The sequence below is a fragment of the Thermaerobacter sp. PB12/4term genome, assembly GCF_003403315.2.
Lineage (GTDB): Bacteria > Bacillota > Sulfobacillia > Thermaerobacterales > Thermaerobacteraceae > Thermaerobacter.
Window position 1 is genome coordinate 2,301,661 of record NZ_CP048407.1, and the last position, 230,686, is coordinate 2,532,346.

At 72.1% G+C, this 230,686-nt stretch carries 184 protein-coding genes, 4 tRNA genes, 1 other RNA gene, 1 pseudogene and 3 riboswitches (2 of these 193 running past the window's edge); of the genes and pseudogenes, 74 read left to right on the forward strand and 116 right to left on the reverse strand.

The genetic code is table 11. The features are described 5' to 3' along the window. From DYI95_RS09635 to DYI95_RS09670, 8 genes are all read right to left on the reverse strand, one after another. On the reverse strand, window positions 1-433 hold the 5' portion of the coding sequence (locus DYI95_RS09635) for an RNA polymerase sigma factor (protein WP_116900016.1). 230 nt of this gene lie to the left of the window's left edge; 433 of the gene's 663 nt are visible here — the first part of the coding sequence; the start codon lies at window positions 431-433; its stop codon lies off the left edge, out of view. A 402-nt stretch (window positions 434-835) separates the two neighbouring features. After that, on the reverse strand, window positions 836-1,918 hold the full coding sequence (locus DYI95_RS12845; RefSeq protein ID WP_116900015.1) for a TetR/AcrR family transcriptional regulator: 1,083 nt from the start codon (window positions 1,916-1,918) through the stop codon (window positions 836-838). Between the two features lie 23 nt (window positions 1,919-1,941). Then, on the reverse strand, window positions 1,942-2,760 hold the full coding sequence (locus DYI95_RS09645) for an ABC transporter permease subunit (protein ID WP_116900014.1): 819 nt from the start codon (window positions 2,758-2,760) through the stop codon (window positions 1,942-1,944). Next, window positions 2,747-3,706 (reverse strand): ABC transporter ATP-binding protein, encoded by a 960-nt coding sequence (locus tag DYI95_RS09650; protein WP_116900013.1) that lies wholly within the window; start codon window positions 3,704-3,706, stop codon window positions 2,747-2,749. The genes DYI95_RS09645 and DYI95_RS09650 overlap by 14 nt, the downstream gene beginning before the upstream one ends. Window positions 3,707-3,949: 243 nt before the next feature. Further along, the gene (locus tag DYI95_RS09655) at window positions 3,950-4,255 is read right to left on the reverse strand and encodes a M48 family metallopeptidase (protein WP_243149734.1); all 306 of its coding nucleotides are present in this window, start codon (window positions 4,253-4,255) and stop codon (window positions 3,950-3,952) included. Next, window positions 4,252-7,116 (reverse strand): type I restriction endonuclease subunit R, encoded by a 2,865-nt coding sequence (locus DYI95_RS09660; RefSeq protein WP_243149735.1) that lies wholly within the window; start codon window positions 7,114-7,116, stop codon window positions 4,252-4,254. The genes DYI95_RS09655 and DYI95_RS09660 overlap by 4 nt, the downstream gene beginning before the upstream one ends. 10 nt (window positions 7,117-7,126) lie before the next feature. After that, entirely contained in the window at window positions 7,127-8,482 is a 1,356-nt protein-coding gene (locus DYI95_RS09665) for a restriction endonuclease subunit S (protein ID WP_147308089.1), read from the reverse strand. Further along, entirely contained in the window at window positions 8,475-10,463 is a 1,989-nt protein-coding gene (locus DYI95_RS09670) for a class I SAM-dependent DNA methyltransferase (RefSeq protein ID WP_243149736.1), read from the reverse strand. The genes DYI95_RS09665 and DYI95_RS09670 overlap by 8 nt, the downstream gene beginning before the upstream one ends. A gap of 264 nt (window positions 10,464-10,727) precedes the next feature. On the opposite strand from DYI95_RS09670, the gene DYI95_RS09675 reads away from it, so the two are divergent. After that, a complete protein-coding gene (locus DYI95_RS09675; protein WP_158556012.1) occupies window positions 10,728-13,478 on the forward strand; it encodes a DEAD/DEAH box helicase in 2,751 nt (916 codons plus the stop codon). A gap of 560 nt (window positions 13,479-14,038) precedes the next feature. Further along, complete coding sequence (locus DYI95_RS09680; protein WP_243149737.1) at window positions 14,039-15,112, forward strand: fatty acid desaturase; 1,074 nt, start codon at window positions 14,039-14,041, stop codon at window positions 15,110-15,112. On the opposite strand, the gene DYI95_RS09685 is transcribed toward DYI95_RS09680, so the two are convergent. Then, window positions 15,074-15,322, reverse strand: a complete 249-nt coding sequence (locus tag DYI95_RS09685; RefSeq protein WP_243149983.1) for a hypothetical protein — start codon at window positions 15,320-15,322, stop codon at window positions 15,074-15,076. The two genes, DYI95_RS09680 and DYI95_RS09685, sit on opposite strands and share 39 nt — an antisense overlap. A 178-nt stretch (window positions 15,323-15,500) precedes the next feature. Then, the gene (locus DYI95_RS09690; RefSeq protein ID WP_116900006.1) at window positions 15,501-16,520 is read right to left on the reverse strand and encodes a nitronate monooxygenase family protein; all 1,020 of its coding nucleotides are present in this window, start codon (window positions 16,518-16,520) and stop codon (window positions 15,501-15,503) included. A gap of 127 nt (window positions 16,521-16,647) precedes the next feature. Here DYI95_RS09690 and DYI95_RS09695 point away from each other — a divergent pair, with 127 nt between their 5' ends. Continuing rightward, window positions 16,648-18,081: a class I SAM-dependent methyltransferase gene (locus tag DYI95_RS09695; protein WP_243149738.1), complete on the forward strand. Its 1,434-nt coding sequence runs from the start codon at window positions 16,648-16,650 to the stop codon at window positions 18,079-18,081. Between the two features lie 153 nt (window positions 18,082-18,234). On the opposite strand, the gene DYI95_RS12715 is transcribed toward DYI95_RS09695, so the two are convergent. After that, complete coding sequence (locus tag DYI95_RS12715) at window positions 18,235-20,976, reverse strand: thioredoxin domain-containing protein (protein ID WP_243149739.1); 2,742 nt, start codon at window positions 20,974-20,976, stop codon at window positions 18,235-18,237. 668 nt (window positions 20,977-21,644) lie between these two features. On the opposite strand from DYI95_RS12715, the gene DYI95_RS09710 reads away from it, so the two are divergent. Together DYI95_RS09710 and DYI95_RS09715 are read left to right on the forward strand one after the other, a co-directional pair. Continuing rightward, window positions 21,645-22,313, forward strand: coding sequence for a TlpA disulfide reductase family protein (locus DYI95_RS09710; RefSeq protein ID WP_116900005.1), 669 nt, complete (start codon window positions 21,645-21,647; stop codon window positions 22,311-22,313). Between the two features lie 208 nt (window positions 22,314-22,521). Then, complete coding sequence (locus DYI95_RS09715; RefSeq protein ID WP_116900004.1) at window positions 22,522-22,953, forward strand: DUF4870 domain-containing protein; 432 nt, start codon at window positions 22,522-22,524, stop codon at window positions 22,951-22,953. Here the strand turns inward: DYI95_RS09715 and DYI95_RS09720 are convergent. Together DYI95_RS09720 and DYI95_RS09725 are read right to left on the reverse strand one after the other, a co-directional pair. Continuing rightward, window positions 22,923-23,468, reverse strand: a complete 546-nt coding sequence (locus tag DYI95_RS09720) for a thioesterase family protein (RefSeq protein WP_116900036.1) — start codon at window positions 23,466-23,468, stop codon at window positions 22,923-22,925. The genes DYI95_RS09715 and DYI95_RS09720 overlap by 31 nt on opposite strands. Window positions 23,469-23,697: 229 nt before the next feature. Continuing rightward, a complete protein-coding gene (locus DYI95_RS09725; protein WP_116900003.1) occupies window positions 23,698-24,003 on the reverse strand; it encodes a metal-sulfur cluster assembly factor in 306 nt (101 codons plus the stop codon). 203 nt (window positions 24,004-24,206) lie between these two features. Here DYI95_RS09725 and DYI95_RS09730 point away from each other — a divergent pair, with 203 nt between their 5' ends. Both DYI95_RS09730 and DYI95_RS09735 read left to right on the forward strand, forming a co-directional pair. Then, window positions 24,207-25,067, forward strand: a complete 861-nt coding sequence (locus tag DYI95_RS09730; protein WP_203530636.1) for a transketolase — start codon at window positions 24,207-24,209, stop codon at window positions 25,065-25,067. Window positions 25,068-25,193: 126 nt separating this feature from the next. Then, window positions 25,194-26,174: a transketolase family protein gene (locus tag DYI95_RS09735; RefSeq protein WP_116900001.1), complete on the forward strand. Its 981-nt coding sequence runs from the start codon at window positions 25,194-25,196 to the stop codon at window positions 26,172-26,174. A gap of 339 nt (window positions 26,175-26,513) precedes the next feature. Here DYI95_RS09735 and DYI95_RS09740 read toward each other — a convergent pair whose 3' ends face one another. The 8 genes from DYI95_RS09740 to DYI95_RS09775 form a co-directional block, all read right to left on the reverse strand. Further along, window positions 26,514-27,191 (reverse strand): hypothetical protein, encoded by a 678-nt coding sequence (locus DYI95_RS09740; RefSeq protein WP_116900000.1) that lies wholly within the window; start codon window positions 27,189-27,191, stop codon window positions 26,514-26,516. A 209-nt stretch (window positions 27,192-27,400) separates the two neighbouring features. Continuing rightward, window positions 27,401-28,552, reverse strand: coding sequence for a metal ABC transporter solute-binding protein, Zn/Mn family (locus tag DYI95_RS09745; RefSeq protein ID WP_116899999.1), 1,152 nt, complete (start codon window positions 28,550-28,552; stop codon window positions 27,401-27,403). Next, window positions 28,549-30,279 carry a metal ABC transporter permease gene (locus DYI95_RS09750; RefSeq protein ID WP_116899998.1) on the reverse strand — a complete coding sequence of 577 codons (1,731 nt, stop codon included), beginning with the start codon at window positions 30,277-30,279 and terminating at the stop codon, window positions 28,549-28,551. The genes DYI95_RS09745 and DYI95_RS09750 overlap by 4 nt, the downstream gene beginning before the upstream one ends. Beyond that, the gene (locus DYI95_RS09755) at window positions 30,276-31,058 is read right to left on the reverse strand and encodes a metal ABC transporter ATP-binding protein (RefSeq protein ID WP_116899997.1); all 783 of its coding nucleotides are present in this window, start codon (window positions 31,056-31,058) and stop codon (window positions 30,276-30,278) included. Before DYI95_RS09755 ends, DYI95_RS09750 begins: the two co-directional genes overlap by 4 nt. A gap of 416 nt (window positions 31,059-31,474) precedes the next feature. Beyond that, window positions 31,475-32,047: a hypothetical protein gene (locus DYI95_RS09760; protein ID WP_116899996.1), complete on the reverse strand. Its 573-nt coding sequence runs from the start codon at window positions 32,045-32,047 to the stop codon at window positions 31,475-31,477. Window positions 32,048-32,187: 140 nt separating this feature from the next. Then, the gene (locus tag DYI95_RS09765; RefSeq protein ID WP_243149740.1) at window positions 32,188-34,161 is read right to left on the reverse strand and encodes a Mur ligase family protein; all 1,974 of its coding nucleotides are present in this window, start codon (window positions 34,159-34,161) and stop codon (window positions 32,188-32,190) included. A gap of 202 nt (window positions 34,162-34,363) precedes the next feature. After that, entirely contained in the window at window positions 34,364-35,635 is a 1,272-nt protein-coding gene (locus DYI95_RS09770; protein ID WP_116899995.1) for a lysine exporter LysO family protein, read from the reverse strand. Then, the gene (locus DYI95_RS09775; RefSeq protein ID WP_147308088.1) at window positions 35,632-35,973 is read right to left on the reverse strand and encodes a hypothetical protein; all 342 of its coding nucleotides are present in this window, start codon (window positions 35,971-35,973) and stop codon (window positions 35,632-35,634) included. The genes DYI95_RS09770 and DYI95_RS09775 overlap by 4 nt, the downstream gene beginning before the upstream one ends. A gap of 205 nt (window positions 35,974-36,178) precedes the next feature. Further along, window positions 36,179-36,288, forward strand: a riboswitch (TPP riboswitch). A 139-nt stretch (window positions 36,289-36,427) separates the two neighbouring features. On the opposite strand from DYI95_RS09775, the gene thiD reads away from it, so the two are divergent. The 7 genes from thiD (at window position 36,428) to DYI95_RS09810 (ending at window position 44,808) form a co-directional block, all read left to right on the forward strand. Next, window positions 36,428-37,381: a bifunctional hydroxymethylpyrimidine kinase/phosphomethylpyrimidine kinase gene (thiD, locus tag DYI95_RS09780; protein ID WP_116899993.1), complete on the forward strand. Its 954-nt coding sequence runs from the start codon at window positions 36,428-36,430 to the stop codon at window positions 37,379-37,381. Further along, window positions 37,378-37,980: an energy coupling factor transporter S component ThiW gene (gene thiW, locus DYI95_RS09785; protein ID WP_116899992.1), complete on the forward strand. Its 603-nt coding sequence runs from the start codon at window positions 37,378-37,380 to the stop codon at window positions 37,978-37,980. Before thiD ends, thiW begins: the two co-directional genes overlap by 4 nt. 83 nt (window positions 37,981-38,063) lie before the next feature. Then, on the forward strand, window positions 38,064-38,957 hold the full coding sequence (thiM, locus tag DYI95_RS09790) for a hydroxyethylthiazole kinase (RefSeq protein WP_116899991.1): 894 nt from the start codon (window positions 38,064-38,066) through the stop codon (window positions 38,955-38,957). A gap of 326 nt (window positions 38,958-39,283) precedes the next feature. Next, on the forward strand, window positions 39,284-40,006 hold the full coding sequence (gene thiE / locus DYI95_RS09795; protein WP_116899990.1) for a thiamine phosphate synthase: 723 nt from the start codon (window positions 39,284-39,286) through the stop codon (window positions 40,004-40,006). 600 nt (window positions 40,007-40,606) lie between these two features. After that, complete coding sequence (locus DYI95_RS09800) at window positions 40,607-41,965, forward strand: MFS transporter (protein ID WP_243149741.1); 1,359 nt, start codon at window positions 40,607-40,609, stop codon at window positions 41,963-41,965. Window positions 41,966-42,367: 402 nt separating this feature from the next. Then, a complete protein-coding gene (locus DYI95_RS09805) occupies window positions 42,368-43,945 on the forward strand; it encodes a CapA family protein (protein WP_116899988.1) in 1,578 nt (525 codons plus the stop codon). A 290-nt stretch (window positions 43,946-44,235) separates the two neighbouring features. Then, window positions 44,236-44,808: a hypothetical protein gene (locus tag DYI95_RS09810; RefSeq protein ID WP_116899987.1), complete on the forward strand. Its 573-nt coding sequence runs from the start codon at window positions 44,236-44,238 to the stop codon at window positions 44,806-44,808. Between the two features lie 41 nt (window positions 44,809-44,849). Here the strand turns inward: DYI95_RS09810 and DYI95_RS09815 are convergent, their stop codons facing one another. The 7 genes from DYI95_RS09815 to tenA all read right to left on the reverse strand — a co-directional run bounded on the left by DYI95_RS09815 (window position 44,850) and on the right by tenA (window position 53,243). Beyond that, a complete protein-coding gene (locus DYI95_RS09815) occupies window positions 44,850-46,118 on the reverse strand; it encodes an ABC transporter ATP-binding protein (RefSeq protein ID WP_116899986.1) in 1,269 nt (422 codons plus the stop codon). Next, window positions 46,115-46,951 (reverse strand): carbohydrate ABC transporter permease, encoded by an 837-nt coding sequence (locus tag DYI95_RS09820; protein WP_116899985.1) that lies wholly within the window; start codon window positions 46,949-46,951, stop codon window positions 46,115-46,117. The genes DYI95_RS09815 and DYI95_RS09820 overlap by 4 nt, the downstream gene beginning before the upstream one ends. Window positions 46,952-47,269: 318 nt before the next feature. Continuing rightward, window positions 47,270-48,259: a carbohydrate ABC transporter permease gene (locus DYI95_RS09825; RefSeq protein WP_243149742.1), complete on the reverse strand. Its 990-nt coding sequence runs from the start codon at window positions 48,257-48,259 to the stop codon at window positions 47,270-47,272. Further along, window positions 48,256-49,722 carry an extracellular solute-binding protein gene (locus tag DYI95_RS09830; protein ID WP_116899984.1) on the reverse strand — a complete coding sequence of 489 codons (1,467 nt, stop codon included), beginning with the start codon at window positions 49,720-49,722 and terminating at the stop codon, window positions 48,256-48,258. Before DYI95_RS09830 ends, DYI95_RS09825 begins: the two co-directional genes overlap by 4 nt. 504 nt (window positions 49,723-50,226) lie before the next feature. Continuing rightward, the gene (ribH, locus tag DYI95_RS09835; protein WP_116899983.1) at window positions 50,227-50,694 is read right to left on the reverse strand and encodes a 6,7-dimethyl-8-ribityllumazine synthase; all 468 of its coding nucleotides are present in this window, start codon (window positions 50,692-50,694) and stop codon (window positions 50,227-50,229) included. Window positions 50,695-50,744: 50 nt separating this feature from the next. After that, window positions 50,745-52,028, reverse strand: coding sequence for a bifunctional diaminohydroxyphosphoribosylaminopyrimidine deaminase/5-amino-6-(5-phosphoribosylamino)uracil reductase RibD (gene ribD / locus DYI95_RS09840; protein ID WP_116899982.1), 1,284 nt, complete (start codon window positions 52,026-52,028; stop codon window positions 50,745-50,747). Between the two features lie 522 nt (window positions 52,029-52,550). Continuing rightward, window positions 52,551-53,243, reverse strand: a complete 693-nt coding sequence (gene tenA / locus DYI95_RS09845; RefSeq protein ID WP_158556011.1) for a thiaminase II — start codon at window positions 53,241-53,243, stop codon at window positions 52,551-52,553. A 97-nt stretch (window positions 53,244-53,340) separates the two neighbouring features. Then, a riboswitch (TPP riboswitch) is annotated at window positions 53,341-53,457 on the reverse strand. A gap of 156 nt (window positions 53,458-53,613) precedes the next feature. Here tenA and DYI95_RS09850 point away from each other — a divergent pair. The 5 genes from DYI95_RS09850 to DYI95_RS09870 all read left to right on the forward strand — a co-directional run bounded on the left by DYI95_RS09850 (window position 53,614) and on the right by DYI95_RS09870 (window position 57,773). Continuing rightward, window positions 53,614-54,399 (forward strand): YIP1 family protein, encoded by a 786-nt coding sequence (locus tag DYI95_RS09850; RefSeq protein WP_116899980.1) that lies wholly within the window; start codon window positions 53,614-53,616, stop codon window positions 54,397-54,399. Window positions 54,400-54,474: 75 nt separating this feature from the next. Next, the gene (locus tag DYI95_RS09855) at window positions 54,475-54,630 is read left to right on the forward strand and encodes a hypothetical protein (RefSeq protein WP_158556009.1); all 156 of its coding nucleotides are present in this window, start codon (window positions 54,475-54,477) and stop codon (window positions 54,628-54,630) included. Beyond that, window positions 54,627-55,844, forward strand: coding sequence for an ABC transporter permease (locus DYI95_RS09860; RefSeq protein WP_158556008.1), 1,218 nt, complete (start codon window positions 54,627-54,629; stop codon window positions 55,842-55,844). Before DYI95_RS09855 ends, DYI95_RS09860 begins: the two co-directional genes overlap by 4 nt. Further along, window positions 55,837-57,039, forward strand: a complete 1,203-nt coding sequence (locus DYI95_RS09865) for an efflux RND transporter periplasmic adaptor subunit (protein WP_116899978.1) — start codon at window positions 55,837-55,839, stop codon at window positions 57,037-57,039. Before DYI95_RS09860 ends, DYI95_RS09865 begins: the two co-directional genes overlap by 8 nt. Before the next feature lie 44 nt (window positions 57,040-57,083). Next, window positions 57,084-57,773 carry an ABC transporter ATP-binding protein gene (locus tag DYI95_RS09870; RefSeq protein ID WP_116899977.1) on the forward strand — a complete coding sequence of 230 codons (690 nt, stop codon included), beginning with the start codon at window positions 57,084-57,086 and terminating at the stop codon, window positions 57,771-57,773. Between the two features lie 418 nt (window positions 57,774-58,191). Here the strand turns inward: DYI95_RS09870 and prpB are convergent, their stop codons facing one another. The 3 genes from prpB to mmgD form a co-directional block, all read right to left on the reverse strand. Beyond that, window positions 58,192-59,139 carry a methylisocitrate lyase gene (prpB, locus tag DYI95_RS09880; protein ID WP_116899976.1) on the reverse strand — a complete coding sequence of 316 codons (948 nt, stop codon included), beginning with the start codon at window positions 59,137-59,139 and terminating at the stop codon, window positions 58,192-58,194. Window positions 59,140-59,344: 205 nt separating this feature from the next. Beyond that, window positions 59,345-60,811 (reverse strand): bifunctional 2-methylcitrate dehydratase/aconitate hydratase, encoded by a 1,467-nt coding sequence (locus DYI95_RS09885; RefSeq protein WP_116899975.1) that lies wholly within the window; start codon window positions 60,809-60,811, stop codon window positions 59,345-59,347. A gap of 221 nt (window positions 60,812-61,032) precedes the next feature. Further along, entirely contained in the window at window positions 61,033-62,151 is a 1,119-nt protein-coding gene (gene mmgD / locus DYI95_RS09890; protein ID WP_116899974.1) for a citrate synthase, read from the reverse strand. A 550-nt stretch (window positions 62,152-62,701) separates the two neighbouring features. On the opposite strand from mmgD, the gene DYI95_RS09895 reads away from it, so the two are divergent. From DYI95_RS09895 to DYI95_RS12720, 3 genes are all read left to right on the forward strand, one after another. Beyond that, on the forward strand, window positions 62,702-63,451 hold the full coding sequence (locus tag DYI95_RS09895) for an alpha-lytic protease prodomain-containing protein (RefSeq protein ID WP_243149743.1): 750 nt from the start codon (window positions 62,702-62,704) through the stop codon (window positions 63,449-63,451). A gap of 200 nt (window positions 63,452-63,651) precedes the next feature. Beyond that, a protein-coding gene (locus DYI95_RS09900; RefSeq protein ID WP_164581358.1) for an IS3 family transposase occupies window positions 63,652-64,847 on the forward strand; the annotation gives its coding sequence in 2 pieces (ribosomal slippage) (window positions 63,652-64,441 and window positions 64,441-64,847; 1,197 coding nt in all). A 1,080-nt stretch (window positions 64,848-65,927) separates the two neighbouring features. Then, window positions 65,928-66,236: a hypothetical protein gene (locus DYI95_RS12720; protein ID WP_243149744.1), complete on the forward strand. Its 309-nt coding sequence runs from the start codon at window positions 65,928-65,930 to the stop codon at window positions 66,234-66,236. A 254-nt stretch (window positions 66,237-66,490) separates the two neighbouring features. Here DYI95_RS12720 and DYI95_RS12850 read toward each other — a convergent pair whose 3' ends face one another. Beyond that, window positions 66,491-66,616 carry a hypothetical protein gene (locus tag DYI95_RS12850; RefSeq protein ID WP_256366245.1) on the reverse strand — a complete coding sequence of 42 codons (126 nt, stop codon included), beginning with the start codon at window positions 66,614-66,616 and terminating at the stop codon, window positions 66,491-66,493. Between the two features lie 14 nt (window positions 66,617-66,630). Next, the gene (locus tag DYI95_RS09910; RefSeq protein WP_243149745.1) at window positions 66,631-67,320 is read right to left on the reverse strand and encodes a hypothetical protein; all 690 of its coding nucleotides are present in this window, start codon (window positions 67,318-67,320) and stop codon (window positions 66,631-66,633) included. A gap of 328 nt (window positions 67,321-67,648) precedes the next feature. Between DYI95_RS09910 and DYI95_RS09915 the strand changes: the two genes are divergently transcribed. Beyond that, on the forward strand, window positions 67,649-68,314 hold the full coding sequence (locus DYI95_RS09915) for a hypothetical protein (RefSeq protein WP_116899963.1): 666 nt from the start codon (window positions 67,649-67,651) through the stop codon (window positions 68,312-68,314). Between the two features lie 64 nt (window positions 68,315-68,378). On the opposite strand, the gene DYI95_RS09920 is transcribed toward DYI95_RS09915, so the two are convergent. The 6 genes from DYI95_RS09920 to DYI95_RS09945 form a co-directional block, all read right to left on the reverse strand. Further along, window positions 68,379-69,389, reverse strand: coding sequence for a ribonucleotide-diphosphate reductase subunit beta (locus DYI95_RS09920; protein WP_116899962.1), 1,011 nt, complete (start codon window positions 69,387-69,389; stop codon window positions 68,379-68,381). 129 nt (window positions 69,390-69,518) lie between these two features. Further along, on the reverse strand, window positions 69,519-72,311 hold the full coding sequence (locus DYI95_RS09925; protein WP_116899961.1) for a ribonucleoside-diphosphate reductase subunit alpha: 2,793 nt from the start codon (window positions 72,309-72,311) through the stop codon (window positions 69,519-69,521). A 193-nt stretch (window positions 72,312-72,504) separates the two neighbouring features. Further along, window positions 72,505-72,577: riboswitch (cobalamin riboswitch) on the reverse strand. 288 nt (window positions 72,578-72,865) lie between these two features. After that, window positions 72,866-73,612 (reverse strand): glycerophosphodiester phosphodiesterase family protein, encoded by a 747-nt coding sequence (locus DYI95_RS09930; RefSeq protein ID WP_158556007.1) that lies wholly within the window; start codon window positions 73,610-73,612, stop codon window positions 72,866-72,868. 204 nt (window positions 73,613-73,816) lie between these two features. Continuing rightward, complete coding sequence (locus DYI95_RS09935) at window positions 73,817-75,463, reverse strand: bifunctional UDP-sugar hydrolase/5'-nucleotidase (protein ID WP_116899959.1); 1,647 nt, start codon at window positions 75,461-75,463, stop codon at window positions 73,817-73,819. Between the two features lie 55 nt (window positions 75,464-75,518). Then, window positions 75,519-76,577: an HAD family hydrolase gene (locus DYI95_RS09940; protein ID WP_116899958.1), complete on the reverse strand. Its 1,059-nt coding sequence runs from the start codon at window positions 76,575-76,577 to the stop codon at window positions 75,519-75,521. A 378-nt stretch (window positions 76,578-76,955) separates the two neighbouring features. Continuing rightward, window positions 76,956-79,103 (reverse strand): acetoacetate--CoA ligase, encoded by a 2,148-nt coding sequence (locus tag DYI95_RS09945; protein ID WP_116899957.1) that lies wholly within the window; start codon window positions 79,101-79,103, stop codon window positions 76,956-76,958. Window positions 79,104-79,513: 410 nt separating this feature from the next. Here DYI95_RS09945 and DYI95_RS09950 point away from each other — a divergent pair, with 410 nt between their 5' ends. Beyond that, on the forward strand, window positions 79,514-80,068 hold the full coding sequence (locus DYI95_RS09950) for a YkvA family protein (RefSeq protein ID WP_116899956.1): 555 nt from the start codon (window positions 79,514-79,516) through the stop codon (window positions 80,066-80,068). A 258-nt stretch (window positions 80,069-80,326) separates the two neighbouring features. Here DYI95_RS09950 and DYI95_RS09955 read toward each other — a convergent pair whose 3' ends face one another. From DYI95_RS09955 to DYI95_RS09980, 6 genes are all read right to left on the reverse strand, one after another. Continuing rightward, a complete protein-coding gene (locus DYI95_RS09955; RefSeq protein ID WP_116899955.1) occupies window positions 80,327-81,337 on the reverse strand; it encodes an acryloyl-CoA reductase in 1,011 nt (336 codons plus the stop codon). A 23-nt stretch (window positions 81,338-81,360) separates the two neighbouring features. After that, entirely contained in the window at window positions 81,361-82,329 is a 969-nt protein-coding gene (locus DYI95_RS09960) for an MBL fold metallo-hydrolase (protein ID WP_116899954.1), read from the reverse strand. Between the two features lie 114 nt (window positions 82,330-82,443). Continuing rightward, window positions 82,444-84,210, reverse strand: a complete 1,767-nt coding sequence (gene treS / locus DYI95_RS09965) for a maltose alpha-D-glucosyltransferase (protein WP_116899953.1) — start codon at window positions 84,208-84,210, stop codon at window positions 82,444-82,446. Window positions 84,211-84,493: 283 nt separating this feature from the next. Further along, window positions 84,494-85,378 (reverse strand): carbohydrate ABC transporter permease, encoded by an 885-nt coding sequence (locus tag DYI95_RS09970; protein ID WP_203530638.1) that lies wholly within the window; start codon window positions 85,376-85,378, stop codon window positions 84,494-84,496. Beyond that, window positions 85,375-86,289, reverse strand: coding sequence for a carbohydrate ABC transporter permease (locus tag DYI95_RS09975; RefSeq protein ID WP_203530640.1), 915 nt, complete (start codon window positions 86,287-86,289; stop codon window positions 85,375-85,377). The genes DYI95_RS09970 and DYI95_RS09975 overlap by 4 nt, the downstream gene beginning before the upstream one ends. A gap of 231 nt (window positions 86,290-86,520) precedes the next feature. Beyond that, window positions 86,521-87,741 carry an ABC transporter substrate-binding protein gene (locus DYI95_RS09980; RefSeq protein ID WP_203530642.1) on the reverse strand — a complete coding sequence of 407 codons (1,221 nt, stop codon included), beginning with the start codon at window positions 87,739-87,741 and terminating at the stop codon, window positions 86,521-86,523. Between the two features lie 206 nt (window positions 87,742-87,947). On the opposite strand from DYI95_RS09980, the gene DYI95_RS09985 reads away from it, so the two are divergent. Together DYI95_RS09985 and DYI95_RS09990 are read left to right on the forward strand one after the other, a co-directional pair. After that, complete coding sequence (locus tag DYI95_RS09985; protein WP_116899952.1) at window positions 87,948-89,093, forward strand: ABC transporter ATP-binding protein; 1,146 nt, start codon at window positions 87,948-87,950, stop codon at window positions 89,091-89,093. Window positions 89,094-89,188: 95 nt separating this feature from the next. Next, window positions 89,189-89,683, forward strand: a complete 495-nt coding sequence (locus DYI95_RS09990) for an NUDIX hydrolase (RefSeq protein WP_116899951.1) — start codon at window positions 89,189-89,191, stop codon at window positions 89,681-89,683. 97 nt (window positions 89,684-89,780) lie between these two features. On the opposite strand, the gene DYI95_RS09995 is transcribed toward DYI95_RS09990, so the two are convergent. Further along, window positions 89,781-90,656: a TerC family protein gene (locus DYI95_RS09995; RefSeq protein WP_116899950.1), complete on the reverse strand. Its 876-nt coding sequence runs from the start codon at window positions 90,654-90,656 to the stop codon at window positions 89,781-89,783. A gap of 348 nt (window positions 90,657-91,004) precedes the next feature. Between DYI95_RS09995 and DYI95_RS10000 the strand changes: the two genes are divergently transcribed. The 5 genes from DYI95_RS10000 (at window position 91,005) to DYI95_RS10020 (ending at window position 97,502) form a co-directional block, all read left to right on the forward strand. Next, the gene (locus DYI95_RS10000; RefSeq protein WP_116899949.1) at window positions 91,005-91,730 is read left to right on the forward strand and encodes a hypothetical protein; all 726 of its coding nucleotides are present in this window, start codon (window positions 91,005-91,007) and stop codon (window positions 91,728-91,730) included. Between the two features lie 556 nt (window positions 91,731-92,286). Next, on the forward strand, window positions 92,287-93,063 hold the full coding sequence (locus DYI95_RS10005) for a DeoR/GlpR family DNA-binding transcription regulator (RefSeq protein WP_116899948.1): 777 nt from the start codon (window positions 92,287-92,289) through the stop codon (window positions 93,061-93,063). A 44-nt stretch (window positions 93,064-93,107) separates the two neighbouring features. Then, window positions 93,108-94,829: a four-carbon acid sugar kinase family protein gene (locus DYI95_RS10010; RefSeq protein WP_116899947.1), complete on the forward strand. Its 1,722-nt coding sequence runs from the start codon at window positions 93,108-93,110 to the stop codon at window positions 94,827-94,829. Between the two features lie 34 nt (window positions 94,830-94,863). Next, on the forward strand, window positions 94,864-96,045 hold the full coding sequence (gene pdxA, locus DYI95_RS10015) for a 4-hydroxythreonine-4-phosphate dehydrogenase PdxA (protein ID WP_116899946.1): 1,182 nt from the start codon (window positions 94,864-94,866) through the stop codon (window positions 96,043-96,045). A gap of 5 nt (window positions 96,046-96,050) precedes the next feature. After that, complete coding sequence (locus DYI95_RS10020; protein WP_116899945.1) at window positions 96,051-97,502, forward strand: GntP family permease; 1,452 nt, start codon at window positions 96,051-96,053, stop codon at window positions 97,500-97,502. Window positions 97,503-97,860: 358 nt separating this feature from the next. Here DYI95_RS10020 and DYI95_RS10025 read toward each other — a convergent pair whose 3' ends face one another. After that, on the reverse strand, window positions 97,861-98,739 hold the full coding sequence (locus DYI95_RS10025) for a hypothetical protein (RefSeq protein WP_116899944.1): 879 nt from the start codon (window positions 98,737-98,739) through the stop codon (window positions 97,861-97,863). 207 nt (window positions 98,740-98,946) lie between these two features. On the opposite strand from DYI95_RS10025, the gene DYI95_RS10030 reads away from it, so the two are divergent. Together DYI95_RS10030 and DYI95_RS10035 are read left to right on the forward strand one after the other, a co-directional pair. After that, on the forward strand, window positions 98,947-99,609 hold the full coding sequence (locus DYI95_RS10030) for a DUF1614 domain-containing protein (RefSeq protein ID WP_116899943.1): 663 nt from the start codon (window positions 98,947-98,949) through the stop codon (window positions 99,607-99,609). 104 nt (window positions 99,610-99,713) lie between these two features. Next, window positions 99,714-100,814, forward strand: a complete 1,101-nt coding sequence (locus tag DYI95_RS10035; protein WP_116899942.1) for an RluA family pseudouridine synthase — start codon at window positions 99,714-99,716, stop codon at window positions 100,812-100,814. Window positions 100,815-100,970: 156 nt separating this feature from the next. Here DYI95_RS10035 and DYI95_RS10040 read toward each other — a convergent pair whose 3' ends face one another. Next, window positions 100,971-101,417, reverse strand: coding sequence for an iron-sulfur cluster assembly scaffold protein (locus DYI95_RS10040; protein WP_116899941.1), 447 nt, complete (start codon window positions 101,415-101,417; stop codon window positions 100,971-100,973). A 166-nt stretch (window positions 101,418-101,583) separates the two neighbouring features. Between DYI95_RS10040 and DYI95_RS10045 the strand changes: the two genes are divergently transcribed. After that, entirely contained in the window at window positions 101,584-102,477 is an 894-nt protein-coding gene (locus DYI95_RS10045) for a sulfurtransferase (RefSeq protein WP_116899940.1), read from the forward strand. A gap of 516 nt (window positions 102,478-102,993) precedes the next feature. Beyond that, window positions 102,994-103,500, forward strand: coding sequence for a hypothetical protein (locus DYI95_RS11985; protein WP_203530644.1), 507 nt, complete (start codon window positions 102,994-102,996; stop codon window positions 103,498-103,500). A 99-nt stretch (window positions 103,501-103,599) separates the two neighbouring features. Here DYI95_RS11985 and trpS read toward each other — a convergent pair whose 3' ends face one another. Then, entirely contained in the window at window positions 103,600-104,733 is a 1,134-nt protein-coding gene (gene trpS, locus DYI95_RS10055) for a tryptophan--tRNA ligase (protein ID WP_243149746.1), read from the reverse strand. Window positions 104,734-105,056: 323 nt separating this feature from the next. Here trpS and DYI95_RS10060 point away from each other — a divergent pair, with 323 nt between their 5' ends. The 3 genes from DYI95_RS10060 to DYI95_RS10070 all read left to right on the forward strand — a co-directional run bounded on the left by DYI95_RS10060 (window position 105,057) and on the right by DYI95_RS10070 (window position 107,601). Beyond that, window positions 105,057-106,076 (forward strand): hypothetical protein, encoded by a 1,020-nt coding sequence (locus tag DYI95_RS10060; protein ID WP_116899938.1) that lies wholly within the window; start codon window positions 105,057-105,059, stop codon window positions 106,074-106,076. A 128-nt stretch (window positions 106,077-106,204) separates the two neighbouring features. Beyond that, entirely contained in the window at window positions 106,205-107,089 is an 885-nt protein-coding gene (locus DYI95_RS10065; RefSeq protein ID WP_116899937.1) for a DsbA family protein, read from the forward strand. A 92-nt stretch (window positions 107,090-107,181) separates the two neighbouring features. After that, window positions 107,182-107,601, forward strand: a complete 420-nt coding sequence (locus DYI95_RS10070; RefSeq protein WP_006903119.1) for a disulfide oxidoreductase — start codon at window positions 107,182-107,184, stop codon at window positions 107,599-107,601. Between the two features lie 38 nt (window positions 107,602-107,639). On the opposite strand, the gene DYI95_RS10075 is transcribed toward DYI95_RS10070, so the two are convergent. The 5 genes from DYI95_RS10075 to DYI95_RS10095 form a co-directional block, all read right to left on the reverse strand. Next, on the reverse strand, window positions 107,640-109,532 hold the full coding sequence (locus DYI95_RS10075) for a CopD family protein (protein ID WP_116899936.1): 1,893 nt from the start codon (window positions 109,530-109,532) through the stop codon (window positions 107,640-107,642). A 239-nt stretch (window positions 109,533-109,771) separates the two neighbouring features. Further along, on the reverse strand, window positions 109,772-110,386 hold the full coding sequence (locus DYI95_RS10080) for a copper resistance protein CopC (protein ID WP_158556006.1): 615 nt from the start codon (window positions 110,384-110,386) through the stop codon (window positions 109,772-109,774). 406 nt (window positions 110,387-110,792) lie between these two features. Continuing rightward, complete coding sequence (locus DYI95_RS10085; RefSeq protein ID WP_158556005.1) at window positions 110,793-112,313, reverse strand: SMP-30/gluconolactonase/LRE family protein; 1,521 nt, start codon at window positions 112,311-112,313, stop codon at window positions 110,793-110,795. Between the two features lie 203 nt (window positions 112,314-112,516). After that, on the reverse strand, window positions 112,517-112,717 hold the full coding sequence (locus DYI95_RS10090; RefSeq protein ID WP_006903115.1) for a cold-shock protein: 201 nt from the start codon (window positions 112,715-112,717) through the stop codon (window positions 112,517-112,519). Between the two features lie 313 nt (window positions 112,718-113,030). Continuing rightward, window positions 113,031-114,299 (reverse strand): NAD(P)/FAD-dependent oxidoreductase, encoded by a 1,269-nt coding sequence (locus tag DYI95_RS10095; RefSeq protein ID WP_116899933.1) that lies wholly within the window; start codon window positions 114,297-114,299, stop codon window positions 113,031-113,033. 64 nt (window positions 114,300-114,363) lie between these two features. On the opposite strand from DYI95_RS10095, the gene DYI95_RS10100 reads away from it, so the two are divergent. The 4 genes from DYI95_RS10100 (at window position 114,364) to DYI95_RS10115 (ending at window position 119,323) form a co-directional block, all read left to right on the forward strand. Continuing rightward, window positions 114,364-114,633, forward strand: coding sequence for an HPr family phosphocarrier protein (locus tag DYI95_RS10100; RefSeq protein ID WP_006903113.1), 270 nt, complete (start codon window positions 114,364-114,366; stop codon window positions 114,631-114,633). A gap of 112 nt (window positions 114,634-114,745) precedes the next feature. Continuing rightward, window positions 114,746-116,500 (forward strand): phosphoenolpyruvate--protein phosphotransferase, encoded by a 1,755-nt coding sequence (ptsP, locus tag DYI95_RS10105; RefSeq protein ID WP_116899932.1) that lies wholly within the window; start codon window positions 114,746-114,748, stop codon window positions 116,498-116,500. A gap of 15 nt (window positions 116,501-116,515) precedes the next feature. Beyond that, window positions 116,516-117,757, forward strand: coding sequence for an NAD(P)/FAD-dependent oxidoreductase (locus DYI95_RS10110; RefSeq protein WP_116899969.1), 1,242 nt, complete (start codon window positions 116,516-116,518; stop codon window positions 117,755-117,757). Between the two features lie 351 nt (window positions 117,758-118,108). Then, the gene (locus tag DYI95_RS10115; protein ID WP_243149747.1) at window positions 118,109-119,323 is read left to right on the forward strand and encodes an MFS transporter; all 1,215 of its coding nucleotides are present in this window, start codon (window positions 118,109-118,111) and stop codon (window positions 119,321-119,323) included. Between the two features lie 304 nt (window positions 119,324-119,627). Here DYI95_RS10115 and DYI95_RS10120 read toward each other — a convergent pair whose 3' ends face one another. The 23 genes from DYI95_RS10120 to DYI95_RS10230 all read right to left on the reverse strand — a co-directional run bounded on the left by DYI95_RS10120 (window position 119,628) and on the right by DYI95_RS10230 (window position 153,248). After that, window positions 119,628-120,707: a hypothetical protein gene (locus tag DYI95_RS10120; RefSeq protein ID WP_116899931.1), complete on the reverse strand. Its 1,080-nt coding sequence runs from the start codon at window positions 120,705-120,707 to the stop codon at window positions 119,628-119,630. 14 nt (window positions 120,708-120,721) lie between these two features. After that, a complete protein-coding gene (gene ychF, locus DYI95_RS10125; RefSeq protein ID WP_116899930.1) occupies window positions 120,722-121,792 on the reverse strand; it encodes a redox-regulated ATPase YchF in 1,071 nt (356 codons plus the stop codon). Between the two features lie 111 nt (window positions 121,793-121,903). Beyond that, window positions 121,904-123,946, reverse strand: a complete 2,043-nt coding sequence (locus DYI95_RS13125; protein ID WP_158556004.1) for a hypothetical protein — start codon at window positions 123,944-123,946, stop codon at window positions 121,904-121,906. A gap of 620 nt (window positions 123,947-124,566) precedes the next feature. Continuing rightward, window positions 124,567-125,490: a YitT family protein gene (locus tag DYI95_RS10135; RefSeq protein ID WP_116899927.1), complete on the reverse strand. Its 924-nt coding sequence runs from the start codon at window positions 125,488-125,490 to the stop codon at window positions 124,567-124,569. Window positions 125,491-125,592: 102 nt separating this feature from the next. Next, window positions 125,593-125,907, reverse strand: coding sequence for a non-heme iron oxygenase ferredoxin subunit (locus DYI95_RS10140; RefSeq protein ID WP_116899926.1), 315 nt, complete (start codon window positions 125,905-125,907; stop codon window positions 125,593-125,595). 344 nt (window positions 125,908-126,251) lie between these two features. Then, window positions 126,252-127,652, reverse strand: coding sequence for a Fe-S cluster assembly protein SufB (sufB, locus tag DYI95_RS10145; protein ID WP_116899925.1), 1,401 nt, complete (start codon window positions 127,650-127,652; stop codon window positions 126,252-126,254). 387 nt (window positions 127,653-128,039) lie between these two features. Next, on the reverse strand, window positions 128,040-128,630 hold the full coding sequence (locus DYI95_RS10150) for a hypothetical protein (RefSeq protein WP_116899924.1): 591 nt from the start codon (window positions 128,628-128,630) through the stop codon (window positions 128,040-128,042). 459 nt (window positions 128,631-129,089) lie between these two features. Further along, entirely contained in the window at window positions 129,090-129,659 is a 570-nt protein-coding gene (gene pyrE / locus DYI95_RS10155; RefSeq protein WP_116899923.1) for an orotate phosphoribosyltransferase, read from the reverse strand. Window positions 129,660-129,981: 322 nt separating this feature from the next. Continuing rightward, window positions 129,982-130,836, reverse strand: a complete 855-nt coding sequence (gene pyrF / locus DYI95_RS10160; protein ID WP_116899922.1) for an orotidine-5'-phosphate decarboxylase — start codon at window positions 130,834-130,836, stop codon at window positions 129,982-129,984. Then, complete coding sequence (locus tag DYI95_RS10165) at window positions 130,833-131,768, reverse strand: dihydroorotate dehydrogenase (RefSeq protein WP_116899921.1); 936 nt, start codon at window positions 131,766-131,768, stop codon at window positions 130,833-130,835. Before DYI95_RS10165 ends, pyrF begins: the two co-directional genes overlap by 4 nt. Continuing rightward, window positions 131,765-133,207, reverse strand: a complete 1,443-nt coding sequence (locus DYI95_RS10170; protein ID WP_116899920.1) for a hypothetical protein — start codon at window positions 133,205-133,207, stop codon at window positions 131,765-131,767. Before DYI95_RS10170 ends, DYI95_RS10165 begins: the two co-directional genes overlap by 4 nt. Beyond that, window positions 133,204-136,749 carry a carbamoyl-phosphate synthase large subunit gene (gene carB / locus DYI95_RS10175; protein ID WP_116899919.1) on the reverse strand — a complete coding sequence of 1,182 codons (3,546 nt, stop codon included), beginning with the start codon at window positions 136,747-136,749 and terminating at the stop codon, window positions 133,204-133,206. Before carB ends, DYI95_RS10170 begins: the two co-directional genes overlap by 4 nt. Then, window positions 136,742-138,307: a carbamoyl phosphate synthase small subunit gene (locus DYI95_RS10180; RefSeq protein WP_116899918.1), complete on the reverse strand. Its 1,566-nt coding sequence runs from the start codon at window positions 138,305-138,307 to the stop codon at window positions 136,742-136,744. Before DYI95_RS10180 ends, carB begins: the two co-directional genes overlap by 8 nt. 164 nt (window positions 138,308-138,471) lie before the next feature. Then, window positions 138,472-139,920, reverse strand: coding sequence for a dihydroorotase (locus DYI95_RS10185; protein ID WP_116899917.1), 1,449 nt, complete (start codon window positions 139,918-139,920; stop codon window positions 138,472-138,474). Further along, window positions 139,920-141,320 carry an aspartate carbamoyltransferase catalytic subunit gene (locus DYI95_RS10190; RefSeq protein WP_116899916.1) on the reverse strand — a complete coding sequence of 467 codons (1,401 nt, stop codon included), beginning with the start codon at window positions 141,318-141,320 and terminating at the stop codon, window positions 139,920-139,922. The genes DYI95_RS10185 and DYI95_RS10190 overlap by 1 nt, the downstream gene beginning before the upstream one ends. Before the next feature lie 281 nt (window positions 141,321-141,601). Further along, window positions 141,602-143,890 (reverse strand): heavy metal translocating P-type ATPase, encoded by a 2,289-nt coding sequence (locus DYI95_RS10195; RefSeq protein WP_116899915.1) that lies wholly within the window; start codon window positions 143,888-143,890, stop codon window positions 141,602-141,604. 2 nt (window positions 143,891-143,892) lie between these two features. Continuing rightward, the gene (locus tag DYI95_RS10200; protein ID WP_116899914.1) at window positions 143,893-144,288 is read right to left on the reverse strand and encodes a metalloregulator ArsR/SmtB family transcription factor; all 396 of its coding nucleotides are present in this window, start codon (window positions 144,286-144,288) and stop codon (window positions 143,893-143,895) included. Between the two features lie 239 nt (window positions 144,289-144,527). Beyond that, window positions 144,528-145,040 (reverse strand): hypothetical protein, encoded by a 513-nt coding sequence (locus DYI95_RS10205; RefSeq protein ID WP_116899913.1) that lies wholly within the window; start codon window positions 145,038-145,040, stop codon window positions 144,528-144,530. Between the two features lie 350 nt (window positions 145,041-145,390). Next, a complete protein-coding gene (locus DYI95_RS10210) occupies window positions 145,391-147,523 on the reverse strand; it encodes an extracellular solute-binding protein (protein ID WP_116899912.1) in 2,133 nt (710 codons plus the stop codon). Window positions 147,524-147,755: 232 nt separating this feature from the next. Continuing rightward, a complete protein-coding gene (locus DYI95_RS10215) occupies window positions 147,756-148,520 on the reverse strand; it encodes a L,D-transpeptidase family protein (protein WP_243149985.1) in 765 nt (254 codons plus the stop codon). A 581-nt stretch (window positions 148,521-149,101) separates the two neighbouring features. Beyond that, window positions 149,102-150,043, reverse strand: a complete 942-nt coding sequence (locus tag DYI95_RS10220; protein WP_116899910.1) for a patatin-like phospholipase family protein — start codon at window positions 150,041-150,043, stop codon at window positions 149,102-149,104. Window positions 150,044-150,106: 63 nt separating this feature from the next. After that, window positions 150,107-152,023, reverse strand: coding sequence for a stage II sporulation protein P (gene spoIIP / locus DYI95_RS10225; RefSeq protein WP_243149748.1), 1,917 nt, complete (start codon window positions 152,021-152,023; stop codon window positions 150,107-150,109). A gap of 385 nt (window positions 152,024-152,408) precedes the next feature. Then, window positions 152,409-153,248 carry a hypothetical protein gene (locus DYI95_RS10230; protein WP_243149749.1) on the reverse strand — a complete coding sequence of 280 codons (840 nt, stop codon included), beginning with the start codon at window positions 153,246-153,248 and terminating at the stop codon, window positions 152,409-152,411. Between the two features lie 174 nt (window positions 153,249-153,422). Here DYI95_RS10230 and DYI95_RS10235 point away from each other — a divergent pair, with 174 nt between their 5' ends. Together DYI95_RS10235 and DYI95_RS10240 are read left to right on the forward strand one after the other, a co-directional pair. Then, complete coding sequence (locus tag DYI95_RS10235; RefSeq protein ID WP_116899909.1) at window positions 153,423-153,863, forward strand: hypothetical protein; 441 nt, start codon at window positions 153,423-153,425, stop codon at window positions 153,861-153,863. 176 nt (window positions 153,864-154,039) lie between these two features. Then, the gene (locus tag DYI95_RS10240) at window positions 154,040-154,807 is read left to right on the forward strand and encodes a cytochrome c biogenesis CcdA family protein (protein ID WP_116899908.1); all 768 of its coding nucleotides are present in this window, start codon (window positions 154,040-154,042) and stop codon (window positions 154,805-154,807) included. Window positions 154,808-155,174: 367 nt separating this feature from the next. Here DYI95_RS10240 and DYI95_RS10245 read toward each other — a convergent pair whose 3' ends face one another. Both DYI95_RS10245 and DYI95_RS10250 read right to left on the reverse strand, forming a co-directional pair. After that, on the reverse strand, window positions 155,175-155,495 hold the full coding sequence (locus DYI95_RS10245; RefSeq protein ID WP_006903083.1) for an alpha/beta-type small acid-soluble spore protein: 321 nt from the start codon (window positions 155,493-155,495) through the stop codon (window positions 155,175-155,177). A 372-nt stretch (window positions 155,496-155,867) separates the two neighbouring features. Then, window positions 155,868-156,185, reverse strand: coding sequence for a hypothetical protein (locus tag DYI95_RS10250; RefSeq protein WP_116899907.1), 318 nt, complete (start codon window positions 156,183-156,185; stop codon window positions 155,868-155,870). A 496-nt stretch (window positions 156,186-156,681) separates the two neighbouring features. Here DYI95_RS10250 and rocF point away from each other — a divergent pair, with 496 nt between their 5' ends. Together rocF and DYI95_RS10260 are read left to right on the forward strand one after the other, a co-directional pair. Continuing rightward, window positions 156,682-157,593 (forward strand): arginase, encoded by a 912-nt coding sequence (gene rocF, locus DYI95_RS10255; protein ID WP_116899965.1) that lies wholly within the window; start codon window positions 156,682-156,684, stop codon window positions 157,591-157,593. A gap of 235 nt (window positions 157,594-157,828) precedes the next feature. Beyond that, window positions 157,829-158,074, forward strand: coding sequence for a SelT/SelW/SelH family (seleno)protein (locus tag DYI95_RS10260; protein WP_006903078.1), 246 nt, complete (start codon window positions 157,829-157,831; stop codon window positions 158,072-158,074). Between the two features lie 92 nt (window positions 158,075-158,166). Here the strand turns inward: DYI95_RS10260 and mutY are convergent, their stop codons facing one another. Next, window positions 158,167-159,546 carry an A/G-specific adenine glycosylase gene (gene mutY / locus DYI95_RS10265; RefSeq protein WP_243149750.1) on the reverse strand — a complete coding sequence of 460 codons (1,380 nt, stop codon included), beginning with the start codon at window positions 159,544-159,546 and terminating at the stop codon, window positions 158,167-158,169. On the opposite strand from mutY, the gene lepB reads away from it, so the two are divergent. After that, window positions 159,545-160,036: a signal peptidase I gene (gene lepB, locus DYI95_RS10270; RefSeq protein ID WP_243149751.1), complete on the forward strand. Its 492-nt coding sequence runs from the start codon at window positions 159,545-159,547 to the stop codon at window positions 160,034-160,036. The two genes, mutY and lepB, sit on opposite strands and share 2 nt — an antisense overlap. 49 nt (window positions 160,037-160,085) lie before the next feature. On the opposite strand, the gene DYI95_RS10275 is transcribed toward lepB, so the two are convergent. Further along, on the reverse strand, window positions 160,086-160,562 hold the full coding sequence (locus DYI95_RS10275) for a hypothetical protein (RefSeq protein ID WP_116899904.1): 477 nt from the start codon (window positions 160,560-160,562) through the stop codon (window positions 160,086-160,088). Between the two features lie 275 nt (window positions 160,563-160,837). Between DYI95_RS10275 and DYI95_RS10280 the strand changes: the two genes are divergently transcribed. The 3 genes from DYI95_RS10280 to DYI95_RS10290 all read left to right on the forward strand — a co-directional run bounded on the left by DYI95_RS10280 (window position 160,838) and on the right by DYI95_RS10290 (window position 169,123). Next, entirely contained in the window at window positions 160,838-164,425 is a 3,588-nt protein-coding gene (locus DYI95_RS10280; RefSeq protein ID WP_116899903.1) for a hypothetical protein, read from the forward strand. 280 nt (window positions 164,426-164,705) lie between these two features. Beyond that, window positions 164,706-166,922 (forward strand): choice-of-anchor J domain-containing protein, encoded by a 2,217-nt coding sequence (locus DYI95_RS10285; protein WP_116899964.1) that lies wholly within the window; start codon window positions 164,706-164,708, stop codon window positions 166,920-166,922. 809 nt (window positions 166,923-167,731) lie between these two features. After that, window positions 167,732-169,123, forward strand: coding sequence for an acyltransferase family protein (locus DYI95_RS10290; protein ID WP_147308087.1), 1,392 nt, complete (start codon window positions 167,732-167,734; stop codon window positions 169,121-169,123). 35 nt (window positions 169,124-169,158) lie between these two features. Here the strand turns inward: DYI95_RS10290 and DYI95_RS10295 are convergent, their stop codons facing one another. The 4 genes from DYI95_RS10295 to DYI95_RS10310 all read right to left on the reverse strand — a co-directional run bounded on the left by DYI95_RS10295 (window position 169,159) and on the right by DYI95_RS10310 (window position 174,335). Next, on the reverse strand, window positions 169,159-170,124 hold the full coding sequence (locus tag DYI95_RS10295; RefSeq protein ID WP_116899901.1) for a sugar phosphate isomerase/epimerase family protein: 966 nt from the start codon (window positions 170,122-170,124) through the stop codon (window positions 169,159-169,161). A gap of 241 nt (window positions 170,125-170,365) precedes the next feature. Then, window positions 170,366-171,547, reverse strand: coding sequence for an IS607 family element RNA-guided endonuclease TnpB (tnpB, locus tag DYI95_RS10300; RefSeq protein WP_243149752.1), 1,182 nt, complete (start codon window positions 171,545-171,547; stop codon window positions 170,366-170,368). Between the two features lie 220 nt (window positions 171,548-171,767). Next, an RNA gene (gene rnpB, locus DYI95_RS10305) (RNase P RNA component class A) lies at window positions 171,768-172,154 on the reverse strand. A gap of 480 nt (window positions 172,155-172,634) precedes the next feature. Continuing rightward, window positions 172,635-174,335: a tRNA (adenine(22)-N(1))-methyltransferase TrmK gene (locus DYI95_RS10310; RefSeq protein WP_116899868.1), complete on the reverse strand. Its 1,701-nt coding sequence runs from the start codon at window positions 174,333-174,335 to the stop codon at window positions 172,635-172,637. A gap of 84 nt (window positions 174,336-174,419) precedes the next feature. Between DYI95_RS10310 and DYI95_RS10315 the strand changes: the two genes are divergently transcribed. From DYI95_RS10315 to DYI95_RS10325, 3 genes are all read left to right on the forward strand, one after another. Next, on the forward strand, window positions 174,420-174,620 hold the full coding sequence (locus DYI95_RS10315; protein WP_116899867.1) for a MoaD/ThiS family protein: 201 nt from the start codon (window positions 174,420-174,422) through the stop codon (window positions 174,618-174,620). 45 nt (window positions 174,621-174,665) lie between these two features. Then, complete coding sequence (locus tag DYI95_RS10320; RefSeq protein WP_116899866.1) at window positions 174,666-175,580, forward strand: TIGR00269 family protein; 915 nt, start codon at window positions 174,666-174,668, stop codon at window positions 175,578-175,580. A gap of 259 nt (window positions 175,581-175,839) precedes the next feature. After that, complete coding sequence (locus tag DYI95_RS10325; RefSeq protein WP_116899865.1) at window positions 175,840-176,046, forward strand: hypothetical protein; 207 nt, start codon at window positions 175,840-175,842, stop codon at window positions 176,044-176,046. Window positions 176,047-176,122: 76 nt separating this feature from the next. On the opposite strand, the gene DYI95_RS10330 is transcribed toward DYI95_RS10325, so the two are convergent. Then, window positions 176,123-176,194 (reverse strand) — tRNA-Gly (locus DYI95_RS10330). 231 nt (window positions 176,195-176,425) lie between these two features. Between DYI95_RS10330 and DYI95_RS10335 the strand changes: the two genes are divergently transcribed. Continuing rightward, the gene (locus DYI95_RS10335) at window positions 176,426-177,220 is read left to right on the forward strand and encodes a 2-phosphosulfolactate phosphatase (RefSeq protein ID WP_116899864.1); all 795 of its coding nucleotides are present in this window, start codon (window positions 176,426-176,428) and stop codon (window positions 177,218-177,220) included. A 179-nt stretch (window positions 177,221-177,399) separates the two neighbouring features. Here the strand turns inward: DYI95_RS10335 and DYI95_RS10340 are convergent, their stop codons facing one another. From DYI95_RS10340 to DYI95_RS10350, 3 genes are all read right to left on the reverse strand, one after another. Beyond that, complete coding sequence (locus DYI95_RS10340) at window positions 177,400-178,293, reverse strand: deoxyribonuclease IV (protein ID WP_243149986.1); 894 nt, start codon at window positions 178,291-178,293, stop codon at window positions 177,400-177,402. 80 nt (window positions 178,294-178,373) lie between these two features. After that, window positions 178,374-180,716 (reverse strand): heme lyase CcmF/NrfE family subunit, encoded by a 2,343-nt coding sequence (locus DYI95_RS10345; RefSeq protein ID WP_116899862.1) that lies wholly within the window; start codon window positions 180,714-180,716, stop codon window positions 178,374-178,376. Window positions 180,717-180,732: 16 nt separating this feature from the next. Continuing rightward, on the reverse strand, window positions 180,733-181,341 hold the full coding sequence (locus tag DYI95_RS10350; RefSeq protein WP_243149753.1) for a cytochrome c-type biogenesis protein CcmH: 609 nt from the start codon (window positions 181,339-181,341) through the stop codon (window positions 180,733-180,735). A 108-nt stretch (window positions 181,342-181,449) separates the two neighbouring features. Here DYI95_RS10350 and DYI95_RS10355 point away from each other — a divergent pair, with 108 nt between their 5' ends. After that, complete coding sequence (locus tag DYI95_RS10355; RefSeq protein WP_116899861.1) at window positions 181,450-182,118, forward strand: DUF1405 domain-containing protein; 669 nt, start codon at window positions 181,450-181,452, stop codon at window positions 182,116-182,118. Window positions 182,119-182,252: 134 nt separating this feature from the next. Here the strand turns inward: DYI95_RS10355 and DYI95_RS10360 are convergent, their stop codons facing one another. The 7 genes from DYI95_RS10360 to DYI95_RS10390 all read right to left on the reverse strand — a co-directional run bounded on the left by DYI95_RS10360 (window position 182,253) and on the right by DYI95_RS10390 (window position 190,550). Further along, window positions 182,253-183,110, reverse strand: coding sequence for a cell wall hydrolase (locus tag DYI95_RS10360; RefSeq protein WP_243149754.1), 858 nt, complete (start codon window positions 183,108-183,110; stop codon window positions 182,253-182,255). A 132-nt stretch (window positions 183,111-183,242) separates the two neighbouring features. Then, window positions 183,243-184,649, reverse strand: coding sequence for an HD domain-containing protein (locus DYI95_RS10365; RefSeq protein WP_116899859.1), 1,407 nt, complete (start codon window positions 184,647-184,649; stop codon window positions 183,243-183,245). Between the two features lie 124 nt (window positions 184,650-184,773). Further along, a complete protein-coding gene (locus DYI95_RS10370) occupies window positions 184,774-185,559 on the reverse strand; it encodes a molybdenum cofactor biosynthesis protein MoaE (protein ID WP_116899858.1) in 786 nt (261 codons plus the stop codon). Window positions 185,560-186,097: 538 nt separating this feature from the next. Further along, window positions 186,098-188,005, reverse strand: a complete 1,908-nt coding sequence (phnE, locus tag DYI95_RS10375; RefSeq protein ID WP_116899857.1) for a phosphonate ABC transporter, permease protein PhnE — start codon at window positions 188,003-188,005, stop codon at window positions 186,098-186,100. Then, the gene (phnC, locus tag DYI95_RS10380; protein WP_116899856.1) at window positions 188,002-188,829 is read right to left on the reverse strand and encodes a phosphonate ABC transporter ATP-binding protein; all 828 of its coding nucleotides are present in this window, start codon (window positions 188,827-188,829) and stop codon (window positions 188,002-188,004) included. Before phnC ends, phnE begins: the two co-directional genes overlap by 4 nt. Before the next feature lie 88 nt (window positions 188,830-188,917). Next, the gene (locus tag DYI95_RS10385) at window positions 188,918-189,829 is read right to left on the reverse strand and encodes a phosphate/phosphite/phosphonate ABC transporter substrate-binding protein (RefSeq protein WP_116899855.1); all 912 of its coding nucleotides are present in this window, start codon (window positions 189,827-189,829) and stop codon (window positions 188,918-188,920) included. Between the two features lie 648 nt (window positions 189,830-190,477). After that, window positions 190,478-190,550: transfer RNA gene (locus tag DYI95_RS10390), tRNA-Val, on the reverse strand. Between the two features lie 715 nt (window positions 190,551-191,265). On the opposite strand from DYI95_RS10390, the gene DYI95_RS10395 reads away from it, so the two are divergent. Further along, window positions 191,266-192,150 carry a manganese catalase family protein gene (locus DYI95_RS10395; RefSeq protein ID WP_116899854.1) on the forward strand — a complete coding sequence of 295 codons (885 nt, stop codon included), beginning with the start codon at window positions 191,266-191,268 and terminating at the stop codon, window positions 192,148-192,150. Between the two features lie 127 nt (window positions 192,151-192,277). On the opposite strand, the pseudogene DYI95_RS13310 reads toward DYI95_RS10395, so the two are convergent. The 5 genes and pseudogenes from DYI95_RS13310 to DYI95_RS10420 form a co-directional block, all read right to left on the reverse strand. Beyond that, window positions 192,278-192,772: pseudogene (locus tag DYI95_RS13310) on the reverse strand (FAD-dependent oxidoreductase); the annotation flags it as partial. Further along, the gene (locus DYI95_RS12735) at window positions 192,711-192,995 is read right to left on the reverse strand and encodes an ABC transporter permease (protein ID WP_243149755.1); all 285 of its coding nucleotides are present in this window, start codon (window positions 192,993-192,995) and stop codon (window positions 192,711-192,713) included. The gene DYI95_RS12735 and the pseudogene DYI95_RS13310, both read right to left, overlap by 62 nt. Window positions 192,996-193,046: 51 nt before the next feature. Continuing rightward, a complete protein-coding gene (locus DYI95_RS10410; RefSeq protein ID WP_116899852.1) occupies window positions 193,047-193,484 on the reverse strand; it encodes a PIN domain-containing protein in 438 nt (145 codons plus the stop codon). A 3-nt stretch (window positions 193,485-193,487) separates the two neighbouring features. Then, on the reverse strand, window positions 193,488-193,847 hold the full coding sequence (locus DYI95_RS10415) for an AbrB/MazE/SpoVT family DNA-binding domain-containing protein (protein ID WP_116899851.1): 360 nt from the start codon (window positions 193,845-193,847) through the stop codon (window positions 193,488-193,490). A 234-nt stretch (window positions 193,848-194,081) separates the two neighbouring features. After that, the gene (locus DYI95_RS10420; protein ID WP_116899850.1) at window positions 194,082-195,692 is read right to left on the reverse strand and encodes an FAD-binding oxidoreductase; all 1,611 of its coding nucleotides are present in this window, start codon (window positions 195,690-195,692) and stop codon (window positions 194,082-194,084) included. A gap of 313 nt (window positions 195,693-196,005) precedes the next feature. Here DYI95_RS10420 and DYI95_RS10425 point away from each other — a divergent pair, with 313 nt between their 5' ends. From DYI95_RS10425 to DYI95_RS10460, 8 genes are all read left to right on the forward strand, one after another. Next, window positions 196,006-197,508 carry an HD-GYP domain-containing protein gene (locus DYI95_RS10425; RefSeq protein WP_116899849.1) on the forward strand — a complete coding sequence of 501 codons (1,503 nt, stop codon included), beginning with the start codon at window positions 196,006-196,008 and terminating at the stop codon, window positions 197,506-197,508. A 6-nt stretch (window positions 197,509-197,514) separates the two neighbouring features. After that, on the forward strand, window positions 197,515-197,997 hold the full coding sequence (locus DYI95_RS10430; RefSeq protein WP_116899848.1) for a chemotaxis protein CheX: 483 nt from the start codon (window positions 197,515-197,517) through the stop codon (window positions 197,995-197,997). Between the two features lie 16 nt (window positions 197,998-198,013). After that, the gene (locus DYI95_RS10435; protein ID WP_116899847.1) at window positions 198,014-198,373 is read left to right on the forward strand and encodes a response regulator; all 360 of its coding nucleotides are present in this window, start codon (window positions 198,014-198,016) and stop codon (window positions 198,371-198,373) included. 303 nt (window positions 198,374-198,676) lie between these two features. Continuing rightward, window positions 198,677-200,665, forward strand: a complete 1,989-nt coding sequence (locus tag DYI95_RS10440) for a methyl-accepting chemotaxis protein (protein WP_116899845.1) — start codon at window positions 198,677-198,679, stop codon at window positions 200,663-200,665. After that, window positions 200,655-201,479, forward strand: coding sequence for a chemotaxis protein CheW (locus tag DYI95_RS10445; RefSeq protein WP_116899844.1), 825 nt, complete (start codon window positions 200,655-200,657; stop codon window positions 201,477-201,479). The genes DYI95_RS10440 and DYI95_RS10445 overlap by 11 nt, the downstream gene beginning before the upstream one ends. Then, complete coding sequence (locus tag DYI95_RS10450; RefSeq protein ID WP_116899843.1) at window positions 201,476-203,647, forward strand: chemotaxis protein CheA; 2,172 nt, start codon at window positions 201,476-201,478, stop codon at window positions 203,645-203,647. The genes DYI95_RS10445 and DYI95_RS10450 overlap by 4 nt, the downstream gene beginning before the upstream one ends. Further along, window positions 203,644-205,041 (forward strand): chemotaxis response regulator protein-glutamate methylesterase, encoded by a 1,398-nt coding sequence (locus tag DYI95_RS10455; RefSeq protein ID WP_116899842.1) that lies wholly within the window; start codon window positions 203,644-203,646, stop codon window positions 205,039-205,041. The genes DYI95_RS10450 and DYI95_RS10455 overlap by 4 nt, the downstream gene beginning before the upstream one ends. A 500-nt stretch (window positions 205,042-205,541) precedes the next feature. Continuing rightward, entirely contained in the window at window positions 205,542-206,480 is a 939-nt protein-coding gene (locus DYI95_RS10460; RefSeq protein WP_243149756.1) for a protein-glutamate O-methyltransferase CheR, read from the forward strand. A gap of 74 nt (window positions 206,481-206,554) precedes the next feature. Here DYI95_RS10460 and DYI95_RS10465 read toward each other — a convergent pair whose 3' ends face one another. The 4 genes from DYI95_RS10465 to DYI95_RS10480 form a co-directional block, all read right to left on the reverse strand. After that, window positions 206,555-208,552: a TRAP transporter fused permease subunit gene (locus DYI95_RS10465; protein ID WP_116899841.1), complete on the reverse strand. Its 1,998-nt coding sequence runs from the start codon at window positions 208,550-208,552 to the stop codon at window positions 206,555-206,557. Between the two features lie 32 nt (window positions 208,553-208,584). Then, window positions 208,585-209,493 (reverse strand): hypothetical protein, encoded by a 909-nt coding sequence (locus DYI95_RS10470; protein WP_116899840.1) that lies wholly within the window; start codon window positions 209,491-209,493, stop codon window positions 208,585-208,587. Then, window positions 209,477-210,490, reverse strand: a complete 1,014-nt coding sequence (locus DYI95_RS10475) for a TAXI family TRAP transporter solute-binding subunit (RefSeq protein ID WP_116899839.1) — start codon at window positions 210,488-210,490, stop codon at window positions 209,477-209,479. Before DYI95_RS10475 ends, DYI95_RS10470 begins: the two co-directional genes overlap by 17 nt. A 120-nt stretch (window positions 210,491-210,610) precedes the next feature. Further along, complete coding sequence (locus DYI95_RS10480) at window positions 210,611-211,885, reverse strand: M42 family metallopeptidase (RefSeq protein WP_116899838.1); 1,275 nt, start codon at window positions 211,883-211,885, stop codon at window positions 210,611-210,613. A 289-nt stretch (window positions 211,886-212,174) separates the two neighbouring features. Here DYI95_RS10480 and DYI95_RS10485 point away from each other — a divergent pair, with 289 nt between their 5' ends. Both DYI95_RS10485 and DYI95_RS10490 read left to right on the forward strand, forming a co-directional pair. Next, the gene (locus DYI95_RS10485; RefSeq protein WP_116899837.1) at window positions 212,175-212,504 is read left to right on the forward strand and encodes a TM2 domain-containing protein; all 330 of its coding nucleotides are present in this window, start codon (window positions 212,175-212,177) and stop codon (window positions 212,502-212,504) included. 228 nt (window positions 212,505-212,732) lie between these two features. Beyond that, window positions 212,733-212,939, forward strand: coding sequence for a CDGSH iron-sulfur domain-containing protein (locus DYI95_RS10490; RefSeq protein WP_006903037.1), 207 nt, complete (start codon window positions 212,733-212,735; stop codon window positions 212,937-212,939). 228 nt (window positions 212,940-213,167) lie between these two features. Here DYI95_RS10490 and DYI95_RS10495 read toward each other — a convergent pair whose 3' ends face one another. Further along, on the reverse strand, window positions 213,168-213,995 hold the full coding sequence (locus DYI95_RS10495; RefSeq protein WP_116899836.1) for a class I SAM-dependent methyltransferase: 828 nt from the start codon (window positions 213,993-213,995) through the stop codon (window positions 213,168-213,170). Between the two features lie 211 nt (window positions 213,996-214,206). Here DYI95_RS10495 and DYI95_RS10500 point away from each other — a divergent pair, with 211 nt between their 5' ends. Beyond that, the gene (locus DYI95_RS10500) at window positions 214,207-214,566 is read left to right on the forward strand and encodes a hypothetical protein (protein WP_116899835.1); all 360 of its coding nucleotides are present in this window, start codon (window positions 214,207-214,209) and stop codon (window positions 214,564-214,566) included. 72 nt (window positions 214,567-214,638) lie between these two features. Continuing rightward, window positions 214,639-215,124, forward strand: coding sequence for a DUF4149 domain-containing protein (locus DYI95_RS10505; RefSeq protein ID WP_116899834.1), 486 nt, complete (start codon window positions 214,639-214,641; stop codon window positions 215,122-215,124). Between the two features lie 116 nt (window positions 215,125-215,240). Here the strand turns inward: DYI95_RS10505 and mtnA are convergent, their stop codons facing one another. The 3 genes from mtnA to DYI95_RS10520 all read right to left on the reverse strand — a co-directional run bounded on the left by mtnA (window position 215,241) and on the right by DYI95_RS10520 (window position 217,141). Then, entirely contained in the window at window positions 215,241-216,374 is a 1,134-nt protein-coding gene (mtnA, locus tag DYI95_RS10510) for an S-methyl-5-thioribose-1-phosphate isomerase (protein WP_116899833.1), read from the reverse strand. Beyond that, the gene (locus tag DYI95_RS10515; protein WP_116899832.1) at window positions 216,371-216,895 is read right to left on the reverse strand and encodes an EscU/YscU/HrcU family type III secretion system export apparatus switch protein; all 525 of its coding nucleotides are present in this window, start codon (window positions 216,893-216,895) and stop codon (window positions 216,371-216,373) included. The genes mtnA and DYI95_RS10515 overlap by 4 nt, the downstream gene beginning before the upstream one ends. Window positions 216,896-216,979: 84 nt before the next feature. Further along, a complete protein-coding gene (locus DYI95_RS10520; RefSeq protein WP_158556003.1) occupies window positions 216,980-217,141 on the reverse strand; it encodes a hypothetical protein in 162 nt (53 codons plus the stop codon). 758 nt (window positions 217,142-217,899) lie between these two features. Between DYI95_RS10520 and DYI95_RS10525 the strand changes: the two genes are divergently transcribed. Next, a complete protein-coding gene (locus DYI95_RS10525) occupies window positions 217,900-219,027 on the forward strand; it encodes a hypothetical protein (RefSeq protein ID WP_116899830.1) in 1,128 nt (375 codons plus the stop codon). Between the two features lie 21 nt (window positions 219,028-219,048). On the opposite strand, the gene DYI95_RS10530 is transcribed toward DYI95_RS10525, so the two are convergent. Then, window positions 219,049-219,861 carry a hypothetical protein gene (locus tag DYI95_RS10530; protein WP_116899829.1) on the reverse strand — a complete coding sequence of 271 codons (813 nt, stop codon included), beginning with the start codon at window positions 219,859-219,861 and terminating at the stop codon, window positions 219,049-219,051. Between the two features lie 342 nt (window positions 219,862-220,203). Then, window positions 220,204-220,962, reverse strand: a complete 759-nt coding sequence (locus DYI95_RS10535; RefSeq protein ID WP_116899828.1) for an N-acetylmuramoyl-L-alanine amidase — start codon at window positions 220,960-220,962, stop codon at window positions 220,204-220,206. Between the two features lie 381 nt (window positions 220,963-221,343). On the opposite strand from DYI95_RS10535, the gene DYI95_RS10540 reads away from it, so the two are divergent. From DYI95_RS10540 to DYI95_RS10550, 3 genes are all read left to right on the forward strand, one after another. After that, window positions 221,344-221,416, forward strand: a tRNA-Ile gene (locus tag DYI95_RS10540). A gap of 429 nt (window positions 221,417-221,845) precedes the next feature. Beyond that, window positions 221,846-221,917: transfer RNA gene (locus tag DYI95_RS10545), tRNA-Glu, on the forward strand. A 711-nt stretch (window positions 221,918-222,628) separates the two neighbouring features. Beyond that, a complete protein-coding gene (locus tag DYI95_RS10550; protein WP_116899827.1) occupies window positions 222,629-222,841 on the forward strand; it encodes a hypothetical protein in 213 nt (70 codons plus the stop codon). Between the two features lie 105 nt (window positions 222,842-222,946). Here the strand turns inward: DYI95_RS10550 and DYI95_RS10555 are convergent, their stop codons facing one another. From DYI95_RS10555 to DYI95_RS13130, 5 genes are all read right to left on the reverse strand, one after another. Next, window positions 222,947-223,717, reverse strand: coding sequence for a response regulator transcription factor (locus DYI95_RS10555; RefSeq protein ID WP_116899826.1), 771 nt, complete (start codon window positions 223,715-223,717; stop codon window positions 222,947-222,949). Then, on the reverse strand, window positions 223,714-224,958 hold the full coding sequence (locus DYI95_RS10560) for a sensor histidine kinase (RefSeq protein WP_116899899.1): 1,245 nt from the start codon (window positions 224,956-224,958) through the stop codon (window positions 223,714-223,716). Before DYI95_RS10560 ends, DYI95_RS10555 begins: the two co-directional genes overlap by 4 nt. A gap of 138 nt (window positions 224,959-225,096) precedes the next feature. Continuing rightward, entirely contained in the window at window positions 225,097-226,212 is a 1,116-nt protein-coding gene (locus DYI95_RS10565) for an ABC transporter permease (protein WP_116899825.1), read from the reverse strand. Window positions 226,213-226,215: 3 nt separating this feature from the next. Beyond that, entirely contained in the window at window positions 226,216-227,397 is a 1,182-nt protein-coding gene (locus tag DYI95_RS10570) for an ABC transporter permease (RefSeq protein WP_116899824.1), read from the reverse strand. A 12-nt stretch (window positions 227,398-227,409) separates the two neighbouring features. Beyond that, the gene (locus DYI95_RS13130) at window positions 227,410-228,462 is read right to left on the reverse strand and encodes an ABC transporter ATP-binding protein (protein WP_116899823.1); all 1,053 of its coding nucleotides are present in this window, start codon (window positions 228,460-228,462) and stop codon (window positions 227,410-227,412) included. Window positions 228,463-228,838: 376 nt separating this feature from the next. Between DYI95_RS13130 and DYI95_RS10580 the strand changes: the two genes are divergently transcribed. Continuing rightward, complete coding sequence (locus DYI95_RS10580) at window positions 228,839-229,663, forward strand: transcriptional regulator (RefSeq protein WP_243149757.1); 825 nt, start codon at window positions 228,839-228,841, stop codon at window positions 229,661-229,663. A gap of 88 nt (window positions 229,664-229,751) precedes the next feature. Further along, a protein-coding gene (locus DYI95_RS10585; RefSeq protein ID WP_116899822.1) for an aminotransferase class III-fold pyridoxal phosphate-dependent enzyme crosses the window boundary here: on the forward strand, window positions 229,752-230,686 show its beginning. It continues 1,762 nt past the right edge of the window; only the first 935 of its 2,697 coding nucleotides appear in the window; the start codon lies at window positions 229,752-229,754; its stop codon lies beyond the right edge, outside the window.

Consider the following 230,686-nt stretch of genomic DNA (forward strand, 5'->3'; position numbering starts at 1 on the left):
CATCGCGGGTTGGGGCAGCCGCCTGCAACAGGGCCTCTTCGAGAGGCACGGTCGCCCCGTCCCGCCGCTGCCGCCGCCAGCGATCGCGGATCAGGTTGAGGGCGATGGTGCGGACCAGGGCGTCGGGCGGGGGAAAGCCCGTCTGCCCCGCCTCCGCCATCGCCTCCACCATCGCGGGCCTCTTGGCCCCGGAACCGGACGCATCGTCACCGCAGGCAGCGCGACCGGACGCACCGGAGCCACCAGGGCCCGCGGCCCGTCCACCCCGCAGGACGCGCAGCACGGTCTCCTGGGTCACGTCCTCGGCCTCCTCGCGGTTCTGGACCCGGGCGTAGACGAACCGGTAGAGCCAGGGCCAGGTCGCGTCGTACCAGCGCCGGACCGCGTCCTCGCCGGCTGCAGGCGGCGACCCGGCATTCGCTCGTTCGGGCATCCCTGCACCTGCTTTCCCAACCGTGGCCTTGGGGAGGCACCTCCAAAGGGTAGAACGCGGGGACACGGGGGACGTCACGCGGCGGGACTGGAAAGATGCGGGAGGTGACGGGTGGCGAGGCGGGTGTGCGTTCCCTGCCGCCCGCCGGGAACCGCGGGATCGCGGGGCGAACATCGCACCGATGGCCGCTGCCGCGACAGCGCAAGCCCCCCTTGCCTGGCTGCGACGCGGTCCGGTGACCGCCGTCTTCGCAGGGGGCGTGGTTCGGCGACGCCCTCGGCGAACACGGCAAGGAGCGGCCGGCGGTGGCGCCCGGCGCCGGGTTCGTCCGCATCAGACCCCCGGCCTGCGGTGCACGCCGGGGAGGCGGGAAGGGGACCGCCGCCCCCCTCCCCAAGACCTTCAGGAGGGCTTGTAGAGACCGTCGCGGACCAGTACCAGATAGCGTTCCCACTTCTCGACCCACTGGTCGAGGTCGGCGTAGCCGAGGTCGGGGCGCTGGCGGATGGCAGCGAAGATGCGCGGCAGGAGGCCGTCGCCGACCAGCATCAACAGCTCGACGGCCTGCTCCACCGTCACCCCCGGCCGCAGGCGGCTGGTATCGACGTCACGGTAGAGCAGCTCCTGGCTCCGGGCCGCCGCTTCGGCCAGCCGCTGGCGGAACTCGGCGGACACGGCCGGGTCGACCATCGACCGGACGATCAACCGGTAGGCGTCCGGGCGGTCCCGGTAGACCTGGAGCTTGATCGCCCCCAGCCGGCGGAGCCGCTCGAAGAGATCCCGCGGTAGGTCCGGCTCCGCCTCCTCAAGGGCCGCTTCGATCGGCTGCAGGGCACGGTCCACCGCCGCCGAGTAGAGTTCGTCCTTGCTGCCGAAATAGTAGAGCACAAGGCTCTTGGCGACGCCGGCCCGCCGGGCGATGCGGCTCAGGGACGCCCGCAGGTAGCCGTGGTCCGCGAACTCGGCCACCGCCGCGTCGAGGATGCGCTCGCGGGGACTGGCATCGGCCGTACTCGCCGGGCCGGTCCCCTCCTCGTTCCGCCGGGCCGATGCGGCGGCCGCGCGGCGACGGCCAGTGCCCCGGTGACGAGCGCCGCCCGCCCGGCGGTCGCCGGCGGTGCCGCTATTGGGGACCCCTCCGTCGCTCCGGGCGGGAGCACCGCCGGCGGTGCCGCTGCTGGGGCTCCCGCCGCCGCTCCGGGCCCGAGTCCCGTTGGCGGTGCCGCTGTTGGGGGTCCCGGCCGTCCGGGCGGGAGCCCCAAGGCTAGTGCCGGTGCTGGGAGTCCCGCCGTCACTCCGGGCGGGAGCCCCGCCGCCGTTCTGGGCGCGAGCAGTCCCGCCACCGCTTCCCTGGCGGGTCGTCCCGTCTCCGTCCCCTCCGTCCGCGTCGCGGCGAGTCCCGCCACCGATCCGGCCACCGGCAGTCCCACCACCATGCCCGGCGCGGGACGTGCCGTCACCCTGGGAAGTGGCGTCGCCTGCCATGGACGAACCCCCGTCTAGCCCTTTCAGGAGAAGTCCTTCCGCTCGAGGATCATCGTACCGGCCAGCGAGCCCACCAGGAAGACCGCGACCAGGACGAGCAGGCCGCCCACGTCGGGATCCCCCGCCGCCGCCCGGTCGAGGGCGGCGTAGCGCTGCAGGCTGAGGTAGCCGATGGGGCGCAGCCGGTCGGCGAGCTGACTCAAGGCGTGGAGGACGAAGGAGGCCAGCCCGACGCCGACCCCGGCGGAGATGGCCGTCTGGGCCCGGGGGAAGAAGGGCGCGAGGACGAACCCGGCGCCGCCGGCAGCCAGGGTAGCGCAGAACCCCGCCAGGTGCGTCCACCGCTGGCGCCCGAGGTCGTAGGCGTCGCCGGCCACCGCCCATCCCACCAGCGTGCTGACGGCCAGGATCGCCACCCAGAGGACCACCGCCGCCACGACGAAGGCGGCGATCTTGGCGACCGTCACCTGACGCCGGGTCACGGGTCGAGTGTAGAGGAACTCCACCGCCCCCAGGTCCGGTTCGCGGGCCACGCTGCCGCCCGCATGCATCAGGCCGTAGATGGTCGCCAGGAGCACCAGGTAACCCATGATGTACACGCCGTAGTAGCTGTTGACGTCGGCGATCATCGCCGGGGTGAAGCTGAAGGCCTTGAGCAGGCTCTCGGGCATAGCCTTGAGCGCTTCCACCATCACCGGCTCCTGGATGGACTCGAACAGGCTCAGGTAGAGCGCGACGACGCCGACCAGGACGGCGGTCCAGATCAGCAGCGCGCGACGCGCCAGGCGCAGCTCCATCCGGGCCACGTGAAGGATCATCCCCAGGGAGCTACGGCCGTTCATCCCGTCGTCCTCCCATCGTGGCCGTCGGGGCACCATCTGGTTCGCCGTTCCCCGACCGGTAGAGGGTGAGGAACACGTCCTCGATGCCCGGCTCGGCGATGTTCAGATCCTCGAACGCCAGCGGGGCGAGGGCGGCCACCAGCTCCTGCACCGGCGCCCGCACCAGGACACGGTACGTGCCCGGCTTGCCGGGCACCGGCTCGGGCCGCGGGTCGCCCAAGCGGGCCAGCAGCTCACCCGGCAGCGGCACACCCCCCGCCAGCCGCAGGGTCACAATCTTCATGTGCCGCCCGGGCAGATCGTCGACGGGCGCCACTTGCAGCAGGCGGCCGTCGCGGATCATCGCCACCCGGTGGCAGAGCCGGTCGACCTCCTCCAGCACGTGGGTGGAGAAGAAGATGGTCGTCCCGCGCGCGTTCACCTCGCGCAGGATCTCGAACAGCTCCGCCCGGATCAGCGGGTCCAGGCCACTGGAGGGGTCATCCAGGATGAGCAGCCGCGGTCGGTGCAGGAGGGCCTGGACGATGCCCAGCTTCTTGCGGTTGCCCAGGGAGTAGGTGCGGACGGGGCGGGAGAGATCGAGCTGCAGGCGCTCCACCAGCCGGGCCACCCACCGCCGGTCGACCCTCGGGTAGAACCCGGCGGCGTAGGCCAGGAGCTCCTGGCCCGTCATGTCCGGGTAGTAGGCGACCTCGCTGGGCAGATAGCCCACCTCGGCCAGCCAGGCGCCGCCGCCCGGCGGCACCGGCTGCCCGAACACGTGCACGCTGCCCGACGTGGGACGAACCAGCCCCAGCAGCGTGCGGATGGTAGTCGTCTTCCCGGCGCCGTTGGGGCCGATGAAGCCGAAGATCTCGCCCTCTGCCACCTCCAGGTCGAGGTCCTCGACGCCGCGCGTCCTGCCGTAGTACTTGGTGAGCCCACGGATGGCGATGGCGGCGGGCATGGGAAGGGGCCTCCCCGCACCGGATGGTTTGACCGGATCGTGGGGCCGGATCACTTGGTGGGCCCGATCGCTGGGATCGTTGGGATGGCGGGGCACCCACCGCGGTTTGACCGGCCGGTCAATTCGGTGCAAGATGACTCTAGCGCGGGGCTGACCGGATGGTCAAGACAGGTCGTCCCATCGGACAAGCCGAGATACGAGCCGTAATAAAGAAGGCATTATCAGCAGACGACCAAGATGCAATTACGTCGGATCGTGCAAATAAGCTCGCAATAAAGCTCGAAACAGCGGTCCATGATTTGGTACCTTGAGATGGAGGAGCTCGTGCACGATGACTTCTCGCCTGAACGCCGCACTTTCCTTGAGAAGGTCTGAATTGAAGGTCAGTCTGCCTTTGGAGGAACAACTCGCCCACTTCTTCTTCATCGGGCGCACGTGGACCTCTCGCGGCTCCACCCCGATCCGCCGGGCCCAAGCAAGCACCTCGGCCTTGAATACGTCAACGGGCACCGCCTCTTCTAATCCGACCCACCGCGTGTTTGGATTCACCCGTCCTTCCTCCATAACAGCTTCAGTAGACGCTCGGCTACCTCGATGACCGTCTCGATACCGGCCTCGATCAACACCTTGTAAAGGGCGATACGCAGTTCACGCCCCTGCTCCTCGCTCAGACACCAGTGGGGATATCGCTCCAGGGCCTCACCGACGCGGCGTGCCACCTCTTCGGCCTCCGCAACCCCTTCCTTGCGGAGGAACCAGTATACGGCAAAGGCCTCGGGAGACAGTTTGATTTGACTCTGGGCGTCCCGAGCCTTGCGGTATTCCTGTACCAACATCTGAAGCTCCCGTAAGGTTTCCTGGGTTGTTGCCTGCCGATCCTGATAGGCCTGAGCGATCGCTTCCGCCCGGTCCCCGATGGAGATCAGGAACGGCGAACGCCCGCCCTCCTCCTCAACGAGATCCCGAATGGCCTTGAGAAGGTTGAAAACCTTGACGGTGTCGGGTTGATCCGAGGCGGCAAGCCTCTCCAGGGCCTCGACGGTCAGCTCGGCCATGCCCTTGGGCGGGCCGACGAAATACGTCTCCGTGTGCTCACGAACAAGCTGCTCCGTCTTACGCAAGAAGCCCCGGTCGATCAGGATGCCCTGCTCGTACGCCGAGCGCAACAGCCGGTACATGCGCGCCAATTCTTCATAGTCGGCCATGTATGGCCGCAGGAACGGATCAGGCGAGAGGATCTCGTAGAGTTCTTGCAGTTCCCGAAAGAACTCGAAGAACCTGTGGCGCTCCTCACTGTCCCGGAAATGCTCCAATACGGCCTCGGCCGCCCTGTCGTGCGGCTTCCCGGACACCAAGGAGAGCAGGTCACGTCGGGCTTCGGCCATCATGGTCGCGAAGCGTTCCTTGAGGATGTCGATCCCCTGGACCACCGACTGCACGTCCTCCGAGTCGAAGGCCAGGGCCTTCTCCAGGTTGTCGAAGATGCCCACGAAGTCCAGCACGAACCCGGCCGGCTTCTTCCGTCCCTCCTCGTCCTCGTAGGGACGGTTGACGCGGGCGATGGCCTGGAGCAGCACGTGATCGCGCATGGGCTTGTCCAGGTACATGCAGTAGAGGATGGGCGCGTCGTACCCCGTAAGCAGTTTCTCCGTCACGATGAGGACCTTGGGCAGCGCATCCGGCCGACGGAAGGCCTTGCGGATCTCCTGCTCCTTCTCCGTCGTAAGGTGCCAGCGGGCCAATTCCGGCGGGTCGTTGTGGCCCCGGCTAATGACCACTGCCGAATAATCCGGTGGCAAGTACCGGTCCAGTGCCTCCTTGTACAGGGCGCAGGCCTCGCGGTCCACCGCCACCAGGAACGCCTTGTAGCCCATCGGCTCGACGGTCTCCCGGAAGTGCTTGGCCACGAAGGCGGCCACCCGGTCCACCCGATCCGGGTTCTTGAGCATGTTCTTCAGGGTGACCGCCCGTTCCAGCACCCGGTTCAGTTCTTCGACGTCACTGACCCCTTCCAGCTCCGCGAGGTCCAAGAACTCGCGTTCCAGAATCTCCCGGTCCACCCGCAGGTCGTTGGGCGCCAGGGCGTAGTGGAGCGGCACGGTGGTCCCGTCTTCGATGGACTCGCGGATGGAGTACTTGTCCAGGTAGCCCTTCGGCTGGTCGTCGACGCCGAAGACCTTGAAGGTTCCCTTGCCGTGGGCCGTCTTGTCGATGGGGGTGCCCGTGAACCCGAGGTAGGTGGCGTTGGGCAGCGCCCCCATGAGATAGTTCCCCAAGTCGCCGCCCGTGCTGCGGTGTGCCTCGTCCACCAGCACGAAGATGTTCCGGCGCGTGTTCACGTTAGGCGGCATGTCATCGAATTTATGGATCATGGAGACGATGAGGCCGCGTTGATCCGAGCGGAGGAGTTCGTAAAGATGCCGCTTGGACTGGGCGACTGTGACGTGCCCGAAGCCGACCGCCTCCAAGTTGGTGAACAGCTGCTGCTCCAGCTCGTTCCGGTCCACCAACATGAGCACCGTGGGATTCCCGAAGGCGGGGTTCTCCAGCAACCGCTTGGCCACGGTGATCATCGTGTAGGTCTTCCCCGACCCCTGGGTGTGCCAGATCAAGCCCCGCCGCTTCTCCGGGTCCCGGCACCGCTGCAGCACCCGCTCCACGGCTCGCATCTGGTGGGGCCGCAGCACGACCTTGCTGAGCTCGCCGTCCTTGCGGGCGAAAAGAATGTAGTCCGTGAGCATCCGCAGGACGCGCCTGGGGGCGAAGAAGTGCTTCACCAGGGTCTCGAAGTCGCCGGCCTGCTCGTCCCGCCAGTTGTACAGGTCCTTACGGGACAGGCTCCACGTGGCGCCGTAGTAGAACCGGACCAGGTGCGTGAGGGCGTGCACCTGGAGGACGGCCAGCAGCTCCGGCCCCTCCCGGTGGTACCGGCGGATCTGGTCGAACGCCTCGGCGATGCCCTCGACGCGGTGCGCCGCCTTCGTCTCCACCACGATGACAGGGATGCCGTTGACAAAGAAGACCGCGTCCGGCCGGATGCTTTTCGTTCCGCTGATGAACCGCAGCTCGTCCGTCACGTGAAACGTGTTTGCCTCCAGCTTGTCGGGGTCGAGCAGCCGGACGTTGCGCTCCCGTCGCTCAGCCTCCACGAAGACTGTCTTGAGGCCCTTCAGCCACTCCCAGGCCTGCAGGTTGCCCTCGATGCTGGGCATGACACGGGTCAGTCGCCCGACGACTTCCTCGGCCTTGACCACGTCGTCTATCACGCCGGGGTTGAGCCGCTGGAGCTGCCGGACCAGGACCTCGTGCAGCACGATGCCCGTCTCGCCCCGCCGCAGGCGAAGGGCCTCGTCCGGCGGCAGGTACCTCCAGCCAACCTCCTCGGCGTAGCGGATAAGAGGATTTTGCACCGCAGCACGCTCATTCCCGAGAGGCACCGGACGCCACTCCCTCCGTCTCGGGAAGGGATAGGTCCTTGACCCGAACTCGGCCAGTCATGAGGAGGTGGAGTAGTGCCTTGAACAGAACATCAAGCGCATGTTTGAACACTTCTTCCGCTTGGATCTTGTCGTCGACGGTTCTAAGGATAGAGGCGATTCCCTTTTGTTCCGAGAGTGGGGGCAGGGGGATAAGCCCCCGCAGCACGTCCCCGTCTGTCACCGCAGGATAGCTGGACCCACGTTGGTATTCGGAGATAGAATCTACAAATCGGTCATGACTAACTGCTGAGAAGAGATAATTCGAAATAACAGACCGACCATCGGCACGAAGCACACAAAAAGCCGTGGAACATATCTGCCCATCGTATTCAGGAGTAACCAAAGCAATACGTTTAAGATATGGGCGGACAGTTGCAAAGATTACGTCTCCTGCTTTGATAAGTTTCCGGGCTCGACTAGGAGCATACTTGCCTAGCACATCTTGGTGCCCTACGACACGTAGCTGTTGGTTGTCAATACTGGACACATCTATATATCTGAAGCGCTGTTCTGGAAATTTCTTGGGATCAATTTGCTTAATGGGCCGAACAACATCCTCTAGCCGTACTATCTGCCAATGTTCAGGCACCAGCCCAATTTCCGTTTCCTTCAGCGGCACCCGCTCGGCCTCTTCCACCGGCACCGGTCCGTAAGTGAAGAGGTGCCGCATGAGACTCTTCTTCAGCTCCCGCGTGGCGGCGAGGACTTTCTCGGTGGCTTCCTTAGCTTGGCGAACAATGTGCAAAACATAGGCAATAGCGCATTGCTCAGAGGGAGTAGGAAGAGGGATAGGCAATTGCTTTAGTTTTTCCGTGTTTAATGTTTTGCCTTTGACATAAGAATCAAGAAGAGGATCAAAGTTGTAACCTTGAAATAGGTAGAACAAAAAGTCTTTATGCACCAGCCTACCAGGGTACACTGAAGCAATTGCCTCGTTGTGTACAGCAGGAATGCCTAACAGCCCAACTTTCCCGACGGTCAGCTTAAAACTTAGAAGAAGAGTTCCCACGGGCACAAACTTATTCCGAAATATCTGCTCATGAGCAATATCTGTTATTTTTTCGGCTGTCCTCATAACAATGCCGTTGTTGAGATCTGAGATTGTAACCCACGGTATTGTTCCGCCATCCCAGTATCGAGAGTCCTTCCTTGGAGGCGTTCGACCCAGCCTAAGTTCTGCTACTTCACCCAGGCGCACCACCTGCCAGTCCTGTGGTAGCGGTCCAAGTTCCGTCTTCTTGAAACCGTCGGGAAGTTCTGCCGTTGCTTCGGTGCCCAACTCCACCGTCTCAGCCACGGACAGCACCTCCCAGCCCCAGGAACTCCAGGATCCTCTGCAGTTCGCGGTCGGCAGCGACCCTCTCCTCCTCTGCCTCCTGGAGTCGCAGGACCGCCTCTTCCAGCGGAAGGACCTCCTCGCCGCCGTTCTGGGCCACGTACCGGCTCGGCGAGAGGTTGTAGTCGTTGCGGACGGCTTCTTCGAGGGAGATGATCGTGGAAAGCCCTTCCTCCGCCGTCCAGCCGTGGTAAACGGCGACGATGCGCTCCACGTGCTCCTCGCCGAGGTAATTTTTGGGCCGGCCCTTCAGGAACAGCTTCGAGGCGTTGATCAGCAGGATCTCGCGCGGGTGCCTCTTGGCCTTGTTGATCACCAGAATGATTCCTGGAGCCGTCGTGTTGTAGAAGAGGTTTTCCGGGAGCAGGATGACGGCTTCTATCAGGTCCTGCTCGACGAAGGCCTTCCGGATGTCCCGCTCCCGGTTGGAACCTTGGTTGCCGCTGCCCCGGCTCACCGCCCCGGTGTCCAAAACCACTGCCATGCGGCCGCCGTCCTTGAGGGAGGCGTACATGTGCTGGATCCAGCCCCAGTCGGCCGTGGACGCCGGCGGCATCCCGAACCGGAACCGGTCGAAGGGATCGTGTTCGTAGGTCTCCAGCGGGAACTTCTGGTTCCACATGGGGTTGGCCGCCACCAGGTCGAACTGCTGCAGGCGCCCGTCTGGCGCCCGGAACGCCGGGCGGCGCATGGTGTCCCCGACCACGATGTCCGCCTCGATGTCATGGATGAAGGCGTTCATCCGGGCCATGGCAAAGGTCGTGGGGATCCATTCCTGGCCGTAAACCTTCAAGGGAGCCACATGGGACGGCAGCTTCAGGCGCCCGTTCTCCCGCACCCCGTAGCGTTCCAGAAGCCGCAGGTGGCACTTGATGAGCAAACCGCCGGAACCGCAACAGGGGTCGTACGCCGTCATGCCCGGATCCGGCTCCAGGATCCGAGCCATGAGGATGGCCACCTCGCGCGGCGTGTAGAACTCGCCAGCGCTCTGTCCCTGCCCCTCGGCGAACTTGCGTAGCAGGTATTCGTACGCACGGCCCAGGATGTCCGGCTCGACGTCGTTCAAGCCCAGCCGGTGCCTGCTCAGCACCTCGATAAGCCGGGCCAGCGGTCCGTCGTCGATGATCCGCTGGCCGGCGGCGGTAGCGTTGAAGTCCACGGCGTCGATGACGCCCTGGAGCTTCGGGTTCTCCCGCGCCACAGCCCGCATGACGTCCGTCAGATACTCGCCCAGGCCTGTGGTGCGCCGGCGGATGGCGTCCCAGCGGGCTTCAGGCGGAAGGTAGAACCGTACCAGCTTGTGGTCCTGCTCCACCAGCCGGGCCGCCGTCTTCACGTCCCCGAACTCGTGGGCCAGGTGCGCCACCTCGTCCTCGAAAACGTCCGACAGCCGCTTAAGGAAGATCAGCGGTAGGATGTAATCCTTGAACTTCGGCGCGTCCACCGCCCCGCGGATCGAGCAGGCCGCTTCCCAAAGCCAGTTCTCCAGAGTGGAGAGTTCCATGGCGCCACCTCCACACACCTCGGGACCGTAACGGACCGCACGGGCGGCTCTCGACTTGGGTTCGTCCGCGGATCCCATGCCCCAAGTATCGGGGTGCCTACCCGAGCCGGCAAGCCCAGTTGCCTCCCTACTGCAGGTCCCCGAACGTGATATCCCGCGGGTGTTCGAGCCTGGTCCCGGATGCAGCACCTCGCGAAGACCAAGCAAGAATGTCGCGGGGCGTAAGACTTGCGTCCCCCGCTCCCCCGGCCATCCCACAGAAACCACCCACGTCACCGTCTTGCCGTTGGCCAGGGTCCGCCGCTCCGTGGTCCTCTCGTCGTCTCCCAGCACCATGTCGAGCAGAGAGCGGACGTACTGGTAGGCGATGTCGTTGCGGTCCGTCCACTGGGCGGACAGGAGCTCTTCGATGGTCCGGGTCACCATCCACCCCGACACGCCCTGGGCCTTGAGCTCGCGAACGGAGGCGGCATCGTTGGCGAGGCTCCTCAGTGCACGGTCAACATGGCGGCGGAGGACGTCGTCGTCCCCGGAACCGGCCCCGCCGCGTGGCGTCTCGCCGTTTTCACCCGTTGCCTCGTCGCCGCCTCCAGTGAGGATATGACACGATTTGTCATCTTCCTGTCCGTACGCTGTGGTCGGAGCCCGCCATCGCCTCGGTGGCTCCGAGTCGTGGCTTGGCGCCGGAACGGAGGATTGGGGATGGAACAAGGAGACAGCGCCCCGCTCCTGCACCTTTTGCAACAGCACGGCTTTCGTGTCGTCTACCGGACCCGCCGGCCTGGACGAACCCAGGAGGTCTTCCCCTTCGACCGGCTCGGCTTGACGGAAGCGACCTGCCGGTTTCTGTCCGCCCGGGCGCCCCAAGGTCTGTACCTGCACCAGGTCGAGGGCATCACCCGGAGCCGCAGGGGCGCGGACGTCGGCGTCACGACCCGCACGGCTTCGGGGAAGACGCTGGTGTTCCAGGCGGTGGCTCTCGAACACCGGGCGCGCGATCCACGGGCTCGGATCCTGGCCGTCTACCCGCTCAAGGCGCTCGCCCGAGAGCAGGAGGCACGCTGGCGACAGGCCTTTCAGGCAGCAGGATTGGACCCCGCGACCGTCGCCCGGATCGACGGCGACACCCACGCTGCGGAACGGCTGCAGCAGCTGCGCCGGGCCACGGTGCTGCTCGCGACCCCGGACATCCTGCACGCGTGGCTCGTCCCCAACGTCGGCGACAACACCGTGTGGTCGTTTCTCACCGCACTCCGTCTGGTGGTGGTCGACGAGGTTCACGTCTACACCGGTGTGTTCGGCTCCAACGCCGCCATGCTGTTCCGCCGTCTCGAGCACCTGTGCGCGCTGGGAGAGCGGCGTTACCACTACCTGGCAGCCTCGGCGACCGTGCGCGACCCCCGCCAGCACTTCAGGGCCCTCTTCGGCCGGCCCTTCGACGTCATCGACGACGCCTTCGACACGTCGGGCCAACAGGAAGTCGACCTCGTCCTCGTCGAGACCTCGCCGACGGAAGACCTGATGAGCCGCCTGTCTGCCTTTCTGGCGGGGATCGTCCGCTCCACGGACCACCGGTTCATCGCCTTCGTGGACAGCCGCAAGCAGACGGAACTCCTCGCAACCATCATCAAGCGGGAGCGTGCCGGGGCTCGGGGCGGGGATGCAGGTGGGGAGGCAAGCGGGGACGGCATCCTCGACGATGGAGGGGATGGAACGGGCAGCCTCGGAGCGGTCGAACCCTCCCCGGACCGCCGCAAGGGGCGCCGCAGCCAAGAGTGGACCGCTCTCGACGTGCTACCTTACCGGGCCGGCCTCGAGGAGGTGGACCGCGCGCTGATCGAGCAGCGCCTGGCCACGGGCAACCTACGCGGTATCATCAGCACCAGCGCGCTGGAGCTCGGCATCGACGTCCCCCATCTGGACGTGGGAGTGCTGGTCGGGGTCCCCCACTCGGCGACCAGTCTGCAACAGCGGATGGGCCGCATCGGGCGACACGGTCCGGGCACGGTCATCATCGTCAACAACCGGGATTTCAACAGCGAGATGGTCTTTCGACACCCGGAGACCATCCTGAACCTCCCCCCGGCGGAGAGTGCCCTGTACCTGGAGAACCCACGCATCCAGTACATCCACGCCATGTGCCTGGCGCGTCCGGGCGGCGAGCACGACCAGGCCGCCGTCCGTGCCGGATGCACTGAGGATGGGGCAGGCTTCTCATCACCCGTGGATTGGCCGGAAGGCTTCCTCGAACTGTGCCGCCGGGAACGCGTGGGTGAGACGCCACCCAACTTGCAGCCCATGAAGGTGGAGGCCGGAGATGCTCCGCATACCGTGTTCCCCCTGCGGGACGTGGACGCCCAGTTTCACATCGAGCTCCACGTGGGCTGGGAACGAGAGGATCTGGGTTCGATCTCCCATGGGCAGTTGATGCGCGAGGCCTATCCCGGCGCGATCTACTACTACTTGACCCAGCCCTACCGGGTCACCCAGGTCCACCGCACCCGGCGCGTGGTCAAGGTTCGTCGCGAACACCGTCACTACACGACCCGGCCTCTCGGTCCGGTCTCCATCGTCCGACCGTACCTGCAACCCGGCGAGGTCTACCGGGCGAAGCGATGGGGCGAGCTGGTGCTGCTCGAGACGCAGGTGCAGATCCAGGAGAAGGTCGAAGGATACCGGGAACGCAGGGGCAGCACCGAGGTCACGGAGCGGTATCCACTGCCGTTGGAGAAGGGCTACTTCCGGCAGCCGGCCTTCACCCGGTACTACTACACGACAGGCGTCGTCCTCTTTCACCCCGGCTTACAGGACGATGTGGAACTGACCCGGCTCGCGCAACGGATCTACGATGCCTTCCTGCTGATTCTGCCCTTCGAGCGCCAGGACATCCACTACGCCGCCGGCCAGTTGGGCGGCACGCCGCCCCGTCCCCTCTACTCGGGCGCTCGTTTCATCGCCATCTATGACCAGACCTACGGAAGTCTGCGGCTCAGCGGGAGGCTGGCCGAACCCGAGGTGGTGCACCAGGTCCTAGCCAAGGCCGCCGAATCCGTCGATGTGTCCGGAGGTCTGAGCCGGGCCAGCGCCGCCTGGCTCGAAGAGGCCCGGCGACTGGTGGAGACCCACGTGCCCGTCGATGTCCTGGAGCTGTTGGCTCCCGAAGCCGCACCGACCCAGGACCCGTCGGATGACCACGTCGTCGAGGTCATCCTGCCCGGCAGCGTCGGGCTCGACGCGATGCGCAACCATGAGGAGTTCTTCGTCGAGGCGGTCGTGTTCAATGCCGTTGCGGGAACGCTCTGTTACCGAGGCCGCCACACCTCGACACCCGCCGGCGACCCCACCCTCATCACCCTGGTACCTGTGACCAATCTGGTCCCTATTCCCGGTGAGAGCCGCCTGGGCCTGTACAACCTGATGGATGGCACCATCACGCCACGCTCTTCATCCTGAATGGGCCACGCTCTTCATCCTGAATGGCGCGGGCGTTGCCGGTCATGGATCGCGAGCATCGACCTGCCGTCCCCTGGACGCGCCCGCGTGACCGCCCGCGGGCCGCGGGTGTTGGGGACGAACCGACCCGCGGCCGTGGGACGTTGGGATCCCCTCCGCGCGTCGGGATCCCCTCGCTTGGAGCACGCGAAACCTGGCTGCCCAAGCCCACGCCCCACCGAAGGCCGGTGGCCGCGCTTGGTGGCAGCAGCCCAGTAGACAGCGGTCCGTCGATGACGTAGGATGAAGGGACTCGTCGCGCGGCCGCCGGCTCGGGGCGAGGGAGATGCGGTGCGGGAAGCACACCGGGAGTCGAGCCCGCCAGGCCTGCGCTGCAAACGAAAGGACGCCGAGACATGCCGACGACGCCGGGACCACGGCGCCGCCCCCACGGATCCCCGGAGGGCCTCCCGTCCTCCGCCGGAACCCACCCCGACGACGGAGATGCTCTCACACCCGAGGCAACGGCCGCGACTTCGCTCGAGGCAACTCTCCGGCCCCTGGGCGACTACACCCGCACCTTGAAGCGCGTCTTGCCCCGCCACATCTTCCATCCCGAGCCGTGGCGGATCCTCTGGTTGCTCCCGCTGCTGGCCGTCGCGGTGGCGGGCATCGTCGCGGTCGCCCGGTTCGACCTGCACTGGGGCATCGATCTGGTCCTGGCGGTGGTCATCGGCCAGACTTTCGCGAGCCTGGGCCTGTTCGGCCACGAGGTGCTGCACGGCAGCGTGGTGCGCACGCCCTGGCTGCGCAACCTGGCCGGCCAGGTCTGCCTCTGGCCCTTCGCCATCGGGCCGCGGCTCTGGCGGCGTTGGCACAACGTCGAGCATCACGGTCACACCCAGGAGCACGGCGAGGACCCTGACGCCATGCACACCCTGGAGGAGTTCCACGCCCGCCCGGCCCTGCAGTACGTCTACCGCATCGCGCCGCCGGTGCGGGCGATGCTGACGCTGCTCTCCCTCAGCGTGTGGTTCTCGCTGCACTCCGTCCAGATGTTGCGGCGCTTCCTGCCCGAGATGCCCCGCCGGGAGCGGCCGGTGGTGGTGGCCCAGTTCCTCCTGCCGGTGGCGACCTGGGTCGCCCTGGGCGCCTGGATCGGGTTCCGTGACTGGGTGTTCGCGTACCTGGTGCCGCTGCTGGTCGCCAACTTCACCGTCATGAGCTACATCGTGACCAATCACCTGCTGAGCCCGCTGACGCCGGTGAACGATCCCCTGGCCAACAGCCTGTCGGTCACCGTCCCGCGCTGGGTCGACGTCCTGCACTTCAACTTCTCCCACCACACGGAGCACCACGTGTTCCCCGGCCTTAGCAGCAAGTACGCCCCGCTCGTCAAGCGCTGGTGCAAGACGCTGTGGCCGGAGCGGTATCACGAGATGCCCCACTGGCGCGCCCTGTGGCTGGTGTGCACGACGCCGCGGGTCTACGAGCGGCCGACGGCCCTGATCGACCCGGTGCGGCAGCAGGTGTATCCGGTTCTCGGCCACGGGCTCGAGCGGCTTGCCCGGCGCGGTGAACGCGACGCGGACGCCGTACCAAAGCCCCCCGCGCATCTATGGTCGATCGGGCAGCCGCAGGAGCCGCCGGGCTAGCTTCCGGGAATCGGTGAGCTCGCCCGGCAGGCGCAGGTAAAGGGCGACGTCCAGCACGACGAGAGCCAGCGCGAGGGCGAGGTAGCCCCACCCGACGCGGTCGCGGATCAGGAGGGGCTTGAGCGGGACGAAGGCGATGGCCAGCTGCAGCCTCACGACGAGGCCCAAGGCCGCCCACTGGGCGAGGGCGAGCATCACTGCAAGCGGCATCAAGAGCCGTTGTCTCAAGGTCGTCCCAGGCACCTCCCGGGCCGCGCCTGCGACGGGTTGCGGCCCGCTTCCGTTGGTTGAGGCGCGAAGAGCACCAAGCTCGCCCGCCCGGCTCCAGGGCGTGAACACCCCTGAAGCAGGCGACCTTCCGCAATCTTCGCCCCTGCCGATCCTACCTTCACGCACCTGCAGAGCCCGCACCCGGTTCCTGGGAGGCGAGGCGGCTGGCGACTTCCCCGGCCGGCACCTGCAGCCGCTCCGTGGCCTCCCGCAAGGCCGCAGCGGCCTCGTCCACCATGCGCCGCAGCAGCTCGGCCACCGTGGGGATGTCGCGGATCAGGCCCACCCCCTGGCCCGCCCAGACGAAGCCCTCGTCCAGCTTGCCCTCCAGGGCTGCCCGGGTGTTGGCCTTGCCGGAGATCAGGGGCAAGAGCTCGTCGAGCCCGGCCCCGCGGGCCTCGGCTTCGAGAATTCGCTCCGGCCATGGACCCCGCAGCACCCGGCCCGGCCGGCCCAGGCTGCGCTCGATAACCACCGTGTCGGTCTCCCGCGCCTCCACCAGCGCCTGCTTGTAGGCGGGATGGGCCGGGCACTCCACCGTGGCCACGAAGCGGGTTCCCATCTCGATGCCGTCGGCCCCCAGCACCAGGGCCGCCGCCAGCCCCCGGCCGTCGACGATCCCGCCGCTGGCCAGCACGGGGATCTGGACGCTCTCCACCACCCGCCGCACCAGCACCAGGGTGCCGATGTCGTCCCGGCCGATGTGGCCGCCCCCCTCGACCCCCACGGCGATCACGGCGTCGGCGCCCAGGGCTTCGGCCTTCTGGGCCTGCCGGACACCAGCCACCAGCACCATCTTCAACACGGGGTGGCCCTCGAAGGCCTTGAACAGGGGTTCGGGGTTGCCGCCCGTGACGCTGATGACGGGAACCCTTTCCTCGATGGTGACCCGGACGAACTCCGACAGGTCCCGGTGCCCGATGGCGAAGTTGACGCCGAAGGGCCTGCCGGTCCGCTCCCGGACGCGCCGGATCTCCTGGCGCAACACCTCGGGCGATTCCATGGTGGCGGCGGTGAGCTGGCCCAGGCCCCCTGCCGCGGACACGGCGGCGCAGAGCTCGCTGCGGGCCAGGTAGGCCAGTCCTCCCTGGACGATGGGCAACTCCACTCCAAAACGCTCGGTAAAGCGCGTCCGCAACGCTTTCACCCCTCCGGGCTGCCGATCCAGGGCCGGTGCGGGACCGGAGATCGGGTATCATGGCAATGGTTTCGTGGGCTGGCCCGGGACTCCTTGCCGTGCCGGCATCGGGAAGGAGGGCTGCGAGGTGCAGGTGCAGGGCAACCCTGCATTGATCCGGCTGCTGATGGACGAGATCCGGCGCCAGGGGGCGATTCCCTTCGCCCGCTACATGGACCTGGCCCTGCACCACCCCCAGCACGGCTACTACGCCCAGGCCCGCCCGCTCATCGGCCGGGAAGGAGACTTCCTCACCGCCCCCTCCTTCCACCCGGCCTTCGGCCGTACCATCTGGCGCCAGGTCCGGGAGATGCTCCACATCCTTGGCTTTTCGCCCCGTCGGGGCCTGCCGGCCCGCCCCGCCCGCATCCTGGAGATCGGTGCCGGAGGCGGCCACCTGGCCCGGGACCTGCTGCTGGCGGCCCGGTCCGACGGCTACGGCCCCGGTCATTTGGAGTACGTGATCGTCGACGAGAGCCGCCCGCTGCAGGAGCGGCAGAGGGATCTCATCACCGCGGCCTGGCCCGAGGCTCCTGTCCGCTGGGTCCCCCGGGTCGAACAGGCCGGCCCGGTCCACGTGGTGCTGATGAACGAGCTGATGAGCGCCTTTCCCGTCCACCGCCTGGTGCGCAGGCCGGCGGGGCAGGTTGCCCCGGCCGCCTCTTCGCCTGCAGATACCGTGCTCCCAGCCGGCCGCCAAGCCGCGGCGGGCGCCACCGGCGGCCCAGCGGCCTCCAGCGGCGGCAACGGTGGTGCCAACGGCAGCTCGCCGTTCGGGCCCGGTGCCGGAAGCGACCAGGCGCCGGGCCGGTGGGGACCGGAACGCAGTGGTGATCACCGGCAGCCTTTCGAGTGGCGGGAGCTGTACGTCACGGTGCAGGGCGGCCGGTTCGTCCAGGTGGAAGGGCCGGTCAGCGAGCCGCGGGCCGTGGCCATCCTGCGGGAGGAGGGGATCGAGCCTCAGCCGGGCCAGATCGTCGACGTCAACGTGGGGGCGGGGGACATGCTGCGGGCCATTGCGGGTGTCCTGGCCCGGCGGGCTTTCGTCATCACCATCGACTACGGCGGCCCGGCGGAGGTGGTCTACAACCCCCAGCGCCCCCGGGGTACCGTCCGCGGCTACTACCGGCAGCGACTGCTGGACGACCCCTTCGCCCGGCCCGGGGAACAGGACATCACCGCCGACCTGGACTTCACCTACCTGCAGCGATTGGGCCGGCGGCTGGGGCTGCGGGACCTGGGGCTGCTGCCCCAGGGGGCCTTTCTCCTGAACCTTGGCATTGAGGAAAAGGAGGCCCTGCCCCTGGCCCGGCGGGCCTGGCAGGGGGATCTGGAGGCCGACCAGGCGCTGCAGCGGGTCTATGCCCTGTACGCCCCGGAAGGGCTGGGCGAGTCCTTCTGGGTGCTGGTCCAGGCCCGGGGCTTCCGCTGGCGGGCGCCCCGCCTGCAAGGGGTGCGGGTGCCGTGGCCGGAGCCGAAACCCCTGGCAGAACTGCTGGCTCTGGCCCGGGATCAGCAATAGGCAAGGCCGCTCGTCCCTGTATTTAAGCTTCGCCTGCTTCGTCTACCTCTTTAATTGGCAGGCGACGTGTCCAGACCAAAATACCAGCGCCAATGATGGTCAATAGGCCACCAACCGCTGCCGTATCGGTGTCACCGTAAAGCAGACCAGTCCTTACCCATGCGCCCGTTCCAGCTCGCGCCGCAGCCCCTCCCAGTCCACGAGGGGCAGGGAGCAGGTGAAGTTGCGGCAGACGTAGGCCACGGGGCGCCCGCCCACCGGGTCACGGCCTTGCCACACAGCCCGGCGCTCGGTGCCGGCACCGGGCGGCCGGATCGTCAAGAGGAGCCCCGGCAGGTAGAACCCGGCCAGCCGCCGGCGCCACTCCGCCAGCGCCCGGGTGTCAGGATCGCCCACCAGGGTCACCTCCGTATACCCCTCCAGCCGGTCGGCCTCGACCCACACCGTCCGGGCCATGGCCAGGGGCTGCTCCGCCGCCAGGGCCCTCACCCGGTCGAGAAACCGGCCGGCCACGCGGCGGTAGCGCTCGTCACCGGTGATCACCGCCAGCCGCGCCAGGACCCCGGCCGCCACAGCCGGGCCGGCCGGCACCGCCTGGTCGAACAGCTCCACCGGCCGGGCCAGGGGGGTCTGTGCCTCCAGGGGCGCGTCGTAGAAGAGGCCACTGTCCTCGTCCCAGAAGGTCTCGATCATGACCCCTGCCAGCCGGTCCGCCTCATCCAGCCAGCGGGAATCGCCGCCGGCGGCGTGCAGCGCCAGTAGCCCTTCGATGAAAAAGGCGTAATCCTGCAGGAACCCGGGCACCTCCAGGGCTCGTCCCCGGTAGGCGTGAACCAGCCGCCCGTCGGGCCGGCGCAAGGCCCCCAGGACGAACTCGGCCGCCCGGCGGGCCGCCTCCGCGTAGCCGGGTTCGTCCAGCACCGGTGCGGCCTGGGCGAAGGCGGCAATCATCAGGCCGTTCCAGCCGGCCAGGATCTTGTCGTCCCGGGCCGGCGGGGTGCGGCGGCGCCGGGCCTCCAGCAGCCGCTTGCGGATGGACTGCAGCCGGCGGTCCAGCTCGGCGGGTTCCAGGCCCAGGCTGCGGGCCAGGGCCGGGCGTTCCTCATCGGCCACCGCCCGGTAGAGCACCGTGGTGCCGTCCTCGAAGTTGCCCTCCTCGGTCACGCCGAACCAGCGGGCCGCCAGAGCCACGTCGACCGAGGCGGCAGCGGCGGGCTCCGCCCTGGCGGGTTCGACCGGTCCCGTGGGACTGTCAGCGGCGGGTGCGGTCCTTGCAGGCGCCCCATTGGCGGGGTTGCCCCCGGCAGGGCCGGAGCCGGACAGACCGGCCTTGGCTCTAGCGGGCCTGCCAGGTTCTCCTGCGGCGGGGTCACTTCCCTCCGCGAGCCCCGTGGCGGCGAGGGTGCTCCTGGCAGGCCCCCCTTCGGCGGGACCCATCCGGGCGCCGGACGCGACCGAACCCTCCAGCGCCTCCCGGAGCTGGGCGGGCGTCCAGACGTAGTAGGCCCCCTCGCGGCCGTCGCTGTCGGCATCCAGGGTGCTGATGAACCCGCCCTCGGGGGCCGTCATTTCTTCGCGGACGAAATCCAGGGTGCGCCGCGCCACCCCGGCGTAGAAGGGATCCCCCGTGATCCGGTAGGCGTCGAGGTACAGGGGCACCAGCTGCGCCTGGTCGTAGAGCATCTTCTCGAAGTGGGGGATCAGCCACGCCCGGTCGGTGGCGTAGCGGTGGAACCCGCCCGCCAAGTGGTCGAACAGGCCCCCCAGGGCCATGGCCTGCAGGGTGTGCAGGGCCATGTCGAGCCAGCGCCGGGAACCCGGGCCGGGCCCCTGGCCTCCCCCGGCCGGATGCCGGCCTGCCGAGGCGGCCGCCAGGCCCGCGCCAGAGCCACGCTCTGGGCCAGCCTCAGCGGCCGGCGCCCGGCCGTCCCCGGCTCCATCCTGAGCGTCCCGACCGGTCCCCGTCCCGGGTCCCCCAGGGTGGTGCACGCCGCTCCCGGCGCCGGCCCGCAGCAGCACCGCCACGGCCGTGGCCTGGGGGAACTTGGGGGCCCGGCCGAAGCCACCGTACTGCGGGTCATAGCTGCGGGCGATGCGGGCGGCAGCCTGCTCCAACCACCGCCGTGCCGCCTCCCGGCCTGCAGCACCATCAGGCGCGAGACCCAAGGCCACGCCTCCCCCGCCGGGCTCCTGAGTCCCGGCCCCGTCGCGCCCAGGGGCCGCGCCCGCCTCCCGGGCCGCTTCCCCTTGCCCAGAGGCCTCGCTGGGCCCCGGGGCCGGAGCCCCACCGGCTTCACCGGCAGCGCCCTCCGGTCCCGGACCCCCGGGACGGCCGGCCGGTTCGCCCGTCCCCCGGTCCAGCAGGCCGGCACCGCTCACCGAACGGCGCAGCACCTCCGCCACCTGGCCGGCCACCCGCTCCACCTCGTCCCGGCGGCGGCGGTAAGCGTCCAGCACCGCCTCCAGCACCTTAGGGAACCCCGGCAGCCCGTGGCGGTCTTCCGGCGGGAAGTAGGTGCCGGCGAAGAAGGGCTTGAGGTCCGGCGTCACGAACACCGTCAGCGGCCAGCCGCCCCCGGAACCCAGGATCTGCGCCGCCGTCTGGTAGATCTGGTCCAGGTCCGGCCGCTCCTCCCGGTCGACCTTCACGTTGACGAACCCGGCGTTCATCCGGGCCGCGATGGCCGGGTCTTCGAAGCATTCCCGCTCCATCACGTGGCACCAGTGGCAGGCCGCGTAGCCGATGCTGAGAAGGATGGGCCGGTCTTCCCGCCGCGCCCGTTCCAGCGCCTCCGGCCCCCAGGGGTACCAGTCGACGGGGTTGTAGGCGTGCTGCTGCAGGTAGGGTGAGGCTTCGTGGATCAGCCGGTTAGGCCGGCGGCCGCTGCTCGCCATAGGGGGCGCCTCCCTTCGCCGGGTACCTCCCGGACCGCCGGTGCCGGGGCGGGCCGTCACCGTCGTCCCGCTGCCGTCACGCCGGCGCCTTCGTACCAGAGCCTTCATGCGGTGCCTTCAGGCCTGTTCCTCAACCCTTCACGCCGGGGCCTGCAACCCACTGGCCTGCAACCCGCTGCTTTCATCCCGCAACCGATCCTGCCGCTACCTTCGTATTCCAATCCTAACATGCCGGCGGATGGGGGTCCCGGCGGGCAGGGGCGGCCGAGCCGGAACTCTCTCCTCCTCCTCTCCCTCGCCTTCCCTTCACCGCCCTCCCGCGGGTCACGGTCCTGGCACTGGCCTTGGCTTCCATGCCTCCTTGCCCTCGGCCCCCGCCGCCCCGGGGCCGCACCCGATCTCCACCGGATGATTCCCCGATTCACCTCCGGATACAGATGGGGCAGACCCCGGCGATATACTGGGACCGGAACCGGGTGCGGGGGACCGGGGCGGGATTACGGGGACCCGTGCCGGACCACGGGGACCGAAGCCGGGACACGGGTACCGGCACCCGCATGGCGCCCCGGCCGCGCCGGTACCGGCGGGCAGGCCGCAGGTCCGGCGGGGAAGAACCGGCCGCCCGGCCAGATCGTACCTGAGCCGCCGGGCTGCAAAGGGGGACCGCGATGGACAGCCGCCGCCGTATCGCGCTCGTAGCCGGGTTGTTGCTGGTGGTGGCGGGTCTGGCCGCCGGCATCGCCGTCCTGAACAGGGACGAACCGGCCGCGCCGGGCCCGGGCGGAAGCCCGCCCGTCGGGCAGGCACCGGCACCCGGTGCCCCGAACGCGGGCACCCCGGGTGCCGGGCAGAACCCGCCAGGTTCGTCCGGACAGGTGCAGGCTCCCGCCGAAGGGCCTGTGGTGGCCCCCGGCACCCAGGCCCCCGACTTCACCCTGCGGGACCTGGAGGGCCGGCCGGTCAGCCTGTCGAATTTTCGGGGAAAGGTGGTCTTCCTCAATTTCTGGGCCAGCTGGTGCTACCCGTGCCGGCAGGAGATGCCGGAAATCCGCAAGCTGGTCGACCGGATGCCGGGCGACGTGGTGGTGGTGGGTGTCACCACCAGTGACCCGGCCAGCCCGCAGGAGATCAAGGCCTACGTGGAAGAGAACGGGTATGACTGGGTCTTCGTCTACGACGAGGGCAGCCGGGTGGGGCGGCAGTACCGCATCGTCTACCTGCCGACCAGCTACTTCATCGACCCGGATGGGGTGGTGCGGGCGCGACACATCGGCCCCATGACGGCCGAGCAGATGGAACGTTACATCCAGCAGGCCCGGCCGGGCGGCGATTCGTAGGCCCCCGGCCAGGCCTGGGAGCCCGCCCAAGGGCCCGCCCAACGGCTGGCACGGCGGCCCTGGCGGGAGCCGTTGGGCCGGCCCGCTTGGCGGCGGTGCGCATACCTGCGCATACCTTCACAGCAGCCGGTGTGGGACCTGCGCGGCGGCCGGCGCGGTCCGGACCGGGCAGGCGCCCGTGCACAGGGGGAGAGGGGGAGAGGCGCCCATGATCAACGGAGGCGGCGAATCCCGGAGCTGGGCGGTGGCCTGCCACCTGGCGGCCCTGGCAGGCATCTGGATTCCTCTAGGCAATCTGCTGGGCCCGCTGGTGGTCTGGCTGGTCAAGCGGAACGACGACCCCTTTGTCGACCAGCAGGGCAAGGAAGCCGTCAACTTTCAGCTCAGCGTCACCCTGTACTTCATCGCCCTGATTGCCCTGGGCATTCTGGCCCTGGTGCCCATGGGCATGGCCGACATCCTGGTGGGCCCCATGGGCGGCCCGGGCCCGCGGGCCCTCACCTTCCTCCTCTTCGTGCTGCTCGCTTTGCTGGCGGCGGCCGTGTCCCTGGGGTGGCTCGTGCTGGTGATCGTCGCCGCCGTCCGGGCCAGCCGGGGCGAGGCCTACCGCTATCCGCTGACCTTGCGGCTGGTGAGGTAAGGGCCCGCCTCCGCCAGAGGCCGGGCGGGCTGGCTGGGGTCGGGCGAAGGGGGCATGTACCGCCCCAGCGCTTCCCGCCAGGGTGCAGGAAGGGGTTCGGGGCGACCCTCCCGCCCCACGTGCACGGCCACCACCCGGCCGCGCACCAGCTCCTCCCGGCCGGGCAGCCGCACCACCCGGTGGCCGAAGGTGATGCTGGTCCGGCCGAGGGCTTCGATCCAGGTCTCGACCTCCAGCCGGTCGTCGAACCGGGCGGAGGCCCGGTAGTCGCACTCGGCGTGGACCACCATCAGGGCGTGGACGCCGCCGCCGGGCTCCACCGCCGCTTCCTGCCCGCCTTCCGGCTCGCCGGCGCTCCCCGCTCCCTGGGCCGTCGCTCCCTGCGGCCCGGCCCCCCGCGCCTCCCGCAGTAGGTCGACCCGGCCGACCTCGAAGTACACGAAGTAGTTCCCGTAATAGACCACCCCCTGCGCGTCGGTCTCGGCAAACCGAACCCGCAGGGGGGAGCGCACCACGCGCCCGGTCTCCTCGGACGCAAGCCGGTCCAAAGGCCGATCGCCCAAATCGATCCCTCGCCTCCGCCTCCATCCCGCGCTGGCGCCGCACCGCCTGGCCCGGTGCCCCATGAGGCACCGGGACCATCTCCCGGCCCGATCAGGCCATGGCCTGTTCCGGTTTCCGGTTTCCGGCTCCCGGCCCCCGCGGCGCGCCCCGCCCCGCCGGGTGCTGGCCGCGGGGGCGGGATCAGAACCCCAGCAGCATCCGCGCCCGCTCCGACATCATCTCGGGCCGCCAGGGCGGGCTCCAGACCAGCCGGACCCGGGCTTCCTTCACGCCATCCAGCCGCTCGATGGCCTGCTTGGCCTGGCTGACGATCTGGTCGCCCAGGGGGCAGCCGATGGCCGTCAGGGTCATGTCGACCTCGACCACGCCCTCGTCGTCCACCTCGCACCGGTAGACCAGGCCCAGGTCCACCACGTTGAGCCCGATCTCCGGGTCGATGACGTCGGTCAGGGCCTCGCGGACCTGTTCTTCCGTCACCTTCGCCATGGGATCACCTCCCGCTGCCGGGGGCCGAACCAGCTCCACCTGAGGCAACCGGCCCAACCCCAGGCTCAACCTTAAGGATACCGCATCGCCTCACGGGCGGTCCCGTTCGTGTATCCTAGGGGAAGGTTGTAGGGGAAGTTTGCGGCATCCACCCCAGATTCCCGTACCGGCCGGCGCTCCGCGGCGCGCGGCCGCAGGAGGCGATGCACGTGCCTGCACCGACCGTTCCGGCAGAGACGCTGGCGTCGCTGGAAGAACGGGCACGCCGGCTCCGCCGCCACGTCATCCGGATGATCGCCCGGGCCGGCTCGGGTCACCCGGGCGGCTCCCTGTCCGCTGCGGAGATCGTCACCGCGCTGTACTTCCATGTGATGCGCCATGACCCGGCCCGCCCCAGCTGGGACGACCGGGACCGGTTCGTCCTGAGCAAGGGGCACGGCGTGCCCATCGTGTACGCCGCCCTGGCAGAGGCGGGCTATTTCCCCGAGGCCTGGCTGGAGCGGCTGCGCCAGCTGGACAGCCCGCTGCAGGGGCACCCTTCCCGGCGGGACTGCCCGGGCATTGAGGCCTCCACCGGCTCCCTAGGTCAGGGCCTTTCCATCGCCGCGGGCATGGCCCTGGCAGGCAAGCTGGACGGCAAGGACTACCGGGTGTTCGTGCTGCTGGGCGACGGGGAGATCCAGGAGGGTCAGGTGTGGGAGGCGGCCATGTTTGCGGCCCACCACCGCCTCGACAACCTGATCGCCATCCTGGACTACAACCGCTACCAGCTGGACGACGCGGTGGACGCCATCGTCCGCCTGGAGCCGCTGGCCGACAAGTGGCGCGCCTTCGGCTGGGACGTGGAGGAGATCGACGGCCACGACCTCGGCCAGGTGGTGCCGGCGCTGGAACGGGCCCGGGCCGGCACCGGGCGCCCGGTGATGATCATCGCCCACACCGTCAAGGGCAAGGGCGTGTCCTTCATGGAGAACAACAACGAGTTCCACGGCCGGGCGCCGACCCCCGAGGAGACCGAAAAGGCCCTGGCGGAGCTGGGGGACGAACCGGCCGCTGCCCGTTGACCAGCGGCAGCCTGCTGACCGTCTGCCGCTGACCGGCCGCGGTCCGCTGACCGGCTGCAGCCTGCTGGCCACCCGCAGCCGGCGGACCGGGCGCAGCCCGCTGACGAGCGCGAGGAGGATCCTGCCATGTTCGGCCTTCCAACAGGCAAGCCAACCCGCCAGGCCTTCGGCGAGGCGCTGGTGGAGCTGGGCCGCCGGCATCCCGAGCTGGTAGTGCTGGACGGCGACCTGTCCAAGTCGACCTACACCCGCTACTTCGCCCAGGAGTTTCCCGACCGGTTCTTCAACGCCGGCATCGCCGAGGCCAACATGGTCGGCCTGGCGGCGGGGCTGGCATCGTGCGGAAAGATTCCCGTCTGCGCCAGCTTTGCGGCCTTTCTGATGTGCAAGGCCTTCGACCAGATGCGCATCGGCGTGAACTACGCGGGGCTTAACGTGAAGTTCGTCGGCAGCCACGGCGGCATCAGCATCGGCGAAGACGGCGTCTCCCAGATGGCCGTGGAGGATGTGGCCCTGGCCCAGGCGCTGCCGGGCTTCGTGGTGCTGGTTCCCGCCGACGAACATGCCACCCGCAGGGCGGTGGAAGCGGCCGTGGCGCACCCGGGCCCGGTGTACATCCGGGTGGGCCGGCCCAAGGCCCCCCTGGTCTACGACACCCGTCCCTGCGACTTCGCCATCGGCCGGGCCATCCTGGTGCGGGACGGCGGCGACCTGACCATCGCCGCCAACGGGCTGATGGTGGCGGCGGCCCTAGCCGCGGCCGAGCAGCTGGCGGCGGAGGGCATTGAAGCCCGGGTGCTGGACTTTGCCTCCGTCAAGCCGCTGGACCGGGACGCCGTGCGGGCGGCGGCGGAAGAGACAGGCGCCCTGGTGGTGGCGGAAGAGCACCTCAAGGCCGGCGGCCTGGGCAGCGCCATCGCCATGGCCCTGGCGGAGACGGTGCCGGTGCCGGCGGAGTTCGTCGCCCTGCAGGACACCTATGCCGAATCGGGCGCCCCAGAGGACCTGATGCGCAAGTACGGGCTGACCCCGGAGGCCATCGCCATCGCCGCCCGCCGGGTGCTGGAGCGCAAGCGGGCCGGCGTCGTGGGTACCGCCCACCGCTGACGGGGCGCTCCACCGCTGACGGGGCCGGCGACCCGGCCGGGCCCCACGGCCTTGAGGGGCCCCACCCGGCCCCGACGGACGATCAACCGGCGCCGATCGGGGCGGACCCGGCTTGAACCAGGCTCGCTGAGGCTTGGTGGGAGTGCCCGGCACCATGGGGGCGAAACGAGCACTCCTCCGCAGTGACACCTGACGGGCCGGCCCTTCTTGCGAGGGGACCCAGGGGTCTGCGTGCGGGCCTTCGTCGGACCGACCCGGGGGCCGGCCCTCCTTCTGCGGCCCCACTACCCGGTGGGGGCCCCCCTACCTGGTGGGAGTCCGTCCTTTCCTCGTCCGTTCCTATTGGGAGCCGGCCCCCTCCGCGGGGGCCCCGGTTCCTTCGTCTTCCTTTCCGGCTTCCGTTCCGGCACCGGCCTCTCGGGCGGCGGCCCCCAGCACGTCGCTGGCCAGGGAATCCTCGCCTTCCAGCGTCAGCGTCGCCGCCCAGTAGTCCCGGCTTCCGCCGGGGACGGTCTTATGGTTGAACACGAAATAGTCAAGGTCGTGGATGATCCGGTGGGCCGTGCGGATCAGGCCCGCCTGCCGCTGGCGGTAGCCCTGCTCCAGCGCCCAAAAGAAGGCTTCGAGGTCGCGCCCCACCGTGGATGGTTGCAGGCGCGGCGCCACCTCCCGCAGGAACTGGGCCGTCGCGCCTGTCAGAACGGCTTCCACCTCGGCCCAAGCCGGGCTTTGGGCGTCGCGCAGGGCCGACAGGTGGCCCCAGCCGGTGATCTGGTTCATCCGCTCGTGGATCGCGTGAACGTTGTTCTTTGCCCGCTCCAGCTCCTCGGCCGTGGCCGCCGCCAGCTGGCGGCTGACTTGCGTCAGCTGGTCCGGGTCGGGCTCCCGAGCACCTCCCAGGCCCTCCAGGGCCTGCTGCCACCACGCGGTGCCCGACGGGGTGAAGGACCAAGCCACGACGCCCGCCACCGCCACGACGGTCAGCCCGGCCACCACCCAGCGCCACCCAGGCCGCACCCTTTCCCTCCTCCCGGAAAGGAACCGTCCCGGTGGGGGACCGCCCCTAAAGGAATAACCTGCCAGACCCATGTTACCCGGAAGGGGTCTGGCGGGAAAGACCGGCTGGGGTCCTTCCGCCGCGCATGGGGAGCCGGTTCGGGCGCGCATTGGAATCCGGTCATTGGAATCCGGTTGACCGGCGTGACCTTGGACCCGGCTGGCCAAGGTTAGGGCCGGCCGGCGTCTCCTACCGGCGACGGCCGGGGTGTCCGTAGGGCTTCTGTAATGACCCGCACGTTATGGCGCATCATGCCCAGGTAGGTCTCGGCACCGCTCCCCCGCGGACCCACCGAGTCGGCGTAGAGCCGGCCGCCGATGGGCACGCCCGCCTGGGCGGCCAGTTCTTCCATCAGCTTGGGGTTGATGGTTGACTCCACAAAGGCCGGCACCCCGTACTGCCGCAGGTGTCCCATGAGCCGGGCCAAGTCGGCAGCGGCCGGTTCTTCCTCGGTGCTGACCCCCCACACGGTGTCCACCACCCGCAGGCCGTAGCGGCGACCGAAGTAGCGGTAAGCGTCGTGGGTCGTCACCAGCAGCCGCCGCTCGGGTGGAACCGCTGCCACCTGGCGGGCGATCCAAGCATCCAGCCTCCTCAGCGCCGCCTGGAGGGCGGCCGCCCGCTGCCGGTAGAACGCGGCCCCCGCCGGATCGGCGGCCGTGAGGGCATCGCGGATCGCATCAACATAGCCCATGACCAGCACCGGGTCCATCCACAGGTGAGGGTCGACCTTGGTGGGATCGCCCGGCCAGGGCAGAGCCACTCCGGCGGGCAGACCTTCCGCCACCCGGACGACCAGGGGACCGGCCTGCCCCCGACGGGGCTCGCCCGCACGCCACAGCGCGGACCCGCCGGGCGCGCCCTTGGCCTGGGGCGTCGCGGCAGCGGCCCGGGGCGGGGGTTGGGGCGACCCGATCGGCGGAGACACCGTGGGGATGGCAGCGGGTGTTGGCGATCCGGACGGCGTGACCGGCTCCGGCAGCCCCTGTAATAACCGCTCTGCCCAGAGGTCGATGCCGTAGCCGTTCAGCAGCACCACCTGGGCCCGGGCGAGCGCCAGGGCATCCCGCGGCACCGGCTCATAGCTGTGGGGATCCTGGCCTGGGGCCAGCAGGCTATGCACCCGCACCCGCGGCCCACCGATCTGGGCCGCCAGGTCGGCCAAGATGGTGGTGCTGGCCGCCACCAGGGGGCGGGGGTCACCGGGACCCATCACCTGGTCCCACCAGACTCGCCCGGCGGCCAGCACCGAGCCAAAACCGAGGAGAAGCACCAGGGCCATCACCAGGACGGCCGTCGGCAGGGGGCGGGGCCGCCTCATGCCTTCTCACCCTCACCCCGGGTAGACCGCCCTTCGTCGCCCTCCGGCTCCAAGGCGTAAACGCGGAGAGCCGCCGCGGCGGCGTGGTCCAACCACTGGCGCCTCGGCTCAACCGGGGCGGCGAAGGGATCCGGTCGCTGTTCCGGTGCCTCCCCAGGTACCGTCCTGCGCACCCACAGGCCGCCACCGGCCCGGCCGAGGACCTCCAGCCGGGTACCCGGCACCAGGCCGGCCCGGCGCAGGCGAGCCAAAAGATCGGGGTCCTCATCGTCCACGCGGGCGATCAAGGCGCGGTGCCCCGGTGATAACTGGGCCAGCGTCAAGGGGGGCTGCTGGTCGGCGGGGACCTCCCCTGCAGCGGTGGGGATGGGAGCCCCGTGGGGGTCGTGGGCTGGATGGCCGAGGGCTTCGGCCATCTCTTCGGCCAGGTGGGGCGGGGTGGCGTGCTCCAGCTCATGGGCCACCTGGTGGACGTCCTCCCAGGCCATCCCTGCCACGTCGGTCAGGTACCGCTCCCACAGCCGATGGGTGCGGATCAGCCGGCGCGCCTCCCGCACGCCCGCCGCCGTCAGCCGGGCGCCCAACGGCGGCGCCCCAACCCAGGCCCCCGCCCGGCGGGCACGGGTGGCCTTGGGCGCGGGGTCCCAGGCCGCTAGTCCCCGGGCGACCAGCCGGGCCACGGCCCCTTGCACCTCCCGCCGGCTGAGGCCGGTCCAGCCCGCCAACACGTCCAGGGGAACGCCCCGCGGGCCCATGGCCGAGGTGCCCTCGAACGCGACCGATGCGGCTGGCACCGCCTCCTCGCCATCTTCCAAGCCCAGCTCGTGCAGCCCTTTGAGCACGTCTTCCGCGGCCACCACCCGAGCCATGCGCCGCCGCTCCAGCGCCCGGGCCAACAAGCCCTGCTCGGGGGCCAGGGCCAGGGCCAGCGCGAATCCGGCCATGGCCACCAGCACCATGGCCGGGCCCGACGCCACGTTGAGATAGAAGGAAAGGTACAGGCCGGTCACCGCCGACACCGCGCCTAGCACCACCGCCAGGCCGATCAGGGCCGGGAAGCGCCGGGTCAGCAGGTAGGCGGTGGCGGGCGGGGTGACCAGCATGGCCAGGGCCAGCACCACCCCCACAGCCTGCAGCGCCGCCACCAGCGTGGCCGACACCAGCACCATCATCAGGTAGTGAAGGGTGCGGACGGGCAATCCCGCCACCTCCGCGGTGACGGGATCGAAAGCCCACAGCTGCAGCTCCTTGAAGAGGAGCACCACCAGCCCGGCGGCCACCGCCGCCACCGCGGCCATCAGCACCAGGTCCGCGCGGGCTACCCCCAGGACGTTGCCGAACAGGATGTGGAACACGTCCACGCTGCTGCGGGCACGGCTGAGGATGGCCAGCCCCAGGGCAAAGGCGCCGAGGAAGAGCAGGCCCGTAGCGGCGTCGGACTTGAGGCGGGTGTTGCGCTCAAGAAAGCCGATGCCGGCTGCTGTGAGCAGGGCGCTGGCCAGGGCACCGGTGAAATAAGGCCAGCCCAGCAGGTAGGCGATGGCCACGCCCGGCAGCACGGAGTGGGAGATGGCATCGCCCAGCAGCGACCAGCGCCGCACGAGGAGGAAGCTGCCCGTCACGGCCCCGGCCACGGCCACCAGCACCCCGGCCAGCAGGGCCCGCACCATGAAGGGGTAGCGCAGCGGTTCCACCAGGATGGCCAGCCAGCCCGGTTCCCCCGTCATGGCCGCACCCCTCCCGAAAGCGGCAGGGCCACGCTGTCGAGATAGGTCAGGCGGCCGCCGTAGGTCTCCCGCAGCCGCTCGGCCGTCATGACCTCCGCCGGCGGGCCGAAGGCGATGACCCGGCCGTTGATCAGCGCCACGCGGTCGTAGTGATCGATGCCCGAAAGATCGTGGTCCACCACCAGGATCGTCTTGCCCCCATCTCGCAGCCGGGCGAGAAGCCGCCGCACCACCTCCTGGGTGGCGGCATCCACACCGGCATAGGGTTCGTCCAGCAGGATCAGGTCGGCATCCTGGGCCAGAGCCCGGGCGATGAAGACCCGCTGCTGCTGGCCGCCCGAAAGGGCCGCCAGGGGGCGCCGGGCGTAGGCCGCCATGCCCACCTCCTCTAGTGCTTCTTCGACCCGGCGGTGGTCCTCCGGCGCCGGGCGCCGCAACCAGCCCAGGCGCGGCACCCGCCCCATCATCACCACGTCGGCCACCGTGGCCGGAAAATCCCAGTCGATCAGCTCCCGCTGGGGCACGTAGGCGATCCGGCGCCGCTGGCGCTCCACCGGCTGACCGAAGATCCGCACCGTGCCCGCGGCCGGCCGCACCAGCCCGAGAATCGCCTTGAAGAGGGTCGATTTCCCGGCCCCATTGGGTCCCACGAAGGCCACCAGTAAGCCCGCTGGTACCGTCAGCCGGACGCCCCGCAGGACGGGCCGGTGGTCATACGCCACGTAGAGATTCCGTAGGTCCACGGCGGCCGCCGCCGCGTTCTCCTGCCCCGTGGCCATCCCTCCATTTTCCTGTCTCGAGGTCACCGCTACCGTCTCCTCGGGTCCCATCCCCATCCCCCTCGGTGGGCTCGCCCGCCCTTCCAACCCCCGCGTCCGGGCGGACCCGGTACGGCCGTTGACCGGGGTTCAGGACGAAGGGGGGCGGGTTTGCCGGCACCAGGCTAGCGTGTTTTCCCTCCAACAACAGTTTTGTATTAATGCAAATTCGGGGTGCAAGACCCGCTTCCAGCGTAAGCCCCTGCGTCGCCTACCCCGCCCGAGCCGCCCCATCGGGGCGCAGGCGCCGGCCTTGTGGTTTATAACACCCCAGGCGTCAGGCTCGCTGCTCGTCGGCGGACCGGGGGGCGGTTGAGCGACCGACGGTGGCAGCCGTGGCAGCCTCAGGCCTCCGCGGCCGCTGGCTCTGGCAGGCCTCAGTCCGGCTGCCGAAGGCCCCCCAGGCCCGTCGGCACCCGCCCGTTGCGGCCGGGTTCTGACAGCCCGGGACGGACGGTAACCCGGCCCGGCGGCGCAGGAGCGCCGTCCTCCGGTGGGCGGGCGTTGGGCCGCGGCACCTCGATGACGGCAATCTCCATCCAGCGGCCGTCCATCCAAGTATTGGCGTAGATGAGATCGGGTTGGCCGTCGGCGTCAAGCCGCGGATACAGGTGAAAGCGCAACCCCGCCACATCCGCCGCGTTGTAAAAGCCGGAGTAGTAGAGGATGTCCAGCACCTGCTCAGCCAGGGCTAGGGCTTCGCGCCGGTCCGGGCAGATGACGGTACCGTCTTCGCGCAGGGTGGTCTCCATGAACACCTGGGCCAGGTCGCTCAGGACCTTAGCATCGTACGGATGGTCGCGCCGCGGTCGGGAATAGCCCTGGCGGGGCAGCCGACGACCCTCCTCTGGGGACTCTCCGGGCCCCGTCGGCTGGGGCGATTCGCCCTCCTCGGCGTGGAGGTGGTCATGGGACGGCCCGGCATCATCGGGCCGGTCGTCTCGGTCCATGGGGTTCGCCTCGCTCCCCGGTGGCTCGCGGTGGCTCGCCGCCTGCTGACGGCGGACGATCCTTGGCCTCGGCGCGGCCGGCAACGCCCAGCACCGGGCTGTGCCGTCCGGCTAGCGATTTATCATAACACAGCGCCCGGTCAGAGACCGCCCCCTGGCGGGGAAAGACCACCCGGCTCGCCGGCCGCGGTGCCCGATCGCGTAGGGGACGGCAAGGACGGGGAGATGGGGACGTCGGCTCCGCACTCCGGACGGGTTTCCAGTCGGTGGGCAGCAAGGGGCTCCGGTGTCAACACGGGACGAACGGGGTCGAAGGACCTGATCCCAAGGGCGCCCGCTGAGCCCGCCACCGCCCCAGCGGCGGTCAGGGGGGCGGGGAGGCGGTCGCTTCGGGCATGATTTGCCGCGGGATGGGTGACGACCGGCGCCCCGGCCCTGGCCGCGGAGCCAAGTCCGTCCTGGCTGGAACCGGAGGGTTGGGCTGGACCCGCCCAGGAAACTCGACGGGTTTCCTTGAGAATCTGTTTCAGGTAGAAGGCGCCCGCGTCCATCCCCTGGGCTCCGAGAAGCAAAAGCAGATCCCCTTCACCCAGCCGGGACACGGCCGCCGCCACCGCATCCCCCAGCCGGGCAAAGGTGGAGACCTGGGGCCGCTCGAGACCGCCCGCCTTAAGTCCGGCCAGGCATGCTTCCCATTCGGCCGGCCGCACCATGTCCCGGGCCGACGTGTCTCCAGCGCTGGCCGTGACGACAACCGTGGCTTTAAACCGCCGGGCCTCGCAGGCCAGCTGCAACCCGTTGGCGTAGTTGATCGCCTCACCCCGACCGCCCCGGACCGCGTAGACCACGGCCATTCGGCGGTGGGGGATCTGGGCCGCAACGGCAAAACAGGCGGCCAGGCTATCCGGTCGGCCGACCGTATCGTCGATCACGGTGAAGGGTTGACGCATCAAGACTTGGGTACGGCGTCGCGGTGCAGCGAAAGAGGACAAGGCGCGCGCCACCAGGGCGAGGCCTAGGCCAAGCCACAGGGCCGCTCCCACCGCCGCCACGGCGTTCAAGGCGTGGTGGGGGCCCAGCATCTGCGTCTTCAACCACACCTCGAGATCCGACGCCACGCTATGCCCATCGGCAGCGTGGAGCCAACCAGCCGGCCAAGGAACCAGGCCAGTCAGAACCTGCCCTAGGCGCCCGGTGGGCCCCGGCGGCCAAGCCGACGGCAGCCGCAGGCGCAGCCGGTTCGTCCAGAGGGCGGACGGCCCTTGGCTAGGGAACGGGGAATCGGCCGCAGCGACTCTTTCCTCCATAAGGCGTAGGGCGCTCTCGGGCCCGCGCCCAAACAGGACCACCGGCGCCTGGGCATAAGGACCGAGGCGCAAGGCGGCCTCCCCCTCGTGCATCAGCATCCCGCCGTCGGGCGGGACCATGGCGACGAACCGCCCCTTGGCCGCGGCGTAGTGCTCGTAGGTGGGGTGGTATTCCAGGTGCTCCAGGGGGGCCAGATTGGTCACCACGCCCAGATCGAAGGCCACGTCGTCGACCCGTCGCTGGTCGACGCCCTGGGATGAGACCTCCATCACCGCCACCCGACAGCCGGCGTCGACCATGGCCCGCAGGTAGCGGTGCAGGTCGAGGGGGTCGGGAGTGGTCAGGTTGCCGGGGCCACGGTGGCCGCCGGCGCGCACCTCCAGCGACCCGATAAGGCCCGTCGGGATCCCCGCGGCGCTCAAAAGGTGGTAGAGCAGCAGGGTGGTGGTCGTCTTGCCGGTGGTCCCGGTGACGCCCACCACCACCAGCTGGCGGGACGGGTGGCCGTAGCGATTGGCCGCCAGGCGAGAGAGGGCCGAGCGGGCACAGGGCACCTCAAGCCAGCTGACACCGGGAGGCAGCGTCTGGGCCGGGGGCTGTTGGGCCATCACCACCCGCGCGCCGCGGCGCAGTGCCTCTCCGGCGAAGGCGGCGCCGTCATGGCGGCGGCCGGGGATGGCGACGAACAGGTCGCCGGGTTCCACCCGAGCGGAGTGGGAGCGGATCTCACCGACCCGTGGGGGAAGGGGATCACCCGTCAGATGAAAACGCAGCCCTGCCAGCAGTTGGCCAACGTCCAGCGCCATGGTCCTTGTTCGCCCCCCCGTTTGGGGTTCCCCGATAGGCGTATGTCGCATGCCCCGGGCAGGTGTCACGGAGGGCGCAACGGAGTAAGGGAAAAGCTGGGCAACGGGGTCCCCGACAAGCGGGGGACCCGACAAACGGGGTCCCGGACCGGGGGGTGGGTGGCGCTGGAAACTGAAAACAGGGGCCTTGACCGGCAAGGGCTTAAAAGCCCGCCAGCCAGCTGATCAGGGCGGGGGCCAGCAGGGTGAGGATGAGCCCGTGGACGAAGGCCAGGGCCGTGGTGCCCGCATCCCGCGCCGCCGCGGCGATGATGGGCAGGGTGGTGTCCATGGTGGTGGCGCCGCCCGGCAGGACGGCGAGCCAGCTCCGCCGGCCTGCCAGGCGCGCCAGAAAGGGCACCGCCACCACCGTCAAAAGCTCCCGCAGCACGTTGGCCAGGAAGGCTAAGGCGCCGGCGGCCGGTCCCCACAGCTGGGCCACCAGTACCCCTGCCATGCTGTACCAGCCAAAGGCGGCCGCCACGGCCAGGGCCAGGGCGGGCGGCTCGCCGGTCAGCCGGCCCGCCAGCCAGCCCCCGGCCAGGCTGCCCATCCCGCCCAGGAGGGGCAGCAGGAGGGCCTTCCCCCGAACGGCCCGGAGGCTCTCCCGGGTGGCCGGCCACTGGCGTCCGAACTCGCAGCCGTAGAGCACCATGAGCAGGATCAGGGCGTATCCGGAACCGGCCGTCGCCAGCCGCCCGGCGGTGGCCACCAGCTGGGGCGACGCGGCCGCCCCGGCGGCCATCGCCGCCGTTTCTCCGGCCATGGCCGCCTTCCCACCGGCCATCGCTGCCGTCCCCTCGGCCATCGCCGCCCCGGCACCGCCGTCCACCAGGCCGCCCGCCCAGTGGACGAACCCGCCCCCCGCCAGCCACCCGCCCACGACCGCCAGGACGGCTGCCGCGCTGAGGCGCAGGGCTTCGCCGGGTCGGCCAGGGTCCGCGGCGGCCGCGGCCTGCCCCGCGGCGCCGGGATCGCGACGGATCGGGTCCTGCCGAGCGGTCTTTCCCTCGGGGGCGAGACTCCCCTGGGCGGCGCGATCCGGAGGGATCAGGTGCGGGCCCGCCGCCTTCCCAGAGCGCTCGAAGGGACGGGGCCGGGTTCGACTGCGCACCTCACCGGGCTCGGCGCCGGCCCGGCCGGACCGGCGCGAGGCGGTGCGGGCGCGGAAGGCGGCCCCCAGCGCCCAACCGAGCAGTCCCGCCAGCAGGGCCCCTCCTGCCGTGGCCACGGCAAAGGTCGCAGCCCGGCCGCCCAGCCGGGCCAGCCCGGACCCCACCTGCGGGTCAAGGCCAAGCCGCAGGCCCATGAGGAAAAGCAGCATCCGCAGGGTCCAGCGCGATGCCGCATTCCACCAGGCCGCCGGAATCCGGTTGCCGAGGCCGCTCAACCCCGCCGCCATGCCGGCAGCCAGGGCCACCAGCACCGCGGTCACGGGCGACCTCGCTCCTTGCCTAGGCTCCCGCGGGCGGGCTCCTTTTCGCTTGCCCCGGGCCAGCGCGTTCCACCCGAAGAACCCCTGCTCGCGGCGCCCGCGTGGCGGCTGGCGGGACCGGCCCTTTCGCCGGTGGCACGGGTACGCCTGCCGCTCTCAAGCACGCCCATGAGCCGCGCAAACCCCAGGGCGCCCAGCAGGATGACGCCGGCGAGGGACACCGTCATCCCCAGCAGCCCGGCCACCGATCCGCCCGTGCGGCGCTGCCACAGGGCGGCGATCACCACAAACAGCCCCAGGGCCATCGCCCGGACCACCGGCTTCAATCGCTCGCGCAAGCTGGTTCCCCCGTTTCTCCCTGCTTTCGTGTCCACGCCCGGCACCGCCGCTAAGCGGGACCGCCCTTGGCCCGGGCCGGCCGCGGACCGAGGTCCCTTCCCCGACACCCTCTGGCGCCGGATCTCTGGCGCCGGATCTTCCGCGGGAGGGCTGGCGGGCACCCCGTTGACCTGCTCAGGCGCGGGCCGGATACTGGAGATGATGGTAGCACCGTGGGGGTGCTGGCGCCACGCCGGCTGAGACGAGCCAACCGGCTCGAACCCCTCGAACCTGACGTGGGTAATGCCACCGGAGGGAACGGTGCGGTCCCGCTCCAACGAAGCTTCTGGATCGCTTCCTGGCGCCTGGGCCGCGTTCGTCCCGCGGCCCCTTTTCGTTGCCGGCCGCACCCTGCCCTGCCGCGGCACCCGCCCGCGCCAGCCCGCACCACCCGTGGGAAGGGAGCGATCCACCATGCCCACCCCTGCTGAGTCCCGTCCCGGTGCGCCCCGTCCGGGTGCTCCCCGCCCGCATGCGCCCGGCCCGGGCACCCCACCGCAGGCCCCCCCGCCCCGAGCCATGACCATCGCCGGCTCCGACAGCGGCGGCGGCGCGGGGATCCAGGCGGACCTGAAGACCTTCAACGCTCTGCGGGTCTTCGGCACCTCGGCCATCACCGCCCTGACGGCCCAGAACACCGAGGGGGTGCGGGACGTCCACCTGGTCCCCCCCGAGATGGTGGCCGCCCAGATCGACGCCGTGCTGGACGACATCGGCACCGACGCCGCCAAGACGGGCATGCTGGGCACCACCGCCATCGTGGAGGCCGTGGCCGAGCGCATCGGCTACTGGCGGGACCGGCTGGGTCCCTTCCCCCTGGTGGTCGACCCGGTGATGATCGCCAAGAGCGGCGCCCCCCTCCTGGACGAACCGGCCCGGGAGGCGGTGCGGCGGCTGCTCCTGCCGCTGGCGACGGTGATCACGCCGAACCGCCACGAGGCGGAGGAACTGGCCGGCGTCCCCATCCGGACGCTGGACGACGCCCGCCGGGCGGCCCAGGTCCTCCACGGGCTGGGGCCGGCCTGGGTGGTAGTCAAGGGCGGTCACGTGGCGGAAGATTCCGCCGAGGCCGTGGACGTGGTCTACGACGGTCGGGAATGGCACCTGCTGCGGGCGCCTCGCATCGCCACCCGCTCGACCCACGGCACCGGCTGCACCTTCTCGGCCGCCATCACCGCCTACCTGGCCAGGGGGTACGGGGTGCTGGACGCCCTGCAAGCCGCCAAGGTTTACATCACCGGGGCCATCCGCCATGCCCCCGCCATCGGCCGCGGCCACGGCCCCACCTGCTCCTTTTACCCCTGGGAGGCCGCATCCGGGGCAGCTGATGCGCCGGGCCGGCCGGCCGAAGGCGGTGAGGAGGGGTGACGGCACCTCAGCCCACCGCACCCCCCGGCCGCACCCGGCGGCTGGTCCGGGCCGCCATGCTGATCGCCCTGGGCACCGTCCTGGCCGGCATGGTCCGAGTCCCGGTGGGGGTGGCCACCGCCACGCCGGTGCAGCATGCCGTCAACGTGCTGGCCGCCGCCTGGTTCGGCCCGGCGGGCGCCGTGACCGTGGCGTTCCTCATCAGCCTCCTGCGCAACCTGCTGGGGCTGGGCACCCTGCTGGCCTTCCCGGGCAGCCTCTTCGGCGCCGCCCTGGCCGGTCTCGCCTACCGGGCCGCCCGGCGCCCCGCCGCGGCCATGGCGGGCGAGGTGGTGGGCACAGGGCTGGTGGGCGGCCTGGCCGCCTTCCCCGTGGCCCGGTGGCTGCTGGGCCAGGCAGAGGCGGCCTGGTTCTTCTACGTGGTCCCTTTCACCCTCAGCAGCTTGCTGGGCGCCCTGGTGGGAGGCCTGCTGCTGCGCTGGCTCCCCGCCCCGGCCCGGGAGAGCGACGGGGAGCCGGTTCCCGCCCCGGGTCGTGAAGGCTCCCAGAGCCCGCGCTCCCGCCGCGGGGGACCGCGCTCCCCCCACGGCGAACCGTAATAACCCGGCTCCGCCGGGTCCCCGGGCCGGTGGGAGCGCCGGGGCCAGGCGGGTTGCCCGGGTATGGCAAAGGAGGGATCCCCATGACGGCGGGCGCTCCCCAGCCGCAGGCGCCGGAAGCGTTCACCCCCTTCACCCCCGGAACCTGGGAGGAGGAAGCTGCCCGGGTTCTAGCCCGGATCCGCCAACAGCGGCCGCTGGTCCACCACCTGACCAATTATGTGGTGATGAACTGGACGGCCAACATCACCCTGGCCCTGGGGGCATCCCCCTTGATGGCGCCGGAACCTGAAGAGTTCCCCGCCATAGCTACGGCGGCGGGGGCCCTAGTCCTGAATATCGGCAGCCTGCGGGCAGGGGATGAAGCCGTCTTCAAGGCGGCCCAGGCCGAGGCCCTCCGCCACGGGCGGGCCGTGGTGGTCGATCCCGTAGGAGCCGGCTTCACCCCCTTGCGTACCCGGCTGTGCCTGGACCTTCTGGCCGGGGGCGTTACCGCCGTGCGCGGCAACGGCGGCGAGATCCTGGCCCTGGCCGGGGCGGGAACCGGCCGGACCCGGGGCGTCGACAGCGGCGCGGTGGAGGAAGGGGAGGTGCTGGAGGCGGCCCAGGCACTGGCCCGGCGCTTTCGCTGCGTGGTGGTGGCCAGCGGCCCGGTCGACCTGGTCACCGACGGCCGTCAGGTCTGGCGGGTGGCCAACGGCCACCCCTGGCTGGCGGCGGTCACCGGCGGCGGCTGCGGGGCCACCACGGCGGTGGCGGTGTTCCTGGCGGGCTCGGAGGCGCCCCTCAAGGACGCCACCCTGGCCATGGCCGTCTACGGCCTGGCCGCCCAGCGGGCGGCGGAACGCACCCCGGGGCCGGGTTCGTTCCAGGCAGCGTTCCTGGACGAGCTGTACCACCTGGGGGCGGGGGGCACGGCAGATCCGGAAGGGCTTTCCATTCTACCGGGAACGCAAGATGGGTCCCAGGAAAGGTGAACCGCGCGGATGCAGCGGCGCCGGGGGTTGCGGGCCGGGGCCGGCTGCAGCCGGAGTTCCCGGCTCACCCTGGCGTGCGGCTCGGTGCTGCGCCGTGACCGCTTTTGCCCCCGTCGGGTCCGCCTGGCGCCGGCCTCCTGGGGGTGGGGTGGCCACCCGGGGCCGGCCAGGGCGGGCATCCAGAGCGAGGGGGGCACCTGGGGTCAGAGTGGGCCCCTGGGGCAGCGCCGCCACCCGCGGCCAGGGCGGGCACCTAGGGTCAGAGCAGGAACGTGGGGGCGAAGCGGACCCCTGGATCCCGGCGGGTCCTCACGGGAGGTGATCCCATGACGGGTGATTCCATGACCGGGAAGGATGGGGCAGGTCGGGGCGGGACCCACCTCCCGTCGCCGGCAGGCGTCCCTGCAGAGCGCACGATCCCCACCGGCCCCGAAACCGGCCTGCTCAAGGTCTACTTCATCTACGACCTGGGCCTTATGGGCACCGCCGACCCTGTCCCTCTGCTGGAGCAGGTGCTGGCTGCCGGGGTCCGGGCGGTACAGTTCCGGGCCAAGGCGGTGGCCGACCGGGTCGCCTACGACCTGGCCCAGGCGGCTCGCGGAGTCACGGCCCGCTACGGTGCCCTCCTGGTCGTCAATGACCGGCTGGACCTGGCTCTGGCGGTGGGTGCCGACGGCCTGCACGTGGGGCAGGATGACCTGCCGGCGGAGGTGGTGCGCCGGCTGTGGCCCGGGGGACTGCTGGGCGTTTCCGTTCGCAGCCCCGAGGAGGCCCGGGCGGCCGAGGCCGCGGGGGCGGACTATGTGGGCGCCGGGGCGCTGCGTTCCACCTCCACCAAGGACGATGCCCGGGTCATCGGCCTGGAGGGGTTGAAGGCGGTGGTGGCCGCCACCCGCCTGCCCGTGGTGGCCATCGGCGGCATCACCCTGGACGACCTCCCGGCCCTGCGCCGGGCCGGCCTGGCCGGGGTCGCCGTAGCCTCGGCCATCGCCCGGGCGGGCGACCCGAGCGGGGCGGCGGCCGCCTTCGTGAAGCGGTGGGGTGCGTGAGTGTATGACCCCGGCCATCTTCTCTTGCCGCAGGGCACCCTCCGCGGCCCGTCGTGCTACACTCCCGTTGTAGTGCTTGCCCAGCCCGTTGTAATGCTTGTTCAGGCCCGGCGGCGGCCGATGCGGACCCCGGCCCTGGAACAGCAAGCGGCTGTGGTTAGTCCCGGGTGGTTTGCAATCGCAAACCGTCATGGGCCCGCCGTCCATGGGCCCGCCAACAGTTGGCCCGCCCGCCGGGACCGGCCGGCCGCGGCCCAACCCGCCGCGGCGGCGGGCGAAAGGGGCCGGGCAAGCTAACCCGACAACAGGAGTTGACCTGCCGTGTCCGACCGCCAGCGAAGCACGAGCACCGCCTCCGGCGCCGGTTCGTCCCGGACGAACGCCTCCACGGGCGGGCTGCCAGAGCCTGGCCATGATGCCCAATCCGGCACCGGCGGCCGACAGAAGGCTCCCACCGGACCCACCGGTCCGACTGGTCCCGGCGGTCCCGGCAGTGCCGGCGGCTCCTCCACTTCCGCCCGCCCCTTCACTCCCGCCGGCCCCGCTGGCAGCGCTGGTGCCGCTGGCCGCACCGGTGGCGCGGATCCCCAGGGACAGCGCGTGCTGGGCGTCCTGCTGCTCGGCGTGTTCCTGGGGGCGCTGGACATCGCCATCGTCGGCCCGGCACTGAGTGCCATCGGCCGGGACTTCGCCATCAGCGAGCGGCAGCTCAGCTGGGTCTTCACCATCTACGTGCTGTGCAATCTCGTTGGCAACCCGCTGATGGCCCGGCTCTCCGACCTGCGGGGACGGCGGCCGATTTACATGCTGGATGTGGCGCTCTTCGGCCTGGGTTCGGTGGTGGTCGCCGCCGCACCCTCCTTCCCCGTCCTGCTGGCCGGGCGGGCGATCCAGGGCCTCGCCTCGGGCGGCATTTTCCCCGTGGCCAGTGCGACCATCGGCGAGACCTTCCCGCCAGAGCGTCGCGGCCGTGCCCTGGGGATGACGGGCGCCATGTTCGGGCTGGCCTTTTTGCTGGGGCCCGTGATCGGCGGCGTGCTGTTGCCCTTTGGCTGGCAGTGGCTCTTTTTGATCAACGTACCCCTGGCCGCTCTGGTGCTGGTCTGGAGCCGCCGGGTTCTTCCGGCGCCGCGGCCGGCGGCTCGGTCCGCCTTTGACCTGCCCGGCATGGTCCTGCTGGGGTTGGGTCTTGTGGCCCTGGCCCTGGCCATCAACCGCATTGACAGCCAGCAGGTTTTGGCGAGCCTCACTTCGCCAGGGGTGTGGCCCCTTTTGCTGGCTGGGCTCGTGCTGCTCGCCGCCTTCCAGCGGGTGGAGGCCACCGCCCCCGCGCCGCTTATCGACCCCGGCCTGTTGGCCAATCGCCAGCTGGCCGTGGCCAACGCCCTCTCCGGCCTGAGCGGCCTGCTCCAGGCGGGGCTGGTCTTCGTCCCCTCCCTGGCCGTCGCCGCCTTTGGGGTGGACCCCTCCACGGCCGCCTACCTGCTTGGCCCGGCGGTGCTGGCCAGTGCCGTGGGGGCGCCGCTGGTGGGCCGCCTGCTGGACCAGGCCGGCTCCCGGGTGGTCCTTTCAGCCGGAACGGCGGTGCTGGCCGCCGGGCTGCTCCTGATCCCCCTGGCCACCCGGAACGTGGGGCTGTTCGTGGCGGACGGCGTCGTGGTAGGCCTCGGCCTGGCCAGCCTGACGGGCGCTCCCCTGCGGTATGTGGTTCTGAACGAAGCCGGGGCCGGCCACCGGGCGGCCGCCCAGTCCCTGCTCACCGTGGCCAGCAACATGGGCCAGATCGTGGGCAGCGCCGCCATGGGCGCCATCGTGGCCTCCCACGCCGGCGACCTGGCGGGGTACGAGCAGGCGTACGTGGTGCTGGGCGTGCTGGCGGCCCTGGGCGTCCTGGCTGCCCTTTCCTTGAAGAACCGGGAGGAAGAGCGCCGCACGGCGCTGAAAAACAGCCCTGCTTGACGCAGCTTGCCAGAAAGCAGCCCTTTTTGACGCAGGATGGCAGGAAAGCACCCCTGCTAGACGCAGGTTGCTGGAGGGCAGCCCTGCTGGACCGCAGGTTGCTGGAGAACAGCCCTCTGGACGCAAGGGGCTGCAGAACAGCGGCGGCTGGCGCAGGCTGCTTCAGCACGGCCCTGGGTAACGCCCGTGGCGCCGGTTGTAAGGGTTGCAGCAGAGCCGGCCCTGCTGGACGGCTCGTCCTTAACAGCCCGGCGTGACGACGCTTTGTGTTTGCCGGCAAGCCGCCCTGCATCAACCAGGCAGGCGTAAGGCGCCGATCGGACCCGGGCCGCAGGTGCCGGGCCATCCGGTCCCCTGGGGCGGCATGTCCCCCGGACCCGGCGACCGGCAAGGAGGGTGGACGTGACTCCCCGGCGGATTCGCACCCCCATGATGCGTCTCGCCGTCCTTTTCGCGGCAACCCTGCTGGTGTTCGGCGGCGGGTGCGGTCCCCTGGCCGAATGGGCGGGCCTGGCACCGTGGGGGAACCCCTCCGCCGTGGATCAGCCCGGCGACGGGCCGCGGGGCGGGCAGCCCCCTGGCGATGGGCCGCCTGGTGGACAGGCTCCCGTCGGTGGGATTTCGGCCCTTCCTGGCGCCGCCGAACCCGCCGGTCCCCAGGGTGGCCCCGGCGGCGGCCGGGTTCTTCCCGGGGCGGGAGACGAACTCGGCCCCGGGGACGGACCGGACGGCCTTGCCTGGCAGCGGGCCAGCCTGGCCAGCGTGGGGGATGTGCTGATCCACAACACCCTGCTGGCGGCGGCCCGGCAAAAGGACGGGACCTACGATTTCGGGCCGGCCCTGGCGGCTGTGACCCCGGCCTTACGGGCCGCGGACCTGGCGGTGGCCAATCTGGAACAGCCCGTCACGGGCGCCGACCTGGGGGGCTACACGGGGTATCCCCAGTTCAACTCGCCCCCGGAACTGCTGGAGACCCTGCGCCAGGCCGGCTTCGACGTCCTGACCAATGCCAACAACCACACCCTGGATCGGGGCCGGCGGGGAGTGGAGCGCACCTTTGCCAACCTGGAGCGCTTTGGCTTTATCCATGCCGGCACCGCCCGCAACGCCGAGGAACGGGACCGTATCGCCGTGGCCGACGCGGGCGGCATCCGCATTGCCTTCCTGGCCTACACCTACGGCACCAACGGCATCCCCCTGCCGGCCCCCTATCTGGTCAACCTGATCGATCCCCAGCAGATCGCGGCGGACATCGCCCGGGCGCGGCGGGCGGGGGTCGATCTGGTGTCGGTCTCCCTGCATTTCGGCAACGAATACGAGACCGAACCCAACCGCCAGCAGGAGGACCTGGTCGACCAGGTCCTGGCAGCAGGCGCCGATATCGTGCTGGGCCACCATCCCCACGTGCTGCAGCGGGCCGAGTTGCGCCCGGCCGGGGGGGCCGAGGGAGAGGCAGCGCCGGGAGAGCCAGGGCCGGGGGAGCAAGCTGGGAGAGAGGCTCGCACCGCAACGGCCGGCGCCCCCGCTGGAGGGGCCCCCGCTGCCGGGTCTGACGGTTCCTGCACCGGGCGCGGGCCCGGGCAACCCGCCGGGCAAGCCGGGCAAGCCGGCCGGCGGCCTTGCCTTTACAAAGCGGTGCTGTTCTCCCAGGGCAACTTCCTGGCCGGGCAAATCGGGGAAGACCGCATGACCTCCGCCCTCTTCTGGCTGGACCTGGCCCGCGATCCCCTCACCGGCAGGGCAGGGGTAACGGGAATCCGTTACGTGCCCCTGTACATCCACAAGGGCAGGGTAAACGGGCGCTGGCTCTGGCGCCCCCTGCCGGCCCGGGAGGCGGCCGGCGATCCGGCCCGGTACCAGGTTCCTCAAGCCGACGTGCCCCTGCTGGAGCGGGCTTACCGGCGGGCGCTACAGCGCCTGGAGGCGCCGGGCGTAAGCTGGGTCCCCATGGAGGAGCTGGCACCCGCGCAGGGGCAGTGATCGAGGGCTCTTCCCTGACCTCCCGCAATCCAGATTCGGCGGTGTGTGCCCCGGACAAGCCGCCCCCAAGGAGCGCAAGACGCGCGTCCCCCGGCACCCCTGCCCACAGCCCGTGGTCCCCCACCGACCGCGCCCTGCGGATCGCCCTGCTTCGCCGGCGAAGGCCTGCGGTTTCCTCTCCCCTTCCAGGCGATCTATGTCATGCGATTGCAACCAACCGGAAACGGAGAATCATGGCTTTCCTGGTAGACTTGTATCGTGCGCGACGGGATGCGAGGGGGGGACAGGCGATGTCGAAGACCCGGCGACTCACCGTGCTGGCCTTAGCTAGCCTGGCCGTCGCCCTGGCGATGGCCGGCTGCGGGGCCCAGCCCCAGGATCCGAACGACGTGCAAATTATCGAAGACGAGGAGCAGGTCTACATTTTTCCGGATGGCACACGGGTCACGGGCGACAAGGCAAGATGGACGGAACAGGTGGTCCATCGCCTGATGGCATCGGCGAGCACCTGGCGGGAGGCGGATCTGAACACAGCAGAGTTCCTGCAGCATGTGTCCATTCCCGCAGGGTTCCACCTGGCAAAGACCGCCACCAATGGGGAGGTGACCCGTGCCATCTACGTCGCTCCCGACGCCCAACGGGTTTTTGTACTGAATGCCTGGCATCCGGGCGGTCCGGGCCGCGGGTGGACGATCACCCCCAACTGCGTGACGGAAACCGAGGCAGGCCAGCCGATCCAGCCCTGGCTGGATCACCTCTGCCGTGCGGAATATCGCGTCGACGGGTGGCAGATCCAGATCGACGTGGCGACCGGCGACATGGAATCCAGCCGGCACCTCATCGTCGCATCCGTTGAACGTTGACGGCCCGGACGCGGCCGCAGAAACCCGCGGCCCCCTCCGCCTTATCCGGCTGTCCCTGCGCTCTCTTCGGCCGGTTCGTCCGCCACCGTGTCGCCCGGTGCGGTCGCCAGCGATCCTGCCAGCGGCCGGCGCGCTGCGCCCGGCAGGGCCACACGGCCGCCGTCGGACAACCGGAACAGATGGAGGCGCGACACCGGCAGCCGGACGCCCACCGCCTCCCCTTCGACCACCGCCGCGTCGGCCGGCACCAGGGCCTGCAGGCGCACGGTCCCCCGCGCAGCGCCCCGGTCGCCGGACGTTCCCGAGGCCCTGGCCGCCCCGCCCGCCGCGTCGCCCCCCGATCCGGCCACCGCCACCCCGGCCGTTCCCGGCGCCGCCCGGCCCGCCTCCACGGTGACCAGCTTCTCGTGCCCGAGGAGCTCGATCATGGTCACGGCGCCGTCCAGGTGCCCGCGCCCCGGCGCCACCAGCTGCACGTGGTGCGGCCGGATACCGATCTCCACCTCGCCGTCCCGCGCCGCCGCCGGCAGCGGCAGGTACACGGGGAGGCCGTCCACCTGCAGGCGCGTGCCGCTCACCCGGCCCTGGAGCCAGTTCATGGGCGGGTGGCCGATGAAGGAAGCGGTGAAGCGGTTGGGCGGCGTCTGGTAGAGCTCGTACGGCGTGCCCTGGGCGACGCAGCGGCCGGCGTTCATCAGCACGACCCAGTCGGCGATGGTCATCGCCTCGGTCTGGTCGTGGGTGACCAGCACCGCGGTCACGCCCAGCTCCCGCTGGATGCGGCGGATCTCGGCGCGCATGGCCTGGCGCAGCTGGGCGTCCAGGTTGGACAGGGGTTCATCCAGCAAGAGCAGGGCCGGCCGCTTGACCAGGGCGCGGGCCAGCGCCACCCGCTGCTGCTGGCCGCCCGAGAGCTGTTCCGGCCGCCGGTCCAGCAGCGCCTCGACCCGCACCAGCTCCGCCATCTGGCGGACGCGCCGCCGGATCTCGGTCTCCGGCACCCGCTGCATCCGCAGGGGGAAGGCGATGTTCTCGAACACCGTCATGTGCGGGTAGAGGGCGTAGCTCTGGAAGACCATGCCCACGTTGCGCCGCTGGGGCGGCACGTCGTTGACCCGCACGTCGTCGAAGTAGATGTCGCCCGCCGTCGGCCGCAGCACGCCGGCCAGCATGTAGAGGGTGGTGGACTTCCCGCAGCCGGACGGCCCCAGCAGCGCCACCAGCCGGCCGGGCTCCAGGTCCAGGGTCAGGCCGTCGACGGCCGTCACCGCACCGAAGCGCTTGGTCACGCCGTCCAGCCGGATCCTCACCGCTTCACACCCCCCGTGTACAACACCATCAGGTACCGCTGCAGGAACAGGTAGACCAGCATCACCGGGATCATGTAGAACACGGCCACCGCGGTCACGGTGCCGTACCGGGCCACGTCGGCCTGGGAGAGCAGGGAACCCAGGTACACCGGCAGCGTCTGGACGTCGGCGCCGGGCGCCAGGACGTACGGCAGCAGGAACTCGCTCCACCCCGAGAGGAAGGCGAAGACCGCCGACGCCATGAGCCCCGGCCGGATGATGGGCAGCACCACCCGCCACCAGGCCACCAGCCGGGTGGCGCCATCCAGCAGCGCCGCCATTTCGTGATCCCAGGACACCTGGTCGTAGAAGCCCTTGAGCACCCAGACGTGGAAGGGCAGCTCCAGGGCGATCTTGGCCAGCACCACGCCCGCCAGGGTGTCGTACAGGCCCAGCTGCCGCAGGAGCAGGAAGAGCGCGACCAGCAGCGTGATCCCCGGGAAGGCGTGGAGCACGATGAGCATCGCCAGCCAGAGCCGCCGCCCCGGCACGGGCAGGCGGGAGAGGGCGTAGGCGGCCGTGCTGGCCAGCAGCACCTCACCCAGGGCCACCAGGACGGCAAAGAGGAAGGTGTTCAGCGTCAGCTGCCCGATGCCGGGCCCGAAGGGATCGGGCTGCCACAGGAACGACCAGTTCTCCAGGGTCCAGCCCAGGGGCCGGAAACCCTCCATGCCGTCGCTCCACGAAGCCAGAAGAAGCCACGCGTACAGCAGCAGCACGGGGAGCGTGACCGGTACCAGGAGCAGCCACGCCCACCGCGCCGGCCGCTGGGTCTCGCTCAGGCTGCCGAGCACACCGTCACCTCCTCTCCGACCCCCACCCCGGCAAGCCCGTGGCGTCCCACCGCCGTCCCGTCGTCGTTGCCCAACCCTGGGACCGTGCCGTCCTCGTGGTACCGGGCGGCGGCGTCCCTCGGCTTCTCGCCGCCACCGGTGCCGCGCGGCGGGCGCCGTACGGTGGGGGACCCGCGGCGTACTGCGCGCCCTGGCCCCCTCGCCGCCCGGCCGCGCGGGCCGGCCGGACCCGGCCGGGCCAGGACCGGCCCGGCCGGGCTGGTTCGTCCCGAACGGTGAAGCGGCGGGCGGCTCCCGCGCCGGGCGCTCGGCCGTCCGTCAGCTGACCTCGATCCGGGGCTGCTGCGTCAACTGCCGGAAGTTGAAGAAGCGCAGGTAGAGCACCGACGCCACCAGGCCGATGAGCACCAGCACCGTGGCCAAGGCGGCACCGAGGCCGTACTGGGCGTTGCCGAAGTAGTTCGAAAGGGCCGTGTGGAAGGCGTACAGCGCCCAGACCTCGGTGGTGTAGAAGCCCGGACCGCCGTCGGTGGCCAGCAGGATGTACTCGTACGACGCCAGCAGCGACAGCGTCTGGTAGGCGGCCACGAACAGCGCCGGCCAGCGCAGCTGGGGCAGCACCACCCGCCGCACCAGCGCCCAGGTCCCCGCACCGTCCACCTGGGCGGCGATGAGCTGTTCCCGCGGGATGGCCTGGATGGCGGCGCTGAAGATGATCATCCCCATGGACGCCCCGACGAACCCGTTGATGGCGATGACCATCGGCCACGGGTGCTCGTAGAGCCAGTTGCCGGCCGCCGGCAGCCCCAGTGCGGCCAGCACCTGGTTGATCACCCCGTAGGGCCGCTCGGCGGCGAAGTACTTCCACATCAGCACGTAGACCACCGACGGGGTGATGCGCGGAAGCAGCCACACCGCGCGGAAGAACCCGCCCCACCGCCCGGGCAGGAAGGCCGTGGCCAGCGCCAGCACCAGGGCCAGCCCGACGTTGAACAGCGTCAGGGTGGCACCCACATAAAGCAGGGTGTTGCGGAGCACCAGCCCCGCCACCGGGTCGGTGACGACGCGCTGATAATTCTCCAGGCCCACCCAGCGGAACCCGCGCAGCCCCGTGGCCACGCTGACGTCCGTCAGGCTCAGGATCACCGTCAGGACCGCCGGGACCAGGAAGAACACGGCCACCACCAGCGCAAAGGGCAGGAGGAACCCTGCCCCCAGGCACCACGGCGCGGCTGGACGGGCGGCCGCGAGGGCTGCGGCCCCCGCGCCGCCGGCGGCCGGTTCCACCATCCGGCGAACCCGGCTCACCGGATGATCACCTCGTCGCGGAGCTGCGCCTGCAGCTGCTTCACCACCGTGTCGACGGCCTGCTCCGGCGTCATCTGCCCGGCCACCACCGCCGACAGCCCGCGGTAGATGGCCTGGTCGTAGTTGCCGAACTGCGCGTGCAGCGGGACGAACCCGGCGTATTCGACCATGTACGCGAGGTCGCCCAGCAGCCGGTTCTCCTTGTACTCAGGCTGCTCGAGCTGGGACTTCAGGATCGCCAGGTGGTTGCTCTCCACCGCATGGCGCGTGTTGAACTCGGGGTTCGTCGCCTCCAGGATCAGCCGCGCCGCCAAGTCGGGGTGCTGGGAGTACTTCGTCACCATGTAGACCAGCGGGTGGGAGAGGGTGACCCCCGGCTTGCCCTTCTCGCCCGCCGGCAGCAGCGCGTAGCCCAGATCCTGGACATCGGCGTCCGTCAGGCCGTACTGGTCCTGCCACTCGGCCACCTGCCACGAGCCGCCGACGAACAGGCCCACCTGCTTGCCCGTCACCGTGCGGTGCCAGATGGACCAGTCGGTGCCGAGCAGCGACGGCTTCAGCACGCCCAGTTCCCGCGCCCGGGCGAAGAACCGGTACTCCTTCAGCAGCGCCTCCTGATCCAGCACCAGCTTCCCCGTCGCCGGGTCCTGCATCCGGCCGTCGTAGGCCAGGTAGAACATGTAGAAGTCGACGCCCGGCTGCGGCCGGGTCCAGAACCCCTGGCCGGCCGGCACGATGCCGCGGTCCTGGAGCTGCTTGGCGAGATCCAGCAGGTCGTCCAGGGTGAAGTCGCCGCTCCTGATGCGCTCGGGCAGCTGGGCGATCTGCTGGTCGGTCCAGCCCAGCTGCTTGAGGTGCGACTTCCAGAAGTAAAGGGGCCGCGCCTCGGTATCCTGCGGGATGCCCCAGATCTTGCCGTCCAGGGTCACGGACTCCCACAGGGTCGGGAACACGTCCCGGTACACCGGGCTGTCCTTGACGTACTCGTCCAGGGGAACGATGTGCCCGGCCGCCGCCCACGGCGCCACGTCCTCGTGGCCGCTGAGGATGATGTCCGGCGCCTTGCCCGCCTCGGCTGCCAGGATGAACCGCTGCTTGTACTCGTCCCACGGGCGGTCCTCGTGGGTACCTTCCAGCTGGACGCGGACGTTCGCCCCCTCCTGCTCGAGCTTCTGGTTGAGGCGCTCCACCGCGTCCTTCAGGTTGTCGAACCGGTAGCGCTCCGTGGGCTTGCCGATGGTCATGGCCCGCAGGGTGACGGTCTGGACCCCCTGCTCCCCGCCGGACGAACCGGCCCCGCCCGCAGCCTGATCGCCGGCCGCGGGCTGGCCGCCTGAACCGCCGCACCCAGCCAGCACCAGCAGGCCCGCCACCAGGGCCGCCGCCAGCGCCCGCCGCAAGGCGCGGCTGCGGGCGAGCCGGCCCATGCACCCGATGACGCCATTCGTCCACCGATCCAGCACGAACGGTCACCTCCCGTCCCTGTGGACCCGTGGCGCGGCGGGCGGATCCGATCCCGTGGCCTGCAGGCGGCCGTACCTGACCACGGCCGGTGGGACGGTGCCGGCGACGGGCCGGCAAGTGCGCGCGGCTCCCGCCCGCGGCACGCCCGGGTCTGGCCTTGACCGGTCCCGATCCCCGAACCCGGCCGGCACCGCCCGGCAGGCACCCCCTGCGGACCGGCACGAACATGCCGGAGGTGCCACCGCTGCCGGCACGGCACGGCCCGCGCGAACCCACCGCTCGCCGGGCCCGCCAGGGGGTTCGGGTTCCCATGCTGGCAAGCGGGTTCGTCCCTAAAACCCGTGGATGCGACCTCTGTTGTTCCCGTTTCGAGCCTCGTTGGAAGGCGCTTTGAAGGTGACCGGCCCGTTGGGGCCGGCCTGTTAGCAGATGAGAACGACGAGTGCTAACAAGCAATTGGAATATATCCTCAGACTTAGCGGGATGTCAAGTTAAGGTACCACCTAATCCGGCAAGCTGCGGAACAGGTTGGCCATCTCCAGGGCCGCCAGGGCGGCCTCGGCCCCGCGATCGCCGGCTCGCAGGCCCGTGCGGTCCAGCGCTTGTTCCAGCGTCTCACAGGTCAGGACGCCGAAGATCACCGGCACGCCCGTCGACAGACCCGCCTGTAACAGCCCCTGGGCCGCGGCACCGGCCACGTATTCGAAGTGGGCCGTCTCCCCCTTCAGGACAGCCCCCAGGGCCACGATGGCGTGATAGCGGCCCGACGCCGCCAGGCGCCGGGCCGTCACGGGCAGCTCGAAGGAACCGGGCACCCACACGACGTCGACCGCCTCGGCCGGTACCCCCTGGCGGCGCAGCGCGTCCTGCGCCCCGGCCAAGAGGGCGGCCGTCACCGGCCGGTTGTACCGCGCCACGACCACGGCAAGGCGAACGCCCGCAGGATTCAACGTTCCCTCGTAGACGGCCATTGGTTGTCACCTCCTGCCCGGCCGGACCGTGGCGGCCGCGCCGGGGACGTTCACGACGGGCCGTCCGCACATCCCCTCCCCCCGCTCGCCCCCCTCCCGCCGGCCGGGTCCCCGCCGGTCTCTTCCGGGCTCGTGGGATCATACAGATAGCCGCCGATGAGCCAGTCGCTGCCCAGCCGCCGGGCGAAAACCCGGCGGAGCACGGGCGCGTCGGCCATCCGCTCCACTCCGGGCCCGGCGATGGGCCCGGGCGCCTCCGCCCCGCCGGCCAGCTTGGGGGCCACCAGCGCCACGACGCGGTCCACCAGCCGTGCGCCGAAGAACGCCCCGTGCACGGTGGCGCCTCCTTCCACCAGCAGGTGGACGACGCCCTCCGCGGCCAAAAGCCGCAGCAGGTGGGGGAGGGAGACCCGGCCATCCGGCCCGGCGGGGAGGGTGACGATCCGTGCCCCCGCCTCTTCCAGGCCCCGGACCCGCGCGGCCGGTGCGCCGGGGGTGACGGCCACCCAGGTTGGCGCCGGCGACAGACGGGCCACCTGAACCACGCGGGCCGTGGGAGGTGTGCGGGCGTGACTGTCGAGGACGATGCGCAGGGGATCCCGGCCGCCCGGATGGAGGCGGACGGTCAGCAGCGGATCGTCGGCGAGGACCGTGCCGACCCCGACCAGGATGGCGTCCACCCGGTCCCGTAACCGGTGGGCCCACCGCCGGGCGCGGATCCCGGTGACCCAGCGGCTGTCGCCCCGGGCGGTGGCGATGCGCCCGTCCAGCGTCATGGCGTACTTCGCCGTGACCATGGGGCGGCCCAGCCGCCGGTGGACGATATACGCCTCATTCAGTCGCCGGGCGGCTTCCTCTTCCAGCCCGACGGCGACTTCGATGCCGGCGGCCGCCAGCGCCGCGATCCCGCGACCGGCCACCCGCGGGTCCGGATCCACCATGGCCACCACCACCCGGCGGACGCCTGCCGCCATGATGGCACCGGTACACGGCGGGGTGCGGCCGTAATGGCAGCAGGGCTCCAGCGTGACGTAGAGGGTAGCTCCCCGCGCCCGTTCACCCGCCGTCCGGAGGGCCTCGATCTCGGCGTGGGGCTCTCCCGCCCGCCGGTGAAAGCCTTCCCCGACCACCTCCCCGTCCCGGACGATCACGGCACCGACAATGGGATTGGGATGGGTCCGGCCGCGGGCCCGGGCGGCCAGCCGCAAGGCACGACGCATGAACGCCCGGTCGGTCACCGGCCAGTCGTCACGACGGCAAGCGGCGAGGACGCCGGAGGGCTCACCCGCTGGCGGGGCTCCCCGGCCACCGGTCCCGGCGATGGACGGCGTCACGCACCTCACCCCCTGGCGGCAGGACCGGCGGCCCGCCCTGACGGGCCTGCGACACCCGACCAGCCGGGCGGACGCGCACCGTTCCCAGCCAACCTCCTCGGGAGCAGGGAGATGGGGAAAGAATGGGATGGGCCCCAAAGCCTCAGGTGCTGTCGGGACCGCACGAAGGGGACGAAGGGGGAACCGTGGACTGACCGGTCGACGCGGGCAGCCTCAGCCCCTGCCTCCTTCTCCCATCCGGACTGTACCGTCGGCGCCGGGATCGCACCGGCTCCTGCCCCGAGCGGCATCGGAGAAGCCGCCCCGGCGGCTCGCGGGCTCGTCGTGGCGCCAGGGGCGCCACGCATCACCGCCGGTCGGGAATTGGTCGCCGCCTCCGGCTCGTACGGACCGGCGACCTCACCCTGCCCCGAAGGAGACATGGAACGACCTTTCCACAATCAATCGGGTTTGTGAAGCGAGTCACAATCTGCCGCGATGGCCGTATTCGCCGCGCCGGCCCGGAATCCTCCCGCCCCTGAATCACGGGGCCACGGGCCAGCGGAGGGTCCGATAGGCCTGGTCCCAGAACATCCACTCGTATCGCAAGCTGCGCAGGAACCATTGATGCATCAGGCGGCGCTCGTCAGCACCGGCCAAGGTGGCCAGGCGGTCCACGAGGGCCAGCTGTTCGTCCACGCTGCGGTGGAATTCCGGACTGGCATACGCGAGAATCCACTGCCGGTACACATCGTGGTCGGGCAGCCGGCGTGCCAGCCGTTCGCCGACCCGGGCGTAGACCCAGTAACAGGGAAGGACCGCGGCGACCAGTTCCCCCAACGTGCCCGTATGGGCCACCCGGAGCAAGTGATCGGTGTACGCCACGGTGACCGGCGCGGGTTCCTGTTGCCTGACCGCTTCCACGTCCAAGCCGATGCGTGGCGCCAGGTCCTCATGCAGCCGCTCCTCGACCCGCCCCACGTTGGCCGCGTGGCGGAGGAACATCTCGCGGGTTACCGGCGTGTCCGCCAGCGTCGCCCCCCGGGCCAGGACCCGGGCGAACTGATCCAAATAGAGCACGTCTTGGGCGATGAAATTGGCAAATCTCTCCAGCGCCAGCGTCCCGTCCCCCACTTCGCGGACGAAGGGAAGCTCGAAGATCGCATCCCATACGGGCCGGCTGCGTTCCTCCAGCTGCTGGTGAAACGGTGCGGTTCCGCCTGCATCGGTGACCACTCGTCCTGATGCCCCCTTCCTCCATGGTCGAACTCGGGAAAAGGAAACGCCGCCGAAGGGCTCGGCGGCGGGAAGCAGGCGATGGAGCGGTGATTGGCTCGCCATGCGACCGCATTCCCGACGCCGGCATGATCCGGATCCGGTGATGGGGGTCGGCGACGCCGTCCCAGTCGCCCTCTCAGCCCGGTTGCCCCGGACTCCCCCCGCGGTCTCTTTAGGGGTATTCATACCCCACGGCGCCCTACACTCCTTCCCGGGTCTCCGCGAGGCCGGCGGCCTGGCAGGAAATCGGCCTCCATCTCACCCACGCGCTTCCAGGTGGCAGGATGCTCCCATCGCGATCTAGAAAGGGGTGGGCAGACCAACGTCGATGGGGGATGCGTCCATGGAGCAGGAAGAACGGCGTCCCGTGCCCCTCTGGCGGGCGCTGGGCGGGATGCTGGCGAACCCCACCGCCACCTTCGCGGCGTTCCCGGCGAAGCAGCCGTGGTTCATGCCGCTGCTGCTGTTCGGCGTCATTGGCGCCGTGGGCGGCTGGGTGGTCGCCTCCGCGACGTCGGATGTCGTGCTTGCCCGGATCGAGGAACTGTCCGGACAGGCCGGGAATCCGATGGGCGACCCCAGCGCCGTGGCCTCCTTCGCTGGCACCGTGATGATGGTGAGCGCGACGGCGTCGGGTTTCTTCGGGCCCTTCCTGGATGTCCTGATGACGGCCGCCGTGACGTGGATCGTGGCAGCCGCCGCGCGGGCGGTCTTGCCCTTCTCGCAACTCTTCTCCCTGACGGCGTATGCCCATCTGCCCCACGTCTTCGGAACGGTGCTCTTGGCGGTCCTGGTCGCGTCCGGCCTGTTCGACCCGCTGGCCATGCCCGGGGTGGTCCCGACGAGCCTGGCCGTCGTCGTGCCCGGCGAGCCGGGGTCGTTTCTGGCCGGAGTTTTCGGGCACGTCGAGCTCTTCACCCTCTGGAGCACGGTCTTGCTGGGGATCGGCCTCGGGGCCGCGGCGCGGCGGAGTGCGCGCTGGGGCATCGGCGTCGCGGTGGCCGGGTGGCTGCTGATCGCGGTGGTCAGCGCCGGGCTGGGGAGCCTGCTGCCGAACCCCGGTACCTTGCCGGCGGCCCCCGGAGGCGTGCCCGGCAGCGGCGTGCCCCAGTAGGCACATTGCGCATGTGACGCACACTGGGGCCGTACGATGGGAGCCCATGCCCACCGATAGCAGGAGGCGGACGTGGTGCCCGTCGGCGTTCCCGGGTGGATCTTCACGGTACTGGCCCTCTCGGCTCTCTTCGTCGTTGGATGGAAACTCGATCGGGCCATGTTCCCCAGGCGGAAGACCCGATGGTCGGGCACGGGTTGGGGTGGCCGCGACGGGGAGGAACCGGCTTGAGTCTTGGGGAGGCGTTCCGTGCCGCATGGCAAGGGGTGTGGGCGCACAAGTTCCGTACCTTCCTGACCATGCTGGGGGTGGTCATCGGCGTCGCGGCGGTGATCGCGGTCGTGGCCATCGGCGACGGCGCTCGCCACCGGATCACCGCCACCCTGCGGGCCGTCGACGCCCAGGCCGTCCAGATCCTCCCCGCAGACTTCGACGAACTGGGCAATTCCCAGGGGCTTTTGACCGAACAGACCCTGGAGCAGGTGAGCCGCCTCCCCGGGGTGCACGGGGTCGTCACCGCCGACGTGACCGCCGCCACCGCCCGCTTCCGGGGCGAAGAGGTAGAGCTGACGGTGACGGGCACCACCTTTGCCTACCCGCTGACGGACCCCCTGGAATTCCTCGCCGGGCGGTTCTGGGCCGAAGCCGACGACCGGGGCGCCCGGCGCGTCATCGTCCTCGACGAGACGGCGGCCGGCCGGCTGTTTCCGGGTGAGGATCCCGCGGCGGTGGTGGGGCAGGTGATCCGGGTCGACGGCATCCCCTACCGGGTCGCGGGCGTCGTCCGCTCGCAGGTGCCGGCGGCGCTGGCAGGCTTCGTCTCGGCACTAGGGGAAGGATTACGGGGTAGCGGCTACGTCCCCCTCTCCACCTGGCCCACCCTGACGGGCCGGTCCCCCGTGGTCGCCTACGTCGCCGTGGTGCCGGAACCGGGCGAGGATCGGGACGTCATTGCCCGGCGCACCATCGCCCACCTGGAGCGGGTGACGGGTCAGCGCGGCGCCTTCCGCACCCTGGACCTGTCCGAGCTGGCAGGCGCCATCGGCCAGGTGACCGCCCTCTTGACGGTGGTCGTCGGGTCCATCGCCGGGATCGCCCTGGTGGTGGGAGGCGTCGGCGTGATGAACATCATGCTGGTCTCGGTCACCGAACGCACCCGGGAGATCGGGTTGCGGATGGCCCTGGGGGCCACGCGCGGCAACATTCTTCTTCAGTTCCTCATCGAGGCGATGTTGATCACCGGGACGGGAGGGCTCGTCGGCATCGGCCTGGGATCCGGACTGGCCTGGGTCATCGCCGCCCTGGCGGGGTGGCCGCCGCGGGTGTCGGTTCCCACCGTGGTGGTGGCGGTGCTGTTCTCGCTCTTCGTCGGGGTGGTCTGCGGCATCTACCCGGCACGGCGGGCGGCGGGCCTCGACCCCATGGAGGCACTTCGCTATGAATAGACGGGTTTGGCGGCTGTTGGTGGTCTATCTGCTGCTGGCGGCGGCAGCGGCAGGCACGGTCGGCGTGGCCATCGCCCGGTCCCGCCATCCAGACGGCCGTCCCATCCAGGCCGTTCACCCCCAGCGACGCCCCATGGAGGACGTCATCTTCGCCAGCGGCCGCGTCGCCCCCCGCCACCAGCAGAAGGTGCTGCCCCGGCCGGGGCTAGCGGTCGAGTCGATCCCGGTGGAGGAAGGCCAGACGGTCAAGAAGGGTGACGTCCTGGTCCGGTACGCCGCCGGCGAGCTGGAGGGTCAGGTGCGCCAGGCCGAACTCGCCCTGCAGCGGGCTCAGCTTGAGCACCGGCGCGCCCGAGGCCAGCTGGAACGAGCCAGGGCATGTGCCCGCGAGAACGGCAGCCGCGGCGAGGCCGCCCAGGGTCCACGGGACGAACCGGCCCCGCCGGACACCTGCATCGGCAGCGTACCGGAGGAGGAGGCGGAGCTGCAGGTGGAGCTGGCCCAGCTGGGGGTGGAACAAGCCCGGTTGCAACTGGAACAGGCAAAGCGCCAGCTGGCGGGGGCGGAGGTCCGGAGTGAACTGGATGGCGTGGTGCTGCAGGTCGCGGACCCGGAGGGAGACCTGCTGCAGGGCGCCGGCGGGCCGCTGGTGACGGTCGGGACCCTGGAGGAGCTGGTGGTCGACCTGGTCGTTCCCGAGTTGGACGGGGTGCGGGTCCGGTCCGGGCAGAAGGTCCGCATCCTCAGCGATGCATTCCCAGACGCCACGTGGGAGGGGACCGTCGACCGGGTCGGGGCGCTGGTCGTCACGCGGGCGGGGATGGGCGGGCGGCAGGAAACCGGAGTACCCGTGACCGTCGCCCTGCCTCGGGGAACGCCCCTCAAGCCCGGCTACACCGTCAATCTGGAGATCGTGGTGGAGGCGCGGCAGGCCCTGGCGATACCCCTCTCCGCCCTGGTGGGGACCGACGGTGCCGAGGTGTGGGTGATCCGCGACGGGCGAGCCGTCCGCCGCCCGATCGAAGTGGGCATCAGCGACGCGGAGTGGGCGGAGGTGCGGTCCGGGCTCGCACCGGAGGATTGGGTGGCCGTCGACCCGCCCGCGGATTTGCGCCCGGGCGAGGCCGTGCGGGTCGTGGCCCGTGAACGCCAGGAGGCAGCGGGAGACGATGGGGAACCAGGGGCCAGGGACTGAGGTGCCACGGATACCAGCCTGAGGTGTAGAGGACGGCAATCCCCATGGCGCTCATCGAACTGCAGGGCGTGGAGAAGGTCTACCGCATGGGCCAGGGGCGCGTAACGGCCCTGGGCGGGGTCGACCTCACCGTTGACGAAGGCGAGTTCACCGCGGTGATGGGGCCTTCCGGGTCCGGGAAGTCGACGCTGCTGCACATCATCGGATGCCTCGACCGTCCCACCGCCGGGTCCTACCGGTTCATGGGACGCGAGGTCGGCGGGCTCAGCGAGACCGAACTGGCCCGCTTGCGGAACCGCCAGTTCGGGTTCGTCTTCCAGCGCTTCTTCCTCCTCCCCCGCTACCGGGTGTGGGAGAACGTGGCCTTGCCCCTGGCCTACGCCGGCGTCGACCGGCGCCGGCGCCGGGAACGGGCGTGGGAACTCCTGCACCGGGTCGGCCTGGAGGGCCGGGAGGAGCACTTCCCCAACCAGCTGTCCGGAGGACAGCAGCAGCGGGTGGCCATCGCCCGGGCCCTGGCCAACGGACCGGCGGTCCTGCTGGCCGATGAGCCGACGGGCAACCTGGACAGCGTCACGAGCGCCGAGATTCTCGCGCTTTTCGCGACCCTCCACCGGCAGGGCCATACCATTCTGCTGGTGACCCACGACCCGGCGGTCGCCCAGCAGGCCCAGCGCGTGGTGCACATCCGGGACGGCCGAATCCGGCAGGACGAACGCCGCGAGGCGCGATGAGCGTGGGCTGCTTCATTCCATCCTGCGACAGCCCGGGCCGTCCGTGGCATCATGGAGGTAACCGCCGCGGCGAGGTGAGCCCTTTGGACCGCAGTTTAGGCAGAGCGGATCCCAATTCCTGCGGGCCTTCGCGACCGGGCGCTGGAACTCGACAAGGCCTACATCCCCACGCGGTACCCGGATGCCCATCCGGCTGGAGCGCCAAGGCGGTTGTACACCGCTTCGGACGATGCTTTTCAGCGGGTCCGGCGCACGACCCCGCTGCGGGCGCTCGAACCCCACGTGTACAGCCTGTCGGAAGCGGAATCCGTCGCGGCGGTCCTTGAGCGGATGACGCGGGACGGCGTCGTCCTGCTCGACCCAGGCCGCAATTCAGATCACTGACACGACCGAACTGTGGACCCGTGCCAGCCTGGGATCACAATGCCTGCTCCCTTCCCACGTTCCCGTCCCGCTCCCGGGCCAGGGGCGGCAGGGTCGAGCGGGCGATGGTCTGATCGAGCTCTTCGTAGGCGAAGTAGTGGATGGTCTCGTAGAGCTCCGCCCGATCCTGCATCTCGCCCAGCAGCTCGCGGGTCGAGCCGGCCTGCCGCAGGTGGCGGTACAGCCGCTCCACCGCCCGCGCCGCCACCCGCAAGGACGAGACCGGGAACAGGATGATGTTGTACCCCCAGGCCGCGAGATCCGCGGCGCCGTAGTACGGCGTCTTGCCGAACTCGGTCAGGTTGGCCAGGAGGGGCACGCCGGGCAGCGCCTCCCGCACGGCGCGGAACTCCTCCTTCGTGGTCAGGGCCTCGGGGAAGATGGCGTCGGCCCCCGCCTCCACGTACCGGCGGGCGCGGGCGATGGCCGCCTCGAGCCCTTCGACGCCGTGGGCGTCGGTCCGGGCGATGACGTAGAGGGTCGGCGCGGTCTCCTTCAGCGCCCGGATCTTCTGCACCATCTCGTCGGCGGTGACCAGGCTCTTGCCGCTGAGATGGCCGCACTTCTTGGGCATCTCCTGGTCTTCGATCTGCACGCCCGCCACCCGCGCCTCGACCATCTCGCGGCCCGTCCGGGCCACGTTCAAGACCCCGCCGAACCCGGTGTCGATGTCGACGATCAGCGGCAGGTCGGTGGCGCGGACGATGTCCCGGGCGCGCTCGGCCACCTCCTGGCTGGTGACCAGGCCCAGGTCCGGCAGGCCGCGGCTGGCGGTGTAGGCCGCGCCCGAGAGGTAGAGGGCCTCAAAGCCCACCCGCTGGGCGATGAGCGCCGCCATGGCGTCGTGGGCACCGGGCAGCACCACCGGCCCCTGCTTCACCAGCCGGCGGAACCGCTCGGCCAGCTCCGCCTGGGGCGTCTCCTTCTGCAGCAACCAGGCCATCGGCTATACCTCCTTTGAACGACCGCCCGCGCCGCGACGGCGGGTCCGGCGACCCCCGACCCGGCACCCCTCGTAGGGTCCGCAGGATGCCCGTAGGATGCACCGGCTCGTTCGCCGGCTCGGCTCGTGCCAGGCCGGTTCAGGGGAGGCACCGGCCCGCCCGGGCCGGTGCCTCCCCCGGGACGGGCCGGTTCATCCAGGTTCATCAGGGCCTGTGAAGTTCGTCCATGAAGCGGTCCACGGGCATCTCTGGCAGGCCCGGGTCCTCCGCCAGGAGGTGGAACAGCCGCTCCGCCCGGCGGGCCGGGAAGACCTCCCGCAGGGCCGCCCGCACCTTCTCGTGCAGCCGCGGCAGGGCCTCGTCCCGCCGGCGCCGGTGGCCCAGGGGGTACTCCACCTCCACCTTGTCGGTGGCGGTGCCGTCGCGGAAGAACACCTGCACGGCGTTGGCGATGGAGCGCTTCTCCGGGTCCAGGTAGTCGCGGCTGTACCGCTCGTTCTCCACCACGACCATCTTCTCCCGCAGGGCGTCGATGCGGGGGTCGGAGGCGATGGGCTCCTCGTAGTGCTGGTAGGTCAGCTCGCCGTAGATCAGGGCCACGGCGGTCATGTACTGCAGGGAGTGGTCGCGGTCGGCCGGGTTCGTCAGCGGGCCCTTCTTGTCGATGATGCGGACGGCCGATTCCTGGGTCTCGATGACGATGCGCTCGATCTCGTCCAGCCGGTCCTTGACCTGGGGGTGCAGGCGCAGGCCCGCCTCCACCGCCGTCTGCCCGTGGAACTCCGCCGGGTACGCGATCTTGAAGAGCACGTTCTCCATCACGTAGGACCCCAGGGGCCGCGCCAGGACCACCTTCTCGCCCCGGAAGACCACGTCTTCGAAGCCCCAGCGGGGGGCGCTCAGGGCGGTGGGGTAGCCCATCTCGCCCTTGACGGCGAAGAGCGCCAGCCGCACGGCCCGGCTCACCGCATCGGCCGCCGCCCAGGACTTGCGGGAGCCCGTGTTGGGGAAGTGACGGTAGGTGCGCAGGGCGGCCCCGTCGATCCAGGCGTTGGAGAGGGCGTTGATCACCTCGTCGCGCCCGCCGCCCCACAGGGCGGTGGCCACCGCCGCCGACGCCACCTTGACGAAGTGCACGTGGTCGAAGCCGAAGCGGTTGAGGCTGTTCTCCAGCGAGAGCACGCCCTGGATCTCGTGGGCCTTGATGGCCATGGTCAGCACGTCGCGGACGGTGTAGGGCGCCTCGCCGCGGCTGCGCCGCACCCGGCTGACGTGATCCGCCACCGCCAGGATGGCGCCCAGGTTGTCCGACGGGTGCCCCCACTCCTTGGCCAGGAAGGTGTCGTTGTAGTCCAGCCAGCGGATCAGGGCGGTGATGTTGAAGGCGCCCTCCACGGGATCCAGCACGTAGGGCGTGCCCGGCACCTTGACCCCATGGGGCACGATGGTGCCCGGCACCGTGGGTCCGAGCAGCTTGGTGCACTCGGGGTAGGCCAGGGCGTAGAAGGCCGCCGCCAGCGAGTCCATCAGCACCCAGCGGGCGGTGCGGTACGCCAGCTCGCTGTCGATGGCCTGGTTGAGGACGTACTCCGCGATGTCGACCAGGATTCGATCGGGCTCCTGGGGTTTCGTGGCCCCACCTGCAGGGGCCGCCGCGTCGTGGGTTGCCATGTCGCTGACCGAACTCCTCCCTGCGGTCCCGGTGAGCACGGTGAGCGCTCCACGGACCCGACGTCGGGCCCACCTGGATGCCGGCACTCACCAGGTTCCCATTTTGAACGACGGTGCAACCGGCCGGGCTCCTGGGGTGGACCGACAGGCGACAGGGGCCGGCCCGGACCCCTTCCACCGGCCGGAGCAGGGCACGCCTCCGCTGCGGGCCGGCAAGCTGGTCAGGGCTTCAGCCCCCGCGGCCCCAGGTACCGCACCCGCGGCCGGTAGAGCCGGTTCTGGGCGTGCTGCTCCACCACGTGGGCCACCAGGCCCGCCGTCCGGGCGGCAAAGAAGATCGGGGTGTACAGCTCGATGGGAATGCCCAGCACATAGTAGATTGGCGCGGCGTAATAGTCGAGGTTCGGGTAGAGGCCCTTCTCCTCCCGCATGATGTCCTCGCCCCGCTGGCACATGGCCACCCAGCGGCGGCCCTCCTCGTCGCCGCGTTCGTCCACCAGCCGGGCCAGGGTCTGCTTGAGGATCCAGGCCCGCGGGTCGAACTTGCGCATGTAGACCCGGTGCCCGAAGCCCATGATGCGCTCCTTGCGGGCCAGCTTCTCGCGGATCAGGCGGTCGAGGCCCTCCACGTCGCCGGCATCCAGCATCATGTGGGCCACGGCCTCGTTGGCGCCGCCGTGCAGGGGCCCCTTCAAGGACGCAACCGCCCCGGTCAGGGCGCCATAGACGTCGGACAGGGTCGAGGCGATGATCCGCGCCGTGAAGGTGGAGTTGGGCATCTCGTGCTCGCTGTAGGCGATCAGCGCCTGGTCGAAGGCCCGCGCCCCGGCGGGGTCCGGCCGCCGGCCGGTGATCATGTACACGAAGTTCTCGGCGAAGCCCAGCTGGGGGTCGGGAAGAACGGGCTGCTCCCCCTGGGCAATGCGGGTCAGGTTCGCCACGATGGTCGAGACCTGGCCCACCAGCCGCACGCCCTTGGCCCGCTCCGCCTCGGGGTCGGGCGAGTCCGCGTCGGGGTCGAACCCGGCCAGGGCCGAGACGGCGGTGCGCAGCCGGTCCATGGCGTGCATCGACGCCGGCAGCTTGGCGAGGATGTCCCACACGGGCTGCGGGACCTCGGCGGCGAGAAGCTGCCGCTCCAGCTCCTTGCGCTCGGCGTCGTCGGGAAGCCGCTCGTGGATCAGCAGGCCGAGCACGTCGACGTAGGTCTTCTGGGTGATCAGGTCGAGCAGGTTGTAGCCGCGGACCACGATCTCCTCGTTCTCCACGTCGAGGTAGGAGATGCGGGTCTCGGCGGCGATCACGCCCTCGAGGCCGGGGCGATACTCCTGGGTCTCCATGACGCCACCCCTTTGGGAGGATGATCAGCGGGCGCGCGGCCGGAACCGCGCCCGAGCCACCGAATTGCCCTTGGATTCCTACCCGAAAGGAGCCCCGACCTCCTGCCAGGCCCGAACGATGCAATCGCACCGACGCCGGCGGTCGCGGGAACCCCATTCGGCGCGGCGGCGTCCAAAGGGCGACGGTACACCGGAGGAGGAGCGTTCAAAGGGTCACGGTGCCAGGGGGAGTCAGGCTGTCTCGACCGTCAAGGCCGCTTCAAACCCGACTCTCAGGGCCGCCTCCAAGCGGAATTCCAGAGGGGCAGTCGAAGGGCAGGACCGTCCAGACCGATGCAGGGGCGGACGCGAAGGTGTCAAGGGCGGACTCCCGGGCAAACCGAATCTGGAGGAGGCGAGGACTTTGCTGTTCGCAGATGGAAGATCCTTGGGCCGGCCGATGATCCCAATCAAGGTGACGGGGAGGGACAGCCGAGGGGTGACGGGGAGCGGGCGACGAACGCGGGGTCCCCGTGCAAAAGGCTGTCGAGCCCGGGCAGCAGTGCGGCGCGTGGGATGGGTGGTGGGATGGGTGGCCTTGTTGACCGTGGCCATGGCCGGGTTCGCAGGTGCCCTCCAGGCTTCCACGGGACGTGGCGCTCCGGGGAAGCCCCCGGAACCCGCCGGCTCCCCGGATCGACCCGTGTCCTGGGTGGTCGCGCCGGACGACGTTCAGGCCGCGGAAGCCTACCTCCGGGAGCGCTTCGCCGACCGGTTCGGTGGCCTCTACGTGGAAGAGGCGGGCAACGGCCAAGCGGCGGTGGTGGTCGTGCTGACGCGACCCCTCGACCCCGCCGGTGAGCAGGCGCTGCGGGATCGCCTCGCTGGACACCAGCTGCGGTTCGAGGAAGGCCAGTACACGCTGAGGGAACTCGAGCAAGTGCAGGCGACGCTGAACCAAAACATGGCCCGCCTGCAGGCCCAGGGAGTCGAAGTGGTGTGGACCGGGGTGGACGTTCGGACGAACCGGGTGACGCTGGGGGTCTCGAGCTCCGTCGCCGAAGCCCGGGCCGCGATCCAGAGCCTTCCCGGGGCGGGCGTGATCGAGGTGGTCGCCGCCGAGCCGGTCCGGCTTCTCGGGGCTGAAGGTGGTCCGGCGGTGACGGCGGTACCGTCCCAGGCGGCGACCGCAACCGACGCCATCATCGACCGGGAGCCCACTTCAGAGGGGAACGCACCGGCCGGGGCGACCGGGTGGTGGGCGGCACTGATGACAACCCTCAGCCGGTGGTGGGCGGCGCTGGTCGCCGTGTTTCGCTGATGTCGGCAGTGCCGTGGTTGAGACCTTGATTCGTGCAGCTTGATTCGGTCTTTGCCACGGCTTGATTTGGCTTGTGCTTCAGCCGGTGCGACCGCTTCAGTTGGTCTGGGACCAGCTGGAGCGGCCAGTCCACCTGGACTTGCCCCGGTTTAGTGGACACCCCGATACTTGGGGCGTAAGCCCCGGAAAGGGTGATCCCCATGCCGGCTACCAAGCCGCCGTATCCTCCCGAGTTCCGGGCCGAAGCCGTCCGCCTCGTCCGGGAGAGTGGGAAGAAGCTCCAGCAGATTGCCGCCGACCTCGGCGTCTCGGAGGCCAGCCTGCGGAAGTGGGTTCGGCAAGCCGGGATCGACGCGGGGCAGCGCCCCGGGTTGACGACCGCCGAACGGGAGGAACTCAACCGGCTGCGGCGGGAGAACCGGATCCTGCGGGAGGAGCGTGAAATCCTAAAAAAAAGCCGCAGCCTTTTTTGCCCAGGAGAGCCGACGGAACCGGTGACCGTGTTTCGGTTCATCGAGCAGGAGAAGGCCCACCATCCGGTGGCCACGCTGTGCCGTGTCCTGGGCGTCTCGACGAGTGGCTATTACGCATGGCGGCAACGGGGTGCCTCCAGACGGTCCCAGGAGGACGCGGATTTGAGCCAGCGGATCCGGCTCATCCATGCTGGCAGCCGGGGCACGTATGGCGCGCCCCGCATCCATGCAGAGCTGCGGTTGACGCATGGGGTCCGCTGTGGTCGGAAGCGGGTCGCCCGGCTGATGCGGGCTATGGGGCTGGCCGGCGTGCACCGGCGCCGGACCCGGGGGATCACACTCCGGGATCCCCGCCGCCCCGTCTACCCTGATCGGCTGGGTCGGCAGTTTGTGCCCGATGCCCCCAACCGGGTGTGGGTGGCGGACCTCACGCAGCATCGCACGGAGGAAGGCTGGCTGTACCTGGCCACGGTGGTGGATGCCTTCTCCCGCGCCGTGGTGGGCTGGGCCATGGGGACCGGCCCGTGGCGGAGTTGGTGGTCGACGCCGTCACCATGGCGGTACGGCGTCGCCGGCCGGGGCCCGGTCTGATCCACCACTCGGACCATGGCGTGCAATACACCTCGCTGGCATTCACCCGCCGCTTGGAGGTCCTGGGCATCGCCGGATCAATGGGTTCCGTGGGCGATGCGCTGGACAACGCGATGGCGGAGAGTTTCTACGCGACCCTGCAACGGGAGCTCCTCGACCGCCAAGCCTGGGCCACACGGGATCAACTGCGCATGGCGATCTTCGAGTACGTCGAAGGGTTCTACAACCGGCGGCGGCGTCACTCGGCACTTGGTTACCTCTCGCCCTACGAGTACGAGGAGCGTTGGATCCAGGAGCGAAAGGCTCAGCCACAGGAAGGGGTTGTCGCGTAAGCCTCAACCTGTCCACGAAACCGGGTCAACTTCAACCGGCCAGAGAGCCACGCTTTTATTGGCCTGCAACCGACCCCTTCAAGCCTTAAGAAGGGCAAGCGCTCCAACCCGACGGTCACCAGCACCCGCCGCCTCAGATGGCGAGTGCCGCCATGGGTGCCGGCACGAAGCACGGAAGCGCTTTAACCATGGTCGCAACTTGTCTTGCGGACGGCCCGTCTGCCGGTGTCGCAGATTGCATTCCTAAAGGGTGCCGAATGCTGGCGGGTGGGATGGGGACCAAGCCATCTCAGCACGAAGCGCTTCCTGTTGAATCATGGGAACGTCTGTCGACAAGTTACCTGCTTCACATAGAAGACTTCGCCAATTCTACGGTGAATATCCTGGATGGTAAGTCAACAGATGAAACCCACGAGGGGGATCCAGCGGACACTGGTACGGCACCAACTTATCCTCTTGTGGTGCCAGATGCGGTTTGGCGGAAGAAGGGGTCCCGTGCAGCTGTCCGCTCATGCAGCAGTCGATTCGTGCTGCCTGGGGCTGTACCCGCCGCCTGGCCTACTCCACAAATCTGCCGCCACGATGGCGTGCAGGCAAGGCAATGGTGGTCCATCTTCTTGTACGGCTACAAGTTCCGTAGTGGCGCCATGGGCTTGTTGGCGTCTCTGACTCAAGACCAAGCGTGCCAACAGAAGGGTTGCGATCCGTCTATCGACAATACTCCTGAACAGGGATGGAAACAGCTGCGGAACGCCCGAAACCACGATCGCCGTACAACGAGTACGGTAACGTACGCCACGGATATCCGGTGGTATCCGTAGGTTGATACGACGTTCCATGGGGGGCCATGCCTTGCGCAGGTGGATTGGCATGGCGGCCGCGTTGTTGGCAGTCGGTTCTGCCCTGTTCATCCTTCTCTCGAATTCTCGGGCGTCGAGCCCGTGGTGGGCCGAATTGCCGCCAGGAGAGAAGAGGGACCTGTTTGCCCGGCAAGAAGCAGAGCGGTACTCCGTCCCGCCAGCACCGAAGGATCAGGAGCAGCCTGGGCCCCTGGGGTCGCAGCAGGATCCCCCGAGGCCCGTGGGCATCATTCCTGAAGGCGAGTACCCTGATAGTACCGTCGTCATTCAAAACCGGTGGCAAGGTCCTTTCGGTAACGGCGTCGTTCAAGTCTTCGCCGGCGCTACCGCTGATGACCCGTCCCAGGGATTGGTCATTGTTCACTGGCTGGATAAAGACTGGGGCTTTGTGCGCGGCCAAAGGTTCCTGGCCCCGGCGAAGGTCGGCAGCCTGGAAATCGTGGCTGCCAACAACGGTACGTTTACCCTTCGCAGTTCTGGTGGCAGGACCTTGACGTTCGATCTTCGCAAACTGTCCTTTGAAGAATAAGCCGAAGACGACTTGGCGATGGAGGGTTCGATTGGTTCTGGCCGGGCACGGGTCCGGTGACAATTGGAAACCCGCCCCGGAACGGACGCCCCAGCCCCTGCGGAAGGGTGGTGGCCGGTCTACTCGCGACCCGCAGCCGGTGATGGCGGCGCTGGTCGCGCTGGTCGAATAATTGACACCGTCCTGGTTCAGACCTTGCTTCGCGCGGCTTGATTCGGCGCCCTTACCACGGCTTGATTCACCCCGTGGTTTCTTCAATACGGCCGCTCCAGTTGGTCTTGGACCAGGTGAAGCGGCCAGTCCACCGGCCAGAGGTCCACGGCATCACTGGCTTGCAAAAGATCCCATAAGAAGGGCAGGTGCTCCAACCCGACGGTCACCAGTACCCGCCGCCTCAGATGGCGAGTGCCGCTGTGGGTGCCGGCACGAAGCACGGAAGCGCAAACGTCCAGGATGTTTGCCGCCATGCGGAGGTTCCGCACTGACCAGGTACGAATCTCTTCCGTGGCGTCCAGCTGGAGTTGTAGCCGGTGCTTGGCCCGGATAAGGTCCATCCCCCCTGATCAAAGATGGCCCGCAGTCCCAGCTCGCGGCGCCCGATCCACTGGAGAAAGGTTTGGGTCACGTCCTGCCACGTCACCTCCGCGGCGGTCTGCCAGGCCGCCGGCACCGGCGGGCCGGCCACAGAGGCCAAGGGCATGCCCCCGCCGCCCACCGGCCGCGGCTCCGGCTTCGGATTACCAGGGTTCGCCGGGCCGGCTCGTTCGCTCGAACCGGCGTCCGGTTCGTCGGGGTAATCATCGACGGGGTGAAAAGGGATTCCCCTCTCACGGCACAGGGGCAAGATGAGCTGCCGGTACTCCACAGGCCCGCAGTAACCGGGGCGCGTGCCGCCCGCGGTCCGTTGCCAGTCGATGGGCCGCACCTCGCCACAGATGGCATCCGGCCCGAACGCAAGGATGATGCGACGGATCACCGTGAAGTCGTAATGGGCAAAGGCCGGCTCCAGGTGTAGCCGGTGTAAGGTGGGAAGTAGCGCCACGGTGATCCGTGGCCCCGCGGTCGCGGCCGGTGTGTCAGGCACGGTGCCACCTCCACGTACGGTCGATCACGCGAAGCGGGAAGCTGGTTTCAGTCTCGGCTGGGTCGACCGGCACCGCCGGTCCCTAAGTGTTCCTAAGTGTTTCGGGTAACACGCGACACCAAGATCACGGGTTGTGGCAAGAGGACCAGGGTAGCCGTCGCAGAACCGTTACCCCAAGACCACCACATCCGCACCGCCGCAAGACATCGTCACGCCCTTGCGTAACGCCCATGGCTGGGGCCGGCATTTCGGGCATCTCGTGGATGGCCGTGGCTTCGGCCGGAGCCGGTGGGCCACAGGAACTGGGCCCTCGAGTGGGGTGCGTCACATGTCGAACCGCACCGTGTGGCTGATTTCGCGGCTGATTTCGTGGTCGGTGCTCGCCTTCCTCCTCTTCACAGCGGCCGGTTGCGCGCAATCGGGGACCACGGAACGCCCGGCGGCTTCTGCCGCGGCCACCGGCCAGAACCAGGGCCAAACTGGCGACGCCGGCCCGACGTCCCTGGAGGAACCCGGACCCGCATCGCCAGAACCAGCCGGCGGGGGAGCCTCGTCCCCCGCCGGGGCCGACCTGATTTCGGTCGACGCCTTCTTGCGGGCCAACAAGGGAATCATCGCCTTCGTCTCCCAGGGGCTTTCGGACTGGTCGAGCGGGCTCAAGGAGCTCGGTATCTTGCCCATCAGCCTCGACGGCAGTCCTCTGGAACACGCCACCCCACCGGCGATTCACATCGACCCAGCGCTGACTCCGCCGAGGGACGAGAGTCACCTCCGCGTGGTTGCCACCCGGGTCACCACCCTGGGGGCGTACATCGCGCGCATCGATCTCCATCCGGATTCCATCGACGTCACCATCGTGCCGCAGGATGGGACGTTCCACGACGTCGAGATCGACTTGAACCGGTACAAGAACGGCCAGCGCGTTCCTGTCCGCTTCATCGTCACCGGCCCGTACCAGGAATTCCTGGTCGAAAAGGTGCCGGCACGGGAGTAGGCCACGCGCCGGCACCTGGGCCAAAGGTCTGAAACCGCTACCTCACGCCCCGGCAGCTCATCCCTCACCGGTTCCGGTCCGCCGCCACCTCGTAGTGGATGTTGCGCGCCTCGAAGAAGTTGACGATCTCCGGCACGTCCACCTCGGTGGCCATCCACTTGGCCGGGTTGGGCGTGCCGAAGTGGGGGCCCAGGCCGAGTTCGTCCAGGCGCCGGTCGGTCACGTACTCGACGTAGGCGTTGAGATAGTCGGCGCTGACGCCCAGGATGGGCCGCGGCAGCAGCGCGCGGTTGTAATCCCGCTCCAGCTCCACCGCCCGCAGGATCAGCCCCTTGACTTCCCGGGCGAACGCGGGCGTCATCAGCTCGGGGTGCTCTTCCAAGAGCGCGGTGATCAGGTGGATCCCGAAGGACAGGTGCAGGCTCTCGTCCTTGAGCACCCAATCGACCAGGGTCGCCAGGCCCTTGAGCAGGTTGCGACGCCGGAAGGTGTAGGCGAACAGGAACCCCCCGTAGAAGAACACGCCCTCCAGGACGATGTAGTAGCCGATCAGGTTGCGCAGAAACGCCTGCCGCCCCTCCAGGGTCGAGACGTCGGGCCGGACCAGCAGCTGGCGGGTCAGCTCCTGCTGGAACGCCTCCTTGGCGCGGATGGCCGGGACATCGCGGTGGGCGGCGAAGACCCGCTCGCGGTCGACGGGCAGGGTCTTGAGCACGTACTCGAAGGCCATGGTGTGGTTGGCCTCTTCCCAGATCTGCCGCGCCAGGTAGAGGCGGATCTCCGGCGGCGTGAGCAGCGGGTAGATGGACATCACCAGGTTGTGGGTGACCAGCGACTCCATCGGGTTGAAGAAGCCGAGCAGCAGCTCGACCGCCCGCCGCTCGTCGTCCGTCAGGCGCAGCTCCCAGTCGCGCACGTCGTCGGCCAGGGGGATCTCCTCGGGGAACCAGGTGTTGCGCTTGCCCTGCTGGGCGTGGGCGTAGGCCCAGGGATACCGCAGCGGGAAGAGCTGGATGGGCTCCAGGGGGTCGCCGCCCAGCAGGCGGTCGCCCGGCTGGCGCGTGGTGGATGCCATGGGGATCTCCTCCTTTGGAACGGATAATGGAACGGATGTGGGACCCGGCACCGGGTGTTCGGGGTCGGGGCGGGCCGGACCGGCACGGCCCGCTCTCGTCCCTAACCGGATTCCCGGTCCCTGGCCGGGTCACTGGCACGCCTCACAGATCAGGTCCGGGTCGTCGGGACGAACCCGGCAGGCCGCCGGCGCCTCGGAGGTGCCGAAGCGGGCACCACCGGATCCCGTCGGCAGCCCTGCTCTGTCTCCGTCCCCCCGAGCCCCGGCCGGCGTTGCTGGACCTTCCTGGTTTACGCCTTCCGGCGGCTGTAAGACGCCCGGCTGAACCGTGCCACTGGGCGCCCCGCCCTCCCCTTCGGGGCTGACGAGCGCGGGTAGCTCCACGGCGCCGTTCCGCACCGCCCGAGCATGTTGCGACCCGGCTTCCCAAGCGCCGGCTGTCGGGACGGCCCCGGACGGCCGTGGCCCACCGGTCGAAGCGGCTGGAGCCGGTTCGTCCAGGTTCCAGCGCAGCTTGCGGCGGGCCTTGTTCACCCGCACCGTCGAGGGCTCGGCGTACATCCGCGGCGCCATGAACAGGTAGTAGGTCGACTTCAGGCCCCGGCGCCACGCCTCCCGGTAGACCCGCTCCATGGCCTCCAGGTCGCGATCGGCCAGGAACAGGTTGCGGCTGATGCCCATGTCCACCCACTTCTGGGCCCGGGCCGCAATCTCCAGGTAGGCCTCGGGCGGTACCTGGTAGGCGGTGGGGTAGCGGCGCCGGAGGTCGGCGGGCAGCTCGGCGATGGCCTGCAGGTCGCCGCGTTCTTCCACGATGCGGTCCCGCACCGCCTCCCACAGCCCCCGCTGCCGCAGCTCCTCCACCAGCACCCGGTTGACCTCCAGGAACTTGCCCGAGAGGGTCTGCCGCGAGAAGACGTTGGAATAGGGCGGGTCGAGGCTGGGGGTGGTGCCGGCGATCAGGCTGATGGTGGCGGTGGGTGCCACCGCCAGCACGGCACCGTTGCGCATGCCCTGCCGGACGCGGGCCCGGACCCCCTCCCAGTCCAGCCGGGCGCTGCGATCCACGGTCACGGGCCGGCCGCGTTCCTCCTCCAGATCGGCCAGGGTGTCCAGCGGCACCTTGCCCCGGGCCCACCCGCTCTCGGCGAAGGCGGGGAAGCTACCCCGCTCCTCCGCCAGCCGGTGGGAGGCCAGGATGGCATGGTAGCTGATGAACTCCAGCACCCGGTCGGCCAGCTCGGCCGTCTCGGGGTCGGCGTAGCCCAGCCCCAGGCGGTTGACCGCCTCGGCGAAGCCCATCACCCCCAGCCCCACGGGCCGGTGGCGCAGGTTGGAGCGCCGCGCCTTCTCGATGGGATACAGGTTGAGGTCGATCACGTTGTCCAGACCCCGCATGGCGACCGCCACCGTGGCAGCCAGGGCCTCCCAATCGATGCCCGCCGGCCCCACGTGCCGGGCCAGGTTGACGCTAGCCAGGTTGCAGACGGCGACCTCGTCGGCGGTGGTGGGGAGGAAGATCTCCGTGCAAAGGTTGCTGGAGTGGATCACCCCCGGCAGCAGGGAGCGCGCGTTGCCCGCGTCCTTGAAGACCAGCCAGGGATGGGACGTCTCCTGCAGGGTAGCCAGGATCTCGCGGAAGAGCCCGCGGGCCTCGACCCGCTTCCAGGCGCGGGCGGGCAGCTCCCCGGCCTCGGCCTGGCGGACGCGGGCGGCGTAGGCGTCGCGGAAAGCCGCGCCGAAGCGCTCGGGCAGCTCCGGCACATAGGCCGGGTCGAACAGGTACCAGGGCTCGCCGGCCTCCACCCGCCGCAGGAACTCGTCGGGGATCCACAGCGCCGTGTTGACACTGTGGGCCCGGAGGTAGGGGTCGCCGGCGTTGCGCTTGAGATCCAGGAAGGCCTCGATCTCCAGATGCCACGGCTCCAGGTAGACGGCCAGGGTCCCCCGGCGCCGCCCGCCCTGGTTCACCGCCTTGATCAGGGCGTCGTAGAAGTGGACGAACGGGATCACGCCGGAAGACTCGCCGTTGATCCCCCGCACGGGCGACCCGGCCGCCCTGAGCCGCGTCACCGATGCCCCGATGCCGCCGGCGAACTTGGCCAGCAAGCCGAAGTCCCGGGCCGCCTCCAGGATGTGGTCCATGGAGTCGTGGACGTCGGCCAGGTAGCAGGACGAGAGCTGGTGGTGGGGCGTGCCGGCGTTGAACAGGGTGGGCGTGCTGGGCAGGTAGCGGAAGGTGGACATGGCGTGGTAGAACCGGCGGGCCCAGGCCTCCCGCTGGCCGGGTTCCTCCGCCAGGGCCAGGCCCATGGCGACCCGCATGAAGAGGAACTGGGGCGTCTCCAGCAGCCTGCGGCTCTCGGGCTCCCGCACCAGGTAGCGATCGGCCAGGGTGACCAGGCCGATGAAGGGCAGCGACTCGTCCCGCTCGGGGCGCAGGGCACCGGCCAGCTCGTCCAGGTCGAAAGCGAGCAAGCGCTCGTCCAGGGCGCCGCAGGCCACCCCGCGCCGGATGTAGGCGGGGAAGGCCGCCCGGTACCGCTCTGGGCCCGGCACCGGCTCGCCCAGCACCTGCCGGTACAGCTGGCGTAGCCGGGCCCGCACCGCCACCCGCTCGAACTCGGGATCGCGGTGCAGGTTCTGGGTGGCCGCCTGGACGAGCAGTTCCTCAAGGAAATCGCCGGTGCCCGCGGCACCCGTGGCGCTCGCAGCGCCGGCTGCACCGGCGGAAGCAGCAGCATCAGGGGCACCGGCGGCATCGGCGGCCGCATCGGCCAGCGCAGCAGCCGCCCCGTTGCCGGCCGGTGGGGCGCTCGGACCGGCGGGCGGTACGATCCAGGACAGGTCCTGGCGGAGGACGTGCTGCAGGCGATCCGCGTCAGGCAGGCCTGCGGTGAGCTCGCGGAGGATGGCGTCCACGGGGTTCCTCCCCTCTCCTCTGGCGGTTCCGCCCCCGGCCGGCGGCCGGCACGGAGGAGGAGAGGAACCGAACCCGGGCCGCGTTCCCCTGCCGCCCGCGGGCGCCCGGATGCAACAGGCGGCCCCGGAAGAACGCGGAGACACGCTCGGCCCGCCCTCACCCCTCCGCGGGGGCGGTACGGAAGCGCGATGTGGGTACTCGGGCTTCCGGCCGGCGGGGCCGGTTACCGTTGCGGGACAGCGCCGGACTTGCACCGGACTTCCCCCAGCGGGCTGCCGCGAGACCCCCCGTGAGGTGGGCGATCCCTCGCATGGCGGCAGCCACGCCCTGCCCTGTCGGACAGGCACCGCGCTGTGGCCCAGCGGCCAAGGCACCAAGGGAGCCAAGGGCCACGTGGCCACGTGCCAGATATGGAAGTTTGTCCGAGGGGATCATACTACATGTTGTGTTGGGCGGCAAAGCCGATGGGAGCCGGAGGGGACCCGCCTGCGCCCGGGGCGCCGCCCGCACGCCCCCGGGCGCGGGCGGGTTCCTCCGCACGGCCAGCGCCGCCCTAGCGGCGGGTCGCCACCAGTTGGCTCAGGGCCAGGGGATCATCGGATTGGATGATGTCCACGCCCCACCCCGCCAGCTCCCGCAGGGTGCCCGGGTTGGAGCCGAAGCTGTGCACGGCGATCCGGGCCCGGTGCAGCAAGTCCACCTCCCGGGGCGCCAGGTGCTCGGCATCGACGCAGAGGGCATCGGCGCCGGCCGACCGCACCACGCCCACGGGATCGATCAGCCGGGCCTGGCAGATGGCGCCCGTGATGATGTCGGGCGCCATCTCCTTGCACCAGCGCAGCACGTGATGGTCGAAGGAGAGCAGCATCACCTGGTCCTGCATGTCACGCTGGCGAACCAGCTCCACCACCCGCTCGCAGAGCAGGGCGGCGTCGGCGCCGTAGGGCTTGAGCTCGATTTGCAGGTAGACCCGTCCCCGGGCCCAGTCCAGAACCTCCGCCAGGGTGGGCACCCGCTCACCCCGGTAGCGGGCGCCAAACCAGGCGCCGGCGTCGAGCCGGCTCAGTTCATCCCACCGCCGGTCGCGTACCCGCCCGGTGCCGTTGGTGGTTCGTCCCAGCTCGGCGTCGTGGAGGACCACCACTTCGCCGTCGGCCGTCAGCTGCACGTCGAGCTCGACCATGTCCACGCCGGCCGCCACCGCCTGCCGGAAGGCGGAGAGGGTGTTCTCCGGGGCCCGGGCACGCCCGCCCCGGTGAGCACAGGTCAGCGGCCGCTGGCGCTCCAGCGCCTGATGCAACGCCGGCAGCCCTCGTTCCATGGGGTGTCCGACCAGCCTCCGCGCAAATTCCGCGGGCCGGCGGTAGTCCGCCGGCCCGATGTCACGACATGCCTGCTTCTTCCCTTGGCCTTCCGATCCACGTTCGCCGTGTTGGGCCCCCTGCCGGAGAAAAGCCGCTCTCGTGTACCCAGTGTAGCGGGGGCAGGCGGCGCCGGGAACCCCCTAGCGCAAGGTGATCCGGCCCTCCACCCGGGCGTTGAAGGGCTGGGGCAGCTGCTCAACGTAGCGCACCAGGGCGTCGATGTCCACCGGCCCCACCACCCGGTCCTGGCCCTCGGTGAACACGCTGAAGTTGTCGCCCCCGGCGGCGAGGAAGCTGTTGGCCGTGACGGTGTAGCGGGCGTTCAGATCCAGGGGCTGCCCGCCGATGCGGATGTCCGCCGGGTCCACCCGGTCGCCCACCGGCCTGCGGGGATCCCAGCTGTAGTCCAGGCCCGACACCTGCAAGATGCGGGGATAGGGCTGGTTGAGCCACTGCTGCTCCAGCAGCCGCTCGATCTGGGCGCCGGTCAGGGTCATCTTCACCAGGTCGTTGCCGAAGGGCTGGACCTCGTAGAGCTCGCCCCAGGTCACCTCGCCGGCGGCGATGTCGGCCCGGATGCCGCCCGGGTTCATGAAGGCCACCTGGGTGCCCATGGCCCAGCGCTGGGCGTCGGCAATCAGGTTGCCCAGTTCCGACTCGCCCGCCGGCGTCTGCTGGCGGGTGATGTCGTCGGCGGCGGTGCCCACGACCCGGTTGATGATGGGCTCCACCTGCTCCTCCGCCCGGGCGACCAGGCGGGCGATCTGCTTGTCGGGCTCGGTGCCCGGCGGCACGTCGGCGTAGGTGTCGACGATCCGCGCTCGCTTGTCGATCACGTCGCCCGTGGCCCGATCCAGCACCAGGTCGACGTCGGCGAAGGCGGTGCCGCTGGAATAGGCCTGGGTGACCAGCTTGCCGTCGATGATGCCCCAGTAGCCCCGGTGGGTGTGGCCCGAAAGGACCACGTCCACCTCATCGTCCATGGCCTCGACGATGGGCACGATGGCGCCTGAGATGGGCCCGCCGCGGCGGTCGCCCTCGCCGCCCTGGTGCAGCAGCACGATGATGGTCTCGACGCCCTGGCGCTTCAGTTCGGCCACGTAGCGGTTGACGCTCTCCGCCTCATCCAGGAAGCGCACGCCCGCCACGCCCGTCGGGGTCACGATGGTGGGCGTCTCCTTCAACGTGACGCCGATGAAGCCCACCGGAATGCCCCGCACCCTCACCATGGCGTAGGGCGGGAAGAGGGGCTCCCCCGTCTTGGCGTCGACCACGTTGGCGGTCAGGTACTGGAACTTGGCTCCTTCAAAGCAACCCGTGACGGGGTGGCAGCCGCCCTCCTGCAGCCGCTTGAGCTCCGCCACCCCCTCATCGAACTCGTGGTTGCCGACGGCGCTGACCAGGAGGTGCATTCGGTTCAGGGCCTCGATGGTCGGTTCGTCCTGGAGCAGGGCCGAGACCGGCGGGCTGGCCCCCACCAGGTCGCCGACCCCCACCCGCAGGGTGGTGAACCCGTCCTTCTTGGCCTCCTCCTCCCAGCGGTCCCAGTAGGCCGCCAGCACCGCGGCGCCGCCGATGGGCCGCCCGCCCAGGGTACGGGACTGCAGCGCCCCGTGGAAGTCGTTGATGGCCAGCAGCTGCAGGCGCACGGTGCGGCTCCCCGCGCCCTCCGCCGAGGTGACGGCGGGAGAGACCAGCAAGAGCACCAAGACCACCGGCAGCAGCCATGCCGGCAGCCGGCCCACCCGGCGCACGCCGGCACGGATCCACCCCTTCATCCGCCGCATGCGCGCAACCCCCTTCGCACCGGTTCTCAACCTGGTTGCCTGGCCGCGTCACCGGTCAACCCCGCTGGCGGGAACGAGCCCTCACCAACGACCTCACGGGGAAACGGGTGGACAGGCTCGCCAGCGCTTCCTCAAGGGAGCGGGCGCATCTCCAGCCCGGCCCCCGGAAGCGGGTGAACAAGCCGTACCGGTCGATCAAGAGCGGTCGCACCCCCATCTCCAGGACGGGCAGGATGTCATTGAGCAGGTTGTCGCCGATGGCCACCATGGCGCTGCGCGGGATTCCCGTCTGCCGCTCCAGCAGGGGGATGATCCGGCGCCAACCCCGCGGTTTCTCCGCTTCACTGAAGCGATAGGTGAAGGCTTGCTCCAGTCCCAGGTGCCGCAGCATGTTTTCCGCGTGCTCGCGGCCCGCGTTGGTGACCAGGACACGAACGGGCTCTTCCCCCCGGCCAAAGAAGGCGTGCCGGTGATAGGACTCGGGCGGTGGCAGGGTGACCCGTGACCGCGTCTCGGCCATGGCCGCCACACAGTCCTCCATGGTCAGGCCACCGCGCAGGGCGGCGGCGGTGATCAGGGTCCAGGCGTCGCCGAGGGTCAGGTAGCGGTCCCCCGCGCCCACGTGCCCGCCGGGCCGGGCGGGTTGCCACGGCCGGCGCACCGCACCGTCCCAGGAGCAGGCGGTGCCCGGTGCCAGCAACGGGTGCCCCAGCAGGGTGTCGGTTTCGCGATCGTAAATCATGCCCAGCCGGAGGCGGCGGTTGAGCGGGGCCAGCGGAAAGGCGTCCCTCAGGAAGGGGCTTCGCTTCTGCACGGGCAGGCGCGCGGCCAGGGCACGGGCGTAAGCGGTGGTATAGAGAAGGTCGTCATACAGGGTGCCGTCCAGGTCGAAGATCACCAGCCGGACCTTGTCGCCGTCCCCCCGCGCGGTGGCCAGCGGGGACGGGGGCCTGGTTCGACGCCCTTCAGCCCTCGGGGCCGTCCTGCGGTGGCTCGCCGTGATCTGGGCGATGGTGGCCACGTTCACCAGCGCCATGTTGCCCGCAGCCTGTCGCCTGGCCCGGGCCAAGGCCTGCAGTGCGGGTTGTTCTTGTTCGACCCGGCTATCCGCCATGCCACTCGCCGCTCCTTTCGCCGGTCGCCGGGGAGAGCCGTGGGGCAGCCTGCCGCGACCGGGGGTCTTCCCCGTTCCGTCCTCTTTCAGGGTAGCGCGGCGAGCGTCCGCTCAGGTTAAAGGCACTTCGAGGCTTCGCTAAGGCTTTGTGAACGTTGCTCGCGTAGGCGCCGCTAGCTTGCGGGCGCTTCCTGCCCCTCCTGCCCGGGGCGGCGCCCACGGCCTAGGCGATCCCATCGGGTGCCCCGGCTGGCCGCCCCGGGCCGGTCACCCGGGGCCGTCCGAGGCAAGCAATGGATCGAGGGGGATCCGGGGCGGCAACGCCGCCCCGGATCCCGTCGTGGACGCCGATGGGCGCAGCCGGCCGGTCGCCAGCCGCTAGCGCCCTTCCGCTCCTCCCGCCTGCAGGCGCCGGGCGAATTCCTCAAAGAACCGTAGCGAGCCGGGGTTGCTCATCGAATCCGGGTTCACCGCCTTCTCCCGCGGCACGCCCATCAGGATCCGCTTGATCGGCACCTCCAGCTTCTTGCCGTTGAGGGTGCGGGGCACCTCGGGGACGGCCACGATGTCATCGGGCACGTGACGGGGCGAGAGGCTCTCCCGGATGCGCTGCTTGATGCGATTCCGCAGGGCGTCATCCAGTTCCACCCCTTCCCGCAGCACGACGAACAGGGGCATGTAGGGCCCGCGGCCGGGCAGTTCCAGGTCGATCACCAGGCTGTCGAGGATCTCGGGGATGTCCTCCACCACCCGGTAGATCTCGCTGGTTCCCATGCGGACACCCTGGCGGTTGATGGTGGAGTCGGAACGGCCGTAGATGACGACGGTACCGCGGCGGGTGATCTTCACCCAGTCGCCATGGCGCCAGGTGCCGGGGAACATCTCGAAGTAGCTCTCCCGGTACCGCTTCCCCTCCGGATCGTTCCAGAAGAAGAGCGGCATGGAGGGCATGGGCTGGGTGATCACCAGCTCCCCGACCTGGTCCACCACGGGCCGGCCCTCCTCATCGAAGGCCTGCACATCCGCACCCAGACAGCGGCACTGGATCTCGCCGGCATGCACCGGCAGCAGCGGGCAGCCGCCCACGAAGGCGGTGCAGAGGTCGGTGCCGCCGCTGACCGAGGCCACCCAGAGGTCCTTCTTGACGTGCTCGTAAAGCCACTGGAACCCTTCGGGAGAGAGGGGTGAGCCGGTGGAACCCACGCTCCGCAGGGCGCTCAGATCCAGCTCCCGGCCCGGTTCGATCCCGGCCTTCATGCAGGCGGTGACGTAGGCGGCGCTGGTGCCGAACAGTTTCATCCCCGTGGCCTCGGCAAAGCGCCAGAGGGCATACATGTCGGGATAGCCCGGGCTGCCGTCGTAGAGCAAAACCGTCGCCCCCACCAGCAGGCCGCTGACGAGGTAGTTCCACATCATCCAGCCCGTGGTGGTGAACCAGAAGAACCGGTCCCCCGGCCCCAGGTCGCTGTGCAGGGCCAGCATCTTGAGGTGCTCCAAGAGGATCCCGCCGTGGCCCTGGACGATGGGCTTGGGCAGGCCGGTGGTGCCCGAGCTGTAGAGGATCCACAACGGCTGGTCGAAGGGTACCTGCTCGAAGGTCAGGGGCCCGCCCTGGCGGAGCAGGTCGGACCAGGGCAGGGTTCGTCCGGGGAAGAACCCGGCCCCGCCGCCATCCCCGGCGGGGCCGCTACCCTGTCCCGCCGGGACCGGGCCGGCGACGGCCGCCATCCCGCCGGCGACCGCCCGGCCGGCCCCCTCACCCAGGTACGGCACCAGCACCGTCGCCTCCAGGGACGGCAGCTGCCGCTGGAGTTCCGCCACCACCGGCCGCCGGTCGTAATCCCGGCCGTTGTAGCGGTACCCGTCAACGGCAAACAGGATCTTCGGCTCGATCTGGCGGAAGCGGTCGGCCACGCTGGGCGCACCGAAATCGGGCGAGCAGCTGGACCAGATGGCCCCCAGGCTGGCGGTGGCCAGGAAGGCGATCAGGGCTTCGGGGATGTTGGGCAGGTAGGCCACTACCCGGTCGCCCGGCCGCACTCCCAGCTCCCGCAACCCGCTGGCCACCGCCGCCATCTGCTGGATCAGGTCCGACCACGTCAACATGCTCAGAGGGCGCAGTTCGGACTGGTAGATCACCGCCGGGTCCTGGGGATCCACCACCGGCCGGGCGGGCGCGCTCCCGTCTCCGCCTGGCGTTCCCTGTCCGCCTGCCCTGGCGGTCGCGGCCCGCAAGGCATGCTGGGCGTAGTTGAGGCGCGCGCCCACAAACCACTGGGCGCCCGGCATCTCCCGCCGGCCCAGCACGCTGGCGTAGGGGGCCGACGCCTCGATGCCGAAGTAGTCCCAGAGGCTGCTCCAGAATCCTTCCAAATCCCGCACGGACCACTGCCACAGGGCTTCGTAGGTCGGAAAGGCCAGTCCCCGTTGCCGGGCCAGCCAGTCCATGTAACGGCGCATGCGGGAACGCTGCTGCAGTTCCTCGGGAGGCGACCAGAGCAGGGTGCCCTCGCTGACCGCCGCCATGACCCAACCCCCCATTGCCGGGCGGGCGACCCGCCCCCTGCATTCCTCGCCGGTTTGCCGGGACCGGTTCGCCGGGCGATGCACGCTGCCCGGCAAGCCGGGTCCGGTTGGACAAAGGAGATGATAAGCTCGGAAAACGATAGGACGGCGGGCACAAGCCCCGACACGCCAGGTCCCAAAGACCTGTACCATTACGAAAGGGGTTCGCAACACCAGGCGGGGACACCTGCCGGGTCCGGCCGGCGGCTGGCGGACCCGCTCGGGGAGCGGAACCGCTCCGGACAACGGCTGGCCAATTCCCGCGTACAGCGGTAAACAGACGTTAAGCGAAGGTTGGCGAAGCCTGAGTCCCGAGGCGCCGGGCGGTCTGGCCCGGCCACCGTCGGGAGGCGAAAGGAGGGGCCGCCGCCATGGTCTCCGAGCCGGCCACCCCAGGCCACCGCCCCCGCTCGACGGGCGCGGAGGCCCTGCGGGGGGAACGCTGGCGTCGCCTGCGGCAGCTGGCCGGCCGCCTGCCCCAGTACGCGCAGCTGGCCCGCCTCATCCTGGCCCTGAACCGGCGGAACGGGGTCCCCGGTGGCGGGCGTGCCCGCCGGCTGGTTCTGGCGGGCCTCGCCTACCTCCTGGCACCCCTCGACCCGCTGCCGGGCTTTGTCCCCGTGCTGGGCCAGCTGGACGACCTGCTGGTGGCGCTCTTCACCCTGCGCCTGGCCCTGCGGTCCCTGCCCGCGCCCGTTCGCTCCTCCCTGCTGCGGCAGGCAGGGCTCGACAGCGCCACCGTGGAACACGACTGGCGCCTGGTCTGGGGCCTCTCCCGCGATCTGGTGGCCGCCACAGGGCGCGGTGCTTGGCGGCTGGGACGCGGCGGGGCCCGCGTTGTCGCCCGGCTGGGTCTTCACGCCGGGGCCCGGCTGGCCCGCCGCCTGCGGGCCCGCCTGTCTCGCCGCTCCCGGGCCAGGCCGTGATGCCGGCCCGTGGCGGGCCGGCATCACGGCCTGGCCGGCCTGAACGGCACCCAGAACCAGGGGCAGGCCCCCTAGACTCCATCGCATGGACCCTCTCGTGCTCCACCCCGGGGATGGGTCCACAGGGTCCACAGGGTCCATAAGGGCTCATCAGAGTACCATCCGGAGCCCAAGGCGGCCGGAGCCCCCGTGCCCGGAGCCACCCCCCACCCGGGCCCCGGTCCCCGGCAGGGAACGTTCCCCGCCGGGGACCGGAGCTCACGCCACGCGGACCAGGATCCGCCCCCGCACCCGGCCGGCCAGAACGTCTGCGAAGGCCTCGGGCAGCTCGTCCAGCCCCACCTCGCGGCAGACCAAGGCGTCCAGGGCGGGCGGCCGCAAATCGCCGGCCAGCCGCTGCCAGATCCGCATGCGCAGGGGCATCGGGCAGTAGACCGAGTCGATGCCCAGCAGGGAGACGCCCCGCAGGATGAAGGGGAAGACGGTGGTGTTCAGCTGGCTGCCCCCGGTGAGGCCTACGGCCGCCACGGCGCCCCCGTAACGGGTGGTCCGCAACACATGGGCCAGGGTGTCGCCACCCACCGCATCGATGGCTGCCGCCCAAAGCTGCTTCTCCAGCGGCTTTCCGCCCTGCACTGCCACCTCGCTGCGGGGGATGACCCGGCTGGCCCCCAGGCGCTTGAGGTATTCCACCGCGCCGGCCTTGCCCGTGCTGGCCACCACCTCATACCCGCGGCGGGCCAGGATGGCCACGGCCACAGAACCCACGCCGCCCGTGGCGCCGGTGACCAGGACCGGGCCCTGGCCCGGCGCCAGGCCGTGTTCTTCCAGGCGATGGAGGGCCAGGGCGGCGGTGAACCCCGCCGTGCCCAGGACCATCGCCTCCCGCAGGTCGAGGCCGCGGGGCAACGGCACGACCCACTGGGCGGGCACCCGCGCGTATTCGGCGTAGCCCCCGTAGTGGCTGACCCCCAGCTCGAAACCCGTCACCAGGACAGGATCCCCGGGCCGGAAGCGGGGATCGGCCGACTCCACCACCTTGCCGGCCAGGTCGATACCCGGCACCATGGGATAGGATCGCACCACCCGGCCGTCGGGCCGGCTGGCCAGGCCGTCCTTGTAGTTGACGCCGGAATAGGCGACGCGAAGGGTTACCTCGCCCGGCGGCAGGTCGCCGGCACCCAGCGTACGCACCCCCTGGCGCAGGCTGCCGTCGCCGTCCCGCTCGACCAGGTAAGCCCTGAAAGACTCCGCCACCGCTGGAGTCATGGCAGGTCCCCCTTGTGGATGTTTCAGGTCTTCCCCTGCGCCCGGCGCTGCAGGTAATCGGCGATGCCGAAGGCACAGATGTCCAGGTCCAGGGCCACGGCGGGTTCCACCTCAGCCCAGTCCAGGCCGTGGGCCTCCGCGTCGCGGCGGATGTGCTCGGCCAGGCGGCGGCGGGTCTCCTCCGGGCCGGCCGGCCGCCCGTCCACCTGCCCGCAAGCTACAAACAGGGGAACCTGTTCTTCCAGGCGCTCGGCGATCTCCTCGGGCGACAGGCTGGTGGCCGCAAAATGGGGCAGCAGCATGGTCGCCGGGCGCAACTGGGGCAGCCGCCGGGCGGACTGGAGCATCAGTTCCGGGTCGAACTGGTTGGGCGCGGTGGAAGGCAGGAGGTAGTCCCGGCCCAGGCGCCGGCAAAGGGCAGGGTAGCGGACCCCCGCCTCGTCGGCGGTGACAAGAGCCCCGGTGCCCTCATCCAGGATCATGTACTGGTGCCGGGCATGGCCGCCGGCACCGATGAACCGCAGCCGGTGGCCGTCCCCCAGATCCAGGGTCTCGCCGTCCTCCGGCGTGAGCATCCGCTCCGCAGCCACCGGCTCGGGCAGGCCGAAGAGGCTTTCCAGGCGATCCCCGAAGATCGTCCGGGCTCCCTGCACCAGCCGGGTCGGGTCCTGCAGGTGCCGGGCGCCCCGCGGGTGGACCACCACCTGGGCCCGGGGCAGCAGCCGGGCCAGGGTACCGGCCCCCGCCGCGTGGTCCAGGTGGATGTGGGTCAGGATGATGTAGGCGATCTCGTCCCGGGGAACTCCCTGCTGCTCGAGGGCCTCCAGCCATGCCTGGACGCCGGCCCGGCCGCCCGTCTCGATCAGCGCCGGGCGGGGTGCCCGGATGAGGAACCCGGCCGTGCGCTCGGCCTGGCCGCCCTCCCGCAGGTCCACAACGAAGGTATCGGGAGCCACCAAACCGGCCCCGCTGTCGCTTACGTTGGCGGTCACGGCCCCGCCCCCTCTGCTTGCCATCTTCCAGCAGGGATACATTACGCGAACCGGCGGCCTGTGCCTGCCGGCAGGCCGCGCGGGAGGCGGGCCGCATACCGCGGACATGCCCCCTTACAACCCGGTCGGAGGCCGGCGCAGGACGAACCAGTAGAACCCGTGGGGGCCCAGGGTCAGAAAGTACGGCTCCTCCCCCACGGGGGGCAGGGCCGAGCCGCCGAAGGCGTCGGCAGGTATGGCGCCCCGGTACGGCCCGAGGCCAAGCCGGACCCCCTGGACGTAGCGGGACAAGTTGGCCACCACCAGCACCGCCAGATCGCCGTGACGGCGGATAAACGCCAGCACGCGGGGGTTGTCGGCCTCGACCAGCTCCAGGCTGCCGCGGCCCAGCGCCGGCAGCCCCTTGCGCACGGCGATGAGCCGCCGCATCCAGTTGAGCAGCGAGTCGGGGCTGGCCAGCTGGGCCTCGACGTTCACCGCCTCGTAGTGGTAGGCCGGGTCGACCACCACCGGCGCGCAGAGCCGCTGGGGGTTGGCCGGAGAGAAGCCCGCATTGCGCCCGCCGCTCCATTGCATCGGCGTGCGCACCGCATGCCGGTCGGGCAGGTAGATGTTGTCGCCCATGCCGATCTCGTCCCCGTAGTAGATCACCGGCGTGCCGGGCAGGGAGAAGAGCAGGCCGTAGGCCAGCTCGATCCGCCGCCGGTCGTTGCCCAGCAAAGGCGCCAGCCGGCGCCGGATGCCCAGGTTGACCCGGGCCTGGGGATCGGGCGCATAGGCGTCAAGCAGCGCTTCCCGTTCCTCCGGCGTCACCATCTCCAGGCTCAGCTCGTCGTGGTTGCGGAGGAACACGGCCCACTGGCAGGCCGGGGCGATGGCCGGCTCGTCCCGCAGCACCTGCTGCAGCGGCCGGGCCTCTTCCCGGGCCAGGGCGAGGAACAGTCGGGGCATCAGGGGGAAGTGGAAGGCCATGTGGCACTCGTCCCCCTGCAGGTAGCGGGCCAGTTCGGCCAGCGGCTCGTTGGCCTCGGCCAGCAGCACCCGCTCGCCGTAACGGGACTCCACGTGGGCGCGGAACTCGCGGACGAAGTCGTGGGTCGCGGGCAATCCCGCACAGGTGGTGCCCTCGGCCTCGTAGAGGTACGAGAGGGCATCCAGCCGGAACCCGTCGACGCCCAGGCGTAACCAGAAATCCGCCACCCGCAGCATGGCCCGGCGCACCAGGGGATTTTCATAGTTCAGGTCGGGCTGGTGGGCATAGAAGCGGTGCCAGTAGTAGGCCTGGGCCACGGGGTCCCAGGTCCAGTTGCCCTCTTCGTAGTCGGGGAAGATCACCCGGACCCCGCGGTAGCGGTCGGGCGTCTCGCTCCAGACGTAGAAGTTGCGCCACGGGCTGCCCGGCCGGGCGCGCCGGGCCCGCTGGAACCAGCGGTGCTGCCGGGAGGTGTGGTTCAGCACCAGGTCGATGATCACCCGCAGCCCGCGGCGGTGGGCTTCCGCCAGGAACCGCTTCAAGTCGCCCAGCGTGCCGTAGGCCGGGTGGACCGCCGTGTAGTCCGCCACGTCGTAACCGTCGTCCGCCAGGGGCGACGGGTAGAAGGGCAGGAGCCACAGCGCCGTGACGCCCAGGTCCTGCAGGTAGTCCAGCCTGGCCGTCAGGCCACGGAAGTCGCCGGTGCCGTCGCCGTTGCCGTCGAAGAAGGTGCGCACGTGCAGCTCATAGATGATGGCATCCTTGTACCACAGCGTGGGTGGAACCGGCCCCCCGGCCGGCCCCCGGCCGTCCGCCGCTGCCCGAACCTGCAGCACGGTACCGGCCGCTCCCCCTTGAGCCACCCCTTGCCGGGGATGGCCGGCAGCCTGTCCCTCCGGCGCCTGCACGCCAGCGGTCCCTCCCACCGGCTGGGTCGAAGCATTGTCCGGTTTGCCAGGGCCCTCCCGGGATACCCGGGGCAACATCCTATGCAGGTACCGGAAGGCCGGTCAAGGGACGGGGCAACCCCTGGACATGCCCTGGAAGGGCAGGGAACCGCTGATCTCCGCCGGCCTGGCCCGCGCGCTCGCCTTTACACCGCCGGGCGCCCGCTCACCGTCCCGCATCCCTCCCCCCGTCCCCGCGCCCCGGCCCTCCCCTTCGCCCGGCCCTTCCCTTCGCCGCGGTCCCTCACTTCAAGGTCCAGCCCACCAGCCCCCGCACGTAGTACCGCTGCAGCAGGGCAAACACCAGGACCGGCACTGCCATGACCAGCAAGGCGGCGGACGAGAGCAGGCCCCAGTCGACCTGATACTGCCCGCGGAGCAGCGGGATCCGCTGGGTGGCCAGCAGCAGGTCGGGCCGGTAGACCAGGACCAGGGCAAGGAAGAAATCGTTCCATACCCAGGTGGATTGCAACGCCGCGGCCGAGGCCACCGCGGGCAAGCTCATGGGCAGGATCACCCGCAGGTACGTCTGCCACCGCCCCGCCCCGTCCAGCAGCGCTGCCTCCTCTACCTCCCGGGGGAGGGTCGCAAAGTAGTTGCGGAAGAACAGGATCATCCAGGGCAGGGCCCAGGCGGTGTGGGCCAGGACCAGGCCGGCGTGGGAGTTGACGAGGCCGGCGTCCCGCATCAGCCGAAACAGGGGAACGGCCACCATCTGCTGGGGCACCGCCAGGAGCAGGACCACCCCCATCATCAGGGGGCGGCGGGCCCGGGAGCGCGACCGCAACAGCCCGTAGGCGGCCAGGGACCCCAGCAGCAAGGGGAGGAGGGTCCCCGGAATGGCAACCCGCAACGAATTGACCAGCCCCTGGGCCATGGCCGCCGTGGGGTGGTCCAGGGCGCGGGCCAGGTTCTCACTGCTTAACGTCAGCGGTTCCAGGCGCCACCATCCATGGAGCAGCTCCCGCGAAGGGCGCAGCGCGCTCATGGCCACCCCGGCGAAGGGTACGACCCACAGTAGCCCGAGCCCCCACGCCAGGAGATGGCGCAACAGGCTGGACGCCGCCCGCCGCCAGCGGTGGCGGGCTTCGCCTGGGACCAGGACCCTGCGACGCACCCGCCCGTTCACCCCCGCTCCCCTCCTTCCGCCGTGCGCACGAACCAGAGGCCGATCAGCAGCGTGCACAGGGTGAGCAGGGTGGCCACCGCGGCAGCCCGGTGGGGATCCAGGGAGCGAAAGCCGTAGAAGTACATCTGCAGGGCCAGCACCATGGAGGCGCCGCCGGGCCCGCCCTGGGTGGCCGTGTAGACCAGGTCGAAGATCTTCAGTTCCCAGAGGACCGTCATCGCCACCACCACCGCCGTCACGGGGCGCAGAGATGGCCAGGTGATGTGGCGAAAGCGCGACCACCAGCCTGCCCCGTCCACCAGGGCCGCTTCGTAGTAGGCCCGGGGGATGCTCGCCAGGCCGGCCGAATAGAGCACCATGGCAAAGCCTGCCCACAGCCACACCGAGCCGAGGATCAGGGCCGGCAGGGCCAGCTGGGGGTAGGCCGTCCAGGTCCGGGCCAGGCTCTCGACCCCCAGGTTTCGAAACAGGGCAGGGATCACGCCGGCGTTCTCATCGAACAGAAAACGGATCAGCACCCCGCCCACCACCAGGGGCGTCACCATCCCAAGGAACACGAAGGAGCGAAGGAGGCTGCCTCCGCGAACCTCCTGCAAGAGAAGGGCCAGGGCGAGCCCCAGGCCGGTGGTCAGGGGCAGGTGCAGGGCAACCCACACCAGGTTGTGGACCAGCGAACCCCACGGCGGTGGCGAGCCGGGGAAGCGCCCCGGCGCCAGGGTCTCCGGATCCTGCAGGACCGCCTGGAAGTGGGCCAGCCCGGCCCAGCGGCCGCCGGCATCGACGAAGGCCAGCCACAGGGTTTCGGCGGCGGGCACCACCACCAGCGCCAGGATGAGCACCAGGGCCGGAGCGGCCAGCCACAAGGGATCGCGCCGGCGGGAGCGCCGCGGGCGCCCGGGGAGCGGGCGCAAACCCGCGCCCGGGACACCCCCGCCGGCCGGAGGGACACCCCCGCCGGTGCGGGGCTCATCCGTGCCACCGCGGGCACCGGGGACCTCCTCCTCCGCCGGAAGCCGGGTGGCTGCAGCCGAGGGGTGGCGGTGGAACCCGCCCGAAGAGCCAGGTTCCACCGCCGCGCCGGGTTGCCCCGCGGGCCGCCTGAACGCCAAGGGAAGCGAGGAGAAGGAGAAGATCACCCGGCTTCACCTCCCTCGCTCCTGTTCGAGGCGCTCCAGCACCCCCTGCCACTGGCCGGGTTCGACCCACAATAGCTTCAGCTGGTCCCAGAAGGTCCGCTGCCAGTCGCCGCCGATGGCGTCGTCCAGGTCGGGCAGCAGTTCCGCCCCTTCCAGGAGCCGGGCCACCTCCTGGTCCACCGCCGGATGGGCTTCGGCGGGGACGTCGTTGCGGCCTGACAGCTTACCGCCTTGCCGCGCTCGCAGCTCCATCCCCTCGCGGCTGATCAGAAAAGCGACCAGCTGCTTGGCTTTCTCGGCCCGGGGGCTATGCCGGGGCACGAAGACGTAATCGGTGGCCGCCACCATGCCCCGGGCACCGGGCAAGGGGAACACGCCCAGATCCGAAGGGTCGTCCACCAGGCCCGTTAGCCAGTTGCCCATGAAATACAGCCCGTACTCCCCCTGCCACCAGAGGTCGACGGCCTGGGTCCAGTCCATGGGGTCGCTGAAGTACTCCAGCACCGGGACCAGCCGGTCGCGGAACACCTCCTGGACCTTGGGATCGGTCCAGGCGATCCGCCCTTCGATCAGATCCCGCTGCAGGTCGGGGCCGCCGAAGGCGATGAGGAAGTGCTCGACCACGTCGGAGAGCGGCCAGCCGGTACCGTCGCCGCTGGCCACGGGCGCCTGCACGCCCTCGATCTCGGCCAGGCGCTGGAGCAGGGCGACGAACTCGTCCCAGGTGGCGGGCACTTCAAGGCCGTGCTCGGCAAAGAAGGACTTCCGGTACCAGAAGCCGGGTTTCACCGTGAGGGCATAAGGAACGGCCACCACCTGCCCGCCGGCCTCGGCGGCCGGCATGCGGAACGCACCGGCTTCAGGCTCCCAGATGTCCTTGAGGTCCACCGCGTCCTGGGCGTGCTCCTTCACCCACCAGTCCCACATGAAGATGACGTCCGCCGGCGCCTGTCCGGCTTCGAACTGGGCCGGCAAAACCTGGGCCAGGTCTTCATACCGCTGGGTCTGATACTGGATGGTGATGCCCAGCCGCCGCTCCGCCTCTTCCAGCACCGGGAGGAACTGCTCCATCTCGGCACCCGACCAGGGGCCGATGACCGTCAGCTGGTTGGAGTCCTGATCTCCGCCTGAGCCCTCCGTCCCGGCGCCGGTGCCGCCCTGGCTGCAAGCAGCCAGCAGCATGGCCGCCAGGGCCAGGCCTGCGATCCACCGCCAGCTTCTCGCCATCGTTCCCACCTCCGGGCTGGTATGTTGCAGGGAAACTTCCCCTGTCCTTTCTTTTACCACACGGCAGGTGGCACCCCTGGCGGGCTTCCGTTGCCCGGGCCGGGTGGAGAGGGAGCCCCATGGGACGGTGTCAAGCCCCTTTAGACAGGATTTCAGGCCGCTACAACGAATCTCTTGGTGTTCACATCGATTGGAGGAATCTCGCCATGGCAGAGGTCCGGCTGGTGGACGTAACGAAGCGCTTTGGCTCCACCGTGGCGGTCGACCGGGTCTCGCTGGATATCGCCGACGGGGAGTTCCTGGTCCTGGTGGGGCCTTCGGGTTGCGGAAAGTCGACGCTGCTGCGGCTCATCGCAGGCCTGGAAGACGTGACCGAGGGCCAGGTGCACATCGGTGACCGGGTGGTCAATGACGTGCCGCCCAAGGACCGGGACGTGGCCATGGTCTTCCAGAATTACGCCCTCTATCCCCACATGACCGTCTACGACAACATGGCCTTCGGCCTGCGGATGCGCAAGGTGCCGCGGGACGAGATCGACCGCCGGGTGCGCCAGGCGGCCGAAACCCTGGGCCTGACGAACCTGCTGCGCCGGCGTCCCGCCCAGCTCTCGGGCGGCCAGCGCCAGCGGGTGGCCCTGGGCCGGGCCATCGTCCGCGATCCCAAGGTGTTCCTGATGGACGAACCCCTCTCCAACCTGGACGCCCAGCTCCGCGTGCAGATGCGCACGGAGCTGGCCCGCCTGCACCAGCGCCTGGGTACCACCACGATCTACGTCACCCACGATCAGGTGGAGGCCATGACCCTGGGTGACCGCATCGCCGTGCTGCGGGACGGCAAGCTGCAGCAGGTGGCCACGCCCCAGGAGATCTACGCCCGCCCGGCCAACGTCTTCGTCGCCTCCTTCATCGGCTCTCCGCCGATGAACTTCATCCGCGGTGTGGTGGAACGCAGTGACGGTGAGGTGCGCTTTGCCGGCGGCGGCTTGAGCTGCCGCCTGGAGGGCGAGCTGGCCGAAGAGGCCGAAGCTTACCTGTCCTCCGGGGACGGCCACCGGCGGGAAGTGCTCCTGGGCGTCCGGCCCGAACACATTCACGCCCGCCTGGCCGAAGGCAGCGCCGTGTCCGGTGAGACCCACCTGGTGGCCACCGCCGAGGTGGTGGAGCCGCTGGGCGCCGAAACCTTCGTGTACGTGACGGCGGGGGCGACGTCCCTGACGGTGCGGGTCGACCCGCGCCTGGCCGTGCGCCCCGGCGACCGGCTGGCCCTGGTCCTGGACGGCGGCCAGCTCCACCTGTTCGACGCCGCCACCGAGCAGTCCGTGCGGGAGCTGGCGGCGGTGGTGCTGGCGTAGCGGTACGGTGCGTGGTCAACCGGTCGACCGGTGCCCGCTGGCAACATGGCCGGCCGGTGGACCCGGAGCAGGCAAGACAAGGAGGCTTCGTCCGGGTGCTCAGCTTCGATGTGGACGGCGTGCGCTTCAACCTGCGGGTCGCCGGCGTGATCCTCGCCGGCGACCATGTTCTTCTTAACCAGATCGCCGGCACCGATTACTGGATCCTACCCGGTGGACGGGTCGAAGGGGGCGAGGCGACGGGCGCTGCCCTGCACCGGGAACTGCAGGAGGAGCTCGGCGTCAACGTCCAGGTGGGCCGCCTGCTCTGGGTTGTTGAATCCTTTTTTACCTTGCAAGGGCGGTGGTTTCACGAGCTGGGGTTCTACTACCAGGTGACGCTGCCCGATTCCCCGGGCGGACGGGTCCCGGCGCGGGGGCAATCCAGCCACCGGCAGGATGGCCCCAACCTACTCACCTTCCGCTGGTTCCCCCTTGGTGACCTCGGCCACGGCGTGCGGCTGTTGCCGCCCTTCCTGTGCGAAGCGCTGGCCCACCCGCCCGTGACCACCTGCCACCTGGTGTACCGGGACGAACCGGCCGAATCCTAGCACCCTGCGCCACCGGACTTCGGCCTTGCCCCTCCTCCAGGGATTCGCCGGCCCGCGCAGGGACTTGGGCCTTGCCTCCTCACCAGGGGCTCGCGGCTCACGCCTCGCTGGGGGGTGGGTCTTGCGGCTTGCGATGGCCCCGCGCCACGGCCGGCGCCACCGGTGCCGGTATGGGCTCGTCCCCGGACCCGCCGGCCCCCGAGCCGCCGCGGGTTGCGGTGCCGCCGGAACGAGAGCTGGGGGCCGGTTCGCGGAACCCAGCGCCGGCGGGCGCGGTCCCTGCGGCCACCTCCGGCGTGGGCGTCGCGCCCGGCCGGCGGCCTTGGAGAATAAAGAACCCCGTCAATAAGAGGGTTGCCACGATGTGCACGGCCAACACGACGCCTTCGGGTACCCCGACCAGGGCCGCATGGACAACCCGGTCCTTCAGCATCATCTCCACGGCCACCCACACCAGGATGCCGGCCCCCACGTAGATCAGCCACGGCCACCGGTCCATGAGCCCGCTGAGGAGCGAACTGCCCCAGATGATCAGCGGCACCGACAGGGCCAGCCCCATCACCAGCAGCCCCAGGTGACCGCCCGAAACGCCCACCAGGGCGAGCACGTTGTCGAGGGACATCACCACGTCGGCCAGGATGATGGTCTGGACCGCCTCCCAGACACTGGCCGCTTCACGCACGTTGTCGTGGCCGCCGTGGTCGTCGACCACCAGCTTGCGGGCAATCCACAGCAGGAGCAGCCCGCCTACCGCCTGCAGCAACGGGATGTGGAGCAGCCACGTGACCACCGCCGCCAGCCCAAGCCGCAGTCCCACGGCGCCGCCGGCGCCGAGCAGGATCGCTTGCCGGCGCATGCGCCCGTGAAGGCGGCGGGCCGCCAGGGCAATGACCACCGCGTTGTCACCGGCCAGCAGCAAATCTACAAATACAAGCCCAAAGAACCGCGCCGCCTGTTCCCAGAGATCTGCCACCCATCATGCCTCCCGGGACGATCCAGCAGGTTGGCCCGCCGCCGTTGCAAACCATCCCGCCCCGATGCCGTGGGCGGCTCCGGCGGCGTTACCTATAACGTACCACTGTTGGGCAGGGGTGAGGCCGGCGCGGGGCTGGTGATACTTGCAGGTGAGAGGGAGTGGCCCGCCGGTGTCCCGGTCACGGGACCGGGTGGACGGGCCGCGGACCCGGTCATCCATCCCATGCATTGGCCCACCGGTGTTGAGGTCACGGGATAGGGCCCGGTCCCCGCCCGTCGCCGGGACACGGGGCAGGCCGGCTGCGACCCGGGTCGCCGGTGGGACACCGGGACAGGGGGAGGCGGTATGGCAGAGGGAGTTCAAGGTGCCGGGCGAACCCGGCCCGGCGGCCCGGGCCGCGAGCCTGCCGCAGACAGCTGGCGATGGGCGGGCCGGCTGCTGGTGGCGGGAGGCCTTCTGGCGGCGGCCAGCACCGTCCTGCATCCCGTCACCCTGGACCCGGGCAACGCAGCGGAAGTGCTGGACGCGGTGCGCCGGGCACCCGAACGCTGGGTTGCGGTCCACGTGGGTCTGGGCTTTGGGGTCGCCGCCTGGTCCCTGGGCTGGTTCCTGGTCTACCAGGGACTGCGCGAGGCGGGCCGGGCCCGCTGGAGCGGCGCCGGCGCCGTGCTGGCCGCGGCCGCGCTGGCCGTCTGGCTGCCGCTGCTGGCGCTGGAAGCGGCGGGGCTCCCCCTGCTGGCCCGGGCCACAAGCCCGGGTGCAAGCCCTCTCTGGTTTGATGTGGCCTGGCCGGCCACCCTGGCCGGAGGTTACGTGGCCACCTGGCTCTACTGGCTGGCGGGGATGGCCGTGGCCTGGGATCTCGCCTCCTTCGCCCCGGCCGGGGGCCCCCGGGTTTCCCGGGGCATCGCCCTGGCCACCCTGCTGCCTGGACTGCCCGGCATGGTGCTGGCCTGGCTCTTCCCGGACGCGGCGGTGCCGGTGCTGATGGTCTCTCTGGTCCCCGGCGCCCTGTGGGCGCTGGTTGTGGCTTGGCGCCTGGCCAGGGGAGCCGTCGGCAACCAGAGCTGAGCCGCGCCGGCCGGCCGGGCACCGGCCGGGTCCACGCCACCGATCCATCAGGACCGCTTCCGGTGCCCCTTTCTTGGCGCCCACGACGGTCCCGCGGCCTCGTGGACAGGAATGCCCCGGCTTCGGCCGGGATTCCGGCCCGGCTTCATGGCACCATTCCGGCCTGGGTTCATGGCACCGCCCGCAGCCGCTCGCCGCGCCCTCCTCCCCTCCGCCCCCCGCGTTGCGCCCCGGGCACCCTCCGGACACGACCGCTTGCTGCCCATTATCGCCGGCCCGCCGGTTCGGCACGCCGGCCCCGGGCTCCCCACACGGGTTCGCTGAGCGGGCCGTTCCATCACCGGCATGCGACCGTCCTGGATCCCAAGCCAGCCATTTCCGCCTGTCCGATCCCGCCGGCCGGCAGGAAAGGCACGACGGGCCGCGAAGATCCGCACATGAACAAACACAATCGATAAGGCCTGAACACTCAGTCGATCAGGATGGATCAACGCCCGGCCCCGAGGCGGCCCGGGCGCTCGGCCCCGGGGCCGGGCCGGGCAGGAGCGATGTCACCATGCTGGCCGAAGAACGGCGCCGACAAGTCCTGCAGTGGCTGGAAGCCGAAGGGCGGCTTGAGGTCAGCGAGGTCGCCCGGCGCCTGGCCGTCTCCCCCATGACCGTGCGGCGTGACCTGGAGCGCCTGGAGGCGGACGGGTTGCTGGTGCGCACCCACGGCGGCGCCCTGCCCGTGGGCGCCGTCACGCCCAGGGAACTGCCCTACGCTTCCAAGCGCGCCCGGCAGGTGGAGGCTAAGCGCAAGATCGGCCGGGCGGCGGCAGCCCTGATCCGCCCGGGCGAGACGGTGATCCTGGACGCCGGTTCGACCACGCTGGAAATCGCCCGCCACCTGCCGCCCCGCATCACCCTCAAGGTGGTGACCAACGACCTCTTGATCGCCCGGGAGCTGGCGGATCGCGAGGGCATCGACGTGTACGTGACGGGCGGCCAGGTGCGCCGGGGTGTCTACAGCCTGCAGGGGCCGGAAACCGAGGCTTACCTGCGCGCCACCCACGTGGACCGGGCCTTCGTGGGGGCCGACGGGATCGACGTGGTCTACGGCGTCTCCACCACCAACCGGCAGAAGGTGCCGGTGAAGCAGGCCATGCTGGCCGCCGCCGAGCGGTCCTACGTGGTGGCCGACCACAGCAAGCTGGGGCGGCGCGCCTTTGCCCGGTTTGCCGGGATCGACCAGATCGGCACCCTGATCTGCGACGACCAGGCCCAGGCGTCCTGCGCCATGCAGCTGGAGGCCCTGGCTGAAGCGGGAGTCGAGGTCGTGCTGGCCCCGTGACCTCCATCCCCGTTCCCAGCCTCAGGGAAGGGAGAGACCCCGGCATGTTCGGACTGGTGGCCGACGACGTGACCGGCGCCAACGCCACCGCGGCCCGGGTGGCCGCGCGGGCCGGCATTGCCGGCCGGGTGGTCCTGCACCCCCTGCCCGGCGCGGAAACAAGCCCGGTGGCCGGCATCACGGTAACCGGGACGGCAGCGGCCGGCCTGGAGGCGGCCGGCGAGGGGACCGGCGGCAAGGGGGTCGCCGGGAAAGGGGCGGTGGGCGCCGGGGAGACCGGAGCGGGCCCGGCGGTGGCACCTACCATGGGCACCGCCGCCGGGCCGGCCCCGGCCGATCCGGCCCTCCTGGTCGTGCCTACCCACTCCCGGGCGGTCGAACCGGCCGTGGCGCGCCGGCGCGTGCGGGCGGCGTTTCAGGTCCTCCGGCGCGCCGGGTGCCGGTTCTTCGGCAAGCGCATCGACAGCACCCTGCGCGGCAACCTGGGGGCCGAGCTGGCGGGCGCCCTCGAGGCCCTGCCCGGGCACATGGCCGTGGTGGTGGCCGCCTTCCCTGCATCCGGGCGCACCACGGTGGGCGGGCGGCTACTGGTCAACGGGGTCCCGCTCATGGCGACGGAAGCCGCCCGGGATCCCATCACCCCCGTGACGGACGACCACGTGGCCCGGCTTGTTGCCACCCAGAGCGGCCTGCCCGCTGCCTACCTGCCGCCGGACGGCGATGGCTACGACCACCGCCTGCCGGAGCGGCTGCGTGAGCTCCACCGGGCGGGAACCCGGGTGGTGGTCCTGGACGCGGCCCGGGATGCGGACATCGAGACCATCGCCGCCCTGGTGGCCCGGGCCCGCATCCCCGTGCTGGCCGTCGACCCGGGGCCCTTCTTTGCGGCCTGGGTAGCCCACCAGCTGGGCGAGGGCGGAGCCGATCCGGACAACCACGGTGGACCGGCAACATCGGGCTCGCCGGCCGCCCCGCCGGCATCGGGCGAATCTTCGCGGCCGGTATCCCTCGCCTCCCAACGGGCCGCCGCCGGCGGCGCGGGTCCCTGGCTGGTGGTGGCGGGAAGCCTCACGGACCTGACCCAGCGCCAGCTGGCCGCGGTGACCCGGCGCTGGCCGGTCCCGCGCCTGCACGCGACCCTGCCCCAGCTGCTGGCCGATCCCGTCGCTGCAGCCCAGACCCTGCTGCCCCAGATCGAGGCAGCCCTGGCCCGCTGGGGGGTGGCGGTGGTGGAAACGGATCGCTCCGCGGCGACAACCCGGCCCACCGCGGGGGCGCCCGCACCCGCCGCCCGGAACGCCGGATGCTCCGGCGCCGCCATTCCGGAAGACCTGGCCCAGCAGGTGGCCCGCCAGCTGGGGACCCTGGCCGCCACGCTGGTGGACCGTCTCCCCGGCCTGGCGGGGCTCGTGCTGACCGGCGGCGATACCGCGGCTGCGGTGGCGGCCGCGCTGGGGGCTGGAGCCCTGCGGGTGACCGGCGAGCTGGCGCCCCTGGTGGCGGCCGGCTCCCTGGAAGGTGGGCGGCGACCGGGGCTGGCGGTGATCACCAAGGGCGGGCTGGTGGGCGACGAGGACCTGCTGGTCCGCCTGCTGGAGCCGCGGGTACGCCCCCTGGCGGAGGAGACGGCAGCCGGCGCGGAGGACCCGAGCCCGGCCCGGGGGCCGGGGGCACCCCACCCTGAACCGGACGGCCGGGCCCGGGCCGCCGCCGGGGCGAAGCCTCCCCGCTCCCCTGCCGGAACCTCACCCCGCCGGATTTTGTGAAGCCCGCCGGATCCCATGAAGGAGGTGCAGGAGCATGCCAAGCGACCCCCACCACCCCGCGCCCCGTGACGGTCGCCCCCTGGTGGCCATCACCCTGGGCGACCCCGCGGGCATCGGGCCGGAGATCGTGGTCAAGGCGCTGGCCGATCCCGGGGTCTACCGGGAGCTGCGCCCGCTGGTCATCGGCGATCGCCGCACGGTGGAGCGGGCCCGCGCCCTGGTGCCCGGGGCGCCGGCGGTGCGGGTCATCACCCGCCCGGCGGAAGGCGCTTACACCCCCGGCACCCTGGATCTGGTCGACCTGGCCAACGTGCCCGCGGACCTGGCCCTGGGCCAGGTGCAGGCCGCGGCGGGCCGCGCCGCCTACCAGTTCATCGAACGGGCGGTGGCCTGGGCGCTGGCGGGCCAGGTGGATGCCGTGGCCACGGCGCCCATCCACAAGGAGGCCCTGCGGGCGGCCGGCGTTCCGCACATCGGGCACACGGAGATCTTTGCGGAGCTGACCGGCTCGCCCGACCCCCTGACCATGTTCGAGGTGGCGGGAATCCGGATCTTCTTCCTGACCCGCCACGTCTCCCTGCGCCAGGCCCTCGACCTGGTGCGCAAGGACCGCATCGTCGCCACGGCCCGCGCCGCCCTGGAGCACCTGCGGAACCTGGGCATCGCCGAGCCGCGGCTGGCCGTGGCCGCCCTCAACCCCCACGCCGGCGACGGCGGCTTGCTGGGCCGGGAGGAGATGGACGAGATCGCCCCGGCCGTCCAGGTCCTCCAGCAGGAGGGCCACCAGGTGGTGGGGCCCGTGCCGGCCGACTCGGTCTTCCACCTGGCGCGGCAGGGGGCCTTCGACGCGGTGCTGTCCCTCTATCACGACCAGGGCCACATCGCCGCCAAGAGCATGGACTTCGAGGGCACCGTCAGCGTGACCCTGGGCCTGCCTTTCATCCGCACGTCGGTCGACCACGGCACCGCCTTCGACATCGCGGGAACGGGCAAGGCCAGTGCCGCCAGCATGAAGCGGGCCATCCTGGCCGCCGGGCGCCTGGCCGCGGGGCGGCCGGGTGCGGGGCGGGCGGGTACGGGCCACCGGGCGGCCGGCGGTCGCCCGGTGGCCGGGCTGGAGGAGGCCGGGCCGCGGGCCGCCCGGCCGGCGGACACGAGGCCGGGGGCCGGTTCCTCCCCCGCGGACGAACCGGCGCCCGCCGAGAGGGGAGCGTGACCTGTATGCACGGGGACGGAACGCAGATGGTTCTAGGCCTGGTGCTGGGCGTGGCCGTCCTGATCTTCCTGGTGTTGCGGACCAAGATCCACACCTTCCTGGCGCTGATCGCCGCCGCCGCCCTGACGGGCCTGGTGGGCGGGATGGCGCCGGGCGATCTGGCCCAGGCCATCACCCAGGGTTTCGGCAACACCCTGGCCAGCATCGGCATCGTCATCGGCTTTGGCGTCATGCTGGGGCGGATCCTGGAGGTGACCGGCGCCGCCCAGCGCATGGCTCTGACCTTCCTCCGGCTCTTCGGGCGCGGGCGGGAAGAGTGGGCGCTGGGGGCGACGGGGGCGGTGGTGTCCATTCCGATCTTCTGCGACTCGGGCTTCGTCATCCTCTCGCCGCTGGCCCGGGCCCTGGCCCGGGAGGCGGGCAAGCCCGTCCTGGGCCTGGGCGTGGCCCTGGCGGCCGGCCTGATGGCCACCCATCACCTGGTGCCGCCCACGCCGGGGCCTCTGGCCGCGGCCGGCACCTTCGGTGTTGACATGGGCCTGATGATCTTCTGGGGCCTGGTGATCGCCCTGCCGGTCTACGTGGTGACCATGCTCTACGCCCGCTGGATCGGCCGCTGGGCGGCAGCCCGGGGCATCACCGTGGAACACGGTACTGCGGCGCGGGCGGCCGGTTCCCGGGCGCAGGCGGCCCCAGCCGGCATGGCGCCCATCACCGGTGGGTCTGGGGCGGAAGCTGCGGCCGGGACGGCCGCCGGCTGGGGCTCCGGGCTCGCCGGCACGGGTGGAGACAATGGCCTGCTCAGCGCCTGGCGCGCCTTCGCCCCCATCGTGGTGCCGGTGCTGCTGATCTTCCTCAACACGACGCTGACGGCCCTGCAGGCTCAGGGGACCCTAGCCAGTTACCTGATCTTCCTCGGTCATCCCGTGATCGCCGTGGCCATCGGGCTGCTGCTGGCCGTCTACGGCCTGATGGGTCGCGCCCCGCGGGAAGAGGTCCTACAGCGGGTAGAAGAAGGGGTAGCGTCGGCGGGCATCATCATCCTGGTCACCGGCGCCGGCGGCGCACTGGGCAACGTGCTGCGGGCCAGCGGGACCGGCGACTTCATCGCCCAGCAGATCGCCCAGATGCCGCTGCCGCCGCTGCTGCTGCCCTTCCTGGTGGCGACCCTGGTGCGGCTGGTCCAGGGCAGCGGCACCGTGGCCATGGTGACCGCCGCCTCCATCACCGCCCCCATCCTGGCCTCGCTGGACGTGGCGCCGGTGATGGCCGCCCAGGCGGCCGCCGTGGGGTCCATGGTCTTCTCGTACTTCAACGACAGCTACTTCTGGGTGATCAACCGCACCCTGGGCATCACGGACGTGAAGACCCAGATCCTCACCTGGTCCGTGCCGTCCACCCTGGGCTGGCTGACGGGGCTGGTCACGCTACTGGTGGTCAACGGCCTGTTCTTCTGACGGGCGAACCCGGCGACGGGCAGGCAAACCCCGGAAGAAGCGGCGCGGGAGCGCCCGAGGCGCGCGGGAGGAACGCAGCAGGGCGGGGCGAACCGGCGCGGCCGGTAAGAGCGGCCTGAGGCGGACGCCCCGTCGGGGGAATCGGGGCACCCCACCTACCCGGTGAACGCGGCGGGGCGGGTCTTCCGAAGACCCGCCCCGCCTGCTTTCCTGGGCCGGGACACTGGCGGCGGAGGGCGCCGGCGGCGAGGCACGATGACGGCACCAGGGCCTAGGGTGGTGCACCTTGGCCGGTCCCCGGCCTGCTGTCCCCGCCTCACCGCGCGGTGTCCCGCCGGCCGGCTGTCCCGGAGAGGCGTCAGGTCCGGGCGTACGCCCGCTGCGCGTAGGCCTCGTGGCTTCCGGCGTGGCCCGCCTGGTGACCGTAGGCCTGTTGACCGTAGGCCTGCTGCCCGTACGGTGCCTGGAACCCGGGGGCGAAGCCGCCCTGGCCATGGGTGCCGTAGGCACCGGCGCCACCGTGGGCCGCCTGATGCATGCCCGCACCGGCCGTGGCGAAGCCGCGCTGGGCCGGCACCAGGCCCTGCGCCGCCACGGCCTGCCCCACCTGCATCAGCTGGTGCAGCTTCTGGGTGTACTCCTGCACGGCGTGCTGGTCGATGTGCGGCGAGGCGTACACCTGGTGCTGCTCGAGCCAGCGGTAGTGGTCCATGGCCATGCGCAGGTGCTCACCTGCCAGCTGGTACAGGTACGAGCGGGCCGGCTCGGCGCACTCGGTGGCCCCCCAGATGCACTGGACGGCGAAGGTCTTGCACGTGCGCAGGCAGTCGGAGGCCAGGGCAATGTCCAAGGGCTGCCCCTGGATGCCGGCCGCGCCGTAGACCTGATTCGTCCCGTGCGCCTGGGGCTGGGACTGCCAGGTCGCATCGCCGCCGGCCTGCCACTGGGCCTGATAGGGCGACTGCCAGGCGGCCGCCGGCCACTGCCAGGAACCGGCCTGCCCCTGCTGGCCATCCTGGCCGTACCGGCCGTAGGTCCCGTAGCCGCCCTGTTCCTGCAGGAAGCCCATCAGCCGCTGGGCGGCCTGCTGGAACTCCCCGGCGTGCCGCTCCAGGGTCTGGCGCAGCGTGCTGTCCTGGCAGCTTCCGGCCAGGGCACGCAGCTTGGCCCCGGCGACGGCGTGGTCCCGGCAGAGTTCCCACAGCTCGGCCGCCTGGTGCTGGGCCATCTGGGGCATGAGCGTCCCTCCTCGGGGGATGGATTTGGCACTTGGCACAAACCCGCGGCCGCGGCCGCCCCTAGTATGCGCCCGCCGCCCCGCGGCCAAGGATGGTATGATGATGGCGATTACCACCAGCAGGCGGCACGGCTGGGCCGTACAAGGCACCGGCCTGATGGGACCGATGGGCCCGGGCGGGCCGCCGGGGACCGGGGAGGTCAGGCCGTGCCCCTCTTGCCCCTCCTGTTGTTTTTCCTGCTCTCGCTGCCGATGCTGTTCTTCTTTACGTATGCCCAGGTGGCAGCCCTGTCCTTTGCGCGCCTGGGGCTGAGTCCTGCCGGGGCATTCCTGCTGTTTGCGCTGTCTCTGGCCGGTAGCGGCATCAACCTGCCGCTGCGCCGGGAACGGGTGCCCCTGGACCCGCCGCCGGTTCCACCCATCGCCTTCTTCTGGCTTTTTCCCATGATGCAGCCGCCGCGGGTGGCGGAGCGGGTGCTGGCCATCAACGTGGGCGGCGCGGTGATCCCCACCTTGTTCAGCCTGTACCTGCTGGGCGCGGGCCGCGCGCCGCTGGCGGCGGCGCTCCTGGCGACGGCGCTGGTGGCGGCGGTGGCCAGGGCCCTGGCGCGGCCCGTTCCGGGCAGGGGCATCGTCCTGCCCGCCTTCATCCCGCCGCTGGCGGCCGTGGTCATCACCCTGCTGGTGGCACCGCCCGGCAGCCGCGCCGCCGTGGCGTACGTGGCCGGCACCCTGGGCACCCTGGTGGGCGCTGACCTGCTGAACCTGCGGGCCCTGGACCGTTTGGGCCCGGGAATGTTGAGCATCGGCGGTGCGGGGGTCTTCGACGGGATCTTCCTGGTGGGCGTGCTGGCCGCCTTTCTGGCCTGAGGCTGCGCCCGGGCGCCGGCCTGGCGGAGCGGCATGGGCCTGGGGCCTGCGCACCTGGCAACGAACTCCGATAGGGTCGTCCACCGGAACGGGGAGTGGGTCGGTTGGCACGGCGGCGCTACGTGGTCACCGCGGCCGATGAGGGACAGCGATTGCACCGGCTGGCCCGCCGGTGGCTGGAGGATGTGCCCCTCAGCGCCGTGTTCCGCATGCTGCGGCAGGGCCACATCACCGTCAACGGCCGCCGCGCACCCCGGGACACGGTCCTGCGCGCCGGGGACGTGGTGGAGGCCGAGGTGGTCGATGCACCGCCCAAGCAAGCTGCGCGAGGCATCACGCCGCCATCCCGGCCGGCAGGGCCCCGGGGCGGCGCCGCCGGTTCGTCCCGGCCGCCCCGCTCGCCGGCCCCGGTCCTCCACGAGCCCCGGGTGGTGTACGAGGACGAGCACCTGCTGGTGGTCGACAAGCCGGCCGGCCTCCTCACCCACGGCGCCGGCAGCCGGCGGGAATACACCCTGCTGGACTGGGTCCGGGACGAACTGGCCCGCCGCGGCACCCTGCCCGCTGGTGCCCTGTACCAGCCGTCGCCCGGGCACCGCCTCGACCGCAACACCTCGGGCCTGGTGGCCTTCGGCAAGACCCGCCAGGGAGCGGCTCGCCTGGCGGAATGGATGCGCAGCGGCGCGGCCGTCAAGGAGTACCTGGCTGTCGTCCGGGGACGGCCGCCGGAAGGGCTCCTGCAGCACCAGCTGCAGCGCGACCGCCGGAGCCGGGTCACCCGGGTCCTGCCTGTCTCCGGCGCGCAGGAGCAACCTGCCTCACCGGCAGAGATAAGGGAGGCTGCCGGCGAGAAGGCGCCGGGCGCTGGGGAGAAGACCCGCAGCGCCAGCCTCCACCTGACCGTCCTGGCCGCGTCCCGGGGCTACACCTTGTGCCGGATCCGCCTGCTCACCGGACGAACCCACCAGATCCGCACCCAGCTGGCGGCGGTGGGCCACCCCCTGGCGGGCGACCGCAAGTACGGCGGTCCCAGGGTAGGAGGGCTCGACCGGCCCGCCCTGCACTGCCACCGGCTGGTTCTTCCCGGGGGAATGGAGCTGGTGGCGCCGTTGCCTGCGGATCTGATGGAGCTGTGCAGGCGTTTGGGGTTACCGGTACCGCACGGTGCGCCGGGACCTCACGAGCCCCGACCCGGCGGTTCCTGACGCGGTGCGCCGGTTCCTGGCGCGGTGCGCTGGTTCCGGGCGCCGGCAACGTGCGGGCTGCCCGGGCCGCCGGTGCTGCCAGCGGGCGGCGCCCGCGCTGGGTTCCGGGCCGGGCACTGCGAGGCCACCGGTCCCCGGGCCGGCCTTCGCTCCGCCTCAACCTTCCTGGTGCGGGTCGATGGGACCCTGCCACTTCCCTTCGGCCCGCAGCTTGCGCCGGTACTGGCGAACAGCCTCTTTCAGCGTGCTCAGGGCCAGGGTGGCGCAGCGGGGCCGGGTAGCCAGCGCCGATTCGCCGACGAACTGCTTCATGTCTTCCCCGCGCAGGTGGAGGACCTGGTCCATGGTGAGGCCGTCGTCGACCACCTTCTGCAGCAGCATGGAGGCCGCCGCCTGGCTGACGTTGCAGCCGCTGCCTTCGAACTTCACCCCGGCGATGCCGTGGCCGTCGCCCGTGCCCATGAGGTAGATGTGCACCACGTCGCCGCAACCCGGGTTGCCGCCCGACACCGTCACGTCGGCGTCGTCCAGCCGCCCGCGCATCCGCGGGTTGCGGGCCTCCTCGATCAGGATCTGGATCAGCGTCTCCCGGTCCCATTCCACGGTTGCGTCCCTCCCAGGCGGTTACCTAACTAATGTATCATGCGCGGCGGGAGTTCCATGGGGGGCCGGTGGATCCGGGCCGGTACGGAAAGACTGGTTGCTGTACCGGGTTTTATTACCTTACAATTCCCCTTAGCTAACTCATCTTTCCCGAGGAGGGATTCCCGTGGCCGAGGCCGTGGAAAAGGTCTTCCAGGAGCGGGGCTACGCCCACCCCGAGGTCCTGGTCAGCACCCAGTGGGTGGCCGAGCACCTGGACGAGCTGGCCGACCCCAACAGCACCAAGTACCGCCTCGTGGAGTCCGACGAGGACGTGACCCTCTACGAGGTCGGCCACATCCCGGGGGCCGTCAAGATCGACTGGCAGACCGACCTGCAGGACCCCGTGGTGCGCGATTACCTCTCGCCCGAGCAGTTCGCCCGGCTGATGTCGGAGAAGGGCATCGACAACGACACCACGGTGATCTTCTACGGGGACAAGAACAACTGGTGGGCAGCCTACGCCTTCTGGGTCTTCCAGCTCTTCGGCCACAAGAACCTGAAGATCATGGACGGCGGCCGCGCCAAGTGGGAGGCGGAGGGCCGGCCGCTGACCAAGGAAGTGCCCACCTTCCCCAAGACCAACTACAAGGCGGTCACCCGCTACGACCCCTACATCCGCGCCTTCAAGGAAGACGTGCTGCGCCACATCGAATTCGGCAAGCCGCTCATCGACGTGCGCTCGCCCGATGAGTACTCCGGCAAGCTGCTGCACATGGAGAACTACCCCCAGGAGGGCGCCCAGCGGGGCGGCCACATCAAGGGCGCCAAGAACGTGCCCTGGGCCAAGGCGGTCAACCCCGACGGCACCTTCAAGTCCGCCGACCAGCTGCGCAAGATCTATCTGGAGGAACAGGGTCTCAAGCCGGACGACGACGTCATCGTGTACTGCCGCATCGGCGAGCGGTCGTCTCACACCTGGTTTGCCCTGAAGTACCTCCTGGGCTTCGACAGCGTCCGCAACTACGACGGCTCGTGGACCGAGTGGGGCAACCTGGTGCGGGCGCCCATCGAGCGGTAATCGAACCAGCCCGGGACAGGACCATCGCCGGCAACGGCAGGAGGCCCAACCGGGGCCGCCTGCCGCCCGCGGGCGGGCCGGACGCCTGGAGGCTCCGGCCCGCCCGCGCCTTTTTCCCAGGGGCGGTTAGAACCGGCGGGCTGGTGCCCATGCTAGGTGCGCCGGCCCTGCATGTCCAGAAGGGCGCCGGTGCCAGGGAGGTGGCGTCCGGTGCAGGATCCTTCCATTGCACGCTATGCCGGCCGGGCGGTGGACCCGGCCCCAAAGCCACAGGAAGCTGCAGCGACGGGTTCCCCAGAGGCACCCGAGCCGGTCTTCCACCCGCGCGCGGCACGACTCGGGACCCCCGGCGCAAGACCTGCGGGTTCTGGTTCGGTCCGGGCCGGGGGGTTCAGGCGGAGCCGGCCGGGCCGCCGTTCTCTACTGCTGGCGGCCACGGCCCTCCTGACCGCGGCCGCCCTGGCCGGGGGCTGCAGCCTGCCCTCCACCAAACCCAGCAGCGGTGGAACCCGGCAAATGGTGACCTCGCTGGCCGACGATCCGCAGGTTCAGCAGGCGTTTGCCGCCGGTCGCGGCGAGGTGATCGCCACCGATCCCCAGGCCCGCCGGGTCATCCTGGAAGAGATGGTCCGCGAGCAGCGGCGCCTGCTGGAGGAACCTTCCGTCCGGGAGGAGGCTCTGCGGGTCAACGCCGCCCTTACCCGGGCCACGGCCACCGGGCGCGAGACACGCCCGGAGATGCTGGAGAACACCGTCGACCTGCTGGAGGGGATTCCCGGCGACCCGGAGCTCCGCCGCCGGCTGGTCAACGTGATGCGGGAACTTCTGAAGGATCCGGCCATCCAGGCCGACATGGCCGCCATGATGCGGGCCATGATGGCCTCATCCGGTGCCGGAGGCGGCAGCGGTCAAGGAGCCGGCGGCACCGGGGGAGGCGCGGGCCAGGGAGGCGGAGGTGAAAGGGAAGGCAGCGGAGGCAGCGCGGCGGGCACCCGTCCCGGAGAGGGCAGCAGCGGCCGCTGAGGGACTTCAGCAGGGCAGAGCAGGACGGGGCGACGCCGAAGAGGAAGACGGCGAGGCGCCGCCCTCCGGCCTCCCCGCCCTTTGCCGCCGGGGCGGGGTTCAGCCTGTGCCGGCGCCCTCCTTGCCGCCAGCGGCGGCGGTCCCAACCGGCGCCTGCCACAGGCTGGTTTCGTCCAGCATCAGCCCGCACGCCGCCTTGACTTCTTCGATGGTCTGGCGGGCGATGACCCGGGCGCGGCGGATGCCCTCCCGCAGGACCCGCTCCAGGTAGGCGGGGTCGTTCTCCAGTTCGGCCCGCCGGCGGCGGAAGGGCTCCAGGCTGCGGATCAGGGCATCGGCCAGGGTGCGCTTGAGGTTCACATAACGCAGCGTGCCCGCGTCGTACTCCGCCCGCAGCTGGGCGTACTCCTCTTCCGTACCGAACAACTTCAGCAGGTGGAACAGGTTGGCCACCCCAGGGCTCATTTCCTCGCCGGCCGGCCCGGTGTCCGTTACCGCCTTCATGATCTTATCGCGGATCTCCTCGGGCGGATCCGCCAGGGCGATGAGGCTGCGGGGCCCCAGGCTCTTGCTCATCTTCTTCTCCGGCTCGGTCAGGCTCATGATGCGTGCCGTATCTTCCTGGACCAGCGCCTGGGGCTCGGGAAAGATCCGCACCCCGAACAGGTGGTGGAACCGGCGCACGATCTCCCGGGCCAGCTCCAGATGGGGCAGCTGGTCCTCCCCCACGGGCACCACCTCAGCCTTGTACAGGACGATGTCGGCGGCCATCAGCACGCCGTAGGAGAGCAGGCCCAGGTGCACGTAGTCCGGGTGCTGCTCCACCTTCTCCTTGTAGGTCGGTACCCGCTCCAGCCAGGACACGGGCGTCACCGTGCCCAGAATCCAGGCCAGCTCCGTGTGCTCCGGCAGCGCCGACTGGACGATCAGGATGGACCGTTCGGGGTCCACCCCCGCGGCCAGGTAGTCGATCAGCAGTTCCCGCACGTTGGCCCGCATCTCCGCCGGATCGTAGGGCGTCGTCATGCCGTGATAGTCGACGATGGCGTAGATGCACTCGTAACGGTCCTGCAGCTTGATCCAGCTCTTGATGGCGCCCAGGTAATTGCCCAGGTGGATCTGGCCTGTGGGTCGAATGCCGCTGAACACCCGCTTGCGCGCCACCGCTTGCGCCCTCCCGTCCTTGCCCGGCCCGTAAGTCTCGGCAGGCGTTGCCACACGTGTGTTCATCATCTTAACCTTCCCGGCGGCCGCTGGCCAGCTTCCTGGGCTCCCCGGGCGGCCCTGCCCGGCGGCAGCGGCGCCGCGGCCGCGGATGGTGCCATACCGCCGGCTGCGCCCCAGGCGGGCAGGGAGGCCTAACCGGCTCCGCAGCCTGCATACCAATGATTGCCATGAACACCGGCTCGCGCCAGCCCCGTCCTGTCCCGGCCCGTCCCCCCGGAGCCCCCCTCGCCTCCGGGATGGGAACGCCGCCTGCCGGGGGAACGCAACCGCCCCCATCCCCAGGGTCGCCGCGGGCTCCGGGGGATGCTGCCGGGCCGGGCGCCTGGCCCGTGGCCGCCACCTTCATCGGCACCGTGGTGGGTGCCGGCTTCGCCTCCGGGCAGGAGATCCTCTCCTTTTTCACCCTGTACGGATGGGCCGGCAGCCTGGGCATCGTGCTGGTGGCCGTGGCCTTCGCCGCCGGCGGGAGCTGGTGGCTGGAACTGGGCGCCCGCACCCGGGCCCGCTCCTACCGGGACGCCCTGGCCGCCACCGCCGGCCCGTGGGCCGGCAGCCTGCTGGACGGGCTGCTGACCGCCTCCCTGTTCCTGGGCGTCGGCGTGATGACCGCGGGAGCGGCCGCCGTCACCGCCGAGCAGCTGGGGTGGTCGCCCTGGGCGGGGCGGGCTACCTTCCTGTTCCTCTGCGTGGTGACGGTCTGGCACGGGCTTCCCGGGGTCCTGGCCGCCAACACCGCGGTGGTGCCCCTGCTGGTGGGCGTGGTGATCATGGTGGCGGTGCACGGCCTCCGGGCGGCACGCCCGGCAGCTCTGGCCGCCCTGGCCCCCATGGCTGCCGCCCTGCCCGCCGCCCCCGCTCCCCACTGGCTCGTGGCCGCCCTCCTCTACGCCGGCTTCAACCTGCTGCTGGCGCTTCCCGTGCTCGTCCCCCTGGGAGCGTCGGCTCCCCCCGGCGCCCGGCGGCTGGGCAGCCTGGCGGGTGGGATGGGCCTGGCCGCCCTGGCCCTGCTGCTGCACATGGCGCTGCTCGCCCACATGCCTGCTTCTGCCACCCGGGAGATCCCGGTGCTCTACCTGGCGGCAGGGCTGCCCGGCTGGTTCCGGGCGCTGCTGGCGGTGGTGTTGTGGACGGAGATCTTCACCACCGCCGTCGGCAGCCTTTACGGCCTGGCCAGCCGCCTGGGGGTGCCGGGCTCCGGTTCCTACCGCCTGGCGGTGCTGGTCACGGCCGTCCTTGCGATGGCCGTGGCGGAGGCCGGCTTTGCCCACCTGGTCCGGGTCCTGTATCCCTTGCTGGGCTGGCTGGGCCTCGGCCTGGTGGCCTGGCTGCTGTGGGGCGCGCGCCGCTGAGGTTCTGCCGCCTTCCCAGACAGCCCCGCTCCGGCTACCATGGGACTAGCGCCCCGGCCCTTCCGGTGGCCGGCCGGCCCGCCGCGGCCTGCCGTCCCGGGGCCGCGGCAGATCCGCACAGGGAAAGGATGGAGATCGTGCCCCCCAGGTCGACCCCAGCATCCGGAACCGGGCCCCAGGCCGGTGGCCGGGGGTCCCAGGCGGGAACCCGCTCCGGTCCCCCTCGCCGTCCGGGATCCGGGTCCGGTGGCTACGGCCGCTCCCGGCGCGAGGCAGAAGCGCGGCGCCGCCGGCTCCGGTGGCTCACCCTGGGCACGGCCGCCGTGATCGTCCTGGCCGTGGCCCTGGCCGTGGCCGCGACCCGCCAGGCGGACCGGCAAGCCGCCCCGGCGGACCTGTTCCAGCTGGAGCGGCAGCCGGCCCTGGGCTCCGCCAGCGCCCCGGTCACCGTGGTCGAGTTTGCCGATTTCAAGTGCCCCTATTGCCGTGAGTTCACCCTGAACGAGTTTCCCCGGTTCAAGGAAGCCTACATCGACACGGGGAAGGTCCGGTTCTACTTCATCAACTATCCTTTCATCGGCCCCGACTCCGATACGGCGGCCCAGGCCATGGAGGCGGTATACGCCCAGTCCCCGGAGGGCGTCTGGGCCTTCATCGACCGGCTGATGCAGCTGCAGGGGCCCGAAGACCAGCAGTGGGCAACCCCGGAATTCCTGGTGGACGTGGCACGCCAGGCGGTGCCCGGGATCGACGCCCAGCGCCTGCTGGATGACCTGCGGTCCGGGCGGTACGCCGGCGAGGTGGACGCCGACCGGGCCATCGCCGTCCGGGCGGGCGTGCGCGGCACGCCGTCGGTCTTCGTCAACGGCAAGTTCGTGGAGAACTGGTCGTTCGAGGGACTCAAGGCCGCCGTCGACCAGGCCCTGGCCGAGGCGGGGAGCAGCGGCGAGCGCGACGGGCCGAGCGGCGCCGGCGGTGGCTCGGCGGGAACGAGTTCCCAGGGTGGATCCTGACCCGGGCAGGGCGGGTGCTGGCGCCGGCAACGATAACGGCTCCGACCGTCCGGAGGCGGGAGGCGGGGGCCGGGCCGGAAGGGGGCGGGGCGTTGCGCCGGTTCTTCCGGGAATACGGGCTTTACCTGGCGTGGCTGGTCGCGACGGTGGCGACCCTGGGGAGCCTCTACTTCAGCGAGGTCCTGGGGTTCATCCCCTGCAAGCTCTGCTGGTGGCAGCGGATCTTCATGTACCCCCAGGCGCTGCTTCTGGGCATGGCCAGCTTCCGGGACGACCGGCGCATCATCCCCTATGCCGTACCCCTGAGCGTGGCCGGCGGGTCGATCTCGGCCTTCCACTACTTGCAGGAACAGGTGCCCGGCCTGCGGCTCCCCGTCTGCGGGGTGGACGTCTCCTGCTTCACCCCCTGGATCAACTGGTTCGGGTTCATCACCATTCCTTTCATGGCCCTGGTGGCTTTCGCTCTGATCGTGCTCTTCCTCAGCCTGGCCCGCCCGGACGAACCGGCCTGAGCCGCACGGCCTGAGCCGCACCCCCGCTTTCCGCCGGGCTAGCGGCCCAGTTGCCGGATGAACCGGATCACCGCCCAGCGCTCCTCCTCCGTGAGCACGTCGCCGAAAGCGGGCATGGCGGTGCCGTCGATGCCGTGGGTGATCCACCAGTACAGGTCGCCGTCGGTGTGCTGGCGGGTGTGGACACCGGTCAGGTCGGCCGGCGGGGGCAGCATGCCGGCCGCCGCCGGCCCGTCCCCGCGCCCCTCGGGGCCGTGGCAGGCTGCGCAGTGGGTGGCAAAGACCTGCCGCCCCCGCTCGACGACGGCCGGGGTGCTGGGCAGGGGGTTGGGAACGTCGGTGGTGGGGTAGGCGTCGATCCAGGCCACCTGGCCCAGGAGCCAGGCACCCGCGCCCAGGGCGATGAGGCCGGCGGCGAAGGGGATGGGCCACAGGCGCCGCCAGCCCAGCACCACCAGGACGGCGGCCTCCAGCAGGCCGGCCAGTGCCACCGTCGCCTGCACCGCCCCGGCGGTGGACTGGTAAGCCGCCCGCAGGCTAAGCCGGCCCTGGCGCTGGTTGCCGGGCGCCCCGGCCGCCTCGAAGGTGGTGACCGCCGTCTCCTGGCGGCCGTCCTCCAGGGCCAGGGTCCAGCTCAGCTGCCAGGCACCCGGCATGGGCAACACGGCCCGGGCCTCCAGGGCCCCGGTGGCGCGGCCGGCAGGTGGACTCAAGGTGACCTGGTAAAGCCCCATGGGATGCTCCGGCATGTCCAGGCGCACGGCGCCACGGGCCAGGGCGGCCTGGCCCAGGGAGCGGGCCGAGAGGGTGACCTCGCCCCGGCCCCCGGGCTCGAGGGCCAGTTCCACCGGCACCCCGGCCACCTCCACCCGCCAGGTAACGGGCTCGGTGGCCGCGGCGGGCCGGTCGGCGGGCGGAAGCACCGCCAGGATCCCCGATGCCAGCAGCACCGCCAGGGCGGCCAGAGCCTCCGCCCGCACCAGCCGCCGCACGATGGCCGCCACACGCCGGGGCTCGCTGGCCGGCTCCAGGACGGCCCCACCGCCTTCGCCGGAGCGGCCCGCCGCGGCCCTCCGCTCCAGCCACGGCCGCAGGGCAAACAGGTTCACGGCCGCGATGGCCAGCACCACGGCGACCAGCAGCAGCTTGACCAGCAGGGCCTGGCCATAGGGGCTGCGGAGCAAGGCATCGGCCCCGTACAGGTTGCGCCGGGCCGCCAGGATGCCGCTGGTGGCAATGAGCAGCACGGCCAGGGCGCCCAGGTTGGAAAAGCGGCGGATCATCGGAGGCAGGAGGGCAAGGGCCGCGGGAACCCCTTGATCCGCGGGAGCGGAGGGATGGAGGGGAGCGTTGCCGGCGGGCGTGGCAGCGTCGGCGGCGGATGCAGATGGAACCGCCAGCTGGCCGAGCCGCTGCCAGTCCAGCAGAGCCAGGCGCAGCAGGCCGCCGATCCAAAAGGCCACCGCCACCACGTGGACGCCGTCGACCAGCAAGGCGCTGCCGCCCCGGATGCCGGCGTGGCTGTTCCAGACCACCGCTCCGGCGCCCGCCAGGCCAGGCAGGATCCACCACCGCCGGGGGGTGCCTGCCCGCGGCCAGCCCGCCGTCGCCAGGGCCGCGCCCACCACCCCCACCGCCGCCTGAACCAGGGCGGCGCGGCCCGTGCGGGTCGCGACAAAATAGCGACAGAGTATCTCCGGTCGCCCCCCGGTCACCTCCCAGGCGGCTATTAGCGCACCTACCAGGGCCCCCAGCGCCAGCACCAGCCCGCCCGCCACGGTGAGGGCCCGGCTGCGGCGCCAGTGGCCCGGACCGGCGATGGGGGCGACCTCCCCACGGAGGATCCAGCCGTCCAGCACGGCGGGACCGGCCAGACCCATCAAGCCCAGCAGGCCCACCCAGCGCACGATCCCCGCCGCCAGTTCGGGCAAACCCGACCCCTCCCGCGAACCTCCCGCTGGCCAGAGCTTGCTGGATCTGCCGGAGCTTTCGGAGCAGCCCCGCTGGCCTTCCCGTGGGCTCCTGCCAGATCTTCAGATCCAGGATCCAGCATCTCCTTGGGATTCGGCCTTTCGATCACCCGGCCACCCTGAGGCTCCAAGGGCCACGCTGAGGCCTCCAAGGCCCCTTCCGGCTACGCAACCGCGCCGGTCCGGCCCACCACCCGCCCTTACCGCGGGCGCCGGAGCACCGTCATCAACCCGACCGCCACCACGGCCACCAAGGCCACCACCGCAGCCCACAGCCAGGCCTGGGAACTCCCGTCCTGGGCCGGCGCCGGCTCCACCCCGGCCGGCGGCGTGGTGGCCCCGCCGGGTTCGTCCGGGCCGGGTGCCGGGGGCGCGGGTTGCTGGTCCGCCGTGCCCGACCCGGGCGAGGGGGCGGCGGCCACCACGGAGAAGGTCACGTCCCCTTCCACCGGATGACCGTCCTCGGAGAGCACCTTATAATGCAGGACGTACTGGCCGGCCGGCATGGAGCCCCGCACCTCGGCGCGCAGGGTCTCCCCTTCGGCTTCCACGGGCCCCAGTTCCACGGTCCCGCCACCCTGCCGGGTCAGCGTCAGTTCGCTAAACTCTGGTTCCACCGCTTCGGTGAAAATCAGCTCGATCTTCCGGGGCGCTTCCTGCAGCTGCGCCCCCGGCTCGGGAAAGCTCCCAACCAGGGCCGCGTGGGCCTCCGCCGGGGTCCAGCCGCCGGCACCGGAAGCCACCAGCACCGCTGCGAGGACCCCTCCAAGGAGGCTCGCCAGAAAGGCCGTTCGGACCAGCCGCCTCCAGTTCATGATCTTCCCTCCTGCCGTCGTCATGCCTGGTTCGCGCAGCACCGCTAGCGCCAAGGTCCCGTTTCGCCGCGGCGACTGTCGCCGGCCGGAGCTCGGCCGGCGGCCGGAACCTTGCCGCCACTCCCCGAGGGGGCGCGTGCCAGGCCGCGACCCGGACCCGGTACCGGTCGCCGCGGTAGCCGGCAGGGCCGCCCCAACTCGGGCATAGCACAACGGCCGTGGTGCCATCCATCGGGAGGGAATCCCATGGCCCGCATTGACTCAGGTGGATAACCGATCCCGCCCGTCCGGCGGTCCCTACCCCGCGGTCCCCGCCCGGCGGTCCCTGCCCGCAGTCCCCGGCCGGCAGCCCCGCCCCGCGGCCCACCCGATCGAGCCGGCGAGGGAGGCTACGGCACCGGTGGCGCTAGGGGCGAGGCTGTTTCGACCGGCGCTGGGACTGAATCCCAGCCAGCACCCCCAGCCACCCCACCACCAGCGCGCCCGCCATGGCGCCAAAGGCTCCCAGCGCCTGCCAGGGCAGAGCGGCCCGCGGCGCCACCTGCACCCGCACCGTCCGCGTCACCACCCGCTCGGGGCTGACCCGCGCCGCCAGCACCAGGGCGTACACGCCGGGTTCCGCATCCCGGGGCACGGTCAAGCGCAGCCGGGCCGCCGCCGGGCCGCGTTCTTCCCACACCGTCTCCCACCCCCGGGGCCGGTCGGCCACCTCCCAGGTCACGGGGCCGGAGGCGGGACCGCCCGTCTCGCCGCGGGCCGGCTGGACCAGGGTGGCGTTGACGGACGCCGTACCGGCCGGCACCAGATGGGTCGCCTCCACCCCAGCGGCCAGCTGGATCACCGGCCAGGCGCGAGGGTCGACCCGGCCCACGTAATCCCGGCCGTAAGCGGCAAACCAGATGGCGCCGTCCGGCCCGCGGGCGAGCCACTGCACCCACGACTGGGGCTCGGCAGCCGGCAGCTGGAAGAGCTCCAGCGTGCTGCTGGCGGGGTCGATGCGGGCCAGGGCGTTGCCGGTGTGCAGGGCGGCCCAGAGTCGCCCCTGCCCGTCCCACTCCAGGTCGTTGGGCCGGGTGGCCTGGATCTCTTCGCCCGGGGGCGCCGGCGGCGTGAGCAGGGGAACCCAGGCCTGGGTCGTGGCGTCGAGGCGGCCGATGGTGCGGCCGCCGTGCTCGGTGACCCAGACGCCCTCCCCCCCGGGCGTCACCGCCAGCCCCGCAGGCCCCGCCACATCGGGGGGAAGGGCAAAGGTTGCCCACGTCCCGTCGCGGGGGTCAAACCGGTACACCGTGCCGGTGCGGGGGCTCACGGTCCAGAGGCGGCCGGCTTCGTCCCGGGCCAGATCCCAGGTGGAGGGCCACGGGTAGTCCGGCAGGGGAAGGGTGGCCACGGCGACGCGGCCGGTGGCGGGGTCGAGGCGGCCCAGCCGGTTGCCCTGAAACTGCAGCAGCCAGACGGCATCGCCGGCCGGCAGCACCGCAGCCGCGCCGGCAAAGGGCAGGGGGTAGGCCTGCCAGTGGCCGCCGCTCCCGCTTGTCGCATTCGGGACGAACCGCCAGACGGTGGCGGCCGGATCCCGTCCGAAGTCGTTGTCGGTGAGCCACAGGGAGCCGTCCGCGGCGGCGGCCAGGCGCGCCGGCTGGCGCACCGCTCGGGGCAGGTCGGCAAACCGCCAGCGGCCGGTCGCCGGGTCCAGGCCGCCCAGGCGCCGGGAACCAGTCAGGGTCACCCACACCGTACCGTCGGGCGCCACGGCCACGGCCCAGGGCTTGCTTCCGGGCGGCAAGGGATAGCGGTCGAACCAGCCGGCTCCGCCCGCGGCGGCCCCGGCCGGCCGCCCCGCCCCCGTCACGCCGGCCAGCAGGGCCAGGACCAGCAGGGTCGCCCAAAAGCCCCGCCCATGGGCCCGCTGTCCGGTGGGTTCCACCGGCGTCGCCCCTTCCATGCCAGGGGACACAGCCCCAAGAGGCGCAGCCCGCCCCCCCGCTACCTGGCGGCGGCCCGCCGGCCCAGCATCCATTCCCATCACCCCCGCCCCAGCCAAGGGTACCCGTCCGCTCGTGTCTAACCTGCCAAAAAGAAAGGGCGCCGCACCATGGTGCGGCGCCCGCTGCTTTCCGGTGCAGGAGCTTACAGAACGATGACGTTCTGTGCCTTGGGGCCCTTCTCACCCTCGACTACGTCGAAGGTGACCTTCTGGCCCTCCTCCAGCGTCCGGTAACCGGCTCCGACGATCGCGGAGAAGTGGACGAACACGTCGCCCTGGCCGTCATCGCGGGTGATGAACCCGTAACCCTTCTCCGCATTGAACCACTTGACTGTCCCGGTCAAACCGCGGATACCTCCGTACTGATGTGAGACTCGCTAGCCGGGATTGCTCCCAGGACCCCGCTACCGGCCAGTGGGTGCCGGCCCCCACTGCCCCGCGCGCCGGTCCAGGTCGCGACGGTGAAGCCCGATCGTCGTGACCGGCCTACCGAACGGCTAACTGGTCGTAGTTTACCACACCCACGACCCGCGCACTACACATTTTTTTGGTCCCCGCGCACCGTACCGGCATCACCGGCGGCCCTCCCCCGCGAGCGGCTCCCCCATGGGTGGCCGTCCCCACGGGCTGCCGCCCCCGCGGGCCGGCGGCCGCGCGTCACCGGCGGGAACCCGCCAGGGGATGCAGCGGCATGCCGCCCAGCACCCGCGCCACCAGGGAGGCGCCCCCGATCCGGTACAGGTACCGCCAGAGGGTGGCCGATTTCAGCACCCGCGCCGCATGGCCCGTGACCCGGTACCCGTTGCGCAAGAGACCCACCCCATCCCGGCGGCCCAGGCTGATCACGGTCCCCAGCAGGTGGGGCGTGAAGGGCTCCACGGGCTGCCCGCGCAGGCGGCGCGCCAGCGCGCGCCCCAGATACTCGCCCTGCTGCAGGGCCACTTGGGCCGTGGGCGGAAGGGGGCGGCCGTCCTCGCCGGGGAAGGCCGCCGCGTCTCCCGCCAGGTAGACGCCGGCGAAGCCGCGGGCCTGCAAGTCCGGCCCCACCAGCGCGCGGCCCCGCCGGTCCACCTCAAAGCCCGCCTGTTCCACCAGGCGGTGGGCGCGGACTCCTCCCGTCCAGATCACCGTGCCCGCTTCCAGCCGCCGGCCGTCGGCCAGCACCACGTGGCGCGGGGTGACCTCCTGGATGGGCGTGCCGGTGATCACCCGCACCCCGGCCTTCTCCAGAAAGCGGGTGACGTAGCGGACCAGGGGCGGGTCGAACCCCGGTAGCAACGCCGGCGCCGCCTCCACGAGGAAGATCTCGATGGCGCCCGGCGCCACCCCCGTCTCCCGGGCCAGGTCGACCCTCGCCTCGGCCAGCTCGGCGGCCAGTTCGACCCCGGTGTAGCCGCCCCCGCCGATGACGATGCGCCGGCCTTCGGGGCCCAGATCACCCGCGGCGTAACGCGCCAGGCGCTGCTCCACCGTGCTGCGGATGACCGGGCCCGAAGACAGGTCGCGCACCGTCAAGGCGCGCTCCTCCAGCCCGGCGATGCCGAAGAAGAGGGGCTCGCTGCCCACGGCCACCACCAGCAGATCGGCCTCCAGGCGGCGGACGGCGCCGGTGGCCCGGTCTTCCACATCCACCGCCCGCCGCCCGGGATCGACGGCTACCGCCCGGCCCAGCCACAGGGCCACGTTGGGGGGCAGGTAAGGTGCCAGGGGCAGGGCGATGCGCTCCCGCAGGCGCGGGCGCGCCACAGGCTCGTGCAGCAGTGTTGTAAAGTAGTGATACGGATAGGGGTTGACCAGGGTTACCCGCGCCGGGGCCGCCCGCAACCCGCGGGCCACGGCGAATCCGGCGTAACCCGCACCCAGGATCACCACATGGGGTGGGCCGTTACGGGAGGCCCCGGCCGGGCCCCGCGCCTGGTCGACCACGGCAGTCCCTCCTCAGGGGTTAGGGTGTCCAGCCCGCGGCCCCGCCCCCGGAAAGGGGTTTCCCATGGCGGAAGTCACCGTCACCATCCAGCATCCCACGGGCCTGCACGCCCGTCCCGCGGCCCTTTTCGTCCAGACCGCCAGCCGCTTCCGCAGCCGGATCGAGGTCACGGCCAACGGCAAGACCGTGAACGCCAAGAGCATGATGGCCATCCTGAGCCTGGGGGCGCGCCAGGGCACCACCCTGACCCTGCGGGCGGAGGGCGAGGACGCGGCCGACGCCCTGGCGGCCCTGAAGGAACTGGTGGAAACCAACTTCGGCGAAGGGTCGTGATCCCGTGCAGGACGAACGGGCCACACCGGCTACCCCCCAACCCCCCGGCGCGCCCGATCCGTCCACGCCGGGCCCGGCGGCGCCCGGTGAAGGCCCGCAGGCGGCTGGAGCCGTGGCGGGCGGTGCGCCGGCGCCAGGCGAGCGGGTGATCGAGGGCATTGCCGCCGCGCCCGGGCTGGCGCTGGGCCCGGCCTGGGTCTACCGGCCGCCCGACCTGACGGTGCCGCCGCCGGCGGGCCCCGTCGACCCGGAGGCGGAAACGGCCCGGTGGGAAGCGGCCCGGCGCCAGGTGCGGGAGCACCTGGACCGGCTGGCCGCCCGGGCGCGGGAGCAGGCGGGGGAGGACGAGGCGGCCATCTTCGCCGCCCACCAGCTGCTGGTCGACGACCCCGAACTGGACGGCCAGGTGCGCCAGGCCATCGCCGGCGGCAGCACGGCGGAAGCGGCCGTGGCCCGCGCCACCGAGGACTTCGCCCGGATGCTCGAGCAACTCGACGACGAGTACCTGCGGGGCCGGGCCACCGACATCCGGGACGTGGGGCGCCAGCTTCTGGCCGCCTTGCTGGGCGCTTCCTTGGACCTGACACCGGACGAGCCCAGCGTCATCGTGGCCCACGATCTGGTACCGTCGGACACCGCCCGCTGGCCCCGGGAAAAGGTGCTGGGGCTCGTGACGGAAGCCGGCGGCGCCACCTCCCACGTGGCGATCCTGGCCCGGGGCGCCGGGGTACCAGCGGTGGCCGGCGCGGCCGGAGCCATGGCGGCGGTTCGGCCCGGCCAGCCGGTGGTGGTCGACGGCACGGCGGGCCGGGTCGTCCTCGACCCCAGCCCCCAGCGCCGCCAGGTGGTAGAACAGGCCCTGGCCGAGCAGGCCCGGCGGGCCCGGACCCTGGCCGCCCTGCGGGACCTGCCGGCCGTCACCCCCGACGGCCGGCGGGTGGAGCTGGCCGTCAACATCGGCAGGCCCGAGGACATTGCCGCAGCGGAGCCCTTCGGCCCGGAGGGCGTGGGCCTCTTCCGCACTGAGTTCCTGTTCCTCGACCGGTCCGAGCCGCCGGGAGAGGAGGAGCAATGGCAGGCCTACGTGACCGCGGTGCGGGCCCTGGGCGGGCGCCGCCTGGTGCTCCGTACCCTGGACGTGGGCGCCGACAAGCGGCTGCCCTTCATCGACTGGCCCGAGGAGATGAACCCGGCCCTGGGCTGGCGCGGGGCACGGCTGGGGCTGGAACGGCCGGACCTGCTGCAGGCCCAGCTGCGGGCCGTGCTGCGGGCGGCCGCCGAGGGGCCGGTCAGCGTGATGTTCCCCATGGTGACCACCCTGGAGGAGGTCCGGCGCCTGCGCCAGGCGGTCCAGGAGGCGTCGGCCGGCCTGGAGCGGCAAGGCGTCGCCCACGGCCCGGTGGAAGTGGGGATCATGATCGAGGTGCCGGCGGCTGCCCTGGCGGCCCGTACCCTGGCCGGGGCCGTGGACTTCTTCTCCATCGGCACCAACGACCTCACCCAGTACACCCTGGCCGTCGACCGGACCAGCCGGCAGGTGGCCGGGCTGTACGATCCCCTCCACCCGGCGGTGCTGCGCCTGATCCTGGAGGTGGGTCGCGCCGCCGAGGCGGCGGGCATCTGGGCCGGCGTGTGCGGCGAGCTGGGCGGCGAGCCCCTGGCGGCGCCCTTCCTGCTGGGTGCCGGCATGACCGAGCTCAGCATGCACGCCCGCGCCCTGCCGGAGGTCAAGCAGGTGATCCGGGCCGTGCGCTACGCCGACGCCCGGTTGCTGGCGGAAGAGGTGGTCACCCTGCCCGATGGCGACGCGGTGCGCCGGCACCTGCGGGCCTTTCTGGCCGGGGTGGGGATCGAACCGGCCCTTTGAACGGGGGTGATCGAGGTGGCTATCCGGCGCGTGGTGATCGCCGGCGGCGGCTGGGGCGGTATCAAGGCGGCCCTGGAACTGCGCCGCCGCCTGGACCCGGCCGACGAGGTGGTCCTGGTCGACCCCAACCCCACCTTCCGGCTGGGGTTCCGCAAGATCTGGCTGCTGGTGGGCAAGACCCGGCCCGACGAGGCCACCCGCTCCAAGCATGCCCTCAACGACCGGGGCGTTCGCTACCTTCAGGCCCGCGTCACGGCCATCGCCCCCGAGGAGCGCTGGGTGGAGGTGGAACCGGCGGGCGGGCCGGGGTCCGGGGACCGCCGCAGGCTGGAGTGGGATTACCTGGTGGTCGCCCTGGGCGCCCAGCCCCGGCCGGACCTGGTGCCAGGGCTGGTCGAGGCCCCCGGCGCCTTCAACTTGTATGATCCGGAGGGCGCCCTGGCCGCCGGCCGCCGGCTGGCCACCATGACCGGCGGGCGGGTGGTGGTCGCCATCCTGGGAGTGCCCTACAAGTGCCCGCCGGCCCCCTACGAGGCGGCCCTGCTGGTCGACGAGGCCCTCCGCGGCCGCGGCCCCCAGGGCCAGCCGCCCGCCGGCCGGCAGGACTTCTCCATCGCCGTCTTCACGCCCCAGCCCGGCTCCCTGCCCGTGGCGGGGCCTGCCGGCTGCCAGGCCATCGAGTCCAGCCTGGCTCTGCGGCAGGTCGACTTCCACCCGAACCGCCGGTTCGTCCGGGTCGAACCGGGCCGCCTGGTGCGCGAAGGGGGCGAGTCCGAGCCCTACGACCTGCTGCTGGCCGTCCCTCCCCACCGGGTCCCCGAGGTGGCCGTGGCCGCCGGGCTGGCACCGGAGGGCGGGTGGATCGCCGTCGACCCCGCCACGCTGCAAACCCGCTTCCCCCGGGTGTACGCCATCGGCGACTGCACCCAGATCGCCATGGCCAACGGCGAGCCCTTGCCCAAGGCGGGCGTCTTCGCCGAGGGGGAGGCCGTGGTGGCGGCGGCCCACATCGCGGCGGCGCTGACGGGCAGCCCGCCGCCGGAGCCGTACCGCGGCGAGGGCTACTGCTTCCTGGAGGTGGGAGGCGGCCTGGCCACCCTGGTGGGCGGCCAGTTCCTGGCCCGGCCCACGCCGCGGGTGGAAGTGGCCTCGCCCTCCCGGGAATTTCGGGACCGGAAGCTGGCATTCGAACGGGAGCGGCTGGAGGGGTGGTTCGGACCGGCCTCTTGGTCCACGGAGTCTTCGCGGCTACAATAGTTTGAGCACCGAAATATCCGTCCGGTGGAACCTGCCGCGAGCTCTGGAGGTTGACCCATGCCGGATCGAACACCCCCGCCGGCCGGTCCCGGTGCCGGCGATGCCCCTGCCCCGGGTGTCCCCGGTGGATGCCCCCTCTCGCGCAACGGGAGGTCGCAGGGGGAGCCTGCGGCCGGGCGGGGCCGGCCGGGGGGGCCCGCGTTCGGGACCGGTCGGCCCCGAACGGGTACGGCCCGGCCGCACCGGGGGACCCCCCGCACGGAGGTAGGGGCGGCCGGCGGCGGCCCCGCCGCGGAGGAGCAGCTCTCCCGGCACGGCTTCTTCATCCTGCTGCTTACGATGTTCTTGACGGTGGCCGGTTTCGGCATCGTGCTGCCCGGGCTGCCCTATTTTGCCCGGGAACTGGGCGCCAGCAGCCTGGAGATGGGGCTCATGGTCTCCCTCTACGCCCTGGCCCAGTTCCTATTCGCCCCGGTGTGGGGGTCCCTTTCCGACCGGATCGGCCGCAAGCCCGTGCTGATCCTGGGCATGACCGGCTTCGGCCTGTCCTTCGTCGCCATGGCCTTCGCCCGCTCGGTGGCGATGCTGCTCCTGGTGCGCTTCCTGGGCGGCATGCTGTCCGCTTCCACGTTCCCCGCCGCCCAGGCCCTGGTGGCCGATCTGACGCCGCCCGAACGCCGGGGCAGTTCCCTGGCCCTGATGGGCGGGTCCAGCAACCTGGGCTTCGTCCTGGGCCCGCTTCTGGGGGTGCCCATCACCTCCCTGGGCTACGGCTTTCCCGGCCTGGCCCTGGCAGGCGGCCTCGCCATCCTGCTGACCGCCCTGCTGGCCATCGCCGTGCTGCCCGCACCCCGGCCCCGGGCCGCGACCGCCGGCCGGCGCCCGCCCCTCACCCGGGCCCTGCGGCTGGCCGTCACCAGCGCCGAGGCGCCGTGCTACTGGCTGGTCCTGGTGGCCGCCATGGCCGGTTCCAGCGTCTTCTCCATGCTGGGGTATTACCTGATCGAACGGATGGGCGCTCCGGAATCGGCCAACCAGCTGGCCTTCTCGGTGATGGGCATCGCCTCGGCCATCATCCAGTTCACCGTGGTGGGCCGCGCCATGGGCCGCTGGGGGGAAACGCGGACCTCCAGCGCCGGATTCCTGGCCGGCGCCGTGGCCTTTGTCCTGCTCCTCCTGGCGGGGCGGGTCTGGCAGGCCTGCGCGGCCGTGGCGGTGTGGGGCGTGGCCCTGGCCTTGATTCGCCCGCCCCTGACCACCCTGGTCTCGCGCCGGACCCAGCTGGGCCAGGGGACCGCCCTGGGTATCCAGGCCTCCTTCGAGAGCATCGGCCGGATGGCGGGCCCGCTGCTGGCGGGATTCTTGTTCGGCCTCCATCCCCAGCTGCCCTACGGCGCGGTGGAGGTGCTGCTGCTGGCCGCCCTCTTCTGGGGAAGCCGCGCCCTGCGCCGCCTGGAATCGGGAGACGCCGGTCCGGCCGGCGCCGGCGGGACGGGGGATGGCCCTGCGCCGGGTGAGGCGGCGCGGCCGGCGGCGGGCAGCCTGGTGGCGACATCGACCCGGTAAGGGACGCGCCGTGCCCCATCATCATGGATCGCCGCCGTTCGGGATGGCGGTGCAGGATGGCGGCACGGGGCGGGGACGCGGGGCGGGGGTACGGCGACGCACCGCGGTGATGCAGCCGGCCGCCTCCGAGAGGCGAAGAGGGTTGCGGAAGGGGGCCGGGGCACGGCCCGGCCCCCTGGCGGCCGGGGTCCCGAGAGGCTGCTGGGGCGTGCGACGTCATTCCCCGCGACGGGCGTGGACCGCGGCCCCGGGGGCCGGGGACGCCACCGGCAGCGCCCGGGACGCCACCGGCGGCGCCCGGTGCTCAGCCGAGGCGGCTCCGGGCCGGCGTGGGGCCCAGTTCCTCCAGCACGGCCAGGGCCTCGGGGGCGCGCTCGTAGGCCAGGAGGATGCCGTCGGCGTAGGCATCGGCCACCCGGGCCGCCTTGAGCAGGGCCTTGCGGTCCACATTGAGCGCGTACAGCTCGACCACAAAGGGCGTGTCGCCCAGAAGGTCGCGGAAACCCCAGGCCAATGACTCGACCCAGTACGTGGTGCTGTAGTGGAGATCATAGATGGGCACCACGAAGAAGTCGACCAGCGGGGCCAGCTGGGCCACGTCCACGCCGAAGCGCCGGAACTGGTGGTCGCCGTAGGGATCCGGGTAGAGGGTCAGCGAGAGCAGGGGCCGCGAGGGCGTCGGGGTTCCTCCGTTGCGGCCTGCCGGTGCGGGCCGGATCCCGCCCGCACCGGAAGCGGAACCGCCCCCTGCCGCCCGCCCCGGCTCCTGCCGGTCCCGGTAGCCTTGTCGCGGGCCGGGACGCGGGCCGGACCCCGGGCCCGGGTCAGAGGGCGGTGCCGGCGGCCGCCCTGCCCCAGCCCGGGCCAGGGCCTCCCGGACGAACCCGGCAATCACGGCAGCCCGCCAGTCCTCTTCACCCAGCCCCGAGGCCGCTTGGGCCGCCCGGCAGCGGGGACAGCGGCAGAACCCTTCGCGGGGAAAGCTCACCGTGTCCAGCCGCAGGCCCGCGATGTCCGCCGCAGCGGCCCGCTCCACCAGCTCCAGCAGCCACCGGCGGTAGGCTGGTTCGCTGGGGCAAACCCAGTCCCAGTCGAAGTAGGGGGTCCCCCGCACCGCCCGCAGGCCATCGGGACCGGCGGCCGCCAGGCCGGGATCGGCCTCCACCGCCCGGTTGTCCCCGAAGCAGCTGATCATGTTGTGGGCCCCGGGGAGGGGCGGCTCGACCCGGCCCAGCACGCTCTTGATCTCGTAGAACACGTGGAGGGGGAAGGGCAGGTTCGGGGCGCCCGCCTCCCCCGCCCCGGTCCGCTCGTCGCCGGGCAGGAGCCCCATGTCCCGCAGCACCCGCAGGTCCCGCCGGTCGTAGGTGACGATGCCGCGCATCCCCATTCCCCCGCTCAGACGTTGAACCGGAACAGGATCACGTCCCCGTCCTGGACCACGTAGTCCCGGCCCTCCAGGCGCAGCAGGCCCGCCTCCCGCACGGCGGCCATGGATCCCAGGCGGATCAGGTCCTCGTAGGCGACCACCTCCGCCCGGATGAACCCCCGCTCGATGTCGGAGTGGATCTTGCCGGCCGCCTGCTTGGCCGTCAGCCCGCGGCGGATCGGCCAGGCCCGGACCTCCTCCTCCCCGGCGGTGAAGAAGCTGATCAGCCCGCTGGCCTCATAGGCCGCCCGGGCCAGGCGCGCCACGCCCGGCTCGCCGATGCCGTACTCGCCCATGAAGGCCTCCCGCTCGCCGGCGGGCAGCTCGGCGATCTCGGCTTCCACGGGACCGCAGAAGGTGATGAGGGGCTCGCCCCACTGGGCGGCCGCCTGGCGCAGGGCTTCCTCGCCCGGGAAGGTCCCCTGCTGCAGCTGGCCCTCGTCCACGTTGACGGCCAGCACCAGGGGTTTGAGGGTGAGCAGGCCGAAGCCCTTGACCAGGCGCAGGTCCTCATCGGTCCAGGAGAGCTCCCGCAGGGGCCGCTCCTGTTCGAGCAAGGCCTGCATCTCCGGGAGCCGCTCCAGCAGGGCCTGGTCGTCGGGCCGGCGCTTGCGGGGCGGCGTGGCCTCCAGCCGCTGGCGGGCACTCTCCACCGTCGCCAGGTCGGTGAGGATCAGCTCGTCGCGGATCAGGCGGGCATCCCGCAGGGGGTCCACCTCGCCCAGCACGTGGGGCAGGGAGCCGCCGCCGAAGGCGCGGATCACGTGGACCAGCACGTCCGCCCCTCGCACAGCTTCCAGGAACCGGTTCCACCGCGCCCGGTCCTCGCCCGGCACGGCTCCGGGGATGTCGGTCACCTGCAAGGCGGCGGGGGTCACCTTCCGGGGCTTGTAGAGGGCTGCCAGGCGGTCCAGGCGCGGGTCGGGAACGGACGCCATGCCCACCGTCGCCTGGCCGGGACCCCCCCGGCCCTCGCCGGCCAGCAGCCGGAAAAGCAACGACTTCCCCACCTGGGGAAGGCCGATCAGACCGATGTCCACGGGCGGGCCTCCTTGGTTCGCAGTTGGCTGGTGCGCAGTTGGCTGGTTCGCACCGGATCTCCGCGGCGGCGTTCCGGGCCGGGCGGCGGCCATGCCCGGCGGCCGGCCTGGTCACGGGGCGGCCTGCTGGGGACTCCGGGCCACCACCCCGGCGATGCGCACGGCGAGCCGCCCGCCGGGGCCCGGTTCTGTCACGAAGGTGACGGTGATGCGCACGCCGTCGCTGCGGGTGACCACCAGGGGGCCGCGCTCGTAGTTGCCCCCCACCGCCTCCACCCGCCAGCCCTGCCCCAGGGGCCGCTGGGCCAGCAGTTCCCGGCCGGCGCCGGCCACCGCGGCATCCTGCTGCCGCACCAGGGCGGCGGCCTCCGCCCACCGCCCCCGGCTTACCAGGGTAATAAAGGCTTCCAGCACGCTCAAGGCCCGGTCCACCGGGCGGCTCCATGCCAGCCGGTAGGCGTCCCCCGTCCAGATCCAGCGCTGCTCCCACAGGCCGGGGGCCGGGCCGTCCCGGGTGACCAGCACGGGGCTGCCGCCGGTACTCAGGGTGAGATCGAGCCAGCTGCCGTCGGGGGCCATGCGGACCTGCCGGATGAGGATCCCGGCGCCGTCCTCCGGCCCGGCCCCGGGCTGCGGACGGCCGGGGGCCCCCGCCGGGCCGCCCCGCAACAGGCTCCATCCGTTTTGCGGCCCACCGCCGGACGGCCTCCCGAAAAGCAGCGGACCGCCGGCAACCACACCCTGGGGCACGGCCGGCGCCACCGCCGGTTCAGGCCGTCCCAGGAACCCCGCGGGCACCCACTGGTCGCCCGATCGTTCCAGCAGCGTCACGCGCAGGGACGGGGCCCGGCCCGCCGGGTGGTGCTCCGTCACCACCACCAGCCGGGGCCGCCCGTCGACCCCGGGAAGAATCCACCCGTCCCTGAAGAGGGCGGCGAGTCCCCAGCCTCCTCCGGCCGGCGGTGCCTGCCACGGGGTGGGCTCGGCCGCTGCCGGCCGGCCGGATCCCGGCCCTGGCCGCTCCCCGGTGCCGGTCGATGCCCACCCTCCAAAACCCGGGCCCGCGGAACCAGGGGCAAGGAGAGCCGGCGGGGCCGACCCGGGGGCCGGACCCATTCGGGGCACCGGCGGCTCGGGCGGCACCCGCCGTTCCTCCGGTGCCGGGCCGTCCATCCCGGCGCCCTGCGCCGCCCCGGCCGGCTGGGAGATAGAGGGAGCCTGCCCGCGCGTCCCAGGGGCAGGGGGAGCCTGCCCGCCCGGGGCAGGTGCCTGCCCGCCCGGTTCCACACCGGCCGCACCACCCGCCCCTTGCCCGGCGGGTTGCAGTGCAGCGGGCGCGGCGCGCTCCCGCTCGTCCAGCACCTGGACGTGGACCGTGCCCTGATCCGTCCAGGTGGCGATCACGTGCGCCACCGTTTCGGGGAAGCGGGGCCCGAAGGCGATCAGGAGGACGGCCGCACCGGGGCGGAGGCCGCCGGTTGTGGCCCCACCCGCCGCGTCGCCGTCATCGCCGGTGGCCGTCCCGCCGCCGCCCGAGATCCCGCCGCCACCCGGACTCCCGCCGGTGGAACCCGGCCCGGCGGAACCGGCGCCGGATGTACCGGCGCCAAGAGGGTCAACGGTCGAGGAACCCGCCGCGGCGGCCTGCCCCGGAACCCGCGCCGGGGCCGCGGCCGGCACCGGGCGCGGCACCAGCACGTTGACGAAGGGCATCTCGGGGGTGGCCAGTTCCAGCTCGAGGGCCGCCGGATCCCCCTCCAGGCGGGCCGGATCGAGCCGCTCCAGGCGGTAGAGCAGCTGCTGCACGGCACGGGCGAAGGCGTCGTGCTGGCCGGTGCCCTCCCGGGCCGGATTCGCGGCCGGGGGCCGCGAATCCGGCCCGGCCTGCCCCGCCGCGCCGGCGCCCCCCGGCGGCGGCGCGGCGGGGGGTGCGGCCAGCCCCTGGCTGCCCGGGCCGGCGCCGGGCCCGCCCGGACCCTGGCCGGCCCCGGCGCCTGCCAGCAGCCCGCCGGCCAGCCTGCCGGCGCCGGCCGTGCCACCGGAATCCTGGCCGGCCCCGCCGGCCAGGATTCCGGGAGCCGGGCCCCACGCTCCGGCGGCCGCCCCCGCCGCCTGCCGCCAGAAGGGACCCGTCACCAGAAGGGCGAGCATCACGGCTCCCGCCGCCCGCAGGCGCAGGCCAGGCGGCAGGTGGCGGCCCTGCCCGGGCCCCGCCGGCCGGGCGGGATCGCGCAGCCCGCCATGGCTTCCGCCGTGGCTTTCAGCCGGGGGTGAGGCCGGGGCCAGAGCTTCCACACCCGGCGCGCCCATAGCCGGCGTGCCCTGCGTGGCCCGGCCGGGCGAAGACCCTGCACCTGGCGCCGGCTCCGCCGCCCGGCCGCCGGAAGGCCTCCCTGCCGCCAGGGCTCCCGCCGGTGATGCCGCCGGCTCTTTCCCGCCGGCAGGTTCCGGCCCAGGTTCGCCCTCAGGTCCAGGAACAGGTGCAGGACCAGGTGCAACAGGTAACGGGCCGCCCGGCCCCCGCCCGCGGGCATCCCCGGCCGTGCTGGGGCTTGACCGGCCTGCCGGTTGCGCCCTGCCGGGCTCCCGATCAGGCCCGTGCGGAAACCGGGTCGAGGAGGTGTTCATATGGGGAGTTTAACATTTTTGAAATGATTTCGTCATCTTCGGTGAATAAGGACGGGCCGTGCCAGACCGTGGAACCGCGGTTTCCCCGCGGAACGATGGCTTCCCGGGGCAGCAGCGCGCCACACCGCGCATCCGGTCGCACCCTCTCAGGACCAGGCCGCCGGGAACCCCTCGCCCAGCACCTCCGCCGCATCGGTCACCGCCACGAAGGCCTGGGGGTCCATCTCGCGGATCAGCTGCTTGAGCCGGGCCAGCTCCCGGCGGTTGAGGACGACCAGCACCACCGCCCGCTCTTCGCCCGTCCAGGCGCCCGTGGCCCGCAAGATGGTGGCCCCGCGCCCCAGCTGGACGGTCACCACCCGGGCGATCTCCTGGGGCCGGCTGGTGACGATCCAGGCGCTCTTGGCCCGCAAGGGCCCTTCCTGCACCACGTCGGCCACCCGGCCGCCCAGGAAGGTCACCAGGATGGAGTAGAGGGCGGTGTCGGCGCCCAGGGTGAGAGCAAAGGCTCCCAGCACCAGGCTGTCGGCCACCAGGAAGGTCTCGGCGATGCCGATCCCGTACCGCTCCTTGAGGAACCGGGCGATGATGTCGATCCCGCCGCTGCTGGCGCCGGCCCGGAACAGGAGCCCGATGCCCGAGCCGATGAAGGCGCCGCCGTACAGGCTGGCCAGCAGGGGCTCGTCCACCCGGAAGGCCACGCCCTCCGTCAGCCGCAGGGCCAGCGTGACCAGCAGGGTCGCCAGGCCCGTCCGCAGGATGAACGCCCGGCCGATGGCCCACCAGCCGAACACGAACAGGGGGATGTTGAGCAGCAGGTAAAGCAGCGAAACGGGCAGGCCCGTGGCGTAGTGCAACAGCAAGGAGACGCCGCTGAGGCCGCCCTCGCCCAGCCGCGCCGGCACGAGAAAGCCGTTGATCCCCAGGCTGAACAGGGTCGCTCCCGCGGCAAAGAAGGCCACCTGGACGAACCGGCCCGCCTGGAGCCGCCCTGCCCCCAGCCGCCCTGCGGGACCCGCGGCCCCCGGGCCCGTGCCGGTGCCCTGCGAGGTGGTGGCCGCTCCGCCCACCGGGTGCAACCTCCTTCCTGGACCGGCCCCAGGGATGCCGCCTGCCGGCAGCAGGGGCCGCCACCGGGCCGCAGCCTGGCGGCGGCCCGGCTGCGCAGCAAGTCAGTCCTTCCAATCGATCAGGATGGCATCGCCGTCGACCCGCACGGTATAGGTGCGCAGGGGTACCACCGCCGGCAGGGCCCTCACGGCCCCCGTCCGCACGTCGAACCGGGCCCCGTGGCGCGGGCAGATGCACACGTAACCCTCCAGCCCCCCTTCGCTCAGGGACGCCTGGGCATGGGTGCATGTATCATCGGTCACGAAGAACTCGCCGCTTTCGGTATGCCAGACAGCCACAGGATGGCCGTCGATCTCGACCTTCAGCCCCGTTCCCGCCGGGACCTGATCCCGGGTCGCCACCTGCCGCCAGGCCATGGATGCACCCTCCTCCACGCGAAGGCCGGTGGCCCTCGGGCCACCGGCCTTGCCGGTTCGTTCAGAGCCTCGCTGCCGGCCAGCGCGCCGTGCCGCCGCGGGCCGCCTTCCGGCGGCCGCCCGGGAGAATCCAGGCCGCCCGGCGCAGCGGGACCTCTGGGGCACGCCGCCGGCGCCGCCCGTCCCGGGGACCGGCCTCCAGGCTTGCCCAGCAGCGCGCCCGTCCCCCAGGGGCGCCCGGTCACGCCCGGCCGCCCCGGTGGGACCGGTGGCGGAGCGGACGGCGGCCGGCCGGACCTGCAGGCCCGGTCGACCGGACGCAACCGCCGGCCCCAGGAACCCCATCAGCCGACGGAGCCTTCCATCTCCAGCTGGATCAGGCGGTTCATCTCGATGGCGTACTCCATCGGCAGCTCCTTGGTGAAGGGCTCGATGAAGCCGCTGACGATCATGGTGGTCGCCGTCTGCTCGTCGATGCCGCGGCTCATCAGGTAGAAGAGCTGCTCCTCGCTGACCTTGGACACCGTCGCCTCATGCTGGATGGTGACGTTGTCCTCGTTGATCTCGATGTAGGGGAAGGTGTCCGTCCGGGAGTACGGGTCCAGGATCAGCGCGTCGCACTGGACGTTGACCTTGGCCCGCTCGGCCCCCTCGTGCACCTGGACCAGGCCGCGGTAGCTCTGGATGCCGCCGTCCTTGCAGATGCCCTTGGACACCACGGTGGACGAGGTATCGGGAGCCGCGTGGATCACCTTGCTGCCGGCATCCTGGTGCTGCCCCCGGCCGGCGAAGGCGATGGACAGGATGTCGGCCTTGGCGCCGCGGCCCAGCAGGTACACGCTGGGGTACTTCATGGTGACCTTGGAGCCGATGTTGCCGTCGACCCACTCCATGGTGGCCTCTTCATAGGCGACGGCCCGCTTGGTCACCAGGTTGTAGACGTTGTGGGACCAGTTCTGGATGGTGGTGTAGCGGCAGCGGCCGCCCTTCTTGACGATGATCTCCACCACCGCGGAGTGCAGCGAGTCGGTGGAGTAGATGGGCGCCGTGCAGCCCTCCACGTAGTGGACGAAGGCCCCCTCGTCCACGATGATCAGGGTCCGCTCGAACTGGCCCATGTTCTGGGCGTTGATGCGGAAATACGCCTGCAGCGGGATGTCGACCCGCACGCCCGGCGGCACGTAGATGAAGCTGCCGCCGGACCACACCGCGGTGTTGAGCGCGGCGAACTTGTTGTCTTCCGCCGGCACCACCGTGCCGAAGTACTCCCGCACCAGGTCGGGGTACTCCTTGACCGCGGTGTCGGTGTCGCAGAAGATCACGCCCTGCTTCTCCAGGTCTTCCCGGATGCTGTGGTAGACGACCTCCGACTCGTACTGGGCGCTGACGCCGGCGAGGAACTTGCGCTCCGCCTCGGGGATGCCCAGCCGGTCGAAGGTGCGCTTGATGTACTCCGGCACCTCGTCCCAGCTGCGCCCCTGGCGCTCGGCGGGCTTGATGTAGTAGTGGATGTCCTCAAAGCGCAGGCCCGACAGGTCGGGACCCCACGTGGGCATGGGCTTTTTCTGGAAGACCTCGAAGGCATGCAGCCGGATCTGCCGCATCCAGTCCGGCTCGTTCTTGTAGTGGGAGATGCTCTCGACGATCTCCCGCGTCAAGCCCTTGGGGGACTTGAACACGTAGTTCTCGGGGTCGCGGAAACCGTACTTGTACTCCTGGCCCAGTTCGACCAGTTCCTTGGCCACCCAGCTCACCTCCGGGCGTGGCCCCGTGGGCGATGGCGGACCAACCGTCCAGGGGGATGTTTTTGCGAATCTATCCTTATTTGGTTCTGGTCTAAGGTTACCCGCGGGCCGTCGCCACTGTCAACCGCGCTGGAAGCACCGAAAGCGCCCCAGGGGCCGCCGGGAACGGTGGGCCTGGGGCGCCCAGCCTGACCGCGGGCGCTCTGCATGACTTCTGCATTATTGCAGTATCAAGATCGCGGCATCGATCCGCCTTGCCAGCCCGATCCGGGCAGCAGGCCGCGCGGTGCGGGCCGTGGCCGCGCAGTGGTCCGGGTGAACCCGCCGGCAGGCCCTGGGCCGGCGGGTCGCCGGCAGATCAGGGCGCCCTTCAGGGCGGGACGCCGGTCAGTTCGTGGCGGGGATCCGGATCTCCAGATAGGTCAGCTTCCCCGCCAGGGGGTCGAGCACGTAGCCGGGGTGGAACTCAAGGCCCGTCACCTGGGCCAGGTCGGGCTGGAGGCCGGTGCGGAAGGCCAGCACCACCTGCGCCTGCAGGGTGGCGCCCGGCGGGATGCCGCGGGTGAGGTCGTCGCCGTTGCTGGTGCGGTAGTACAGCTCGTACCGCCGGCCCGGCGTGAGCACTGCGCCCTGGGAAGGGCCACAACCGCCCAGAAGCAGCAGCCGCTGGCCGCCGGCCGTGTTCTTCACCGTAACATCGATCACCACCCGGCCGCTGTCCAGGCTGACGCCGTCGACCCGCAGCGAAAGCCCGCCTGCGCTGTACCAGGCAGCCGGCAAGGGCAGGGGGAAGCCGGGTGATGGCGTGCCGGTCTTACCGGCCGCACCCGCCGGCTCTGCGGTCCGGTCAGGTGCGGGCCCGCCCGTGCCTGATCCCGCTGCACCCTGGGCGCAGCCGGCGACCAGAAGGGCAACCATCAGCAGGACGGCCCCAGCCAGGGCCAGCTGAGACGTTCTGCGCCCCACCCGGCTGGCCATCGCACCCACCTCCCGAGGCGTCCCGACCGGTCCTGCCGCGCAGGGCGCCGGCGGCCACCCTCCGCTCCGGCCCGCCGGCGGGCCGGCTGCCGCGGACCGGAGAACCCTCCACGGCAGCTGGACGGCCCCGTTCCTCCGTCACCTACATGCTACGCCCTCGGGACTGAGGCGCGGCTGAACGCCCCCTGAGGCCCGGCTGAGGGTCGACAGGCGTCGGGGTGGCCGCGCCAGGGCCGGTCGCCCCGGCGGGAGAGGCCGGTCCCGCCGCGCAGCTGCGGCCGCGCCGGGGTATGCGGCTGCGCCGGGGTACATGGGTGCGGGTAACACCAGGGGAACCATTCAGGAGCCCGTTCTGCTGGTGCTGGACCGCCCGCCAGGCCGGCCTGGCGCCGGCGCGCTGGCCAGTCCCGCCCGGCGCTGGCGCGCCCGCAAGCCAGGCCGCCGGGGCGCCCCGGCGCGCTACCCACGCTTCAGGTCCTGCAGAGGAACGCCCTGGCGGCACAGGGGACAGTCGCCCGGCGGGTAGGCGGCCACGGAGCGGGTCAGCAGGGCGGCGAAGGGCACGCCGAAGTTCACGGCGCCGCCGCTGCGGTCGACCACGGCCCCCACGGCCACCACCCGGCCGCCGGCCGCCGTGACGGCCTCCATGGTCTTGCGGACCGAACCGCCGGTGGTCACCGCGTCCTCCACCACCACCACCGGCTCGCCCGGCTCCAGGCCGAAGCCCCGCTTAAAGGCCATGCCGCCGCCCGGCTCCTTCTCCGCGAAGAGGGAGCGGGCGGGCAGGCAGCGGGCCACGGCGTGGGCCAGCAGGATCCCGCCCACCGCCGGGCCGGCCACGGCGCCCACCGACACCCCCGCGGGCAGCACGTTCTTCAGCGCCTCCGCCAGGGCCGCCCCGATGGCTTCAAGGACCTGGGGATACTGAAAGGCCTGGGCCAGGAGGAAGAACTCGTCGCTGTGCAGGCCGGTGGTCAGCCGGAAGTGCCCCCGCCGGTGGGCGCCCGTCTGCTCAAGCAGCGCTGCCACCCCGGCCGCCCCAGCCGGAGCAAGGACCCGGGGAGCAGCGGTGCCTCTCGAGCATCCCGCCGGCCCGGCGCCGCCATCCGGCGGGAGACCCTCCACCCCTTCAAAGGCATGGGCCGCCTGCCCGCCACGGGGCGTTGCAGCGCCGGCAGCCGGCCCGTCGCCAGCGGTTGCGACCCGAAGACCAGCGGGCGCTTCAATACCGCCGGCCACTCCGGCACGTCCCGCCGCACCGGAGTCTCCGGCCGATCCACCGCCTCCGGCCCGTTCGCCCCCGGTCGCCCCACGCCGGGACGCCCTGGGCTCTTCCACGGTCATGCCTGGCTCACCTCTTCGTTGCCGCCCGGTCGGTGGCCGGCCCAATTCCCGCCGGCATCCCGGCAGCGCCCGCAGTAGGGTCTTGTGCAGGGTTGCCGGCGGCTCCGGCCGCGCCCGCCGGTCCACCGGCCCCGGCTCGCTCCACCTCGGCGGCGATGGCCTCCAGGGCCGCCCGGGGATCGGCGGCTTCCGTGACCGGGCGCCCCACCACCAGGTAGTCGGCGCCCGCCGCCACGGCCTCCCCCGGTGTGGCCACCCGCCGCTGGTCTGCCGCCGGCGCCCCCGAGGGACGGATGCCGGGTGTCACCAGCACCATGCCCGGGCCCAGCACCCGGCGGGCCGCCGCCAGGTCCACCGGCGCGCAGACGATCCCGTCAAGCCCCCAGGCCCGGGCCCGTTCCGCCCGCCGCACCACCTCGGCGGCCAGGGGCAAGGCGGTGCCCGCCGCCTCCCGCAGCGCCCCTTCGTCCAGGCTGGTGAGGACCGTCACCCCCACCAGGAGGGGGCGCGGGCAGCCGGCAGCGGCGGCCCCTTCAGCGGCCCCTTCCACCGCCGCCCGCACCATGTCCGCCCCGCCCGCCGTGTGGACGGTGATCATCCACGCGCCCCGGGCGGCCAGGGCGCGGGCGGCCCTGAACACGGTGTGGGGGATGTCGTGCAGCTTGGCGTCGGCGAAAACCCGCAGCCCCTGGCCGGCCAGGCGATCGATCCAGCCGGCCCCCAGGGCGTAGAGCATCTCCAGGCCCACCTTGAACGCGCATCCCGACGGGGCCAGGCGCCGGACCAGCTCCTCCGCCCGCCCGGCGTCGGCCACGTCCAGGGCCACCACCAGGCGCCCCGCCGGAGCCACCTCGACCATCATCCCGCTCCCTCCTGCCCGCGGCCGTGGGCCCGGCCGGTGAGCCGGGCCGCGTCCAGGCCCCTGGCCGCCAGGATCGCCGCCAGTTCGTCCAGCACCCGCACCGGGGCCAGGGGGTCGGCCAGGGCCGCCGTGCCCACGGCCACCGCTGCCGCGCCCGCCAGCATAAGCTCGGCCGCGTCCCGGCCCGTCACCACGCCGCCCATACCCAGAATGGGGACCCGCAGCCGGCGGTACGCCTCCCAGATCCAGTACACGGCGACGGGCCGGATGGCCGGGCCCGACAGCCCGCCCCCCACCGTGGCCAGCACCGGCCGCTCCGTGTCCACGTCGACGGCGGCGCCCCGCAGGGTGTTGATCAGCGAGAGCCCGTCGGCCCCCGCCTCCATCACCGCCGCGGCCACCTCCAGGAGCCGGCCGCCCTCCGGCGACAGCTTGACCAGCAGGGGCCGCCGGGTCACCCGGCGCACCTGGCGCACCAGGGCCGCCGCCGTGGCCGGATCCCGGCCGAACTCGAGCCCTCCCGCCTTGATGTTGGGGCAGGAGAGGTTGAGCTCCAGGGCGTCGACGCCCGCGGCATCCAGCCGGCGGGCCACGGCCGCGTACTCATCCGCCGTCCGGCCCACCACGTTGGCGATGACCGGTACCGCCAGGCGGCGCAACCAGGGCAGGTCGTGGGCGACGAAGTGGTCCACGCCCGGGTTCTGCAGGCCGATGGCGTTGAGAAGGCCCGCCGGCGTTTCCACCGCCCGGGGCGGCGGGTTGCCGGGCCAGGGTTCGAGACTCAGCCCCTTGACGGTCACCGCCCCCAGCCGGTCCAGGGGGTAGAACTCGGCCGCCTCACGGCCGTAGCCGAAGGTGCCCGCCGCGGTGACCACCGGGTTCTTCAGCACCAGGGAGCCGAGGCGCACTTCCAGGGAGGGAACCGGGTTCATCCCAAGATCACCTCCCGCGCCGGAAACCAGCGCCCTTCCCGGCAGGCCCGGGCGTACCGCACGGTCCCGGCGGGGCCGTGCAGGGACACGGCGCAGCCCAGGCACACCCCGTACCCGCAGGGCATGTAGGCGTCGACGACGAGAAAGCCTTCCGCCGCCGTGCCCTCCAGCGCTGCCTGCACGCCGCGCAGGAAGGGGGCAGGGCCGGCCGCCACCACGCGGCCGGGGCCCGCCGCGCCGGCCAGGGCCGGATGGGCGCGCAAGGCCTCCAGCCAGGTCCGGCCGCCTCCCGCCTCCTCCCCGCCGGAGGAACCCGGCCAGAAGCCGGAGGAACCGGCCCAGAAGGCGAGGGGCGGCGCCGCCGGCGAAAGCCCGTTCCACACCGCCTCCAGCGCCGCTGCGGGATCGCCCCCGGCGCCGGCCGGTACCGGTGCCCGGCGCAACGGGCCCGGGGGCGGCACCGGCGGCTGGGGGGGCCGGGGCTCGATCACGCTGGCCACCGTCACCGGCACGCCAGCCGCCTGGGCCCGGGCGGCAAGGAGCCGCAGGGCCAGCACCTGCCAGCCGGGCGCCACCAGCAGCAGGGGGCGCGGCGCTGCGGCGCCCGGCCAGCACCGGGGATCCGAGGGCGCTCCGGTGCCCGGTGTGCGCCCGGGGTCCGCTGGCTGCGGGGTGGCCGGCTCGCACCAGGGCTCGGCCGGCTTGGCGGCACCCGGCCTGCGCCGCGGATCGGCCGGCGCTCCGGTGCCTGGCGTGCACCGGGGGTCCGACGGCGCCGCGGCGTCCGGCCTGCACCCGGGCTCCGGCCCCGCTGCCGTTCCGGCCGCTGCCGCTGAGGCCTCCGCCGCCGCCCGGCCGCCTGCCGTCCAGCCCGCCGGAGCCGGCCGCCCCAGGGGCCCCACCACCACGAGCCCGGCGCCCGGCGGCAGGGAGGCCAGGGCCGCGGTGGCCGGCCCGATGACCCGGTAGACCAGGGTGATGCGGCCCCTTTCCGCGTCGGCCCCGGCCACGGAAAAGGGGCGACCCAGGAAGGGGCGCCCCACGATTCCGCCCGCCGCCACGGGCGGCCGCATCCCCGGCCCGGGGCCGCCGGTCTCCCCGGCGTACCCCGAGGGCCCCGAAGCCCTCGAACCGCCGGGGTCCCCGGCGGTGCCCCCGGAGCCCCCAGTGCCGCCAGCGAAGCCGCTGGTCCCGCCCGCCGGCTCCGCCTCCGGCACCGGTGGCAGCGGGCTGCCGGCCGGGAGCGGCCAGCCGGCTGCGGGGACCAGCACCTGGACGAACTGCAGCGGCTCGACCCGCCGGGCCAGGGCCGGCTCGGCCAGCGTGGTCATGGCGATGCCCGGCGCCACCCACCGGGTCTCCACCACCCGGGCCAGGGCGCGGCAGGGAGAAAACCCGCCGCCCTGGAGGCCTGTGCATGGTTCCGCAGCCCGGCTCACCGCCGCTCCCTCCCCGCCCGGAAGGCCTGAACCGTCCCGGGGACCTGGGGGCCCGCTCGCCCGTCGCGGTGCGCTCCGCCACCCGCCCCGCCGCCGGCCACCGCCGGGCCGTGCCCCGCCGTGGCCCCCGGCGCCCCGGCGCCGGGCCGGTTCCCGCCGGCCGCCACGGGCTTGAGGTCCTGCAAGGCGCGGACCTGGGCCGCCAGGGCCCGCCGGTCGGGCTGGTGCATCAGCACCTCCACCAGGGCCGCGGCGGTATCCAGGGAGGTCAGGCAGGGGATGCCCCGCTCCACCGCCGCCCGCCGGATGCGGAACCCGTCCCGCTGGGGATCGCGGCCCTGGGTCAGGGTGTTGATCACCAGGCGCACCCGGCCGTCCCGCAGGGCATCCAGCAGCGGCGTCCGGGACGGGCCGGGGGCCGGTTCGTCCGGCGGGGCGGCCGAGAGCTTGGGCAAAACCGTGGCCTCCAGGCCCGCCGCCGCCAGGGCGGCCGCGGTTCCGGGGGTGGCGTAGAGCCGGTAACCGGCCGCCGCCAGGCGCCGGGCCAGTTCCACCGCCGCCGGCTTGTCCGGGTCCGCCACGGTCAGCAGCACCCCCTGCCCCGGGTCGGGCAGCTTCATCCCCGCCGCCAGCAAGCCGCGGGCCAGGGCGCCTTCCAGGGTCGCGTCGATTCCCATCACCTCGCCGGTGGACTGCATCTCCGGGCCCAGGGAGGGGTCGACCCCGGGCAGCTTGTTCCAGGAGAAGACCGGCAGCTTGACCGCCACGTGCTCGGGCGGCGGCAGGAGGCCCGTCCGCCAGCCCAGGCCGGCCAGGCGCTGGCCCAGGGCGGCCCGGGTGGCCAGCTCCGCCAGGGGCACGCCCGTCGCCTTGGTGATGAAGGGCACCGTGCGGCTGGCCCGGGGGTTGACCTCGAGCACGTAGAGCGTCCGGCCGTCCCAGACGAACTGCAGGTTGATCACCCCGCGCACCTCCAGGGCCCGGGCCAGGGCCACCGTGGCGGCCTCCACCTGGGCCAGCACCGCCGCCGGCACCCCGGGGGCGGGCACCACGGCGATGGAATCGCCGGAGTGGACCCCCGCCCGCTCGATGTGGCGCATCACCGCGGGGATCACCACCGTCTCCCCGTCGGCCACCGCGTCGACCTCCAGCTCCATGCCGGCGATGTAGCGGTCGATCCAGACGGGCCGGTCGCCCGCCACCCGGGCGGCCGTTTCCAGGTAGGCGGCCAGTTCCTCCGGCGAGGAGGCCACCTGCATGGCCCGCCCGCCCAGGACGTAAGAGGGCCGGACGATCACCGGGTAGCCGATGCGCTCCGCCGCGGCCATGGCCTCCGCCACCGAGCGGGCCGCCGCCCCCGGCGGCCGCTGGAGGCCCAGCCGGGCCAGCAACTGGTCGAACCGCTCCCGGCTTTCCGCCACGTCCACCGACTCGGGGGCGGTCCCCAGGATGGGCACGCCCGCTGCCGCCAGGGGGGCCACCAGGTTGACGGCCGTCTGGCCGCCGAACTGGGCCAGGACCCCCACGGGCTGCTCCAGGTCCAGCACGTTGCGCACGTCTTCCGGGGTCAGGGGCTCGAAGTAGAGCCGGTCCGCGGTGTCGAAGTCGGTGCTCACCGTCTCCGGGTTGTTGTTGACGATCACCGCCCGGTAGCCCAGGGCCCGCAGGGTCCGCACGGCGTGGACGGCGCTGTAGTCGAACTCGATGCCCTGGCTGATACGGATGGGCCCCGCGCCCAGCACCACCACCACCGGCCGGTCGCCGTCGGCCGCCCGGCGCTCGCCGGCTTCGTCGGCCTCCCCGTGGGTGGAGTAGAAGTAGGGGGTCAGCGCCTCGAACTCGGCCGCACAGGTGTCGACCATCTTGTACCCGGGGCGCAGGCCGGCGGCCCGCCGCGCCTGCCGCACCGCCTCTTCCGACGAGCCCGCGAGCTCGGCGATGCGCCGGTCGGTCAGGCCCAGGCGCTTGGCCTCAAGGAGCAGGTCCGGGGGGACCGGCGGGGCCCCGGCGCCCGGGGCGGCGGCAGGAACTGCCCGCCGCCCCGCGTCCCGCAGCCGCTCCTCCAGCGCCACCACCCGGGCGATGCGGTGCAGGAAGAACCGGTCGATGCCCGTCCAGGCATGGAGCTCCTCCACGCTGCGGCCCCCGCGCAGCGCCTCCGCCAGGAGGAACAGGCGCCGGTCGTCGCCCTCCCGGATGGCCGCCTCCAGGGCCCGTTCGTCCAGCTGGCGCGCCTCGGGCCACTCCAGGGCGTCCACCCCGATCTCCAGGGAGCGCACCGCCTTGAGCAGGGCGCCCTCGAAGCTGCGGTCGATGGCCATGACCTCGCCCGTGGCCTTCATCTGGGTCCCCAGGCGCCGGTCGGCGGTGGCGAACTTGTCGAAGGGCCAGCGGGGGATCTTGACCACCACGTAATCCAGAGCCGGCTCGAAGAGGGCCGAGGTGCCGGTGATGGGGTTGCGGATCTCGTCCAAGCGCCGGCCCAGGGCCACCCGGGCCGCCACCTTGGCGATGGGGTAGCCCGTCGCCTTGGAGGCCAGGGCGCTGGAGCGGCTGACCCGCGGGTTCACCTCGATGACCCGGTACTCCGCCCCGTCGGGCCGCAGGGCCAGCTGGACGTTGCAGCCCCCTTCCACGCCGATGGCGCCGACGATGCGCAGGGAGGCCGAGCGCAGCCGCTGCAGCTGCCGGTCGGTCAGGGTGAGAGCCGGCGCCACCACGATGCTGTCGCCGGTGTGGACGCCCACGGGGTCCACGTTCTCCATGCTGCAGATGGCGATGGCGTTGCCCGCCCCGTCGCGGATGACCTCGAACTCGATCTCCTTCCAGCCCAGCAGGCTCTCTTCCAGCAGCACCTGGCCGATGGGGCTGGCCGCCAGGCCGCGGTCGACCAGGGCCGCCAGCTCGGCCTCGTTGCGGGCGATGCCGCCGCCGGTGCCGCCCAGGGTGTAGCCGGGCCGGGCGATGACGGGGAAGCCCACCCGCCGGGCGAAGGCCAGGGCCTCCTCGTAGGAGCGGACGATGGTGCTCTGGGGCACCGGCTCGCCGATGGCCAGCATCAGCTCCTTGAAGGCCTCTCGGTCTTCCGCCCGCTGGATCGCCTCGGGCGGCGTCCCGAGCAGCTGGACCCCATAGCGCTCCAGCACCCCTGCCCGCACCAGCTCCATGGCCAGATTGAGGCCCACCTGCCCACCCAGGGTGGGCAGCAGGGCGTCGGGCCGCTCGCGCCGGATCACCGCCTCGGCGAACTCGGCCGTCAGGGGCTCCACGTAGATGCGGTCGGCGGTGCCGGGGTCGGTCATCACCGTGGCGGGGTTGGAGTTGAGCAGGACCACCTCCAGGCCCTCTTCCTTGAGGGCCCGGCAGGCCTGGGTGCCGGAGTAGTCGAACTCGGCCGCCTGGCCGATGATGATGGGCCCCGAGCCGATGACCAGCACCTTGCGCACCGCCGCGGGTGCCCGGCCCGGGTCCCGGCCCGCGCCGGCCGAGGCGGTCCGCACGGGGGCTGCCGGCAGGGGGTGGGTCGGTAGGGGGTCAGTCACCGGCCAGCCCTCCTTCCCGCGCCACCAGGACGGGCTCGCCCCGCCCGGCCGCCGCCCGCGGCGGCACAGGCCCTACCCGGCGTAAGAACTCGGCCAGCAGCGGCGCCGCGTCCCGCGGGCCGGGGGCAGCCTCGGGGTGGAACTGCAGGCCCCGCACCCGCAGGTGGGGGTGGCAGAGGCCCTCCACCGTGCCGTCGTTGACGTTGATGTGGGTCACCACCAGTCCCGCCGCCTCCAGGGATTCGGCGTCCAGGGCATAGCCGTGGTTCTGGGAGGTCATGAACACCCGCCCGTCGCCCTGACCGGAACCCGGCCAGGCCGCCGCGGCGATCTCCTTCACGGGGTGGTTGGCGCCGCGGTGGCCGAAGGGCAGCTTGTAAGCCCGGGCGCCGAAGGCCAGCCCCAGCAGCTGGTGGCCCAGGCAGATGCCGAAGGTGGGAACCGCCTCTGCCAGCCGGCGGACCGTGCCCAGCACCGCGCCCAGGTCCCGCGGGTCCCCCGGCCCGTTGGAAAGGATCACCGCATCGGGCCGCAGGTCCAGGATCTCGCCCGCGGGGGTGAGGGCGGGGACCACCGTCACCCGCCACCCCTGGGACACCAGGGCGCGCAGGATGTTGCGCTTGACGCCGAAGTCCACCAGCACGGCGTGAGGGGGGAGGAACCCGGCGCGGCGGGCGGGCGGGGCGGTCGCCGCGGCCGCCACGCCCCGGGCCGTCCCGCCCGGGGCCGCACCGGCCGGCTTGACCCCGGCAGCCGCGCCCACCCCGGTGATCGCCGCCCCAGGGGCTGCTCCCGCCCCGATGGCTGCCGCCATCCCGGTCACCGGCCCCGCGGCAGAATCGGTCCCCGCCGGCAATCCCGGCACGGCGGTGGCCGCCGGGGCCGGGGCAGGGACCGGTGCGGGGGCCGGCGCCGCGCCCGGGGTCGCCGGTTCGACCCGGTAGACCTGCTGCGTGCCCGCCGTCAGGGCCGTGGGCGGGGTCCAGTCCGCTGCCCGGGCCGCCAGTTCGGCCGTGGCAACCCGCAGGTCCGTGGTCAGCACGCCCCGCAGCGTCCCCCTGCGCCGCAGGTGCAGGGTGAGCGCCCGGGTGTCGAAGCCGTCGGCGGCCGGCACGCCGGACCGGGCCAGATGAGCCGCCAGGGGATGCAACCCAACGGCGCCGGCGTCGAACAGCTCCCGGGCAATGAGCGCCGTGACCCGCGGACCGGCCGACTCGTCTTCATCCTCATGGACGCCGTAATTCCCGACCAGGGGGTAGGTGAGGACCACGATCTGGCCGTCGTAGGAGGGGTCGGACAAAAGCTCCTGGTACCCCGTCATGCTGGTGTTGAACACCACCTCGCCGGTGACGGCCCAGGCGGTCCCTCCGGCATCCGGACCGGACGGGCCGGCGGTCTCGCCGCCGGGGGCGACCACCACCCGGCCGAACCACTGGGTGCCGTCTTCCAGCACCAGCCGGGCCGGCACCACCACTCTGGCAGTGCAGCCGGGGGCACCGGGCTCGCCCTTCGCCTCCGCCGCCCCTGCCTGCTGTAGGCCCAGGCTTCCAGGTTCCATAGGTGCGCCCTCCTTCGCCGGCGGCGCTCCAGGCTTCCGCCTGGAACGGTCACCTTGCCCTGACAAACCCTTGTCCCGGCCATTCATCAAGACAACCCACACCTTTGGGCCCGTTCATTACGTGCCCGTTGTAGACTGCATAAATATACACACAGTCCTCAACATTATACAATCCCGGCCGTCTCCTGGGTCCCCGCGGCCCCCTGGGCCGCGGCTTCGCCGGCTGCCACCGGCACCGGCCCGCCGTCCAGGCGGAACACCACCCGCCCGCCGACCAGGGTGCACACGGCCCGGCCCCGCAGGGCCCAGCCGGCAAAGGGGGTGTTGCGGCCCAAGCTGGCGAACTGCTCGGGATCGACCACCCACCGCCGCTGCGGGTCGATCAGGGTGACGTCGGCGGGGACCCCGGGCTGCAAGGTGCCGCCCGGAAGGCCCAGGATGCGGGCCGGGCCTGCGGCCATGAGCTCCACCAGCCGGGCGGGCGACAGGGGGCGGGGCACCAGGTGGGTGAGCAGAAGGCCCAGGGCCGTCTCCAGGCCCACCACGCCAAAGGCGGCCTCGGGAAAGGGGCAATCCTTGTCCATCCCGTGGTGCGGCGCGTGGTCCGTGGCGATGGCGTCCACCGTGCCGTCGGCCACCGCCTCCAGGAGGGCCTCCCGGTCCCGGCGGGAGCGCAGGGGCGGGTTCATCTTCCAGTGGGGGTGGAACCCGGCCTCGGCCACATCTTCGTCACAGAGCAGCAGGTGGTGGGGCGTGACCTCCACGGTCACGGGGATGCCCCGCGCCTTGCCCCACCGCACCAGGTCCAGGGTCACGGCCGCGCTGGCGTGAAGCACGTGCAGGCGCGCCCCGGCCTGTTCGGCCAGCAAAAGATCCCGGGCCACCATCACCGCTTCGGCCGTGGCGGGGATGCCGGGCATCCCGGCGGCCGCCGCCACGGCGCCCGCATGCATGGCGCCGCCGGCGCTGAGTTCGGGTTCTTCCGCGTGGACCAGCACGGGCAGCCCGGCGGCCGCCGCCCCTTCCAGCACCCGGGCCATCACGCCCGCCCGGGCGATGGGCCGGCCGTCGTCGCTTACCGCCACGGCCCCCGCGGCCTTGAGGGCGGCGTAGGGAGCGGGCTCGTCCCCGGCGAGCCCGCGGGTGGCGGCGGCGACCACGTAGACCCGCACGGCTGCCTCGGCGGCCGCCTTCATGGCCAGCCACTCCACCCGGATGGCATCGTCCAGGGGCGGGCGGGTGTTAGGCATGCAGGCCACCGCGGTGAAGCCCCCTGCCGCGGCGGCCGCTCCCCCTGTGGCCAGCGTCTCCTTGTGGGTCTCCCCGGGGGTGCGCAGGTGGACGTGGGGGTCGATCAACCCGGGCACCACCCACAGCCCCCGGGCATCGAGAACCTGCAGCCCGGCACCGCCGGGATCCGGCTCGCCGGGACCACCGGCCGCGGCGCCGCCGCCCGTACCGGGAAACCCCTTTGCGGCCCGGGCCGCCGCGGGGGCGCCGGGCAAGGGGGGGCCGGCGTAGGCGATGCGCCCTCCGGCGATCACCAGGTCGCCCGGCCCGTCCAGCCCCTGGCTGGGATCGATCAACCGGCCGCCGCGTATCCAGAGGCGCATCAGTGGCCCTCCTCCCTGGTCATGGTCTCGCCCCCGGGAACGAACCCGGCACCGGCCGGGTGTTCTGCGCCCGCCGGTTCGGCCGCCGCGACGGCGCTGGAATCCGGCAGGGCCGGATCGAGGGCCCACTCCAGGACGGCCATGCGCGCCGCCACGCCGAAGCGCACCTGGTCCTCGATGACGCAGCGGGGATCGTCCATCACGGCAGGATCCAGCTCGACCCCGCGGTTCACCGGGCCGGGGTGCATCAGGATGGCATCGGGCCGGGCGCGCTCCAGCTCCCGGGGACCGATGCCCCAGGCGCGCCGGTACTCGCCCAGGTCGGGCACCACCCCGGCCAGCCGCTCCCGCTGGATGCGCAGGGCCATGACCACGTCCGCCCCGTCCAGCGCCGCATCCCGGCTCGGCGTGAGCTTCACTCCCGGGCAGGGCGGGGCCGCAGGCAACAGCCCCGGCGGCCCGCAGAGCCACACCTCGGCCCCCAGCCGGGACAACAGCAGGGCAGCCGACCGCGCCACCCGGCTGTGGCGCACGTCACCCACGATGGCCACCTTGAACCCCGCCGGCCATCCCTTGCGGGTGAGGATGGTGACGGCATCCAGCAGGGCCTGGGTGGGGTGCTCCCCGGTGCCGTCCCCGGCGTTGATCACGGGCACGTCCAGGACCGAGGCCGCGTAGGCGGCCGCTCCCGTCACGGGGTGGCGCAGGATCACGGCGTCAAACCCCAGCGCCTGGCACGTGCGCAGGGTATCCCGCAGGCTCTCCCCCTTCTGGACGCTGCTGCGGCTCACCGGCAGGTCGAAGGCCGCCACGCCCAGCCTGTGGGCGGCCAGGTGGAAGGACTGGGCGGTGCGCGTGCTGTTCTCGTAGAACACCGTGACGACCCGGCGGCCCTGGAGGGACGGCGGCTGATGGCCGGTGCCGGCCCGGTCCCCGCCCCGGGAGTCGGGGGCCCCTGTAGCGGAGCCGGTCACCGCGCCGGCGGCGGCAAGGTCAACCCCCGTATCCCCGGTGGTGCCCACGAGGGCGGCGTAATGGTCAAGGGCGCGGGACAGCAGGTGGAGCAGGTCTGGAGTGGAAAGCTGCGCGATGCCGGTCAGGGAGCGGCAGGAGCGCCGGGCAGGCGGGGCAGGCCGGAGGGGCAGCGGCGGGTCGTGGGGCCTGGACCCCCTGGCTGCCGGCGGAAGGGGAAGAACCGGCGACCCGGCCGGTTCCACCTGCCCCGGCCGGACCGGAGCCGGCGGCGGGGCCGGCCGCGAACCAGGCTGATCGGCCGGAGGCCGCGCCAGGGGCTCCAAAGGGGGTAGGGTGTGGATCCTGCCGGCCGCAGCACCGCCGTTCCCGGGGCGCGGCAGCCGGTCTACGGGGCTCACGGGGTGGGGCGTCGTCCCGGTCCTCACGGTCTCGCCTCCAGATCGCCCCGTCCCGCAGGCACAAAAAAACTTCTTGCCCGCCGGCAAGAAGTCGTGGCAGCTGGCGCGGCCGGCTCGACACCGGACCTGGCTGCGGGCTTGCGCCCGCCAGGGCGGCTCCCGGCCGGGCGGCCGGTTCGACCGCGCCCTGGATGGCTCCTTACCGGCCTCACGGGACCAGTTTAAAGGGGCGTTTTTTGCTCCTGGCGGATGCTATCACGGGACCTGACCCGTGTCAACGACGATTTTTGAACCGAGCACCTGTGGACCTACCGCCGCAGGATCCGGGTGGCGTTGAGCACGGCCAGCAGCGCCACCCCCACGTCGGCAAAGACGGCTTCCCACAGGGTGGCCACGCCCCCGGCGCCCAGGCCGGCGACAATCGCCTTGACCGCCAGCGCCAGGACGATGTTCTGCTGCACCACCCGCCGGGTGGCCCGCGCCACCTTCACCGCCTCCGCCAGGCGGGAGGGGTCATCGTCCATGATCACCACGTCGGCGGCCTCGATGGCCGCATCCGAACCCAAACCGCCCATGGCCACGCCCACCGTCGCCCGGGTCAGCACGGGCGCGTCGTTGATGCCGTCACCGGCAAAGGCGACCGCCGGACGGGAGCTGCGCCCGCGGCCACCCCCGCTGCCCTGCCGCCGCCAGCCGCCCGCCGGGGCCCGGCCCGGCGGCTCCAGCCTCTCTTCCAGCGCGGCCAGAGCCGCGACCTTCTCCTCCGGCAAAAGCCCGGCGCGGACCTCATCGAGGCCCAGCTGGGCCGCCACGGCCCGGGCGGCCGCCGGGGCATCCCCCGTCAGCATGACCTGGCGCCGGACGCCCAGCCGGCGCAGGCTGCGCACCGCCGCAGGCGCCCCCGGCTTGAGGCGGTCGGCGATGACGATCCGGCCCGCCAGGCGGCCGTCCACCGCCACCAGCACCGTGGTCCCCTGGGTAGCGGGCGCACCGGCCGTCTCCCCGACCTCCGGCGCCAGGCAGGGAGTCAGGTCCGCGGCGATCCCCTCCTCCCGCAAAAAGCGAGGGCTGCCCGCCACCACCAGATGCCCGTCGACCCGAGCCCGGACCCCGCCACCGGCCCGCTCCCAAGCCTCCCTTACTCGCCTCCCGTCCAGGGGCTGGCCGTACGCCCGGGCCAGGGCTCGGGCGATGGGATGGCCGGAGTGGAGTTCGGCGTGGGCCGCCAGCTCCAGCATCCGGCCAGGCGGGACCGGCGCGCCGGCAACCCCGGCCACCTCGACCACCTCGAACTCGCCCCGGGTGAGGGTGCCGGTCTTGTCCCACACCATGGTGTCGAGCCGGGCTAGGGCGTCCAGAAAGTGGGCGCCCTTGACCAGAATGCCGCGGCGCGAGGCTGCGCCCAGGCCGGCGAAGTACCCCAGCGGCACCGACAGCACCAGGGCGCAGGGACAGGCGATGACGAGCAGCACCAGGGCGCGACGGAGCCAGAGGTCCCAGGCGGCGCCGGGCAGAACCAGCGGCGGCACCACGGCCAGCAGCGCAGCCGCCGCCACCACCGCCGGCGTGTAGTAGCGGGCGAAGGTGGTGATGAACCGCTCCGTGGGGGCCTTGCGGGCCGCCGCCTCCTCGACCAGCGAGAGGATGCGGGCTACCTGGGAATCGGCGTAGGGCCGGCTGACCTGGACGGCCAGCGCCCCGTCACCGTTCACCATGCCCGCCAGCACGGTGGCGCCGGGTTCGACCCGCCGCGGCACCGGCTCGCCCGTCAGGGCGGAGGCATCGACGAAGGATTCCCCCTCCACCACGCGGCCGTCCAGGGGGATGCGGTCGCCAGGCCGCACCACGATGGTTTCGCCCACCGACACCTGGGCGGGGTCCACCACCTCCACCCGGCCACCCCGCCGCACCCGAGCCTGCCGGGGCCGCAGGTCCAGCAGCGCCCGGATGGACCGGCGCGACCGCCGGACGGCCAGGTCCTGAACGAACTCGCCGGCGGTGTAAAACAGCATGACGGCGGCCGCTTCGGCCAGCTCGCCCATGGCGATGGCGCCGGCCGTGGCCAGGGTCATGAGGAAGTTCTCATCGAACAGCCGGCCGTGCCGCAGGTTGCGGAGCGCCTGCCCGATGACGCCGTAGCCCGTGGCGGCGTAGACCGCCAGCAGCATGGCCCCGGGCAGCCAGGAAGGGATCCCTGCCGGTTCCGTCGTCTCCAGCCCGAGCGCCGCCAGGAAGACCAGGGCCGCCCCGGCAAGGCCGGCCAGCCGCCGCGCGGCTCCGGTGTCCCGCGGTTCCTGCCGGGCTCGCTGGTGGGGATCCCTCGGTGCGGGCGCTTCCTCCGCCGGGTGGCCGGGGGATGCGGCGCCGGCCTCTTGAGCCTGCAGGCGGGCGCCGGGTTCGACCCGGGCAATGACGGCCCGGGCCCGGTCCACCTGGCCGGGCGGGAGCAGGACGGTGGCCGTGGCGTAGCTGACGGTGGCCCCTTCCAGTCCCGGTTCGCGCCGCAGCGCCTCTTCGATGCGCTGGGCGCAGCGGGCGCAATCCATCCCTTCCAGGGTATAGGCCCGCAGCCGGGCCGGCCGCACCGGGGTCGCCATCCTCACCGCTCCTCGGCGTAGTGTTCCTGGGCTACCTGGATGAGGCGCAGCACGTGGTCGTCGGCCAGGGAGTAGTAGACGTTGCGCCCCTCCCGCCGGCTCCTGACCAGGCGCATGGCCTTGAGCAGCCGCAGGTGGTGGGAGACGGCGGGCAGGGACAGGTCCAGAACGGCCGCCAGGTCGCAGACGCACAGCTCGCTCAGGGACAAGAGGTACAGGATGCGGGTGCGGGTCTCGTCGGCCAGCGCCTGAAACAGGCCGGCCAGGCCGGCCACCTCGGTCACGCGGGCGCGCAGGACCGCCACCTGGTCTCCATGGGGTTCGAAGCGGGCGCAGGTCGCTTCCGCGCCGGCCGGCTCGCCGGTTCCCGCCCAGGTGGATTCCCTGAGGGCGTCCATCCCGCCACCTCCCGCCGGGCATCCCGGTCCGCACCCGGGGTCGTCGCCGGGGCGCGGCCGGAATCGAGAGCACAAGGATCGAGATCAAAAAACGGTATCACGATTCCACAACTGTTTAATCGTTGTTCACGGTAAGGGTATGCCGCGGCGCCGGCCGGCGTCAACGGTCACCGCGCCCGGTGAAGTCAACGGTTACCGTGGCGAGGAAGAACGGGCGGGCCCAGTGGGAGCTCTGCCCATCACACCCTGAGCGGCCGGTGGCCGCCCGGGTTGCGGGCGATGCGGGCGAAATAGAAGCGGTGCAGGTCGCCTTCCCGCTGGTGGGCGCAGCGCAGGCCGAGGCGGGTGGCGATGCGCTCGAACTGGCCGTAATAGAAGGCATGCCACTGGTCGCGGTCGATCCCGAAGGCCGCCAGAAGGTCGCCGTCTTCGGGCGGCGGCTCCAGCTCGAGGCAGGCGATGCCGCCCTCCTCCCGGACGGTGACCACCCGGTCGCCACCCGCGGTAACCATCTGGGCCAGCGCCTGGGCAAACTCGATGCCCGAGCACCGCCGCAAGGGCCCCCAGGTCTGGGCCACCTGGTCACCCAGGTAGCGGGCCAGGGACTCCGGCGAATCGCCCCGCTCCCGGGCATAGCGCAAGAACAGCATCAGATACCCCCGCAGGTTGGCGCGGGCGATGAGGAGCTGCTGTTCCAGCACCGTCGGCTCGGGCCGGCCGTCCGGGGCACCGGCACCGGGATGGGCGTCCAAGGCGTCACCTGCGGCCGGAACGGGCCTGGGCGGGGCCCCGCTCCAGGTGGTCGAGCCAGGCGCTTTCGCCAGGCGGTCAGGCCCGGGCGCACACGCCGGCCGGATCAACCCGGCCGCCTTCCCATTGTAAACCACCCCGGCCCCCGGCATGTACACGGCCCACGGACACGGCGGCGCCCGTCCCGCTGCACGGGGCAACCCCCAGGGCCCGCAGCCCGGATCGAGAACCGCATCCGGGAGATGCAGCCCGCCCGTTGTATAGGCCATGCCGTTTTACCCGTGCCGTTTTGCCGTTTTAGAGACCCTTGTTATAGACCCTTGGCTGTCGGCTCGTCACGGCTCTGGCAGCGTCAGCGCCGGGAAGGTGGTTCGCCGGGTTCCCCGCGATCGTCCTCCCCGCTGCCGTCCCCCTGGGGCGCCGCGGCCCCGCCCCAGGACTGGATCACCTGGGACGCCCCGGCCTTGCCCGCCCAGAAGGCGGCCAGCGGCGGGCGAACCTGCCGCGCCACATCCCGGTGCTCAGGCCCCGGCGCACCGGGGGCTGTGGGGTAGGTGACGGCCATGCGCTGCCAGCGGCCCCGGGCGTTCTGGTTCCATACGCCCAGCGCCAGGTGCTCCAGCTGCTGCCGGTAGACCGCCGGCAGGGGGCTGGTAGCCCGCCAGGCGGCCAGGGAGGTGACATCGGCCGGTACCGCCAGCAGCCGGCGGGTGAGCACGTCGGTGCGCCAGCGGCTGAGGAACCGGGCCAGCTCGACGGCCGCTTGCGTGTGATCGTCGCCCCGGTACCGGTTCTGCCGGAAGACCATGAGTCCCCCGGTTTCCAGCAAGGCCGGCCGCGGCGCTCCTGCGGGAACGGGCGGCGGCAAGAGCACCAGCCCGTCGAAGCCGGGTGGAACCAGCGGGTCCAGGCGCCGGGGATCCGCCGGGTCCGGGATGCCGCCCACCAGGCGGCCGCCGGCATCGACCCGCGGAGCCGGAGGAACGGGCCAGCGCTCGGGGACGGCGGAGGTACCGCTACCGCGGTCCGCCACCAGAGGCGGCACCGCCACCACCCCGGGCCGGGGGGCCGGTTCCTCCGGCTGGCGCGGCACCAGGCCGGCATAACGCTCCAGCAGCCAGCGGGCCAGGGCCGGGGTGAACCCGCCGGCGGGTCCCGCCAGGTCGCCCTCGGCCAGCCACTCCGCCACCCCGTCGCCTGCTACGGCGTGCAGCCGCTGCTGGGACCGAAGCCGCTCCAGCCACGCCAGAGCCGCCCGGCCCTCCGGTCCCGCCCAGATCACGGCGCCCGAGGGCGCTAGAGGCGCCGCCAGGCCGCGTACCCGCAGGAGCTGCTCCAGGGGCAGATCCGGCCGGGCTGCCCACAGGGTGAGGACGGGCCGGTCTCCCGGCGATGGGGGTTCCGGCGGCTGCGATGCCGGTGGCTGCGATCCCTGCGCCCGGCCTGCCGGTGCCTCGCCCGCTCCGGCCGCGCCCGAATCACCGGCTGAGGGCGGGCCCGCCAGCCCGGCCAGGCGATCGACATCGGCATACGTCCAGCCCGCCAGCAGCAGCGCGTTGGGGTCGAGTCCCGCCGCCCGCAGCCGGGCCGCAGCCACCCACCAGGTGTGGGGCGCCACCCAGCGGGGCCAGACCCAGCTGCGCCGGTCCGCCTGGTAGAGCAGCAGCGCCGTGGGGTTGTACCAGCGGCGCTCGGCCCGGCTGAGGTAGGGGTCCAGCGGCACCTGGAGGGGGTGGCGCACCAGCAGGGCGCTGCCCCACCCGCCGAAGACGTCGGGCGGCTTGCCGTCGGCCAGGGCCCGCTGCAGGCGGTCCTGCGCCTCGGAGGCAGGGATCCACTCCACCCGCACCCGGATGTTGGGGAACTGGCGGGCGAAGGCCGCCAGGGCCTGCTGGAGGTACTCGCGGTGGGTGAAAGGACCCGGCTCCGCAAGGGGTGGAACCGGCGGCGGGCCGCCCCGCCGGCCGGGTTCGGCTCCCGCCCCTAGCCCGGCTTCGGAGGAAGGAGAAGAGCCGGACTCGCCCGCTCCCGGTGGCGCCGTGGGGCCGGGCTGCCCCGCCGCGCCGGACGGGCCGGGGGAGCCGGCCGCGCCGGCGGGGTTTTGTCCGGCGGGAGGCTGGGCCGGAACCGGTTCCGCCGAGCCGGTTCCAGGACCGCCGGCTGCGCTGAAGCCGCCCCCCGGTCCTGCGGCGCCCGGGGCCCGGGGCTCGGGGCTGGGTCCTCCGGGCAGCCGCAGGGGATCGGGCAGGACGGCCACGGGCATCTCCGTCTCCCAGAGCACAATCTCGTAGGTCTTACCGGGGTCCAGAGGGACGGGACGGTACCTGGCCCAGGGATCACCCTGGCGCTGCCGCCAGAGGGCGAGGGCCCCGGCGGCTACCACCAGCAGGGCCGCCACCCCGATCACCAGGGCCAGGCGCTGCCAGCGTTGCCGCCCGGCGGGTGGCCCCCCAGGCGTCTGGCGCCGGTTCGTCCGCGGTGGCATGGTCTCTCCCCCCGTGCGCGGTCCTCTCGTTCCCTACGGCTCTGGCCCCGCTACCAAGATGGCGGCGGCGATGCCCCAAGCCTCCGCCCCGCTCCCCAGCAGGATGGTGGCGGCGATCTCCTACGGCACCGGTCCCGCCGGCCACTGAATGGCAGGGCGATCTCCCGGCCGCCCCGGGCCGGCCGCGCCTTTCGCGGCCGTTACGGCCGGAAGCCGCGACGGCCGGAAGGCGTCACGGCCGGAAACCCACCAGCCGCTGCAGGGCCATGTCCGCCGTGCCGTCGGGGTGGAGGCCGAACCACCACTCCGCTTCGGCCACGGCCTTCTCCGTGACACCGCCGTAGACGCCGTCGGCCACCCCGGGGTCGAACCCCGTGGCCCGCAGCGCCAGCTGCAGCAGCACCACATCCTGGCCCACGTCCCCCCGCCGGTAGGCGGGCAGGCGGTAGTAGACCTCGGTGGTGCCGGTGATCTTGACCGGGGTCCCCACCTGGACCAGGTCGTCCAGGGTCATCACGTCTTCGTTGAACATGCGGATGCAGCCGAGGCTGGCATAGGTGCCGATGGAGCCGGGGTTGTTGGTCCCGTGGATCCCGTACGACCCCCAGGGGGCGCTGAGGCCGAACCAGCGGGCGCCAAAGGGGCCGCCCGGCCAGTGGGCGATGTCCGTCACCCGCCACTCGCCCACGGGCGACGGCTCGCCGGGCCGGCCCGCGGCCACCGGGAAGGTCTTGACCGGCACCCCGTCGCGGTAAACCGTCAGCTGGCGCCGGTCGATATCGATCACGATCAGCACGTCGCCGCCGGAGGCGGCCACCGCCTGCCCGCCCTGCAGGGCAAGTCCCGCCACCGATCGCCACCAGCGGGCAAACCGCCAGTAGGCGCTGCGGGCCCCTTCCTGCTCGCCGCAGACGGGACCGGCCCCCGCCAAGCCCCCTCCGGCCTGGTGCCCGCCCACCCAGAGGAGGGCGCCGGCCAGCACCAGGCCCGCCAGCATCACCCGCGGCAGCCGTCGTCCCGGCCGGGGCGCCGGGCGGTGTTGCTCCGCCCGGGCCGCTCCTGGGGCTGGCGGGGGGGTGGGGACTCCAGGGCCGCCCGGGCCGCCCCGGACCCGGGCCAGCTTGCCCCGAAGGGCCCGGACCGCACCGCCGGCGCCGGACGAACGGGCCCGGAAGGGCCACCGCCCCGCACCCCCGTTACCACCGCCAGGCCGGGACGGCCCGCGCCCGGAAGCGAGGCCTGGTCCAACCATAGGTCCACCCCCACCCGGTCCCGGTGGAACCAGGGATGCCGGGCCGGACCCCCGGCCGGACCCAGCCGGGTCCCCACCGGCCCGGGCGCCAGGGACCGGCCCAGGCTAGGCTATGCGCGCCCCGGGTGGGGTAGAAGAAGCGGGGAGGGTGCGGGCAAGGGAGGGGTCCGGAAGAACGGGCCACGCGGGTGGTACGCCGGGTAAGGGAAAGGCCAGGAATGCGCAAGGGACCGCGTAGCGGGGCAAGGTCCGCCTGCGGCCGGCGCCAGGCGGCTTGCGAGGAACGGGCTTCCGGGGAACGGGTGATGAGGCCCGTGAACGGGACGTCAGGTCAGCGCTTCCCCCGACGCCGCGTCGGCGGGGGCGGGGTGCAGCAGCCGCTGCAGGTCCTTCAGCGCCTCCCGGAGGGCCCGGGCACCGGCCTCGATGCACTCGGGCACCCGGTGCAGGTCGGTCAGTTCCACATCCGGCAGATCGGGCTGGACCACCAGGTCGGCGAACCGCTCCAGCTTGAAGGCTGCCAGGTCCCGGGCCATGAGGTCGAAGGCCTGCCCCAGAAAGTCCAGCAGGCCCGCGGGTTCGCGGCGCTGCCGCACCGACACGTCGACCGCCAGGACCACCTGGGCGCCCAGGGCCCGGGCCGCCTCTGCCGGCACCTTGTCCTTGACGGCACCGTCCACCAGGAGGTACGGTCCCAGGCGCTTGGGTTCGAAAATCCCCGGAATGGCGGTGCTGGCCCGAACGGCCGCGGCCAGGCTCCCCTTGTCCAGCACGATGGCGCCGGGCATGGCCCGTTCGACCCGTTCCCGGTAGGCGGGCGGGCAGAAGACCGCCGCCCGGCCCGAGCGCACGTCGGCCGCCATGATCGCCACCGGCCGCTCCAGCTGCTCCAGCCGGATGCCGCGGGTCCAGAGGCCGATGAGGCGCTCCAGCTTCTGGCCCTGCAGCATGCCCTGAGGAACCGGCCGCCGGGGCCGCCAGCGCAAGCCCAGCACCTGAGCCAGCACGGCCAGCGCCGAACCCCAGGTGAGGTTGGAATCGTAGAGCTCGGCCGACCGCAGGCGCCGGGCCACGTCTTCCATCTGGGCGGGGCTCCAGCCGCAAGCCCAGAGGGCGGCCAGGATGGCGCCGCTGGAGGTGCCGGTGACGATGTCCGGCGAGTAGCCGGCTTCCTGGAGGGCCCGCATCACCCCGACGTGGGCCAGGCCCCGCAGGCCGCCCCCGCCCAGGGCGACACCCAACAGGCCGGATCCGTGCCCCCTGTTCATCAGCCACCGCCACCTCCTCGCCCGCACGGCGCCCGTTTCTATGCCTATTATGGTGCTTACGCGCTAGCGCGAGCGCCGGGCCAGGGTCCGGTCGAGAACCGTGGCAAACATGGCGGCGCCCCGCTCCGCCCGGATCCGGCTGTTGGTATGGGCGCCGACCTCCAGCAACAGGGTCCTGGGCCCCAGATCCTGGTTGTAGTTGCCGCGGCCGTAGTAGATTCCCTTGACCAGCCCGGGAAAGCTGCGGTCGGCCTCGGCCTTGAGCCGGCGCGCAAAGGCCAGGTTCGTGCGGCGGAAGGGATTCTCCCGCCCGACCACCAGCCGGATCTGGGTGACCGGCTGGCCCTTCACCACCTCCCGGTAGAACTCGGGCGGCGTGGCGTCCCGGTGCACGTCGAGAAGCACCAGCGGGTTCTTCGGCATCATCTTGAGGGCCGTACGCCGCGAGCGGCGGTAGGCTCCCCGGTCGTGGGGCAGGTGCAGCGCCTCGGACTTCACCACCCGGAAGCCGTGCTGGGCCAGCTCGCGCCCGAGAACGTCGCCCACCTTGTGGATGCCGCCGCGGCCCTCCACGCTGTGGGTCCCGTCGGTCGGGATGTACGACTCGTCGTTATGGGTGTGGTAGATGCCGATGAGCCCCTCGCCCCGGGGAGTGGGCCGCACAGGGGCCGGGTCGACCACCTTCTGGAACAGGGCCCCCAGAGGCAGGGCCGCTGCCAGGGAGGCCGGTCCCGGCCGGGGGCCGGGCCCCCACCCGCCCAGGCCTGCCGCAGCGCCGACCGGGCCTGGTTCGGACCCGCCCGGCACGGCTCCCCAGGGATCGGGCACCATTCCCGGCGGGGCGAGCCGCCAGGGGGAGAAGAGGGCGGGCGGCGGCGCGGCAAGGCTGTCCAGGTTGGGAAGACCGGGCTCCCCGGCCAGGGTCCCGTCGGCGGGGGGGAGCAGGGCGCGGGCGTAGGCCGTGCGGCCGTCCACCCGGACGATGCGGTACCAACGGTCGGCAGCGTCGATCCAGATGTCCCCGGCCATCATGATGCGGGCCGAAGCCAGAAGCAGCCGCTCCGTCCCGATCTCGCGCAGTTCCATGTGGGTATCGAAGAGCTCGTCGCCGGCAGGGTTCTGGAACCGCGGCCCCAGCCAAGCGGTGGTGGCCACCACCCCCACCGCCAGTGCTGCCAGGAGCCAGGAGGCCGCAGCCGAGGGCGCCGCCGGCTGCCCGGCCTCCGCCACCGGCGGGCGCGCGACCGACCGGGCCGCGCCGCGACGCCAGGGCGCGCGGCGGGCCAGCCACTCCCGCGTCTCCCCGACCAGTTCCGCCAGGGTGACCGCACCCACGCCCGCCAGGACCACCGCATCCAGCACCCCGCCGCCCCCCAGGTTGGCCCAGGCGCCGGGGATCCCGCGGAGGCTGCCGGTGACCGCGCCGATCAGGTCGACCAGCAGCACGCCCAGGGTTGCGGCGATGAAGGCCGACCGGCGCGAGCGCCCGGCCAGGTATCCGAAGACGGCCGCCACCACCACCGGAGCCCACAGGGGGTCCATGAGCCACCAGCGGCCGCCGCCCGGATCGCTGGGGAGGAACCAGTCGCTGGCGTAGACGGCCGCGGCCGTCCACAGGGATGCCACCAGGGCCCGGCGGCGCTCGAAGGCATGGTCGGCCGTAACCAGGAGATAGATGGCGACGGCCGCCGGGACCAGGGCCCCGCCCAGGTCGACGCTGACCCGGGGTCCCAGGGACACCTCCGGCAGGAAGGTGCCCGCGATCATCAGGCCGAGAAGGACCAGGGCCGCCGTCTTGCTGAGCCGCATCCGGTCCAGTACCTGGTGGGTCACGCCCAGCAGCACCAGAATGGCCAGTCCGATGAGCAGCGCCGTCGTTCCCGCCAGCAAGGCCCGCCCCACCCCCTGGATCCTGGGATCCCAATCCATGCCGGTGCGCACGCAGCCCGTTAGGCCCGCTCCCGTTGGGCGCGCTCCCATAGGATGCCTCCACCGGCCGCTCCTCTTGAGCCGCCCTTCCGGGCGGGCCGCCCATCTTGCAGTCCTGCGCCAGCGGTGCAACTCCGCCACTCAGGTCATCACCCGACGCAGAGATACCACCTGCGCCCGATTGGGCCGCTTTCTGCAAGGCTGCTATTTTAGACTTGCAATCGGGCCCAACACCCGGCCCGGTTGCAACCGATAAGCGGGCAACACCGCTGTCGGTACACCCCTCTCGCGGGCGGCCGCACCGCCCCGTGACGCATCCCCCAGACACAACAAGCCTCCTCGCGGAGGCTTGTTGTGTTTCGTGATGGATTTCACAAGCCCTGGACTTGCAATCCGGGATTTGCCATCCGGGAGTTTCAATCCGGGAAGTCCAGGGTCAGGGCAGGACCGCACCCCCGGGCCCCAGCGGAAGCGCCATCCACTGGGCCAGGACGAACATCACCGCCATGGCCGTGGCCATGGCCAGGGCAAAGGCCCACTGGGCTTCGCCGCGGAGGCGGCGCGCCCCCGGCACCAGCCGCCCGCCGGCCAGCCCCGAGAGCAGCAGGCCGGCCGCCGCTGCCCGCAGCACCAGGCTCCAGGCGACCAGCCCCGCACTGGCGGGGAGGACTGCCGTCACCAGGGGGGGCAGGCCGGCCACCACGCCCCCCGCCAGGAGCTGGCGGCGCGGCGGCCGCCGGCCGTCGGCCAGCAAAAGGCCCAGCCCCCACGCGAGCAGCAGCCGGGCCGCCGCCAGGGCGGCGGCCGGTGCGGCGGCGAGCCCGCCCGCCTCCAGGGCCGCGCGCACCACCCAGGCCCCCGCGGCTCCGTCCAGGCCGAGGGCGGCAGCCCAGGTCCAGCCGACCCGCCGGCCCATCCGCCCGCCGGGCCGGAGCCAGCCGGCGTAGGCTGGAATCAGGAAGGCGGCAAGAAACGCGGCCTGGAGCCACAGGCCCCGGCCCCACCCGGGGCCCTCCAGGCCAAGCCCCAGGGTCGCCAGCCAGTTCGAGAGCAACAGGTAGGTGAAGAACCCGGCCGCCAGCCCCCGCCCGCCCGTGGTGCCGCCAGGCCAGCTGCGCGGCCTGCCGCGGGGCCCGGGCTGCCCTCCCCCGCGACCTGGGAGCCGGGAAAGGGCAAGGCCCAGCACCAGGGGGAGGCCGTAAAGTACCAGCCCCCACCCCAGGCCGGCCAGCGGAAACCACCAGGCCGTCACCGGAATCCGGATCACCAGCGGCATCGCCTCCAGCGCCACAGCAAAACATGTTACCACTTGAGGCACCGGCTGGGACACGATTCCTGGGCCGGCCCCCTGACCGGCTGCCGGCGGGCCCGCAGCGGTTTCCCCCTGCCCTACGGGGCGGTAGAATTCGCGGTGGAGGGGACGAATCCGCTTCCGAAGGGAGGAAAGGGCATGGAGAACGTGGTCGGCCGGCTGGACCAGCCCCTGTTCCGCCAGACCATCGAGGAACTGGAACGGCGGCGGGTGACGGGTACGGCCTTCGACCGGCTGGTGGACGAGGCGCCCGCCGGCCAGCTGGGCCCGCGGGTGGCCCGCTTGCGGGAGGCCCTGGCGGCCCGCTTCGGCGAGCCCCGGGTTGATCCCGAGGCCGAGCAGCCCAACTTCCGCTTCCTGTTCGAGCTTTCGCCCAACACGTCGTACCTTGAGGTGGGCACCACCGACGGTCGCCGCGTCTACGTGGACTTCTTGAGCACGTACCTCTTCATGCGGTCCGTCACGCCCAGCAAGGAGACCTGCCGGGCCCTGTGGCTGCCGGCCTACGTCCAGGACGCCATCGCCGAGCTGAAGCGGATCGCCATGGAGGCGGGGGCCCTGGACCGGCCGGCGGCGTGATGCGGCGGCTGGCCGGACCCGCGGCCAACGGGTCCTGCCGCGCCGGTCCCGCCGGCAGGCCGGCCGATCCGGGCGGCCCCGGCCCGGCCGGGCCCGCCCGACCCGGACCAGGTCAAGCGCCACACCAAGCCCGAAGGGGACATGCGTCCCTCTGGCGGAGGAGGCTCTGATGCAGCATGGGTCCGGAAACCCAGGTGACGGCGGGCATCGCCCTGCTGGCCGGGATGGCCTACTTCTTCTCGCCGTGCGTCTGGCCGCTCTACCCGGCCTATCTGGCCCTACTGGGTGGCACGGCGGGGTCAACACAAGGAACTGGCCGGCCGGGGCCGGCAACCGCGCCGGGTGCCCTGCGACACCCTTCTTCCCGGCGCCTGGCCGGCGCGGCCGGGTTCGTCCTGGGGCTGGGACTGGTGTTCATGGCCACGGGGGCCAGCCTGTCGGCGGCGGGAGCCCTGCTCATCGCGTACAAAAGCGTGCTGGAGAAGGTGGCGGGGGTCCTGATCGTCTTCTTTGGCCTGCAGATGCTGGGGGTCATCCGGCTCCAGTGGCTCCAGCGCGAGTGGCGCCCGGCGTGGGCGCAGGCGCCGGCCGCCGGCGCGGGCGGATTCTGGCCCGGAACCCTGATGGGTGCGGCCTTCGGCGTGGGCTGGACACCCTGCGTGGGTCCGGTGCTGGGGTCCATCCTGCTGCTGGCTTCGTCCACGGGGACCGTTGCCCAGGGCATGCTCTTGCTTGCCGCTTTCACCGCGGGCTTTGCCGTCCCGTTTTTCACCCTGGCGGTGCTGATCGACCGCCTCCAGCCGGACCGGTTGCGCCGGGGCGGCCCCCTGCTCCGCCGGGTGGAACAGGCCAGCGGCGTGGCGCTGGTCCTGCTGGGCGTGCTGGTGCTGACGGGCCAGCTGGCCTACATCGCCTCCTGGCTCTGGTACACTCTGCAACCTTGAGACCCCAGGCACCCCACGCTTGAAGGGGCACAGGCTGGAAAGGGGAAACGGGCCTTGCCGCCGCCCCGCCCGCAGGCCGGATCGTCCGCCCAGGCCGGGTCGATGGTCGCCAAGGCCCGCAGCCTGTTTCCGATCCCACGTACCGCCGGTCTTCCCGGTATCGCCGTGTTGCCGGTGGAACCGGCCCCCGGCCCCCGCCTCGCCCGGTGGCGCTCGTTGCCTCGGGCTGCAGGGCCGCCCGTCCGGGCAGCGGCCGGGATCCCGCCCGGCGCAAGCCGTGACGGGCTCTACCGCCCGCAGGACCCCGCCGGCGGCGGATGGCCGGCTCGGCCGGCAGGATCACCGGGCCGGAGAACCCGCCGGCTGGTCAAACCCGGGGGGCCGGCTGGAAGGCGTCGGCCCGGCCGGCCGCCCAGTTCGCCGTCCCGAAGGCCGGCGCTGCGGCGCCGCGGGTCGCGTCGGCCGGCGGCAGGGTGCCCCGCTGCGCCAGCTGCTGCTCCGCCAGGGCGATCATGCGGCGCACCATGTGGCCGCCGACGGCACCCGTCAACCGGGTGGGCATGTCACCCCAGTACCCGTCGGGAGGAATCTGGATGCCCAGCTCCCGCGCCACCTCATACTTGAACTGATCCAGGGCCCGTGAAGCACCCGGGACCAGATGCCGGTTGCTCTGCTGACCACGAGCCAAGGCCTGTCACCTCCTCCCGAGGCCCGTGCCTTTTTGCCGAGGCTGGCAGTCGTAATATGATCCGTCGCCCTTCGCCTCACGCCGGCAAGTCATGGCAGGGACGCCCCGGCGTACCTCGCGGCCCGGACCGGAGCGGCCGGTGGGGGCCCGCCCCGAGGGAAGTCCCGGGGACGCGGCCGCCGATGGGCCACAGGGCCCGGGCAGGGTCGGCGGCTGCCGGCCCAGGGTAGGCGGCCGCCCGGCCACGGTGGACGGCCGCACCCGATGGCGGCCAAATCCCCGTCGTAGCCGCGGCCAGCTGCCGCGGCCCCGCGCGCAGACGGGGGGAACCCCCCGTATCGGGCCGGCGCGTCACCCTGCACTTCGCACCGTTCAGTCACCCTGGCGCGACCCCTCGGCGGCCGGGCCGTTCTCCCTGCTCCCCGTACGAGCCTCCTGCTGGCGCCCTTCACCCGGCTCGCCGGGCTCGCCGGGTTCGTCCCCTCCGGTCAGGACGTTGTCCGCCGCCGTGAAGGTATCGCCGCCCACCGTGGGCTTCCGCGGGTTGACCGGCCGCCCCTCCGCCGGGCGGGGCCGGGAGGGGATGTCGCCGGGCAGGCCGGCCCGGGTGCCCGCCCGGTTCAAGGCCCAGAAGGCCAGGCCCCCCACCACCAGAAGCCCCAGAACGATCATGACGCCCGTGTTCTCCATGGCCACGACCTCCTCCGCCGGGATGGTGATGGCGCAGCAACGCGGCCGAACGTGCACGAATCGGAACGGCCCGTCCCGTCAAGCAAAGGATGCCCCGCCTGCTGCGGGAGCAGCTGCGGGCAAGAGGGACTCCCGGGCCGGACATGCCATAATGGCCGCAGGGGGAGCGGCGCACCGGGAATGGCGCGGCCGCGCCCGGTGGCCACGGCGGGACAAGGGGCTGCGGCCCAGGACGGGCTGGTGCGCGCGGAGCCGCGCGTCATGCGGCGCGGGGTCTCGGGCGCAGGAGAGCCGGTCCGCTGCACCGGGCCTGTCGTGGGCGGCGGGGCCTGTCGCGGGTGCCGCCGGGTGCCCGTGCGCCGTACCCGGGGCACAGCGCGGCGCGCAGGGCGCCTGCCGGGCGCCGGGCGGCCGCAGTGCCCGGCACGGGGCGCAGGGTGCGCGAGCCGCTCATGCCTGCGGCCCCAAGGGAAGGGAACGGTTGCGGGGAAAGGAGATGGACGCCTTGGAGGTCGGGATCCTTGGGGTTCCCATGGACCTGGGCAGCAGCCGCCGCGGTACCGACATGGGTCCGAGCGCCATCCGCTACGCCCGCCTGACCGAGGCGCTGCGACAGGTGGGGCGGCAGGTGCGGGACCTGGGCAACCTGGAGGTGCCCGTGGCCGAAAGCCTGGATGCGGCCAACCCGCGCCTCAAGCACATCGAGGCCATCGAGCCGGTGTGGCGGCTGCTGGCCCAGCGGGTTGCGCGCATGGTGACCGAAGGCCGGGTTCCCCTGGTCCTGGGTGGCGACCACAGCCTGGCCGTCGGTTCGGTGGGCGGCTTCCTCAGCGCGGGGGCCGGCGACCTGGGGGTCCTCTGGTTCGACGCCCACGCCGACTTCAATGACGCCGCCACCACGCCCTCCGGCAACGTGCACGGCATGCCGGTGGCGTGCATCGTCGGCAAGGGCGATCCGGAGTTGCTGGCCCACACCCGCTGGCTCCCGCGTTACCTGCCCCCGGACCGCCTGGTGATGATCGGCCTGCGGGACGTGGACCCCGGGGAACGGGAGAAGCTGCGGCAGACGGGCATCGTCACCTACACCATGCAGCAGATCGACGAGCTGGGCATTGCGGAGGTGACCCGGCGCGCGCTGCAGCACCTGCAGGGCCGCGGCGTGCGGCGGCTGTACGTCAGCTTCGATGTGGACGTGGTCGACCCCGACGTGGCGCCGGGGGTGGGCACCCCGGTGGTAGGCGGGCTGACCTACCGGGAATCCCACCTGGCCATGGAGATCGTGGCCGAATCCCGCCTGCTGGCGGGCATGGAGGTGGTGGAGGTCAACCCCATCCGGGACGTGCACAACCGCACCGCCGAGGTGGCGGTGGCGCTCATCGCCTCCGCCTTCGGCAAGCGCATCCTGTGACCGGGGTCCTGTAACCGGCCGGCCCGGAACCTTCCACCGGTGTCTTGTCGCCCGGTGTTTTGTCGCCCGGGGCCGGGACCGCCGGAGGGGTAAGTGGTAATGTATTCATAAGGTGGACGGGCACCGGCCGGCCAGCCGCCGGTGCCTGCCCGCAGAGGTCCGGTGGCGCCGCCCGGCCGGTGGCCGGGGGCCACCGCGAACCGGATGCGGCGACCGGGTGAAGGGGAGGTTCGGGATGAGCGACCGCATCGAAGTCCGCATCGAGTACTGCACCTCTTGAGGGTACCTGCCGCGAGCCGCCCGTGTGGCGGAAGAGATCCTGGAAGCATACCCGGACCGGGTAGCCTCCTTGACCCTGGTCCCCTCTTCGGGTGGCCGGTTCATCGTCACCGCCGGAGGCCGCGAGGTCTACAACAAGGCGGAAACGGGCCGGTTCCCCGAAGAGGGCGAGGTCCGCAGGCGGATAGGCGAGCTCTGGTAAGCCACGGGAGCCGGTTCCCGGCTGCCCGGCTGCCGGACGAACGCAGCCCGGTGCGGCAAGGCGGGGCACCACGCCCCGCCTTGCCGCGTTGCTCATTCCTGCCCCGCCGCCCCCGCCGCCTCCCCGGCCCCGCCCGGCCCCGTCCGGCCCCGGCCCGGCAGCGGTTCCGGCCGGGACCGTTGCCCCGGCGCCTGCTCCTGTAGCCCCGTCACCTGCCCCTGCAGCCCCGGCACCTGCCCCTGGGGCAGCATTGCCAGAACCTGCACGGCTTGCTCCAGCAGCCTCCGGTCCAGGGAAGCCATGGGCAGGCTGTCCAGGTGTCCGAGGTCGACCCACCGGACCGGCCCTGAAGCCCAGGCCCCCGGCGTTTCGGCCACCTGACCGGCATGGCCCGGCAGGGCCGCGCCGTGCGGGGGCGCCGCAGCGCCCGCCCCCGCCGCCCGGTCTGGGGCCGGACCCCCACCGGACGAGGCCAGGTAAAGCCGCCAGTGCCAGCGCCGGTGGCTGAAATCCCACCGCCCCTGCAGGGTGTCAGGGTACCAGCGCAGGGGCTCCCCGAGTTCGGCGGCCAGCGCCGCCCCCAGCCGGTCCCGGGCCTGCAGCCACGTCTCCCCTTCCTGCCGCAGGGCGTAGGGCAAGGCCCAGAGCCCGCCCAGAAGGCCCCCTTCCGGCCGGCGGATCACCGCCACCTGGTCCCCCCGCACGCACCCCACCACCACCACGTCCTCTTCGGCCCAGCGCACAGCCCGCTGGCGCACGGGCCAGGCCTCCGGCTGCCCCGACCGTCCGGCCACGCACAGGCCGGCCAGCGGGCAACGGTCACAGCGCGGCTTGCGCGGCGTGCAGACGGTGGAACCCAGCTCCATCACCGCCTGGTTGAGGGCTCCGGGGCGCGGTCCCTCGACCAGCCGCCGCGCCAGCTCGTCCAGCCGGCGGCGCCCCGCCGCCCGGTCGGCCGGTTCGTCCACACCGAACAGGCGGGCCAGGACTCGCTGGGCGTTGCCGTCCACGGCCGGCACCGGGAGGTCGAAGGCGATGCTGCAGACCGCCCCGGCGGTATAGTCGCCCACGCCGGGCAGGGACCGGATCGCCTCGAAGTCCGGAGGAACCCGGCCCCCGTAGCGCTCCACCAGCACCCGGGCCGCCCGGTGCAGCTGGCGGGCCCGCCGGTAATAGCCCAGGCCCTGCCAGAGTTTAAGGACCTCCTCCTCCGGCGCGGCCGCCAGGTGGCAGGCCGACGGGAATCGCTGGAGAAAGCGAAGGTAATAGGGCAGGGCCGTGTCCACCCGGGTCTGCTGGAGCATGATCTCCGACACCAGCACCGCGTACGGGTCCCGGGTGCGGCGCCAGGGAAGATCCCGGCAGTGAGCGTCATACCAATGGATTAACCGGGACCGGATCTCCGCGGGGTCCGGTCCCTGCGACGGAGCGTTGTTCATGGTCCGATTTCGCGCACTGGGAAGCGTGCTCATGGAACTCCTGCAAACGCTGGCCCTGTCCCTGCTGCTGGCCCTGGTGATCCGCACCTTCGTGGCCGAATCCTTCGTGGTGCAGGGCCACTCCATGGAGCCCACCCTCCACCACGGCGAACGGGTCCTGGTCCTGAAGCTGGGCGCCCGCTGGCGGCAGCCCCGCCCGGGGGAAATCGTGGTGTTCCGCCCCCTCCAGCAGCCGGGCGGCGAGTACATCAAGCGCGTGGTGGCCGGCCCCGGTTCCACGGTGGCCATGGAGGACGGCCGGGTGATCCGCGACGGCACCGTCATCGACGAGCCGTACGTGGTGTACGGTGACCGCTCGGACCTGCCCCCGGTGGAAGTACCACCGGGAACGGTGTTCGTCCTGGGGGACAACCGGCCGAGCAGCTATGACAGCCGCTCCTTCGGGCCGGTACCCCTAGACCGGCTGGACGGGCGGGCGGTCCTGGTCTTCTGGCCCCTGTGGCGGGTGCGCTGGCTCCACTGAAGTCCCCGCCCGATGGCCAAGCCCGGCCGCGGGACTGCGCCCGGTCCGCTCACAGGCCCAAACGGCCAGGGCCCAGCCGGCGCCGCCGCTCGGCGGGACGGGCTCCCAGGGTCGAACCGGCCAGCGCCGCCAGCAGCCCTGCCACCCAGAGCAGCCGGGAACCGAGCACGGCCAGCAGCAGGACCGGAGCCGTCACCCGGCCGGCGGTGAGGGGTTCGACCCGGGCCAGGGCGCTGACGGCCGCCAGGACCAGGAGTGCCGCCCCCCCGGCCCACAGCAGCGCCAGGGGCAGGCGCAGCCAGAAGCTGCGGCCGTCCATCCACCGGCCCCAGCCGGCCGCCACGATCCCGTAGGCTCCCGCCGCACCCAGCAGGGCCAGGGCCAGGGCGGGCCAGGCCAGCTGCGGGAAGGCCTCAGCCCCCTGCCGGGCAGCCGGCTCGACCACCGCCCGGGTGGCCGCCAGCCCGCCGAGCCATAGCACGACCCATGCAACAAGGCGGAGGATGACCGCCACGACGAAGCTCACACCCTTTCGCCTGTCGTTCACGGCCGCTTGCGGCATCGAGTCCTTTCTTATCGAGTCCTTTCTTTCCGACGGCCGCGCCTTTTCCTCCCGCCCCGTCGCGGCTCGCAAAAATTGGTGCCGGCCGAATCGGGGGCCCGCCATATCCTGCCCGGCTGCTGCATAGGCTGGCTTGAGGCCCCGTGGCCCCCGCGGCATCATGAGGCACCGCATGGGTTTGCGCGCGCCCGGCCCCGCCGGTTCCCGCCAGGTCCGGTCACCACGAAGGAGGCTTGGTCATGGCGTCCCGTCGACCCATCCCCTTCCGCCGGCCGGTCCGCGGCCCGGCAGGTGGCGCCGGCCCCCGCCGGCCCGGTGCCGCGGCGGATCCCTCCCCAGGGGACCCCGCCCGCGGCGCAGGGGAAGAGCCGCCCCTGATGATGATACCGCCCCTGCCGGTCCCTCCGGCGGCAGCAGCCGTGGCCCAGCGCCAGGCCGCCGTCCCGGTCGCCGTCCCGGTGGCTGCCGGGCCCTTTCCGCATGGGCCGGACAGGCCCACCCCGGATACCGGACAGGACCGGCCCGGTTCGGGGACCTTGCCCGGCCCGGCGGACGAACCGGCGCCCCGGGGGGCGCACCGCGGCGGACCGCAGCCGTGGGCCTGGGGGGCCGCCCTGGGCACCGTCCTGACGGTGGCCGGTCTGTATGCCACGCTGGCGGCCGCCGTCCGCCACCCCGCGGGCGAACCCGCGCCGCACCCGCTGCTGCTCCTGGGCCTTGTCGCCCCGGCGGCGGGGATGGCCGCCTCGGCCCTGGCCGCGGCGGGGCGCGGGCTCCGGCGCCGGTGGCCCCTTCGCCCCCGGGCGCCGGGCGGCGACGCCGCAGGCCATGGTGGCAAGGCCGGGGCGCAAGGCGACAACGGACCCCAGGGCACCGGCAACCCCCGCCGAACCCCGCTGGCGGAAGGGGTCAACCCCTGGCCGCAGGTCCCCTACCAAATTTCGCCCCGGCCCCTGCGCCAGGTTCTTCCCCTCGCCCGGTCTTCGGGGCTGGGGCAAGCCCGGCCCGGCACGCGGCCGCCGGCCGGGTCCCAGGCAGGGCACCATCCCCTGGCGCAGCCCGCGGCGCAGGGGCTGCTCCGGTGGCTGCAGGCAACCGCCCGCCGGGGGCCGGGCTGGTTGCCGCACCTGGTGGCCCTGGGCGGCTATTTGGCCGTGGCAGCCGGCTGGGCGGGCTGGGGCGGGGGCATGGCCCTGCCGGCCCTGGGCCAGGGTCTGTGGCCGGCCCGGGGCCTGGCCGTCCTGGCCGCGGCCGTACTGGCCGCCCTGGCCGCGGGCGACCTGGCCGGACGCGACCTGGCCGCCCGGGCCGGGAAGGATGCCGGGACGGAGGTTCTGAAGGATGACGCCCGGCCCCTGGTGCTCCGCTGGATCCTGCACGGCGGCGCCCTGGTCCTGGCTCTCGCCGCCGTCGCTCCCTGGGAGTTTGCCGCCCTGCCGGCGGACCACCCGGCCCGCCGGCTGCCCCCTGGGCTTTACGCGGCCGCTTCCGTGACCCTGGCAGCCTGGGTGCTGGCCCACGCAGCCGGGTCGGCCCGGCGGCCGGAAGACGCCCCCGCGGCGGCGGCTTCCTATACCATGTTGCGAACCGGGATCATGCTGGCCCTGGCCGGCAGGGCCGAGGTACCCGCCCCGGCCCAGCCGGTCATCCTCTCGGGCCTGCTCTGGCTCTTGCCGGGCCGTGGCGGCGGGCGCCCTGCCCGGATGGGAGCCGCCCGGGGAACGGGGACCACCGGGGCCAGCGCCCCCGGCCCGGTGGCGGAACCCCGGGCCCGGAGGCCCCTCCGGCGGCCTGTTGCCCGCCATGCCGGAGCCGGTCACGGCAGCCCGCCCGCCGCCCCACCGCACCGCTCCCCCGCACCCGCCAGCGAACGGGGATCCTTGTCACCCCTGCCCGCTCCCCCGGGCACCGGCGACGGATACCGGTCCCCGCGCTGGCGGGTGGCCCGCTCCGTGGCCCTGGGCATGGTCGCTGCCGTCCTCTTTGGGCTCGCGCACACCGGGCTGCTCTGGATCACGGGCGCCTGGGAGGCGGGCCCCGGTCTCGGCAACAACCCTCCCGCCAGCGGGCCGGCCATCTCGGGGCCTGTCTCAGGGCCTGTGGGGACGGCCGCCGCCGGCACCTTGACCCCAGGGGCGGCGGGCGGCCCGGGGTGGCCCAGCTTCCTTCCCCCCGGTCCCGCCGGGTACGCCGTTCTGGCCGCCCTGGCCGGCCTGGCCGGGTTCGTCCTGGGCTCGGCGACGGCGGCGGCCAGCCGGTGGTGTCTGGGCACCGCCCAGCCCCCGGTCCCGGTCGCGGCGCGGCCCGGGTCCTTGCCCGGCTCCGGCCTCGCCGAGGCCCCGGGGCCCGGAGGCGTGACACAGGTCCCGGCACCAGACGCCGTTCCTGGCCCCGGCCCGGCGGCGAAGCCCGCAAGTCCGGCACCGGCTTCGGGTTACGCCGTGAACGCTCCTCCAGCCATCCAGGTGGCGGGCCTGGAAGTCTACCAGGTCTTCCCCCCGGCGGTCGCCCGGCCCCTCTTGCCGCCCCGGCAGCCGCGCCCGCCGCTGCCGGCACCCGGCCCCGCTGCGGCCGCCGCCCTTCCCGGCACCCGACCCGGCACCCTGCCCGGCGGCCGGTCCGCGGAAGGCAGGGGGGAAGCCTGGGGGGGTTCGACCAGGCCGGCGGTGGCACCGGGTGCGGTCCCCAAGGGTGCCTCGAGCCTAGGCGGCTCGGTGGCACCGGGTGAGGTCCCCCAGGGTGACCCGGGCCTAGGCGGCACGCCGGCCAGGGTCCCCCAGGGTACCTCCAGCCAGGCCGCCGCGGTGGGGCCGGTGAGCCAGGATACCCCCAGTCAGGCCGGTGGGCCGGGGGCGATCACCCAGGGTTCGGCAAGCCCAGCGGCCGTGCCGGGAGATGGCTCTCGCGCCTTCCCCGGCCCGGCCACCACCCCGGGGGACGTCGCCCACGCTGCCCCCGGCTCGGCCGGCTCGCCGGCCGAGGCCCCGCTCCCTGCCCACCCGCCGCAGGAAAGCCTCGAGAAAGGTCTTGGTGGGGGTGGGCAGCCACCGTCCACGACCACCAGGGGGGAGGAAGAGTCCCTGCCGGTACCCCAGCATGCCTCCGGCCGCCCCCCCAGCCGGCTCCAGATCCCGTCCGGGCACAACCCACCGCCCGGCATCGGGGCGCCAGCAGCCCCAGGGGCCAGGCCCTCCCCGGCGGCGCCCCCTGCGCCTGCCGCACCCGGCGCCTGCGGTGGACCGGTGGCTGCGGGGGCGGGAGCCGGTGCCGCAGCACCGGACGGAACCCTCCCGGCTCCGGACCATGGGGCGGGTGGACCGCAGCAGGTTCCCGCTGCCATGCCGACGAGCATGCCACGGCCCATGACACCGCCGGCTGCTGCTGGCCCGGACGCGGCCCATCAACCGCCCGGCCCTGGGGGGACCACCCGCCAGGCTACCTCGGGCCGGAGCAGAGCGAGCCGGAGGATCCGGCGGCGGGTGTTACGGTCATCGGGCCGCCCCTCCCGGACCCCGGCGGGGTGCTCTCCGGCAGCCGCGCAAGGACCGCCCGTGCCCGGGGGACGCCCGCCTGCACCGGCGGGCCTGCAGCCCGAGGACCGGGGGAGACCTCCGGCCCGTTCCGATGCCCCCGGTCCCAGCCTGGGGCGAGTGGTCATGCCGGCGTGGGCGGGCTGGCGAGCGGCGGCAGGCAGCAGCTTGCCTGCCCCGCAGCCCTCGGGCCCGCCCGGCTCCCCCACCGGCCCGGGCGGCCGGCCCGCCCTTGGCAGGCCGGTGCTCCCCTTGCGCAGGCCCGCTGCCCGCGGCGGCAGCCTGCCCAACCGCTGACGCCCTGCTCCCCTGGGCCGCCGGCACGGCGCACCGCTGACGGGCTTCCGGGCTTCCGCGATGGCCCGGGAGCCCGTCGGGCTTCGATCCTGGGCTCCGATCCTGGCGGCGGGGGCGTAGCGCCGAATCTCGACGCCAGGGAAGCCCCCTGTTCCGGCGCCCGCCGCGTGGCTGTGCACCCGAATTGACAATGCGTGCCATGTCTCGCGAAAGGAGCTCTCATCTGGAAGGCGAAACCATTCCCCCCGGACAGGCTGTTCCAGAGGAGGGATGTGGCGTGATGCATCGTTCCCGTCATCGCCGGGTCCGCCGGGTGCTGGCGATGGCGCTGGCCGCTGCCGTCATGGGGACCGCCCTGGTGGCATGGCCCGGGGCCGGCTCCGGCAGCCATGCGCTGGCGGCAGGCGCACCGGACGCATCGCCCCCTGCGGCCGGCGACGCGGCTGCCGCCGGTTCCACCGGCTTCACCGAGCCGGAACCCGTTGACATCGGGCCCGCCGTCCGGCACAAGGAATTCCCTGTGGCCCGCAAGGGCCAGGTGGTGGGAGCCGAACGCGGTGACCAGCCGGGCATCCGGTCTGCCAGTGCCGCATACGATCCGGTCCCGGGAACGCGGCGGACCTTTTTCACCCTGGACCTGACACAGGGGAGGCTGGTGCCCACGACCTTCGTGCTCCGGGGCGTCAGCGAGCACGCGGAAGTCTGGGTCGCGGAAGATCTGGCCTTCCCCGCAGGTGATCCGCGCAACGAGATGGTCGCCATCACCGGCGAGCAGGTGGCCTACCTGCTCAACGAGTTCGAGAGCAACATCCGGCCCAAGGAGGAAACGTTCTTTGGTCCCTGGGACCAGCACGACGGGTCCGGGGCCCTTCTGGATGCATGGGGATACGTGCCCGACGGCTACTACACCGCCGCCGACGGCAAGGCGCGGGACATCATCCTGGTAGAGAACGTCAAGGACGAGAACTACTATGACCCGAGCTATCCCTCCTACGTGGCCGGGTTCTACGCGTCGGCCTACGAGTACTACATGGACCGCAACATCGTCACCATCGACGCCTTCGACTGGGCCCAGCGGCTGGGGCCCAACGACGCCCCCTGGCGCCGGGTGCCCGGCACGGGCCGCGCCCACCTGTACGACGGGACCCTGGCCCACGAGTTCCAGCACTTGATCCATGACGACTACGACAGCGACGAGGAGAGCTGGATCGACGAGGGGATCGCGGATTTCGCCGAGTTCCTGGTGGGGTACGGCCATCCCGATCGCCACGTGGACTGGTACCTGGACAATCCGGAGAACTCCCTGACCGCCTGGGGGGACCAGGGCGATCGGCAGATCCTGGCCGACTACGGGATCGCGTACCTGTTCCAGCTCTACCTGCACGACCATTTCGGCGGCGGTGAGGTGATCCGCCGGCTGGTGGCCAACCCGGCCAACGGCTCCCAGGGCGTGGACGCCGTGCTGGCCGAACTGGGCCATCCCCAGCGCTTCACCGATGTGTACCGCGACTTCCAGGTGGCGCTCATGGCGGCCGGCCAGGCCCGCCTCCCGCGGGAGTACGCGTTCGACAGCATCGACCTGACCCGGTTCGGCAGCCGCGGCGGGATCAACCTGGAGGCGACCACCTACGGGGACGGGCAGGTGGCAGGCTGGGCAACCGACGTGGCGGCCACCTGGACCCGCGGTCAAGCCCGGGCGACCCGGGTGCAGTTCAACGGCGACGACTACCTGCCCATCCCCTGGTCGGTGGTCGCGGCCCCGGCCGGCGGCCAGGGGCAGGCCTTGTGGAGCGGCACCGGCAACCTGCTGGACCAGTGGCTCGTGCTGCCCCTCGACCTGCGGGGAGCCACCGGCACGGTGCTGGAATTCGATCACTTCTACGACATCGAGGCGGCGTGGGACTACGGGTTCGTCCAGGTGTCGGCGGATGGCGGCAAGACCTGGACCAGCCTGGCCAACGAGAACACCACCGACGTGCTGGACCCCCAGGCCCACCCGCGGATCCAGGAAAACGTGCCGGGATTCACCGGCTCGTCCGGCGGATGGCGCCACGAATCCTTTGACCTCTCGGCCTACGACGGCCGGTCCCTCCTGCTGGCCTTCCGCTACGTGACGGACTGGGCCGCGGCAGGGAACGACGGCGACCCCGCCAACGACGGCTGGTTCATCGACAACGTGGTGGTCCGGGCCAGCGGCGGGGTGGTGGCGGGGCCCTTCGACGGCAGCAGCCTGGACGGGTTCAAGAGCCTGGGGGAGGCGACGGGCCAGCCCATCACGTACCTGGTGACCGTGGTGCAGCTGGAGCGGAACGGCAAGGTCCAGGTCCGGGACTTCCGCTTCCACAACAAGCCGCGCCAGGAGGACTTGAACGCCCTGCAGGCGACCCTCGGGCGGAGCAACGCCGATCGCCAGCTGATCCTGGTGACCCACCTGGCTCCCGGCGATGCGGGCACCACGGTACACTATCAGTTGGACGTGCAGCGGCGGGAGCGCTGACGCCAACCCCGCCTTGGCCGTGCGGTTCCAGTTCCGGCCTGCAGGCGGCAGGCCGGGCGCGCGGGAGGCCCGATAGGCGCCCGGCTGGGGAACCCGCCAGGCCCGGGAACCCGGGAGCCCGTCAGGGACGGGGACGCCTCCGGCGCCCGCAAAGGAACGACCCGGCCCGCGCGGCACGGCGGGGCAGTCCCGCTCGCCATGTCGGGGCAAGGGATGAACCGAGCGCGGGGCGTGGACACCGGGATAGGTGCCACGCCCCGCTTGCTCGCCTCAGCAGGCCGGCCGGCGTTGGACCTTCACCCGCAGCAAGCAGGGCCCCGGTAAGGCGCGGGCGGCCCCGGTAGGACGCGGGCGGGCGCGGCCCCGGAGGGAGGGCGTGGGCGGCGTACCCGCTCTCCCGGCCGGCTTGCCGGACCGGCTTGCGGGACGGGCCGCCCGGGGTGGCCGGGCGGGCCACCCCGGCGGCGACGGCCTGCCCATCGGGCGGCGACGGCGGGTCCGTCCGCCAGCGACGCCCTGTTCGGCCCCCCGGCCCCTCGAACCATGTGAGAAGGATGAAGAACCGGCGAACCGGCGGTGACAATCGGATCGTCTCCGGCGGCGAGGCCGCGGGCCTCCGCGGCGGTGCCGCCGCGGGAGGGAGGCCTGGCGCCGGCCGCCCAGGCGGCGGCGCACCGGGTGGCGCCCACTTGACCGGCGGTGACCCGGGCAGCGGTGACGCGGCCGCGCTCCGGCGCCCGCAGCGGGGCGTGGCAAGCGCAGGCCGGCAACCCCTGTCACCGTGCCCGGTCCGCGTGGCGGCTCTGGACATGGCCCGCGGTCTCAGCATCAGCCTGGTGGTCCTCGGACACACGCCCCTGCCCGCCTGGATCAACGGGCCGCTGAGCACCCTGCGCCTTCCGCTGCTGTTCTTCATTTCGGGCTACCTCTTCAACTGGGACCGGTACGGCACCCGGCCCGGACAGCTTGTGCGCCAGCGGGCACGCCGCCTGCTCCTACCCTATCTGACGGGCGGCCTCATGACCTACCTTTTCTGGCAGCTGGCACGCCGCGCGGCGAGCCCGGAGGCCCAGGCCGTCCCCTGGTGGTGGCCCCTGGCCGGCTGGCTCTACGGCAGCGCCAGCGCCGGCTGGCTCGTCTTCAACCTGCCCCTCTGGTACCTGCCGGCCGCCTTTTGCGGCCAGGTGCTGTTCTGGGGGCTCCTGCGGCTTCTTGCCCGCCGGCCGCCGCTGCTGCAGGCCGCCGGCGCCCTGGCGGCGGGCCTAGCCGGGATCGCCCTGGGCCGGCAAGCCCCGCTGCCGTGGTCGCTGGACGTCGCCCTGGCGGCCCAGCCCTTTTTCTGGGCCGGCTGGTTTGCGCGCCAGGCCGGAGGAACCCGGCCCGGCCGCCCCGGCCCCAGGCCCTGGCCGCAAGCAGCGGAGGCCGCCGAGGCCGAGGGTGCAGCCGGCGGCGCCGGCGGCCTCCTGCCGGGGGATGCGCCGACCGCGCCGGGCCGCTGCGCAACAGATCACGACGCAGTTCCGGAAACCGGTTGGAAGACCGTGGCTCCCGCCATGCCTGCCGTCAGCGGAGGCAGGGCCCAGGCCCAGGCTGCGGGACCGTCCCTGCTGCCTGGCCGGCTCGGGCGGCCGGGGGCGGTCTTGCTCGGGTTGGGGCTCTGGCTGGCAGCCCTGGCGGAGAACGGCGCCGTGGCCATCAACACCCGCCAGTACGGCCATCCCTTCTGGTTCTACAGCGGTGGCGTCGCGGCGTGCGTGCTGGCCCTGCACCTGGCCACGGCGCTGGCGCGCCTGCCCCTGGCCTGCCGCGCACTGGCCTACCTGGGGCAGCACTCCATGGTGGTGCTGGTCTTCCACGTGGGCCTGGCATTCCCCGTCCTGGCGTGGCTGCTGGCCGCGCTGGCGGGAGATCCGCTGCTGGGTGCGTGGGGCCTGTACTGGTTGTGGGGGCTTGGTTTCACGGCGGCCCTGGCGCGACTTGTACAGTCCTTCCCCCGCCTGGCCCTGGCGCTCGAGGGCGCCATGCCGCGGCGGGCCGGATCGCTCTGGCCCCGGCGGCCTGAGCTGCGACCGTCGGCAGCCGGCCGGCCCATGCCGGCGCGCGCTGCCCGGGACCGCGAGTCCGGCCGTCCCGGACGGCCCGGAGGTCGCGCCCAGCCCGGCAGTCGCCCCCGGACCCGTTGGCACGGCGCGGCCGACTGACGGTTGTCCGGGCGGTGCCCGTCCCGCCGGAGTCGTCACCGGTATGCCGTGGACCACGCCGCCCGGACCTTTTCTATCGCCGCCTCCAGGGCGTCGCCGGTCTCCAGCTCCAGCACCACCGGCCCGGCAAACCCCGTTTCGGCCAGGGCTGCGGCCAGCTCCGGCAGGCGCAGGCTTCCTTGTCCCAGGGGCAGGTGGGCCCTGCCGACGGCTGCGCCGCCGGTCCCCTGGCCCGCCGGCGGCACGGCATCGTGCAGGTGCAGGCCGCGGATGCGGCCGCCCAGGGTGCGGGCCAGTTGTACCGGATCATCACCGTTGCTGACGGCGTGACCTACGTCCAGGCAGACCGCGACCCCGGCGGCGCGGGCCACCGAGTCGAAAAGAGCCCAGGGCATCCCCTCCAGGTTCTCCAGCGCCAGAACCGCCGCCGTTGCCGGGGGGACCTCGGTCTGGAGGCGGCGCAAGGCGGCCACCAGACGGGTGGCCAGTTCGTCCAGCAGGCCGGGCCGCTGGTCGGCCGGTGTGGCCAGCACCAGTGCCTGGGTGGCATAGTTGGCCGGGTGGACCGCCGCCAGGAGGGGGGTCAGGGGGGATGTGGCGCGCAGGGCCGTGACGATGGAGGCGATGCTGCCCTCCCAGACGGTCTGGTCTAAGGCGGTGAGGTCAGGCCACACGTAAGGCAGGTGGACGGTGGCCGCCAGACCCTCGGCGGCCAGAATGGCGCCGGCCTCGCGCCACGGGCCTGGAGCCGCATAGCGCGCATCCAGCACGCAGGCGTCGGCATGAAACTCCACGGCCCCCGCCCCTTGCCGGCCCAGCCGGCGCGCCTCGTCCCGCAGGGAGGCCAGGAAGCGATCCGGGTCCTCCGGGCGGTGGCGGCTTCGCCAGAGGGAGCGGCAGGGCAAGGCCAGGACCGGGTGCGGGCTGCGGGCCGGACCCGCCGGCGACGGGACCGGGGCCGGCGGAGCGGGCTCCGGTGGGGTCGATGGCGGTTCCGCCACGGGACCTCCTCCTCCCTTTTCCTCGCGCAGTCTCCTCGCATCCTCTGCCGGTTTCTTCCCGCAGGCTTTCTTGCCCAAGAGTTCCCCGCACCGTTACCTGAAACATCGTCATCTGTTTCAGGCAGTCGATCCTCACGGATCGACGGTGCCGGTCTTACCCGGCAATGAGCGGGAGCCGGCTTCCCGCTTCCTCCGGGATCGCCTGCCTTGCGGCAGGTCTTCCATCCCGTCCACGGGCGTTTCACGTCTCCGGGCCACTCCCGGCGACGGCGGCCACCAGGGCCGCGAGATTTCGGGCCGCGTTTTCGTCCCGGTCGAGCACGAGCCCGCATTCCTCACAGCGGAAAACGCGCTGCGAAAGCGGTAGCGACGCCTTCACCGCGCCGCACCGCGAGCAACGCTTGCTGCTGGGATCGAACAGCGGTGCTTCGACCAGGACCGCCCCGTGCCAAAAGCATTTGTATTCGAGCTGGCGGCGGATCTCCGCCAGGGCCGCATCGGCCAGCGCCCGGGCAAGCCGACGGTTCTTCCCCATGCCCGCCACGTGCAGCCGTTCGACCACCACCACGCCATAGGTGGCCGCCAGGTGGTGCGTCAGTTTGTGAAGGGCGTCCTGGCGGATGTTCCGGACCCGCCCATGGAGCCGGGCCAGCCTGCGGCGGGCCTGCCGCCACCCCCGGCTGCCCTTCTGGCGGCGGGCCAGGGCGCGGTTCCACCGGGCCAGTTGTTTCAGGTTCTTCTCCCGCGCTCGGGGATTGGGCCAGACCTCGCCGGTGGAGAGCACCGCCAGGTGCTTGACGCCCGCATCGACGCCGACGACCTTCCAGGGGAACCGGGGGCGGCCCGGCTGCCGTTCCACCTCGCAGGTGAAGCTGACGAACCACCGGCCCCCTTCCCGGGCGACCGTGGCCGACAGGATGCGGGCCGTTCCCGCTTCGATGCGCCGGAGCAGGGCCGTGGTCGGCTCGTGGGTCTTCACCCGCCCGATCCGGGGCAGGACGACGTGGCTTTGGTCGTCCACCCGGATCGCGCCGGTGGTGAACCGCACGGACTCACGACCCCGCCCCTTCTTCCGAAAGCGCGGGAACCCTACCCCGCGTCCCTTGCGTTCAACCTTGCGGCTTTTTGACCAGTTCTGAAGGGCCCGGGCCAGCCCGTCCAGGCCGGAGGAATAGGCCTCTTTCGAGTTTTCCCGCCACCAGGGGGCGACGACGTGCTTTTGCCGGTTCCACTCCCGCCGCAGGGCGGGAAGCGTCCACGGCACCTCCACGCCTGCGCCCCGGGCGCGGGCGTCCAGGCGCTCCTTCACCAGGGCCAGGCCCCAGTTGAAGGCGAAGCGGCGGGCGCCCACGTGGGAGGCCAGCGCCCGTTCCTGGCGGGGTGTGGGGCCGAGGGCGAAGCGGTACGCCTGCAAAACACGCATGGGGAAGCCCCCCAAAATCATCCAAGGACAGCGTATCAGAACATCTGTTCTTAGACAACGAGCCGGCCGAGGAGGGGAGGGGATGCGAACATTCGATGACGTTGGGCGAGAAACGATAAGAAACGCACTAGCTGTTCTCAGCCCCCCACGGCCCTTGCACGCAAAAAAGAAAAGGCCGCCCTTGCTCCGGCAAGTGCGGCCTCCACATCTATAAACCTTGGGGCCGAGCCAGCCTGTAAGCCGGGTTCTGTCGAGGGTGATCATCTATCTAGGGCACCCGGTCACCCGGGGCCTCCAGCGGCCAACCCGAGGGCTCAGCGGGCCACCTCATCGCCCTCCTACTCGGCCTTGCTGCCGGTGGGGTTTGCCTAGCCGGCCAGTCGCCTGGCCGCTGGTGCGCTCTTACCGCACCTTTTCACCCTTACCGGTGGCCGGCGGCGCGCGGCGCAGGCCGCGCCCCGCGCCGGTTCCACCGGCGGTATGTTTCTGTGGCACTTTCCCGGGGGTCGCCCCCGCTGGGCGTTACCCAGCACCGTGCCCTGTGCAGCCCGGACTTTCCTCGGACGCGGCCTTGCGGCCCTGCGCCCGCGATCACCCGGCTGACTCGACCCACCATGCCCGCCGCGCCGGCCGCACCGATCGGCTCGCCTGCTCCCGCCTGCTCCGGCGGTGGTGCCGGCAGGCTGGCAATCCGGTCCCCGAGGCCGCGCCTGGAGGCCCCGCAGCGAGCCTGGGGGGCGCGCCGCGAGCGCGGCCCCGGGAGCGGCACATGCTGCCGCGACCCGGACCCGCCCGCGGCCGCCCGGCGCGGCCTGGGGTGCGGCCCGGGGTGCGGCACAAAAGCGGGACAAACCTATGGTCCCCTTGGGGACTCCACGGCCATTCTACGGGCCATGGAGCGGCCTCACAAGGTCGGGACGAACCAGCCCCGCCGGAACCTGCCGCCTGCACGCCGGAACATGCCACCTGCACCAGAGGGCCGCAGACCGGCGCGCGCCGCCACGCTGCCCCGGGTCGCGGCGCCGCCAGACATGCCTTGACGTCGCCCGGTACCCGTCCCCGGTGCCACCCCAGCACCTTCGCGGCTTCAAACCGGTCCGGGCGCCCCCTGGGCGCCGCCGGTGCCCTGGTCGATGCCCTGGTTGGCCAGCCGGTCGGCTTCCCGGTTCCGCTCGCGCGGCACGTGAATGAACCGCACCAGCTCGAACTGCGCCGCCAAGCGCGCCGCTTGCTCGAACAGCGGTTTCAGCCCCTCGTTCTTCACCCGGTACTGGCCGTTGAGCTGGCGCACCATGAGCTCGCTGTCGGAATAGACGTCCAGGCGCCGGGCACCCCGTTCCAGGGCGCGCTGCAGGCCGGTGACCAGCGCCGTGTATTCCGCCACATTGTTGGTCGCCTCGCCGATGAACCGCGCGATGCGTTCAGCCACCGCCCCGTCCGGCCCGACCAGCACCACCCCGATCCCCGCCGGGCCCGGATTGCCGCGGGCTGCACCGTCGGTATGCAGGCGCCACGGGGCAGCGGCCGCCGCCTCCGTCCTATCCAAACCTTCCCCTCCTGCCGGCGTGCCCGCCGGTGGGCTCGCATCCTGATCAGGAGCCATATTCCCCGCTTCCAGGGCCAGCACCTCCCCGAGAAACCCCAGCCATGCCGCCGCCTCGCTCCGCCGCAGCACCGCCCGCGAGGTTGAACCGGTGTTCGCCCGCAGCGCTTTCCGCCAGGGCCGGGCGAGCTCATGGAGCCAGCAGGCGAGCCACGGGCCGGCGCGCCCTGCGGCAGGTGGGCCGGTGACACCCTGGGCCGGCCCGGCACCCGGACCGGCACCCCTTGCCCCAAGGCTGCGGGCGGGGTGCGCCAGCAGGGCAGGCCCAACCCGACCCACGGCCTCCCCGGGGTCGACGCCCCACCGGAGCGCCAGCCCGGCCAGCCGGTGGGCGGCCTCGACCACCGGGGCGTCCCAGAGCCAGATGAACGGCCGTTCGTCCGGAGCGGCGTCCTCCGGGCCCGAAGGGTTTGTGATCGCTAACACAGGCCAGCCCACGGGCAGGTGGAACGGAGGTTCGACCACGCGCCCGGCGATGATCACGTAGGCATGGCGGCCTTCCACCACCACCCGTTCCTCTTCCAGGTCCAGGAACAGGCAGCGTGGGGGTCCCTCCCGACCCGGGCGGGCCGGCGCACCGTCATCTGGTCCTTGGCCGGAGGGCGCCACTCCTGTAATCCCGGCTCCGGCGGGCCCGGCTTGGGGCGCGCATGGCCCGCATGCCCCTGGCGGGCCGGCCGTTTCCGCCTCGGCGGGGACTTCTGGCCCGGTGGTCGGCGCCGCCATGGCGGGCGCAACGCCCAGCCACAACCTTTCCATCCACAATCTTCCGGTGCGCCGGTCCAGCGCCGGAAGGCGCAGGGCGGCGGCACCGCGGGTGGGCTGCAACAAGAGCCGCGTGCCCGGCTCCAGCCGGCCGGCCCCCGCGCGCAGGATGGCGGCAATGGTCTCCCCGTGGAGGCCGCTGATGACCACGGTCCCGGCCTCCCCCGGCCGCAGGGGCAGGAGGCCTGGCCCCTGGCGGAGTTCGATCCGGTCCTGGGTGCCCGTATCCTCCACCAGCCGCCGCGCCGCAGCCAGGGGCGCGGCCCGCAGGTCGGTGGCGATGGCCCGCCGGGCGCGGCCGCGCAACACGGCCGTGACGGGCAGCAGGCCGTGGTCGGTGCCGATGTCGGCCAGTACCTCGACCCGGCCCAGCATGTCCAGAAGGGCCTCCAGCCGCGGTCCCAGGCGGCGCGCCGTCATCCGGCAAACCCCTTCCTTGCCGCTTCCATTCCGCCGCTGCTATCATGGGCACGCAAGGGACGATCCCGCAAAGGGGGCTTCCCGATGAAAGTCACCGTTCCCATTCCCGTGCGCAAGGTGTACGAGATCAAGGGGCCGAAGCGCGTCCAGGAGATCCTGGACGAGCTGGGCCTGCCTTACGAGTCGGTCATCGTGATCCACGAAAAGCGGTTGCTGACCCCCGATGCCCGGGTCCCCGACGACGCCGAGATCGAGGTGCGACCGGCCATTTCCGGCGGCTCGTAGGGCCCGGAGGCTCGTAGAAGGGTTCGCAGAAAGGAGGTGGCGCCGGTGAAGTGCACCAAGTGCGGCGAACCGGCCGTGGTGCCCATCCGGCGGCACAACGCGGCTTTTTGCGCCGAGCACTTCTTCGAGTACTTCGACAACCAGGTCCAGCGCGCCATCAAGGAACACCGCATGTTCACAAAGCACGACCGCATCCTGGTCGCCGTATCGGGTGGCAAGGACAGCCTGGCCGTCTGGGACGTGCTCTTGCGGCTGGGCTATGAAGCCCACGGCTTCTACATCGACCTGGGCATCGGCGAGTACTCCAAGCGCTCTACGGAGAAGGTCCGGAACTTCGCCGCCGAGCGCGGCGCCACCCTGCGGGTCGTCTCCGTGGAGGAGGAGTACGGCCTGGGCACCCAGGAACTGGCCCGCAAGGTGCGGCGGCCGGCCTGCTCCGCCTGCGGCCTGAACAAGCGGTACCTGTTCAACAAGGTGGCGCTGGAAGGCGGCTACGACGTCATCGTCACCGGTCACAACCTGGATGACGAGGCGGCCACGCTCCTGAGCAACGTGCTCCACTGGAACACCGGATACCTGGCCCGGCAGGCGCCCGTGCTGGAGGCGACGGCACCCAACCTGGTGAAGAAGGTCAAGCCCCTCTTCCGGCTGACCGAGCGCGAGATCGCGTCCTACTGCGTGCTGCGGGGGATCGACTATATCGTGGAGGAGTGCCCCATGGCCAAGGGGGCCAAGTCGATCCAGTACAAGCACATCCTCAACCAGCTGGAAGAGCTCTCGCCCGGCACCAAGGCGGCCTTCTTCTTCGGCTTCCTTGAGCGCGGCCGCCAGCACTTCGAGGAGGAGCGGGAGCAGGTGGAGATCCGTCCCTGCACCGTCTGCGGCCAGCCCACCACCACCGAGATCTGCGCCCACTGCCGCATGCTGCAGCGCGCCGGGGTGGCCGTGGCCAGAGCCTGAGGCGGGCGGGCCTCGGGCGGGCCGGGACTGAAGCGGGTGGAACCCGAGGCAGGCCTGTTGGGCGCGCCACCCCACCACCCGGATCGTCGCCGCTGGCCCTTGCTGCGACCGCCGGCAGCCAGCACCAGGGCACCGGCGCCCGTGCCGCCGGAGGCAGCAGCCGGCCGGGCCGGGGGCAGGTCTGGGCGGAGCCGGCGGGTGATACCCGTTCGGGTGGCCGTCCTGGTGGCGGGGCAGGTTATCACCGGAGGTGAGATCCATGCCCCGCACCGGGGAAGAACCCGGCCCTGGCATTTACACGTGCACCCGCTGCGGGCAGACGGTGCGCCTGGACGACCCGGGCGACCGGCTGCCGCCGTGTCCTGACTGCCGCAACACCGAATTCACCCGCGCGGTGACCGATCCCGCTGCGACGGGGGTCAGCGCGCGGATCCCACCTCAGCAGGACGGCCGGAACAGGCGATGACGGAGGCCGGCGGAAGCAAGTGATGAAAGCAAAAGAGGCCGGCACCAGCTGCCGGCCTCCGTCTGTTTCTGGCTTGAGCGGGAGACGGGAATCGAACCCGCGGCCTTCACCTTGGGAGGGTGACGCTCTACCACTGAGCTACTCCCGCACACGCAAGGCTTCGCAACACCGCCGCCGGCTTGCTGCCGGCCGCCGCGCGCAAGCCTTATAATAGCGCAGTGCCGGGCCTGTGGCAAGCCGTCTTCGACCCCGGCCGCGCGCCGCGCTCCGCCGGGCTATGCCGGGTTCTGGCGCCCGCCGCCTTCCGCCGGGTTTATGATCGCAAACCAGCCGGCACCTTACCCAAGATGGGCCGCTGGTTCCGAGGGAGGTCTGATCCATGCCCGCCCTGCACGTCCTCTGGACCGCCGGCGACGCCCGCCAGCACGCCTTCGAACCCGGCGAAGCCGCCGTGGTCTTCGACATCCTGCGCGCCACCACCACCATGACCGCCGCCCTGGCCGCAGGCGCCCGGGCCCTCTGTCCCGTGGCCGACCGGCCGTCGGCCCTTGCCCTCCGCGACCGGCTGCAGCCTCCGCCCCTGCTGGCCGGCGAGGAAAACATGCAGCGCCAGCCGGGGTTCGACCTGGGCAACTCGCCACTGGAGATGACGCCCGGCGCCGTAGCAGGGCGGGTGCTGGTCCTCTGTACCACCAACGGCACCCGGGCCGCAGCGGCCGCGCTGGCGGCCGGATGCCGGAAGCTGCTGGCGGCCTCCCTCCTGAACCGCAGCGCCACCGCCAGGTACCTGGCGTCGGCCCGGCCGGACCGGATCACCCTGATCTGTGCCGGGACCCAGGGGCGCTTCTCCCTGGATGACGTGCTGGGCGCGGGCGCCGTGCTCGAGGCGCTCCTCCGGGAGGACGGCACCCGGTGGGAGCTGACCGATGCCGCCCAGGCAGCCCTCGCCCTGTGGCAGCATCACCGGCACCAGGTGGAGCGCACCCTGGCCTCCTGCGACCACGGGCGCCAGCTGGTCCGCCAAGGTTTCGCCGCCGATGTGGCCTTCGCCGCCCGCACGGACACCACAGATTTCGCCATCACCTGGCAGCCGGTGGAGGAGTTGCCGGAACCTGCGGGTGGTGGCTGGTTCGTCCCGACGTATTTCCCGGGAAATCGACGACCGTCGCTTTGAGAGTGTTCCGCGGCGATTCGCTCCCGCGGCGGGGTCAAGGGGATCCGACGCGCGGCGCGACGGGGCGCGACCGGTGGCTCCGGTGCGGGCACGGCCCGTGGCCCTGGCGAAACGGCCCGGCCCTGCGGTCCGGCCAGGCTCTTGCAACGCGGCCGCGGCCGTGCCCTTCGCACGCCCCGTCAAGCGCCTGCAGCCAGTTCCTGGTCGAGCTCCCGGAGCCAGCGGATCTCCGCGGCGTAGTCCAGCTCGCCGTCGATGGGGGTCTCCAGCAACATGGGCAGGGCGCGCAACCGGGGATGGCGCAGCAGGTTGGCGAAGCCCCGGCGCCCGATCTCACCCTGGCCCATCTTCTCGTGGCGGTCGCGGCGGGAACCGCAGGGGAACTTGCTGTCGTTGACGTGCAGGGCCTGAACCCGTTCCCAGCCCACGGCGCGGTCCAGGTCTTCCACCAGGCGGCCCACCTGGGCGGGATCGCGCCAGTCGTAACCCGCTGCAAACAGGTGGCACGTGTCGAGGCACACGCCGACCCGCGGGGGCCAGCCCAACCCCTCCAGAATGGCGCGTAGCTCCTCCAGCCGGCCTCCGATCTCGCTGCCCTGCCCCGACATGGTTTCCAGCAAAAGCCACGGCGAGCCGGGTTCCTCCAGCAGGGGAAGCACCGGCTCGATGGCCGCAATGATCCGCCGGATCCCGTCGGCAGGGTCACCCTCCACATAGCTGCCCGGGTGGGTGACGGCGGCGTCGGCCCCGACCCAGCGGCAGCGCTCAAGATCTTCGCGCAGCACTCGCCGGGCGAATTCGTAGGCCGCAGGCTTGGGGGAGGCCAGGTTCACCGTGTAGGGGATGTGGGCGATGGTGTAGCGCAGGCCGGCCTCCTCCCGGCGCTCGAGCCACTGGGCGCGCTCCGCCTCGCTCACCTGGCGCTGGGCACCGCCGCGGGGGTTGCGGGGGAAGAACTGCAGGGCGTTGGCGCCCACCTGGACCGCGACCGCGGCCGCTGCGGGAAACCCCTTGGCCACCGAGAGGTGGCACCCCACCACCAGCGGCCCTGCCTGGGATGTATCGAACGGCATGTCCAAGGGCTCGCGCCTCCTTTGCCTCCTTGGCCTCCTTTGGGTCCAGGCCACTGGGTCCAGGCCACCGCGCCCGGATCTCAGGGGGCCGGTGCGGGGGCACGGGTCCCCTCCCTGCCAGGCGAGGGCGGGCTGGCCGCGGCATCCACCGGCCACCCGCTCGCCTGCGAGCCGCCCACCGGCGCCCCGCCAACCTGCGAACCGCCCGCCCGCGCGCCGCCCCCCCACGGGCCACCGGCCGGCGTGCCGCCACCCGGCCGCCGGCCGGTGACGGCGTCACCGGGCCCGCCGTCACCGGCGGCCAGGGCGTCGATCTCCGCCGCCACCCGGGTCTCGTCCTCGGACCATCGCGCCAGCACCGCCTCCGCCGCGGCCACCAGCCCCTGGCGCAACCGGGCGTAGTCGGCGGCGGCAATCTTGCCGCTCCGGTAGTCGTACTCGAGCTCGGCCAGTTCCGCCAGGATCCGGGCCCCCCCCGTGGCCAGCGCCGGCCGGGGCCAGAGGGAGAAGAGGGTGCCGCCCACCACCAGATAACCGCCGATCCAGATCCAGGCCACCAAGGGATTCAGGTAGAACTCGAAACCGGCCGCGTCCCCTTCCCAGCCGCCCAGCACCACGTACAGGTCGCGGCTGAAGGAGGTCAGCATGGCGACCTCCGGTGTGGCCCCCAGGGTCTCGACAAAACCGGGGTAGAACCGGCGTTCAGGCTGCAGCCGGCCGATCTCCCGTCCCTCCCGGCTGACGGAGAGGTCGGCGTACACTGCCGGAACCCCTTCGGACACCCGCTGGCCCAGGCCGTGGTATGTGATGGTGAACCCGCCAAAGGTGTAGCTCTCGCCGGGCGAAAGCCCCACCGCCTCCACCTGCTGGTAGCCGTACATGCCGGTGAGGCCGATCATGATCAGGACCACGCCCAGGTGCACCACGTAGCCGCCGTACCGGCGCGGGTTGCGGTTCAGCATCTGCCACAGGCCGCGCAGGGAGCGATCGCCGGTGCTCTCGACCCGCGCCGCGTAGGCGGCGATGACGTCGGCCACGGTGGCCGTACCGACAAAAAAGGCGATGGCAAACCCCAGCACGATGGGAAGCTCCCGCAGGCCCAGGACCGCCAGGGCCACGCCCAGGGCCACAGCCCCCACCGCCGGCAGGGCCAGCAGGCGCCGCACCCGCGGCCACGAGGCCTTGCGCCAGGCCAGTACCGGTGCCACGCCCATGAGGATCATCATGGCCAGGAACAGGGGGACCCCCACCCAGTTGAAGAAGGGCGGCCCCACCGAGACCTGAGCTCCGAACAGCGGCGTGACCAGCGGCAGAACCGTTCCCCAGAACACCGCAAAGGTCAGGCCGGCCAGCAGCAGGTTGTTGAGGAGGAAGCCGGTCTCCTTGGAAAAAGGCGATTCCGGCCGCCGCTCGTCGGCCAGCAGGGAGGCCCGGTCGATGAACAGGTAGGACGCGACCACCAGCACCAGGCCCAGAAAGCCGAGAAACCACGGGCTGGTGGGCGACGTGACGAAAGCATGCACCGACGAAAGGATGCCGCTGCGGGTGATGAAGGTGCCGAAGATGGTCAGGAGGAAGACGAAGATCACCAGCCCGGCGTTCCACCGCTTCAGCATGCCGCGCTTTTCCTGGACCAGGGACGAGTGGATGAAGGCCGTTGCCAGAAGCCACGGCATCAGGGCGGCGTTCTCCACGGGGTCCCAAGCCCAGACGCCGCCCCAGCCCAGCTCCGTGTACGCCCAGCGGGAGCCGATGAGGATCCCCACGGACAGAAACAGCCAGGCCAGCAGGGTCCAGCGCCGGGTCACCCGGATCCAGGCATCCCCCGCGTTCCGTGTCCAGAGGGCCGCCATGGCAAAGGCAAAGGGCACCGCCATCCCCACGTAACCCAGATAGAGCGCCAGCGGGTGGGAGACCATCCACGGGTTCTGCAGCAGCGGGTTCATCCCCCGGCCGTCGGCAGGCGGGTTGGGCAACACGTCGAAGGGCCCCGACACCACCGCCACCTGAAGGGCGAAGAAGGCGGCCACGAAGCCCAGGGTCGCCAGGGCGTAGGGCAGCAGCGCCGGCACCGCGCGGCGCGCGCTTAAGGCCACCGCCGCCGTGTACCCGCTGAGCAACCAGAGCCAGAAGAGCAGGGACCCCTCCTGGCCCGACCACAGGGCGCTGATCTTGTACGGGGCCGGCATGTAGCGGCTGGACTGGCTGGCCACGTAGCGGAAGGAGAAGTCGTCGGTGAACAGGGCGTAGATAAGGATGAACACGGCCCCGCTGACGGTGACGAACAGACCCGCCGCCAGCCAGCGGGCCGGGGGCATCCAGCGCAGCCGCCAGCGCCATCGCCCCTCCAGCGGTGCCCAAACGGCCAGCGCCAGGGCCAGCACCAGGGCCAGGATGGTCAGGGCATGTCCCACGTAGGCCATGGAAGTCCTCCCATCTTCACATCCACCGGCGCACCGCCTCTTCCAGGGGGCCGGCAGAGGAGGAGCGGTCGCCGGCGGGGCCGGCCGGACTGGCGACACCTTCCGTCGACTCCACGGGAACCGGTGGAGCCGCCCCGGAAGCGGCGAAGCCAGCGGAGCCGGGCGCCGGTTCGTCCCCGGCCGGTTCGCCCGCGGGTACGGCCTGACCCGGAACCAGCGGCCTGGGGACCGTACCCCTGGGGCCCTGCCGCCACCACCAGGCCAGGAGGCCCGCCCCGGCGGCTACCGCCAGGAACGGAGCCGCCCAGCCGAGAACATACCAGCCGTGCCGGGGCGGCATGTACACCACCCAGGCCCCGTACCGGTCGGCAAAGGACTGCAGGATCTCGTCCCGGTTGCGGCCTTCGGCCAGCATCCGGCGGATCTCCTGGCGCATCTCCAGGGCGACGGCGGAGTTGGAATCGGCCACCGACTGGCCCTCGCAGACCGGGCAGCGCAGGGCCCTTTCCAGCGCCCGCGCTTCCCGCTCCCGCGGATCGGCCGAGCCCAGCTGCCAGGCCAGGAGCGGGGCCAGCACCAGGGTGGCGGCCAGAACGGCGATCCACAGCCAGGACGGGCGTGTCACGGCGCTCACCCCGTCCACCAATGTAACCTAGGCGGGTGGGCCCTGCCACGGGCCGCCGCCCGAGTCTCGGGTCGAAGAAGGACCCGTCCCGAAGGAGACACCCAACCCATGGCGCGAACGCTCCTTTGGCGGCTCCAGCAGTGGACCGGCCCGCTGCGCCGGCTCCCCCTCTACCGGCAGGCCACCTGGCTGCTGGTGGGGGTCAACGCGGTGGGCTCGGTGTGGGGATTCTGGTGGTACCACGACCAGCTGGCCGCCACCCCCGCCTGGAAGTGGCCCGTGGTGCCCGACTCGCCCACGGCGTCGACCCTGTTTACCGTGGCGCTCCTCCTGCAGCTCGCGGGCCGGCGGCTGCCCGCCCTGGAATCCTGGGCGTATGTGGTGATGATCAAGTACGGGCTCTGGACGGTGGTGGTCCTGGGGGCCTACGCCCTCCAGACCGGCTCCCTGGGGGCTGAGGCCGCCCTGCTCATCGCCTCCCACGCCGGCATGGCCGTGGAAGCCGTGATCTACCAGCGGGTGTATCCGGGCTCGCTGCGGGGGCTGGCCGCGGTGGTGGCCTGGAGCCTTTTCAACGACGGGGTGGACTATCTGGCCGGGCTCCATCCCACCCTGCCGGGACCGGAGGTCAGAACCCTGGCCGCGGCCAGTGCGCCCTTGCTCACCCTGCTGGCCGCAACCGCCGTCTACCCGGTGGCCGCTCGGGCGGCCGCCGGCGCCGCGACGGGCGCCCCTTCGCCGGACGGGGAGCACGACGTCGGGAACGGTGACCGTTGAGCCATGGCCGTTCAGCCATGGCCGTTGAACCATGGCGGCGAACGCGGCGAGCCGTAGCCAGGCCGGGGAAACCCGGGCAGGACCTTGGTCCGGCTCAGCGGGCCGCGAGGGCCGGCCCATCGGCCCAATGCGGCTCAGCGGGCAAAGACGTGGTTGCCGATCCGGGCGGTCACCTTGAGGGAGCAGAAGAAGTCGCCACGCGCCGCATCCCCCTCGCACGGGTGCCGCACGGGGTTGTAGAAGTAGAGGGCGCCGTTCGAAGGATCCTGACCCGCCAGAGCTTCCCGGGCGGCCCGCCGCTCGGACGAACCCGGCCGCACCCGGGGCAGCTTCTCCGCCGCCGTGGGGAACTGGCCCGGCTGGAAGATCACGGCTCGGACGGAGTCGGGGAACCGCGGGCTGCGTACCCGATTGAGGATGACGGCCGCCACCGCCACCTTGCCCTCGTAGGGCTCGTTGCCCGCCTCGATCTCCACCATGCGGGCGAGCAGCTCCAGCTCGTCCAGCTGGATCTCACCGCTGGCCGAAGCCGCCCGGGCACCCGTCCGGGACGCCGGCTGGGACCGAGCCTTTTCCGCCTTGGCCACGGCCTTCCGGCGGGCCTGCTCGCGCCGCTTGGCCTCTTCCCTGCGCCGGGCTTCTTCCTTCCGGCGCGCCTCTTCCTGCTGGCGCAGGCGGGCCAGCCGCTCCTGGCGGGCCCGTTCTTCCCGCCGGGCCTGCCATATGGCCCGGCCCAGGGCGAACTTGTGTCGCTGCTCGATCCGGGCGGCCTCCTGAGCCTCGCGCTCCAGCAGCTTCTGCCGCTCCACCTCCGCCCGGAGGGCCGGGCGGGGCACCAGCGGCGGGGACGAGCGGGCCTGCACGTCGTGGACGGAAGCCAGTGCGGAGAAGGACCAGAGCAGGACGCCCGCCAGGACCCCGGCAGGGAGGATCTGCCGGGGCGCCGGGCATGCCCTGGTTCGTACCTGGGGCCGTACACGGGGATGTGCCATAGTGAGGCCATAGTAACCGGTATGTAACAAAAATGCAAGACGCCCGTGTCGGAAAGTTTACAGGCCGTTGCAACGAATCTTACAACGGCGCCCGGGCGCCGGGGGCAGGGCGGCCAACGAGGGTCGAACCGGTTACGACGGCTGCCACCCCTGGGGCATCCCCAGCATGACCCGGAACGGCTCCACCAGCTCCGCCGGCGCCGCCAGCAGCACGTACTTGGCCTGTTCCCGGAAGTTGCGGGCGATGTTGGGCGCCAGGACCGACACCTCCGGATCCGCAGTGGTGTAGACCCGGTCCCCCGCCACCACGGGCACCTCGAAGAAGAGCTCTTTCCCGCCGCCGACGATATCCACCAGCAGGTGATGGTCTTCCACCGGCCGGTTCAGGCGCCGTGCCAGGGCGCGGCAGGCATCCCGGGCCCAGGCTTCCCGCTCCCAGTAGCCCGCCCGCACCAGGTCGCGGATCTCCGCCCCGTATTCGCCCGCCAGGGCCCGCGGGTAACTGAGGCGCGCCACCCGCTTGTACAGGCGGCGCCCGGCGCCCGTCAGACGTTCCACCAGGTCGCGGGTGGCAGGATGGGGAACGGCCCGCAAGAGTCCCAGGGCCTGCTCGTCGTCCAGGTCGACGAAGTCGTCGATGGCAAAGGCCCCCGCCCGCAGGGCCTCGGTCAGGGCCCGCCGCAGCATGGCGGCGGCAATCCGCCCCGTGTGATGCCAGTACACGTCCCGGTACATGATGTAGGAAGCAAAGATCAGGGTCTCCACCGCCGAGACGCCCTTGGGCGTCACCCCGACGCCCAGGCCATCAGGGGTCCAGCAGACGGCGTCCAGCAGCCGCTGGTAGTCGATCCCCCGCCCGTATGGCACGCCGATGTGCTCGCTGTCCCGGGCCAGGTAGTCCAGCCGGTCCGGGTTGATGGGGCCCGCCAGCAGGTTGGCCAGCCGCTGGGCCCCCGGGTCGTCCGGTGCCGGTTCTTCCCGGATGATGCGACAAAGGCGGTCCGGATCCACCCCCCAGAGATCCGCCAGAATCTGACGGATTTCGGGGTTCTGCCGGATGATGGCGGCCCCCCGCTCTTCGTGGCGCGGCAGGCGCCCTGCCAGGACCGGGTCGTCGCCGGGGATCTCTTCGATCGTGTGGGAGAAGGGATAGTGTCCCACGTCGTGCAGCAGGGCCGCGACCAGGAAGGTGGCCACGTCGCCGGGCGTGAGGAACGTGCCGTCCATCGCCGCCGCACCCGGCTGGCGGCCCGGCCGGGCCAACAGGGCCAGGACGAGCCGGCGGGCCATTTCATAGGTCCCCAGGGAATGTTCAAAGCGGGTGTGGACGGCACCCGGGTAGACCAGAAAAGCCGGCCCGGTCTGGCGGACCCGGCGGAGGCGCTGGAAGGCCGCGCTGTCGATCAGCGCCCGCAGGCGGCGGGTGGTGGGGATGTTGCCCGTCACCGGGATCCGCACCGGCGGCAGTTCCCGATCCCAGGCCAGAAGCTCGGGCACCTCCGCCGGATCCCAGGTGGCGGTGGTTGCCGATGGGGTCAAATAGGCTCTCCTCCTTTTACGCCGCCGCTGCGCCTTGCGCCGGTGCTTCCCGCCGCCGCGCGGGGCGTCACGCCGGCGGCAGCTCTTTCCGCCGGGCGTGGTGCTTCCCGCCGGCGGCGGGGCGTCACACCGACTGTCCCTGGTCCGGGCCGGCCGCCGGAATCCCCACCCACTCGACCTGTCCGTCGGCATAGTGTTCCCGCTTCCAGATGGGGGCCCGGACCTTGAGCTCGTCGATGGCGTAGCGGGCCGCGGCAAAGGCGGCCGGGCGGTGGGGCGCAGCGGCCGCCACCACCACGCTGGCCTCGCCGATCGGCACGGCGCCGGTGCGGTGCCCGATGGCCAGGCGCGCACCGGGCCAGCGGGCCTCGGCCTCCGCGCCGATGCGGGCCAGTTCCTCGGCGGCCATGGGCAAGTAGGCCTCGTACTCCAGGTGCTCGGTCTCCCGGTCCCCGGTGAAGCGGCGGGTGATACCCACGAAGAGGACCACCGCCCCGTGACTGGGCCGAGCCACGTGGCGAAACAGCTCGTCCAGGGACAGGGGCTCCGCCGTAAGGAAGAACCGGCCCTCCGGCCCCGCCGCCACCCTGCCGCCTGCACCGGCTGGCGCGGCCGGTTCGTCCGGCATCGAGCCCCCGCTGACCGGCGGGATCAGGGCGATCTCGTCGCCCGGGCCGATGGGCGTGGACGGTTCGCAGTAGCGGCCGTTGACCGCCAGGCGGCAGAGGTCCAGCAGCGGCCGCCACTGGGGGTGCTGCCGGGCCAGCGCGTCCCGTACCGACCCGGCCGTGGCGCCTGCGGGCAACTCCAGTTCCAGCCGCCGCGCGCCCAGCCGCTCCGCCACCACCGCGAAGAGGCGCACCCGCACCGCGATCGCCGCCCGGGTTGACGAGGCCACCGGATCGGCCATGGCCCTTCCCCCTCCCGCTTGCCCTCTCGCCTGTTCTCTCGTCTTGCCTACTCGCTCTGGCCACTCGCCCTCGCGACTTGCTCTGGACGTTACTCTGGACGCTCGCTCTGGACACCCGTCGGGGCCGCCCGGCCTTGCCACTCGTTCTGGCCGCTCGCCCTGGCCGCTCGGCGTGGCCACCCGTTCAGGTGGCTCGCTCTGGCCACGCCGCCTGGGCGCCTCGACGCCCAGCGTGGCCGCAGGCCGCCTCGCCTGGACGCCTCGACGCCCGGCCTGCCGCCTCGCCCCGGCCATCCCACCCGTTCCTTGCCTCTGTCCTTGTTTCGCCCTGGAGGCGCCCGCGCCTGCCACCCCGCGGTGCTGCCTCGGGCCCCGATGCCCGAGGCCCGAACCCCGGCCGGGCCGGCCCTCGGCCCCGGCCCGGGACCCCATGGCCTCCGGCAAGCAGGGCGCCCGCCTTGAGCCGGCGGGCGCCCTGATGTGCACGGTGTAAGCAGCAGGTGACGGTCCTGGCGGGCCTTCCACGGCCACAGCCGCCCTATACCAGCCGGCCGCGCAGGCGGGAGCTGACGGCGTCAACCACCAGGACGGTGGCCAGGATCCCCACCAGCACCATGCCGACATTTTCCCAGTTGCGCAGCTGGACGTTGAAGATCAGGGAGGTGCCGATGCCGCCGGCGCCGATGACCCCGACCACCGTGGCGGCCCGGATGTTGATCTCGAACCGGTACAGGGCATAGGAAAGGAATTCCGGCAGCACCTGGGGCAACACCCCGTGCCAGAAGGTCATCAGCGGCGAGGCCCCCACCGCCTGCAGCGCCTCGATGGGCTCGCGGTCGACGGCTTCCACCGCCTCCGAGTAGAGCTTGCCCACCGTGCCGATGGAGTGGAAGCCCACGGCCAGCACGCCGGCAAAGGGCGAGGGGCCGACGGCCGCCATGAAGATGATGGCCAGCACCAGCTCGGGGAAGGTGCGGATGGCGTCCAGCAGCCCCTTGCCCACCACCGCCAGGGTCGACGCCACGTTGCGCGCCGCCAGAAAACCGAAGGGCACCGCAACGAGCGAAGCGATCAAGGTCCCCAGGAAGGCGATCTGCAGGCTTTCCGCCACGCCCTCGAAGACCTTGCCGGCATAGTCCCAGTTGGGCGAGAAGAGGCCGCGGAACACGGGCCCCGGATCGCCCAGCAGGGCGAACCGGACCCCCTGGAAGGCCCAGGCGTAGAGGGCGGCCAGGATCCCGAGGGCGAGGACCCACCGCCACCACGGCCGCCGCGGCGGTTCGAGCCCGGCGCGGGTGCCCGCGCCCTCGGAGACCCGGGACGTCCCGGCCTGCCGCCCACCGGCATCGCCTGGGCCGGTACCGGTGACGCGGGTCGAACCGGCTCCTGCGCCCGGATCCACGCCGGGATCGCCGGCCGGGGTGGCTGCCCCGGCACCAGCGTGGCCGCCGGCCCCCACCGCGGCTCCGGCGGGCACCGCTGCGGTGGTGCCCGCGGGCGAGCGGGCCAGGCCGGGTTCTTCCGCCATGAGGACCGGATCGCTCACCGCCCGGGCCGGCGCGCCCTCCACCAGGCGCTGGCGCCAGCGGGTGCTGATCCAGTCGACCACCACCACCAGCACGAACAGCATGACCACGATGGCCATCAGGCGGTCATAGCGGAAGAAGGTCAGCTGGGTCATCATGGTGGAGCCGATGCCGCCGGCCCCCACCAGGCCCAGCACGGTGGAGGTGCGCAGGTTGATCTCGAACATGAAGAGCGTGTAGGCGATGAAGTGGGGCAACACCTGGGGCACCACCGCGTAGACGATGCGCGCCAGGCGGGAAGCGCCCACCGCATCCAGCGCCTCCAGGGGCCCGGGGTCGATGGCTTCCACCGACTCGCTGACCAGCTTGGCCACAATGCCCGTGGAGAACAGGGTCAGGGCCAGTACGCCCGCCGTGGGACCAATGCCTACCGCAGGGACCAGAAGAGCCGCCCAGACCAGGTCGGGGATGGAACGGATGAGATTCATGATGGCGCGGGCGATTTGGTACGCCCAGCCCGTGCCCGCCACGTTGCGGGCCGAGAGGAAGCTCAGGGGGACGGCCAGGATGGCCCCCAGGGTGGTACCCAGCAGGGCCAGGCGCAGCGTCTCCAAAAGCGGCCCCACCGTCTCGGGGAGGTAGCCCCAGTCCGCCGGCCACATGCGGCCCAGCATGCGCCCCACGGTGTCGAGACCCTCCCAGAGGTCGATCAGGCTGACCTGGGTTCCCTCCGAACTCCAGATGTAAAGCAGCACCAGCACCACGAGCCAGAAGAGGGTCTCCACCCGGGCCCGCCCCGGAATCCGGGGACGGCGGCCCTGGCCCGCCGGCGCCTCCCCGCCGCCAGCGCTCGAACCCCGGGCGCGGCCGCCTGGCCCCCGGGTGCCGGGATCCCGCCAGCCTCGAACGGACAGGCTCACCGGGAGCTCCCCTCCACCGGCGCCACCGCCGCCTCCCGTGCCAGGGGCGCCGCGCCCTCCGCGCCGCCGCGAAAGTCTTCGGCGCGCACGGGCCGGCCGTAGATCTCCTCGAAGGTCTTCTCCGTGACCCCCGCGGCGGGCCCGTCGAACACCACCTGGCCGTTGCGCATGCCGATGATGCGGTCGGCGTAGGCCAGGGCCAGGTCGATGAAGTGCAGGTTGACGATGGTGGTGATGCCATCCTCGCGGTTGATCCGGCGCAGATCGCTCATCACCACGTGGGACGTGGGCGGGTCGAGGCTGGCCACCGGCTCGTCGGCCAGGATGATCTTGGGCCGCTGCGCCAGGGCCCGGGCGATGGCCACCCGCTGCTGCTGGCCGCCGGAGAGCTGGTCGGCCCGCACCCAGGCCTTGTCGGCGATCCCCACGCGGTCCAGGCATTCCAGGGCAAGGCGCACGTCTTCCCGCGGGAACCAACCCAGGAGCCCGCGCCAGGCCGGGGTATGGGCCAGGCGGCCGGCCAGCACGTTCTTGATCACCGAGGACCGCTTGACCAGGTTGAAGGTCTGGAAGACCATGCCGATCTGCGACCGCAGGCGGCGCAGCTCGGCCCCCTTCAACTTGCGCACGTCCACGCCGTCCACCAGGATCTCGCCCTCGCTGGGCTCGATCAGGCGGTTGATGCACCGCAGCAGCGTGGACTTGCCGGCACCGCTCAGGCCCACGATGACCACGAACTCGCCGGGGTTGATCTTGAGCGACACGTCCCGGAGGGCCCGCACGCCGCCCGGGTAGACCTTGCTGACGTGGCGGAACTCGATCAATGGCGTCACCCTGCCGTTGTAGGATCCAGGCGCAAGGGGACGGGGAGCCTCCCGTGCCCCCCGTCCCGCCGCGCCAGCACCGGTGTGCTCAGTCGGCCAGTTCTTCCAGGTTGATGCCCATGTCCTTGGCCACGTTGCGGATGATGTCAAAGTCGCTGTCCTTGGCGTCGGTCAGGCCCTCGATCTCATAGATGTCGAAGAGGACCTTCTTGCCCTCTTCCGTCTGGGCAATCTTGGCAAAGGCGTCGTGGATGCGCTTCTTCAGATCGTCGCTCAGCCAGCTGGCCACCGAGATGGTGTCGTTGGGGATGGGGTCGGTGTAGGCGATGACCTTCACCTTGTCCATCACGTCGGGGTAGTCGTCCTTGAGCAAGGTGCGGGCGTCTTCAAAGCTGGCGCCACCGTCGGTCTGGCCGTTATACACGCTGAGCACGGCCCCGTCGTGGCTGCCCGCCATGATGGCCTCGATGTCCTTCTCCGGGTCGATCCCGTTCTTGAGCAGGTAGTGGGCCGCGAACAGGTAGCCGGAGGTGGAGGCGGGGTCCACGAAGGCGAACTTCTTGCCCTTCAGGCCCTGCACGTCATCGATCCCGCTGTCCGCCCGGACGAAGATCTGCGCCCGGTAGCTGTCGTTGCCGTGGCGCACGCTCTTGAACATGACCTCCACCGGGTCGCCGCGGTCCTTGGCAATGACGTAGGCAAAGGGGTTGAGGAAGCCGATATGGACCTGCTCGTTGGCCATGGCCTCGACCAGGCCGATGAAGTTGGTGGAAACGAAGACCTCGACAGGAATCCCCAGCTCGTCGGAGAGCATCTTGCCCAGGGGTTCGGCCGTCTCCTGAAGGGTGGTCGCGTTCTGCGAGGGGACGAAGCCCATGACCAGCTTGTCAGGGTCCTTGGGCTCCTCCGCCTGCTGGTTGCCGCCGCCACAAGCGGACAGCACCAAGGCCGCGACCAGCAGAAGGGCCACCAGGATCGAGGCGGCTTTGCGCTTCGGCACGTCCGGAAAGCCTCCTTATTGATACCCTAGTCGGCTGGCGAGCCGGGTGCCGGCAACCCGGCTCGTCCAAACCCAGATGTTGTTTGGCGACCGGCGACCGACTTCCTTCCGGTGCCGCGCGGAAAGTCGCCGGCAATCCGTGGCGCACCTCGGCACCGCCCTCCGGCACCCGCGCCGGACGAACCGGCCCGCGGCATCGCTGGGCGGGCCCGGTTTTGCAGGACCGCCGCCGCGGAGGGGTGGCAGGGGCGCACCGGCTCACCGGTTGCTCCGGCCGGCAGGGCGCCCGCCATGGACCCGCCCGCAGCGGCGCTGCGCCCGCAACATTGCCGTAAAGGTGCGCGCAGCGTTGCAGGAGAGGCCCCTTCCGGCCCGCGCAGCGTTGCAAGAGAGGCTCCGCGGCGCGGGGATCAGTGCCCGCGGCCACCTTCGCGTCTAGTGTGGGCAAGAGGGCTTGGTCCAACCCCGGCTCCGGCGGTGGCGGGCAGCGGCGGAACGACCAGGACCGAAGAAGGCGACGAGGGCAAAAAATCAGGACCGGACGGCGGCCTGGCCATCCGGTCCTGACTCCCGTAGCATTTCCTTACCCCGCACCGGGCCCACTGGGCCCCCGTTCGAGTAATCCTTGCGTGGTGCGGGCTGCTTCGGTGGGCGCGGGAGGACTCGAACCTCCGACCTCTTGAATGTGAGTCAAGCGCTCTAACCGCTGAGCTACGCGCCCGCCGTATGCTGCGGCGTCACAGCGTCATTATAGTTGGCTGGCCGATGATCGTCAAACGCCAATTCGCGGTGCCGAGTTCGGATGCGGGTGCCGATGACCGGCCCGACCTCCCTTCGCTCGGCACCGTTGTCCCCCTGGGCGCTGGCGCGCAGTTTCCAGGTCACCCGGGTGCATGACCGGCACGCCGTGTGCCTATCGTCCAGTCCCACCATGGACTTGCCGGCGCCCATTGCCCGCGCGAGGTCAGTCATTGATGAATTCGTTGGGCGACCGGCGCAGCTCTGTTTGGTGGCGCGGATGTAGGCAATCCTCGCGGAGGGTAGAGGTGGGGTGGCAACAGCCGGCGCCGGTGAGGGTATCCATCGCGGCCTGTTGAGCCTGCTGTTGCGGCCGGGTGAGCCTGCTGTACAGGCGCCACCACGAGGGCATCAAGGCGCGATGGTCCTGCGGCACCTCCGCCCCTGGCGATCGGCGCGACCCGGGGCGGCCCACCGCTCGTGCCGCTCCCCAGGATCGGGGGGCCCACGAGGACGGCTTCCCGTCCCACAGCAACCTCGCCACCCCCTTACCCTGACCCGTGAACGCGGGCCTCCCGCGACCACCCGGGTGCGCTGCGTTTCCGTTTCCATGGGTCGGATGATGGCCTGAGCCGCAGGACTGGCGGCTGCAGCCTGCCGCGTGCCGGTGGAGACCTTGCCGGTAGGAGGGAGAGAGCGTGTTCCTGCGCATCGACCGCTTGGCTGTTGAGTTGTCGCGACCTAAGGAAGCGGACCCGAACGCCGCCGCAGCGGTGCAGGAGCTACTAGGCGGGCGCTTCGGTGAGATGTCCACGCTGATGAACTACACCTACCAATCCTTCAACTTCCGCGGGCGGGAGAAGTTGCGACCATATTACGACCTGCTGGTTAACATCGCCACCGAGGAGCTTGGGCACATCGAGCTGGTGGCGGCGACCATCAACTCGCTGCTGGAGGGGAGTACGGAGCCGGGTGCACCAGAGATGGCACCACTTGCGGTAGCGAAGGATCTGCGCAACACCCACCACTTCATTGCCACGGGACAGGCGGCACTGGCCGGCAATTCCATGGGTGCGCCCTGGAGCGGTGATTACGTGTTCTCCAGTGGCAACCTGGTGCTCGACCTGTTGCACAACTTCTTCCTGGAATGCGGGGCGCGGCTGCAGAAGATCCGGGTCTACGAGATGACGACGAATCCGGTGGCGCGGGAGATGATCGGCTATCTGCTGGTGCGGGGCGGAGTGCACGCACTGGCGTACGCGCGGGCGCTGGAAACGCTGACGGGGGTCGAGGTGGCGCGGATGCTGCCGATCCCGGACATCGACAACAGCAAGTTCCCTGAGGCGCGCAAGTTTGAGGCAATAGGAATCCACCGCAAGCTGTATCGCCTGAGCCCGGAGGATTTCCGCGAGGTGGCGCGGATCTGGAAGGGGACGGCGCCGGACGGCGGGCAGCTGGAGGTAGTGGACGGCGCGCCGGAGGGCGGGCCCGTGCCCGAACTGGCGGAGGTGCCGCAGAGCTTCGTGCCCGGTATCGACCCCGGGGAGCTGCAGGAGCTGGCCCGGAAGCTGGCCAGTGCCTGAGGGGTTGGTCCGGAACCCGGCGGAAAGCGGGGAAACGCGCACCCGCAGGGAACGGCGTTTCCACCGGGGCCCCGGCGGGCGGAGGGCGCTGGCGGCAGCGAGGGGACGCCCGATCGGCCGCCAGTTGGCGGCTGGGGTGAGAAGCTCGCGCCGGATGTATCCGGGCCCCGCGCGGCCAGGAGGCGGTTCTGCGGAACCGCCTCCTGGCCGCGCGTTCCTCCCGCTCCACGGGCACACCCTGAACCGCGAGCCATTTCCACAGCCGGCCGCTGATGGCGGCCACGCGGGCGGCGGCCTCCCTGTGCACCAGGTCCTCGCACGCCCACTCGTGTTCGTCGAGGAAAGCGTCCAGGTCGTCCTCGGGAAAGAGGCAGAGGGCCACACCGCCGGCAAACGGGCTCACGCCGTCCGCCCCGGAGAAGCCCTTGGCCAGAACCGTCACCCGCGCACCCGCAGTGCCGGCAACCCTGGCGGCCACCAGGCCGGCCAGGCCGCCTCCAACCACCAACACGTCCGTCTCCCACTCGTCGGCGGTATCCCCAACCGGGGTCGCGGGTCGCTCACCGGCGTTGCCTCCCCCACCGCTCCTCCAGCACTCGTACGGCTCCGTCCAGCAGAACACCGATGGCCCCGATAGCCAGCACCACCGCCACCAGCTGGTCGTAGGCCATGCGGTCTCGGGCATCGAGGATCAGGTAGCCGAGGCCACTGGTGACCCCCAGCATCTCCGCAGGCACCAGGATCAACCAGGCGATGCCCAGGGCCAGCCGCAATCCGGCGACCCAATGGGACAGAATGGCCGGCAGGATGTGCTGGGGCGGGGTTCGTCGCTCGGGCTGACTCACCTCGAGCAGTGCCACTGCTCGGCATGGCACTACGCGCTGTTAAACGTGAGTCTACCACTCCACAAGGCGAGCATCGGTGCGTCTTGCGATGGCGCGGTCGTTCGTCAGCAAGTGGACGTCCTCTTCCCCCGATGCCCTGGCCGCCAGGTACCCATCCACGAAGTCGAGCTGCCCCGCCGCATGGTGGCGGAGTCCGGCCAGGACGGCCTCTTCGTCTTCCACGTCGACCTCAGGCGCGCGGACGAACTGAAGAAGGGCCGACACAGCCTCGGCAGCGCTATAACGGTAAGCGCCTTCCAGGACGTAGAGCGTCTCGGCCACCACCACCGGCGTGACGAGCAGCCTGTGCCCGGCGGCGATAGCCCTTTCCAAGGCCCGGTCGAGCGCCTCTAAGCGCTCGTGAAGGTGGGCGGCCTGTGGGTTCGTTAGGATGTGATCGCGAGCCAGGCAATACACGATGACGTTGGCGTCGAGCAACCACGTGCTCACGAGCTATTCCCTCACCCGGTCCTCGGCCGATTCCCGGCCCGCGGCCGCCTGCGCCAGCGCCTGCGTGCCCGCCCCGTCCAGGCCATGCTTTTCGGCCCACCGCCGAGCACGGGATGCACGGATCGCTTCCCGGGCCTCCCCCGTGTCCACGGGCCGGTTGATCTTCAGCACGCTGCCCAGCTCCTTGAGGCTCCGCGGCCGCGGCAGCGGGTACAGTACGATCTCTCCCTCGCCGTTGACGTACACCAGCACGTCGTCCCCTTCCTCAAGACCCACGCGCTCACGGATGGCCTTGGGCAGGGTCATCTGCCCCCTCTGGAGGATCTTCACGATGGCCACGGTGCGATCACCTCGTGTTCCCACGATACCACCTCGCTGGGTTAAACTCAAACGCAACTCTTTCTGGTCGGAGTATATGCACCCTCGTCAGATTCCAATCGGCCAATAGCGGCCACGGCACCCAGGATCGGTGCCGCGAGGTGTGCGATCATCGCCACAAGGGCTCCAACGCTGGGGTCGAGCAGGGTCTTTATAGGACAACGAATAGAGGGAGGCAAGGTAGTGGGCGGGCGACGCAAGTCACCGGATGCCCGCCCACTAGGATGGTGCGGAACCAGTAGGCGCGACACTGGGATCGCCGGGCAAAACCTTGCCGGGATTCATGATCCCGTCCGGATCCAGCAAGGCCTTCAAAGCGGCCATCACCGCCACGCCGGTGGAGCCGTGTTCTTCCAATAAGTAATGGCGCTTGCCCAGGCCGATGCCGTGCTCGCCGGTGCAAGTGCCGCCGCGCGCCAGGGCGTCGCGCACGATGGCCTCGCTGGCCCGGCGGGCGCGCCGCACCTCTTCCGGATCCGCCGGGTCGATGGCGAAAAGCACGTGAAAGTTGCCGTCGCCGGCATGGGCCACGATGCCGGCCGCGAAGCCCAGAGCGTCCACGGTGGCCCGGGCGTGGCGAAGGGCGGCCGGCAGCTGGGACAGGGGCACGCAGACGTCGGTGCTGAGCTTTTTGCGTCCCGGCGCCACCGCCGTCACCGCCAGCCCGGCGTGGTGGCGCGCGTCCCAGAGCCGCTCGCGCCCGGCAGCGTCCCGTTCCACAGCAAACTCCGTGGCACCACACCGGATACAGGCCGCCTGGCCCTGCCGCACGTCACCCTCCACCGCAGCCGGCCAGCCGGACCATTCGAGGAACAGGGTGGGCTTTTCCGGGTAGGTGGTGCCGCGGAAAGCATTGACGGCCGCCAGGGTCCGCTCGTCCAAAAGCTCGATGCGCGTGGCCGCCGGGCAGCGCCGGGTCACCTCCACGGCCGCCTGCGCGGCCGCCTCCAGGCTGGGGAAGACCGCCCGCGCCGCCACCACCGCCTCGGGCAGCGGATACACCCGCAGGGCCAGGGCGGTGATGACCCCCAGGGTGCCTTCGGAGCCGACAAAGAGGGGCGTCAGATCCCAGTAGGGCAAGGCAACGCGCCAGGAGGACCGGGAACCCCGCCCGCCCGCCGCCGCACCAGTAGAACCGCCCGCTGCCGGCCCGCCTGCACCCAAGGCAGCCCCCGGCCGGGCCTCGCCACCCTCCCCTGCGCTCGCGGCAGCAGCCCGCTCCTCTCCAAGCAGCATCGCGTCCAGCCACATCGCGGGCGCCGGCCGCCGGGCCGGAGGGGCCAGGAGCCCTGTGCGCAGCACCCGCCCCCCCGCCAGCACCACCTCCAGCCCCAGCACCTGGTGCTTCATGGCGCCGTAGCGCAGGGCGTTGGTGCCGCTGGCGTTGGTGGCCGCCATGCCGCCCAAGGTGGCGTCGGCACCCGGATCCACCGGGAAGAACAGGCCCTCCCGGGCCAGGTATGCGTTGAGGCGCGAGCGCCGGAGCCCGGGTTCGACCTGAACCACCCGCGCCTCCGGGTCCAGGGCGAGCACCGCGTCCATGCGCCCCAGATCCAGGCTGATGCCGCCGCGCACGGGAATCACATGCCCTTCCAGGCTGCTGCCCGCCCCGAAGGGCACGACGGGCACCCTCTCCGCCGCCGCCCAGCGCAGCACGGCCTGCACCTGTTCCGTGTTCTCCGGATAGACCACCACGTCGGGGTTGTGGGGCGGGTGGATCGTCAGGTCCCGGCCGTGCTGCTCCCGCTCCGACGCTCCCGCCCGTACCCGCCCGGCGCCCACCAGGGCGCACAGCGCTGCGGCCAAACGATCCCCGTGCAGGCTCGCCACCCCACTCCCTCCCGCCACTCCGTCCGGGCCGCCTTCCCCGGCCCCGGCATTCCCGTGGGCGGCCCGGGCAGCCGCCCGCGGCGGCCCGCGGCTAAACGGGCCCCAGGTCCCGCTCGATAAGGAGGACACAAGCCCTACAAGGGTTCCATCATGTTCCAGGCGCGGCACGGCCCAGGGACGCAACCAGGAGTCGGTTGGGGTTCTTCGACAAGTTTCGGCAGCAGCTTACCGTGGGCAGCACCGGTGGCTGGTCTTACGGTAACCCGCGCCGGGCCTGGAACCGCCGTCCCGCCACGCCAGGGGAGGAAGAGGAATGCTTCGCGTTGCCGTGGACGCCGTCGCCCCCGGGGCCATCCTGGCGCGCACCCTTTACACCACCACGGGGCAGCCGGTGCTGCGGGCAGGCCATCCCTTGAATGATTCGGTTCTCCGGCGCCTGCCCTCCTTCGGGATCCGGTTCGTCTGGCTGGACGAACCGGACCTGGCCGGGCTTGCCCCCGAGGAACCCCTGTCCCAGGTGACCTTCCTGCTCGCGGTCGGCGCCCTGATTCGCGCGGCCACAGCGGCAGCGGGCGGTGAGACCCGGCTTCCGGCCACCCTGCGCAGCCAGCTGGCGGACGTGGCGGCCCGGATCGCCGACGAGCTGGAGCCGGCCCCCAGCCTGCCGGGCTGGAAGGGATCCGGAAAGGAATCCTCCGGAACCCACACACCCGGCGCGGAATGGCACGGCGGCCCCGGTGCCGGCGGCACCGGGGCGGTCCCCATGCCGCGGGAGCATGGCGCTTCGCCGACCGCCCCAGTTGACCCGGCTGCTCCGGCTCTCACCGCCGCCCTTCCTTATCCTCTGGCGGGTGGCGGGCCCGAGGCCTGGGCGATCACCGTCCTCAACCGCGCGATCCTGGCCGGGCGCCTGGCCCTGGCCGGCCCCTACCGGGGGCAGGTGCGGGACTTCGTCCTGGCCGCCCTGCTGCAGGATGCGGGCCTGTGGCGCATGCCGGGCGCCCCCTACCGCTGCGACCCGGTGGCGGCGCTGGACGGGACGCTGGGCACACCGCCCGGCCGTCACGGCGGCACCCCCGGCGGCGGCGCGGCCAGCCCCGCCGGCCCGGGTGGCCCTGGCCGCCTCACCGGCCGCGGCCAAGCCACCGGCCACGACGACGCAATCCCGCAGGGCGGCGCCGTCGTCCCCCGCCCCACTGCCACCGGCAGCCGCACCCCCGACCAGAGCGGCGCCGCTCCCCACGCCGGCACCGCCGGTCACGTCGCCCTGACCCTGGACTGGCTCTCCGGCGTGGAGCTTGGCGGCCTGGTTCGGGCCCTGATCGCCCAGCACCACGAGCAGCTGGACGGCGGCGGCTACCCGGAGGGCCTTCGCGATGACGCCTTCCACCCTGCGGCCCGGCGCTTGGCCGCGGTAACCGCCTACACCCTGGCGGTGCAGGGCTGCCCGCACCGCTCCGGCTGGCTCCCCCACGAGGCTTACGAGTGGCTGCTGGCCGAAGGGCCCCGCCTGTGGGGAGCCGACGTGGTGGACGAGCTGGCTGCCATCCTGTACCCCTATCCGCCCGGCACCCTGATCCAGCTGGACGGCGGGCCCTGGGCCGTGGTGACCGGCTGTACCGGTGCCCGCCGGCTGCGCCCCCGGGTACGACTGCTGCCGGCCCGCTGGCAGCCGGAGCCCGCCGCCCGGGAGGCGGCGGCAGGGGAGGCCGTGGTTGACCTTCTCGAGCAGCGAACGCGGCAGATCACCGCCTGGGCGGTGGCCTGGCCGGCAACGGCGGCGGATGCTCCGGCACCCGCCGGCAAGGGGAGGTGAGAAAACGTGCGAGCCGAGTACATCCGCCCCTTCCTGGCGGCTGCCATCGACGTCCTCAAGGTGGACTTCGGAGTCGACTGGGTGGAGCGGGGCGAGCTGCGCATCGAGACCAGCTATTACACCACCCAGGAAGTGACCGCCATCATCGGCCTGACCGGGGAGATCGAGGGCACGGCCATGTTCGGCACCACCAAGACCACGGCCCGCCGGATGGTGGAAGCGGTGACCGGCGTCCTGCCGCCCGTGTTCGACGAGATGGCCGAGAGCGCCTTCGCCGAGTTCGGCAACGTGGTGTCGGGCCGCGCATCGATCCTGTTCGAGCAGCAGGGATGGCAGTGCACCATCTCGCCGCCCACGGTGATCATCGGGCGCGGCGCCATCATCTCCAACGGCGGCATCCAGCGCCTGATCGTTCCCCTGGAGACCCCCCTGGGTGAGGTCCAGCTGGCCGTGGCCCTGCGGCCCGCCGGCCAGCCGGCCCGCGCCTGACGGAGGAGGCTATGCCGTGGCCAAGATCCTGGTTGCCGACGACGCGGCCTTCATGCGCATGCGCCTGTCCAACCTGCTGACCGAAGCGGGCCACACCGTGCTGGAGGCCACCAACGGCGCTGAGGCGGTCGAGCAGTACCGCCAGGAGCGCCCCGACCTGGTCCTGCTGGACATCACCATGCCCGTCATGGACGGTCTGGCCGCCATCGAGGCGATCCGCGGCATCGACCCCCAGGCGCGCATCGTGGTGTGCAGCTCCCTGGGCCAGCAGGCCATCGTGCTGAAGGCCATCCAGAGCGGAGCCCGGGATTTCATCGTCAAGCCCTTTCAGCCCGAGCGGGTGCTGGGCGCCGTCAGCCGCGTCCTGGCGGGATGAACCGGCTCCCGGCCGGTGCCGCCGGGCAGCCCGCCGCGCCGCCGGGCAGCCTGCGGCGGGTCGACGCGCCGCTGACCCCGGGCAGCCCGCCGCTGCCGCGGGGTCAGGCCGCCGGTGCGGCGGGGCAGCCAGCAGGTGCCGCCGCCAGGCCCGGCGGTGGCCGGGCATCCCCCGGTGCCGGCAGCCCGCTGGCCGGCCCGGCGGGTCCCCGCGGCTGCGACCGGCCCGCCCCCGGCCCGCCGCCCATCGTCCGGTGGCGCCAGACCGCGGCGCCCGCCCGAAAAGCCAAAGGAGGCCATCATCATGCGACGACCCCATCTGGGTGTTGGCGCCAAGCTATGGCTCGCCTTCGGGACCCTGCTGGTCCTCCTGGCGTTCATCGCCTACACCGGCGTCACGGCAACCCAGCAGATGATCACCCTCACCGGCGAAGTCGACCGCATCGGCCGCACCCTGACCCTGGCCGCCCAGGTGCGCGCCCTGGCGGCGGAACAGGCCTCAGCCGTCCGCGGGTTCCTCCTGACGGGTGACCCCGCCTACCGCAACGCCTCCCAGGAAGCGGCCACGGCCATGTCCCAGGCGCTGGCCGAGCTGCGCAACCTGGCCACCCAGGCCGACACCCAGCAGGCCGTGGACGCCGTTGGCACGTCCGCCAACGCTTTCCAGCAGGCGGTCTCACCGGTCCTGGCCCTGCGCCCCACCACCCCCAGCGACGTCCAGCAGGCCCTGACCCGGGTGCGCGACCCCCAGGCGCAGCTGGACGCCGCCGTCGAGCAGCTGGTGGCCAACCGGGAAGAGCGCCACCAGCAGATCCTGGCAGAGGGGCAGGCCACCGAGGCGCGGGCCCGCCTGCTGATCTTCGGCCCCGCGGCAGCGGCTCTTGTCATCGGCCTGTTCATCGCCTCCACCCTGACCCGGCACCTGACCCGCACCCTGCGGCAGGTGGTGCAGACGGCCCGGCGGGTGGCCGACGGTGACCTGACCGTGCCCTTCCTCAAGGTCCGCAGCCAGGACGAGATCGGGGAAATGGCCCAGGCCTTCAACGACATGCTGCGGGCGTTGCAGGAGCTGCTGCAGGCCGTCCAGGCTTCAAGCCGGGCCGTGCTGGTTTCGGCCCGCGAGCTGAGCGAGGCCGCCGAGCAGTCGGCCCAGGGCGCCGCGGAGGCGGCCCAGGCCGTCAGCCAGGTGGCGGCCGGGGTCACCGAGCAGGCCCAGGCCTCCGACGAGATGCGCCAGGCGATCGAACAACTGCGCCAGACCACCGAGCAGATCGCTACCGGTGCCCAGCAGACCGCCGGCGAGATCCAGGCCACGTCCCACCTGCTGGACCAGATGAACCGGGCCGTGGAGTCGGTGGCCGCCAGCGCCGACCGGGCCCGGGAGCGGGCCGAGCAGGCGGGCGGCACCGCCGACCAGGGGGCCGAGGTCGTGCGCCAGACGCTGGACGTCATGGGCGCCATCCGCCGGGCGGTAGGGGAGTCGGCAGACCGGCTGCGCAACCTGGAGCAGCTTTCTTCCCAGATCGGCGAGATCACCCAGGTGATCTCCAGCATCGCCGAGCAGACGAACCTGCTGGCGCTCAACGCCGCCATCGAGGCCGCCCGGGCGGGCGAGCACGGCCGCGGCTTCGCCGTGGTGGCCGACGAGGTGCGCAAGCTGGCGGAGCGGTCCGCCGTCTCGGCCCGGGAGATCACCGGCCTGATCGACCGGATCCAGGCGGGTACCGCCGCCGTGGTCCAGGCCATGGTGGCCGCCACGGACCAGGTGGAACGGGGCGGCGTCATGGCCGGCCAGACGGGCGAGGCGCTGCAGGCGGTGCTGGAGGCCGTTCAAGCCGTGGTCGACGATGTCCGGGGCATCGCCTCCACCGCCGCCGACCTGCGGGCCAGCACCGAGCAGGTGGTCCGGGCCTTCGACGCCGTGGCCGCGGTGACGGAAGAGAACACCGCCGCCACGGAAGAGATGGCGGCGGGCGCAACCCAGGCAGGAAAGTCGGTGGAACGGGTGGCCGCCGTGGCCCAGGAAAACGCCGCCGCGGCCGAGCAGGTCTCGGCCGCCGTGGACCAGCTCAAGGCCGCCGCCGGGCGGGTCGCCCGGTCGGCCGGCGACCTCAACCAGGTGGTAACCCGCATGGAACAGCACGTGAGCCGCTTCAAGCTGGCGGCCGCCGCCGCGTCAGGACCTGCCGGCGTCCCCGCTGCGGGCGTCGAGGCCGCCCCGGCCCTGGCCGCGGCCATGGCGGCGGTGGCGTCCGGGGCCGCCGGCCCGGGAGGCGAGGGCCATGGCCGCTGACGGGCCCCGCAGGCCGGAGGCGACCGCCCAGGAGCCGCGGGTGCTGGTTCTCTTCCGCCTGGCCGGCGAGGACTATGGCATCGATGTGGGCTGCGTCCGGGAGATCATCACCTGGCAGCAGCCCACCCGGGTGCCCCGCACCCCGCCCTTCGTGGAAGGGATCATCAACCTGCGGGGACACATCATCCCGGTCCTGGACCTGCGCCGCCGCCTGAGCCTGCCCGAAGGCTCGCGGGAGCGCAGCACCCGCATCGTGGTGGTGGAACAGGGCACCACGGTGGTGGGCCTGGTGGTCGACGCCGTGTCCGAGGTGGTGCGCCTGCCCGCCGGTACCATCGAGCCGCCGGCCGAGGTCCTGGCGGTGGACGCCAGCTTCATCGAAGGGATTGCCCGCCACGGGGACCGGCTGATCCTGGTCCTGCAGCCCGGCCAGGTGCTGGCGCCGGCCGAATGGCAGGCCGTCCAGGCGGTACAGGCAGGGGAGGCGGCGCCTGCGGCACCCGCGGCCGAGGCCGTGCATTCCCTCGAGGCCGGGGCCGGCGACACCGCGGAGGGACCGGTCCAGCACGTCCCGAAGGCCGCAGCGGTGCCCGCAGAAGCTCCCCAGGACGGGCCTGCCCCGGCCGGCGGGGAGGTTGCCGCAGGGTCTGGGCTGGAAACCCCGGCCGGCGCCATCGCTCCGCCGGTTCCCCGGCCCGGCCGGCCTCCGATGGCCGGCAGTGACGCCCCCGGACCCGGACCGCGCCCGGTCCTTGCAGGGCAACCCGGGGACGCGGTAGAACCGCCGGGGACCGCCGGGGGGATGGTCCGGTGACCGGCGATCCCTGGCTGGATCTGAGCGACGAGGAGCGGCAGCTGTTCCTGGCGGAGGGCAGCGAGCTGCTGGACCAGCTGGAGGCCGGGCTGCTGGATCTGGAGACGGGGCAGGCGGAGCCCGGCACGGTGCACGCCGTCTTCCGGGCGGCCCATACCTTGAAGGGCTCTGCCGCCACCGTGGGCCTGGACGGCATGGCCCAGCTGACCCACGCCATGGAAAACCGCCTGGACGCCTGGCGCCAGGGTCAGGCGGCGCCGGCCCCCGGTGAGATCTCCCGGATGCTGGCCGCGGTCGACAGCCTCCGGGCCATGCTGGCAGCGGTGGCGGCGGGGGACGCCCCGCCGCCACCGCCGGAGGAGCTGGTGAGCGCCCTGGCCTCCCTGCCGCCGGGAGACGCGGCCCGGCCCATGGACGAACCCGCAGCCGAAACCGCCGCAGCCGGCCCTGCCCGCTGGCTGGTGGAGGCCGAGCTCGACCCCGCCTGCCTGATGCCGGCCGTGCGGGCGCTGCAGGTCCTGCTGGCCCTGGAGGAACAGGCCACCCTGGTGGCCTCGGAGCCTTCCCGGGACGGCCTGGAGGCGACCTGGGCAGGGCACCGGGTCCGGGCCTGGGTCGAGGACACCGGGCCGGCGGAAAGGCTCCAGCAGGTGGTGGCCGCCGTGCCCGACGTGGCTGCCGTCCGGGTCGTTCCGGACGAACGCGGCCCGCAACCTGCTCCCGCCGGAACCCCGGCCCAGGACGCCGGTGCGGCTCCCCGCCGGGCGAGTACGGTTCATACGTCTCCTACGGCGAACGCTGTTCCCACCGACACGGGCGCCGAGCCGGAAGGTCCGGTGTTGGCCGGGGTAAGACACCACAGCCCGGCGCCAGCGGCGGCAGCAGCCGGCCCGCCCGCTGCCGGCCGCCCGGCTGCCGCACCCGCCGGTGAGGACCGCACCATTCGGGTCGATGTCACCCTGCTGGACCGGTTGCTGAACCTGGTGGGCGAGCTGGTGGTCGAACGCGGCCGCCTGGGCCAGCTGGGGCAAGAGCTGGGGCGCCGGCCGGCGGTGCACGACCTGGGCGACGAGCTCTTCCGGGTCACCGGCCAGATCGCCCGCATCACCGGCGCCCTGCAGGATGCGGTCTTGCAGGCCCGCATGCTGCCCGTGGCCCGGATTTTCCGGCGCTTCCCCCGGCTGGTTCGCGACCTGGCGCTGATGCTGGGCAAGGACGTGGAGCTGGAGCTGGTGGGCGAGGACACCGAGCTGGACCGTACCCTCCACGAGGTGGTGGCGGACCCCCTGCTCCACCTGGTGCGCAATGCCCTGGACCACGGCATCGAGGCCCCGGAGGAGCGCAGGCGGGCCGGCAAGCCGGCCACCGGCCGGGTGCGGCTGGTCGCCGCCCGGGAAGGGCATCACGTGCTGATCCGGGTGGAAGACGACGGCCGGGGCCTGGACCCCCAGCGGCTGCGCCGGGCGGCAGTGGAAAAGGGGCTGATTTCCCCAGACCGGGCGGCGGCCCTCAGCGACCGGGAGGCCTTCGACCTGATGTTCCTGCCCGGCTTGAGCACCGCCGCCCGGGTGACGGGTGTGTCCGGCCGGGGGGTCGGCCTGGACGTGGTCCGCCAGCGCCTGGAGCAGGCGGGTGGCCGGGTGGAGGTGGACAGCCGCCAGGGCCAGGGCACGACCTTTACCCTGGTGTTGCCGCTGACCCTGGCCACCCTGCGTGCCCTGCTGGTGGAGGTGGGCGACTACCTCTACGCCCTGCCCCTGTCCGATGTGGGCGAGGCGGTACGGGTGACGCCAGGCGAGCTCCGTTCCCTGCAGGGCCGGTGGGTGACCACCGTCCGCGGCCAGGTGGTGCCCCTTCTCTGGCTGCGCCAGTTCGGCGACCCTCGCTTCTGGCCGCAGCCCGGGGACGAACCGCTGGTCGCGGTGCTGGTGGAGCGCCAGGGGCAGCCCATCGGCCTGGTGGTCGACCGCCTGCTGGGCGAGCAGGAAGTGGTGGTGAAGGGACTGGGAGAACTTCTGGCCGGCACCCGGGGACTCAGCGGCGCCACCATCCTGGGCGACGGGCGGCTGGCCCTGATCCTCGACACCCCCACCCTGGTGGCGGAGCTGGCAGCCGCCGCGGCCGGTTCGACGGCCGCCCGCGCCGGGGAGGGGGGTCCGCCGCGATGAAGGCGCCTTCCCCCATCCGGGTGCTGGTGGTCGACGATTCGGCCTTCATGCGCCGTGTTCTGACCCGTATCCTGGAGAGCGACCCCGCCCTGCAGGTGGTGGGAACGGCCCGGGACGGCCTGGAGGCGGTGGCCCGGGCCGCATTGCTCAAGCCGGACGTCATCACCCTGGATGTGGAGATGCCCCGGCTGGACGGCCTGTCGGCCCTGCCCCAGATCCTGGCCGCCCATCCCTGTCCTGTGGTGATGGTTTCCAGCCTGACCCAGCAAGGTGCCCAGGCCACAGTGCGTGCCCTGGCCCTGGGGGCCGTCGACTTCGTAGCCAAGCCTTCGGGCGCCGTCTCCCTGGACCTGGACCGGGTGGCGGCCGAGCTGGTTGCCAAGGTGAAGGCTGCGGCGGCCGTTCCGCCGGAACGGCTGGTGGCGGCAGCCGGTGGGGGCAAGGGGTCCCCCACCCTGGGGGGTGGCCCGGCCGGGCCGGCCGCCGGCCGGGCAGCCGGGACACCGCTGCGGCACCGGGAGGGGCCTCTCCCGGGAACGGCCGGCCCCGCCGGGGAGGGAGCCGGCCGCCCGGGCCAGGGGCCTTTCCCATCCCGAAAGGACGATGGCCGCACCGTGGCTCCCGGGCCGTCCCGTGACGGCATGGCGATGGACCGCCGCTCCCCGGCACCGGGACATCCCCCCGGGAAGCCGGCAGGGCCGGCTCCGCTCGCGGGAGACAGGACCCCAGGCGCACCCCTGGGCAACCCCCCCGCCGGGCGCCCGAGCATGTCTCCGGGCCAGCCTGTGGGCAAGCCCCCCGCCGGCCGGCGGCTTTCCCATCTCGTCCTGATCGCTTCGTCTACGGGCGGTCCCGGGGCGCTCTACCGCCTGCTGGGCGCCCTTCCTGCCGGGCTGCCGGCGGCGGTGGTGATCGTGCAGCACATGCCGCCCGGGTTTACTCGAGCCCTGGCCGAGCACCTGGACGCCACCAGCGGCCTCACCGTGGCCGAGGCCTGGGAGGGCGCGCCGCTCTGTGATGGCTGGGCCTGGGTTGCCCCTGGCGATTACCACCTGCTGATCACCGCGGCGGGCACCCTGCGGCTCGACCAGGGGCCGCCGGTCCACGGGGTGCGCCCGGCTGCCGACATCACCTTCGCCTCGGTACCTGAGGAACTGGCCCGGCGGGCGCTCGTGCTGGTCCTCACGGGCATGGGAGCCGACGGCGCCCGGGGCGCCCAGCAGCTGCACCGGCGGGGCGCCCGGGTCTGGGTCCAGGACGCCGCCAGCTGCGTGGTTCCCGGGATGCCCGGCGCCACCGCGGCCCTGGGCGTGGCCGAGCGGTCAGGGACCCCGGAAGAACTGGCCGCCTGGCTCGTCGAAGCCCTGGCCGCCGGCGGCGAACCGGCTCCATGAGGCCGTGACGTCGTGGGGCGAGGATCGGGCCGGCCGGCACCGCCGGTGGGGCATGGCAAAAGGGATGACCCGGGCAACGAAACCAGCCTGGGTAACGAATCGGGCCCGAATCGCTGCGGGTGCGGTCCCGGCAAGCAGTACGGCCAGGCCGTCTCCATGGGCGGCCCGCAGGGACAGGGACGGCAGCCGGCTTGAGGGACCGGCCCACAGGCGACAGACCTGGAGGGGGGAACCGGTGGGACATGGTGGAACGGCCATGGCGTGAGGGCAGCACGGGCCGAAGGCAGGTGCCCGGGAACGCGGAACCCGGCGACCCCGGCCGCCGCGGTGGCCCCTGGGGGTCTGGTCGCCACAGTGGTCCCGCCGGTCCCGGCGGCACCGGCAGCGCTGGAGGGACCCCCCAGACCGGCGGCCCCGGCCGCACCGGAAGCGCCGGTCCCGGTGGTACGGTCCCGGCCCTGCATCCGGATGAGCTCAGCCCCGGCGGCCAGGCTGCAAGCATGGATCGCATCGCTCCTGGGTTCGCCGGGCGAGCGGCGGGATCCACCGGGACGACCGGCGGTTCGGCCGGCGAGGCAACGCAAGCCCGCGGCGATTCCCACTTTGCGGTGCTGGCCTCCGCCGTGCGCCAGGTCCTGGGACTCGACCTGGATGCCTACCGGTCCCGGCAGCTGGAACGGCGCCTGCAGTTTTTCCGCGAGCGTCACGGCCTGCAGGACAATGCGCACCTGGCCGCCCGCCTGCGCGACGACCCCGCACTGGCCCACCAGTTCGCCGATTTCCTGACGATCAACGTCTCCGAATTCTTTCGCAACCCGGACCGGTTTGAGGTGCTCCGGGACCGCTTCCTGCCGGCCCTCTTGCGCCGCCGGTCGCCGCTGCGCGTCTGGAGCGCCGGCTGTTCCATCGGAGCCGAGATCTACTCTGTGGCCATCCTCCTGCAGGAACTGGACCCCACCGGCCACCACGAGCTCTTGGGCACCGATATCGACGGGACCGCCCTGGAACGGGCCCGCCAGGGCCTGTTTGAACCTCTCGAAGTACGGGCGGTTCCGCCCGCCTTGCTGCAGCGCTATTTCCGCCCCGAAGGCCAGGGGTGGGTCCTGCGGCCGAAGATCCGCCACCGGGTGCGGTTTGCCCGGCACGACCTGATCACGGACCCTTACCCGGGCGGCTGGGATTTGATCCTCTGCCGCAATGTGGTGATCTACTTCACGGAAGAAGTGAAGCGGCGCGTCTGGGCATCCCTGGCGGCCAGCCTCCGCCCGGGCGGCATCCTGTTCATTGGCGGCAGCGAAAGCCTGTACGGGGTGGCGGGAACGGGCCTTCGCTACCTCTCCCCTTGCTTCTACACCCGGGACGAACCGGCCTCCAGCGAGGCTGTACCCGCCACCCGCCACGGCCCGGGAGGGCCCCCGTCCCTTCCGCCCCGCCGGTGACGGCCCGTCCACGGGTGATCCGCACGGGCCGGGCCCCCGTCCCGCGTTTCCCGCCGCTTTTGGAGCCAGGACCGTCAGGCCGCGGCCGCCGGTGCCCGGGGCCGGCCCCCGGCCAGGTGCAAGGCCACCGCCGCCGCCCCCAGCGCCAGTCCCGCCAGGTCGACCTGGGGGCCGGGATACATCAGCGCCATCCCCCCGGCCACCAGCAGCACCCGCTCATACCAGCGGGCCGGTCCCCGCAGCCAGCCCGCCACACCGGCCACCAGGGCGGCCAGACCGGCTACCGCCGTCAGGGTCGCCCGCAGCACGGCCAACCCGGGCCCGTCCAGCAGCAGGTTCATCCCGGCGGGACTCAGGGTGAAGAGGAAAGGAACCAGGAAGGCCGGCAGGGCGTACCGCCACGTCAGCCACATGGTCCGGAAGGGGTTGCCGCCCGTGATGGCGGAAACGGCGAAGCAGGACAGCGCCGTCGGCGGCGAAACCTCCGAGAGGACGGCATAGTAGAAGGTGAACATGTGGGCCGCCGGTTCGGGAACCCCCACCTGCACCAGGGCCGGTGCCACCGTCACCGCGGCCACGATGTAGGAGGCGGTGATGGGCAGGGCCAGGCCCAGCAGCAGGAGCACCACCGCCGACAACAGCAGGGTGGGAATCAGCTGCCCGCCCGACAGTGCCAGCACCAGGGAGGAGAACTTGAGGCCCAGCCCCGTCAGGTTCAACACCCCGACGATGATGCCGGCCACGGCAGTGGTGGCCACCACCGATAGGGCGGACCGGGCTCCCCGGTCCAGCGCCTCGACCAGCTTGCGGAGTGTCAGGGCGGTATCCCGCCGCAGGTAGGAGACGGCCACGGCCAGGGCCATCGACCACATGACGGCATAAGCCGCCGTATATCCTGCCAGCAGGAACACGACGATGGCGACCAGCGAGGTCAGGTGAAACCCGTACCCCCGCAGGAGGCGCCCCAGCGGGGGTGCTTCGGCCACCACCGGCCTGACCGCTCCCCGCGCCGCATCCAGCTCGATCATCAGCAGAATGCACAGGTAGTAGAGGACGGTCGGCACCACAGCCCAGCGGATGACATCAAGGTAGGACACCCGCAGGATCTCGGCGATGATGAAGGAGGCCGCTCCCAGGATGGGCGGTGAGATCACGGCACCGATGCCGCCCGCGGAGAGCAGGGCGCCGGCCCGCTCGGCACTGTACCCGGCCCGCCGGAGCAGGGGCCAGGTGATGGCTCCCAGGGTGACCGCCGTGGCGACACCGCTGCCCGACGGGCCGCCCAGCAGGAAGGAGGCGGCGGTGACGGCCCGGCCAGGACCCGCCCGGTGACGGCCCACCAGGGCCAGGGACAGGTCCACGAAGAACCGGCCGGCGCCGGAAGCGTCCAGCAGCGCCCCGTACAGGGTGAAGAGAATGATGAAGGTGGCCGACACGCCCAGCGGGACGCCGAAGATCCCCTCCAGGGAGAGGTACATCTGGCCGATCAGCCTGGAAAAGCTGTAGCCGCCGTGCCCCCACATGCCGGGAAAGTAGGGCCCCAGGAACCCGTAGGCAAGAAACGCCACGGCCAGCAGAGGCAGCACCCAGCCCGTGGTCCGCCGGGCCGCCTCCAGCACCAGGAGCAGAGCCAGCGTGCCCAGCACCAGGTCCGGTGTCTCCGGGCGAATGATGCGGTAGGCCACCTCCCGGTAGAAGACCACCAGATATGCCATGGTGACCACCGCCAGCAGGGCCAGGGCGCCGTCGACCCACGGGATGCGGTGGCGGTCCTGCCGCCCCGAGGCAGGGTACAGCAGCAGGATCAGGGCCAGGCCGAAGCCCAGGTGGATGGCCCGCATGGGATGGGCCGGGATGTATGCGAAGGTCGCCCAGACGTGGTAGAGGGCCATGACCACCGCCAGGACCCGGATCACCACCGCCAGCGGTCCCCGGGGCCGGCGGGTCACCCCTTCATAGCGCTCGACCAGTTCGTCCACGTCATCGGAACCCGGCACCGGTCCCGGCGCCACCGCCGGCGCTGGATCCCGGGCCCCCGCTGGCCCGATGCCTTCCGCTCCGTCCCTCGCCATGCCGCGTCCCCCTTACCTGCCTCTGGGGGCCGTCACTCTGTGCCGGCCCGCCGGTCACCGTCCATCCTCTGGCCTGCCGTCCGAACCTTTCTGTGCGCACCTTCTGCCCGGATGCCAATGACGGCCGTACCCCCGTCTCCCACCAGGCTGTAGAGGGGCAGGCACCGGTCTCCCACCACCAGGGACCGCCGGCCGGTGACCGTGGCCCGCACCCGGAGGGCACCAGCGGGTTGCGGGACCGTCCCGCCCGCCTCCGGCTGCCCCAGCAGCCGGTTCGCCGCCTGGGGAATCAGGGGCATTTTCAGAGAGAGCCGGTACCACGGAACCGAGGCCCAGGCGCCACCCGCCAGGCTAGTCCTCCCCGCCGTGCCGGACGGGACGGGGGCAGCCCCGCCGGCCTGGACCTGCTGCCGGTTGGCCTGGAACCAGGCGCCACCCGTCACGGGGCAGGCCAGGGCCGGGGCAGCGGCCATGGGCTCGAGCCTTGCCCTTGCCTCCATCCTGTCCCCGTAGTACCACGCGATGTCCGGCGTGGGGGCTTCCACGGCGACCAGTTCCAGTCCCCGCCCCGTCACCCTGAACCGCTCGCGCACGGGGACCCGGAACATGGAGTGGTGGTACTCCAGGACCACCTCCTGGCCTGGCGCCACCGGCCAGCGGGCCAACGGTGCGGGCGGCCACCGCTGCTGGGACCCCCCGGCCGGGCCCGGTGCCCGGCCGGGGGCAGCGGTCATGCCGCCCGCCGGCCCCGCCGCCCACACCTCCAGCCACCAGCGGGGCTCGCCGGTGCTGCTTGCCTGCCGGAGCAGGAGCCCGGCCAGCATCACCACCAGGAGGCCCGCCCGAGCCGCTGCCCAGGGCAAGGCGGCCCGGCGGCGCACCGGTCCCGCCGGCGGGGCCGGTTCGTCCGCAAGGCCTGCGGCCTCAGCGGTTCCAGGCACCCTGTTCCTGGTAGTAGCGGATGGCACCGGGGTGATACTCCACCACCTGGCCCGTCACCGCGTTCTCCAGGGTGAGCTTCTCGGCCTCGGGGTGGACGGCCACCAGCTCGTCCTTGTGCTCGAAAAGCGTCTTGAGGATGTCGTAGGCCCGCTGCTCGTCCATGCTGGCAGGGACCAGGAGATAATTGGGCACGGCAACGGTGGGCGTGTCTTCCTTCACGTCACCGCTGTAAGCACCGGCGGGAAAGATGTCTTCAACGTAGACGGCGCCGTACTTCTGGACCAGGTCGTCCACCACTTCGCCCATGGGCACGATGTAGATGTCAAGCCCCGGCGTGTTCGCCAGGTCGCTCACGGCGCCCGTGGGATAACCGCCCGACCAGAAGAAGGCATCGATGCGGCCATCGCGCAGGGCATCGGCGGACTCCTGCACGCCCAGGAACTCCCGCTGGACGTCGGTGTCCGGGTTCAGGCCGGCCGCCTCCAGGATGCGCAGGGCCGTCACCTCGGTGCCGCTGCCGGGGGCGCCCGTCGAAACCCGCTTCCCCTTCAAATCCGCCAGGGTGCGGATGCCCGAATCGGCCCGGGTCACCAGGTGATTGTAATTGTTGTAGAGGACGGCCAGCGCTTTCACGGGCTGCGGACCGTCAAAGGGGTCCTGTCCCTGGACGGCCAGGTAGGCGGTATCCGCCAGGCTGAAGGCCAGTTCGGCGTCGCCCTGGGCCAGGAGCAGGATGTTATCGACCGATGCCGAGGTGACCTCCGCGACGGCGTTGACACCCGGAAGGTGCCTGGACAACACGTCGGCCATGGCCCCGCCATAGATGTAGTACACCCCTCCGGTCCCGCCCGTGGCGATGCGGATCTGGCCCCCCTGGGCGCTGCCGCCGCCGCTTCCGGCCGGTGTGCCGGCGCCGCCGCAGCCGGCGAGCACCGCCGCAACCAGTGCGAGGACCAGGAACGGTACCGCCCTCCGCACGGTGAACCGCCACCGCATGCCCATCCCTCCCAGCTTCCCCCGGACCGGCCGCCGGAGGCCTGTCCATACGGGTTCTCGCGACGGGATTCGGCACGGTGGGGAACCGTTCCTGCCACGCGGTAGCTTGAGTTACATTTATTACCAGGATACCACGGCCGGAGCTGGCCTGGCGGGCCACCCATCGGGTCCTCCCGGCCAGGGCGCCGGGGGGTGCCCGTAGCGCGGCACCGGTGCCGCCGGACCAGGCGCGGCCCACCCGGCAGGGGCCGCCGGCGGCGCGGCCGGCACGGCCGGCGCGGCTGGCGCGGGCGGCTCCACCGTCCGGGCCGGGGCCATCGCCCGGAGCGCCTCCACGGTGCCGGCGTCGAGCCGCTGGATCACTGCCACCATCAGCCGGGCCGCGTGCTCCAGGTCGGAGAGATGCAGGATGGAGCCATGGCTGTGGATGTAGCGCACCGGGATGCCGATGGACAGGGTCGGTACGCCCGTTGAGGCCGTGTGGATCTTGCCGGCGTCGGTGCCGCCGCCCGGCATCACGTCGAACTGGATGGGAATGCCGTGGTCGCGGGCCGTGTCGACCACCAGGTCCCGCAGCCGCAGGTGGGGGATCATGCTGGCGTCGTAGAGGGAGATGGCCGGCCCTCCGCCCATCCGGCAGGATGCCGGCAGGCGGCTCCGGTCGATCCCCGGTGTATCGGTGGCTACCGTGGTGTCGATCACCAGGGCCACGTCGGGCGCCACCGCCCGCACGCTGGTGGTGGCCCCGCGCAGGCCCACCTCTTCCTGGACGGTGGCCACCGCGTAGACGGTGTTGGGGTGCGGCACCGTGGCGAGCCGGCGCAGCACCTCCACCAGGATGACGCAGCCGGCCCGGTTGTCCCAGGCCTTGGCCAGGAAGGCCCCGGGCGGCCCCAGGGGCTCGAAGGCGCTGGCCGGCACCACGGGGTCCCCCGGGCGAATGCCCAGCCCTTCGGCCTCCTGGCGGCTGGTCGCACCCACGTCGATGAACATGTCCCGCATGTCCACCGGGCGGCTGCGTTCCTCCTGCGGCAGGATGTGGGGCGGCTTGGCGCCGATGATGCCGGTGACCGGCCCGCGGGCCGTGTAGATGCGCACCCGCTGGGCCAGCATCACCTGGCTCCACCACCCGCCGATGGGCTGGAACCGTATGAACCCGCCCTCGTCGATGTGGCTCACCATGAAGCCGATCTCGTCCATGTGGGCCGCCAGCATGACCCGCGGCCGCGCGGCCCCCCCGGGCCGCTCGGCGATCAGGGAGCCCAGGTTATCCGTGTCCAGGCGAGGGGCCAGCTGCCCCAGATGCCGGGCCAGCACCTCCCGCACCGGGGCCTCGTAGCCGGAGACGCCCGGCGCCTCCGTCAGCTCCCGCAGCAACGTCCAGTCTGCGGTCATGGCGCCACCTCCCGGGCGTAACGTGCGCCGGCGGTGGCACGGCTATCCTCCGGCACCCAGGGCCGGGGATCCCCTCGCCCGCGCACCGGCCGCGCACCGGTGAAGCAGGGGAAGGGCACCCCGGCTCGAATAGGATGTCTTCGTGCCCCCCGGAGGACTGCCCGGGAACGGGCACCTGCCTCCGGCCGGCCCGTCCCCGCTCGGGAGCGAGGAGCCCGGAGGAAATGCGGGGGATTCGGTCGCCGCCGGGGCATCCCGCCCCGCGGGGGGCCGGGAAGGAGGGACAGATGTGGCAGATCTCTACGATCTGACCAACCGGGAGCTGCAGGTAGCCCGGCTGGAGATCGAGCGGCGCCAGAAGTCGGCGGTGGTGGCCTGGCTGTTGTGGCTGTTCCTGGGCGGCCTGGGCGGCCACCGCTATTACCTGGGTCCCGTCTGGCAGGGCATCCTGATGACCGTGACACTGGGCGGCTTGGGCTTCTGGGCCCTGATCGATGCCTTTTTCATCCCGCGGCGCCTGCGGGCGGTCAACAAGGCCGTGGAAGAGGCGGTCGTGCGGGACATCCTGGCCCGGCGGGGCCAGGACGGCCGGGCGCCGGTGGCCTCCCCGGCCGGCTGATCCCTCTGGGGCCTGCGGGCCTCAGCCTGCGGACCCTCCATGCCAGGTTGCCGGGCCGGGTCGGACGAACCCGGCCCCGCTTGTGGCCGGACCAGGGGCCGGTGGGCCGGTTGACGCCGCACGGCCTCCGGGTGAAACTGGTGGCAAGCAAAGGAACGGCAAGGACCGGCGCCATCTCCGGCAACGCCCAGGAACGCGCCGGGGGTTGCGGGAAAGGGGGTGCGACCGGTGAGCCGGCTGGTCCGTCACGATCGCAACCGCCCCTATGAGGTGCGGCCCGAGGGAGCGGAAAAGAGCATCTGGATCTGCGCCTGCGGCCTGTCGAAGAACAAGCCCTTCTGCGACGGTTCCCACAAGCGTACCCGGGACGAGAAAGAGGGCGCCCTCTACATCTACGACGACGAAGGCCGCATCGAGGTCCAGTCCATGTACTGAGCCGGTGGGCGGGCCCTGCGCCGGCCCGCCGCGGCTTCCACCACCGCCGGGGACCCATGGCGAGGAGAACGCAAAAGGTGAAGGGTCTCCTGCCGGCCCGCCTCGGGCCGGCAGGAGACCCCGGCACCGTGGGGCAGGACGGCCGCCGGCGGCAGGCCCGGCGTCCCCGGGGCTGTCCGGTGGTACCGGCGCTCGCCGGGCGGCGTCCCGCCGCGTCATCTCTCGCCGTCAAGGCTTCTGGGCCACCAGCAGCACCCGCCGCTTGATGTAAACCCATCCTCCGGGGCCTTGCGTCACCACCCGCTCCCGCACGGCCGCTTCATTCCTCTGCCAGCGGTCTTCCAGCTGCGCCAGCACCCCTGGTTCCGGGGCGACGGGATAGAGCCACCGTTCCAGCGGCTGAGGCTCCACCAGGACCTCCAGGCGTTCCAGCTCAAGCCCGGCCCTTTCCACGATGGCCGCCCAGCGGCCGGGCGTCAAGGCTTCGACGTGGGAGGCATCCCGGATCCGCTCCAGATCGTTGAAGAGGTCAGCCGCTTGCGGATCGGCGGGCGGCGTCATGTCCACCAGCCCCAGGCGGCCGCCGGGGCGGAGGACCCGGGCCATCTCGGCCACGGCGGCAGCGACGTCACCGAAGTGATGGGCCGCCCGCCGGCAGGTGACCAGGTCGAAGGATCCAGCCGGAAAGGGCAGGGCGTGAACGTCGCCGGTCACGAACCGGGCGTTCCGCACTCCCCGGGCTTCCGCCTCCCGGGCAAAGGCTTCCGCCATGGCCGGGGTGACATCAAGCCCGAAGACCTCCGCCACCTGGGGTGCAAAGGTCAGGCCGGTGTGACCTGCAGCCGTGGCCACGTCCAGCAAGCGCTGGTGGGGCTGGGGGTCGAGGGCCGCGACCAGGGCGAACAGATCGGCCCCGGCCCGGTGCCCCGGGCTCTGGCGGTACGCCTCGGCATGCCGGCCGAAGAAGGCCTGAACCGCTGCCAGTTCCCCACGCCGCTCTCCCCCTGGATCTTCACCACCCTGCCCCCCGCCTGCCATCTCAAAGCCCCGTTCCATAGGGGCACCCCCTCTCCCTTCGGGCCGGCAACCGGTTCCTCCCTTGCCGAAACCCGGGTACCATGGTAGCACGACGCTTGTCCGCCGGACTGCCCCCGTCCCGGACGGAGCGGGAACCGGACCCTGCCCCGAACCGAACCGCGGGCGGCACCGCCCGGCCAGGGGCGCCGGGCCGGGAGGGCGAGAAACCAAGCTCACGGGAGGGACGACCTTGACCAACCTGGCGTTCGTCCACGGCTTTCTGGGACCCATCGTGTTCGCCTTCGCCGTAATGCGGGTGATCTGGACGGGATACCGGCTGCTGGCCGGGCGCGACCTGCCGGCCCATCGCCTGGTGGGGGGCCTGTCCGTGGGCCTGTTCGACCTGCAGGCCTTGCTGGGCATTATTTTGCTGGTGACGCTGGGCTTTGGGGCCGTGGACTGGCAGCACCCTGCCCTGATGCTGGCCGCGGCCGTCCTGGCCCACATGAGCGTGGCCGCCGGCCGGCGGGCGGAAGGCCGAGCGCCTGGACCTTTCGTGCTCGCCCTGATCAGCGTGGTGCTGGTGACCGTCGCCTATCCCGCGCCGTAAGCCGCGGGACGGCGGGCGGATCCCGGGTGGAACGCCCCGCATCGGATTGAGCGGGTGACAAGGAGGGCTTTCATGGCAAGGGCCTGGCGCAACCTGTACGTTTTTCTGATGGTCGCCTGGTTCGGCGTGATGGTCTACTACACGTTCATCCTGACGCCCACCCTGACCCGCGCCTTCCCCGGCGATTTCGGCACCATCGTCGCCACCCTCTTCCCAGGCTATTTCCGGCTGGGAGAGGTCCTGGGCCTGGTCGCCGCCCTGGCCGCTTTCATGGAGTTCCGCAACCAGCGCCGCCAGCCCGGCGGCCCGGACGCTCCCGGAGCAGGCTGGCGGCTGGCGGCGGGGCTCATGGCCCTGGCGCTGGTGATCGTCAACCGGGAAGCGGTGCTGCCGGCCGCCCATGCCGCCCGCGGAACGGCCGCTTTTGGGCCGCTGCACGGCATCTCCATGGCCATCAACCTGGCGACGGCGGCCCTGGCCCTGTTCGGCGGGGCCGGCGGGCTCTTGGCACCCGCAGCCTCGCGCCCCGGGCGGATCGCCGGGACGAACCGGCCCTGACCCCGGCCCGTGCCCCCGACCGCCGCCTCTTGAGGTCCCCCCGGCGCCGGCGGGCTCGGGCCGGCGCGACGTTACCCGCAGGCTACCATCAAGGGCCCGTTGGCTGCCCGGGCCCGTCAGCAGCCCGGGCTCCGGCCCCACCGCGCGGCCTCGCCGCGGCCGGGTTCGTCCCGCTGGGCCAGGGCGGCAATGGCTTCGGTGTAGGGCGGGCGCAGGACCCCGCGGTCGGTCACGATGGCGGTGATCAGGGAGGCGGGCGTGACGTCGAAGGCCGGGTTGAAGACGGGTGTACCCGGCGGTGCCCACCGGACGCCACCGAAGCCCGTCACTTCCTCCGGGTTTCGCTCCTCGATGGGGATCGCATCGCCCGACGGCAGGCTGGGGTCGACGGTGGACCAGGGGGCCACCACATAGAAGGGAATCCCGTGATGACAGGCCAGCACGGCCAGCATGCAGGTCCCGATCTTGTTGGCCGTATCCCCGTTGGCGGCTATGCGGTCGGCGCCCACCAGCACGGCGTCGACCCGCCCGGCCGCCATCACCGCCGCGGCCGCGCCGTCGACGATCAGGGTGTGGGGAATGCCTTCCTTCTGCAGCTCCCAGGCGGTCAGGCGGGCGCCCTGTAACACGGGCCGCGTCTCGTCGACCCACACGTGGCGCAGCCGCCCCTGCCGCCAGGCGGTGCGGATCACGCCCAGGGCCGTGCCGTGGCCGCCCGTGGCCAGGGCCCCGGTGTTGCAGTGGGTGAGCACCTGGGCCCCTTCCGGCAGGAGGTCGGCGCCGTGCTCGGCCATGCGGAGGCACATGGCCAGGTCTTCCTCCTGAATGGCCCGGGCTTCGGCTTCCAGCGCGTCCGCGACCTGGTCCGGGCCTGCGCCGGCCGACCGCAGCTGGCGGTACCGGCCTTCTATCCGGGCCAGGGCCCAGTGCAGGTTGACCGCCGTGGGCCGGGTGGCCGCCAGGCGCCGCAGGGCAGTCTCGACGACCTCCTCGAGGCCCGCCCCCTCGCCAGGGGTGCCTCCCGGTTCCAGGGCCCCTCCGCCCCGTCCCCGCGCCGCCCCAGCCGCCGCCAAGGCCACGCCGAAGGCCGCCGCGATGCCGATGGCCGGCGCTCCCCGCACCACCATGGTCTCGATGGCGCGGGCCACCTCCTCCACCGACCGGCATGCCTGCCACCTTTCCTCCGCCGGCAGCCGGCGCTGGTCGAGGAGATGGACCACACCGCCTTCATACCGCACAGGTCGGATCACGCCTGGCTCCTCCCGTCGTCCGGATCAGGGTGTCCCCGCGGAGCAGGCCCGCCGGGAGGCGCGTCCCAGGACCCGCCCCCTCCCCGTACCGGTCCAGACCGGCTTCCCGCCGCGGCCCCCGCCCCGCCGGACGAACCCGCCCCAGCCGGCGAACCCGCCCCGGCGGCCAGGCCCCAGCGCGCCGCCAGATCCGGCCCCTGGGCCCGGCCCGCCCGGCCCGCTGCCATCTGCCGGTCCAGTTCCAGGGCCAGGGCCATGATCTGGGCCACCACTTCAAACAGTGCGGCCGGGATCGTCTGGCCCGGCGGAACGCGGGCCAGCACCGGCGCCAGGGGCGAGGTCACCTCAGGCACCCCCGCCTCCCGCGCACGGCGCAGGATGGCCTCCGCCATGGTGCCGAAACCGGCCGCCACCACCCGGGGGGCCGGATCGGTGCTGGGGTCGAACCGCAGGGCGGCCGCCGCCCGCTGCGGCGGGGGTTCCGCCCCGTCAGGCCGGGGTGGCTCCGGCGTCTCGCTCAAGGTACCCCACTCCTTTGCCCAGCGCAAGGATGCCCAGGGTGGGCGCAGCGAGCCGGCACCCTGCGAAGTCTATCCCCACGGCCCCTACCGCCGGTCCCGGTGGACGGTGCGCACTCCGGCGCCCGCGGGGTCGAACCCGGCGCCGGCCAGAAGGCGGCAGAGGGTTTGCGCGTCCAGGCCCACCCCGGCCAGGACGCCGCCCACCTGGGGCTCCACCGCCAGGTCCAGGTAAACCCGCCCTCCCATGCCGGCGGCCCGCACGCGCCAGCGCCCGGCCCGGGGTAAAGCCCACTCGACCTCCAGGGTCCACGGTTTGGGTGGCGGGCCAGCTCCCCCGGCCACCTCCCTTCGGGGCGAGCGGGATGACCGCGAAGCCGCTCCGGGGCGGGAGGGCGGATCCGGACTGGCGGCAGCGGCGGCGGCCGCGGCCAGGCCCGCCCAGCCGCCGGGCGCACCCAGGGCCGAATTGCCCGCTGTTTCCACCGGGGACGCGCCCGGGGCAGCAGGAACGACGGGTCCGGGCGGCGAATCGCGGTAAACCCCACCGGCCGGCTGCCCCGGGCCGTGGGGCTTGCCGGCCGGCAAGCCCGGGTCCCGGCGGGGCATCGCCACCGGCAGCGCAGGGGGCGGGGCTCCAGCCGGTGCCGCGGCTGCCTCCCCACCCCGCGGTGCCGCCGCTGGGCCAAGAGCCGGGCCGCGGGATGTCCCGGGGATCGCCTGGGAGACCGCCGTTGCCGGCGGCAGAGCCGGTTCGGGCGCCCTGGTGGTTCCGGCGGCCGGCTCGTCCCGGGAACGGGCGGGCAGGCCCGGGCTCCCATCCCCTCGGGCCGGCCCCGCCGGACGGCCCGGGAGCGGAGACATGCCGCAGATTCCGTGAATGACCTCGCTATTCGGCCACGATGTTACGAAAACCCAAATCAATCACGTCTCACCCTTCGTATCCCGTCGACCGCGGTGGCAAGGGCCGCTACGCCTGGATTAAAATAGGGTAGGAGGGATCGGCGGTGACCGCCAGCCTGCTCCCGCTCGAACACCTCACCGACGCCGACTTCGGGTTCCTCGCGGCGGCCGTTTCCCCGCGCCCTGATGCCCGCGACCGCATCGCCCGGCTTTTGCGGGACGGCGGTGAGGCCATCGAGCGGGCACTGGAGGACGGCCGCACCCATCAAGCCCTGGAGGAAGGCGACGCCGCCCGGAAGATCAGCCCCTACCTGCTCTTCTCCCTCCTGCTGCACCAGTGCCGGATCCAGGAACGGGCCCGCGCCGGAGATCCGGCACCCTCCGGAGACGAACCGGTCCTCAAGGAGCCGCCGGCAGGGGCCGGAAGCGGCGCCGGCGACGACCTGGTGCTCCTTGACGGGCCGGGTGGCGCGCCGGCGACCAGCGGACCCTGCGCCGAACCCGGGCGCAGCAGGCCGGTCCTGGCGCTGCTGGAATCGCCCTGGACCGTTCACTACCTGGCGGAGCTCCTGGCTTCCTTTGCTTACACTCCGCCGGGGATGGCCGCCTTTACCCTGGGCAGCCGGCAGTACCGCCTGCCCCTGGCCGAGGTCGATCTCGCCGCCCTGAACAAGGTGGCGCTTTTGGCAGCCGAACCCGACCGGCTGTCCATATACCGGCGGCTGGGCGACCTCACGCTGTTCCTGTCATCGGTTGCCCTTCCGGCCGGTGAAGGGGGCACCGCCCAGCCCCAATCGGCGACTCCCACTCCGCCGCGGCCGGCGGGGCTGGCGGCGGGTGACCCGACCCCGGCCCGGGACGGTGACCGCCCGGGCGACGGCCGGGATCGGGACCGGGCCACGGAAGGTTGCACCGGAAGGACGGGTACCGGGAGGGAGACTCCGGATGCCGTGCCGGTGCTGCCTTACTCGGAGGGCGAGCTGGAGCGGGAGGGCCGCCGCTTCTACGAGTACGCCGCCCAGCACCGCGGTGCCGGGACGACCTATCTGGGCCGGACCCTGGCGGTGCTGGCATCCCGGTACGGTACCGCCCGCACCCTCCTGCGCCGCATTGTGCAGCAGGAGCTGCCGCGGGTGTACCCCGGTGGCCTGCACGAGATGGCCAGCCGCTGGGGACACGCTCCGCAGCCGGGCGCAGTGGCGCTATCTGCCCCCGAAGGGCCGGCGGAATGATCCCCGGTCATTGGGCGGCGATCAATGGAGCGGCGACTCAGGGAGCCGCGCCGATTGACCCAAGGCTCGGCCCGCGGGGATCCCGGGCAGGGCGGCAGGGCGGTCGCCTTGAGGGGTGCCAGGCGGGCTACCCTGAGGGGCAGCGGCCTCGTGGCCGTGAGGGGCGGCGCCGGCCGCCGGCATGGTGGTGCGAGGTGCCACGGAGATCGAGCCCCGTGCCGGCGGGCCACTTGCCGGTGCCGGCCGCCGCACCACCACCGTGACTTCCTCTTCGGCAGCCGCATCCTCCAGGCCAAAGATGGCCTGCCACGGCCGGGGATACCTGCAAAGGCGGCGGCCCCGCTGGAGGGCAAACAGGCCGTCCTCATACGCCTGGGCGAAGAAGACGGGGTCCTCCAGCAGCCGGCGGCGCAGCCCGGCCACCCACCGCCGCTCCCGGCGCCAGCGGGCCAGCTGCGCACCCAGCTCGATCACAGCCGCCCCCGTGGCCGCGGCCAGCCCCGCCTGCCACGCCCGTTCCCGCAACAGGAAGAGCCCGGCCAGTGCCGCCAGCAGCGCCGCCAGCACGTGGGCATACGCTTGCGCCAGGAAGGTGAGGTAGAGGGCGGGCTCCACCTGGGCCCGCTGCCGGTACAGGTTGACCACACCCCGCCGGTCGATGCGGATGCGTACCTGCCGCTTGCGCACCAGCCGGTGGAGGCGGGCAAACCAGGCCGGGGCATCCAGGCGGCCGGCCTCCGGTGCGGCCGCAGTCTGAAGGGCGAACGCCGGCACGGCATCCTGCCGGGACGGCCGAGCCTGCGCTGCGGCGCCCTGGCCTGCCCGGACCACCACCGGGCGGTCCCCCTGGCCGTTCCCTCGCGCTGAATCCCCGGCTCGTAAATCCCCGGGTCGTACTGAAACGGTGGACCGCGGGGAATCCACGGTCTGGATGGGATCCATGATGCGGGTGGTCTCCTTCGCCGCGCCTGCGCCGCGCCCTCGCCGGTCGCGCCCGCGCCTCCGGCGGGCACCGGGCTCCGGCACCGGCTGCTCCCCCAGCCGGCGCGGAGCCCGCGGTTCCTCCGAGTCCAACCGGCCCGCGCCCACCGGCGCGACGGCCGGCGGTGGACCGGCAAGGGTCCGGTCTCGGTGCTCGTTCTGTCGAACGGCCTCGAATCCCTGCCGGGACGGCGATCAAAGGCGAACCTGGTCGATCCAGACGTCGAATCCGGCCTCCCGGGCCCGGCGGGCCAGCCGCTCGGCGTTGGCTTGGTTGCGGAAGGAACCGATGATCACCCGGTACCAGACGCCCCGAGGCTCCGGCTGCTCCGCCTCCTGACCGGCCGGTGCCGGCGGGGCGGCAGGTTCTTCCGCGCGGGGACCGGCCGGAATCCAGTTCCGGCCGAAGTACTCGAGGACCCCACGGGCGATGGCCTCCGCCACCTGCGCCTGGCCGGATGCGGGGCCCAGGTAGCGCGCGTCCCGCCGGTTGGTGATGAACCCGCGTTCCACGATGACCGCGGGCATGCGGGATTCCCGCATCACGTGATAGTAGTCCCTGCCCCCGCGGCCCGCCCGGGAACGGGCCCCGCGGTTGGCGAGGGGCGTGAGCCGGTCCAGCCACTGGACCAGGGAGCGCGCCAGGATGCGGCTGCGGGAACCCGGCTGGACAGAGTGCCAGACCTCGAATCCGTTGGCGGACTCGTCAACGTAGGCGTTGCAGTGGATGGACACGTAGACGTCGGCACCCCAGGCGTTGGCCTCGTCGGTGCGCGCGCGCAGCGGTCGGGTCTGGTCACCGGTACGGGACATCCGCACGGCGAGCCCGTGGCGGGCCAGGTGCACGCGTACCCGGCGTGCAATGGCCAGATTGATATCCTTTTCCACCAGGCCGTTGCCCACGGCGCCGGGATCACTGCCGCCGTGGCCGGGGTCAAGATAGACCTTGGGCATGGAACCCGCTCTCTTCCCCACGCTGGATGAACTCGAAGGCTTGCCGCTCTCTGGGCACGGGAACGGGCGCCGCCGGACATCGGTGGCGCCCGCGGTGCCTGTATGGGGAGGCTATGCCCGGACGGCGGCCGGTGCGCCCGGCCCCCTTCCCGGGACGGATCGGGCCCCGCCGGTCACGGCCCCGGTGGGCCGCATGCGGCGCACCTGAGGCTTCCGCCGCGGCCGGCCTGGCGCCGCCCGGTCTGATGACGGCCGGAACCGCCTCGCACGGCACCGGTTCGCCTCGGTCCGGGGCGAGTCCAGCCAGTCCCGGCTGCCAGGGCCCGTGTGGTATAATCGCCCTGCATCCGCCAGCAGCAACCCCTGGTTGTTTGATGCCGTGCGCCTGTAGCTCAACGGTCAGAGCAGCGCCCTCATAAGGCGTGGGTTGTGGGTTCGAATCCCACCAGGCGCCCTGCGCAGCCGCCCCGGCCTGCCGGAAGCCGGTCGCGGTATCGGGTTCGCGGGCCCGGCGTTGCCCCAGCGAGGCCGGTCTGCCGTAGGGGCCCGGCCCGCGGTTCCTCGGCAGCAGGTCCGCGCGCCCGGAGCGGGTCGGCGCGCCCGGGTCGGGCCGGCGCCCGCTGGCAGAAGCCTGCTCGTACACCGCCACCGCGCGGGAGGGCCCTGCCGGGAGCCCGCTGCGCAGCGCACCGTGGAGCTCGCTGCGCCGCGCACCACGGTGCCGGGTTGCGTTGGCCAGGCCGGCACCTGGTGGTGGGCCAGGCTGCCTGCGCCACCGGTGGTTGCCTTGCCGGGGGACGCAAAGGGGACTATAATGCCGTAGGGTCGCCAGCAGCCGTCGGCCGGCAGCCGTCGCCGGTTGCGTGGGGGACCGCAGGTTCTGGGCCCCATGGTCGAGTGGTTAAGACGCGGGCCTTTCAAGCCCGAGGTAGGGGTTCGATTCCCCTTGGGGCCACAAGGTTAGGCCACCGCAGGGATCGACCGGAGAACAGCCCCGCCGCTGCGCCGGTTCCGGTGCGCGGCGGGGCGTTGTGTCTCGTTGTGTCTCAATGTCCTGATGCTCCCCGCGCCCCCTGAATGCTCCGGCAACGTGTGCAACACCTCTGCGATGTATGGCGCCCCCGGCGGCCGGGATTGCTATGGACGAACCCGTGGTGCCGGAGGGAAAGGACGATGGCGCGAGAAGGACCGCCGCTCCCGCCAGCCTCCCCGCCAGCGGCGCCGCCCCGTACGACCATGCGCCCGGCGCGGCCGGGGCCGGCCGGGAATGTCCCGCCACGCCCCGTTGCGCTGGTTCGCGAGCGCACGCCCGAACCGGGGCGGTCTCTTCGCCCGCCGCGGGTGCGCATGTTATCCTTTACCACAACGGGACGGGGCGGCGACCCTGATGCGGGCAGCGGACCTGGACGCCGCTGGCGAGACCGGTGCCGGAATTGGACCCGGCGCCGGCGAAGGGTCCGGTGTGAGCACCCGGCATCGCGCCGCCCGGTACCCTGCCGGGCCGGCGGTGACGGCGGCCGGCACTGGCACTGGCGGCGACCGTCAGGAAAGGGCGGGGAGAGGGCCTGGCCGGGTTCGTCCCCAACGGTCGGGGCCCGAGCAGCAACCGGTCCAGGGGGGCGCAACCGCCGCCGGCGCACCCTCTGGGACCCAGGAGGTGGAAAGGATGCGGATGGAGCAGGTGAAGGCCGAGCTTGAGCGCTGGGGCGAGGTCATCGTGACCCTGGCCTCCGGACGCAAGTTCGAGCTGCACATCGGCGACACGGAGTTCGACCTGCAGAACCGGGTGATCCGCATCACCGGGCCCGCTGCCCACTTCGTGCTGGACGGCGACGAGATCGAGCACGTGGAGATGCACTTCAGCCATCCGGTGGAGTAAGTGGGTGCATAAGTGGGTGCAAGGCCATGGCGGCCGGCAGGCTCCCGGGCACCGCTTGCCCGGGAGCCTGCCGGCCTTCGGCTTGTCTTGTCCCTTTCCATCGCGTCAGAGCCCTGAGGTACCGCCCGGCCCCAACCAGCCCCGGGCGCGCAACACCGCCTGTACCCGATCCCGGACCTGCAGCCGGGCATAGATCTCGCTAACCAGGTTCTTCACGGTGCCTTCGGACAGGTGCAACCGGGCGGCAATCTCCCGGTTGGACAGCCCCCGGGCCAGGAGCTGGAGGACCTCCACCTGCCGCGGGGTCAAGGGCTCGCCCTGCTCGACCGGCGCAGGACGTGACACGGCGTCCTTGCGGTCGGACGACGGCGGGGCCCCGGGGGCCGTGCCGGCACCCCGCCGAACGCGGTCAGCACCACGGCCCGGCGGGGTATCGGAACCCGTTCCTCCCGCCGCGGAACCGGTGGACACGGCCCGGGCCAGGACCCCGGCCAGATCCCCCGGGATCAACCCTCCTCCGTATACCACCAGCCGGATGGCATTGGCCAGGTCCTCCGGCGCCATGTCCTTGAGGAGGTAAGCCGCGGCACCGGCCGCCAGGCACTGGCGCACCAGGCGGTCGTCGTCGTAGGTGGTCAACATCAGCACGGGCATCTGGGGCCGCAAGTCCTGGAGCCGCCGCAGGCAGGCGATGCCGTCCATGCGCGGCATCCGCACGTCCAGCAAGGCCACGTCGAAGGATGCGGCTGCGGCCCGGGCCACCGCCTCCGCCCCGTCGGCCACGGCCGTCACCTGCAGGTCGCCCTGGAGTTCGAGCAGCAGGCGCAGGCCGTCCCGCACAAGAGCCTGATCTTCCGCCAGGAGCACCCGAATCATTGTTCATCCCCTGCTTCCCCGGCCGAGCCGGTCGTCTCCGCAACCGCCATGGGCGCGCGACGGGGGACCGTGATCTCGACGGCGAAACCCCGGGCTGCCCGTGTCTCGAAGCGAAGGGTTCCGCCCAGCCGCTGGACGGTGCGGGTCATGCGGGTGAGCCCCACCCCCGGAACCAGTTCGGCCGCTCCCAGGCCGTCGTCCTGAACCCGCAGGCGCAGGCGCCGCCCTGTGGCGGTGAGGGACACCAGCACGTGCCGGGCCTGGCCGTGGCGGGCGGCGTTAGTCAGGGCTTCCTGGACGGCCCGGTAGACGGCACCGGTCACTGCAGGGTCGGTGTCGGATACGCTGGCGGCATCGGGCTCGAACACCACTTCCACCTCGACACCGCTGGCCGCGCCGAAGTCGCTGGCCAGGCGCTGGACGGCGGAGGCCAGGGGAAGGCGGACGGGGTGGAGGGAGCGGCGCAGCAACTGCCGTACCTGGGCGAGCCCATCGCGCAGCCCCGCCTCGACGGCCTCAAGGCGGGCCGCCGCAGCCTCCGGTTCCGTGGACAGCAACCGGCGGGCCAGGGACACCTGCAGCAACTGGGCCGTCAGGGCGTGCCCCAGGGCATCGTGCAGGGTACCCAGGAGTTCTTCCCGCTCCCGCTGCGCGCCCAGTTCGCCGCTGCGGGCCGCCAGTTCCGTGAGCCGGTCCTGGGCGGCCGCCAGCCCGGCCACCACCTGCTGCAGCCGTTCCCGCTCAGCCCGGTAGGACGCGTGCATGTCGCCACTCCAACCCGCTACCAGCAGAACTGCCCCGGCCAACAACGCGCCCTGCAACCCGGATCCCTGCGCCGCCGCGGCCGTGGTGGCGACGACGGCCGCCCCGTTGACCCACCGGGCGGCACCCCGACCCATCACCGTAGGCGAGCCCATGAGCACCGCCGCCACCGTCCCGATCAGGGCCGCGTCGCCCCCGCACGTAGCAGCCCACAGGGTCAGGACCAGCGCGCCCGCCCCGGCGGCCACCGCCGTCCAGCGGCGCGGGCCCCGGCCGTCGTCGCGGGCCCGCGCACCCCCTGCCGCCTCGGCCAGCGCCTGCAGCACCAGCCCGCTGGCCAGGGCCACGGCGACGCCCGGTGCCGGCTGCGCGCGGTTGAGTAGCCACACCGCCGTGCCGGCGGCGAAAAGGGCCAGGCGGATCAGGTGGAACCCCGCGTCGTTCCACCCATCCTGCTCGCCGGTTTTCCACGGATCCACGCCCACTCCCCCCGCCGGCCCCACCTGATCCGGCGTAGCGCTGGCGGCCCGGCGCACAACGGCTCGGCGGTGGGAATCTCCGTGCCCCCGTTGCGCCCCCCGCCGCCGGCGGCCTTGCGAAGTGGCCTTCGGTGCTGCCTAAGCCGCCCAGCGGCGGAGCCCCAGGACACCGGCCGTCCCGGCCAGCACCCCCATCAGCACCAGGGTCGCCACCGCCGGCCACTGGGCCGCACCCGGGCCACCGAAGACGAAAGCCTCACGCAATCCGTCCAAGGCCCAATACACCGGGCTTAGCCGCGCCACCTCCTGCAGGGACACCGGAACCACGTCCAGGGGCCAGAACGCGCCGCCCAGCATGGCGGCAATGGTGCCCACCAGCGAGCCGGCCGCGTTGATCTGCCGCGACGTGCGGGTGAACCCTGCCACCGCCAGAGCGATGCCGCATGCGGCCACCAGAGGTGCTACCAGGGCCAGGACCAGGGCCGGCAGGCCGGCGGCGAACCACGGAGCACCGCCCAGCGCCGTGACGCCCACCATGGCCGCCGCCTGCAACAGCCCAAGGAGGAACAGCGCCAGGGCGTGGCCGGCCACCATCTCGCCGTAGGTGGCCCCCGCCACCAGCGAGCGGGACAGGGTCCCCAGGTCCCGTTCCCGGTGCAGGGCGGCCGCCTGGGTGATGAGGGAGACCAGAGAGAACATGACGTAGAACCCGTAGACCGTGCGCAACAGCGCAAAGTCGCCCGCCGCGGCTGCCGGCCGCGGTGCTTCGACCACCAACGACAGAGGACCCGCGGGAGTTCCGGTAACGAGGCCGGCAGCTACCGCCCGGATCCTCGCCATTTCCTCGCCGGGCTCGGCCCGCGGAGCGTACCAGAGCTCCAGCCGCGGCACGCCTGCTTCTACCGACCGGGAAAAACCGTCGGGAATCAGGAGCACCACCCGCTCCCTGCCCTGGTGCAGGCGCGCGGCGGCTTCGTCCCGTGCCAGGCGCTGCAAGTTCATGGGCGTGGCGGACAGGCCGTCCAGCAACGGACCAACCCAAGGCCCTTGATCTTCGACCACCACCGCCAGCCTCGGCGGCTTGTCTGATGGGGCGAACAGGCTTGCGACCACACCGCCGAAGAACAGAGGGACGATCAGGAGCCACAGCAGGTTGAGCGGCCGCAGCAGGGTCCGGCGCGTGGTGGTGACGGCAATGGCCGCTACCCGCCGCAAGGTGGCACCCCGGTGGCGATTGCCCGCATCCAGCGTCACGGTTCACCCCTCCCCCACCAATCGTGCCAAGAGCTGGTCCAGGGCCCACCCCACCATCAGCAAGGCCGCCCCCGCCGTCGTGAGGCGCAGGACTTCATCTTGAACCGCTGCCGATCCCGCGCCGGCCATCAGCTCAAGGTAGCCGTCCAGCATCCACCGGTTGGGAACGAAGCGGGAGATCCGGGCCAGGATCTCGGGAAAGATGAACAGGGGCATCATCGACCCGCCGAAGAACCCCAGCACCTGGGCCAGGGCGATGCTGACACCCTCCAGCACCTCTGGAGACCTGGCAAGCCCCACCAGGACGGCGTTGACCCCTGCGGCCGCCAGGGTGGCCGCCAGGGTCAGGGGTATCCATCCCCCCAGGTGGCCCCAGTGGACGCCGAAGAGCCACCGGGTGACCAGCGCCATGACCACCATGAAGACCAGGCCCGTGGCCACGCTGCCGAGGAAGGTGCCCGCCAGGTAGGCGGCGCGGCCGGTTCCCCCCGCACGGACGCGCAGGTACACGCCGGTGCTGCGGTCGGCCAGGTATGCCCTGGTCCCCTCTCGGGTCGCCAGATAGAGCATCATGACGGCCATACCTGCGGCGTAATAAGCCATGGCGTCGACCTGGGGTAGCGCGCCGCTGCCAGGCGCCTCCCCACCAGCCGGCGGGGGGGCGGGCTGCATCGTGAGGTCGACGGGCACTGGGCGGCCGCTCCCCGCCCCGCCCGCGCCACCGGCCCCTCCGGCTTCGCCGGACCCAGCTGCTGCCACGGCCTCGCGGGCCAGGGTCTCGACCACAGAGGCCGGTACCGTCCCGGGTTCGGCGATGACCCTGAGGGGCTCCTGGGGGAACCCCGCCGGCATCACCAGGGCCGCATCGGCCCGGCGCTGCCGGACCGCTCCCACGGCGGCCTCGCCTGACTCCACCCTCTGGATCTCGATCCAGCCGTCCGCCTCCCCCGCCGCCAGGACCTGCTGGACCGCCGGCGCCGCTTCGTGGCCGGCCGGGGTGGCGATCGCCACCCGGTAGGGCCGCTCGGGCCGGAATTCGGGGGTGAAGGCCTGGCGCAGGCTCATCCCGAGAACCAGATTGAAGGCCAGGGGCAGGAGGAAGAGGATCAGCACGCCACGCCAGTCCAGCACGAAGCGCAGCAGCTGGTTGGCCGCGATGAGACCTGCCTGTCGCAACCCGTGCATGGCCGAACACCCCTAATCCCGCAGGGCCCGGCCCGTCAGGGCCAGGAACACCGTCTCCAGGTCGGGCGTTTCCACACGCATCCCGCGCAGCGGGATGCCACGGCGAACCAGTTCCGCGACCACCTGGGCTGCCTGTTCCGGCCCCACAGGCAGGACGAACCGGGCCTCGCCGCCCGTCACCTCGACGGGGACGCCCAGCTGACGGGCCACCGCCTGGGGATCCGCGTCAACGTGCACCTGGTCCCACGGCAGGCGCAGGATGGCGGCATCGCCCGCCAGGGCACGGACCTCGTCCAGCGGCCCCTGGGCAATGATCCGGCCGTGGTCCATGATGGCGACCCGCCGGCAGAGGAACTCGACCTCCTCCATGTAGTGGCTGGTGTACAGGACGGCGATGCCGGACGCAGCCAGCTTCCGGATGGCCTCAAGGATGTGGCGGCGGGACTGGGGGTCGATGCCCACGGTGGGTTCGTCCAGGAGCAGCAGGCGTGGGCGCCCTAGAAGGCCGATGGCGATGTTGAGCCGCCGCTTCATGCCGCCGGAGAACCGCTCCACCCGCTGGCCCGCGTGCTCCGCCAGTCCCACCAGCTGCAGGGCTTCTTCGATCTGCCGGCGCCTTTCCGCGCCCCGCAGGCCGCGCAGGGCCGCGAAGTGACCCATGTTTTGGGCTGCCGTCAACTCGGGGTAGAGGGCAAGGTCCTGGGGCACCACCCCCAGCAGGCGCTGCGCTTCGCGGCGCCGGGCGGCCAGGGAGAAGCCGCCGACCTCCACTTCTCCACCGTCGGGCCTCAGCAGGCCCGCGATGATGGCCAGGGTGGTGCTCTTGCCGGCCCCGTTGGGCCCTAACAGCCCGAAGGTCTCACCGGGTTCCACCGCAAAGGAGATGCCGCCGACCGCTGCCTTCCGCCCGAACCGCTTGACCAGGTTCCGGACCACCAGCACGGGCCCTGGTCCTGGATGGGGTTCCCCCTCCGCACCACCGGCGGATTCAGGGGCTCCGGCACGGCGCCGGTCGGTGCCGCCCGGATCCTGGTGCTCCTCCAGGAGCTTGAAAAGCTGGGGCATGGTCGCTTCACTCCCCGGCTGTGGGTTCACGCCGGTTCCGATGGTAGAGGGGATGGCAGCACTCTGGTAGTGACCGCGGTCATGACTTGAGCGCAGGGCCTGACCAGTACCGGGCCGGCCGGAGCACTGGGCCGATGAGGACATGCCCCAAAGGCATACCCATGACCACCGTCCTGCGCTATACTCAGGGTGACTGTGCGCATATTTGTGCACAAAGGGAGAGCGGGGAGGCCGTCCCGTCCCGGGTCCGCGGGCAAGGCACCGCGCGGCCTCCCGCCGGAGGGCCAGCCAACGCTGCCGCCCCGGGCGGGAGGGCGGGAACGCGGGGGCGCCGGCGCGACCGGGGCCCGGCGGGCGGCGGCAGGGGGCCGCAGGCGTGGAACTGGTGCGCATCGGCGAAAAGGTAATCGACCGGCAGCGGATCTACCGGATGGTCGACCGCATCCTGGAGCTGCGCGCCTCCGGCCTCTCCCAGCAGGACGTGGCCCATGAGCTGGGCATCGACCGGACCCTGGTCTCCCGCCTGGAAAGCCTGGGGGAGGTGCGGCGGGGCCATAAGCTGGGCCTGGTGGGCTTCCCCGTGGGCAACCGCGAGGCGCTCGAAGACGTGGCGCGCCGCGAGGGCGTCGATTTCGTCTGGCTGCTCACCGAGAAGGAGCGCCGGCGCTTCATCGGGGAACGCAGCGGCGCCGCCCTGCTCAACGATCTCATGGCCCTCATCGCCCGCGCCCGGGAACTGGACCACCTGATCTTCCTGGGCTCGGACATGCGGATCCGGCTGGTCGAAGCGCTCCTGGGGCCGGACCGGGTGACGGGCATCCAAATCGGCACGTCACCCATCACCGAGGACCGGTTCGTCGACCCTGAGGCCCTTCGCCAGCTGATCCGGCAGCTACGGCTACCGCGGGACGACCGCAGCGGGCGCGAGCCCGCTGGCCGCGCCCCCGTTCCCCGCGAGCCTGCTGGCCGCGAACTCGTTCCCCGCACGCCTGGGGCCCGGCAGCCCGGACCCCGCGCACCTGCTGGCCCGCAGGAGCGCGACCCCGGGGACGCCGGTGCCGCGGAAGCGAGCGGCGGGCCACCGGCGGGTGCCGTCGCGGCAAGCAGCGGGCCAGCGGCGGCCGCCGCCCGGGACGAACCGGCCCCCGCGGCCCCGCCCCATCACCGGCCCGCTACCGGGCTGCCCGCCGGGCCTGCGTAACCGGACCCCCGGGCCGGGCGGCATACCTGGCACACCGGCCCGCAGGGTACCAAGCTGTAGACGGTTCTTCGGGATTGGAGGGCACCGGATGCATCCTTTCCGGCAGTATGTCAACCCCCACCTGGGCGAGCTCCTCGAGCAGATCCAGATGGACAAGCGGTTTGTCCGGGGAGAGGGCTGCTGGCTCTGGGACGACCAGGGCCGCCGTTATCTGGACTTCGTCGCCGCCTACGGCGCGCTGCCCTTCGGCTTCAACCCGCCGGAGATCTGGGCGGCGCTGGAAGAGGCGCGCCACCGCGGCGAGCCGTCCTTCGTCCAGCCGTCCTTCTTGAATACCGCGGGCGAGCTGGCCCGGCGGCTGATCGAGGTGGCGCCGCCGGGACTGCGCTACGTGACCTTTGCCAACAGCGGTGCCGAAGCGGTGGAAGCGGCCATCAAGCTGGCCCGGGCGGCCACCGGCCGGCCGCGGATCCTCTCCACGGACAACGGCTTTCACGGCAAGACCTTCGGTGCCCTCTCCGCCACCCACCGGGCAGCCTATCAGGACGCCTTCTTCGCCCCGGCCGAGGGCTTCGACAAGGTGCCCTACGGCGACCTGGAGGCCCTGGAGCGGGCGCTGGCGGCCCGGCCGGGCGAGTACGCCGCTTTCCTGGTCGAGCCGATCCAGGGCGAGGGCGGCATCGTGGTGCCGCCTCCCGGCTACCTGCGCGAGGCCCGGGAGGTGTGCCGGCGCCACGGGGTGCTGTTCATCGCCGATGAGGTGCAGACGGGGCTGGGCCGTACGGGCGTGCTCTTCGCCTGCCAGGCGGAAGGCGTCACACCCGACGCCATCACCCTGGCCAAGGCCCTGGGCGGCGGCCTCATGCCCATCGGCGCCGTGCTGTGCACCGAAGAGGTGTACACGGAAGAGTTCGCCACCAAGCACTCCTCGACCTTCGCGGGCAACACCCTGGCCTGCCGGGCCGGCCTGGCCGCCCTGGACCTCCTGACCCGGGACGAACAGGCCCTGGTCCGCCACGTGGC

Excerpts from the sequence above, each read along its gene's own strand:
- pyrF (WP_116899922.1), bottom strand. The coding sequence starts at position 130,836 with ATGATGGTCGAGGTGGCTCCGGCGGGGCGCCTGGTGGTGGCCCTGGAC.
- DYI95_RS09710 (WP_116900005.1), top strand. The coding sequence starts at position 21,645 with ATGGACAGCCGCCGCCGTATCGCGCTCGTAGCCGGGTTGTTGCTGGTG.
- DYI95_RS10285 (WP_116899964.1), top strand. The coding sequence starts at position 164,706 with ATGCATCGTTCCCGTCATCGCCGGGTCCGCCGGGTGCTGGCGATGGCG.
- DYI95_RS09885 (WP_116899975.1), bottom strand. The coding sequence starts at position 60,811 with ATGGCAACCCACGACGCGGCGGCCCCTGCAGGTGGGGCCACGAAACCC.
- DYI95_RS10480 (WP_116899838.1), bottom strand. The coding sequence starts at position 211,885 with ATGACCGCAGACTGGACGTTGCTGCGGGAGCTGACGGAGGCGCCGGGC.
- DYI95_RS10335 (WP_116899864.1), top strand. The coding sequence starts at position 176,426 with ATGCCCGCCCTGCACGTCCTCTGGACCGCCGGCGACGCCCGCCAGCAC.
- DYI95_RS10210 (WP_116899912.1), bottom strand. The coding sequence starts at position 147,523 with ATGCCACCGCGGACGAACCGGCGCCAGACGCCTGGGGGGCCACCCGCC.
- spoIIP (WP_243149748.1), bottom strand. The coding sequence starts at position 152,023 with ATGGGAGCGCGCCCAACGGGAGCGGGCCTAACGGGCTGCGTGCGCACC.
- DYI95_RS11985 (WP_203530644.1), top strand. The coding sequence starts at position 102,994 with ATGGTGACCTCGCTGGCCGACGATCCGCAGGTTCAGCAGGCGTTTGCC.
- DYI95_RS09935 (WP_116899959.1), bottom strand. The coding sequence starts at position 75,463 with ATGCGGCGGATGAAGGGGTGGATCCGTGCCGGCGTGCGCCGGGTGGGC.
- DYI95_RS10460 (WP_243149756.1), top strand. The coding sequence starts at position 205,542 with ATGGATCGCATCGCTCCTGGGTTCGCCGGGCGAGCGGCGGGATCCACC.
- DYI95_RS10185 (WP_116899917.1), bottom strand. The coding sequence starts at position 139,920 with ATGCGCCTCTGGATACGCGGCGGCCGGTTGATCGATCCCAGCCAGGGG.
- DYI95_RS10000 (WP_116899949.1), top strand. The coding sequence starts at position 91,005 with ATGGCAGAGGGAGTTCAAGGTGCCGGGCGAACCCGGCCCGGCGGCCCG.
- mutY (WP_243149750.1), bottom strand. The coding sequence starts at position 159,546 with ATGAGCACGCTTCCCAGTGCGCGAAATCGGACCATGAACAACGCTCCG.
- DYI95_RS10345 (WP_116899862.1), bottom strand. The coding sequence starts at position 180,716 with ATGGCCTACGTGGGACATGCCCTGACCATCCTGGCCCTGGTGCTGGCC.
- DYI95_RS10315 (WP_116899867.1), top strand. The coding sequence starts at position 174,420 with ATGAAAGTCACCGTTCCCATTCCCGTGCGCAAGGTGTACGAGATCAAG.
- DYI95_RS09980 (WP_203530642.1), bottom strand. The coding sequence starts at position 87,741 with ATGGCGAGAAGCTGGCGGTGGATCGCAGGCCTGGCCCTGGCGGCCATG.
- DYI95_RS09685 (WP_243149983.1), bottom strand. The coding sequence starts at position 15,322 with ATGCCGCTTGCAGTGATGCTCGCCCTCGCCCAGTGGGCGGCCTTGGGC.
- DYI95_RS09920 (WP_116899962.1), bottom strand. The coding sequence starts at position 69,389 with ATGGCATCCACCACGCGCCAGCCGGGCGACCGCCTGCTGGGCGGCGAC.
- DYI95_RS13130 (WP_116899823.1), bottom strand. The coding sequence starts at position 228,462 with ATGCCCCAGCTTTTCAAGCTCCTGGAGGAGCACCAGGATCCGGGCGGC.
- DYI95_RS09950 (WP_116899956.1), top strand. The coding sequence starts at position 79,514 with ATGGTCTCCGAGCCGGCCACCCCAGGCCACCGCCCCCGCTCGACGGGC.
- DYI95_RS10020 (WP_116899945.1), top strand. The coding sequence starts at position 96,051 with ATGCACGGGGACGGAACGCAGATGGTTCTAGGCCTGGTGCTGGGCGTG.
- DYI95_RS10550 (WP_116899827.1), top strand. The coding sequence starts at position 222,629 with ATGCGGATGGAGCAGGTGAAGGCCGAGCTTGAGCGCTGGGGCGAGGTC.
- DYI95_RS10555 (WP_116899826.1), bottom strand. The coding sequence starts at position 223,717 with ATGATTCGGGTGCTCCTGGCGGAAGATCAGGCTCTTGTGCGGGACGGC.
- DYI95_RS10165 (WP_116899921.1), bottom strand. The coding sequence starts at position 131,768 with ATGAACCCGGTTCCCTCCCTGGAAGTGCGCCTCGGCTCCCTGGTGCTG.
- DYI95_RS09675 (WP_158556012.1), top strand. The coding sequence starts at position 10,728 with ATGGAACAAGGAGACAGCGCCCCGCTCCTGCACCTTTTGCAACAGCAC.
- DYI95_RS10310 (WP_116899868.1), bottom strand. The coding sequence starts at position 174,335 with ATGACGGCGCGCCGCCTGGGACCGCGGCTGGAGGCCCTTCTGGACATG.
- DYI95_RS09750 (WP_116899998.1), bottom strand. The coding sequence starts at position 30,279 with ATGACGGGGGAACCGGGCTGGCTGGCCATCCTGGTGGAACCGCTGCGC.
- DYI95_RS09985 (WP_116899952.1), top strand. The coding sequence starts at position 87,948 with ATGGCAGAGGTCCGGCTGGTGGACGTAACGAAGCGCTTTGGCTCCACC.
- mmgD (WP_116899974.1), bottom strand. The coding sequence starts at position 62,151 with ATGGAGACCCAGGAGTATCGCCCCGGCCTCGAGGGCGTGATCGCCGCC.
- DYI95_RS09645 (WP_116900014.1), bottom strand. The coding sequence starts at position 2,760 with ATGAACGGCCGTAGCTCCCTGGGGATGATCCTTCACGTGGCCCGGATG.
- rocF (WP_116899965.1), top strand. The coding sequence starts at position 156,682 with ATGGACGCCTTGGAGGTCGGGATCCTTGGGGTTCCCATGGACCTGGGC.
- DYI95_RS10025 (WP_116899944.1), bottom strand. The coding sequence starts at position 98,739 with ATGCCCCAGATGGCCCAGCACCAGGCGGCCGAGCTGTGGGAACTCTGC.
- DYI95_RS09915 (WP_116899963.1), top strand. The coding sequence starts at position 67,649 with ATGTCGAACCGCACCGTGTGGCTGATTTCGCGGCTGATTTCGTGGTCG.
- tnpB (WP_243149752.1), bottom strand. The coding sequence starts at position 171,547 with ATGCGTGTTTTGCAGGCGTACCGCTTCGCCCTCGGCCCCACACCCCGC.
- DYI95_RS10100 (WP_006903113.1), top strand. The coding sequence starts at position 114,364 with ATGGCGGAAGTCACCGTCACCATCCAGCATCCCACGGGCCTGCACGCC.
- prpB (WP_116899976.1), bottom strand. The coding sequence starts at position 59,139 with ATGGCCTGGTTGCTGCAGAAGGAGACGCCCCAGGCGGAGCTGGCCGAG.
- DYI95_RS10005 (WP_116899948.1), top strand. The coding sequence starts at position 92,287 with ATGCTGGCCGAAGAACGGCGCCGACAAGTCCTGCAGTGGCTGGAAGCC.
- DYI95_RS09765 (WP_243149740.1), bottom strand. The coding sequence starts at position 34,161 with ATGGCGCTGGACGTTGGCCAACTGCTGGCAGGGCTGCGTTTTCATCTG.
- DYI95_RS10215 (WP_243149985.1), bottom strand. The coding sequence starts at position 148,520 with ATGCTGGCGGGCCTGGTGCTGGCCGGCGCCCTCCTCTGGGTGGGCGGG.
- DYI95_RS10220 (WP_116899910.1), bottom strand. The coding sequence starts at position 150,043 with ATGAACAGGGGGCACGGATCCGGCCTGTTGGGTGTCGCCCTGGGCGGG.
- DYI95_RS10445 (WP_116899844.1), top strand. The coding sequence starts at position 200,655 with ATGGCCGCTGACGGGCCCCGCAGGCCGGAGGCGACCGCCCAGGAGCCG.
- DYI95_RS09810 (WP_116899987.1), top strand. The coding sequence starts at position 44,236 with ATGTCGAAGACCCGGCGACTCACCGTGCTGGCCTTAGCTAGCCTGGCC.
- DYI95_RS10325 (WP_116899865.1), top strand. The coding sequence starts at position 175,840 with ATGCCCCGCACCGGGGAAGAACCCGGCCCTGGCATTTACACGTGCACC.
- DYI95_RS10200 (WP_116899914.1), bottom strand. The coding sequence starts at position 144,288 with ATGGACGCCCTCAGGGAATCCACCTGGGCGGGAACCGGCGAGCCGGCC.
- DYI95_RS09940 (WP_116899958.1), bottom strand. The coding sequence starts at position 76,577 with ATGGCGGATAGCCGGGTCGAACAAGAACAACCCGCACTGCAGGCCTTG.
- DYI95_RS10340 (WP_243149986.1), bottom strand. The coding sequence starts at position 178,293 with ATGCCGTTCGATACATCCCAGGCAGGGCCGCTGGTGGTGGGGTGCCAC.
- DYI95_RS10425 (WP_116899849.1), top strand. The coding sequence starts at position 196,006 with ATGCTTCGCGTTGCCGTGGACGCCGTCGCCCCCGGGGCCATCCTGGCG.
- DYI95_RS10290 (WP_147308087.1), top strand. The coding sequence starts at position 167,732 with ATGGCCCGCGGTCTCAGCATCAGCCTGGTGGTCCTCGGACACACGCCC.
- thiD (WP_116899993.1), top strand. The coding sequence starts at position 36,428 with ATGCCCACCCCTGCTGAGTCCCGTCCCGGTGCGCCCCGTCCGGGTGCT.
- DYI95_RS09955 (WP_116899955.1), bottom strand. The coding sequence starts at position 81,337 with ATGACTCCAGCGGTGGCGGAGTCTTTCAGGGCTTACCTGGTCGAGCGG.
- DYI95_RS10065 (WP_116899937.1), top strand. The coding sequence starts at position 106,205 with ATGGAGATCGTGCCCCCCAGGTCGACCCCAGCATCCGGAACCGGGCCC.
- DYI95_RS10250 (WP_116899907.1), bottom strand. The coding sequence starts at position 156,185 with ATGGAGAACACGGGCGTCATGATCGTTCTGGGGCTTCTGGTGGTGGGG.
- DYI95_RS12845 (WP_116900015.1), bottom strand. The coding sequence starts at position 1,918 with ATGGCAGGCGACGCCACTTCCCAGGGTGACGGCACGTCCCGCGCCGGG.
- DYI95_RS09650 (WP_116900013.1), bottom strand. The coding sequence starts at position 3,706 with ATGCCCGCCGCCATCGCCATCCGTGGGCTCACCAAGTACTACGGCAGG.
- DYI95_RS09870 (WP_116899977.1), top strand. The coding sequence starts at position 57,084 with ATGGCGCTCATCGAACTGCAGGGCGTGGAGAAGGTCTACCGCATGGGC.
- DYI95_RS10440 (WP_116899845.1), top strand. The coding sequence starts at position 198,677 with ATGCGACGACCCCATCTGGGTGTTGGCGCCAAGCTATGGCTCGCCTTC.
- DYI95_RS09725 (WP_116900003.1), bottom strand. The coding sequence starts at position 24,003 with ATGGCGAAGGTGACGGAAGAACAGGTCCGCGAGGCCCTGACCGACGTC.
- DYI95_RS10195 (WP_116899915.1), bottom strand. The coding sequence starts at position 143,890 with ATGGCGACCCCGGTGCGGCCGGCCCGGCTGCGGGCCTATACCCTGGAA.
- DYI95_RS10230 (WP_243149749.1), bottom strand. The coding sequence starts at position 153,248 with ATGCCGCTGGTGATCCGGATTCCGGTGACGGCCTGGTGGTTTCCGCTG.
- DYI95_RS09945 (WP_116899957.1), bottom strand. The coding sequence starts at position 79,103 with ATGGCGGCGGTCAGCGAGGGCACCCTGCTCTGGTCGCCTCCCGAGGAA.
- lepB (WP_243149751.1), top strand. The coding sequence starts at position 159,545 with ATGGAACTCCTGCAAACGCTGGCCCTGTCCCTGCTGCTGGCCCTGGTG.
- thiM (WP_116899991.1), top strand. The coding sequence starts at position 38,064 with ATGACGGCGGGCGCTCCCCAGCCGCAGGCGCCGGAAGCGTTCACCCCC.
- DYI95_RS10120 (WP_116899931.1), bottom strand. The coding sequence starts at position 120,707 with ATGCGCGGCATCGTCACCTACGACCGGCGGGACCTGCGGGTGCTGCGG.
- DYI95_RS10520 (WP_158556003.1), bottom strand. The coding sequence starts at position 217,141 with ATGGGAGGGCGGGTTTACCTGGACCTGGCGGTGGAGCCCCAGGTGGGC.
- DYI95_RS10355 (WP_116899861.1), top strand. The coding sequence starts at position 181,450 with ATGGCGCGAACGCTCCTTTGGCGGCTCCAGCAGTGGACCGGCCCGCTG.
- DYI95_RS10235 (WP_116899909.1), top strand. The coding sequence starts at position 153,423 with ATGGAGAACGTGGTCGGCCGGCTGGACCAGCCCCTGTTCCGCCAGACC.
- DYI95_RS09745 (WP_116899999.1), bottom strand. The coding sequence starts at position 28,552 with ATGAGGCGGCCCCGCCCCCTGCCGACGGCCGTCCTGGTGATGGCCCTG.
- DYI95_RS09865 (WP_116899978.1), top strand. The coding sequence starts at position 55,837 with ATGAATAGACGGGTTTGGCGGCTGTTGGTGGTCTATCTGCTGCTGGCG.
- DYI95_RS10180 (WP_116899918.1), bottom strand. The coding sequence starts at position 138,307 with ATGGAACCTGGAAGCCTGGGCCTACAGCAGGCAGGGGCGGCGGAGGCG.
- trpS (WP_243149746.1), bottom strand. The coding sequence starts at position 104,733 with ATGATGAACACACGTGTGGCAACGCCTGCCGAGACTTACGGGCCGGGC.
- thiE (WP_116899990.1), top strand. The coding sequence starts at position 39,284 with ATGACGGGTGATTCCATGACCGGGAAGGATGGGGCAGGTCGGGGCGGG.
- DYI95_RS10280 (WP_116899903.1), top strand. The coding sequence starts at position 160,838 with ATGGCGTCCCGTCGACCCATCCCCTTCCGCCGGCCGGTCCGCGGCCCG.
- DYI95_RS10140 (WP_116899926.1), bottom strand. The coding sequence starts at position 125,907 with ATGGCCTGGCGGCAGGTGGCGACCCGGGATCAGGTCCCGGCGGGAACG.
- DYI95_RS09730 (WP_203530636.1), top strand. The coding sequence starts at position 24,207 with ATGCACGTGCCTGCACCGACCGTTCCGGCAGAGACGCTGGCGTCGCTG.
- DYI95_RS10505 (WP_116899834.1), top strand. The coding sequence starts at position 214,639 with ATGGCAAGGGCCTGGCGCAACCTGTACGTTTTTCTGATGGTCGCCTGG.
- DYI95_RS10010 (WP_116899947.1), top strand. The coding sequence starts at position 93,108 with ATGTTCGGACTGGTGGCCGACGACGTGACCGGCGCCAACGCCACCGCG.
- DYI95_RS10570 (WP_116899824.1), bottom strand. The coding sequence starts at position 227,397 with ATGCACGGGTTGCGACAGGCAGGTCTCATCGCGGCCAACCAGCTGCTG.
- DYI95_RS09735 (WP_116900001.1), top strand. The coding sequence starts at position 25,194 with ATGTTCGGCCTTCCAACAGGCAAGCCAACCCGCCAGGCCTTCGGCGAG.
- DYI95_RS10455 (WP_116899842.1), top strand. The coding sequence starts at position 203,644 with ATGAAGGCGCCTTCCCCCATCCGGGTGCTGGTGGTCGACGATTCGGCC.
- DYI95_RS10150 (WP_116899924.1), bottom strand. The coding sequence starts at position 128,630 with ATGGCCAGCCGGGTGGGGCGCAGAACGTCTCAGCTGGCCCTGGCTGGG.
- DYI95_RS09850 (WP_116899980.1), top strand. The coding sequence starts at position 53,614 with ATGGGGGATGCGTCCATGGAGCAGGAAGAACGGCGTCCCGTGCCCCTC.
- ribH (WP_116899983.1), bottom strand. The coding sequence starts at position 50,694 with ATGGCCGTCTACGAGGGAACGTTGAATCCTGCGGGCGTTCGCCTTGCC.
- DYI95_RS10360 (WP_243149754.1), bottom strand. The coding sequence starts at position 183,110 with ATGGCACATCCCCGTGTACGGCCCCAGGTACGAACCAGGGCATGCCCG.
- DYI95_RS10495 (WP_116899836.1), bottom strand. The coding sequence starts at position 213,995 with ATGGAACGGGGCTTTGAGATGGCAGGCGGGGGGCAGGGTGGTGAAGAT.
- DYI95_RS09755 (WP_116899997.1), bottom strand. The coding sequence starts at position 31,058 with ATGGCCACGGGGCAGGAGAACGCGGCGGCGGCCGCCGTGGACCTACGG.
- DYI95_RS10370 (WP_116899858.1), bottom strand. The coding sequence starts at position 185,559 with ATGGCCGATCCGGTGGCCTCGTCAACCCGGGCGGCGATCGCGGTGCGG.
- pdxA (WP_116899946.1), top strand. The coding sequence starts at position 94,864 with ATGCCAAGCGACCCCCACCACCCCGCGCCCCGTGACGGTCGCCCCCTG.
- DYI95_RS10080 (WP_158556006.1), bottom strand. The coding sequence starts at position 110,386 with ATGAACTGGAGGCGGCTGGTCCGAACGGCCTTTCTGGCGAGCCTCCTT.
- DYI95_RS10240 (WP_116899908.1), top strand. The coding sequence starts at position 154,040 with ATGGGTCCGGAAACCCAGGTGACGGCGGGCATCGCCCTGCTGGCCGGG.
- DYI95_RS12715 (WP_243149739.1), bottom strand. The coding sequence starts at position 20,976 with ATGGCGAGCAGCGGCCGCCGGCCTAACCGGCTGATCCACGAAGCCTCA.
- DYI95_RS09715 (WP_116900004.1), top strand. The coding sequence starts at position 22,522 with ATGATCAACGGAGGCGGCGAATCCCGGAGCTGGGCGGTGGCCTGCCAC.
- DYI95_RS10465 (WP_116899841.1), bottom strand. The coding sequence starts at position 208,552 with ATGGCGAGGGACGGAGCGGAAGGCATCGGGCCAGCGGGGGCCCGGGAT.
- DYI95_RS10535 (WP_116899828.1), bottom strand. The coding sequence starts at position 220,962 with ATGCCCAAGGTCTATCTTGACCCCGGCCACGGCGGCAGTGATCCCGGC.
- DYI95_RS09760 (WP_116899996.1), bottom strand. The coding sequence starts at position 32,047 with ATGGACCGAGACGACCGGCCCGATGATGCCGGGCCGTCCCATGACCAC.
- DYI95_RS10475 (WP_116899839.1), bottom strand. The coding sequence starts at position 210,490 with ATGCGGTGGCGGTTCACCGTGCGGAGGGCGGTACCGTTCCTGGTCCTC.